Source organism: Burkholderia pyrrocinia, from assembly GCF_018417535.1.
Taxonomy (GTDB): Bacteria; Pseudomonadota; Gammaproteobacteria; order Burkholderiales; family Burkholderiaceae; genus Burkholderia; species Burkholderia pyrrocinia_E.
In genome coordinates, this window is the sequence record NZ_CP070977.1 from 2232903 (window position 1) to 2463588 (window position 230686).

At 66.1% G+C, this 230686-nt stretch carries 198 protein-coding genes, 1 tRNA gene, 1 other RNA gene, 3 pseudogenes and 1 riboswitch (2 of these 204 only partly in view); of the genes and pseudogenes, 84 read left to right on the plus strand and 119 right to left on the minus strand.

Annotated features, from left to right (window positions below; genetic code table 11):
• The 4 genes in view from hmgA to JYG32_RS10440 are tightly spaced (at most 28 nt apart) and all read right to left on the minus strand, a layout consistent with a single transcriptional unit that may run on beyond the window.
• Positions 1-1156, minus strand: partial view of a homogentisate 1,2-dioxygenase gene (hmgA, locus tag JYG32_RS10425; RefSeq protein WP_213263508.1) — the 5' portion only. It extends 179 nt beyond the left edge of the window; 1156 of the gene's 1335 nt are visible here — the first part of the coding sequence; its start codon is at positions 1154-1156; the stop codon falls past the left edge of the window.
• A gap of 15 nt (positions 1157-1171) precedes the next feature.
• Positions 1172-2533: an MFS transporter gene (locus JYG32_RS10430; protein WP_213263509.1), complete on the minus strand. Its 1362-nt coding sequence runs from the start codon at positions 2531-2533 to the stop codon at positions 1172-1174.
• Positions 2530-2760, minus strand: a complete 231-nt coding sequence (locus tag JYG32_RS10435) for a DUF2783 domain-containing protein (protein ID WP_174383690.1) — start codon at positions 2758-2760, stop codon at positions 2530-2532. Before JYG32_RS10435 ends, JYG32_RS10430 begins: the two co-directional genes overlap by 4 nt.
• Before the next feature lie 28 nt (positions 2761-2788).
• Complete coding sequence (locus JYG32_RS10440; RefSeq protein WP_213263510.1) at positions 2789-4450, minus strand: FAD-dependent oxidoreductase; 1662 nt, start codon at positions 4448-4450, stop codon at positions 2789-2791.
• A 340-nt stretch (positions 4451-4790) separates the two neighbouring features.
• Between JYG32_RS10440 and JYG32_RS10445 the strand changes: the two genes are divergently transcribed.
• On the plus strand, positions 4791-5594 hold the full coding sequence (locus JYG32_RS10445; RefSeq protein WP_174379821.1) for an EAL domain-containing protein: 804 nt from the start codon (positions 4791-4793) through the stop codon (positions 5592-5594).
• 142 nt (positions 5595-5736) lie between these two features.
• On the opposite strand, the gene JYG32_RS10450 is transcribed toward JYG32_RS10445, so the two are convergent.
• A complete protein-coding gene (locus tag JYG32_RS10450) occupies positions 5737-6147 on the minus strand; it encodes a GFA family protein (RefSeq protein WP_213263511.1) in 411 nt (136 codons plus the stop codon).
• A 149-nt stretch (positions 6148-6296) separates the two neighbouring features.
• Positions 6297-7088: an IclR family transcriptional regulator gene (locus JYG32_RS10455; RefSeq protein ID WP_174379823.1), complete on the minus strand. Its 792-nt coding sequence runs from the start codon at positions 7086-7088 to the stop codon at positions 6297-6299.
• 261 nt (positions 7089-7349) lie between these two features.
• Between JYG32_RS10455 and JYG32_RS10460 the strand changes: the two genes are divergently transcribed.
• On the plus strand, positions 7350-8537 hold the full coding sequence (locus JYG32_RS10460; protein ID WP_174379824.1) for an acyl-CoA dehydrogenase: 1188 nt from the start codon (positions 7350-7352) through the stop codon (positions 8535-8537).
• Between the two features lie 146 nt (positions 8538-8683).
• Here the strand turns inward: JYG32_RS10460 and JYG32_RS10465 are convergent, their stop codons facing one another.
• Positions 8684-9322 carry a peroxiredoxin gene (locus tag JYG32_RS10465; protein ID WP_213263512.1) on the minus strand — a complete coding sequence of 213 codons (639 nt, stop codon included), beginning with the start codon at positions 9320-9322 and terminating at the stop codon, positions 8684-8686.
• Positions 9323-9640: 318 nt separating this feature from the next.
• Between JYG32_RS10465 and JYG32_RS10470 the strand changes: the two genes are divergently transcribed.
• The 3 genes from JYG32_RS10470 to JYG32_RS10480 all read left to right on the plus strand — a co-directional run bounded on the left by JYG32_RS10470 (position 9641) and on the right by JYG32_RS10480 (position 10944).
• On the plus strand, positions 9641-9943 hold the full coding sequence (locus JYG32_RS10470) for a DUF883 family protein (protein WP_048242877.1): 303 nt from the start codon (positions 9641-9643) through the stop codon (positions 9941-9943).
• 124 nt (positions 9944-10067) lie between these two features.
• Entirely contained in the window at positions 10068-10457 is a 390-nt protein-coding gene (locus tag JYG32_RS10475; RefSeq protein ID WP_174379826.1) for a phage holin family protein, read from the plus strand.
• Positions 10458-10500: 43 nt separating this feature from the next.
• Entirely contained in the window at positions 10501-10944 is a 444-nt protein-coding gene (locus JYG32_RS10480; RefSeq protein ID WP_213263513.1) for a DUF3318 domain-containing protein, read from the plus strand.
• Between the two features lie 54 nt (positions 10945-10998).
• Here the strand turns inward: JYG32_RS10480 and JYG32_RS10485 are convergent, their stop codons facing one another.
• From JYG32_RS10485 to glyA, 7 genes are all read right to left on the minus strand, one after another.
• Positions 10999-11445 (minus strand): type IV pilin protein, encoded by a 447-nt coding sequence (locus JYG32_RS10485; protein WP_213263514.1) that lies wholly within the window; start codon positions 11443-11445, stop codon positions 10999-11001.
• A complete protein-coding gene (locus JYG32_RS10490) occupies positions 11442-11915 on the minus strand; it encodes a hypothetical protein (RefSeq protein ID WP_433960823.1) in 474 nt (157 codons plus the stop codon). The genes JYG32_RS10485 and JYG32_RS10490 overlap by 4 nt, the downstream gene beginning before the upstream one ends.
• Before the next feature lie 191 nt (positions 11916-12106).
• Positions 12107-12949: a PilW family protein gene (locus JYG32_RS10495; protein ID WP_174379829.1), complete on the minus strand. Its 843-nt coding sequence runs from the start codon at positions 12947-12949 to the stop codon at positions 12107-12109.
• Positions 12939-13346, minus strand: coding sequence for a type IV pilus modification PilV family protein (locus tag JYG32_RS10500; protein ID WP_174379830.1), 408 nt, complete (start codon positions 13344-13346; stop codon positions 12939-12941). The genes JYG32_RS10495 and JYG32_RS10500 overlap by 11 nt, the downstream gene beginning before the upstream one ends.
• Entirely contained in the window at positions 13346-13909 is a 564-nt protein-coding gene (locus JYG32_RS10505; protein ID WP_174379831.1) for a GspH/FimT family pseudopilin, read from the minus strand. Before JYG32_RS10505 ends, JYG32_RS10500 begins: the two co-directional genes overlap by 1 nt.
• A gap of 153 nt (positions 13910-14062) precedes the next feature.
• The gene (nrdR, locus tag JYG32_RS10510) at positions 14063-14542 is read right to left on the minus strand and encodes a transcriptional regulator NrdR (RefSeq protein WP_006476792.1); all 480 of its coding nucleotides are present in this window, start codon (positions 14540-14542) and stop codon (positions 14063-14065) included.
• Between the two features lie 6 nt (positions 14543-14548).
• Positions 14549-15796: a serine hydroxymethyltransferase gene (glyA, locus tag JYG32_RS10515; RefSeq protein ID WP_213263515.1), complete on the minus strand. Its 1248-nt coding sequence runs from the start codon at positions 15794-15796 to the stop codon at positions 14549-14551.
• Positions 15797-15933: 137 nt separating this feature from the next.
• Positions 15934-16034, minus strand: a riboswitch (ZMP/ZTP riboswitch).
• 180 nt (positions 16035-16214) lie between these two features.
• Here glyA and JYG32_RS10520 point away from each other — a divergent pair.
• The 9 genes from JYG32_RS10520 to JYG32_RS10560 all read left to right on the plus strand — a co-directional run bounded on the left by JYG32_RS10520 (position 16215) and on the right by JYG32_RS10560 (position 22776).
• Complete coding sequence (locus tag JYG32_RS10520; protein ID WP_174379833.1) at positions 16215-16961, plus strand: SDR family NAD(P)-dependent oxidoreductase; 747 nt, start codon at positions 16215-16217, stop codon at positions 16959-16961.
• A gap of 104 nt (positions 16962-17065) precedes the next feature.
• Positions 17066-17551 (plus strand): tol-pal system-associated acyl-CoA thioesterase, encoded by a 486-nt coding sequence (gene ybgC, locus JYG32_RS10525; RefSeq protein WP_174379892.1) that lies wholly within the window; start codon positions 17066-17068, stop codon positions 17549-17551.
• Positions 17552-17681: 130 nt separating this feature from the next.
• Positions 17682-18359, plus strand: coding sequence for a protein TolQ (gene tolQ / locus JYG32_RS10530; RefSeq protein WP_059608333.1), 678 nt, complete (start codon positions 17682-17684; stop codon positions 18357-18359).
• Between the two features lie 10 nt (positions 18360-18369).
• Complete coding sequence (gene tolR / locus JYG32_RS10535) at positions 18370-18819, plus strand: protein TolR (RefSeq protein ID WP_174379834.1); 450 nt, start codon at positions 18370-18372, stop codon at positions 18817-18819.
• A complete protein-coding gene (gene tolA / locus JYG32_RS10540; RefSeq protein WP_174379835.1) occupies positions 18816-19865 on the plus strand; it encodes a cell envelope integrity protein TolA in 1050 nt (349 codons plus the stop codon). The genes tolR and tolA overlap by 4 nt, the downstream gene beginning before the upstream one ends.
• A gap of 111 nt (positions 19866-19976) precedes the next feature.
• Positions 19977-21272 (plus strand): Tol-Pal system beta propeller repeat protein TolB, encoded by a 1296-nt coding sequence (gene tolB / locus JYG32_RS10545; RefSeq protein ID WP_174379836.1) that lies wholly within the window; start codon positions 19977-19979, stop codon positions 21270-21272.
• A gap of 17 nt (positions 21273-21289) precedes the next feature.
• Complete coding sequence (gene pal / locus JYG32_RS10550; protein WP_034182820.1) at positions 21290-21799, plus strand: peptidoglycan-associated lipoprotein Pal; 510 nt, start codon at positions 21290-21292, stop codon at positions 21797-21799.
• Positions 21800-21818: 19 nt separating this feature from the next.
• Positions 21819-22568, plus strand: a complete 750-nt coding sequence (gene ybgF, locus JYG32_RS10555) for a tol-pal system protein YbgF (RefSeq protein WP_174379837.1) — start codon at positions 21819-21821, stop codon at positions 22566-22568.
• A gap of 131 nt (positions 22569-22699) precedes the next feature.
• Positions 22700-22776 (plus strand) — tRNA-Lys (locus tag JYG32_RS10560).
• A 217-nt stretch (positions 22777-22993) separates the two neighbouring features.
• Here the strand turns inward: JYG32_RS10560 and JYG32_RS10565 are convergent.
• From JYG32_RS10565 to JYG32_RS10600, 8 genes are all read right to left on the minus strand, one after another.
• Positions 22994-23938: a fatty acid desaturase family protein gene (locus tag JYG32_RS10565; protein ID WP_174379838.1), complete on the minus strand. Its 945-nt coding sequence runs from the start codon at positions 23936-23938 to the stop codon at positions 22994-22996.
• Positions 23938-24555 carry a phosphatase PAP2 family protein gene (locus JYG32_RS10570; RefSeq protein WP_213263516.1) on the minus strand — a complete coding sequence of 206 codons (618 nt, stop codon included), beginning with the start codon at positions 24553-24555 and terminating at the stop codon, positions 23938-23940. Before JYG32_RS10570 ends, JYG32_RS10565 begins: the two co-directional genes overlap by 1 nt.
• Positions 24552-25709 (minus strand): hypothetical protein, encoded by a 1158-nt coding sequence (locus JYG32_RS10575; protein ID WP_213265415.1) that lies wholly within the window; start codon positions 25707-25709, stop codon positions 24552-24554. The genes JYG32_RS10570 and JYG32_RS10575 overlap by 4 nt, the downstream gene beginning before the upstream one ends.
• The gene (locus tag JYG32_RS10580) at positions 25706-26455 is read right to left on the minus strand and encodes a hypothetical protein (RefSeq protein WP_213263517.1); all 750 of its coding nucleotides are present in this window, start codon (positions 26453-26455) and stop codon (positions 25706-25708) included. Before JYG32_RS10580 ends, JYG32_RS10575 begins: the two co-directional genes overlap by 4 nt.
• Positions 26452-27468, minus strand: a complete 1017-nt coding sequence (locus tag JYG32_RS10585; protein WP_213263518.1) for a hypothetical protein — start codon at positions 27466-27468, stop codon at positions 26452-26454. Before JYG32_RS10585 ends, JYG32_RS10580 begins: the two co-directional genes overlap by 4 nt.
• Positions 27469-27534: 66 nt before the next feature.
• On the minus strand, positions 27535-28599 hold the full coding sequence (locus JYG32_RS10590) for a glycosyltransferase (RefSeq protein ID WP_174379842.1): 1065 nt from the start codon (positions 28597-28599) through the stop codon (positions 27535-27537).
• Between the two features lie 138 nt (positions 28600-28737).
• Positions 28738-29181 carry an inner membrane protein YiaA gene (gene yiaA / locus JYG32_RS10595; protein ID WP_174379843.1) on the minus strand — a complete coding sequence of 148 codons (444 nt, stop codon included), beginning with the start codon at positions 29179-29181 and terminating at the stop codon, positions 28738-28740.
• Positions 29182-29284: 103 nt separating this feature from the next.
• The gene (locus JYG32_RS10600; RefSeq protein WP_213263519.1) at positions 29285-30232 is read right to left on the minus strand and encodes a cupin domain-containing protein; all 948 of its coding nucleotides are present in this window, start codon (positions 30230-30232) and stop codon (positions 29285-29287) included.
• 130 nt (positions 30233-30362) lie between these two features.
• Between JYG32_RS10600 and JYG32_RS10605 the strand changes: the two genes are divergently transcribed.
• The 4 genes and pseudogenes from JYG32_RS10605 to JYG32_RS10620 form a co-directional block, all read left to right on the plus strand.
• A complete protein-coding gene (locus JYG32_RS10605; protein WP_114176220.1) occupies positions 30363-30692 on the plus strand; it encodes a carboxymuconolactone decarboxylase family protein in 330 nt (109 codons plus the stop codon).
• Between the two features lie 210 nt (positions 30693-30902).
• Complete coding sequence (locus JYG32_RS10610) at positions 30903-31736, plus strand: class II glutamine amidotransferase (protein ID WP_213265416.1); 834 nt, start codon at positions 30903-30905, stop codon at positions 31734-31736.
• Positions 31737-31904: 168 nt separating this feature from the next.
• On the plus strand, positions 31905-32501 hold the full coding sequence (cysC, locus tag JYG32_RS10615) for an adenylyl-sulfate kinase (protein ID WP_433960824.1): 597 nt from the start codon (positions 31905-31907) through the stop codon (positions 32499-32501).
• Between the two features lie 54 nt (positions 32502-32555).
• A pseudogene (locus JYG32_RS10620) lies at positions 32556-32776 on the plus strand (class II glutamine amidotransferase); the annotation flags it as partial.
• Between the two features lie 21 nt (positions 32777-32797).
• On the opposite strand, the gene JYG32_RS10625 reads toward JYG32_RS10620, so the two are convergent.
• From JYG32_RS10625 to JYG32_RS10740, 23 genes are all read right to left on the minus strand, one after another.
• Positions 32798-33472, minus strand: coding sequence for a GNAT family N-acetyltransferase (locus JYG32_RS10625; RefSeq protein ID WP_213263520.1), 675 nt, complete (start codon positions 33470-33472; stop codon positions 32798-32800).
• Positions 33469-34797 (minus strand): aminotransferase class I/II-fold pyridoxal phosphate-dependent enzyme, encoded by a 1329-nt coding sequence (locus JYG32_RS10630; RefSeq protein ID WP_213263521.1) that lies wholly within the window; start codon positions 34795-34797, stop codon positions 33469-33471. The genes JYG32_RS10625 and JYG32_RS10630 overlap by 4 nt, the downstream gene beginning before the upstream one ends.
• Positions 34798-34861: 64 nt before the next feature.
• Entirely contained in the window at positions 34862-35779 is a 918-nt protein-coding gene (locus JYG32_RS10635) for a UDP-3-O-acyl N-acetylglycosamine deacetylase (RefSeq protein ID WP_213263522.1), read from the minus strand.
• Complete coding sequence (locus JYG32_RS10640; RefSeq protein ID WP_213263523.1) at positions 35776-43410, minus strand: type I polyketide synthase; 7635 nt, start codon at positions 43408-43410, stop codon at positions 35776-35778. Before JYG32_RS10640 ends, JYG32_RS10635 begins: the two co-directional genes overlap by 4 nt.
• A gap of 3 nt (positions 43411-43413) precedes the next feature.
• Positions 43414-44943 carry an LTA synthase family protein gene (locus tag JYG32_RS10645; protein WP_213263524.1) on the minus strand — a complete coding sequence of 510 codons (1530 nt, stop codon included), beginning with the start codon at positions 44941-44943 and terminating at the stop codon, positions 43414-43416.
• Positions 44940-45731: an SDR family NAD(P)-dependent oxidoreductase gene (locus JYG32_RS10650; protein ID WP_213263525.1), complete on the minus strand. Its 792-nt coding sequence runs from the start codon at positions 45729-45731 to the stop codon at positions 44940-44942. The genes JYG32_RS10645 and JYG32_RS10650 overlap by 4 nt, the downstream gene beginning before the upstream one ends.
• A complete protein-coding gene (locus JYG32_RS10655) occupies positions 45724-46929 on the minus strand; it encodes a capsule biosynthesis protein (RefSeq protein ID WP_213263526.1) in 1206 nt (401 codons plus the stop codon). Before JYG32_RS10655 ends, JYG32_RS10650 begins: the two co-directional genes overlap by 8 nt.
• A gap of 698 nt (positions 46930-47627) precedes the next feature.
• Entirely contained in the window at positions 47628-49034 is a 1407-nt protein-coding gene (locus JYG32_RS10660) for a hypothetical protein (RefSeq protein ID WP_249744532.1), read from the minus strand.
• Positions 49035-50430: 1396 nt separating this feature from the next.
• Positions 50431-51390: a phytanoyl-CoA dioxygenase family protein gene (locus tag JYG32_RS10670; RefSeq protein ID WP_213263529.1), complete on the minus strand. Its 960-nt coding sequence runs from the start codon at positions 51388-51390 to the stop codon at positions 50431-50433.
• Between the two features lie 135 nt (positions 51391-51525).
• Entirely contained in the window at positions 51526-53826 is a 2301-nt protein-coding gene (locus JYG32_RS10675) for a glycosyltransferase family 2 protein (RefSeq protein ID WP_213263530.1), read from the minus strand.
• A 298-nt stretch (positions 53827-54124) separates the two neighbouring features.
• Complete coding sequence (locus JYG32_RS10680) at positions 54125-56389, minus strand: glycosyltransferase family 2 protein (RefSeq protein ID WP_213263531.1); 2265 nt, start codon at positions 56387-56389, stop codon at positions 54125-54127.
• A 20-nt stretch (positions 56390-56409) separates the two neighbouring features.
• Positions 56410-56952: a dTDP-4-dehydrorhamnose 3,5-epimerase gene (gene rfbC / locus JYG32_RS10685; protein WP_213263532.1), complete on the minus strand. Its 543-nt coding sequence runs from the start codon at positions 56950-56952 to the stop codon at positions 56410-56412.
• A complete protein-coding gene (gene rfbA, locus JYG32_RS10690; protein ID WP_213263533.1) occupies positions 56949-57833 on the minus strand; it encodes a glucose-1-phosphate thymidylyltransferase RfbA in 885 nt (294 codons plus the stop codon). The genes rfbC and rfbA overlap by 4 nt, the downstream gene beginning before the upstream one ends.
• A gap of 16 nt (positions 57834-57849) precedes the next feature.
• Positions 57850-58740, minus strand: a complete 891-nt coding sequence (gene rfbD, locus JYG32_RS10695; RefSeq protein WP_174379858.1) for a dTDP-4-dehydrorhamnose reductase — start codon at positions 58738-58740, stop codon at positions 57850-57852.
• A 2-nt stretch (positions 58741-58742) separates the two neighbouring features.
• Complete coding sequence (rfbB, locus tag JYG32_RS10700) at positions 58743-59801, minus strand: dTDP-glucose 4,6-dehydratase (RefSeq protein ID WP_213263535.1); 1059 nt, start codon at positions 59799-59801, stop codon at positions 58743-58745.
• A 206-nt stretch (positions 59802-60007) separates the two neighbouring features.
• Positions 60008-60952 carry a sulfotransferase family protein gene (locus JYG32_RS10705; RefSeq protein ID WP_213263536.1) on the minus strand — a complete coding sequence of 315 codons (945 nt, stop codon included), beginning with the start codon at positions 60950-60952 and terminating at the stop codon, positions 60008-60010.
• A 106-nt stretch (positions 60953-61058) separates the two neighbouring features.
• Positions 61059-65327 carry a rhamnan synthesis F family protein gene (locus tag JYG32_RS10710; RefSeq protein WP_249744627.1) on the minus strand — a complete coding sequence of 1423 codons (4269 nt, stop codon included), beginning with the start codon at positions 65325-65327 and terminating at the stop codon, positions 61059-61061.
• A gap of 83 nt (positions 65328-65410) precedes the next feature.
• Positions 65411-66433, minus strand: coding sequence for a hypothetical protein (locus tag JYG32_RS10715; protein WP_213263538.1), 1023 nt, complete (start codon positions 66431-66433; stop codon positions 65411-65413).
• Positions 66434-66794: 361 nt separating this feature from the next.
• On the minus strand, positions 66795-69854 hold the full coding sequence (locus tag JYG32_RS10720) for a glycosyltransferase family 2 protein (RefSeq protein ID WP_213263539.1): 3060 nt from the start codon (positions 69852-69854) through the stop codon (positions 66795-66797).
• Positions 69855-70167: 313 nt separating this feature from the next.
• Complete coding sequence (locus tag JYG32_RS10725; RefSeq protein ID WP_213263540.1) at positions 70168-70821, minus strand: ABC transporter ATP-binding protein; 654 nt, start codon at positions 70819-70821, stop codon at positions 70168-70170.
• Between the two features lie 8 nt (positions 70822-70829).
• On the minus strand, positions 70830-71624 hold the full coding sequence (locus JYG32_RS10730; protein WP_213263541.1) for an ABC transporter permease: 795 nt from the start codon (positions 71622-71624) through the stop codon (positions 70830-70832).
• Entirely contained in the window at positions 71614-72720 is a 1107-nt protein-coding gene (locus tag JYG32_RS10735; RefSeq protein WP_213263542.1) for a hypothetical protein, read from the minus strand. The genes JYG32_RS10730 and JYG32_RS10735 overlap by 11 nt, the downstream gene beginning before the upstream one ends.
• A gap of 2 nt (positions 72721-72722) precedes the next feature.
• Positions 72723-73907 carry a polysaccharide biosynthesis/export family protein gene (locus JYG32_RS10740; protein ID WP_174379864.1) on the minus strand — a complete coding sequence of 395 codons (1185 nt, stop codon included), beginning with the start codon at positions 73905-73907 and terminating at the stop codon, positions 72723-72725.
• 440 nt (positions 73908-74347) lie between these two features.
• Between JYG32_RS10740 and JYG32_RS10745 the strand changes: the two genes are divergently transcribed.
• The 3 genes from JYG32_RS10745 to JYG32_RS10755 all read left to right on the plus strand — a co-directional run bounded on the left by JYG32_RS10745 (position 74348) and on the right by JYG32_RS10755 (position 78698).
• Complete coding sequence (locus JYG32_RS10745) at positions 74348-75499, plus strand: glycosyltransferase family 4 protein (RefSeq protein ID WP_213265418.1); 1152 nt, start codon at positions 74348-74350, stop codon at positions 75497-75499.
• 27 nt (positions 75500-75526) lie between these two features.
• Positions 75527-77539: a capsular polysaccharide biosynthesis protein gene (locus JYG32_RS10750; RefSeq protein ID WP_213263543.1), complete on the plus strand. Its 2013-nt coding sequence runs from the start codon at positions 75527-75529 to the stop codon at positions 77537-77539.
• 346 nt (positions 77540-77885) lie between these two features.
• Positions 77886-78698, plus strand: a complete 813-nt coding sequence (locus JYG32_RS10755; protein ID WP_213263544.1) for a mechanosensitive ion channel family protein — start codon at positions 77886-77888, stop codon at positions 78696-78698.
• 81 nt (positions 78699-78779) lie between these two features.
• Here JYG32_RS10755 and JYG32_RS10760 read toward each other — a convergent pair whose 3' ends face one another.
• Positions 78780-79463 carry a DedA family protein gene (locus JYG32_RS10760; protein ID WP_213263545.1) on the minus strand — a complete coding sequence of 228 codons (684 nt, stop codon included), beginning with the start codon at positions 79461-79463 and terminating at the stop codon, positions 78780-78782.
• Positions 79464-79636: 173 nt separating this feature from the next.
• On the opposite strand from JYG32_RS10760, the gene mutL reads away from it, so the two are divergent.
• Together mutL and miaA are read left to right on the plus strand one after the other, a co-directional pair.
• Positions 79637-81622 carry a DNA mismatch repair endonuclease MutL gene (mutL, locus tag JYG32_RS10765; protein ID WP_213263546.1) on the plus strand — a complete coding sequence of 662 codons (1986 nt, stop codon included), beginning with the start codon at positions 79637-79639 and terminating at the stop codon, positions 81620-81622.
• Entirely contained in the window at positions 81619-82593 is a 975-nt protein-coding gene (miaA, locus tag JYG32_RS10770) for a tRNA (adenosine(37)-N6)-dimethylallyltransferase MiaA (RefSeq protein WP_213263547.1), read from the plus strand. Before mutL ends, miaA begins: the two co-directional genes overlap by 4 nt.
• Positions 82594-82614: 21 nt before the next feature.
• Here miaA and tetR read toward each other — a convergent pair whose 3' ends face one another.
• Positions 82615-83247 (minus strand): tetracycline resistance transcriptional repressor TetR, encoded by a 633-nt coding sequence (gene tetR / locus JYG32_RS10775; protein WP_213263548.1) that lies wholly within the window; start codon positions 83245-83247, stop codon positions 82615-82617.
• Positions 83248-83309: 62 nt separating this feature from the next.
• Here tetR and tet point away from each other — a divergent pair, with 62 nt between their 5' ends.
• Positions 83310-84503 (plus strand): Tet(A)/Tet(B)/Tet(C) family tetracycline efflux MFS transporter, encoded by a 1194-nt coding sequence (tet, locus tag JYG32_RS10780; RefSeq protein WP_213263549.1) that lies wholly within the window; start codon positions 83310-83312, stop codon positions 84501-84503.
• A 34-nt stretch (positions 84504-84537) separates the two neighbouring features.
• On the opposite strand, the gene JYG32_RS10785 is transcribed toward tet, so the two are convergent.
• A complete protein-coding gene (locus JYG32_RS10785; protein ID WP_213263550.1) occupies positions 84538-84933 on the minus strand; it encodes a YybH family protein in 396 nt (131 codons plus the stop codon).
• Between the two features lie 99 nt (positions 84934-85032).
• Entirely contained in the window at positions 85033-86088 is a 1056-nt protein-coding gene (gene purM / locus JYG32_RS10790) for a phosphoribosylformylglycinamidine cyclo-ligase (protein WP_174379876.1), read from the minus strand.
• 250 nt (positions 86089-86338) lie between these two features.
• On the opposite strand from purM, the gene hda reads away from it, so the two are divergent.
• The 6 genes from hda to panB are packed head-to-tail and all read left to right on the plus strand — an operon-like array spanning position 86339 to position 91429.
• On the plus strand, positions 86339-87073 hold the full coding sequence (gene hda / locus JYG32_RS10795; protein ID WP_249744533.1) for a DnaA regulatory inactivator Hda: 735 nt from the start codon (positions 86339-86341) through the stop codon (positions 87071-87073).
• Positions 87074-87084: 11 nt separating this feature from the next.
• Positions 87085-87762 (plus strand): HAD family hydrolase, encoded by a 678-nt coding sequence (locus tag JYG32_RS10800; protein WP_034182802.1) that lies wholly within the window; start codon positions 87085-87087, stop codon positions 87760-87762.
• Positions 87763-87767: 5 nt separating this feature from the next.
• On the plus strand, positions 87768-89309 hold the full coding sequence (pcnB, locus tag JYG32_RS10805) for a polynucleotide adenylyltransferase PcnB (RefSeq protein WP_213263552.1): 1542 nt from the start codon (positions 87768-87770) through the stop codon (positions 89307-89309).
• 35 nt (positions 89310-89344) lie between these two features.
• Complete coding sequence (gene folK, locus JYG32_RS10810) at positions 89345-89887, plus strand: 2-amino-4-hydroxy-6-hydroxymethyldihydropteridine diphosphokinase (RefSeq protein ID WP_174379879.1); 543 nt, start codon at positions 89345-89347, stop codon at positions 89885-89887.
• Positions 89884-90570: a deoxynucleoside kinase gene (locus JYG32_RS10815; protein WP_174379880.1), complete on the plus strand. Its 687-nt coding sequence runs from the start codon at positions 89884-89886 to the stop codon at positions 90568-90570. Before folK ends, JYG32_RS10815 begins: the two co-directional genes overlap by 4 nt.
• Before the next feature lie 43 nt (positions 90571-90613).
• On the plus strand, positions 90614-91429 hold the full coding sequence (gene panB, locus JYG32_RS10820) for a 3-methyl-2-oxobutanoate hydroxymethyltransferase (protein ID WP_213263553.1): 816 nt from the start codon (positions 90614-90616) through the stop codon (positions 91427-91429).
• Between the two features lie 151 nt (positions 91430-91580).
• Here the strand turns inward: panB and JYG32_RS10825 are convergent, their stop codons facing one another.
• From JYG32_RS10825 to grpE, 5 genes are all read right to left on the minus strand, one after another.
• Positions 91581-93515 (minus strand): chorismate-binding protein, encoded by a 1935-nt coding sequence (locus JYG32_RS10825; RefSeq protein ID WP_213263554.1) that lies wholly within the window; start codon positions 93513-93515, stop codon positions 91581-91583.
• A 4-nt stretch (positions 93516-93519) separates the two neighbouring features.
• Positions 93520-94656, minus strand: a complete 1137-nt coding sequence (gene dnaJ / locus JYG32_RS10830; protein ID WP_213263555.1) for a molecular chaperone DnaJ — start codon at positions 94654-94656, stop codon at positions 93520-93522.
• A gap of 267 nt (positions 94657-94923) precedes the next feature.
• A complete protein-coding gene (gene dnaK, locus JYG32_RS10835) occupies positions 94924-96876 on the minus strand; it encodes a molecular chaperone DnaK (RefSeq protein WP_213263556.1) in 1953 nt (650 codons plus the stop codon).
• Between the two features lie 147 nt (positions 96877-97023).
• Positions 97024-97449 (minus strand): thioredoxin family protein, encoded by a 426-nt coding sequence (locus JYG32_RS10840; RefSeq protein WP_174379885.1) that lies wholly within the window; start codon positions 97447-97449, stop codon positions 97024-97026.
• A 10-nt stretch (positions 97450-97459) separates the two neighbouring features.
• Positions 97460-98005, minus strand: a complete 546-nt coding sequence (grpE, locus tag JYG32_RS10845) for a nucleotide exchange factor GrpE (protein WP_174379886.1) — start codon at positions 98003-98005, stop codon at positions 97460-97462.
• 355 nt (positions 98006-98360) lie between these two features.
• On the opposite strand from grpE, the gene JYG32_RS10850 reads away from it, so the two are divergent.
• On the plus strand, positions 98361-98522 hold the full coding sequence (locus tag JYG32_RS10850) for a hypothetical protein (protein WP_006476841.1): 162 nt from the start codon (positions 98361-98363) through the stop codon (positions 98520-98522).
• Here the strand turns inward: JYG32_RS10850 and JYG32_RS10855 are convergent.
• The 3 genes from JYG32_RS10855 to hrcA all read right to left on the minus strand — a co-directional run bounded on the left by JYG32_RS10855 (position 98494) and on the right by hrcA (position 101208).
• Positions 98494-98901: an RNA-binding S4 domain-containing protein gene (locus tag JYG32_RS10855; protein ID WP_011351021.1), complete on the minus strand. Its 408-nt coding sequence runs from the start codon at positions 98899-98901 to the stop codon at positions 98494-98496. The two genes, JYG32_RS10850 and JYG32_RS10855, sit on opposite strands and share 29 nt — an antisense overlap.
• An 84-nt stretch (positions 98902-98985) precedes the next feature.
• A complete protein-coding gene (gene hemH / locus JYG32_RS10860) occupies positions 98986-100050 on the minus strand; it encodes a ferrochelatase (protein ID WP_174379887.1) in 1065 nt (354 codons plus the stop codon).
• A 135-nt stretch (positions 100051-100185) separates the two neighbouring features.
• Positions 100186-101208: a heat-inducible transcriptional repressor HrcA gene (gene hrcA / locus JYG32_RS10865; RefSeq protein ID WP_174379888.1), complete on the minus strand. Its 1023-nt coding sequence runs from the start codon at positions 101206-101208 to the stop codon at positions 100186-100188.
• Positions 101209-101339: 131 nt separating this feature from the next.
• Between hrcA and JYG32_RS10870 the strand changes: the two genes are divergently transcribed.
• The gene (locus tag JYG32_RS10870) at positions 101340-102242 is read left to right on the plus strand and encodes an NAD kinase (protein ID WP_174379889.1); all 903 of its coding nucleotides are present in this window, start codon (positions 101340-101342) and stop codon (positions 102240-102242) included.
• 19 nt (positions 102243-102261) lie between these two features.
• Positions 102262-103911, plus strand: coding sequence for a DNA repair protein RecN (gene recN / locus JYG32_RS10875; RefSeq protein ID WP_174379890.1), 1650 nt, complete (start codon positions 102262-102264; stop codon positions 103909-103911).
• 104 nt (positions 103912-104015) lie between these two features.
• On the opposite strand, the gene glnE is transcribed toward recN, so the two are convergent.
• Positions 104016-106817, minus strand: coding sequence for a bifunctional [glutamate--ammonia ligase]-adenylyl-L-tyrosine phosphorylase/[glutamate--ammonia-ligase] adenylyltransferase (glnE, locus tag JYG32_RS10880; protein WP_213263557.1), 2802 nt, complete (start codon positions 106815-106817; stop codon positions 104016-104018).
• Between the two features lie 230 nt (positions 106818-107047).
• On the opposite strand from glnE, the gene JYG32_RS10885 reads away from it, so the two are divergent.
• From JYG32_RS10885 to tldD, 3 genes are all read left to right on the plus strand, one after another.
• Positions 107048-111247, plus strand: a complete 4200-nt coding sequence (locus JYG32_RS10885) for a YhdP family protein (RefSeq protein ID WP_213263558.1) — start codon at positions 107048-107050, stop codon at positions 111245-111247.
• A gap of 51 nt (positions 111248-111298) precedes the next feature.
• Entirely contained in the window at positions 111299-112126 is an 828-nt protein-coding gene (locus tag JYG32_RS10890) for a carbon-nitrogen hydrolase family protein (RefSeq protein WP_174383752.1), read from the plus strand.
• An 85-nt stretch (positions 112127-112211) separates the two neighbouring features.
• Positions 112212-113678, plus strand: a complete 1467-nt coding sequence (tldD, locus tag JYG32_RS10895; protein ID WP_213263559.1) for a metalloprotease TldD — start codon at positions 112212-112214, stop codon at positions 113676-113678.
• Positions 113679-113788: 110 nt separating this feature from the next.
• Here tldD and JYG32_RS10900 read toward each other — a convergent pair whose 3' ends face one another.
• Complete coding sequence (locus JYG32_RS10900) at positions 113789-114025, minus strand: hypothetical protein (protein WP_213263560.1); 237 nt, start codon at positions 114023-114025, stop codon at positions 113789-113791.
• 42 nt (positions 114026-114067) lie between these two features.
• On the opposite strand from JYG32_RS10900, the gene aroG reads away from it, so the two are divergent.
• Together aroG and JYG32_RS10910 are read left to right on the plus strand one after the other, a co-directional pair.
• Positions 114068-115141, plus strand: coding sequence for a 3-deoxy-7-phosphoheptulonate synthase AroG (aroG, locus tag JYG32_RS10905; RefSeq protein WP_174383754.1), 1074 nt, complete (start codon positions 114068-114070; stop codon positions 115139-115141).
• A 111-nt stretch (positions 115142-115252) separates the two neighbouring features.
• A complete protein-coding gene (locus JYG32_RS10910) occupies positions 115253-115522 on the plus strand; it encodes a type II toxin-antitoxin system Phd/YefM family antitoxin (RefSeq protein WP_213263561.1) in 270 nt (89 codons plus the stop codon).
• Between the two features lie 108 nt (positions 115523-115630).
• Here JYG32_RS10910 and hmpA read toward each other — a convergent pair whose 3' ends face one another.
• Positions 115631-116839 (minus strand): NO-inducible flavohemoprotein, encoded by a 1209-nt coding sequence (hmpA, locus tag JYG32_RS10915; RefSeq protein WP_213263562.1) that lies wholly within the window; start codon positions 116837-116839, stop codon positions 115631-115633.
• Between the two features lie 94 nt (positions 116840-116933).
• Positions 116934-117485, minus strand: coding sequence for a cob(I)yrinic acid a,c-diamide adenosyltransferase (locus JYG32_RS10920; protein ID WP_174383757.1), 552 nt, complete (start codon positions 117483-117485; stop codon positions 116934-116936).
• 136 nt (positions 117486-117621) lie between these two features.
• On the opposite strand from JYG32_RS10920, the gene JYG32_RS10925 reads away from it, so the two are divergent.
• The 6 genes from JYG32_RS10925 (at position 117622) to proC (ending at position 125039) form a co-directional block, all read left to right on the plus strand.
• Positions 117622-119031 (plus strand): FAD-binding oxidoreductase, encoded by a 1410-nt coding sequence (locus JYG32_RS10925; protein WP_213263563.1) that lies wholly within the window; start codon positions 117622-117624, stop codon positions 119029-119031.
• A gap of 41 nt (positions 119032-119072) precedes the next feature.
• Positions 119073-120566, plus strand: coding sequence for an FAD-linked oxidase C-terminal domain-containing protein (locus JYG32_RS10930; RefSeq protein WP_034187153.1), 1494 nt, complete (start codon positions 119073-119075; stop codon positions 120564-120566).
• 199 nt (positions 120567-120765) lie between these two features.
• Positions 120766-121854 carry a glycolate oxidase subunit GlcE gene (gene glcE, locus JYG32_RS10935; RefSeq protein WP_213263564.1) on the plus strand — a complete coding sequence of 363 codons (1089 nt, stop codon included), beginning with the start codon at positions 120766-120768 and terminating at the stop codon, positions 121852-121854.
• Between the two features lie 292 nt (positions 121855-122146).
• The gene (gene glcF, locus JYG32_RS10940) at positions 122147-123373 is read left to right on the plus strand and encodes a glycolate oxidase subunit GlcF (protein WP_174382400.1); all 1227 of its coding nucleotides are present in this window, start codon (positions 122147-122149) and stop codon (positions 123371-123373) included.
• Positions 123374-123476: 103 nt separating this feature from the next.
• The gene (locus tag JYG32_RS10945) at positions 123477-124175 is read left to right on the plus strand and encodes a YggS family pyridoxal phosphate-dependent enzyme (protein WP_213263565.1); all 699 of its coding nucleotides are present in this window, start codon (positions 123477-123479) and stop codon (positions 124173-124175) included.
• 51 nt (positions 124176-124226) lie between these two features.
• Positions 124227-125039 (plus strand): pyrroline-5-carboxylate reductase, encoded by an 813-nt coding sequence (gene proC, locus JYG32_RS10950; RefSeq protein WP_213263566.1) that lies wholly within the window; start codon positions 124227-124229, stop codon positions 125037-125039.
• A 96-nt stretch (positions 125040-125135) separates the two neighbouring features.
• Here proC and ubiA read toward each other — a convergent pair whose 3' ends face one another.
• From ubiA to recG, 9 genes and pseudogenes are all read right to left on the minus strand, one after another.
• The gene (gene ubiA / locus JYG32_RS10955) at positions 125136-125999 is read right to left on the minus strand and encodes a 4-hydroxybenzoate octaprenyltransferase (protein ID WP_174382403.1); all 864 of its coding nucleotides are present in this window, start codon (positions 125997-125999) and stop codon (positions 125136-125138) included.
• A gap of 272 nt (positions 126000-126271) precedes the next feature.
• Positions 126272-126498 (minus strand): annotated as a pseudogene (locus JYG32_RS10960) (DNA starvation/stationary phase protection protein); the annotation flags it as partial.
• A gap of 46 nt (positions 126499-126544) precedes the next feature.
• The gene (locus JYG32_RS10965) at positions 126545-127453 is read right to left on the minus strand and encodes a patatin-like phospholipase family protein (RefSeq protein WP_174382404.1); all 909 of its coding nucleotides are present in this window, start codon (positions 127451-127453) and stop codon (positions 126545-126547) included.
• Between the two features lie 335 nt (positions 127454-127788).
• Positions 127789-127923, minus strand: a pseudogene (locus tag JYG32_RS10970) (DNA starvation/stationary phase protection protein); the annotation flags it as partial.
• 115 nt (positions 127924-128038) lie between these two features.
• On the minus strand, positions 128039-128203 hold the full coding sequence (locus JYG32_RS10975; RefSeq protein ID WP_174382405.1) for a hypothetical protein: 165 nt from the start codon (positions 128201-128203) through the stop codon (positions 128039-128041).
• A 110-nt stretch (positions 128204-128313) separates the two neighbouring features.
• Positions 128314-130500: a catalase/peroxidase HPI gene (katG, locus tag JYG32_RS10980; RefSeq protein WP_213263567.1), complete on the minus strand. Its 2187-nt coding sequence runs from the start codon at positions 130498-130500 to the stop codon at positions 128314-128316.
• Positions 130501-130618: 118 nt separating this feature from the next.
• On the minus strand, positions 130619-130747 hold the full coding sequence (locus JYG32_RS39450; RefSeq protein ID WP_283842715.1) for a hypothetical protein: 129 nt from the start codon (positions 130745-130747) through the stop codon (positions 130619-130621).
• 394 nt (positions 130748-131141) lie between these two features.
• Positions 131142-132101, minus strand: coding sequence for a hydrogen peroxide-inducible genes activator (locus JYG32_RS10985; RefSeq protein WP_174382407.1), 960 nt, complete (start codon positions 132099-132101; stop codon positions 131142-131144).
• A gap of 126 nt (positions 132102-132227) precedes the next feature.
• Positions 132228-134573 (minus strand): ATP-dependent DNA helicase RecG, encoded by a 2346-nt coding sequence (gene recG / locus JYG32_RS10990; protein WP_213263568.1) that lies wholly within the window; start codon positions 134571-134573, stop codon positions 132228-132230.
• A 167-nt stretch (positions 134574-134740) separates the two neighbouring features.
• Between recG and queA the strand changes: the two genes are divergently transcribed.
• The 6 genes from queA to JYG32_RS11020 all read left to right on the plus strand — a co-directional run bounded on the left by queA (position 134741) and on the right by JYG32_RS11020 (position 142641).
• Entirely contained in the window at positions 134741-135817 is a 1077-nt protein-coding gene (gene queA / locus JYG32_RS10995) for a tRNA preQ1(34) S-adenosylmethionine ribosyltransferase-isomerase QueA (protein WP_213263569.1), read from the plus strand.
• A gap of 202 nt (positions 135818-136019) precedes the next feature.
• Complete coding sequence (gene tgt / locus JYG32_RS11000) at positions 136020-137207, plus strand: tRNA guanosine(34) transglycosylase Tgt (protein WP_174382410.1); 1188 nt, start codon at positions 136020-136022, stop codon at positions 137205-137207.
• A 225-nt stretch (positions 137208-137432) separates the two neighbouring features.
• The gene (gene yajC, locus JYG32_RS11005; RefSeq protein ID WP_174382411.1) at positions 137433-137756 is read left to right on the plus strand and encodes a preprotein translocase subunit YajC; all 324 of its coding nucleotides are present in this window, start codon (positions 137433-137435) and stop codon (positions 137754-137756) included.
• Positions 137757-137862: 106 nt separating this feature from the next.
• Positions 137863-139884, plus strand: a complete 2022-nt coding sequence (secD, locus tag JYG32_RS11010) for a protein translocase subunit SecD (RefSeq protein ID WP_174382412.1) — start codon at positions 137863-137865, stop codon at positions 139882-139884.
• Positions 139885-139902: 18 nt separating this feature from the next.
• Positions 139903-140853: a protein translocase subunit SecF gene (gene secF, locus JYG32_RS11015; protein ID WP_059236052.1), complete on the plus strand. Its 951-nt coding sequence runs from the start codon at positions 139903-139905 to the stop codon at positions 140851-140853.
• Between the two features lie 213 nt (positions 140854-141066).
• A complete protein-coding gene (locus tag JYG32_RS11020) occupies positions 141067-142641 on the plus strand; it encodes a S41 family peptidase (RefSeq protein ID WP_213263570.1) in 1575 nt (524 codons plus the stop codon).
• Positions 142642-142660: 19 nt separating this feature from the next.
• On the opposite strand, the gene JYG32_RS11025 is transcribed toward JYG32_RS11020, so the two are convergent.
• The 4 genes from JYG32_RS11025 to JYG32_RS11040 form a co-directional block, all read right to left on the minus strand.
• Positions 142661-143938, minus strand: coding sequence for an MFS transporter (locus tag JYG32_RS11025; RefSeq protein ID WP_174382414.1), 1278 nt, complete (start codon positions 143936-143938; stop codon positions 142661-142663).
• A 193-nt stretch (positions 143939-144131) separates the two neighbouring features.
• A complete protein-coding gene (locus JYG32_RS11030) occupies positions 144132-144713 on the minus strand; it encodes a YceI family protein (RefSeq protein ID WP_174382415.1) in 582 nt (193 codons plus the stop codon).
• 64 nt (positions 144714-144777) lie between these two features.
• Complete coding sequence (locus JYG32_RS11035) at positions 144778-145338, minus strand: YceI family protein (RefSeq protein ID WP_213263571.1); 561 nt, start codon at positions 145336-145338, stop codon at positions 144778-144780.
• An 8-nt stretch (positions 145339-145346) separates the two neighbouring features.
• Positions 145347-145907: a cytochrome b gene (locus JYG32_RS11040; RefSeq protein ID WP_174382417.1), complete on the minus strand. Its 561-nt coding sequence runs from the start codon at positions 145905-145907 to the stop codon at positions 145347-145349.
• A 258-nt stretch (positions 145908-146165) separates the two neighbouring features.
• On the opposite strand from JYG32_RS11040, the gene JYG32_RS11045 reads away from it, so the two are divergent.
• The 6 genes from JYG32_RS11045 to JYG32_RS11070 all read left to right on the plus strand — a co-directional run bounded on the left by JYG32_RS11045 (position 146166) and on the right by JYG32_RS11070 (position 153822).
• The gene (locus JYG32_RS11045) at positions 146166-146831 is read left to right on the plus strand and encodes a paraquat-inducible protein A (protein ID WP_213263572.1); all 666 of its coding nucleotides are present in this window, start codon (positions 146166-146168) and stop codon (positions 146829-146831) included.
• Positions 146828-147457, plus strand: coding sequence for a paraquat-inducible protein A (locus tag JYG32_RS11050; protein WP_213263573.1), 630 nt, complete (start codon positions 146828-146830; stop codon positions 147455-147457). Before JYG32_RS11045 ends, JYG32_RS11050 begins: the two co-directional genes overlap by 4 nt.
• Positions 147450-149069: an intermembrane transport protein PqiB gene (locus JYG32_RS11055; protein WP_174382420.1), complete on the plus strand. Its 1620-nt coding sequence runs from the start codon at positions 147450-147452 to the stop codon at positions 149067-149069. The genes JYG32_RS11050 and JYG32_RS11055 overlap by 8 nt, the downstream gene beginning before the upstream one ends.
• On the plus strand, positions 149066-149779 hold the full coding sequence (locus tag JYG32_RS11060) for a PqiC family protein (protein WP_213263574.1): 714 nt from the start codon (positions 149066-149068) through the stop codon (positions 149777-149779). Before JYG32_RS11055 ends, JYG32_RS11060 begins: the two co-directional genes overlap by 4 nt.
• 461 nt (positions 149780-150240) lie before the next feature.
• A complete protein-coding gene (locus tag JYG32_RS11065) occupies positions 150241-152364 on the plus strand; it encodes a site-specific recombinase (protein WP_213263575.1) in 2124 nt (707 codons plus the stop codon).
• A 156-nt stretch (positions 152365-152520) separates the two neighbouring features.
• The gene (locus JYG32_RS11070; RefSeq protein ID WP_213263576.1) at positions 152521-153822 is read left to right on the plus strand and encodes a THUMP domain-containing class I SAM-dependent RNA methyltransferase; all 1302 of its coding nucleotides are present in this window, start codon (positions 152521-152523) and stop codon (positions 153820-153822) included.
• Between the two features lie 58 nt (positions 153823-153880).
• Here the strand turns inward: JYG32_RS11070 and JYG32_RS11075 are convergent, their stop codons facing one another.
• Together JYG32_RS11075 and JYG32_RS11080 are read right to left on the minus strand one after the other, a co-directional pair.
• Positions 153881-154345, minus strand: a complete 465-nt coding sequence (locus JYG32_RS11075; RefSeq protein WP_213263577.1) for an SRPBCC family protein — start codon at positions 154343-154345, stop codon at positions 153881-153883.
• Positions 154338-154670: an ArsR/SmtB family transcription factor gene (locus tag JYG32_RS11080; protein WP_213263578.1), complete on the minus strand. Its 333-nt coding sequence runs from the start codon at positions 154668-154670 to the stop codon at positions 154338-154340. The genes JYG32_RS11075 and JYG32_RS11080 overlap by 8 nt, the downstream gene beginning before the upstream one ends.
• A gap of 169 nt (positions 154671-154839) precedes the next feature.
• On the opposite strand from JYG32_RS11080, the gene JYG32_RS11085 reads away from it, so the two are divergent.
• Together JYG32_RS11085 and JYG32_RS11090 are read left to right on the plus strand one after the other, a co-directional pair.
• Positions 154840-155244, plus strand: a complete 405-nt coding sequence (locus JYG32_RS11085) for a VOC family protein (RefSeq protein WP_174384026.1) — start codon at positions 154840-154842, stop codon at positions 155242-155244.
• Positions 155245-155317: 73 nt separating this feature from the next.
• The gene (locus tag JYG32_RS11090) at positions 155318-156004 is read left to right on the plus strand and encodes a helix-turn-helix transcriptional regulator (protein WP_034182756.1); all 687 of its coding nucleotides are present in this window, start codon (positions 155318-155320) and stop codon (positions 156002-156004) included.
• A gap of 94 nt (positions 156005-156098) precedes the next feature.
• On the opposite strand, the gene JYG32_RS11095 is transcribed toward JYG32_RS11090, so the two are convergent.
• Positions 156099-157022: a carbon-nitrogen hydrolase family protein gene (locus JYG32_RS11095; protein WP_213263579.1), complete on the minus strand. Its 924-nt coding sequence runs from the start codon at positions 157020-157022 to the stop codon at positions 156099-156101.
• Positions 157023-157102: 80 nt separating this feature from the next.
• Here JYG32_RS11095 and JYG32_RS11100 point away from each other — a divergent pair, with 80 nt between their 5' ends.
• Positions 157103-158023 (plus strand): LysR family transcriptional regulator, encoded by a 921-nt coding sequence (locus JYG32_RS11100; protein ID WP_174384028.1) that lies wholly within the window; start codon positions 157103-157105, stop codon positions 158021-158023.
• Positions 158024-158111: 88 nt separating this feature from the next.
• Here JYG32_RS11100 and JYG32_RS11105 read toward each other — a convergent pair whose 3' ends face one another.
• Genes JYG32_RS11105 through JYG32_RS11115 form a run of 3 tightly spaced genes read right to left on the minus strand, consistent with a single transcriptional unit; the run spans position 158112 to position 161040 of the window.
• Entirely contained in the window at positions 158112-159566 is a 1455-nt protein-coding gene (locus JYG32_RS11105) for an NAD(P)(+) transhydrogenase (Re/Si-specific) subunit beta (protein WP_174384029.1), read from the minus strand.
• Positions 159563-159889: an NAD(P) transhydrogenase subunit alpha gene (locus tag JYG32_RS11110; RefSeq protein WP_174384030.1), complete on the minus strand. Its 327-nt coding sequence runs from the start codon at positions 159887-159889 to the stop codon at positions 159563-159565. The genes JYG32_RS11105 and JYG32_RS11110 overlap by 4 nt, the downstream gene beginning before the upstream one ends.
• 11 nt (positions 159890-159900) lie before the next feature.
• Complete coding sequence (locus JYG32_RS11115) at positions 159901-161040, minus strand: Re/Si-specific NAD(P)(+) transhydrogenase subunit alpha (protein ID WP_213263580.1); 1140 nt, start codon at positions 161038-161040, stop codon at positions 159901-159903.
• A gap of 279 nt (positions 161041-161319) precedes the next feature.
• On the opposite strand from JYG32_RS11115, the gene JYG32_RS11120 reads away from it, so the two are divergent.
• From JYG32_RS11120 to JYG32_RS11130, 3 genes are all read left to right on the plus strand, one after another.
• Entirely contained in the window at positions 161320-161829 is a 510-nt protein-coding gene (locus JYG32_RS11120) for an NUDIX hydrolase (protein ID WP_213263581.1), read from the plus strand.
• Positions 161826-162974 (plus strand): tRNA 2-thiouridine(34) synthase MnmA, encoded by a 1149-nt coding sequence (gene mnmA / locus JYG32_RS11125; RefSeq protein ID WP_213263582.1) that lies wholly within the window; start codon positions 161826-161828, stop codon positions 162972-162974. The genes JYG32_RS11120 and mnmA overlap by 4 nt, the downstream gene beginning before the upstream one ends.
• A gap of 450 nt (positions 162975-163424) precedes the next feature.
• On the plus strand, positions 163425-165044 hold the full coding sequence (locus JYG32_RS11130; protein ID WP_213263583.1) for an FMN-binding glutamate synthase family protein: 1620 nt from the start codon (positions 163425-163427) through the stop codon (positions 165042-165044).
• A 105-nt stretch (positions 165045-165149) separates the two neighbouring features.
• Here the strand turns inward: JYG32_RS11130 and JYG32_RS11135 are convergent, their stop codons facing one another.
• Positions 165150-165764: a glutathione S-transferase family protein gene (locus tag JYG32_RS11135; RefSeq protein WP_213263584.1), complete on the minus strand. Its 615-nt coding sequence runs from the start codon at positions 165762-165764 to the stop codon at positions 165150-165152.
• Positions 165765-165945: 181 nt separating this feature from the next.
• Between JYG32_RS11135 and JYG32_RS11140 the strand changes: the two genes are divergently transcribed.
• The 10 genes from JYG32_RS11140 to JYG32_RS11185 all read left to right on the plus strand — a co-directional run bounded on the left by JYG32_RS11140 (position 165946) and on the right by JYG32_RS11185 (position 176465).
• The gene (locus JYG32_RS11140; RefSeq protein ID WP_213263585.1) at positions 165946-167331 is read left to right on the plus strand and encodes an aminopeptidase P N-terminal domain-containing protein; all 1386 of its coding nucleotides are present in this window, start codon (positions 165946-165948) and stop codon (positions 167329-167331) included.
• A gap of 40 nt (positions 167332-167371) precedes the next feature.
• Positions 167372-168559, plus strand: a complete 1188-nt coding sequence (locus JYG32_RS11145) for a UbiH/UbiF/VisC/COQ6 family ubiquinone biosynthesis hydroxylase (protein ID WP_213263586.1) — start codon at positions 167372-167374, stop codon at positions 168557-168559.
• Positions 168560-168696: 137 nt separating this feature from the next.
• A complete protein-coding gene (gene dusB / locus JYG32_RS11150) occupies positions 168697-169764 on the plus strand; it encodes a tRNA dihydrouridine synthase DusB (RefSeq protein ID WP_096472471.1) in 1068 nt (355 codons plus the stop codon).
• The gene (locus JYG32_RS11155) at positions 169761-169994 is read left to right on the plus strand and encodes a Fis family transcriptional regulator (RefSeq protein ID WP_017333386.1); all 234 of its coding nucleotides are present in this window, start codon (positions 169761-169763) and stop codon (positions 169992-169994) included. The genes dusB and JYG32_RS11155 overlap by 4 nt, the downstream gene beginning before the upstream one ends.
• Before the next feature lie 44 nt (positions 169995-170038).
• Positions 170039-171604, plus strand: a complete 1566-nt coding sequence (gene purH, locus JYG32_RS11160; RefSeq protein ID WP_213263587.1) for a bifunctional phosphoribosylaminoimidazolecarboxamide formyltransferase/IMP cyclohydrolase — start codon at positions 170039-170041, stop codon at positions 171602-171604.
• A 151-nt stretch (positions 171605-171755) separates the two neighbouring features.
• Positions 171756-172298 (plus strand): crossover junction endodeoxyribonuclease RuvC, encoded by a 543-nt coding sequence (gene ruvC / locus JYG32_RS11165; protein WP_034182746.1) that lies wholly within the window; start codon positions 171756-171758, stop codon positions 172296-172298.
• Positions 172299-172452: 154 nt separating this feature from the next.
• Positions 172453-173034 (plus strand): Holliday junction branch migration protein RuvA, encoded by a 582-nt coding sequence (ruvA, locus tag JYG32_RS11170; RefSeq protein WP_174383315.1) that lies wholly within the window; start codon positions 172453-172455, stop codon positions 173032-173034.
• 108 nt (positions 173035-173142) lie between these two features.
• The gene (ruvB, locus tag JYG32_RS11175) at positions 173143-174213 is read left to right on the plus strand and encodes a Holliday junction branch migration DNA helicase RuvB (RefSeq protein WP_174383316.1); all 1071 of its coding nucleotides are present in this window, start codon (positions 173143-173145) and stop codon (positions 174211-174213) included.
• 24 nt (positions 174214-174237) lie between these two features.
• A complete protein-coding gene (locus JYG32_RS11180) occupies positions 174238-175191 on the plus strand; it encodes an oxygenase MpaB family protein (RefSeq protein ID WP_174383317.1) in 954 nt (317 codons plus the stop codon).
• Positions 175192-175334: 143 nt separating this feature from the next.
• Positions 175335-176465 (plus strand): ParB/Srx family N-terminal domain-containing protein, encoded by a 1131-nt coding sequence (locus tag JYG32_RS11185; RefSeq protein ID WP_433960825.1) that lies wholly within the window; start codon positions 175335-175337, stop codon positions 176463-176465.
• Between the two features lie 54 nt (positions 176466-176519).
• On the opposite strand, the gene JYG32_RS11190 is transcribed toward JYG32_RS11185, so the two are convergent.
• From JYG32_RS11190 to tyrS, 3 genes are read right to left on the minus strand one after another with little or no spacing between them, the layout of a single operon-like run.
• Positions 176520-177185 carry a histidine phosphatase family protein gene (locus JYG32_RS11190; RefSeq protein ID WP_213263589.1) on the minus strand — a complete coding sequence of 222 codons (666 nt, stop codon included), beginning with the start codon at positions 177183-177185 and terminating at the stop codon, positions 176520-176522.
• A 23-nt stretch (positions 177186-177208) separates the two neighbouring features.
• Positions 177209-177667, minus strand: a complete 459-nt coding sequence (dtd, locus tag JYG32_RS11195; RefSeq protein WP_174383320.1) for a D-aminoacyl-tRNA deacylase — start codon at positions 177665-177667, stop codon at positions 177209-177211.
• Positions 177664-178905 (minus strand): tyrosine--tRNA ligase, encoded by a 1242-nt coding sequence (gene tyrS / locus JYG32_RS11200; protein ID WP_174383321.1) that lies wholly within the window; start codon positions 178903-178905, stop codon positions 177664-177666. The genes dtd and tyrS overlap by 4 nt, the downstream gene beginning before the upstream one ends.
• Before the next feature lie 142 nt (positions 178906-179047).
• Between tyrS and JYG32_RS11205 the strand changes: the two genes are divergently transcribed.
• Positions 179048-180196, plus strand: coding sequence for an anhydro-N-acetylmuramic acid kinase (locus JYG32_RS11205; protein WP_213263590.1), 1149 nt, complete (start codon positions 179048-179050; stop codon positions 180194-180196).
• A gap of 102 nt (positions 180197-180298) precedes the next feature.
• Here JYG32_RS11205 and erpA read toward each other — a convergent pair whose 3' ends face one another.
• From erpA to rplM, 3 genes are all read right to left on the minus strand, one after another.
• Positions 180299-180670, minus strand: coding sequence for an iron-sulfur cluster insertion protein ErpA (gene erpA / locus JYG32_RS11210; protein WP_034182738.1), 372 nt, complete (start codon positions 180668-180670; stop codon positions 180299-180301).
• A 218-nt stretch (positions 180671-180888) separates the two neighbouring features.
• Complete coding sequence (gene rpsI, locus JYG32_RS11215; protein WP_174383323.1) at positions 180889-181281, minus strand: 30S ribosomal protein S9; 393 nt, start codon at positions 181279-181281, stop codon at positions 180889-180891.
• Positions 181282-181291: 10 nt separating this feature from the next.
• A complete protein-coding gene (rplM, locus tag JYG32_RS11220) occupies positions 181292-181720 on the minus strand; it encodes a 50S ribosomal protein L13 (RefSeq protein WP_009687896.1) in 429 nt (142 codons plus the stop codon).
• 310 nt (positions 181721-182030) lie between these two features.
• Between rplM and JYG32_RS11225 the strand changes: the two genes are divergently transcribed.
• Together JYG32_RS11225 and JYG32_RS11230 are read left to right on the plus strand one after the other, a co-directional pair.
• A complete protein-coding gene (locus JYG32_RS11225; protein WP_213263591.1) occupies positions 182031-182336 on the plus strand; it encodes a DUF1090 family protein in 306 nt (101 codons plus the stop codon).
• Between the two features lie 420 nt (positions 182337-182756).
• Entirely contained in the window at positions 182757-183221 is a 465-nt protein-coding gene (locus JYG32_RS11230) for an OsmC family protein (protein WP_213263592.1), read from the plus strand.
• Between the two features lie 68 nt (positions 183222-183289).
• Here the strand turns inward: JYG32_RS11230 and rnpB are convergent.
• The 3 genes from rnpB to pyrC form a co-directional block, all read right to left on the minus strand.
• Positions 183290-183701: RNase P RNA component class A (gene rnpB / locus JYG32_RS11235), an RNA gene on the minus strand.
• Between the two features lie 12 nt (positions 183702-183713).
• On the minus strand, positions 183714-184604 hold the full coding sequence (locus JYG32_RS11240; RefSeq protein ID WP_213265419.1) for a DUF3025 domain-containing protein: 891 nt from the start codon (positions 184602-184604) through the stop codon (positions 183714-183716).
• Complete coding sequence (gene pyrC, locus JYG32_RS11245; protein ID WP_213263593.1) at positions 184589-185653, minus strand: dihydroorotase; 1065 nt, start codon at positions 185651-185653, stop codon at positions 184589-184591. The genes JYG32_RS11240 and pyrC overlap by 16 nt, the downstream gene beginning before the upstream one ends.
• A 214-nt stretch (positions 185654-185867) precedes the next feature.
• Here pyrC and JYG32_RS11250 point away from each other — a divergent pair, with 214 nt between their 5' ends.
• Both JYG32_RS11250 and JYG32_RS11255 read left to right on the plus strand, forming a co-directional pair.
• Positions 185868-186779, plus strand: coding sequence for a class II glutamine amidotransferase (locus JYG32_RS11250; protein ID WP_174384306.1), 912 nt, complete (start codon positions 185868-185870; stop codon positions 186777-186779).
• A 645-nt stretch (positions 186780-187424) separates the two neighbouring features.
• Positions 187425-192689, plus strand: a complete 5265-nt coding sequence (locus tag JYG32_RS11255; protein WP_213263594.1) for an autotransporter outer membrane beta-barrel domain-containing protein — start codon at positions 187425-187427, stop codon at positions 192687-192689.
• Positions 192690-192769: 80 nt separating this feature from the next.
• On the opposite strand, the gene JYG32_RS11260 is transcribed toward JYG32_RS11255, so the two are convergent.
• The 6 genes from JYG32_RS11260 to JYG32_RS11285 all read right to left on the minus strand — a co-directional run bounded on the left by JYG32_RS11260 (position 192770) and on the right by JYG32_RS11285 (position 198619).
• Positions 192770-193495, minus strand: coding sequence for an amino acid ABC transporter ATP-binding protein (locus tag JYG32_RS11260; RefSeq protein WP_174384177.1), 726 nt, complete (start codon positions 193493-193495; stop codon positions 192770-192772).
• Entirely contained in the window at positions 193492-194169 is a 678-nt protein-coding gene (gltK, locus tag JYG32_RS11265) for a glutamate/aspartate ABC transporter permease GltK (protein WP_174384176.1), read from the minus strand. Before gltK ends, JYG32_RS11260 begins: the two co-directional genes overlap by 4 nt.
• Entirely contained in the window at positions 194169-194909 is a 741-nt protein-coding gene (locus tag JYG32_RS11270; RefSeq protein ID WP_174384175.1) for an amino acid ABC transporter permease, read from the minus strand. The genes gltK and JYG32_RS11270 overlap by 1 nt, the downstream gene beginning before the upstream one ends.
• 83 nt (positions 194910-194992) lie before the next feature.
• Positions 194993-195886 carry a glutamate/aspartate ABC transporter substrate-binding protein gene (locus tag JYG32_RS11275; protein ID WP_174384174.1) on the minus strand — a complete coding sequence of 298 codons (894 nt, stop codon included), beginning with the start codon at positions 195884-195886 and terminating at the stop codon, positions 194993-194995.
• Between the two features lie 229 nt (positions 195887-196115).
• On the minus strand, positions 196116-197402 hold the full coding sequence (locus JYG32_RS11280; protein ID WP_174384173.1) for a Glu/Leu/Phe/Val family dehydrogenase: 1287 nt from the start codon (positions 197400-197402) through the stop codon (positions 196116-196118).
• A gap of 263 nt (positions 197403-197665) precedes the next feature.
• On the minus strand, positions 197666-198619 hold the full coding sequence (locus JYG32_RS11285; RefSeq protein ID WP_174384172.1) for a LysR substrate-binding domain-containing protein: 954 nt from the start codon (positions 198617-198619) through the stop codon (positions 197666-197668).
• 231 nt (positions 198620-198850) lie between these two features.
• Here JYG32_RS11285 and purB point away from each other — a divergent pair, with 231 nt between their 5' ends.
• A complete protein-coding gene (purB, locus tag JYG32_RS11290) occupies positions 198851-200239 on the plus strand; it encodes an adenylosuccinate lyase (protein WP_174383532.1) in 1389 nt (462 codons plus the stop codon).
• Between the two features lie 70 nt (positions 200240-200309).
• Here the strand turns inward: purB and JYG32_RS11295 are convergent, their stop codons facing one another.
• Positions 200310-201731 (minus strand): NAD(P)/FAD-dependent oxidoreductase, encoded by a 1422-nt coding sequence (locus JYG32_RS11295; RefSeq protein WP_213263595.1) that lies wholly within the window; start codon positions 201729-201731, stop codon positions 200310-200312.
• Between the two features lie 275 nt (positions 201732-202006).
• On the opposite strand from JYG32_RS11295, the gene JYG32_RS11300 reads away from it, so the two are divergent.
• Positions 202007-202654 carry a TetR/AcrR family transcriptional regulator gene (locus JYG32_RS11300; RefSeq protein WP_174383530.1) on the plus strand — a complete coding sequence of 216 codons (648 nt, stop codon included), beginning with the start codon at positions 202007-202009 and terminating at the stop codon, positions 202652-202654.
• Positions 202655-202727: 73 nt separating this feature from the next.
• Here the strand turns inward: JYG32_RS11300 and JYG32_RS11305 are convergent, their stop codons facing one another.
• The 4 genes from JYG32_RS11305 to edd form a co-directional block, all read right to left on the minus strand.
• Positions 202728-203231 (minus strand): gluconokinase, encoded by a 504-nt coding sequence (locus JYG32_RS11305; RefSeq protein ID WP_174383529.1) that lies wholly within the window; start codon positions 203229-203231, stop codon positions 202728-202730.
• Positions 203232-203244: 13 nt separating this feature from the next.
• Positions 203245-204606: a GntP family permease gene (locus tag JYG32_RS11310; protein WP_213263596.1), complete on the minus strand. Its 1362-nt coding sequence runs from the start codon at positions 204604-204606 to the stop codon at positions 203245-203247.
• Positions 204607-204826: 220 nt separating this feature from the next.
• Entirely contained in the window at positions 204827-205453 is a 627-nt protein-coding gene (eda, locus tag JYG32_RS11315; RefSeq protein ID WP_213263597.1) for a bifunctional 4-hydroxy-2-oxoglutarate aldolase/2-dehydro-3-deoxy-phosphogluconate aldolase, read from the minus strand.
• Between the two features lie 19 nt (positions 205454-205472).
• Positions 205473-207329 (minus strand): phosphogluconate dehydratase, encoded by a 1857-nt coding sequence (gene edd / locus JYG32_RS11320; RefSeq protein ID WP_213263598.1) that lies wholly within the window; start codon positions 207327-207329, stop codon positions 205473-205475.
• A 293-nt stretch (positions 207330-207622) separates the two neighbouring features.
• On the opposite strand from edd, the gene JYG32_RS11325 reads away from it, so the two are divergent.
• Entirely contained in the window at positions 207623-208471 is an 849-nt protein-coding gene (locus JYG32_RS11325) for a MurR/RpiR family transcriptional regulator (RefSeq protein WP_174383525.1), read from the plus strand.
• Between the two features lie 96 nt (positions 208472-208567).
• On the opposite strand, the gene JYG32_RS11330 is transcribed toward JYG32_RS11325, so the two are convergent.
• From JYG32_RS11330 to JYG32_RS11370, 9 genes are all read right to left on the minus strand, one after another.
• Positions 208568-208990, minus strand: a complete 423-nt coding sequence (locus JYG32_RS11330) for a CopD family protein (RefSeq protein ID WP_095211718.1) — start codon at positions 208988-208990, stop codon at positions 208568-208570.
• Positions 208991-209007: 17 nt separating this feature from the next.
• Positions 209008-210279 (minus strand): glutamate-5-semialdehyde dehydrogenase, encoded by a 1272-nt coding sequence (locus JYG32_RS11335; protein WP_213263599.1) that lies wholly within the window; start codon positions 210277-210279, stop codon positions 209008-209010.
• Between the two features lie 164 nt (positions 210280-210443).
• Positions 210444-211538 (minus strand): DNA polymerase III subunit delta, encoded by a 1095-nt coding sequence (gene holA / locus JYG32_RS11340; RefSeq protein ID WP_213263600.1) that lies wholly within the window; start codon positions 211536-211538, stop codon positions 210444-210446.
• An 18-nt stretch (positions 211539-211556) separates the two neighbouring features.
• Entirely contained in the window at positions 211557-212108 is a 552-nt protein-coding gene (gene lptE / locus JYG32_RS11345; protein WP_174383522.1) for an LPS assembly lipoprotein LptE, read from the minus strand.
• 38 nt (positions 212109-212146) lie between these two features.
• A complete protein-coding gene (gene leuS, locus JYG32_RS11350) occupies positions 212147-214741 on the minus strand; it encodes a leucine--tRNA ligase (RefSeq protein WP_213263601.1) in 2595 nt (864 codons plus the stop codon).
• Between the two features lie 293 nt (positions 214742-215034).
• Positions 215035-215496 (minus strand): ExbD/TolR family protein, encoded by a 462-nt coding sequence (locus JYG32_RS11355; RefSeq protein WP_213263602.1) that lies wholly within the window; start codon positions 215494-215496, stop codon positions 215035-215037.
• 24 nt (positions 215497-215520) lie between these two features.
• Complete coding sequence (locus JYG32_RS11360) at positions 215521-216189, minus strand: MotA/TolQ/ExbB proton channel family protein (protein WP_213263603.1); 669 nt, start codon at positions 216187-216189, stop codon at positions 215521-215523.
• 18 nt (positions 216190-216207) lie between these two features.
• Positions 216208-217005, minus strand: a complete 798-nt coding sequence (dapB, locus tag JYG32_RS11365; RefSeq protein ID WP_213263604.1) for a 4-hydroxy-tetrahydrodipicolinate reductase — start codon at positions 217003-217005, stop codon at positions 216208-216210.
• Positions 217006-217070: 65 nt separating this feature from the next.
• Positions 217071-217889, minus strand: coding sequence for an outer membrane protein assembly factor BamE (locus tag JYG32_RS11370; RefSeq protein WP_213263605.1), 819 nt, complete (start codon positions 217887-217889; stop codon positions 217071-217073).
• A gap of 142 nt (positions 217890-218031) precedes the next feature.
• Between JYG32_RS11370 and fur the strand changes: the two genes are divergently transcribed.
• Positions 218032-218460, plus strand: a complete 429-nt coding sequence (gene fur / locus JYG32_RS11375; protein ID WP_011350926.1) for a ferric iron uptake transcriptional regulator — start codon at positions 218032-218034, stop codon at positions 218458-218460.
• 172 nt (positions 218461-218632) lie between these two features.
• Here the strand turns inward: fur and JYG32_RS11380 are convergent, their stop codons facing one another.
• From JYG32_RS11380 to JYG32_RS11390, 3 genes are all read right to left on the minus strand, one after another.
• Entirely contained in the window at positions 218633-219157 is a 525-nt protein-coding gene (locus JYG32_RS11380) for an ureidoglycolate lyase (RefSeq protein ID WP_174384210.1), read from the minus strand.
• Between the two features lie 14 nt (positions 219158-219171).
• Positions 219172-220179, minus strand: coding sequence for an allantoicase (alc, locus tag JYG32_RS11385; protein WP_174384211.1), 1008 nt, complete (start codon positions 220177-220179; stop codon positions 219172-219174).
• A 108-nt stretch (positions 220180-220287) separates the two neighbouring features.
• Positions 220288-221610, minus strand: coding sequence for a C4-dicarboxylate transporter DctA (locus JYG32_RS11390; protein WP_174384212.1), 1323 nt, complete (start codon positions 221608-221610; stop codon positions 220288-220290).
• 212 nt (positions 221611-221822) lie between these two features.
• Between JYG32_RS11390 and JYG32_RS11395 the strand changes: the two genes are divergently transcribed.
• Entirely contained in the window at positions 221823-222545 is a 723-nt protein-coding gene (locus JYG32_RS11395) for a FadR/GntR family transcriptional regulator (RefSeq protein WP_174384213.1), read from the plus strand.
• Positions 222546-222575: 30 nt separating this feature from the next.
• Here JYG32_RS11395 and cynR read toward each other — a convergent pair whose 3' ends face one another.
• Positions 222576-223466 carry a transcriptional regulator CynR gene (gene cynR / locus JYG32_RS11400; RefSeq protein WP_213263606.1) on the minus strand — a complete coding sequence of 297 codons (891 nt, stop codon included), beginning with the start codon at positions 223464-223466 and terminating at the stop codon, positions 222576-222578.
• A 313-nt stretch (positions 223467-223779) separates the two neighbouring features.
• On the opposite strand from cynR, the gene JYG32_RS11405 reads away from it, so the two are divergent.
• Positions 223780-224979 (plus strand): MFS transporter, encoded by a 1200-nt coding sequence (locus tag JYG32_RS11405; protein ID WP_213263607.1) that lies wholly within the window; start codon positions 223780-223782, stop codon positions 224977-224979.
• Between the two features lie 97 nt (positions 224980-225076).
• Here the strand turns inward: JYG32_RS11405 and JYG32_RS11410 are convergent, their stop codons facing one another.
• From JYG32_RS11410 to JYG32_RS11425, 4 genes are all read right to left on the minus strand, one after another.
• Positions 225077-226135, minus strand: coding sequence for an L-idonate 5-dehydrogenase (locus tag JYG32_RS11410; protein ID WP_213263608.1), 1059 nt, complete (start codon positions 226133-226135; stop codon positions 225077-225079).
• A gap of 10 nt (positions 226136-226145) precedes the next feature.
• A complete protein-coding gene (locus JYG32_RS11415; protein WP_213263609.1) occupies positions 226146-227102 on the minus strand; it encodes a 2-hydroxyacid dehydrogenase in 957 nt (318 codons plus the stop codon).
• Between the two features lie 69 nt (positions 227103-227171).
• Positions 227172-228620 carry an MFS transporter gene (locus JYG32_RS11420; protein WP_174383814.1) on the minus strand — a complete coding sequence of 483 codons (1449 nt, stop codon included), beginning with the start codon at positions 228618-228620 and terminating at the stop codon, positions 227172-227174.
• A 154-nt stretch (positions 228621-228774) separates the two neighbouring features.
• Positions 228775-229548, minus strand: a complete 774-nt coding sequence (locus tag JYG32_RS11425; protein WP_213263610.1) for an SDR family NAD(P)-dependent oxidoreductase — start codon at positions 229546-229548, stop codon at positions 228775-228777.
• A 150-nt stretch (positions 229549-229698) separates the two neighbouring features.
• Here JYG32_RS11425 and JYG32_RS11430 point away from each other — a divergent pair, with 150 nt between their 5' ends.
• Positions 229699-230583 (plus strand): LysR family transcriptional regulator, encoded by an 885-nt coding sequence (locus tag JYG32_RS11430; RefSeq protein WP_213263611.1) that lies wholly within the window; start codon positions 229699-229701, stop codon positions 230581-230583.
• A 96-nt stretch (positions 230584-230679) separates the two neighbouring features.
• On the opposite strand, the gene gap is transcribed toward JYG32_RS11430, so the two are convergent.
• Positions 230680-230686 carry the 3' portion of a type I glyceraldehyde-3-phosphate dehydrogenase gene (gene gap, locus JYG32_RS11435; protein WP_006485712.1) on the minus strand. It continues 1004 nt past the right edge of the window, so the window shows 7 of its 1011 coding nt (coding positions 1005-1011); its start codon lies off the right edge, out of view; it ends in the stop codon at positions 230680-230682.

The window sequence follows — 230686 nt, forward strand, 5'->3', positions numbered from 1 at the left end:
TCTCGAACGTGTCCGCGTCGGGCCCGTGGCCCGACATGCAGTTGTGCAGGCTCGCGCCGCCCGGCACGAAGCCTTCGGCCTTCGCGTCGTATGCGCCGTGCACGAGCCCCATGAACTCGCTCGCGACATTGCGGTGGAACCATGGCGGGCGGAACGTATCCTCGGCCGCGAGCCAGCGCGGCGGGAAGATCACGAAGTCGATCGTGTCGACGCCCGGCGTGTCGCTCTGCGACTGCAGCACGAGGAAGATCGACGGATCGGGATGGTCGAAGCTGATCGAGCCGATCGTGTTGAACAGGCGCAGATCGTATTTGTACGGCGCGTAGTTGCCGTGCCACGCGACGACGTCGAGCGGCGAATGGCCGATGTCCGCGCGCCACAGCCGGCCGTTCAGCTTCGCGATCAGCTCGAACGCGCCTTCGCGGTCTTCGTACGCGGCCTGCGGCGTCAGGAAGTCGCGCGGGTTCGCGAGACCGTTCGAGCCGATCGGGCCGAGATCCGGCAGGCGCAGCTGCGCGCCGAAGTTTTCGCAGATGTAGCCGCGCGCGTCGCCGTCCGGCAGCGCAACGGAAAAACGCACGCCGCGCGGAATCACCGCGATCTCGAACGGCTCGACGTCGAGCCGGCCGAATTCGGTCGCGATGAAGAGCCGCCCCTGCTGCGGAACGATCAGCAGTTCGCCGTCCGCGCTGTAGAAGAAGCGGTCCTGCATCGAGCGGTTCGCCGCGTACAGGTGAATCGCGCAGCCGTTCATCGCGGCCGCCGAGCCGTTGCCGGCCATCGTCACCAGAGCGTCGACGAAATCGGTCGGCTCGACCGGCATCGGCAGCGGATCCCAGCGCAACTGGTTCGGCGGCGTCGGCGGCACGTCGGCCGAATCGCCGAATTCCGACACGAGCCGCTGCAGGCCCGCATACGGCTCGAACGGCCGGTGCACGGCGGCCGGGCGGATACGGTACAGCCACGAGCGGCGGTTGTGGCCGCGCGGCGCGGTAAACGCGGTGCCCGACAGCTGCTCCGCATACAGCCCGTACGGCGCGCGCTGCGGCGAGTTGCGGCCGTGCGGCAGCGCGCCGGGCAGTGCCTCGGTCGCGAATTCATTCGCGAAACCGCTCAGGTAGCCAGCGGTCGCCGGTTTCGACAAGTCAAGCGTCATCGTTTCCTTTCTCCATCAATTCAAGGCGGCCTTCGGCGCCTGCGCGCCGTTGCGCCGCGTTACGCCCGCCAGGCCAAGGACGAACAGCGCCGAGCACAGCACCGGCACCGCGGCCGCGTGGAACAGCGCACCGTTCGACCAGTTGAGCGCAATCAGTTGTCCGCCGACGAGCGGCCCGAGCACCGAGCCGATCCGGCCGATGCCGAGGCTCCAGCCGATGCCCGTCGAGCGCAGCGACGTCGGGTAATACTGGCCCGCGAGCGCATTCACGGCCGGCTGCCCGCCGACCACGCAGAACCCGCCCGCGAACACGACGACCAGCAGCCACGGCAGCGCATGCGCGACCGAGCCGATCAGCCCCACCGACACGGCCGCGCACGCGAAGCAGGCGAACAGCACGCGTACGAAGCCGTGGCGTTCGATGAACCAGCCGAGCGACAGCGTGCCGATCACGCCGCCCGTCTGCAGCACCGTGCCGACGATCACCGCGGTGCCCGGCGAATAACCCGCGTCGCGCATCACGGTCGGCAGCCAGTTCGACAGGAAGTACAGATCGATCAGGTTCATGAAGCTGATCGCCCACAGCAGCAGCGTGACCGGCAGGCGGCCGTGGCGGAACAGCTCGGCGACCGGTGCGCCCGTCGCGGCGCGCTCGCGCACGACGAGCCGCGTGTCCGCATCGATGCCGGCCTGCGGCGCGAAGCGCGCGAGCCAGTCGCGCGCCTGCGCGACGCGCCCTTTCAGCACCAGGAACTGCAGCGACTCGGGCAGCCGCGCGACCATCGCGATCGTGAGCACGAGCGGCACCGCGCCTCCGACGAAGAACACCGAGCGCCAGCCGAACGACGGAATCAGCACGGCGCTGATGAAGCCGCCGATCGCAGCGCCAAGCGTGAAACCGCACGACACCATCATCATCCGCTTCACGCGGTGCGCGGCCGGGCTGAACTCGCCGACCAGCGCCATCGCGTTCGGCATGATGCAGCCGAGGCCGAGGCCCGTGACGAAGCGCAGTGCCATCAGCACGGGAATCGAGCTCGCGAACGGCGTCGCGAGCATCGTCACCGCGAAGAACAGCGTCGAGCCGATCAGCACCGGGCGCCGCCCGATCCGGTCGGCCAGCACCGACAGCCCGAGCGCGCCGAGCAGCATCCCGAACAGGCTCGCGCTGAATACCGGGCCGAGCGCCTGCTTCGGCACGCCCCATTCGGCGATCACGCTCGGTGCGACGTAGCCCATCGCCTGCGCATCGAAACCGTCGATCACGAGGCACAGCCCGCACAACACCAGCAGCATCCAGTGAAAGCCCGGGCGATGGGTCTCGTCGATCACGCGCTCGACTTCGAGCACGCGCACGTCGGCCGGCGCCGCGCTCATTGCGCCACCTCGGCGGCCGGATGCACGGGCGGCGTCACGCCCTGGCGCGCGAGCGCCATCGCTTCGCGCAGCACGTCGGCGTCGCCGATCTGGTTCGCGAGCAGCAGGATCAGCTTCGCGTTGACGAGCTGGCTGTCGCCGTCGGACAGGTCGCGATGCATGTCGATCAGCGCTTCGTAGAACGCGTCCGGATCGGCCAGGCGCGGGCGGGTGTCGAGTCGGGGCATGACGGGGTCTCCGGTGTCGTTATCGTATTCAGCGTGCGCAGGTCGCGCGCGCCAGTGCGTCGGCAATCGCCTGACGGTCGAGCGCGCGCGTGCGTGCGCAGACATGCTGGTCGGGACGCAGCAGGTAGAACGTGCCGGGCTTCGCGTCATAGCGTTGCGCGGCGAAACCGTCGACGTCCTCCACGACGTCGACGCCGGCCACCGGCTGCGCGTGCCCGGCCGGCACGACGAGCACCGGCCGCACCGGCAGCGCGAGGCCGTCGACGGCCTGCGCGAGCGCGGCCGCGTCTCCCGGCAACCCGAACAGCATGCCGGTGAAGCCGCCGCGCAGGTGCTGCAGCAGCCAGCCCGACGCCCCCTGCGCGCGCACCGGCGCATCGGCTGCCGCCGCACCCGGCCGCATCGCGCCCGCGAATGCGTCGCCGCCGCGGTCCGGCGTGTTCAGCGGCGAATCGGCCAGCACGGCCGGCACCGACAGGCGGCCGCTGTTCACGAGCTTGCGCGCGAATTCGCAATCACGCGCGAGCTTCAGCGTCGCGTCGCGGAACACGCGCGACACCGGGCTCTTCGGCGTGATGAAATCGGTCGAGCGCGTCGAGTTGCGGATGTTCTCGTCGGCCGCGAACTCGCGCTCGCTCGCGTACGTATCGAGCAGGCGGTCGGTCGAGCGGCCGTCGAGCACGAGCTTCAGCTTCCATGCGAGGTTGTCCGCGTCCTGCACGCCGCTGTTCGCGCCGCGCGCGCCGAACGGCGACACGCCGTGCGCGGAGTCGCCCGCGAACAGCACGCGGCCGTGACGGAACGTGTCCATCCGCTGGCAGCGGAACGTATAGACGCTCACCCATTCGAGCTCGAACTCGACGTCCGGCCCGAGCAGCGCACGCACGCGCGGGATCACGCGCTCCGGCTGCTTCTCGGCGACGGGATCGGCGTCCCAGCCGAGCTGGAAGTCGATGCGCCACACGTTGTCGGGCTGGCGATGCAGCAGCACCGACTGGTTGCGGTGGAACGGCGGATCGAACCAGAACCAGCGCTCGGTCGGAAACTCCGCCTTCATCTTCACGTCGGCGATCAGGAAGCGGTCCTTGAACGTGCGGCCGTGGCTTTCGAGGCCCATCATCGTGCGCATCGGGCTGCGCGAGCCGTCGGCCGCGATCACGTACTGCGCGCGCAGCGTCGCGACGCCCTCCGGCGTCTCGATCGTCAGCACCGCATGTTCGTCCGACTGCTCGACGCCCGTCACCTTGTGCTTCCAGCGGATGTCGATGTTCGGCAGCTCGAACGCGCGATCGGCCAGATAGCCTTCGACGTAGTACTGCTGCAGGTTGATGAACGCGGGGCGCGCATGCCCTTCCTCGGGCAGCAGGTCGAATGCGTAAAGCTGTTCGTCCTGCAGGAACACCTTGCCGACATGCCAGCTCACGCCCTTGTCGACGAAGCGCTCGCCGCAGCCGAGCCGGTCGAAGATCTCGAGCGTGCGCTTCGCGAAGCAGATCGCGCGCGAGCCGGTCGACAGCGTGTCGTCGTCGTCGAGCAGCACCACGGGCACGCCCTGCTGCGCGAGGTCGATCGCCGCGGACAGGCCCACCGGACCCGCGCCGACGACGATCACCGGGTGAATGGCCGCGTCTTGCGCATGCGGACGGTACCCGAACTTCAGCGTCTGGTAATCGATGCTCATGGTCGCCATCCGCTCCTCAACCCTGCCGTGCGTGCGCCGGCGCGCCCGTCGCCTGCCGGCGCGCCCGCCCGCCTTTCCTGTCAACCGCCACGTCTCGCTCCTTGCTTCCTGTTGATTCGCGAACGGCGCCGTCGAGCGGCGCCCGAATGCCGCATTTCTTGATCGGCGACAAATCCTGGATTTACGAATAGTAAAACCAATTACGAATAGTGAAATCAACGTAAACCCTAGGCGCCAGTTCCAGAACGGGATAACCATATGAGCGAAACGCCAAGCCGAGCGTGGCGCGCGCTGCTAATATCCAGATACGAGGCGGCCCGTTCGGCCGCCGTTTTTCCTTCTCACGCCGATGATTCCGCCCACCATTCCCGAGCTGGTCGCCCGTGCCGGGCAACTGCCGTATCTGCGGGATCACCTCGCGCTTGCCGAAGGCGGCATCGCGAGCGCGAATCTGCCCGAGCGCACGCTCGGCAGCGCCTACGAACCGATCTACGACGTGACGATGCCCGGCGCGCCGCAATCGACGTCGTTCGCCGATACGATCGAGCGCTACGGCGACGAACTCGGCTTCCAGGCCGTCACGCTCGTCACCGGTGCGCCGCACGATCCGGTCGACTCGGCCGTCGACGACCAGACGCTCGTCGCGATCGACCGCCTGTCGCGCGCGCTGCACGCGATCAACTTCTTCGGCGCGCAGCGCCACGGGCTGCTGTTCCTGCGCGTGCACGAACGGCTGCTGAAGAGTGTGAAGTACGACCACGGCAAGCATTTCTCGTCGGTGCTGCAGCGCTTCGGGCTACCGACCGAGCGGGTCGTGATCGAGCTGCCGGCGGTCGCGGTCGCGCACAAGACCTTCCTCGGCTACCTGACGCGCAGCTACCAGCATCACGGCTTCAAGGTCGCGGACAAGCTGCCCGATCCGGGCCGCATCCTCGCGGTCGAATCGGACATGGCGCGGCCCGACTACATCAAGATGGATGCCGGCATCGCGTTGCGCGACGGGATGGTCAAGGCGCTCGTCGCGTATGCGCAGCGCGTGCGGATTCCGCTGATTTTCGACGGCGTCGTCGACGAAACGCAGTGCGAGCTGCTGCGCCAGCACGACGTGCGGTTCATGCAGGGGCCCGTGTTTGCGAAGGTCGTGACGGCCTGAATGGATAAGGTAGCCGGCGCGCGCGGGGAGCGGCGCGCCGGATGCCGGTCGCGGGTGTTGTGGTGCTTGCGGGATGGGGGAATCAGGTCGCCAGGCGTGACCCGCTGCCCGACACCTGTCCGTCAGTGCCGATGGTTACCGCTTACGCCCTTCCGCCATCGTCGTACTTGGGCAACTCGTCACCGATCTCGATGCCCGGGAAACGATCCCCATACCAGACGTGCCACGCCGGACGCAGCCGCGACGGCTCGTCGAGCGTCGCGCTATTGATCTCGACCGTCTTCGGCGCGTCGATCAGCCGGTATTCGAGCTGCGCGCCGCAACGGCCGCAGAAGCGCCGCTCGCCCCACGCGCTCGACGCGTAGACGGTCGGCTCGCCCTGCAGGTATTCGAACGCATCGATCGGCACCGATGCCGATGCGACGACCGCCGCGCCGGTCGTGCGCTGGCAGAGCCGGCAGTGGCAGAAACCGGTGTCGGTCGGAACGTGGGCGATACGGTAGCGGATCGCACCGCACGCGCATCCGCCTTCCATCGGTTCCGGGTGAGACATCGCAAACCTCGTCGTCGGGAAACTGACGAACGATGATGAGCGCGGTTCGACCGCGGCACAAGAGACCGTGGCCGCGCCGTCGCCCGCGCTCACCCGCACCGGAGACGCAACGGCTGCGGCGCGAGGGCAATAGCCGCGCGCCGCCTTGTTCAGGCCGTCGGCCCGAGCCGCTGCGCGAGCGCCTTCAGCTTCGGCCCGACCTGCGTACGGAACACGTCCTCGTCCATCGACGATGCGGGGCCGCTGCAACTCAGGATCAGCCAGCGCCCCTCGCGCGGCTCGCGAAACGGCACGGCCGCCGCGTTCACGTCCATGTGCCACGCGCGAAACGAATAGCAGCAACCGCCCGCCGAGAACTCGGCCACCGCGTGCTGCGCGGCGGCGACCAGCGCATCGGCGTCGGCCGCGCCGCCGGCCGCGCGGTGCAGTTCCGCATAGAGCGCGCGGCGCACGTCCTCCGGCTGCACGGCTAGGTACGCGCGCCCCATCGAGCTCGTCAGCATCGACAGCCGCGAACCGGGCGCAAGCCCGAGCGTCAGCGCGGTCTCGCTGCGGATCGTCTCCAGATAGATCATGTCGAGCCCGTCGCGGCAGCCGAGCGACACGGCCGCGCCGATCTCGCGCGCGAGCGCCTGCATGTGCGGCCGCGCGAGGTCGATCGTCCCCGAGCCCGACAGCAGCGCGTAGCCGAGCGACAGCACGCCGGCGTCGAGCGCATACTTTCCGAGCGTCTCGTCGTAGCGCAGGTAGCCGAGCACGGTCAGCGTATAGGCGAGCCGGTTCACGGTCGCCTTCGGCAGCCCCGTGCGCTCCGCGAAGTCGCGGTTGCCGAGCATCGTCTCGCCGGGCCGGAATGCGCGCAGCAGGTCGAGCCCGCGCGCGAGCGCGACGACGAACTTGCGTTCGTCGATCGTGGTTTCGTCGATGGTTGAAAGTGTCATCTGGTGCTACACTGGGTTCGATTTGCAAAACATTGTTCCGCACAGCGGAACTCAAGTCAAGCGAATCGTTGGCATGAGGCCCGGCTAAACCGGGGACGACCGCAAGGCATGGGATCAGAGTAAGCGCTGAAGCGTCAACGCTGACCGACCGCAAAGGCATGGGGTCCGCGTAAGCGCTGAAGCGCTAACGCTGACCGACCGCAAAGCATGGGGTCCGCGTAAGCGCTGAAGCGCTAACGCTGACCGACAGGAGATGAGACGATGGGTGCTGCAACTTTTCATTGGGACGATCCGCTGCTGCTCGACCAGCAACTGACCGAAGAAGAACGGATGGTGCGCGATGCCGCGCAGGCTTACGCGCAGGACAAGCTCGCACCGCGCGTCACCGAAGCGTTCCGCCACGAGCGCACCGACGCAGCGATCTTCCGCGAGATGGGCGAAGTCGGCCTGCTCGGCCCGACGATTCCGGAGGAATACGGCGGCCCCGGCCTCAATTACGTGAGCTACGGCCTGATCGCGCGCGAAGTCGAGCGCGTCGATTCGGGCTACCGGTCGATGATGTCCGTGCAGTCGTCGCTCGTGATGGTGCCGATTTACGAATTCGGCTCGGACGCGCAGAAGCAGAAATACCTGCCGAAGCTCGTGACCGGCGAATGGATCGGCTGCTTCGGGCTGACCGAGCCGAACCACGGCTCCGATCCGGGCAGCATGGTCACGCGCGCGAAGAAGGTGCCCGGCGGCTACTCGCTGTCCGGCGCGAAGATGTGGATCACGAACTCGCCGATCGCCGACGTGTTCGTCGTGTGGGCAAAGCTCGAAGAAAACGGCAAGGACGCGATCCGCGGCTTCATCCTCGAGAAGGGCTGGAAGGGCCTGTCGGCGCCCGCGATCCACGGCAAGGTCGGGCTGCGCGCATCGATCACCGGCGAGATCGTCCTCGACGAGGTGTTCGTGCCCGAAGAAAACCTGATGCCGAACGTGAGCGGCCTGCGCGGCCCGTTCACGTGCCTGAACTCGGCGCGCTACGGGATCGCATGGGGCGCGCTCGGCGCCGCCGAATCGTGCTGGCACACCGCGCGCCAGTACGTGCTCGACCGTCAGCAGTTCGGCCGGCCGCTTGCCGCGAACCAGTTGATCCAGAAGAAGCTCGCCGACATGCAGACCGAAATCACGCTCGGCCTGCAAGGCGTGCTGCGCCTCGGCCGGATGAAGGACGAAGGCACGGCGGCCGTCGAGATCACGTCGATCATGAAGCGCAATTCGTGCGGCAAGGCGCTCGACATCGCACGGCTCGCGCGCGACATGCTCGGCGGCAACGGCATCTCCGACGAATTCGGCGTCGCGCGCCACCTCGTGAACCTCGAAGTGGTCAACACGTACGAAGGCACGCACGACATCCACGCGCTGATCCTCGGCCGCGCGCAGACGGGCATCCAGGCATTCTTCTGATCGTCCGGATACAGCGCGCCCGGCAGCGACGCCGCGCACGCGCAAAAAGAGACGGCCCGCCCGGCACGACTGCCGGGCGGGCCGCTTTTTCATCGGTCCGCGATCCGGGCCGCCGGCCCGGACCCGCGTTCTCACGCAGCCGTTGCTTACTTGTTCGGCTGCGGCGTGAGGCGCAGATACGGACGCACCGCGTTGAAGCCCTTCGGGAAACGCTTCTTCAGCTCTTCCGGATCCTGCAGCGACGGCACGATCACGACGTCGTCGCCGTCCTTCCAGTTGCCGGGCGTCGCGACCTTGTAGTTGTCGGTCAGTTGCAGCGAGTCGATCACGCGCAGCACTTCGTCGAAGTTGCGCCCCGTGCTGGCCGGATAGGTGATGGTGAGCCGCACCTTCTTGTTCGGGTCGATCACGAACAGCGAGCGCACCGTCAGCGTTTCGTTCGCATTCGGGTGGATCATGTCGTACAACTGCGAAACCTTGCGGTCCCCATCGGCGATGATCGGGAAGCCGACGACCGTCGACTGCGTTTCGTTGATGTCGTTGATCCAGCCCTTGTGCGATTCGACGTCGTCGACCGACAGCGCGATGACCTTCACGTTGCGTTTCTCGAATTCGCCCTTCAGCTTCGAGGTCAGCCCGAGCTCCGTCGTGCACACCGGCGTGTAGTCGGCCGGGTGAGAGAACAGAACGCCCCAGCTGTCGCCGAGCCACTCGTGAAACTTGATGGAGCCCAGGCTCGATTCCTGCTCGAAATCCGGTGCGATGTCGCCAAGACGCAGACTCATGATGTTCCCTCCTCGAACGATGCTGGTTGAAATCGCGCGCTGGACAGCGCGGGACAGTCCGTCAGCTTACGGGAAGCAATGGGCGGTGCGAACGATTATTCCGTTTGATATTCATACTTTTTTGTCATTTTTGCCCGGTGTCGGGGCAGGACGGACGACCATGACGGAAACTTTTCACCCCGTTTGCCGCTCTGTTCATGATTACAAGTCGTTTACCATGCGGTCTTGCACTGCCGCCGTGTGTCTTCCCGGCTCGCCAGCAAGCAGGCGTTTCGCTACGATATGAACCTGCAGCATGACAGCATGAAGGGAGTTGCAATGTCGGAAATCAACAAGGAGAAACTGATGTCGGATATCAAAACCGTTCTCGCGGACGCCGAAGACCTGCTCAAGCAAGCCGCCAGCAGCACGGGCGACCGTGCGGCCGAGCTGCGCGAGAAGGCCATGTCGCGCCTGAAGCAGGCCAAGGACAAGGCCGCCGACGTCCAGGTCGTGGTCGTCGAGAAAGGCAAGAAGGCCGCTCGCGCGACCGACGATTACGTGCACGAGCATCCGTGGACGTCGATCGGCGTTGCAGCCGGCGTCGGCGTGCTGGTCGGTCTGCTGATCAACCGCAAGTAACGCGCGCTGCGCCGTTCCGTCCCGTGGGCCGCGTCGCGCGGCGCACGGGCGTCGAAGCCAGCCGGCGGTCTGCCGCCGGCCGGCTTTGCCATAGCTGCTCACTGCACGCGCAAGCATCTCACCCATGACGACAGACACCACCTCGCAGCCGTCCGGCCAAGGACCGCTGCGCCGCCTCGTCGGCTCCGCGATCGGGCTTCTGCAAACGCGCCTCGAACTGGTGGGCATCGAGCTTGCCGAGGAGAAGGAACGCCTGATGGGCGTGCTGTTCCTCGGGCTCGCCGCAATGATGCTCGCGACGATGGCGCTCATCAGCCTGACCGTGCTCGTCGCGATCGCGTTCTGGGATACCTATCGCTGGCAGTCGCTCGCGGCGATCACCGCGCTGTATGCCGCAGGCGGCATCGTATGCGCGCTGAAGGCGCGCTCGGGCTTCCGCGATGCGCCGACCGTGTTCGAAGCGACGCTCGCCGAACTCGAGAAAGACCGCGAACTGTTCCGCGGCAAGCCGTGAACGCAGTCGTGTTCACCCTTCCCACCTACTTCGCCGACGCGCCATGAGCCAGAACGTCACGGGCAATTCACCCCGCCCCCATTCGTCGCGATCGAACTGGAGCGCCTCGCAGCATCGCGCGCTCCGCAAGGAATTGCTGATCCTGCGATCCGAAGTCGAGCGGCTCGAACTCGCGGAAGCCGCCGGCGAAATGCGCCAGGCCGTCACGCGCTTCAGTTGGCTCAAGGTGTTCGTCCCCGGCCTTTCCACCAACAAGTTCAGCCAGTCCGCAAAAAACCTGAACGCGAGCCTCGGCCACCTCGTCAACCAGTATCCGATGCTGAGTTCGCTTGCATCGCTCGTGCTCGCGAAACCCGTTCGCTCGCTGCTGCGCGCGAGCGCGGGCCCCGCGCTGAAGTGGGGCACGCTCGGCTTCGCCGCATGGGAGGTCTACCGGATCTGGAAGCAGTCGCGCGACGAGCGCGGGCTCGACGCGCACGACGACTGATACTCGGCGACCTGCGCGCACGGCCATGCACCGTTGCGCGCCTTTCGTCCGCACTCAACGCACACCCCAGCAAGCAGGGCCCTGTACGTCGGCACCATCCCGCCGCGCATTGCCCTTCGTCCCGTCCGAACGCAGCGTGAAGGCGCCGCAGGCATCGTCGTGCATCGGGCCCGTGTCGAGCGGGCATGCTTCCAGTTCGTAGCTCACCGGCGAGTCGCCGCCGTCCGGTCGCCTGAGCGTCAATCGATAGACCGCCTGCCCGTCCGGCGGCGCCTGCGCGAACGCGTCCGGCAACGCCGGCGGCGACGCACCGTCCAGCGTTTCGAGATATTGGGCCGCCCGGTACAGCGCGGACACCGCCGACACGCGATGGACCCGCACTGCATGCTCGCGATACGACGGGATGCCCCATCCGGCCAGTACCGCGACGACCGCGAGCACGATCATCAGCTCGAGCAGCGTGAATCCCGCCGATCGATACGCTGACGCACGCCCGATCATCGATGCACCACCGCGACGCGACGCCAGCGCCGCGCGACGATGCGTCCGTCGCGGATCGCGACCTGGTGTTGCAACCAGACGGCACTCGACGCATGCGCGCCGACGCCACGCGCGGTGACGAGGTAGGCGCGGCCACCGGCCGGCCCCGCCCCGCGCCACGCCTCGATCAGGCATCGCGGCGGCTGCGCGGCCATCGGCCACCCGGCGAACGGTGCGAACGCTTCGGCGGCCGCCAGCGCCGGCGTGCGCCGCCACGCGTCGGGCTCCGCGTGCGCTTCACCTTCGTTCACGTACGGCGCCGAGCCACGGAGCAATCGCGCGGTGCACGCAGCGAGCGCGGCATCGGCCGCGTGGAATGCGATCAGCCGATCCGACAACGCACGCGTACGGCGCGATTCCGTCAGCGCGGATTCGAACCACGTGCCCGTCAGCGCCGCGATGGCCGCACCGACCGCGATCACCGCGGGCAATGCAAGGCCCGCGTCGCGACGCCAATCGCGACCGGCCGACCGGAAGCGTATGCGCGGCGCGCGCAGGCTCGTCGCCAGGGCTCCCGTGCGCGCAGCCTGCCGCGATTCGTCGCTGTTCGCAGCGATGCGCCCGTGCGTGTTGCCTGCCGCAACGCATCGCGATATCTCCCGAGCACACCGCCCTGCTCCGCTCATCGCAACACCTCGCGTGTGTACGTTGCGTGCGTTGCATCACGCAACGTGTCGTCGAATGCGATCGCCGAATTCCTCAACGCGACGACGCGATACAGCGTCAATCGCGCACGACCGTCCCGAGCAACCGCAGCACGACCGTCGCAATCGACGTGACGGGCCGCCTCGCGCATCAGCTCGCCGCGCGCCCGCACGCACACATGCACGGCCACGACATCGCGCCAGTCGTCGGTACGCATCGCATCGGCGTCGACGAACTGCGTGCCGCCGCGACGTAGATAACGCGCGCGCAACTGATCGATTCCCGCCACGACGGGCTGTGGCGTGCCTGGACGGCCACTTCCTTCGCAATACAGTTCGGGCTCGCCCGTCGACGGGCTGACATGCGCATCGAAGCGGTTCTCCACCTGCACCCGTTCGCCCGGCACGCCGACACCCTGCCCGAGGCAATCCGACACCTGACCGCTCACCGTCGGCCACGTCGACACGTCATCGCCGACATACCGGATCAGCAACGCGTCCGACGAAGCGCGTACGGGCTCGCACCGCACCTGTGCGCCGTCGCCCCGCACGCGCGCCATCGAACAGCCGAACATCGGCGGCAACGATGACACGCCTTCGGCATCGAGCGGCCGGAATCCTGCCATCTGGAGCTGCTGACCGATCAGCATCAGCGCGGTGCCGGCCGCATCGCGCATCCGGAACCCGTCCTCCGCGCGCCGCTGCGCAACGCGCTGCGCGTGGTATAGCGCACCGGCCGCCGCGAGCACGAGGAGACCGACGGTCATCGCGATCAGTACTTCGAGCAGCGTGTGCGCACGCATGCGGCGATCAGCGTTCATCGGCGCCAGCCTCCCGAAACGGAATCCGGACACATGACGGCGGCCGTGCCAACGCACCCGCAGCTTCGCATCGCGGCGAAACCGCCGCATTGCCGCCACGCCAGCCGACAATCGCGTACCGGACGCCGCCCGGCCCGTCGTCGAGCGTCATCGCGCCATTGGGCAACGATGCAGCCGCCAGCGCCGCGAGACCGTCGTCGGCTCCTCCGCCAGCGCGCGAGCGCTCGATACGCGCATCGGCCAGCCACAGCGCGCGTTCACGCCAGATCGTCGCCCGCTGCGTGCGCGCCATCGCGAGCTGGCTGCCGGCCACCGCCAGCATCACGGTCGCGAGCAGCGCGATAGCCAGCATCGCTTCGATCAGCGACGTGCCGTGCATGGTGTTGCGCATGGCCATCACGCCGCGTCGCAACGGCCGGCGACAACACGCGCGCGGCCACCGGCCGCAATCCGCACGCAACGCGACGCACGTGCGTCATCAGCCCCGGACGGGCCACGTCGCGGACGCACTTCGAAACGCCGGATTCCGCCGATCGCCTGCCCCACCGGCGGCGCAAAAGCCAGATCGTGCGCGGCGCCCGCGACGGCCACTTCGGCATCGCGCGGATAGCGCCGCAGCACGCGCGACTGCCCGTCGAATTGCCCGCTGACGAGCCAGTCGCACGACCATTCGGCCGGATCGCACCGCTCGCCGGCACGCAGGCAAACGCCGTCGTTCCCGGCCCGACACAGCGTGACGCGCACACCGAGACGCGTCGCCTCGGCACGCGCAAACGACAGCGCCCCGAGCAGCGCAAGCGAGCGCGCCTCCACGCGTTCGCGCATGCGCCACTGGTCGAACGCAGGTGCCGCATGGAGCGCGAGCCCGGCCGCCAGCGCGATGGCGACCATCAACTCGACGAGCGTGAACCCGCCCGAGCGTTGCACCACGTTTTTCAAGGATGGATAGCGCAGTCCCATCGCAGTCGTCCTCCGCCAAGGTGATGCGACGACTTTAGCGATGCGTGCGGACGCACGCCATTTGCCGAACGGCCGACTGGCGACATGCGATCGCGACCGACACAATCGGCGCGAACTGAACCAACGGAGAAGACGATGAACGGACGCAGCGCGTCAGCGCTTACGCGGAGTCTTGGCGGGAGAGGCGCGACGGAACTCTTCGATCACGTCGGCAAATTCGGAAACGTCCTCGAACCGGCGATACACCGATGCGAAGCGGACATAGGCGATCGTATCGAGGCCGCGCAACTCGTTCATCACGAGTTCGCCGAGCTTCTCGCTACGCACTTCACGCTCGCCTGTCGCGAGCAGTTGATACTCGATGCGGGCAACCGCCGCGTCGATCGCGTCGGCAGCAACCGGCCGCTTGCGCAGCGCGAGTTGCATGCTGGCGACGATCTTCCGACGGTCGAATTCCGTGCGGCTGCCGTCCTTCTTCACGACGAACGGCAGGGACAGCTCGACCCGCTCGTACGTCGTGAAGCGCTTGTCGCAAGCCGAGCAGCGACGGCGCCGCCGAATCGCGGCGCCATCTTCGGACACGCGCGAGTCAACGACCTGCGTGTCGTCATGCCGGCAGAACGGGCAGCGCATCGTCGATCAGCGATAGACCGGGAAACGCTTGGTCAGCTCGGCGACCTGCACACGCACGCGCTCGATCGTCGCTGCATCTTCCGGGTTCTCCAGCACGTCGGCGATCAGGTTGCCCACCTGCTCCGCTTCCACCGGCCCGAAACCGCGCGTCGTCATCGCCGGCGAACCCAGGCGCACGCCGCTCGTCACGAACGGCTTTTCCGGATCGTTCGGGATCGCGTTCTTGTTCACCGTGATGTGTGCCGCGCCGAGCGCCGCTTCCGCTGCCTTGCCCGTGATGTTCTTCGCGCGCAGGTCGACCAGCATCACGTGGCTTTCCGTGCGGCCCGACACGATCCGCAGCCCGCGCTTCACCAGCGTTTCGGCCAGCACGCGCGCGTTCTCGACCACCTTCTCCTGGTACGCCTTGAAGTCCGGCGACAGCGCTTCCTTGAACGCCACCGCCTTCGCCGCGATCACGTGCATCAGCGGGCCGCCCTGGATGCCCGGGAAGATCGCCGAGTTGATCGGCTTCTCGTACTCGGCCTTCATCAGGATCACGCCGCCGCGCGGGCCGCGCAGGCTCTTGTGCGTCGTCGTCGTCACGAAATCCGCGTGCGGCACCGGGTTCGGGTACACACCGGCCGCGATCAGGCCTGCGTAGTGCGCCATGTCGACCATCAGGTACGCGCCCACCGACTTCGCGATCTTCGCCATACGTTCGAAATCGATCTTCAGCGAGAACGCCGATGCGCCCGCGACGATCAGCTTCGGCTTGTGTTCCTGCGCAAGCTTCTCGGCCGCTTCGTAGTCGATGTCTTCGTTCTCGTTCAGGCCGTAGCTCACGACGTTGAACCACTTGCCCGACATGTTCACCGGCGAACCGTGCGTCAGGTGGCCACCGTGCGCGAGGCTCATGCCCATGATCGTGTCGCCCGGCTTGAGCATCGCGAAGAACACGCCCTGGTTCGCCTGCGAACCCGAGTTCGGCTGCACGTTCGCGGCTTCCGCGCCGAACAGTTGCTTCACGCGGTCGATCGCCAGTTGCTCGACGACGTCGACGTACTCGCAACCGCCGTAGTAGCGCTTGCCCGGATAACCTTCCGCGTACTTGTTCGTGAGCTGCGAGCCTTGTGCGGCCATCACGGCCGGGCTCGTGTAGTTTTCCGACGCGATCAGCTCGATGTGATCTTCCTGGCGGCGGTTTTCGTGCTCGATCGCTGCAAAGACTTCGGGATCGACGTTCGCGATGGTGCTTTGGGCTCTGTCAAACATACGGTTTCCGTTAAGTGTGTACAGGTTGACCGGGGTGGCCGAGTACGGTGCGCTGCTGGCGGGACCAGCTCGACGTGGCGGAAGAATCCGTGTGACGCGAGGCAGGACAGCCACCGGCGATGCACGCGACGGCGCACAACGGCTGCCCAGGCGAACGGCAAAAACGGCGCCCCGCGCTTCACGGTGGGATGCTCCACCTTGAACCCGAAGGGTTCTATCGCCAGTCACGCAGGGGTGATGAGCGCGTTAGTGTATTGGATGCGTCATGAATAGGCAACCGCACGGCAGCGCGCCGGAAGCAATTGGGGCCAGACTCTGCGCGCCCGTGCCGAAACGCTTTGCCGCCTTGCCGCGGTGCGGCAATCTCAGTAGGCTTGCGGGATATCGCCCGCTAATTTGTCATCGACCAGGAGCAGCAATGATCGTGTTCGTCACAGGCGCGTCCGCCGGCTTCGGCGCCGCCATCGCCCGTGCCTTCGTCAACGGAGGCCACCGCGTCGTCGCGACCGCGCGCCGCAAGGATCGTCTCGATGCGCTCGCCGCCGAACTCGGCGATGCCCTTCTGCCGCTCGAGCTCGACGTGCGCGACCGCGCGGCCGTCGAAGCCGTGCCGGCCGCCCTTCCCGCCGAATTCGCGGCGCTCGACGTGCTCGTCAACAACGCCGGCCTCGCGCTCGGCGTCGAGCCGGCCCAGAAGGCCAGCCTCGACGAGTGGCAGACCATGATCGACACGAACTGCTCGGGCCTCGTAACCGTCACGCACGCGCTGCTGCCCGGCATGATCGCGCGGGGCCGCGGCCATATCTTCAATCTCGGTTCGGTTGCCGGCACCTATCCGTATCCGGGCGGGAACGTATACGGCGCAACCAAGGCTTTTGTCCGACAATTCAGCCTGAACCTGCGCGCCGACCTGATCGGCACGCCGTTGCGCGTGACCGACATCGAACCGGGCCTGTGCGGCGGCACGGAATTCTCGAACGTCCGCTTCCGCGGCGACGACACGAAGGCGGCGAACGTCTACCAGAACGTCCAGCCGCTCACGCCCGAGGACATCGCCGACACGATCTACTGGATCGCGACGCGCCCGGCACACGTGAACATCAACACGATCGAGATGATGCCGGTCGCCCAGGCACCGGCCGGCCTCACGATCCATCGCGGCTGACACATTGCGCACCGCGGCCCGCCTCCGGCCGGCCCGCGGTGCGCTACGGCGTACTACATTCCGTTACGAATCGGTTACGAATCCGGTCGCTGCCTTCCGGTAAAATGCGCGCCATGACTCAGCCTACCCGCTCCCCGGAAGCGCCCTCCGGCTTTACCTGGCCGGTGCGCGTGTACTACGAGGACACCGATGCAGGCGGCATCGTCTTCTATGCCAACTACCTGAAGTTCTTCGAGCGCGCGCGCACCGAGTGGCTGCGCGCATGCGGCGTCGATCAACGTCGCCTTGCCGACGACACGGGCGCGATCTTCATCGTCCGCAGCACGTCGCTCGACTACCGCGCGCCGGCGCGACTCGACGACACGCTGGCGATCACGAGCCGGCCCGGACGCATCGGCCGCGCATCGGTGGAATTCACGCAGGAAGCCTGGTGCGGCGACACGCTGCTCGTGGCCGGACATATCCGCCTCGGCTGCGTCGACCGCAACGGTATCCGGCCCGCGGCCATCCCGCCGGCCGTGCTCGACGCGCTGCAACGCGGGCCCGTCATCGATGCCGGGCGGACTGTATTGTCAACGAAGCTCGCATGAGCGCCGTTTAGACAAAGCCTATGAACTTGCCTTCCTGATTCGATACTAAGCAAGGTTCGGCGCCAGGCATGGCCGGCGCGCCGCGCCGCACGCATACCGGACGCCCCGAAGGGACGTTACTCAAACCTCTATGAACACTTCTCAAGACCTGTCGATCATTTCCCTCGTCCTCAACGCGAGCGTGCTGGCCCAGGCCGTGATGGGGCTGCTGCTGCTGCTGTCGCTGATGTCGTGGACCTTCATCTTCCGCAAGTGGTTTGCGATCCGCCGCGCACGCGCGCAGACCGAACGCTTCGAGAGGGATTTCTGGTCGGGCGGCGACCTGCAGGCGCTGTACCAGAGCGCGGCCAACAACCGCCACACGATCGGCGCGCTCGAGCGGATCTTCGAATCGGGGATGCGCGAATTCCTGAAGGGGAAGGAAAAGCGCATCAGCGACCCGGGCCTCGTGCTCGACGGTGCGCGCCGCGCGATGCGCGCGTCGTTCCAGCGTGAAATGGACGTGCTCGAAGCGAACCTCGCGTTCCTTGCATCGGTCGGTTCGGTCAGCCCGTACATCGGTCTGTTCGGCACGGTCTGGGGGATCATGAACTCGTTCCGCGGCCTCGCGAACGTGCAGCAGGCAACGCTCGCGAACGTCGCGCCGGGCATCGCCGAGGCGCTCGTCGCCACCGCGATCGGCCTGTTCGCCGCGATTCCGGCGGTGGTCGCGTACAACCGCTACGCGCACGACATCGACCGCCTCGCGATCCGCTTCGAGACCTTCATCGAAGAGTTCTCGAACATCCTGCAGCGTCAGGCCCAGTAAGGAGCACGCCATGGCAGGAAGTCCCATCCGATCCAGCATGCGCGGCGGCCGCTCGCGCCGCGCAATGGCCGACATCAACGTCGTGCCGTACATCGACGTGATGCTGGTGCTGCTCGTGATCTTCATGGTCACCGCACCGCTCGTCGCCCCGTCGATCATCAACCTGCCGACCGTCGGCAATGCCGCGCCGCAGGAGCAGACACCGCCCGTCGTCGTCAACATCAAGGCCAACCGCACGATGAGCGTCAAGTACAAGGGCGACTCGGGCGCGACCCAGGAAGACACGATGACGAAGGCCGAGCTCGACAGCTTCATCGCGGCCCGGCAGGCCGATCATCCCGATCAGCCGGTCGTGATCGCGGCCGACAAGACCGTGCAGTACGATGCGGTCATGACCGTGATGTCGGACCTGAAGGCGCGCGGCGTCAAGCGCGTCGGCCTCCTCGTCAAATCGCAATGAACCGGCAGCAATCCCCGCGCAGCACCGGCTACCCGTCTCAGCCTCCTCGCGAGCGCGGCACCTGGCGCGCATTCGCGCTCGCCGCGCTGATGCACGTGCTGCTCGCGCTGTTTCTCTATCACGGCGTGCAGTGGCAAAACAGCACGCCGGCCGGCGCCGAAGCCGAGCTGTGGACCGAGGTACCCGACGTCGCCGCGCCGCGGCCCGTCGTGACGCCGCCTGCGAAGGTCGCGCCGCCCCCTCCCCCGGTGCGCGACGAGCAGGCCGACATCGCGCTGCAGCAGAAGAAGCGGCAGCAGGAAGCGGCCGCGCGCGAAGCGCTGCTCGAGCAGCAGCGCCGCGCGCAGCAACTGAAAACGCAGCAGGAAGAGGACGCCCGGCGCGCGCAGCTCGCGGCGCAGCAGGCTGCCGCGCTCGCCGCGCAGAAGGCCGCGGAACGCGACAAGCAGAAGCAGGCCGACAAGCTCAAGCAACAGCAGCTCGCCGAGCAGCAGAAGCTCGAACAGCAGAAACTCCAGCAGCAGAAGCAGGCGCAGCTCGACGCGCAGCGGGCGGCGAAGGCGAAGTCCGACGCGGCCGCGAAGGCAAAGGCTGAAGCGCAGGCCAAGGCGAAGGCCGAAGCCACGGCGCGCGCGAAGGCCGATGCGGCGGCGAACGCGAAGCTCGACCGCGAACGCAGCGCGCGTCTTGCGCAGATGCAGGGCCTGTCCGGCGCCGGCGAAGGCGGCGGCGAAGGCCTCGCGAAGAGCGGCACGGGCACGGGCTCCGGCGGCAATGCCGCAACACCCGGCTATGCTGACAAGGTGCGCCGCCGCGTCAAGCCGAACATCGTTTGGGGCGGCGAGCGAGCAGGCCTGACCACCGTCGTCAAGATTCGGTGCACGCCGTCCGGTGACGTATTGAGCGCATCGGTCTCCCGCTCCAGCGGGAATTCGGGGTGGGATCAAGCCGTGGTCAATGCGATCCACGCATCGGTCCCGTTGCCGCCCGATTCTAACGGTCGTACCCCGTCGGACATTACGATTACCTTCAAGGCGGCGGAGTGAAAGGAAATACGCTTACACTCCGGGCGTCGCTGTCAGACGGGAACGAATCGGGTATTTTTACTGTCTCTCTGCGGTTGCGCAGCGATCCAAGTCATACGGGAAGCAAGAAGCATGAGTTTGATGACAAAGCTAGGTTTCAGGGCACTCGTGGCCTCGTGTCTGATTGCGGCGGGCAGCGCCGCTAACGCCCAGGTCAACGTGCTGATCACCGGTGTCGGTTCGACCCAGTTCCCCATCGCCACCGCGAATTTCGCGAACGAGGCAGGCCTGCCGCAGCAGGTCACGTCGATCGTCCGCGCCGACCTCGCCCGCAGCGGCAAATTCACCAACATCGACGCGGGCAGCACGCCCGTGCCCGAGACCGCATCGGTCGATCTCGGCGCCTGGAAGGCCAAGGGCGCGAACGCGTTCGTCGCCGGCAGCGTGAACCGCGAAGCGAGCGGCCAGTACAAGGTCAACTTCATCCTGTACGACACCGTGAAGCAACAAAGCCTCGGCGGCCTGTCGTTGACGGCCACCGACACCACGCTGCGCACGGCCGGCCACAAGATCGCCGACTACATCTACCAGAAGCTGCTCGGCGTGCGCGGCGTATTCGCCACGCGCCTGTCGTACGTGATCAAGACCGGTAACCGCTACCAGTTGCAGATTTCCGACTCGGACGGCCAGAACGCGCGCATCGCGCTGTCGAGCACCGAGCCGATCATCTCGCCGGCGTGGTCGCCGAACGGCACGAAGGTCGCGTACGTGTCGTTCGAGCGCAAGAAGCCGATCGTCTACATCCACGACCTGCCGACCGGCCGCCGCTACATCGTCTCCGACCAGAAGGGCAACAACAGCGCACCGGCCTGGTCGCCCGACAGCAACACGCTCGCCGTCGCGCTGTCACTGACGGGCAATACGCAAATCTATACGGTCAACTCGACCGGCGGCGGCCTGCGCCGTCTCACGCAGAGCAGTTCGATCGACACCGAGCCGTTCTACTCGCCGGACGGCCGCTGGATCTACTTCACGAGCGATCGCGGCGGTGCGCCGCAGATCTACCGGATGCCCGCACAGGGCGAAAGCGCCGGTGCCGCGCAGCGCGTGACCTTCACCGGCAGCTACAACACGAGTCCGCGTGTGAGCCCGGACGGCAAGCTGCTCGCCTACATCTCCCGCACCGGCGGGGGCTTCAAGCTGTACGTTCAGGATCTGCAATCGGGCGCGGCGAACGCCATCACGAATACGAATCGCGACGAATCGCCGAGCTTCGCGGCAAACGGCCAGTACCTTCTGTACGCTACCCAGTCGGGTGGTCGCAACGTTCTGGCTGCAGTGCCCTCCGACGGCAGCGCGCCGCCGCAAATCCTGTCCGTCCAGGGCGGCTCCGTTCGTGAGCCGTCGTGGGGGCCCTTCATGCAATGACCACAAGGAGAGTAACCATGATGTCGAATAAGGCTCGTCTGGCCCTGGCCGTGATGATGATCAGCGCGCTCGCAGCGTGCAAGTCGGGCGTTAAGCTCGACGACAAGGCAAACGCGGGTGCGGTCAGCACGCAACCGAGCGCCGACAACGTCGCGCAAGTGAACGTCGATCCGCTGAACGACCCGAACAGCCCGCTCGCGAAGCGCAGCATCTACTTCGACTTCGACAGCTATTCGGTGAAGGACGAGTACCAGCCGCTGATGCAGCAGCACGCCCAGTACCTGAAGAGCCATCCGCAGCGCCACGTGCTGATCCAGGGCAACACCGACGAACGCGGCACGAGCGAGTACAACCTCGCGCTGGGCCAGAAGCGTGCGGAAGCCGTTCGTCGCGCAATGGCACTGCTCGGCGTGAACGATTCGCAGATGGAAGCCGTGAGCCTCGGCAAGGAAAAGCCGCAGGCAACGGGTCACGACGAAGCTTCGTGGGCGCAGAACCGTCGCGCCGACCTCGTCTACCAACAGTAAGTAACGGAAGAATCGCCGTATGACGCACCGTGTAACCTGGCTGCGTGCAGCCGCAACCTTCTGCGTCGTCGGCGCGGCGTGGTCGGCCGCGCCGGCGCACGCCGGCGTGTTCGACGACAACGAAGCGCGCCGCGCCGTGCTCGACCTGCGCAGCAAGACCGACAACCTGGCGAGCCAGTTGTCCGCCGCCCAGCGTACGATCCTCGATCAATCCGGCCGTCTCGACCAGCTTAACCAGCAGGTCGCGACGCTGCGTGGCGAGAACGAGGATCTGACGAACCGGCTGACGACGCTCGAGCGGCAGCAGAAGGAGTACTACCAGGATCTCGACACGCGGCTCAAGAAGTTCGAGCCGCAGCAGGCGACGATCGACGGTGTCGAAGGCACCGTGCAGCCGGGTGAAACGGATGCGCTCAGCGCGGCGCAGCAGCAGTTCCGCAACGGCAACTTCAAGGCGGCGGCGGCTTCGTTCCGCAGTTTCATCGCGAAGTATCCGCAGAGCCCGTACCAGCCGACCGCGCAGTACTGGCTCGGCAATGCGCAATACGCGCTGCGCGACTACCGCGGCTCGACTGCGACGTGGCAAGGGATCGTGAGCAAGTTCCCGCAGCACCCGCGCGCGGCCGACGCCCTCGTGGCGATCGGTACGAACCAGCTCGAACAAGGCCAGAAGGCGGCCGCGAAGAAGACGTTCGAGCAGGTCGTGTCGCAGTACGCCGGGTCGAACGCGGCGCAGACGGCGCAGGGCAAGCTCGAAACGATCAAATAATTATCGTGTCGGGTTGTTGACGGGTCGACAACCCGCCGCTATAATCTTTTGCTCTTTGGGTCGTTAGCTCAGTCCGCATCGGCTACAGCCTGAAGCCGTTTTTCTCGTTCTCGAGCAGTTTTTGAGGACGTGGGGTGGTAACTCAGTTGGTTAGAGTATCTGACTTTTAATCAGAGAGTCGAGGGTTCGAGTCCCTCCCACCCTACCATCTATCTTTTTGATAGTTGCAATTGAAGCCTCCCGCGTGGAGGCTTTTTTGCGTCTGCTTCTTGCCGAGCCCGGCTCGAAAATTCCCCCTCCTGTATCCGGTTGAGTAAGCAAGCATCTGGCTCAGACTCAAACAGTGCGCGCCCCAAGAGGCTACCGCTACCATCGGGCGCTGTAGCGGTAGCGCGTCTCGCTGCACAATCCCCGCCCGCAAGTCATCACACGCTCACGTCGCGCAGCACCGCACCGTATCCCGCGTACAGATTGCCGTCGGGCAACAACTGCCGCTGCGCGAGTTGCCGATGCACGACCGGCAAGTTATGGAACGGCATCCGCATGAACAGGTGATGTTCGATATGAAAATGAATCGCGTGCGGACCGAACAGGAACGTCTGCCACGACCGCCGGACGATCGTGCGCGCGTTGCGGCTCTGGTCCTCGCAGGCCGGCAGCCCCGCGTGCTCGAAGATCGCGCGCACCTGCCCGGCGAGCGGCAACAGCGTGACGGACGGCACGACCCACAACCCGATGTACAGCAGCGGATGTCCGGCCAGCGCGAGCGCACCGAACAGCAAGCCGTTGCCGGCCAGCATCGACGCGACTTCCCACGCCGCATACGCACGCGATTTCCGGACCTTCGGCAACGCATGCGCAAACTCGCCGCGCGCGAGCTTCACGACGCTCGTCACGTAGCCGATCCCGCACGCGTACGCAAGCAGGCGGCCGATCAAGCGCCCACGCGTCACCGGATAGTCGTGCACGCCGAACAGTAACGCGACGGGGTCGTCCGGCTGCATCGGCGCGCGATGATGCTTCAGATGGCCCGCACGATACGTGCGCAGCGACAGCCACAGCGGGCCGGCCGCGAACAACTGGCCCAGCACGTCGTTGACGCGCCGGTTCCGTGCCAGCAACCCGTGCGCACCTTCGTGCATCATGACCGCGAGCGCAAGCTGGCTGCGCGCGATCACGATCGCGGCAAACGCGTACACGAGCGGATGCGGAAACGCGATCGCCACCGCGAACGCAGCGGCAATCATCAGCCAGTCGCCGGCCAGCGCCGCGCCGACTCGCGACGCACTCACGCGAAACAGCGCGGGATCGGGCACGAACTGCGCAAGCCCGGCGTTCTGGTCGCCATGATGAACATGAGCATCCGTCATCACGCGAGCCTCCTGCGCAGCGAACGCCGCCCCACCCACAGCGCACTGACCATTGCGAGCGCCACGCCGCCCAGCACGTCGGCGACCGTATGCTGCTTGAGCGTCAGCGTCGACACACAGATCAGCAGACCGATCGCTGTCGCCACGATCCGGCGTCGGTCCGCGAGCATCCGGCAGGCGAGGCACGTCACCGCGACATGCAGGCTCGGAAAGCCGTTGGCCGCGAGATCGAGCTGCCACATGCGCGCGAGACGGTGACGCACGAACGTATTGCCGATCTCCGCGACGTCCGGCCGCGGCACCGCTTCCGGAAACAGCAGGAAGCAGACGACACCGAGCACGAACGCGATCGGCACGGCCTCCTTGAACGCGGCGAACGCGGACGGTCGAGCATATGCGGCAAGCGCAATCACGAATGGAAAGAAGCCGACATAGACGAACCACGACCATGCGATGAACGGAATCCGCGCATCGAGCGCCGTGGCCAACACGTAGCGCGGGATGACGCTGCGCTCCAGCAGAAAGAAGATCGCGAGGCCCGCGGCCATGCCGAACGTCGCGGCCAGCATCTGCCGGATATCGGGCCGGCGATCGTCACGAAGCAACAATGTATTCATCGCGGCGCCGGCGCTTCGCATCGGGGATCCGCATCGATCGTCCGCGCATGCGGACGCAGCGCGAGGATGCGCGACGTCCACGCATCGACGCGCGCACGCGCATGCTCGCGGCCGGCAATCGTTCCTGCCGGCGTGCCCGGATTGCGCATCAGGTCGGCTGCCGCCTGCCCGACGTCCTGCCGGAACGCGGCCGCATCGCCGCGCCACGTGACGATGCGATGGACGAGTTGCAGCCGTGCCGCGCGCGCGGCGTTGCTCGCCTGCTCGGGTTGATCGGACAGCACAAGCAGGATCGGGCGTCGATACACGCGGGCGATCGACAGCGCGGCCATTCCGGGTGCCGATACGATCAGCGGCGCATGTGCGGCACGGGTCGCCCAGTCGGCGTCGACACCGGTCCAGCCGTCGTGCCCGACGTAACCCTCGCCCGCGCGGTGCGCGGCGAGCCCCGCGTCGCGCATGCCGGCCGACAGCGCATCGGCGAGCACGACATCACGGAAGTGCGGATTCAGATAAACGGCGGCGGCCGCCGGCTCCGAAGCCGGCAGTTCGGCGACGACCGGCACCGGCGTCGGCAACCGGCAATGCCCGCTCGATCGCTGCCCATCGTCGGTCACCTCGTACGCAAAATCGTGCTCGATGCAGCACCGCGCCGAATCGATCTGCCAGTCGACTATCCGCGCAAACGCACGCGCCAGCGCGCGCGGCAGCCGCGCATCAAAATTCGCAGTCAGCGCGCGGCGCAGGCTCCCGCCATACACATGAACGATCCGGCGCCGCCATCCCGGCATTGCGCCCATGAACAGCAGCGCCGGATGAAACGAGTCGTTGATCACGAGATCGGCATCGCGAACGATCGCACGCAGCCGCGCGATATCGCACAGCATGCGCGTCGGCCTGAACACGTAGTGCGCGACATTGCGATCGGTCGCATCGCGCAGCATGTTCTGCCGTTCGTCGAACTGCACCGCGTAGTGACGAGACAGCACGTCCGCATCGATGCCGAATGCGGACAGGAATGCCTGCCCCGCATCGGACGTCGTCAGCACGTCGACCTGCACGCCTGCCGTGCGCAACGCATGCACGAGCAGTTGCGCGCGCATCAGGTGGCCGCGCGCGTCGGCCGTCGCGAGATAGACGATCCGCGGCATCATGCGCGCGGACGAAGCGACTGGATCCATCCGGCCGCGTACATTGCCAGCGCACCCGTCACGCCGAAACCGGCTTCGATCGCGCGGATCTCGTCCAGCAACGCGGCGAGATGCGTAGCCTCCGACGGTGCGACGAGACGGCGCAGCGTATCCGAACAGAGCCGGACGTGCCGCGTCTCGTCGGCGAGCACACGCGCGAGCAGCGGATACAGCGGATGCGTATCGCCGATCGTCGCGCAGTGACGCGCGAGCACGCGCATCGCCATCTGCTCCGCGCACAGCCCGGTCGCATAGGCCGGCACGAGCACGCCTTGCGCGAACTGCGGCGCGTAGCGCTGCGCGAGCCGTCGCCATCGCAGGATCTTGCGCCGGCTCAGCCAGTCGGGCTCGTGCGGCGCCGTCAAAGCCGCGACACCGCGCAGGCGCAGTGCATCGGCAAACGCGGCTGCGTGGCGGCGCTCGTCCGCGAGATGCTGCTCGATCCGCGGCGCGAGCCAGTCCGGCGGCTGTCCGGTCCAGTCCTCGTGCAACGCACACTCGGTCGCTTCTTCGCCGATCAGGTACATGCGCAGCATCCAGCACTCTCCATGCGTGCTGCGATGAAGCTGCCGGATCGCCGCCCGCTTGATGCGATCGACGAGATACGCGCGCACCCGCGCCGCGCCGTGCGGCACGGGCGCGTCGAGACAATCGAAGCGCTCGCCGTGCGCCGCCTGCGGCGACGCGGGCAGTTCGCCTGCCGCGGTCATGCCGGCACGCCCCGCGCGGACGCGGATTTCGTCGCGGATGCCGCAGCAGCAGCCGGATCGCGACGCCAGCCGAGGATCAGGCCGACGAAGCTTTCCTGAATGAACGCATGCGCGGACGCGGCCGCCCCCGCGAATGCCTCCTCGCGGCCGTTTACGCGCAGATAGCCGTTGCCGTCGCGCGCGCCGAATTCGATCCGGTCGTTCTTCCTGAAGCCGCGCTCGCGCACCTCTTTCAAAAGCGCACTGCCGTCGAGACCGAACAGGAACAGTTCGCGCTGCGCGACCCACACCGGAATGTGATTGCTCAGCGCATCGAAACGAATCGACCACGTGCCGGACGCGAGTGCGCAATCGACGTCCGCATCGCGCGGCGCGTTCGACGTGAAGCTCGCACGCGCGACCGACTTCGTCAGGCCGCCGACGCCGAGCGCGATCGTGATGTCGTCGGCAGATGGCTGCCTCGGATCGGTCGCACTCACCTTCACGAGATGTCGCGCGAGCCGCGATGCCAGCGACGGATGCGCGAACAGCGCAAGCGTTTCGTCCGGCGTCAGCACGTCGCGCTCGCCGTCGCTCTCCTTCACGCGCACACGATACGGATCGATCCGGACATCGGTGAACTTGCCGTGCACCGGCGCATGGACATACACGTCGCGATCCCATTTCGCACCGTCGCGACGCAGCAGCAGGTGCACGCTCAACGGCACGCGCCGGCCGTCGCCGTCGACGCCCGTGCCCTGCAGCAGCACGTCGCCGAGCACGTCCTTCGTGCGGCGATTCGCATCGCTCGAAAAGACGATCGCGTGCGCGTCGGTATCGATGCTCGCGTGAACGTCGGACGCATCGAGCGCGACGCGATTGCAGTCCGTCGCGGCCGCGTTCGCGAACGGGCAGCCGCTTTGCGACGCGAAGTGGAAGATCCCGCGCCCCGCGTGATCGACCGGCGCGGCATGGGCGCCGGCGCTGGCGGCAAACAGGGCGAGGCAGGCAACACGGGTGGCGAATGAAGGCATGGTCGTCGTCGGGATGGATGCAGCGTGTCGGAGTGACGTGGCAGCGCCGCGATGTGCGGCGCCGTTTCAATGACGGTGATAGGACAGCGCTTCGAGATCGCGCCGGGCCGACGCGCGTCCCGCGAGACCGAAACCGCGCGCGAGCGCGCCGAGCGTATCGACGGCGGACGCGGCGATCGTGACGCCGACGGCCGCGAGATAGCGCACGGCGCCAAGCCGCGGCAGTTGCTGGCGATCGAGCGCGCGCAGGCTGTAGCCGAGCCGCATCGCCATCACGCAGAACGGGCCGAGCGGGCCGCTGCGGCCAAGCCACTGCCATTGGCGCGGCAGGTACGCGTTCACGAGATACGGCGTCAGCCCGACGCTGTCCTCGCCGCGCATCCAGCGCAGCTTCAGCGATTCGCGATGCGTATCCGGCAGCCGATGCTCGGTATGCGCGGCGGGTGCGAACTCGACAGCCACGCCGGCTGCCTGCATCCGCAGCCCCATCACCTGGCAATGCGCGCGATAGACGCCGTCGAGCGGCTCGTAGCGGAATTGCGCGAACACGTCGCGCCGGAACGCGACGTTGTTCGCGTAGAAGTTGCGCGTCGCGCCGTCGCGCAGCGGGCTCGGGAAATACATGAAATCGATCGACGTCAGCGCGATGCCGAGCACGTTCGGCGCATAGCTGGTCCGCCCCGCCACCGCGACGGGCGCGTCGTCCGCATCGCGCGCGAACGGCGCGAGCAGATGCTCGAGCCAGTCGTCGGCCGGCCGGCAATCGGCATCGCCGAACACGACGATGTCGCAGCGGGCCGCGTCGACGCGATCGAAACCGTCGTTCTTCGCATCGTAGTAGCCGGTGCTCGCGCCGATCTCGACGAAGTCGATCGGGCGGCCGGCCAGCGCGGCAATCCGCGCGCACGCATCGGCAGGCAGGCCGTCATGCGTGATGATCCATTGCGCGAGTGCCGCGGGCGGCACGGTCTGCTTCGACAGCGCCGACACGAGGCGCTTCAGGCTGTCGACGGCCTGTGCGAGGCCGGCGCCGCCGCGCAGGTTGTTCGTCTCCAGCACGAGCGCGGCTTTCGCCGCCACGGCACGGGCGGCCGCGCGCGTGCACGGTGCGGTATCTGTGAGGTCTGGCATCCTGAATATCTCCATCGTCATGCGCAGCGGCATGGATGAAACGAAAGGCGGGGAGCGTGCGGCGCGCCGGCGAATGCGGGGCGCCGCGGACGTCGTCGCGAAACGGGCGCCCCCGGCGGGCGCCCGCCGCGCGTGCCGTTACTCCTGGATGGGCGGTGCGGAATCGGCGTCGGTATAACGCGGTTTCGCGCTCTGCAGGTCGCGCGTGTTCTTCTGCACGGCCACCGCGCCGAACAGCGCAAGCACGAACGACATCGCGTAGAAGCCCTTCTCGCTCAGTTGCAGCGTTGCGTTGAAGAGGCCGACGATCAGCAATGCAATCGACAGCAGCAGCGCGATCCAACTGAGGCCGTAGTAGATGCCCGTGACGGGAATACCTTCCGCGCGGTCGCGGACGCTCTTTTGCAGCGAGATCGCCGCATAGAGGCCGAACACCAGCACGGTGAAGTAGTAGCCCTTCTCGTTGAGCTGCATGCCGGCGTTCCAGAGCCCAATCAGGAATGCCGCGAAACCGGCGAGCAGCGCGGCCCACGACGCGGCCACGAACGCGAACGACGGCTGCTGGATGGTGGTCTGGTTCATTGCTTTGCCCTCTCTTTCTTCTTGTTCGGAATCGTTTTCGTTGAACTGCATTTCGCGCATGGTAGCAGCTTTGGCGAGTGCCAAGACGGCCGTGCTTGCAGTCTTACATTTCGCGCTGCGCGCGCCGCCAGCGCCCCGGCGTCGTGCCGAGCACCGCACGAAACGCCTTGCCGAAGGCCGCCTCGGACTGATAGCCGACCGCCTGGCCGATCTCCGCCTGCCCGCGCTGCGTGTCCTGCAGCAGCACGCATGCGTGCATCATCCGGATCTGCCCGACGAACGCGCCGACGCTCATCCCGGCCTTCTCGCGGAAATGCCGCGCATAGGTCGCGCGCGACATCGCCGCGGCGTCGCCGAGCGACTCGACCGTCCACGGGTGCTCCGGTGCCTGCAGCACGGCCTGGACCGACGGACCGAGCCGCGTATCGGCTGCGAGCGCGAGCCAACCGGACGGCACGCGCGCGTCGCGGCCGTACGCGCGCAACGCATAAGCGAGCAGCGCCTGGCCGAGCGCGTTCACGATCGCGCCGGCGCCCGGCTGCACATTCGATGCCTCGGTGCGCAGCACGCTCGTCAGCAGTTGCAGCGGCGCGAACCCCGAGGCCTCGCGCAACCCGACGTGCAACACCTGCGGCAGCGTGCGCATCAGCAACTCGCCCGCGCCGCGCGCATAGACGAACCGCCCGCAAAGCAGGTCCACGCTCGCGCCGCCCGGTTCGGCCGGATCGAGATTCGACTTGACCGGCAGCACTGCGCCGCCGCCGGCGCCCGGTTCGCGCAGCGGCGCGACGGGCCGCGACCGGCCGGCCCCCGCATCGAGCAGGTCGTGCGCGCCACCCGCGGGCAGCAGCACGAAATCGCCATCGTCGAGTTGCAGCGTGCGCCCGTCGGCGGTACGCAGCCGGCACGTTCCGGCCAGCACCAGATGGAACGCCGCCTCGCCGGGCGGCAGCGGGTCGTGCGGCATCGCGAACGGTCCGTCGAGCAGGCAGCGCACGTCGAGTTCGACATGGCTGCGGCCCAGCGACAGCAGTTGACTCAATGCATCCATGAGACGATCGCGCTAAAAATTGACACTCTAGCGTATCGAAACCCTCAGCGCGAACGATCAGAATAGCCCTGCATCGCCCGAGATCGCGGCGCCCGCCGCCCTCCTCACCTCTTCTCGAAAAGGACGCATCATGCTGAACTGGAACGAATACCGGAAGGAACTCTCGACGCGCATCGGCGACATCGCCAAGCTGTCGCCCGATACGCTGGCCGGCTACAAGGCGCTGTCCGGCGCCGGCGCGAAGACGGGCCATCTCGACGCGAAGACGCGCGAGCTGATCGCGCTCGCGGTGGCCGTCACGACGCGCTGCGACGGCTGTATCGCCGTTCACACGGCCGAAGCGGCGAAGCATGGCGCGACCAGGGAGGAAGTGGCGGAAGCACTCGGCGTCGCGATTGCGCTGAATGCGGGCGCGGCGCTCGTCTATTCGGCGCGCGTGATGGACGCGCTCGGCGACTGAGCGAGACGGCCGCGGCGGCACCGTCGCGGGCCGCCCCGCTGCGTGGCGCCCGGCCGCCTGGCCGGGCGGTTGCGAATCGCGCATACGGATGCGGCATGTATGAGGATTGGGCGGCGTGCTCGCCCGGGCGGCCGCCCCGGCACGCGCAGGCGCAACCGCCCCGCGAAGTCCGCTACCATGCGCGAACGATCCATCGTGAAGGAGCGCTCCATGTGCCGCTGGCTCGCCTATACGGGTAATCCGATCCATCTCGAGACCGTGCTGTTCCGCGCGAAGCATTCACTGATCGACCAGAGCCTGCATTCGGAACTCGGCGCCACGACCACCAATGGCGACGGCTTCGGCATCGGCTGGTACGGGCACCCCGACGAACTGCCGTTCCGCTACCGCTCCGTGCATCCCGCGTGGAACGACCGCAACCTGCGCGAAGCCGCGCGCGCGATCCGCTCGCGGATGTTCATCGCGCATATCCGCGCGGCGACCGACACGCCCGTGCAGGAAACCAACTGCCACCCGTTCCGCCACGGCCGCTGGCTGTTCGCGCACAACGGGCTGATCCGCGACTTCCACAAGCTGCGCCGCGACCTGACGATGAAGGTCGATCCCGCGCTGTTCCCGACGCTCGAAGGCTCGACCGACTCCGAGCTGATGTTCCGCCTCGCGCTGACGTACGGCCTCGAGCAGACGCCGCTGCAGGCGCTCGAACGGATGGTCGGCGTGGTCGAGGAAACCGCCGCGCGGCATCGCGTGGCCGACCCGCTCAACATGACGATCTGCGCGACCGATGGCGAACGGATCATCGCGGTGCGCTACTCGAGCGAGCGGCAATCGCGTTCGTTGTTCCACAGCACGTCGTTCAAGCACCTGCACGAGCTGTATCCGCATAACCCGCGCATCGCCGAAGCCGGCGACGACGCGTTCATGGTCGTGTCCGAGCCGCTCGTCGACCTGCGCGGCGCGTGGGAGGAAGTGCCGGAGGGCATGGCGATCGTCGCGCAGGGGGCGGACGTGCAGCAGCGGCCGTTCGGGCCGCGGCGCAAATAGCCGATTGACACAGTCGACGGCATCGGGAGGGGGCGCCAAACGTATGCGGAGGAAACAATTCGTTAAAAAAGGAACGGATTACAAACTTTCCGGCACGTTACAATTATCAACAGAAGTCAACGAAACTCAAAACAAGTAACGGCGCGACGTCCGCACCTCAAATCGGAAATGATTCAAGATTTCAAAAATTGGCCCCCCGTCCCGCCGACGGACAGTGAATCCGCACGTCCTCATCTGAAACAGAATCGAGCCTTCGTGGTGTGGCTGACCGGGATCTCCGGCGCCGGCAAATCGACGCTGGCGAATCTGCTCAAGGAACAACTCGATGCGCGCGGACTTCGCACCTACCTGCTGGACGCCGACCGTCTGCGTGAGGGGCTGAACCGGGATCTCGGGTTCAGCGATGCAGATCGCCATGAAAATATCCGACGAACCGCCGAAGTGGCCAGGCTGCTGGTGGATGCCGGATTCGTCGTCATCGCGGCACTGATCTCGCCATTTCAGGAGGCGCGCGACAAGGCTCGCGCGCGCTTTGACGCAGGCACGTTTATCGAGGTCTTCGTCGACGTCGCGTTGGACGTCGCCGAGGCACGCGACCCAAAGGGACTCTATGCGTTGGCCCGGCAAGGAACCATCCGTCAGTTTACCGGCATCGATTCCGCCTATGAGCGACCGCAGTCTCCCGACGTACACGTCAGGACGGCCGAGGCCGGTCCGTCGGCGTGCGTAGACGCGATCATCCGGAAGCTACCGCTGCCAGGCTGACGGCATCGCGATCGACGATCATCCCACGCGCATAGGTTCGCGACTCGCGGCAACCGGCAATCTCGATGGTTGTTCCACAGCCCGTCGTTCAAGCACCTGCACGAGTTGTACCCGCATAACCCGCGCATCGCCGAAGCGGGCGACGACGCGTTCATGGTCGTGCCGGGCCGCTCGTCGACCTGCGCGGCGCGTGGGAGGAAGTGCCGGAGGGCATGGCGATCGTCGCGCAGGGAGCGGACGTGCAGCAGCGGCCGTTCAGCCCGCGGCACAAGTAGCCGCCGGAACCGTTCGCGCCGTCAGGCGCGGCACGAGAACCGCATCCGGGCCGAATCGAGTTCGGCGGGCAGCCGGCGCGAGCGGGCACGCGGTCGCGGCAGCACGGCGAACCCGAGCCGTTCGTACAGCGCGCGGGCGCGCACGTTGCGGGTCAGCACGTCGAGCACGACATCGCGGCTGCCGTCGGCCGGCAGTGCGCCGGCGTCCAGCGCGTCGCGGAACAACGCACTGAAGATGCCCGCGCCGCGCTGGCGCTCGTCCGTCGCGCAATGCGCGACGAGGATCTGCGAACGCTTCGGCGCCGGGATTTCCGTTTCGAGGATCAGCCCGCGCAGCAACTGGCCGATCGTGCGGCGCACGCCGAAGAAGCGCGCGAGTGCCCACACGACATGCACGTCGTCGAACATCGTCCGCTGCCCGTCGTGAATCGCCATCACGGCGAGCACGGCGCCGTCGTCGGCAACCGCGACGCGATGGCGGCGCCACGAGAAGCGGCCATGACGCGACCGGAACGCTTGCTGCAGGAAAGCGATGCAGCGTGCATCGCTTTCGCCGAGAAAGAAGCCGAATTCGGCAACGCCGGACGCAAACACGAGCGGCGCACACGACGCCGCGTCGTCCGCATCGGCCGCGCGAAACCGCGTGTGCCCGTCGGCACGCGGAACCGCTTGCGCGAACGCGGCGGCCACCGTCATGCGGTGCGCCCAGCGAGCCGCGACAACACGGCGACCGTCCTGCTGATCTGCTCGGGCTCGTGCGTCGAGCAGATGAAGAAGCGCAGGCGCGCGGCCTTTTCCTCGACGGCCGGATAGAAGATCGGCTGCACGTTGATCCCTTCGTCGAACATCGCATTCGCCCACTGCGCGGCCTTCAGCGAACTCCCGGTGATCACCGGCACGACCGCATACCCGGCACTCGTGCCCGTGTTCAGCCCGGCGGCCCGCGCCTCGGTCAGGAACTGTCGCCCGCGCGCCTGCAACTGCGCGACGCGCTCCGGCTCGGCCTGCAGGCGCTCGAGCGCAGCCAGCGACGCTTCGGCGAGCGTCGGCGCGAGCCCGACGCTGTACAGGAAGCCCGGCGCCAGATGGCGCAGCATGTCGACGAGCGGCTGGCAGCCGGCGATGAAGCCGCCGCAGCCGGCCAGCGTCTTGCTCATCGTGCCCATCCACATGTCGACCTGGTCGGGCGCGACGCCGCAATGCTCGCGGATGCCTTTGCCGGTCGCGCCCAGCACGCCGAGCGAATGCGCCTCGTCGACCAGCAGGAATGCGCCATGGCGCGTCTTCACGTCGACGAAGCGCTGCAGGTCGGGGAAATCGCCGTCCATGCTGTACAGCCCTTCGATCGCGATCAGCACGTGCCGGTATTCGCGGCGCACGCGCGAAAGCAGTTCGTCGAGCGCCTGCCAGTCGTTATGCGCGAAGCTCAGCCGCTTCGCGCCGCTCAGCTGCGCGCCCTGCACGATGCTGTTGTGCGCGAGCGCATCGTGGACGATCAGATCGCCCGGGCCGAACAACGCGCCGATCACGGTCACGTTCGTCGCATGCCCGCTCACGAACGCGACGCAGTCGTCGGTCTCGTAGAACGCGGCCAGCGCGCGTTCGAGATCGCGCTGCACCGGACGCTCGCCCGCAACCATGCGGCTCGCGGATGCCGACGTGCCGTAGCGATCGATCGCGGCTTTCGCGCGCGCGGACACGGCCGGGTCGCCGGCAAGCCCAAGGTAGTTGTAGTTCGCGAAGTTCAGGTACTCGCGGCCGCCGATCTGCGTCGTCGCACCGGCCACGCCGTCATGCACGCGAAAGAACGGCGAGTCGACGCGCAGCTTCTCGCCCATCTCGCGCATGATCCGGACCTGCTGATACTGCGGCATCGATTCGAAGCGGCTGCGCGCCGATGCGGTCTGCGCAGCCGGCGTGCCGGGCACGCCCGGCGCCGCGGCTGCATCCGTCGCGCGCTCCAGTTGCCGTTTCAGCGCTTTCGCCGCCAGTTGTTGGCGAAGATGCTCTCCCAGTGCCATTGCTTCCTTCGCTTTATCTCGAAAAGGCGCTATGTTACGCCGCGAATTTTTAAAAGGCGTGGTGTCACGCGTCGGGAAACTCGGCCCACTGCCAGGCGTCGCTGTCGGCCAGCAACGCGTCGACCAGCCTGAAATTCATCTCGTGGCTCGGCCGCCATGCACTCACGCGCGCCAGCAGCGGCGCGCCGGCCAGCGCGAGATCGCCGACCAGATCGAGCACGCGATGCCGGACGAACTCCTCCGGCAGCCGCATCCCGCCCAGCACGCGATTGCCGACGATGGACGCGGTACACGACGGCCGCGCGCCGCGCAGGATCGGCACGCCGCGCAGATAGCCGGCGACGATCGCGGGCACGGCCCACTTCACGCGCCCGTACGAGCGCGACGGCGCGATTTCGGTCGCGAACGCAGCCGGCGTCAGCGCACCGTCCCAGTGCATGTCGCCGAAGCCGCGCAGGTCGTTGCGCACGCTCAACTCGTAGCGCGGCGCCGGCTCGATCCGCATTTCGCGCCGCTGGTCGCCATCGCCTTCGGTGACGACGATAGGCCGCAGCACGCGAATGAAGCGCTTCGGCGCATCGAGCGCGACGCGGCCGCATGCGCGGATCGCGTCCACCCATGGCGTTGCGCTGCCGTCGAGAATCGGCACTTCCTCCGCATCGAGTTCGACGATCGCGTGATCGATCTCGCACGCGAGCAGCGCGGCAAGCAGATGCTCGACCGTGCGAACGCCGACGCCGTCGGCATTGCGCAGCATCGTGCAGAGCGGCTGCGCGCGGCGCAGCGCGGGGCCGACCGGCAGCGTCGCGAGCGTGCGCCCTTGCGCGACGCGACGGAACGCGATACCTGTCACACCGTCTTCCGGACGCGCGGGCAGGATCCGCACGCCCACCCGGCGCCCCGTGTGCAGCCCGTGACCGTCGATCGTCAACGTGCGTGCCAGCGTACCCTGGCGCGTCGCCCAGCCGGTCGGCGCGCTCATCGAGTGACCTCCAGCGTCGGCGATCCATGACCCGCAACGGATGCCGGCTGGCCGTCGAGCATCGCGCGTGCTTCGCCTTCGATCGCATGCTTCGCGGCGAGCGCCGCGACCGCCTCTTGCGCCGCATCGGTCGCCGGGCCGGCGTCGGCATCGGCCGACGCACCGATCGAATCGACGATGCGGCCGGCCAGCGTCGTCACGGACGCGCCCTCGGCGATCGCCATCACCGACAGCTTGACCTCGAACGCCTCCTCGACCGCGAGGCCGAGCTCCATCCCCATCAACGAATCCATGCCCATGTCGAGCACCGACTTGTCGAGCGCGATGCGATCGGGCGTCATGTGGAGAATCCGCGCGATCTGCGCCTGCAGCGTCCCGGCAACCAGCGCGATCGCTTCGTCGCGCGGCAACGCGAGCACCTCTTCGCGCAGCTGCGTGCCGCCATCGCGCGCATCGCCGCCGTTCGCATGCGATTGCAGCAGCGAATACCGGCGCGCCTTCGCGGCCGGCATCCCGCGCGCCACGGCGTGCCAGTCGAGCCGCACCACGGCTTCGCCGGCCGCGCCCGCGACCAGCGCCCGCTCGAGCGCGATCATCGCCTCGTCGGACGTGATCGACGCGCCGCCGATCCGCGACTGCAACGCCTCACGCGTATCCGCATGGCGTGCGAGGAAACCGACGTCCTCGAGCGGCCCCCAGGCCATGAACGTGCCGGGCAAGCCTGCCGCGCGGCGATGTTCGACGAGCGCCTCGAGGAAACTGTTGGCCGCGACGTAATTCGACTGCCCCGGATTGCCGAGATAGGTCGTCGCCGACGAATAGACGACGAACAAATCGAGCGGCAGCGCGCGCGTCGCGCGATGCAGGTTCCACGCGCCGGCCACCTTCGGGGCGAGCACCGCGGCCATGCGTGCGTCGTCGAGATTACGCACGAGGCCGTCGTCGATCGACATCGCGGAATGCAGTACGCCCTTGAGCGGGATGTCGCGCCGGACATGCGCGGCAACCATCGCATCGACCGCCGCGGCGTCGGTCACATCGCACGAGACGACGTCGACCGTCACACCAAGCGTTGCGCGCCAGCGCTCGACTTCGTCGCGCGCCGCGGCCGCGAGTTCGCCGGAGCGACTTGCCAGCGTCAGCCGGCGTGCGCCGCGCTCGACCATCCAGCGCGCGCTCGCGAAGCCGAGCCCGCCCGTGCCGCCGACCACCAGATACACGCCATGCGGATCGAGCGCGAGCGAACCCGCGCCGGTGATGCCGCGCGTCGGTGCCGGCGTGCCGGACGGATAGGTCACGAGTACCTTGCCGATCTGGCGCGCCTGCTGCATGTAGCGGAACGCGTCCTCGGCCCGTTCGGCGGGGAACGCGCGGTACGGCAGCGGATGCAGCGACGCAGCCGCGAACAGCGCCATCACTTCGCCGAACAGGCGTGCCGTCAGCTCCGGCAACGCGCCCATCAACTGGTCGGCATCGATGCCGAAATAGCTGATGTTGTTGCGGAACGGCCTGAGCCCGATATGGCTGTTTTCGTAGAAGTCGCGCTTGCCGAGCTCGAGGAAACGACCGAACGGACGCAGCGTATCGATGCTGCGCACCATCGCCTCGCCGGCGAGCGAATTCAGCACGATGTCGACGCCCTGGCCGCCCGTCATCGCGCGGATCTCGTCCGCGAACGCAAGGCTGCGCGAATCGAGCACGTGGTCGGCGCCAAGCAGGCGCACGAACTCGCGCTTCTCGTCGCTGCCGGCCGTCGCGAACACTTCCGCGCCGAAGTGGCGTGCGAGCTGGATCGCGGCGATCCCGACGCCACCCGCACCGCCGTGCACGAGCACGCGCTCGCCGCGGCACAGTCGCGCGAGTTCGACGAGCGCGTAATACGCGGTGAAGAACGTGGTCGGCACCGTCGCCGCTTCCTCGAACGACAGGCGCTCGGGTTTCAGCGCGATCGCTTGCGCGCGCGTCCTGACGCGCGTCGCGAACGAGGCCGGCGCGAACCCGAGGACCGCGTCGCCCGGCGCGAATGCCGTCACGCCGGTGCCCACCCGGACGACGCGGCCGGACAGTTCCATGCCGATCGTCGCGCCCGCGAAGCCGGTCTCGACCGCTTCATCGGACAGCAGGCCCATCGCATACATCACGTCGCGGAAATTGAGGCCGGTTGCAACGGGCTCGATTTCCACCTCGTCCGCGCCCAGCGCGCTTTCGGGCAACGCAAACCATTCGAGATTGCGCAACGAACCCGGCGCGTCGAACGCGAGCACGGCCGCGCGCGCGATCGCGCCGTCGTTGCGGGCCGCGGCCTGCGCAGCCGTCAGCATGCGCGGCACCAGCCGCCCGTGTGCGGTGAGGATCACTTCTTCCTCGACCGCCGCGCCGGTCAGCTCGCGAATCAGCGCGTCGGGTATCCGGTCCGCCGCGCGATCGACGTCGATCAGGCGCGACGCGAGTTCGGGATGCTCGTTCGCCAGCACGCGACCGAGGCCCCACAGCGTCGCCTGTTCCGGATGCGCATTCGCGGTCCCGGCGAATGGCGCGCCGCCGCGCGTGACGATGGTCAGCCGCGTGGCGGCGTTCGGCTGCGCGCCGAGCGCGCGGACCAGCGCCGCAAGCGCGATCACGCCGTTGCGCTGCGCGGCCATCAGGCTGTCGCCCGTCGCCGTTTCGGCCAGCGGCGTTTCCGGCGCGCAGAACACGACATGCGCCGGCTGCCCGGCCGGCAACGACGCGATCGCATCGGCCGCATGCGTGATGTCCACGATATCGGCCGGAAAGCCAGCTTGCGCCAGCGCATCGGCCAGTTGCCCACCGAGACTGCCAGCGGCATCCGGCGCGTGCACCACGAGCCATTGTTCAGTGCGTGCAAGCGTATCGAGATCGCTCTGGCCGTCGCCGCGTTGCGCGGCAACGGCGCTCGCGGGGTTGCGCGCGATCACGAACGTCGGCGTGCCGTCCAGATCGAGCGACTGCTCGACATGCCGCACGACGTCGACGTAGCCGGCACGATCCAGTGCCGCATCGAGATCCGCCGGTGCCAGCAGCACAGGTGCGTCGGCTTCCGTCGACGACGCCTGCGGGCCGAACACGATGTCGGAGAAGCGACCGCGGCGCGACTCGGCCAGCAGCAGTAATCCACCCGGCGCCAGCCACGACCGGATCGCGCTCAGCGCATCGGCCACATCGCGACGGCCGTTCAATGCACGATTCGCGACGATCAGGTCGTAAGGCCCGGCTTCATCGGCCGACAGCGACAGCCGTTCGCCCGGCTGCAGCGCAACCGTGCGCACCGCCGATTCCGCATCCGCGTCGAACCCGGCCAGTTGGCCGGCCGTCGCGGCGATCGTGTGATCGCAGCGCGCGGCCGCGAGATGCAGGCCGAGCGTTTGCAGCACGTCGCCGTCCGTCGCGCCCAGTTCGAGCACGCGCAACCGGCGCGCCGGACGCCATGCATCGACCGCCTGCTCGACGCTCGCCGCCTGCAGCGCGTGCACGTGCTGCCAGGTCGGCGATGCGGCAAGGAGTTGCTCGACCAGACTGTGCCCGGTCGGCGACAGCAAACGTGCGCCATCCTTCGCGCCGCTCAGCACGTCGGGCAACGCCGCGCCGCAATGCGCGAGCAGCGTCAGCTCGGCCACGTGCCCCGGCGATTCGGCCAGCAGCCCGCGCCACAGCTCGTCGAGCGGCGGCAACGCCGCGCACGCGGCATCGTCGCGCACGAGACGAGCACCGTCGCGATCGGCAAGACCGTCCTCGACGAGCATATCGGCAAGACGTGCCGCCAGCGCCGCACGCTCCGGCCGCGGCTGCCATGTGCCGTCGAATGCGCCTAGCGCATCGAATGCCCGCAACACGTAGAGGCTCGCCAGCACGTCGAGCAGCGGCAGAATTTCAGTCAGATGTTGCGTACGGCGGCCGTCGTCTTCGGCGCCATCGAGCTGCGCGACAGCCTGTGCGAGCAGTGCATCGGGCGCCGGCAAACCGGCTGCGTCGACTTCGTTCGGCAGCGGTATCTCTTCGAGGCGGTAGACGAAGCGCGCGGGCAGGTTCTGCCGGCGGCCGACGAGATCGACACGCCGGAACCGGCAACCGCCGAGCCGCGCGACGATCGCGCCCTGCGCATCGAGGAATTCGAAATGCGCGACGATCGAATGCGGGCTGCGCCGGTCGATCCGCGCGAGCACGCGCTCGACCGTATCGCCGCGCAGATAGTCGACCCGGCCGATCTGCACCGGCACGTAAGCCGGATGCTCGCCGTCGCGTGCGTGCGCGGCAAGCAACGCGAACAGCGGATGAAACCCGCTGTCCATCAGCGCTGGATGCAGCAGATAGGCGGACAGCGCCCGCGCGTCCCCGCAGGCGGCAGGCGCGGCGACGTCGGCCAGCGCCGCGTCGTCGTCCGCGGCAACCCGCACGGTGCGGACCCAGCGGAATGCCGGCCCGTAGCCGAGGCCGATGGCCGCCGTGTTCGCGTACAGCGTGTCGCCGTCGGCGGCCGGCAGCGCGAGCAGGCGATCGAGCGTGTCGGACGGCACGATGCTCGCGGCGCCGAGTGCGTTGCCGCTTTCCAGCATCCGCCCCGTCACGTTCAGCGTCCATGCGCCTTCGGACATCCGGTCGCGCGTCTCGATCGTGAAGGTCGCGGTGCGCGGCTCGATCACGAGGCGGAACAGCTTCGCCTGCTGCGGCTGGAACACGACCGGCGTGCGAATCTCGACGTTTTCGAGCGCCGCATCCGGCGTATCGAAGAAGGTGCGCGCCGCGGCGAGCGCCATTTCCACGTATCCCGCCCCCGGGAACGCCACGCCGCCATCGACGACATGATCGGCCAGCATCGGCAGCTTCGCCGGATCGAGCTGGTTTTCCCACGCGAATGCGTGTTCGTGCAGGCGATAGCCGAGCAGCGGATGCTCGCGGCGGCGGTTGACGAGGCCGTAGCCTTCGACGGTCGGCGTCAGCCAATAACGGTCGCGCTGCCACGGATAGGACGGCAATGCCGCACGCGACGTGCCCGGCGCAAAGCGGTCGGGATCGACGTTCGCGCCATGTGCGATCGCCACGAGAATCGCCTGCCGCAGCGTCACCGCGCTGCCGTGATCGCGCTTGAGCGTCGGCAGCACCACGCCGGTCGCGCCGGCCGCAGCGAACGCCTGCTTCACGTACATGCGCAGGATCGAATGCGGCGAAACCTCGACGAACAGCCGGACGCCCTGCTCGATCAGATGCGCGATGCCGTCGCCGAAGCGCACGGGCTCGCGGATGTTGCGCCACCAGTAGCGGGCATCGAGCTCGCTGCCGGCGAGCGCGCCGCCGGTCACCGTCGACACGAAAGCGCCGTTGCCCGGTTGCGGCCGCAGGCTGGCCAGTTCGGCCAGCACGACCGGCTCGATGCGGTCCATGTGGCTGCTGTGGAACGCATAGTCGAGATCCAGCATCTGGAAGAACTTGCCGCTGCCGCGCAGCGCAGCCTCCAGCGCCTGCAATCCCTGCAGCTCGCCCGCGAGCGTTACCGCATCGGGGCTGTTGATGCCGGCGATCTCGACGCGGCGCGCGAGCCCGTGGCGCGCGATCAGTTCGCGTGCCGCCGCGTCGCCGATGCCGACGGCCGCCATCCGGCCGCTGCCGCGCGTCATCGCCTGCGCGCGGCTGCGAATCTTGATCACGCGAACCGCGTCGGCGAGCGACAGTGCGCCTGTCACCCAGGCTGCAGCAATTTCGCCGACGCTATGGCCGATCGCTGCGTCGTAGCGCATGCCGCGCGCGTCGATCACGCGGATCATGCCGACCTGGATCGCGAACAGCAGCGGCTGCGCGTTTTCCGTCGCGGCGAGCCATTCGGCGCCCGCGCCGACCAGCCATTCCGCGCCCGGACCGCCGCGCATCACGTCGACCAGCGACGGGCTGCCGTCCGCGCACCACAGCGCGTCGACTTCGTCGAGCGCCGCACGGAAGACCGCGTTCTCGGCATAGAGCTCGTTGCCCATCCCGACCCACTGGCAACCGTTGCCCGAGAAAACGAGCGCGGTGCGCAGCGCGTCGGCGGGTGCCTGGCCGGTTGCCACGCAGGCAGGCAGCCCTTCCGGCGCCGGCTGGGCCAGCGCCGCGAGCGCCGCGCGGCCTTCGACCACATCGGCCGGTGCGACGATCGCGCGATGCTCGAGCCATTGGCGGCGACGTGCGGCCGCGGCGGCAAGCGCCTGCCAGTCACCGCCGTTGTCGAGCACCGCCAGATAGCGGCTCGCGAGCGCGCCGAGCGCATTTGCGCTGCGCGCAGTCAGCACGAGCGGGGACGGTGCTTGGGTCGATTCCGCGGCGGTCGTCGACGCATTCTTTGCGACCGCCGCCGGCGCCTCGGTCAGCACGACGTGTGCGTTCGTTCCGCCGAAGCCGAACGAGTTGACGCCGACCGTCAGCGGCGCGTCGCCCGCGTCGAGCAGCATGTAGCGATCGACGACGCGCAGACGCCCGCCGTCGAAATCGATGCCCGGATTGGGCGTGACGAAATGCAGCGAGCGCGGCACCGCACGATGCTTCAGGCACAGCACGGCCTTCAGCAGGCCGGCCATGCCGGACGCCGTCTCGAGATGGCCGATGTTGGTCTTCACCGAACCGATGAGCAGAGGACGGTCCGCCGGGCGCCCGCCCGACACGACGTCGATCAGCGCACGCGCTTCGATCGGATCGCCGACTGCCGTGCCGGTGCCATGCGCCTCGAGGTACGCCAGCGACTGCGGATCGATACCCGCGCGCGCGTATACGCTGCGCAGCAGCGACGCCTGCGCGGCCGCGCCCGGCACGCTGATGCCGCCTGGCGAGTGGCCGACCGAGTTCACGCCGGAGCCGGCGATCACCGCATGGATCGTGTCGCCGTCGGCGAGCGCGCGCTCGAGCGGCTTGAGCAGCACGAACGCGCCGCCTTCCGAGCGGACGTAGCCGTCGCCGGTCGCATCGAACGCGCGGCAGCGGCCGCGCGGCGACAGCATCGACGCCTTGGAGAAGCTGACGAAGCCGAACGGGTGCAGCAGCAGGTTGACGCCGCCGGCGAGCGCCATGTCGGCTTCGCCGGACTGCAACGCCCGGACGGCCTGATGGAGTGCGACGAGCGACGACGAGCAGGCCGTGTCGACGGACATGCTCGGGCCGCGCAGGTCGAACAGGTAGGACACGCGGTTCGACGCGATGCTCAGCGTGTTGCCGGTCGCCGAATACGGATCGATCACGTTCAGATCGTCCATGTTGCGGTTGCCGTAGTCCATGCTGGCGACACCGACGAAGACGCCGCAGTTGCTGCCGCGCATGTCGGCCGGGCGCACGCCCGCGTCCTCGAACGCTTCCCACGCGAGTTCGAGCAGCAGACGCTGCTGCGGATCCATCTGGGCCGCTTCGCGCGGGGAGATGCCGAAGAACGCGGCGTCGAAGCCGACGACGTTGTCGACGACGCCGGCCGAGAACGTATAGCTCTTGCCCGGTTCGCGTTTGGACGGGTGCTGGTAGAAATCGGTGCCGAAACGGTCGGCGGGGATTTCGGTCACTGCGTCGCGTTCGTCGCGCAGCAGTTGCCAGAAGTCGCCAAGGTTGTTTGCGCCCCCGGGAAACCGACACGCCATCCCAATTATTGCAATCTTACTGTTCATCTTTTATGTCGCTTTCTCGGATGCGCACGGCTCTTCCGCACGATTTCCGTCATCTTTTACCACACGCAGCAGTACCGCCCCTAACTCCTCGGCCGCCAAGTTCCGGCATTCGGGAGCAACTGCGCCGTAATTCCGCCAAATGAAGTAGTCGCTGTGTTGCGGATTTACGTCCAGTTTATCGAACACATGAGGCAGAGCGGGAACGTGGTCGCCGTAGAAGCAAACGACCGTTTCACGATCGCTGGTACGCAAATGATCGAGTAATCGCCCAATCATTGCGTCCGCATTTTCAATGTGCCGCAAATACGCTGTCAGGTCGCGCCAGCACGCATCCTCGCCAAGAGTATGCCGTGAAGTCGATTCTCCGGGTAAAACCTGCTCGAGGTGCAGTGGGCCGTGGTTTTCCATCGTCATCGCGAAGATGAAGCGCGGTTTGTCCCGCTCGCTTTCCAGCGCGGCGATCACGGCATCCAGCACTGCTGCGTCAGAGACATACGGACCGGCGCGCGGCGCGTCGGCAAAGTGTTCGATGTCGATGAATGTGTTGAATCCGAGCAACGGAAAGACACGGTTGCGGCCAAAGAAATCGGCATAGTACGGGTGAATCGCCAGCGTGTCGTAACCGCCACGCCCGAACCAGTTCGCGATCGATGCGCATGCACGGCGCACGAATGCATACGGATAAAAGCGCGCATAACCGAGTTGCTCGAACGGCAGGCCAGTCAGCATCGCGAATTCGGTGCGCATCGTGTTTGCGCCCCATGCCGGTACAGAAAGCTCACCGTGACAGACCGCTTCGCTTCTCGCCCGATCAAAATGGGCAAGCACGGCGGGCGCGATCGCCGGTGAAATGCGCCGCACGTCGAACAACGATTCACTCTGGATCACGACGACGTCCGGGCACTGCCCCGGCGTGCCGGTTACGAACGGTCCCGCTTCGACCGCGCGCCGGAACGCTTCGAACGTCGCGGGGCGCATGCCGTTCAGCAAGTATGCGATGAAGACAGCGAAAAAACCGTGACGGCGCTGATCCTTCTCGGCGTCGAGCGCCAGCGGCAGGCGTGCTGCAGCGTACCTAGCCAGTAAGAATGTCAACACCATGACAACCGACGCCGCGAGTGTCGGACGCGGTGTGACAGGCGCCTCGGCGAGATAGCCCGCGATGACAAGCACGATGCCCACGCCGATCGCGACGACCTTGCCCGCGCTCAGGAACGGCAGATAGAGCCGCGGATGCGAGAAAAGCTGGCTGAAGAGGCTGAGATCGGTGAAAACAAACGGCTCGCGCAGGGATTCGTATTTGGCGTTGCTGACGACCGCGACGAGCCCGACCAGCGCCACCGCGACGGCCGAAGAGAAGATCGGACGCGCGGTGACAAGCAACATCAGCGACGCGAGGAACACGACGGCAAGCACGTGCAGAAGCAGCGCATCGACGCGACGCCGCAACTGTACGCGCGGGACGGCGATGCGGTCCGGCAGGAACGACACGCCGGCCGCAATGGCGAACGTGAGCCAGATTGTGCCCGTCAATTTACGTCTTCCTTGCCGGGCAGATACGAAAGCTTGTCGAGGATCGCATCGGCCAGCGTGATGGGCAACAAGGTCAGGATGCGCATGCCGAATGCAAGCAGACCCGGGAACGCGATTTCCGCGCGCCCGACATCGAGCTTTCTGCGAATGTATGCGGCAGCCTGATCGGCAGTCCACATGAACGGCTTGTCGCCGGGGAAAACATCGCTCATCGACGTTTTGACGAAGCCGGGAAGGATGACCGAGACACCGACACCATCGCGCTTCAGAAGCGGACGCACCGAATCGGCGTAGGCCTTGATCGCCGATTTACTCGCGCAGTACGCGGGCGAGATAGCCATGCCGCGAAGGGCAGCCAGAGAGCTGACTGCGGCGATGCGACCATGCTTGCGGGTGCGCATGCGCTCGACAACCGGGAGGACCGTGTGCATCGCACCGTAGAAATTCGTGTCGACGACGGTAGTGATACGGTCGAGGTCTTCCCAGTCGGATGCGGAGGACAGCGTGCTCGCGACGCCGGCGTTGGCGATGAGCAGGTCGATCGGATACTGATCGTCGAAACGATGCAGCCACGCGCGAATCGGATCGGACTCCCGGACGTCGACGATGCCGACGATTACTTTCGCGCCGCGCGCGCGGCAAGCCGCCGCGGTCGATTCGAGTTGTGCTTCGTTCCGGCCAACGATGCCGAGTACGGCATCGGCTTGCGCGTACGCGAGCGCAAGAGAGCGGCCGATGCCCGAGCTTGCACCAGTGACAACGACGTGCCGGACCGACGCCCTAGTCATCCGCATGCTCTAGCCGTGCAACCGCGCCCGAAATGGCCATCGCGATACCGGTCCGAGTATAGAAATCGCCGTTGATCTGGGTGTGATGCATCACGTAGTCGAGGAACGCGTGATAGAGATCCATATCAGGCGGCACGCCTCCAAGCCAAAAGTCATCGAGATCACCTTGCCAGGTCAGGCCACTGAAATTGTAGATAGCCGAGCCAAGCGCAACCAGCGGCCGTTTGTGATGCAACGCAGACAAACCGACCGTGCTATTGATCACCACGACCCCGCGTGCGTGTTCAAGCAACGTCGGAAGATGGCCGGCATCGATGAAACGGATCCGATCTTCCATGCCCGCGGCACGCGCAATTTTAAGCGAAAAATTGCGATATTCGATCAGCCCTGTATCCAGCGGGTGATTTTTGATGACCAACAGCGCATCTCGCGGCGCGTATCGTGCAAAAGACTCCAAAACATGGCTGATCGCCGCTCGAATTCCATCGAAAGACGAATGCACGACGATTTGTGCATCCGAATTCAATTGCAGCGGAAACAGGTAGTAGGTATGTCCGCTGTCGAGCAATTCCCGCGTGACCATCTCTGCTTCACGTCGGTGCTTACGCTGCAGAAGCATGCGAACGGCGAGCCCCGAGTACTCGAGAAATCCGTTCTTCGGTCGGTGGCTGCGATACCTCGGAAACCGCGGCCAGCATAGCGTGTTCGCAAAACGATACGTGATGTCATGGAACGCACGCTCGTACAGGTTATAGCCCGTGGCCTGCCACTGCCTGGCGGGCGGCGTCACGCTGCGTTGCTCCAGATACCATGCGGGGTCGCGCGGCAGCAACGAGCGCCCGTTGACGCCGTGGTGCTCCAGCGTTATCCAGTGCGGTCGAATGTAACCTTCTTCGAATACGTGAACACGCAGGCCATGCGCCGTCGAGACTGCCAGCATCTCGCGATGTATGTCGCGGCAGTCGCCAAACATGATGACGTCGGTGATCCTTTCTCGCCGCACAATATCGTCATACCATTGCGGCAAATTCCCAACCCCGCCGCTATAATTCAAAACAGTCCCTGCCCCACCATACAGCAAGTCGCCACCGCAAAAATTGACGCGATAGACGGCAAACCCCTTGTCCCGGAGCGCGCGTGAGAGGCGATAGAAAAAAAGCGAAGCAGTGCCTTGCAGCACGAGAAACGAGCGCGGCATCTAGGTTATTGAATGGAAGCCCGAAGAGACACGAAATATCGGTGTAATGTGATAGTAGGGCTAGCGCAATGAACCTAGCCTTTCGCGCCAGACTCAATGGCTGAATGAGGCGACATTGGCCGCCGGAGGTGTGGAGGATACCGCATTGCATTACAAATGCGAAATATCTGTCGTCGACAAAAAAACGACATCTGTTACTCGTCATAACCGATTCGTACTCGCGTCACATTTTTGCGAGTGAACCTGCTCGACATCGGGCCGACATCCACACTAGTCGCGCCTCCACGCCGCCATGTCGCGCGCCCCTTCGTCGCCTGACGCATCGCATGGCCACGCGCTTGCGGCCCTCGCTCTTTGCTGAATCGGGCACGAAAATCAAGACCGCATCGACTACGACTCAAGCCATTCAGACCAACAACCGGCGGTACCACGGCACGTCGTAGAGCGCTTCGTCACCGCAGCGCTCACACGCCACCGCTACGCCATAGGCTCCTCCGCGCCGAGGAATACGCGCCTGCGCGTACGCCAGTTCATCCGTCGAAGCTCAGTGGGCGCTGTTTCATGCGCCCACCATTCGTCGCAACTTCCGCGACAAATCCGAGGCATTTCGTCGGTTGCAAGCACCATTTCCAATCGGACCGTATGCGCGTGCCCAGTTGGCCGCCCCAGCACCGACATCTTACATTACGTACGACGTCTTACTGCCCATGGAGCCCATCGCGATGCGTCGCCCCATTATTGCTACACGCCATCAATCGGCGACAGAATCGCTTGATCTTCCCGACCCCCTTGATTATTGGCCGCCATGCCCTGGCCAGCGGAAGCACATCGCGCAAAGCCATTGGCCCTCCCTCCAACCGTAACTCGTTAAAAAGACGGCTCTGTTGAGCACACAGCTCATCATGTTTACGTGAGAGGTCCCCGTAAACCTTCTGCAATTCTCCTAGCGCCAGGACGTTGGCAGCGTTTTCGGCGAGAGCCGCATCTCGAGCTTCCGAGAGCATCGTCAGTTCCTGCCTATGGCACTCGCTCGTAATACGTGCTTTTTCGACCTCGCGAGCCAGTATGAAATCTCGCTCCGCCGCGAGGTTATCGAGAGACAAACGAAGAGTATCCCGGTCATGCACCAAACCGTCCCGCTCTTGAGCCAGCCCACCTCGCTCGTGAACCAATTCGTCACGCTCGCGAATCAAGCCATCACGCTCGTGTACCAGCCCATCTCGCTCGGAATGAATTGCCAGACGGCGACTTGCTCTTTCCCTGTATACATTGAACATGACTTCCGAGATCAGATCATCGCCCAACCTCATCAGCCCCATTAACTTGTAAGCCGCATAGTCATAAAATTCGTCAATCGGGTGGAATTTCCCCTCACCATACGGCACGTCAAAAGAAGTGATCGAAAAACGACCATTTAAATCGAGAACATTCAACCTCCCCAGCAAGCTGTCAATCTTCTTCCAGAGCAGGTCAACCCACCAATTGATTTCTATTGAACTGGGATCACCCAACCCGGTTACACCGTCATGAGTGATTTTGTTGATGCACGTTCGCCGCTTCATAATAATAAGCGGGACACCAATCTCTTCAGACAGCTCAATTAGTTCTTTTAGATAATGAAAATAAATCTCCAAATATTGATAGCTCGCCGGTGAAATCCTGACCCACCCAGCATCCACGAACCCGTCGGGCCACCTCCAGTTCGGCGCCAACCCTACCGACTCCATGTCGGAAATAATGCAACCGTCTTTCTCGTAATAATCGTTGTTGAAATCGCTAGTTGGATCGAAAATCAAAAATTCGTACCCACCCGTTTTGAGTTTCCGCAACGCCTGCTTCGTCAACTCAAAATTTATTCGCTCAGACAATTGGTGGTCATGCGACTCGAAATAAGTGCGCCCATCCATTTTCTTCGACATCAAGCAAGGCACGCTTACGCGCCACAGATGCGTGACATTCGCAAGCCGATTCATTCTTCCAGCGAGGACTTCAGTAACGCACCCTCCGATGCTCATAATTTTTGGCTTTCGCAAAGCCGAGACTGGAACCCGCCCGCCCTCGGTGATGTCGGTTCCAACCACTCGAAAAATTTCGCTGATGCTCATGATCTCTTGATTGTCGCGATCGCGCAGGCCGAAGCAGCGCACTACGATTTCGTCCCCGTTCGGTTGCTGTAGCAATCCGACCGTCCGACGAACCCGGTTATCTACAGACTTACGTTTTCAATGCACATAATATTACAATTTACATACATTTACACAACAATGAAATTCTTCTCTACAAAAAGAAAAAAAACGTAACAAGGTACGGCCCAGTTGTTGCAATCCAGCTACGTCGCGACGAAATGCCAGCCACGCTGCTTGACATGCACTAGTCAATCCGATATCGAGACGAGCACAATCAAATTCGGGATTGCCCCTGTATAGTCCATCGGCTTATACATACCTTCGCGCGTCTAGTGTCGATCACAGAAGCCCCCTGTTTTTACGTTCAGTTACATAGCGCCGCGCTTGTAGCGCTCTCGCGCGGATCGCATTTACTCTCGCTTTTTGCGTGAACGCCGTGTCCCTGAAGGATCCCTGCTGGATGGAAACCGAATTTGCCGACCTGGACCATAGCGACGTGCGCCTAGACAAGCGACTGCGGACATTGATGAAACGATTCGCGGCCATACGAATGGCGTGTCGGGGTTGGAGCTAGACGATGGCGATGCGGCCGGTCGCGCTGTGCCTGCAAGACACCACGGAACTGGATTTCAATGGCGTGCAGTCAATTGGGCTTGGACCATCGCCTTACGAGGCGCAACGCAGAATGTACTTGCGTCCGATCTACGCGGTAACGCACGAGCGAGTGCCCCGAGTGCGCCCGATGCGCGGATGTGGGCGCGCGAGCCGAAAGGTGCACTCGGGCAGACCCGGTGGCGTGAAGGAACGTTTGCGCTGGATACGAGGGTACGAGGGGGTAGCGGAAACGGCATTGAACCGCTGCACATGCGGCTGGTGCATGTCGCGGATCGCGAGGCAGGTGGGATCGCAGGAGTTGGGCACGCCAGGGAACTGGCTAATTCGCTCGCCCCATGGCAGTGCTCGCCCAAGCGGGCAAAGGCTTCGGGCGGACACCAGAGACGATGCCAACCTCGATTGAAATCTGACCCACTTTGCGGCGAATCGTCGAAGTCAGCCGCCCCTCGGGGTCACGAGCTCGCGGCCGTCGCTCTTTGACAAGTCAGGCACGAAAATCAATACGGCATCGATTACGACTCAAGCCACCCAGGCCAAGAACAGGCGGCACAACGACACGTCGTCGGGCGCCTCGCAATCGCGACGCACACATGCCGCCGTTGCGCCATAGGCGCCACTGCGCCAAGGAATAGGCGTCCGCGCATACGCCAGTTCATCCGCTGAAGCTTAGTGACCGCCTTTTTCATGCGCTCTTCGTCAAATTCGGGGTCTTTTGCCGGTTGCGAGAAACCTTTTCAATAAGACGATCATATAAATGGGTTCAAGAGGAACTCATCCACTTGCGCAACATTCCCGTCAGGGTTCGCGACTCACGCGGCGCGGTTCGAGCAGGCGACATGACCTCCTCACCGAGATAGGAATTACGCTTTCGCGAGCCATCGGCTATGTTGACCAGATCGCGAAGCTGCAGACGCCCCAAGTATTCGTCAGAAAACGCGGGGGTATAGTAAACACAATCGTCAAAGAAATAATGCGTCACCTGTGACCAGCGCGTCATGGCAGGGTTGATTTGTGGGCTCCCCCCGTGCAGCAGATTGGCGCACCAGATCAACGCCTGCCCTTTCCGTGCCTCGAAGGTCTTGGTACCGGCGCCCTTTGCCTCCACCATGGCATCCCAGATTTCCTGATACGGCAATTGCGCCGACTCACTGGACACCCCAAACCCACGCCGACCGGCCATTGCGTTATCTATCATGGGCCAGCTATGCGATCCGGGAACCAACTGGAGCGGTCCAGCCTCCGGGGAAATATCTTCCAGCGCGACCCACACCCCACACATGAAGCGCTGAGGAATTGACGAAAAATGCACCGCATCGGTATGCATTTTTTGCTGCGTGCCGACCCGGAAATTGAGCGTCTGGAACGGAAATGCAGCTCGGCCATACAAGCGTCCGAGCAAATCCAGCATCTGACAGTTGGTGGCAATCGCCTTGACATCCGGATCGTTTATCCACGCATCCTGAATACGACCGGCGGCATAGAACGCGCCATCGCTGCTTAATCCCGTGTCAGCAAACCGCGAGGTCAGGCGTTCCCGAATACGCGCAATCCGTACGTCGAGCTCAGGATCGGGAAAGTCGATCACCACATAGCCGTTACGATTCAGCGCAACTGCAATCTCGCGCTCGTCAGGCGTCAACTCCGCCTGGGCAATCTCGGCATCGAAAAGTGGCGACTCAATCAGTGGAATGCCAGGCAGCAGGCGCTCTTTTACATCCATGAATATTCCTTCCGCGTTACTTTGTTCAATCCACCCCGAGACGCTCCAGAGAGGCCACGGAACAACCCGATCCCATACAACCCCATGAAGCGCGATGCCCCTTCAAAAGGGGAGGAACAATAGAGTCAAAACAATTCATACCGCCCAAGCGCTCCAGGGATCATACATCCTCGGAAAATCGGCGATAGTAAAATCTTCTCGATCAAGCGTCAAATTTTGATTGTAATACGGATCATTCAATTGATCGGTACTCCACCGGGAAATCATGAAATTCTTTTCCCTGTTAAACCTGGCACGCTTCTCAGGAGACATTTGATCGTCTCCCCTGCTGTAGGACTCAAAGTGATGCAGGACTGCATATGGCGTCCACAATATCCTGTAGCCCGCCTCTCGTACACGGAGGCACAAATCCACATCATTAAATGCAACCGGAAGATTTTCTTCATCAAAACCACCGACAGCACGAAATACATCCCGACGCATGACCAGGCATGCCCCTGTGACCGCCGAAAAATTTTGCACGAGAGCCGCTCTTCCAGCGTACCCCGGGTGCGTCGAGGGATATAACCGGTGCACATGGCTCGCGAAGCCCCCAATCCCCATCACGACGCCTGCATGCTGGATGAACCCATCGGCATAAAGGAGCTTTGCCCCCACGGCGCCAATATCCGGGCGCAGCGCATGCGAAACCATCTCCTTCAGCCATTCCGGCTCGATTGCCTCCACATCGTCATTAAGAAAGCACAACACATCACCGGAGGCATGTTTTTCCGCAAAATTATTTATTGACGAATAATTGAAAGGAAAATCATATCTCAACACGGTGACGTTGCTTCTCAGAGACAACGATTGCAGAAAATCGACTGTCTCCCGGTCCGTGCTTTGATTGTCTACAACAACGACTTCCAGATTATCATAGACAGTTCCATCAAATATGCTGAGAATACATTTTTTCAGCAATGGACCACCGTCTCGAGTCGGTATGATTACAGTGACCTTGGGGACGGGTGTTGGTATCGGATATCGCACCCGATAGGTTCCAGCCAGTTTCCCCCGGGAAACACTCACTCCGGGCTGATCTTTGAAAAATTCGGAAAGCGCCCTTTCTTTCGCCTTGGACGCATCATTTTCTGTCTCCGAATCGATCAAACCAGGCTCACTGCACCGACGAAAATGATAGAGCACGCGCGGAATATGGCAAATCTGGGACGGCGTGCTGTTTTTCACACATCTGAGCGTAAGATCGCAATCCTGCCCGCCCTCATACTCGACTCTGAACCCACCAATCTCGCGCAGGAGCGATGTCCTATAGGCAGCCGAACGAGAAATCATGTCACGAGAAAAGAACAAATCCGGATTCCACGAGCTCTTGAAAAAAACGTTACCCCGAATTCCACCCTCGTCGATTTCATCGCTATCAGAATATATTATATTCAACCCGTCAATCTCATTGGCCTTCAAAGCAACGAGATAAAGCGCATGAGGTGAAAGAACATCATTTTTACCGAGAATTGTGACAAACTCTCCAGCCGCCAACTCCAGAGCACGATTCACCGCAGTCGATACGTGACCGCCCGAATTCACAAAAACCACCTTTACCCGATCATCCTCTTCAGAAACAGACTTCAAATATGAAGCAACTTTTGAAGCATCGATCCCGTCAACAGCAATGCACAATTCCCAGTTCTCGTAAATCTGCCCCAAAACCGACTGAACGGTGGATTCCAGATAGTCCAGGGACGCTCCACACACCGGAACCAGAATGGAAATCAACGGTCGCTTCGCAAACGAACCCATGTGCCGCCGGATCGAGGCAACATCGGACTCACGCAGAGTATCGAATTTTTCTACGTACGATTTGTAATCCAGAGGAGCAGAATGGAATCGCAATTTTGCGCAATCAGCGTACACCCCATTCAAGTCAACCAACAAACGCCCCAAGGTGATATTGTATTTTCTCGCCCGACTGGTGTTTTTGAATTTTATTATATCTCCAATTGCCCACTCAATCATTCTGGCAATTCTTTCCACGCTTGATATTTTTGTTATCCGTAGAAACTCCAACCTAACTATGCCCTCACCTCGCATTGGCGACAGACGCAAATGGCGGGTATTGCGCGGAATCTTGATGATCTGCTTGATATTTCCCGAGCGCGCTGCGGGAATGACAAAGGATTCCGCATCCGAAAAGCCCGAGCCAGTATCCACGTAAAGCCGAGCCACCAGGTGCGCGCCCCGTCGAATCATTCTGGACTCGACATAGACCCAGCCGGATGGAACAACCTTGCCCCCACCCTCCGGCTCCAGGTCAAAAACAGGATGGCCTCCCGTCGACGTCCAGTCGACAGACGTCGCCCCCGACAAAACCAAATCCCGGACCGGATTGACCTTGAATCGAACGGTTCGACGAACTATCGACAGGAAAAAATCTTTCATATTGATCGAAAATAGATAAAACCGGATCGACGACATGACGAGCCAACACAAGAAACCGGCCCGCCCCACAGAGAAAATTCTTGGCGGAGGGGCAAGACGACCCGTGCAAACTGGCTGCCGGCAAAGACTTGAGTCGCCCCCCCCCAAACAGTGGGGGCAGCGCACCCTGAGACACCACTCGCTAGCGTACACGCACTGTCATGCAATCATTCCCCGTATCCGTCTTGCAGGAGCGGTCGACGAACATTTGAATCAGCTCAGGGCAAGCATTGACAAGTCTCTGGTCAGAATCTACACATCAAGATGTCGTCGCTCCGGGCGCATGGAGCGCGAGACGCCTGAGAGACGCGACACGCGGCGGCCACGCGAGCTGACAATCGAATCGATCGAGGGACAGGTTCGGGTTATAAGCCGGGTCATTCGCGATCAGGTCACGCCATTGATCGCGCATGTACTCAATCTCTCGAGTGGCCCGGGCTATCTTCTCCGCGGTATCGTCCCGGCCTCGCGTGGCGGATTCGTGGTGATACAGCACGGCATGCGGCGTCCAGACCACCGTATAGCCGGCTTGCCGAACGCGAAGGCAAAAATCGACGTCGTTGAATGCAACTGCGAGATCGCGTTCGTTCAATCCACCCAGTTGCCGATACAGGGATCGCCGGACGACGAGGCATGCACCGGTTACTGCAGACAAGGACTGCGTCGTTACCGCGCGTGCCAGATATCCCGGCTCGTCGCGCCCCAACCCGCGATGCAGGTGATCGGCGCAGCCGCTAAGCCCGACGATGACACCCGCATGCTGAACGGTTCCGTTCGAATAGAGCAGTTTGACACCGACAACGCCGACCTCCGGACGCAACGCGTGTCCCATCATTTCGTCGAGCCAGTCGCCGTCGATGATTTCCACATCGTTATTGACGAGTGCGACGAACTCGCCCCGCGCGATATCGACCGCGCGGTTGTTGAGAGCGGAGTAATTGAACGGACGATCGTCCCTGAGGATGCGTACGCCGTGCTCAACCGAAAGCCGCTCCATGTAGTCGAGTGTTTCCGGGTCGTCAGACCCATTGTCGACGATGATGATTTCGAAGGCGCGATAGCGAGTCTTCTCGATAATCGAATTGACGCAACGACTGAGTAGCGCAAACCCGTTGCGAGTCGGAATGACGAGTGTGACGAGCGGCGCGTTTTCCGGCAACGGATACTGTATGTAACGGCCATGCTCCGTTGACAAGACCGTTGCTCGAACTCCGGTCCGCGACAAGTGACGTACGACTGCCATCCGGCCTGCATCGCGCGCATCGTGTTGAACACCCGGATCTTGAATTGATTCGACTTGGGCGCGGGTGTGGTAAAGCACACGCGGAATGTGCAGGATCCTGTCCCGACTGGTATGCGCGAGACAGCGAAGCGTCATGTCATAACACGACGCTGCCCCATGGCGATGGTCCCGCCCGCCGGATGTCCTGAAAACGTCCGGTCGGTAAACGCCAAGACCGGTAAACAGATCCGATGAGAGCATCAGATCCTCGCTCCAGTCGCTCTTGAAGCGCGGGCTGTGTCGAGCGCCGTCGACGTCAATGCCGTCCTCATCTGCATAGATCAAGTCAACATCAGGGCGCCGGTTGATCTCGTCAGCCACGACATAAAGGCCATGCTGCGGAAGCACGTCGTGCTGCCCGATGAACATGACCCAATGACCGCTTTCGGCGAGCGCCCGATCAAGCGTCGAATGTGCTTCGGCTGGCGAGCGATCCGAAATGACACGGATGCGCGTATCGGCACCAAGGTCCCGAGGAATCAATGCGGTGCGATCGGAGCCAGAACGTCGATCGACGATCAGGAGTTGCCAGTGCGGGTAAATCTGCGCGGCGATCGAACGGATTGCCGTTTCCCAGTGCGGTGACGGTGCACCGGACACCTCCACGCCGATCGCGAACACCGGGCCGCCGACGAAGTAGCGCAGATTGTCCCGCATAACGCGGTACGTATCAGGACTCGGTGTATCGAAGTGACGAACCCAGTCCGCGTATCCAACCAGTAGTTCCGATTCGTCGAACAGGCAGCAGTAATCGCGCCATGCTTGCGCCATGTCGATGCGACTGCGTCGGACGTCCGTCAGGTCGTAATCATCGCCGCATGGCTTGTATCTTGGATGCAGCGCACCGAGCTTGGTCATGATGCGCGAATGCGCAAATCGCGTCGTGACCCTGACAAGGCGGAACGTCTCGATTCGATCGACCAACTGATCGTCGCAATCAATCTCGATTTCGATCCTTCCACGCGCCGGAAGATGTACAAGCCGCTTGCTCACCTGCCGTGCGCTGAGCTCCATCGCAAGCGTTGCAGACGATGACCCACCGGGCAGCCGTAACCGGGCTCGCACCTGCGCCGCATCGCCGCTCGTACGAAGCTCGATCATGTACCAGCCCGGCAGCAACTGGACGTTGACCAGATACGCCCGGAACCTCGGCTGATCTTCCGACAAGTGCGTTGCGGCATCGGGCAGATCAACCAAGAAAGGCATCCCCCACGTCAGGCGGAGGGCATTGAAGTCAAACATGGACTTGCGCGGGAAGCGACTCAAAAGTACTCGGCATCCTTGAAAGCAGGCGCCGCTCCATCCTTACCGGATACCAACGCTTCGCCGGAGATGGGCCATTCGATCGCGAGCGTCGGATCGTCCCAGCGGATCGCTCGTTCGGCATCCGGATACCAGTAATCGGTAGTCTTGTACAAGAACTCCGCCGTGTCGGAAACGACAACAAAACCATGCGCAAAACCTTCCGGAATCCACAGCTGCCGCTTGTTCTCAGCAGACAGCACCACACCGACCCAGCGACCGAACGTCGGCGAATCGCGACGAATATCGACCGCCACATCGAACACTTCCCCGGCGACTACCCGAACCAGCTTTCCCTGTGCGTGATTGATTTGATAGTGCAGGCCTCGAACGACGTTCTTCGCGGATTTCGAATGATTGTCCTGCACAAACTCGACGGAATGTCCAATCGCTTCTTCGAACACGCGATGGTTAAAACTCTCGTAAAAGAAACCACGCGTATCACCGAATACTTTCGGTTCGAAAATCTTTACGTCGGGAATGGCAGTCGCTATTACGTTCACCGGGCTTTTCCTTCTTTCAGAATGTTCTGCAGGTACCGGCCATAGCCGTTTTTGCTGAGCGGTTGCGCGAGACGTTCAAGTTGTTCATCGTCGATATAGCCGAACCGATATGCAATCTCTTCAACGCACGCGATCTTCAACCCCTGCCGATGCTCCATCGTTGCGATAAAGTGCGAGGCCTCCAGCATCGAATCGTGCGTGCCGGTATCGAGCCATGCAAAACCCCGCCCCATGGTTTGCACGTTGAGCAAGCCATCCTTCAGGTACAGGGCGTTAAGATCGGTGATCTCCAGCTCGCCGCGCCGCGACGGCTTCAACGATTTCGCAAAGTCCACCACTTGGTCATCGTAGAAATAGAGTCCGGTAACCGCGTAATGCGATTTCGGAACCTCGGGTTTTTCTTCGATACTGATCGCTTTGCCGGCCGAGTCGAATTCGACAACGCCATACCTTTCCGGATCCTGGACATGATAGGCGAAGACCTGCGCACCCGAGGTCTTGTTGGCCGCCCCCTTCAACAGACCGCCAAGATCATGGCCATAGAAGATGTTATCGCCAAGAATCAGCGCCGAAGGGTCGCCATCGATGAAGGACTCACCCAGCAGGAACGCCTGGGCAAGCCCGTCCGGGCTGGGCTGCACCTTGTACTGCAGACGGATCCCCCACTGCGATCCGTCGCCCAGCAACTGCTCGAAGCGCGGCGTGTCCTGGGGCGTCGAAATGATCAGAATATCCTGAATCCCCGCCAGCATCAGCGTGCTCAACGGATAATAGATCATCGGCTTGTCGTAAATCGGCAGCAGTTGCTTGCTGACTGCCTGTGTCGCCGGATAGAGACGGGTACCCGACCCTCCGGCGAGAATAATGCCTTTGCGCTTCATGCTTGTTTTTCCCGTGTCAGTCATGCAGTTGCTCAAAGACGTAATCAACGCCATTTCGCCAATCGGGGAGCGATATCCCGAACGTCGACATCAACTTGCTGCAATCGAGACGCGAGTTCATGGGCCGCTTTGCCGGAAGCGGATACTCATGTGTCGCAATTGGCACGATATCGGTCGAGCGCAACTTTAGATCAAGGCCTCGCGCTTCCGCAAGCGCCACGACATGACGCGCATACTCGCACCAATTCGTCTCGCCGGAGGCCGCGAGGTGGTATGTGCCGAACGCAAAGTGTTCGCGATCCGCGAAATAACGGGCAATGAGGTGCGCGGTTACATCGGCGATCAACGCAGCCGAAGTGGGTGCCCCAGTCTGATCGGCCACGATGCGAAGCTGGTCGCGCTCCCTGGCGAGGCGCAAGATCGTCTTGAGAAAATTGCCGCCATGCGCACCCACGACCCAGCTCGTTCGAAGGATCAGGTGCTGCGCGAAGGCCTGCCGAACCGCATTTTCGCCTTCGCACTTGGTAGCCCCGTAGATCGATTGAGGATTAACCGGTGCGTCTTCGCGGTACGGCGTCGCACCGGTGCCTTCGAATACATAATCGGTCGAGTAGTGAACGAGCGGTACATTTCGCACCGCCCCCCATCGTGCCATCACGCCGGGCGCCTCCGCATTGACCGCTCGGGCCTGCTCCGGCTCGCTCTCGGCCTTGTCCACTGCCGTGTAGGCGGCAGGATTTACGATCAGGTCAGGTTGATGACGATCCAACGCTGCAACAAGGCTCGCAGGATCACCCAGGTCCACGTCGCGGCGAGTCAGGGCAATCACCTCTCCGAGCGGAGCAAGCGCGCGTCGCAATTCGAAGCCGACCTGTCCGTTCGAACCCGTAATCAGGATGCGCGGCATCATTATTCTCCGTAGTGGCGTTCGATCCACGTACGATACTGGCCGCTTGTGACGTTCTTCACCCAGGCCTGATTCGTCAGGTACCACTCGACAGTCTTTCGGATACCGGTATCAAAGGTTTCAGCGGGCTTCCAGCCGAGTTCGCGCTCGAGCTTGCGAGCGTCGATTGCATAACGGCGATCATGGCCCGGTCGGTCCTGTACAAAGCTGATCTGCTCCACATACGACTTACCGTCATCACGCGGCTGCAGTTCATCGAGGATCGCGCAGATCGTATGCACGACTTCGATGTTCGGTTTTTCGTTCCAGCCACCGACGTTATAGGTCTCGCCAAGCGCACCATTCGCCAGGACCGTGCGGATCGCCGAGCAGTGATCCTTGACGTAGAGCCAGTCACGGATCTGCTGACCATCGCCATAGATCGGCAGTGGCTTGCCGGCGAGCGCGTTCAGGATGATCAGTGGAATCAGTTTCTCGGGGAAATGATACGGACCATAGTTGTTCGAGCAATTGGTGGTCACCACCGGCAACCCGTATGTATGGTGCCAGGCGCGCACCAGATGATCCGAGGCAGCCTTGCTCGCGGAATACGGGCTGTTCGGCTCGTACGTATTGGTTTCGGTAAATGGCGGATCATTCGCGCCGAGCGTGCCGAACACTTCGTCGGTGGAAACATGCAGGAAACGAAATGCGCGACGTTCTTCTTCCACGAGATCCGACCAGTAAGCGCGCACCGACTCGAGAAGGTTGAACGTCCCGACAATATTCGTCTGGATGAAATCGCCAGGGCCGTGAATCGAGCGATCGACATGTGACTCGGCTGCGAAATTGATCACCGCACGCGGCCGATGTTCGGAAAGCAGCTTTGAAACGAGCTGCCGGTCACCGATATCGCCCCGAACAATGTGATGCCGCGAATCACCTTCCAGCGATTTCAGCGTGTCAAGGTTTCCAGCGTAAGTCAATTTATCGAGGTTGATGACGGGTTCATCGGAACCGGCAAACCAGTCAAGGATAAAATTTCCGCCGATGAAGCCAGCCCCACCCGTAACGAGAAGCATATATACTCCGCACAATTCTAAAAAAGCATTTCAAATTCAGCTAGCGACCACCTCATTTCCACACCCTTGAGGTCACAAGTCGCACAACAGCAGAGGTCGCGCGAAGTCCCATTCCGTATCGCCTACAAGACTACAAAGAGCACTCTTTAAAATATCAAAGTCCGGAGATCGGGACGCGTCTTCCTAGCTGTGTTTTTCGCTTCAGCTTATTCCGCCCTTGCTGCACGGAGATCGTTCACTTCCTGCTCCAAACGCCACTCGTAGCGCAAGAGCGGCGCGATGTCCTCGAGATAGGTCCTTGCTTCCAGAAAGGCACTATGCCAGGCCGGCGAATCCGGGAATCCAGATGCTGCCTCACTGAGTGCCGAATACAATTCCTTGACCTGCCGAGGCGCAGAATTTACCAACTGAAGATCCTCAACGGTATAGCGAGTATGCCGCAGATTGTCGTCGAGGAAAGCAGATTCAAATTCTTCAAGCCTGGACTCAATCAATGGCAAATCGAAAAAATCCGATATGTTTTCAAGTTCTTGGCGCGGCATGTCCATGAGGCGATCGTAATCGATCAGTACACGCCGCACGTCCTGGGTCATTTCGAGTGCCGACACGACATATGCAAGCCAAAGAATATAAGATTTTTCTACCGAAAAACCATCTCTTCGCGCAAGCGACTGCACAACACTGATTGGATTTCGCACGGCTATTAGATAAAAAACCCGTACACCGATACAAGCGAAGACCGGTTTCCAGAATGGCAGCAGCCGGGCCAGACGAGGATCCTTAACAGACAAAATCTGGTTCTCTCGGCATTTCGCGCGCAACAAATCGATTGCCTGAATCCGAAACCGGTCGAGCTGCTCGGGCTGAAGGACACTGAGATCAATGGGGGCCATCGAATGCCAATCCCCACCAGCCGCATGCAGCAACTCAACATTGAGCGCCACTACATCGAGATCCTCGAAAAATCCCTTGTCATTGTTGCCAGGAAGAGCGGGCATCAGGTTACTTCCGAATTCCGCTCCCAGCACGGCGGTAGCCCGCGTCAGGGTACTGGTACCACTCCGGTGCATGCCGAGAACGACGATAAGAGTCGGCGGACGGGAATCGCCGGAATTATAAGCAGTCAATTGCGCCATAGATTTAGATGCCATACCAGCGTAACCAAATAATTGTGGGCAAAACAACAATCACAATGATTTAAAAAAATCCCCCCGGCATCGCACCCTAAAGCGATTCGCGGAGAATCATAAATCGAAGTCAAAAGTACCATGACCCGGACACAGGGTCAGCAACCAAATCCATTCTGTTCTTCGCCAGCCCTGGATGGGATGCAGGATCGTTATCGAGCCACCGAGCCCACCTCGAAAGGAACAACGCTACCTCCACACCATTCGGAATGGTTTCACCACGCGACGCCTTCTCGGCATGAGTGAATTGAGCGTCCGGATTGTAAACGATACGGTAGCCGAGGTTTCGGACCCGCAAACAAAGGTCGACGTCGTTGAATTCAAGACTGAATCGTTCGTCGAAGCCATTTAGTTGGCTAAGAATAGATCGCCGTGTCGCGAACACGGCTCCTGTAACGACCGACCATTCTCGCTGTGCCACGGCCCAATTCTGATAGGTTTTGGCATCGGCAGGCCATCCGAGCCACGCGTGCGCTATGGTGCGAAGTGTCGGGAACATGCCGGCGTGCTGGATATGGCCATTCTCGAAATAGAGACGCGCACCGACACCGCCGACACGTTCGTCAACGGCGAAGGTAAGTAGCGCAGCAAGCCAATCCGTGCCGCCCGGAACGACGTCATCATTCATGAAAATGATCTGTTCGTCCGTTGCCGCACGCCAAAGCTGATTCATCTTTGTTGCGTAGTTGAACGGCTCACTGGCATCACGGACCGTTTCGATTCGTTTTAACTGAAACGGCCATTTCCGACTCATCCAGTCAGGATGCCCAGCGATGTCGTCTCCAACGATAACCGTCAGACGGTCCATGGCCCACCGAACCTCGGAAATCCCCTCCAGCAATTGCTCGATGTAGCTCCCATCCCCTCCGACCCGAGCGGTTCGGCAAGTGGGAATGACGATGGTCACCGGGGGATAGCCGATATCCGCGAAGCGGCGGCGCTGGAACAGCAAATTACTCGCAGGTTCGTTAGAAAGCGCGATGCCTGCAAACCCCTCGAGCGACGAAAGCGCAGCGAGCCGCGAACGGTTGTCCGCGACTGGACGCCGTGCCTCGAAGCCGAGCAGGACCTTCGGGATGCGACTGATTGCACCACCGGCTTCAGCTACACGTAGCACTACGTCATAAAGTACCGCCGTTCCGCGCCGCGCATTCAACCCTCCAATGGCCGTTAGCGTTTTACGTCGGATCGAGACCGGTGCGCCGATATAGTCCTGCGCGACAAGCAGCGTCGAGTTGAAGTCCGGCTTCAACCGAACACGATCCAGCGGATCTTCGCCCCCGGCGACATCGTCGGCATAGAACAGGACGACATCGGGGCGGTTGGTGGCAGCACTCAGAAAGGCATGTTTGGCATCGGGAGAAATGCGGGCCTCACCCGGGGCGAAAATCAGCCAGTCATTGGGATCACCATCGGCAAGCGACGCCCCGGTCCATGAAAGGTCGTTAGCCAAAAGGACAGGCACAAAACCGTCGCCTGGAGCAAAGTCCGCGAAACGTTGAGCGCCGGCAAGGTCGACGGAAATTGCCGGCGGCGCCGGTGGGATGTTTACAACCAATTGACTGGACAGGCTGGCAGCGTTAGCCGCAGAAGCGGCGATCGACGCAGCAAAGCTCGCTTCAACCGCGCGTGCCACGGTGTCATACGACAGAAGCCGAGCGATATTTCGTTTAGCTGCCTCGTTTATCGTGCGATCACCCTTCGCAATGGCCGTCGCGGCCTTGACAAGCGCTGCGGCCAGAGCACTTTCATCTACCTTGCCCCAACCATGCCCGGCCAGATAATGGCCGTGGTCTTCTTTCAATACCCAGGGCGTGGCCTGCACGGGATAGCCGCAGTCCGAATTGACGAAGTCCCGTGTACCGCCAAAATCCGTCGCGACCACGGACTTGCCGAGCGCCATAGCTTCCGCAACCGTCAGACCGAACCCTTCCGAACAATGGGGCGATGCATAGAGGTCAGCGGCAGCCATCAGGCTGGTAACTTCATCCGCGTGAAGCGACACTTCCAACAGTTTCACTCCGGGAGTGCCCGTGGCCAATGCATAAAGCATCTTGCCAGCGTCCGGGCGGTCGTAAAGATGCTTTGTCTTGAGAACGAGATTCCAGCCTTGCTTTGCCAAGCCGGATTCCGCAAAGGCTCGTATTAATCCTTCCGGATTTTTTCGCACCAAATAGCTGGCCGCATCAAAAATATAAAGAATCACACGATTCGCAGGATCGATCCCAAACCGCCGAAGAATCGAATCCCGATCCGAAGCAATACGCGTCGGCACGCGAACCGGATGATGAATTACGTCGACGGGCACCTTGGCTTCAGCAGAAAAGATTTCGGCACAATAACGGCTTGGCGCCCAGATGCGATCGACCGAGTGCAACTCCTTTTGCCACGCCGGTGGAATACGATCTGTTTCCCAGACCCAGTACCCGATCCTTTGCTTGGCAGACTGGATGATTTCGAGCTGTTCGGCCGTCAGCACTTCCCAAGAGTCCGGGTTCAAATGAACGACGGCAATATCAGGATTTCCCACGAAATCCAGCGTCTCGACAGCCGGGCAAATGAGCCTGTGAACATGAAAAGGCTTGGTCACCGGATAGGCGTTGAGTTGAATATTCGTGTGCCTCAACGTACAGAGCATTTCCCGGCTCGCTGCCCCCAGACCATTCTCATAGTTCCAGGGACCGAAATAAGCCACACGCAGGGGATGGTCGTTGCTAATCGCTTCATACTCCTTGGCGTTAACGAGCAACGAATCGTCGGATCCGGCAGGCAGATACGCTATGTCCGCAGCACGGAGTGACGCACGAACAAGATTGACATCAAAGCCGGCGCTCTCGAGGACTTGCGGCCAGTTCTCATGTATCTCCTGAAGCATTTCAGGCTGGTCGGTCGCTTCGGCAAACCGTTTGAGCAACATCTCGACCTTGATGAATGGAAAGCCCTGGTCGATCAGTTCACGCCAATTGAAAAGCGTCGGATTGACCGGAAAGGATCCCGCGAACAGTGCACTCACCGTTAGCCCGGCCTTTCGCATCTGTGTCGCGAGTGGCATTTCATAGGCACGAATCGCATCGTCTTTGTGATCGATCCGTCGGATGTCACGTATAAAGTGCTGAAAAACCCACGAACTGAGCGCCCTGGGTTTGATACCCATAAAATAGCTCTGTACGTGCCAACCATATTCATGACTGGCAGTAAGACCGACGATATCGGACGGGCAAGAGCGGACGCGGTCCATCATTTCGAGAAAGGTTGTCCTATCAGCGGCAGGGACAACGCTGTCGTTGGTCATTACCAGCAAACTGGCGCCAAACAGGCTGGGACAAAGTTGAAAGGCATGAGCCCAGGCACCGAAGTCGTAACCGACATTGTCACGAACGATGATGCCATCCGCAGCTGCAATCTCCTCATCGCGCAATTCCAGCGGTCGATAGACGACAACGACAAGCTGGACAGACAAACCTGCCCCTCGCAACTGCTGAATATACGGCAGCACATGTGGCTTCAACCGCCCCGCCGGGGCATGAGTCACAAGAATCGCTGCCTCGCCTTGAGACGCCAGGCGCATTTCCTTCACGATTACGCTTCGTGCTTCCGCCACCAGTCCACCGTAAAGCTGGCGCGCATTGGTTGCCCGTCCTTCCTGTCGCCCAAGTTTTATGTAGTGAACAAGAGGATTCAATCCGGAACCGGATACGTCAGGATACGTGGAAAGGTAGAAATCCGTATCAAATTTCGGGCCGGGATTTCTATTTTCATGGCATCCATTGACCACATAATGCAATAACGGATCAACCCCACCCTCCCGTACATCAGGGTACGTCATGCAATACCAATCAGGGTCAAATATTCCTTCGACCTTGTTTCGTTCGCTCCGGATCTCTTCCTCACCAACACCCAACCAACCTGCCAACTCTTCCTTTTCTTCAGAACCACGTGACACGGAATTCGCGAGATTAGGCTGCGCCCCATGCTGCCTGCCGACATGATTGGCTCGCACCCGCGCCTTTCGATGAGCAGGCGTCACGCCAAGTTCAGGATCGAATAGCGCGAGCCGCCACCCGCCGAGACGACGCGATTTGCGAAAACGGGCAACCGCGACCGAAAGACCGGGTACGCGCTCCCAATCCGGCCTCGCCTCCGCTGATCGAATCAACTGATCCAGGATCGATATACGAGAATGGCCCTGGCGCAGACGACCGGAATAATATGCCAAGCCGGCCGCATCCACTGCCCGCTTGAACAACAACTTGAATGCGAGGCCGACAAAGAGCTCGTCACGCGCCTCCATTAGATGATCTATTGAGACGAAATATCCTTCATCGCCCGCGCCACTCATCTTAGCCACCTAACATTTCCATTAAATTGAATCAACAAAAATTTGCAATCCACCGAAATGCATCTAAACCAATATTTCCGCGGTCAACTCGCAACCCAACGAACAGCGACGTAGATTTTCGCTCCGCCGAGCGAACGTTCATGCTGATCGCGTCGCTCGATATCGCGCCTCGCCCCGGCCATCAACTGGCGCGTACTTCCGAATAAACCGAGCCGCATACCCTGCTGCCTGAACAGATCAAACCGGCGTTCCACGTGACTGTACCGACCCGCTGTCAAGCGCCGGCCGTATACGCTCGAGGTCCGGCCCAGGCTCGTCTCGCCGACGCACTGCGTAAGCGCATTGGACAGCATGCTCAGGTATCGTCCGACAATCTCGCACACTTTCCCGATGATGTACGGATCAGCAGACACATTGGGGCCTTTCGAGCGGCGATGTCGCCCTCCGAACAGCGGTAGCTGTCGGGCCACCGAATGCGTTGAAATACGAATCGGCACCGCCGCGGAATGCACGCTCCGGCGTGTTGCCGCATCCCGCTTCTCATGCGGAACCTTCGCCGGCAGTTCTGTCACGGCTGCCTCGCTGTCAACCGCCATCACGGCGGCCTTTGGCCAGCGGACCCGAGAATGACGCAGCGGACGCAAGCGGCTCGTTGACAACAATGGTTCCCGCTCCAGTTCCGAAACCACAACCTCGGCGCCCTTCCCGCGCCCTATCGCCCGCGGCGCCATGAGACGACCGTAGAGCAATACAAACTTGTCCGGGACGGAGCACGTGGCAAACGCCGATTCGTTCATTTTGGAGCGATCGCCTCCGACGCAGGCGCGGGCATTGTAGAAGGCATTCACCGGAAGAACCTGCCACGATGAAATGGCAAATGAGCTTTGCGGAAGCCCAAAGGGCACATAACGAGCCGTCGGCCGTTGCAATGTGACCCGCGCCAGGACACGCGAAAGCGACTGGATGAGAAATGCGCCGGAAAAGTGGCGTCCGGCTATCAGGCACCAAGAGCTCAAGGCGGTACGAAAAAATTCGTGGGAGAACCTAATGCTCGCCGTCCGACGGACCGAGGTGAAGATCCGATCGTAGATCGAGCCCCGTTTCATATCGTCAAGAATCCGCCTCGCCATCGCATGACACGACGCGAGGGTTTGGCCAAGGACGCTGCGCACTTGCTCCACCTGTTCCCCGGGCAAACCCGGCAATCGCGAGAAATCTGCTGCAGTCGGCTCATGGAGGCAATTCGTCACACGAGTGAAAAGCACAAGAAACGAGGCCCGCTTTCGAGCCGGAATGACCACAATGATCGTCGCTTCACCGTGTCACCCACAAGACCCGATGCTATTTCATTTGCACGCTGCCTATTGACTTACCGCTCAGCCCTTCCCCAAATTGAATTAAACGATATATCGGATGGACATTAATTTCGCGCACGAGGCACATACCTCGCGCACGAAATCATTCAAATCACACCTTTACAGCGTCGGCTTTTTCGAGAAGATTCCTCGAAACAAACCACAGTCCATCGACATATTTTTTCTTCGCTTCGATAATTCCAGCGCAATCAGATTGAGCCAGACCAAGTCGAGCGGCATCCGTCATGACAGCCTTTTCGACGTGTCGAATCGAATACAGATAGTCCTTTACAGAAGAAAACCTTACGATTCGGAAATTCTGGAACAAAGCTTCTGCTTCCTCCGTCCCTCTCTTGAACGACTCCGCGGGGTTACTCGTGTAGTCGTGGGAATGGAACACGACAGCACTCGGGCAGTACGCTCGGGAATATCCGGCATCAAGCAATCGTTTCGCGATCCCCTGATCTTCCGCAAACTCGACGCTCGGAAAGCGGTAGTGCCTCAACAAATCGCCCCGATAAGCAGCGTTGTTGTCACTATTAAAACAAAGTCCAGCCCTGAAGAATTGATCATTTTGGTATCGATCCCCCCAACGCCTTCTATCCGTCAAAATGCCAAACTGCATTCCAATGTTCCCGAAATGCTGGGAAAGATCATAATCGTAAATCGGATGATGCTGCGGATAAGCACGATGCGCTCCAAATGAGTACCCGCAGTCCGGCAACATTGCAAGCGGAGACACCAGTGATTCCAACCAATATTCCGTTGCCGGGAGCGCATCCTGGGTCAGATAAGCGTAATAATCTGCATAATGCAGCTCCGCGCCCAGATTGCGGGTGCCTCCATGCTGGAACTGCGCCACGTCGATCGCGTGAACCTTCGCCAAGCCAAGGCGCTCGATTTTTTCGATAATCGGAGATACCTCCCCGCCCTTTCGAGTATCGACAATTTGAATTTCGGTGTTGTAAGACGTCAACTGACCGTGTATCGCCTCAATTACCCCCTCAAAGTCCATATCCGGGTAATACGTAGGTATGACGACACCAACGTTCTTTTTCACAACAACAGCCGGACCACCACGATGATTCGGGTTCAATTTTTCATCGAGCCAGCCCGACAATTTCTCGAACTCACTTTCCCAAGAAATTGAACGCGCGAAGTCCGTGTACTCCCTTCGGAGTTCATCGAATTTCGATTGATCAAGATCTTTAGCCAGCGAGAGAATTTTCCCTACGATTGCCTCACTCGTAGGCGCTACGGATATCGCACCGTGAATATCGGTAGTTTTCTGCGTCGACTCGGATCTCGGCTGAATGACAATTGTTCCGGCCGCTGCCAACTCCACTGGCAATATCGAATAGTTAGTCGCCGAAGCTGCAAGACCAAATTTCGCTCGCTGAAACAGCTCTGCCATCTGTTGAACGCTCAGTATCCCTGCATTCGTGACGGCCGACGACACACGAGGCCCGGGCTCGTCGTCGCCAAAAATTACAACCTCCCCCATTCCCAACCTGGAGAGTCGATTTGCCACGTCGATCATCAAATCCGAGCAACGCCGATTCGTATGCCCGCGAACGTATATGACGGCCAAGATATCGCGCTCTTCCAGCTTCGGATCTTTTTTCTGGAAAACTGACTCTGCGCACAATTCAAAATGCGTATGATCCCCTTCCTGATCGGAAATCAACGATTCGAGCCAATTTCCCGCGCATACAAAGTCCAACCCCATCTTGAACGTGTATTCGGCGCGAAGCGCATCCGTTCCAGCCGGCAAGAAAAGACTTTCTCTATCCTGGAGAAAATACAGTCTGACGTTCGACTGAACGTTCTCGGCGACGCTATATACGGTTGTCCAAGCCGTGGCGATCAAGAATTCATTCTCGATCGACTTAAACCCGCTCTCCATCAAACGGAAGGAGACATTCGTACTCGGAAAATGACCGATATATTCCGAATACAGCGCATCGATTTGGGCGCTATTGGTAGCATCATCGACCCAAAACACCGACTTCCACCCCAAGCGCGCCAACGTCCTGGCACATCTGAAAATGGTCGTGTGCCCGCCGCCACCCTTCGAGAACAGAGGAATTACCCAGTTTAATGTTTTCTTGCCGGCAGATTTCGCGGATTTTTCATACTTGGCTTCCGCGTAATCAGTTTCGCCTTCGATCAGACGTAACTCTTTTTTGTCCTGAACTGGCTCGCTCAGTCCCAACCAATGCCGGACCCATTCGATCGCCGAGTGATAGTTCAGCCGTCTCGCCCCCGCGGAAACCTCTTGCGACGGGAAATGTCCCATCAACATACCAATTGAAAGAAAATGCTCAAACGCGGAATGTGGCCAACGCTCCAGGCTCGACGAATATTTTTCCTTGTAATAAGCTGGATCGAAAAATCTGGACGGTTGAGCATGTTCGGACTCTCCGAACAACACATAGTGCTCAAATGGATCGACCCCGGCGCCCTTCAGATCCGGCCTATTTTCGAAATAGAAATCAGAATCGAATTGAAAGAATTTTCGAGCAGCACCAATCTCTTCCGGGGAATAAATTTTCCGCGATTTTTCGAATGAGACATCTGCCCGGTAAAACTCCCGCTGCTCCGCATAACCGTGCGATACATAATGCAGCACCGGGTCGGTCAACGTGTGAGCGACGTCCGGGTTGCATTTCCAGTAACTAATTGCAGAAAATTCAGTGTTTGGAGCAAGCAAGTTAGCCCTGCCAATCTCCTGATAATGCTGAATAGGTTGCTGGTCGGCGCCCAGATGATAAACCTTGGCATACCAATCTGCATTGAACTCGACAAAAGCACTTACCTCGGAGAACCCTTGTTCTCTGTAGCGTCTCTGTTCCGCGATGCCATATTGCAAATAATGCAGCATCGCATGCCAGCGACTCCACGATTGAGGCAGATCGCGGTTCAGCATGATGTATTTCTGCCAATCAAAATCATTCGGAATGTTCGAAACATTCAGATTGAGCGACTCAGTCAGATCCGAGAACGACGGGTGCGTTTTTTTCCCAACGCTACGATGTCGAACCCCAAAAATATTGCGGACGTGTCTCGTGAGGTTATTACTGGCGCGCCAGTGATTGACAATCTCACCATCGCTCAGACCTTTGATTTCCGGATACCAATCACGATAAAATTCAAAATCCACTCGCTTCACGAATTTTACTCCCGCAATTTAATTATAAAAACCTGAGATAGCGACAGGGCACCTCTCTCGTTATTTTCGAGGCAGCCCGCCCTACGGTGTCGCACTCGTTCCAGTTTCCGTACGGAAAGGTCTCCCGCACTGAACGATCGATTACAAATCGAATGCAGCACTGCGATGTCAAATCGATACCTTCACAAATATCCAGGCTGCATCCATGAAATATCCAGCAAAATTCTGCACCTTATGTGACGCACTGCTCTCTCGCAAGAATCAGTGGGCACATTTTAGGCAGCCGCCTAAAGAGAACCACTCTGCCACGACATTAAAGCGATTCGTAAATTTGAATCGCCTCGTCAACCGTTCCACAAATTTTAAGCACACCATCATCAAGCACCGCAGCATGGCTGCAGTGATTCCGAATAAGATCGGTTTGGTGTGCAACGATAATCATCGCCCGATCACCACGCTTCTCGAACAACTCGACATTACACTTCTGATGAAAGCGATGATCGCCGACGGACATCCCTTCATCGATCAAGAAACAATCGAATTCGATCGACATCGAGATAGCAAAAGCCAGCCTCGAAGCCATACCTGAAGAATATGATTTGACTGGTTCATCGAGATACGCACCGAGTTCGGCAAAATCCTCGACCAGATCGAGTGCCTTTCGATAATCGACGTTATATACACGAGAGATCAGACGTACATTGTCCTTACCCGTCAGGCTGCCCTGGAACGTGCCGCCAAATGCCAGTGGCCATGATACGGACATCGTCTTGACGACCTCACCCGAATGCGGTTTGTCCGAGCCGCTGATAATACGAATCAACGTCGATTTCCCGGCACCATTGCGTCCAAGAATACCCCACCGCTCTCCCGCCCGCACACGCAGGTTGACACCTCTGAGCACTTCCCGGTGCGAACGCCCGTGATGGATCGAGTAACGTTTGGTGACATTGCGCAGTTCAATCATGTTCCACCTCAGTTCAGCTGCACACGCCGGATAGCGACATGGGCAATTGAAAGCGCAAAGAGGGTAAAAAACGTCAACACGGCTACGGTATAGTCAAGGTAAAACATCGTCGGCATACGATCCCCGTAATATCCGTAGTGAAAATACTCAACGGCATCAATCAAAGGAAAATATGTCATCAACTCACCTATTTTCGGAGGCAGAACATACGTAGGTATAAAGACCCCCGAAAACGGAATCATCAGATACAGAATGATGTGCGAAACCCTCTCTATCGCCTCACTCAATTCCGACAATGCCGCCATAGTTATGACAAAATTGAACGAAAACCAGACCACTAGAAAATACCCAATAATCATGCTAAGCAAATCAGCCGGAAATTGGCAAATACCAATTACGACCAATACTACGTACAGCACAAGGAACGAAGCAGCCGCTCCCGCGAACTCGAGAATGATTCGCGAATACAATATATCCATCGGCCGAATCGGCTTGTGATGCAACAATGCACGATTGAATTCGATGGCCTTCATCACCCGACCCGTAGTATTCCGCCAAAGAAGCAAGGTGGGATAACTAACAGCCAGATATTCAGCCACCGAATACCTGGTCGTCGTTTCGGTATGACTGAAAATAACCATCACCCCGACAACGAACATGGCCGGCTCGGCCATTATCCACAACACGCCGAGCCCCTCTCGGCCAAAGCGCGTGATCATCTCGCGCATCACCAGCGCCCAGATTACTCTGACCTGGATACGCAATTGATCCCAAAATGTCGGGGAACGGTGATCAGCGGTCATAGTGTTCTTTCACTCCACCGATAACGATGGTCAACACGCCCCACAAAACCAGGCCAAGAAGGAACGTCGCGAGAATCGCGCGCGCGCGGCGTGGGCTCATGGCATGGTCCGGCAAGCTGGGTTCGGAGATCCGCTCGAGGTAGAGCTGCTTTCGCTCAGCCTCGACACGAGCCTGATCCAGCAACGTTATAGCGCCAGCAAGTATCTTGTCGGCAACGTCCTTCTCCAACGTCAGGCGTTGAAATTCCGCGGCCTTGCTGGCCAACGAGGCTCCTGGAGCGCCGGCGACATGCTGGTTCACCTGATCGATCGCTTGTTGCAGCAACTTGGCGCGATCCCGCAAAGTCGGCAGTCCCGGATTGGCGGGAGACAGCCGCTCCATTTGGGCAATCTGCACACGGGTGGAAATCAAATCGTCCTGTAATTTTCCGACCTGCTGCAGCGGAATAGTGGACTGGCGTTCGGGGTCGATGACGCCTGCGCTATTCCGATAACGTGCCAACGCCAAAGTAGCGATACGGTCATTTTCCTTGGCCGCATCGACGTCGTGCTGAGCGGTATTAATCAAATCTGCCCGAGCTCGTGCGTTCATCTGATTGACGATCCGCTCACTTAGCTCCAGGAGGCGCTTGTTCATGCTCCAGGCGAGACGTGCGTCATATGCATTGGTGCTCAACGTCACAATCGGAGAATCGGTATCGACTTTTGCATCGACGATTTTCTTGCCATAGTAAAGATAAAACTCTTCCAAACTATCGCCCAAACCAAATATAGAAAATCGATTCACAAAATCAATCGACCCGCTTTGAAATTCAGATTTTATGTGCTGCTCACGATCCAAAACCAACATTGCATCGCGAGAGAGAATGTACTTCTGAACCGTGTATGCGCTTCCTTCCGGCTGAGAAAATCCCCCAACACCTTTCAGCAACCCACCCAGTCCGGTAACACTGGATTGCTGCGGGCTGCGAATCAAAAAACTACTGACGGAGGTGTACTCATCGCTCGCAACGATGCCAAAATAAATAATCGCAATACTGGTAGGTATAACAACCGTTATCAAAAACAAACGGTTAATTCGCTTCAGAAATTTCATAGTTATTTGAACGTCTGAACACCAGACACGATCGGGTAAGCTACGGAGAACACCAGGTTCAGCACTTTCTGCAGTTCTGCCACCGGCGCATTGGAGACGTAGAGGACGTCCTTGTTGTCCATCATGAAGCTCTGCGCCACGAAGAACGAATCCGGGTCTTTCAGATTGATGTGGTAGATGACGGGGACTTTGCCGTTTGCCGTCGTTCGCACGGGCTGGTTGGGCCACTTGAGCGCCTGCTGATCTTCCAGCCGGAAAATGAAAACGCCCTGCGCATCTGAACGCGAGTCTTGCAAGCCGCCCGCCCGCGCCAATGCCTGCGCCAGCGTAATGCCCTGCGCCTCGAAATTGATTTCCTCGTTCTTGCCCGTCGCGCCAAACGCAGTAAAGCTGTACGGCTGAAACAATGCCGTGACGACGTCACCCGCCTTGAGCGGCACGTTCTGGCGCGGATCGCGTATCACCGTCTCCAGGGGCTCCAACGCGACGGTTTCGCCACGCGTCACCTGGATCATGGTCTTGTTGATCGGCTGCTTCACGCCGCCGGCCGCGGCGAGTGCGTCGAGCACGCGCTCGCCGCGTGCGCTCAACTGCATGCGCGTGCTGCTCGACACGTCTCCCACCACCGTGACATACGAGGTTTCGTTACGCGCCAACTGCACTAAAACCTGCGGGTCATGCGCGATATTCTTGAGACGCGCCGCAATATATGCTTGCAATTGGCTTGGCGTACGACCCAACGCTTTTATGGCGCCGACGAACGGCACATGGATATTGCCGTTTCCGTCGATCACTTGCGTCGGCAGCTTGGTCAGCCGTGCGCCAGTCGGAACACTGCTGGGCGTCGGGGCATCACTCGTACCACCGCCAAACAGAGTTGCGGGCGGCGCTTCCCAGATCGACACCTCTACCACGTCACCCACGCCCAACTGTTGCTGAAACGCCGAGTTGTCGCCTAACGCTGCTGCAAAATCCGTACTTTTGCGGCCTGCATAGAGTTGCCGCGCGATCTGATCGGTTACATCGACGACCTGGATTCCTTGCGAACTGACCTGATTCGTGCCGGCACCACTGGCATTAATCTCGGAACGACTAGGCCCAGACGTGGGAATGGCCCCGCAGGCAGCCAACCCAATGGCGCCGCCGATGGCAGCAGCCAACCATACACTGCGATTTAAACTCTGCATTTAACAATCCAGTCATTCGAAGGCCGCCGGATTTTACCGCACAATGTAAGATGTACCGGAGAATTCACCGGCATGGAGCATCCGAAACGCCGATAGACACCTTTGAGGTTCCCTCGGTTTTTCGCCGTCCAGTAGCCCTGGCTTACGCGCAGTCGAATCCTTTCCCCGCTAAGGCGCAAGCCGGTCTGGCGCAAGCAGGGGGCGGGCTCAATCGTCCATTGTGGCCGCGCGCAAAGGCGCAAGCGGATCGGTAAATCTGACATCAAGCTTCAATTGTTGGGCACGCTCGGCACTTGCGCTGATCAATAGACGCGCACGCGCGAATTGTCCCGCCATGCGAGATGCCATAGAATTACCCGGCGGAATTGTTGCATGAGCGATCCGGCTTCGGCAAACAGAAACATTTTCCATTTCCGCACGCACAACCACATTGCACCCGCGTGACAAAAATACTTCTAGACGTCACTCGTCTTGCCACTCGCTTTTACGATGGCCTGATCCCCACCGGGGTAGACAGAGTTGGACTGGCCTACATCCGCCGGTATGGCGACCGCGCACGTGCAGTCCTGAGCGAACGCGGATTTTCCGCCGTTTTAACGGAAAAAGACTCGCAGAAAATGTTCTCGTTGCTGCTGTCGTCCAGCCGCGATCGATGGACGCTGCGCAGAATTATCGCTTCCGCGTTGCTAAATCGGCTTCGGCCGGCGCGATTCGATCGCGCAATTTTGTTGCATACGAGTCACAACGGAATGGAATTCACCCGTTACTATCACTCGATGGCGCAACGCAACGCCCGCTCGGTCTTCATGGTCCACGATCTCATTCCGCTGACTCACGCGGAGTACTGCCGCCCGGGCGTGGACGCATCGCATCGAATCCGCATCCATACCGCGCTACGGCATGCGAGCGGCTTGATCAGCAATTCACAGGCGACCTACGACGAACTGGCGAACGAAGCACGGCAAGCCTCGCTGCCGCTCCCGCCGGTCGTCGTCGCTCCGCTCGCACCGGCAGTGGAGCCTCATCCGCCGAGCCCGGCTCCGATCGAGGCCCCCTATTTCGTGATGCTCAGTACGATCGAGCCGCGCAAGAACCACTGGTTCATCCTGCACGTCTGGCGGCGCCTGGTCGAACAGATGGGGGAAGCCGCCCCCAAGCTCGTCGTCATCGGCCGGCGTGGCTGGGAATGCGAGAACGTCGTCGACATGCTGGAGCGCTGCGCGACGATTCGCGGTGCGGTCATCGAAGAATCGGATTGTAGCGACGAGCGGCTGCATGCATGGTTGCAGCATGCGCGAGCGCTCGTCTTCCCGTCGTTCGCCGAAGGCTACGGCATGCCGCTCGTCGAGGCGTTGATGCTGGGCGTGCCGGTGCTCGCCAGCGACTTGCCGGTCTTTCATGAGATCGCATCGGACATTCCCGATTATCTCGACCCGCTCGACGGACCGGGATGGCTCGCGAGGATTCGCGCGTACGCTCGATCGGACAGCACCGAACGAGCGAATCAGATCGCGCGGATCGAACGCTTTCGAGCGCCGACGTGGGCCGAGCACTTTGAACGCATCGACGGCTTTCTCGAATCGCTCCGGTAAATGACTCCGGCACCCACTGAGCCCTCGATGACGCCCGAAATCCGATCGTTCGACCCGAGCGCAACCGCACGCGGCAAGCGCATGGTCGGCTGGCTGACCGGAAAGTCGCCGTTCGTCTGGATCGATTCATGGCTCGGCGTCGCGCTTGCCCGAACGTCTGCGTCGATCGGACGTACCGTGTACCCCGTCTGCCCCGGCCCCGTCTTCGTCCGGCACGCAACGCACGCTCCGCCTCTTTCGTGGTTCTGCATCCCGTCGGATCTGGTTGCGCGCGGCGGGCTTGTCGCGGCACTCGAACGCATGCTCCAGGGCACGCACATCACCGACGCGGACGAGCGATGCCGCGATCTGATTCACCGCATGCTCGACTGCGACGCGTTGCACGTTCGGCACCGGGTAGCCGAATTGCCCGATGCATGGCACATGCCCGGTGGTGCCAAGCGCATTGTGCTGATCGACGAACGCGAAACGTCGCACACCGACATCTGCACGCCAGCAAGACACCGCCACCGGAACTTTGCTGCGATGGCGGATGCGGCGCGCATCGCGCACCCCGATGCCGACCTGTGGATCTTGCGCTCCGCCGATGCGGGTGCTGGCGATTGGCTTTCGACTCGGGTGCCACTGCCCAAGGCTGCTCGAGTCCTCGACGTCGCGCATTCCCTTCGGGACGTACTTCGGCGTGCCGACGCCGTATGTGTCGTGGGCGCGTCTGAAGGGATGGCGGCACTTCTGGCCGGCGTCCCGGTTCACGTGTTCGGCACGCCCTATTACGCAGGCTGGGGATTGACGCAGGATCGCATCGCCATGCCGGAGCGCCGTGCGCGCCCATCCGTTTTCGCATTGTTCGATGCCGCGTTCCTGCAGCTCGCGCGCTACCTCGACCCGACACGCGGCACACAAGGCACGCTCGACACCGCGCTCGACTGCATCGAACTGCAGCACGCCGTTGCCGCCCGCTACAGCGACCTCGGTCGGGTGGCCGGCATACGCTTTCAATGGTGGAAGCGACCATACGCCACGCCGTATCTATCGGCCGGAGGCGGGACGTTACGATGGATAGCGGATCCGCGCGACACACACGCAGACGAACACGCGGCGATATGGGGTGGACGTTCAGCCGAAGGTCTGCCGGACGGCGCAGCACGCCTACGGATCGAAGACGGCTTCATCCATTCGACGGGACTCGGTTCCGACATGTCGCCGCCATGCAGCCAGGTGATCGACCGCCGCGGCCTGTATTTCGACGCGAGTCGCCCGAGCGACCTGACCGTCATTCTCAACCAGACCACGTTCGGCGAATCGGAGTTGCGACGCGCGGCAGCGCTAAGGCAGGAGATCGTGCGGCTCGGGCTCACGAAATACAATCTCGGCCGCCAGGCGCCGACCTGGAGCATCCCGCAAGGCAGGCGCATCGTGCTCGTCGCGGGCCAGGTTGCGGACGATGCGTCGATCCGCCTGGGAACAGGCGCGATAGCCACATCGGAAGCGTTGCTGCGGGAAGTGCGCGCTCGGCGGCCGCACGCATTCATCATTTACAAACCGCATCCGGACGTGCTGTCCGGCAATCGCGCCGGGCTCGTCGATGCAGAACACCTCGCGGATATCGTCGACGCGAACGCGGATCTCATTTCGCTGATCGATGTGACGGACGAATTGCATACGCTCTCGTCACTCGCCGGCTTCGACGCGTTGATGCGCGGGAAGGAAGTCCATACCTATGGCCTGCCCTTCTATGCCGGCTGGGGACTGACGCACGATGCGCTGGAGCAGCCGTGGCGCGAGCGCCGACTATCGCTCGACATGCTGACTGCAGGTGTGCTGCTGCGTTACGCCATCTATTGGGACTGGCAGCTCTCGCTGTTCACGACACCGGAGGCAATCGCCCGGCAACTCGCGCCGAATGCGGCTCGGCCACTCGAAAAAATACGCGGAAACCGCGCCCGCCCGCTCGTCAAGGCAATACGCTGGAGTCGCAACGCGATACGTTATGCCGCATGGCAAGGTCGGCAATACGTTCGCGACCGAGCGATGCGCTGAAGGTGATCGGCACATTCGCCGCCCGAAGATCGATCAAAAATCGTTTTCCGGGTCCGTCCGGTACACTCGGCCCGAACTGGTCCAAGTGCAATCAGGTGCAGGGATCGTCCGCGTCGAAGACACCTACGGCCGCGCAGCGTCTCAATCACTGCAATTTTCGGTTCGCGCGCCTCGCCTGGCCGCGATCCGACGTCCGCCGACGGGCAGTACGCACGCGCGTCCTGCCCGTTTTTCATTACGTTAAGCAACGTAAGGCAGGTTGCCCGGTCCGCACAGGTCAGGTTATAAAAGCGCCACCAGTCCCGGTGCATGCGCCGCCCTTTTTACTCTTGACTTCGGAGAACGCATGATCGATCTCGCCACCGCCCAGCAATTCCTGATGACCCGCGGCCTCGACTTCGGCCTCAACCTCCTCGCAGCGATCGTATTGTGGTTCGTCGGCCGCTGGGCGATCCACATTGCGACCCGCCTGCTCGGCAAGGTCGTGCGCCGCAGCGGCAAGGTCGACCCGACGCTCACCGACTACCTGACCTCCGTCGTCGGCGTGCTGCTGACGGTCCTGCTGATCCTCGCAATCCTGCAGATCTTCGGCGTGCAGACGACCTCGTTCGCCGCACTGCTCGCCGGCCTCGGCCTCGCGATCGGCACGGCCTGGGGCGGCCTGCTCGCGCATTTCGCCGCCGGCGTGTTCATGCAGGTTCTGCGCCCGTTCAAGATCGGCGACGTGATCAACGCGGGCGGCGTCACGGGCACGGTGAAGGAGCTCGGACTGTTCGGCACGACGATCATCACGCCCGACAACATCGTGACGATCGTCGGCAACAACAAGATCTTCTCGGACAACATCGCCAACTACAGCGCGACGTCGCACCGCCGCGTCGACCTGACCGCGAAGATCGCGAACGGCGTCGACGCGGTCGACGCGATCAACCGCCTGAAAACGTCGATCCAGCAGATCCCGAACGTGTTGACCAACCCGGCGCCGGACGTCGGCGTGCTGCAGTTCACGCCGGAAGGCCCGCTGCTGTTCGTGCGCCCGTCCACGGCACCCGAGAACTACTGGCAGGTGTACTGCGACACGAACCGCGCGATCCTCGACACGTTCCGCGACGCGCAATACCCGACGCCCGAAACGCCGGTCTCGCATCGCAACGCGTAACGGCGGCACCGGACGAAAAAAAAGCGTGGCAATTCAAATTGCCACGCTTTTTTATTGCACCGAGAAGGAAGGGAAACGCGCTCAGCGCCCCCCCGTCTTCTGCGCATTATCCGACTGCCGCCCGCGCACGAGCTTCCACACCGCACCAAGCGCGACCGGCACGATCGCCGCGCCGATCCCGACCAGCACGATCACGTTCAGGTACTGGCGGATGAACGGGATGTTGCCGAAGAAATAGCCGAGCAGCACGAGCAGCAGCACCCACACCAGCGCGCCGATCACGTTGAAGAGCTGGAAGCGCGCGACGCTCATCGACGACGCGCCCGCGACGAACGGCGCGAACGTACGCACGACCGGGATGAAGCGCGCGAGCACGATCGTCTTGCCGCCGTGCTTGTCGTAGAACGAGTGGGTCTTCTGCAGCGCGGCACGATCGAGGAAGCGCTCGAGCACCGGGATACGGGTATTGAACACCTTCGGCCCGACCCAGCGGCCGATCAGGTAGTTCACGGTGTTGCCGGAGATCGCCGCGACGAGCAGCAGCACGATCAGCGCGCCGACGTTCATTTCGCCCGTCGCCGCGAACGCGCCGCCGATGAACAGCAGCGAATCGCCGGGCAGGAACGGGAACACGACGAGCCCCGTCTCGCAGAACACGATCAGGAACAGGACGAGATAGACCCATGCGCCGTACTGCCGGATGAAATCGCCGAGGAATGCGTCGATATGCAGGACGAGATTGACGAAATGAAGCAGCGTATCCAAATGCGATTCCTCGAAGGCGAAGGGGCCGGAACGGCCGGAAATAGCGAAAGTGCCCGCCCGGCAAGGCGGCGCGCGGAACGGACCCATGATACCGAAACTACCTTAAGGCTCCGTGAAAAAACGTAACCGCCGGTCGCCCCGGCACGCATCCGCCGCCTCGCTATAATTCGGCCATGTCCGATATCACCGAAACGGCCGCGGGCGCCGCGCCCGCCCCCGCTCCGCGCCCGCTGCGCGCGATCCAGCCCCTGCCCGACCAGCTGATCAGCCAGATCGCCGCGGGCGAGGTCGTCGAACGCCCGGCGTCGGTCGTCAAGGAACTGCTCGAGAACGCGATGGACGCCGGCGCGACGACGCTGCGCATCGTGCTGGAAGAAGGCGGCGTCAAGCGCATCTCGATCACCGACGACGGCTGCGGGATTCCGCCCGACGAGCTGGCGCTCGCGCTGATGCGCCATGCCACCAGCAAGATCCGCTCGCTCGAGGAGCTCGAGGCGGTCGCGACGCTCGGGTTCCGCGGCGAAGCGCTCGCGTCGATCGCGTCGGTCGCCGAGATGTCGATCACGAGCCGGACGGCCGACGCCGCGCATGCGATGAAGATCGATGCGCAGACAGGCGTGCTGTCGCCCGCCGCCGGCTCGACCGGCACGACGATCGAGGTGCGCGAGCTGTACTTCAACACGCCAGCGCGGCGCAAGTTCCTGAAGAGCGAGCAGACCGAGTTCGGCCACTGCCTGGAAATGATCCGCCGCGCGGCGCTCGCACGGCCGGACGTCGCGATCTCGGTGCTGCACAACGGCAAGGCCGTCGAGCACTGGAATGCGACCGAGCCCGCGCAGCGCGTCGCGAAGATCCTCGGCGACAGCTTCGCGACCGCGCACCTGCCGCTCGACGAACAGGCCGGCCCGCTCGCCGTCTACGGTTGCGCAGGCCTGCCTACCGCAAGCCGCGGGCGCGCCGACCAGCAGTACTTCTTCGTCAACGGCCGCTTCGTGCGCGACAAGCTGCTGACGCACGCGGTGCGTGCGGCCTACGAGGACGTGCTGCACGGCGACCGCTACCCGTCGTACGTGCTGTTCCTCGACCTGCCGCCCGAAGCCGTCGACGTGAACGTGCATCCGTCGAAGATCGAGGTGCGCTTCCGCGATTCGCGCTCGATCCACCAGTACGTGTTCCACGCGGTCCAGCGCGCGCTCGCGCGCCACGCGGGCGCGTCGCCGGAAACCACGGCGGGCGGTCATGCCGCGCATATCGAACCCGCGCCGCGCGGGCCCGCATCGTTCCTGGACACGCCGCTCGGCCAGAGCCACGGCCTGGCCACCGGCGGCAGCGGCTTCTCGTCGCCGTCGTCGTCATCGTCGGCAGGCAACACCTGGATGCGCCAGGCGCGGATGACGCAGGGCACGCTGCCCGTCGCGCAGCCGCTCGCGCTCTATGACGCGCTGTTCGGCCGCAAGGACACCGGCGCGGGCACGCCGGACGGCGCGACGAGCCTCGCCCGCGATTCGGCCGACACGCCGGGCGCGCCGCTGCCTGGCTTCACCGCATCGCCGATCGCCGCCACCGCGCACGACGAGCAGCCGCTCGGCTTCGCGCTCGGCCAGATCCACGGCATCTACGTGCTCGCGCAGAACGCGCACGGGCTCGTGATCGTCGACATGCACGCGGCACACGAGCGGATCCTGTACGAACAGTTCAAGAACGCGCTCGCCGACCGCTCGGTCGCCGTGCAGGCGCTGCTGCTGCCGGTGTCGATGACGGCCACGCCGGTCGAGATCGGCACGGTCGAGGAGGAACGCGACACGCTCGAATCGCTCGGCTTCGATCTCGCGGTGCTGTCGCCGACGACGCTCGCGATCCGCGCGGTGCCGGCGCTGCTGAAGGATGCCGACCTGCAGTCGCTCGCGCGCGCGGTGCTCGCCGACCTGCACGCGTTCGGCGGCTCGCGCGTGCTCACCGAGCGTCAGCACGAACTGCTCGGCACGCTCGCGTGCCACCACGCGGTGCGCGCGAACCGGCGCCTGACGCTCGACGAGATGAACGCGCTGCTGCGCCAGATGGAGGCGACCGAACGCGCGGACCAGTGCAATCACGGCCGGCCGACCTGGTATCAGCTCACGCTGAACGATCTCGACCGCCTGTTCATGCGCGGCCAATGAGCGCGGCACCGCCCTCCAACCCGACGACGATCGCCTGCCTGCTCGGCCCCACGGCCTCGGGCAAGACGGCCGCGGCGCTGGCGCTCGCCGCGCGCCGCCCGATCGAGATCGTCAGCGTCGATTCGGCGCTCGTCTACCGCGACATGGATATCGGCACCGCAAAGCCGTCGCGCGACGAACGCGCGAGCGTGCCGCATCACCTGATCGACATCATCGACCCGGCCGACGCGTATTCGGCCGCGGAATTCCGCGCGGACACGCTGCGCCTGATCGGCGAAATCGCCGCGCGCGGCCGCACGCCGCTGCTCGCGGGCGGCACGATGCTGTACTACAAGGCGCTGACGCAGGGGCTCAACGACCTACCGGGCGCCGACCCGGATGTGCGCGCGAAGCTCGACGCCGACGCCGCGCGCGACGGCTGGCCCGCGCTGCACGCGCGGCTCGCGCAGGTCGATCCCGACACGGCCGCGCGGCTCGCGCCGAACGATTCGCAGCGGATCCAGCGTGCGCTCGAAATCTTCATGCTGAGCGGGCAGCCGATGTCGGCGCTGCTTGCCGCGCCGCGGCGCGCGGACGATGCGGCAGCCGCGTACCGCTTCGTGCCGGTCGCGCTCGAACCGTCGGATCGCGCGGTACTGCACACCCGGATCGCGCAGCGCTTCGACGCGATGCTCGACGCGGGCTTCATCGACGAAGTCGAACGGCTGCGCCGTCGCGACGATCTCCATCCCGACCTGCCGTCGATGCGCTGCGTCGGCTACCGGCAGGCGTGGGAATTCCTCGACGGCGACACCGACTACCGGACGATGCGCGACAAGGGCATCTTCGCGACGCGCCAGCTCTGCAAGCGCCAGCTCACGTGGCTGCGCGCGATGCCGGAGCGGATCGTCGTCGACTGCATCGCGCCGGACGCGACAGCCCGCGCGCTCGACGCGCTCGAACGCGTGCTCGACGGCCGCACGCAGGGCTGACCGGAGCGCCGGCGGCCCGCGTCAGCCGCGCTGGCGCGCTGCCAGGCGCGCACGAGCGCCGTCGACGATCAGCGCGATGCCGCGCTCGAACGCTTCGTCGCCGCCGCGTTCGCGCAGCGCGGCCCAGCCCTTCGCGAGCAGCGGATACTCGGCCGCGTCCGGCAGCGGCGCATCGGCTTCGCCGTCCGGCCCCGCCTGCTCTTCCAGCACCCATCCGACCACGAAGCGACCGATCGCATACATCACGTCGACGGCTTCGTCCGGCGCGAAGCCCGCTTCGCCGAGCAGCGCGACCTTGCGTTCGATCGAACCGAAATGCAGCGCGCGCGGCCGCGTCCCGGCATGCAGGCGTGCGCCGTCGCGATAGGCCAGCAGCGCGCGGCGGAAACTGCGCGCGTTGTCGGCAAGCCACGCATCCCACGCTTCGCCCGGCCGCGGCAGCGACGCGTCGTGGCGCTCGAGCATGATCGCTTCGGCCATCGCGTCGAGCAGCTCGGCCTTGTTCCGGAAATGCCAGTAAAGCGTCGGCGACTGTACGCCGAGCCGCTCGGCGAGCCGCCGTGTCGACAACCCGTCGATACCGACCTCGTCGAGCAGTTCGAGTGCCGCGCGCAATACCGTATCGCGCGTCAGCCGCGTTCCTGTGTCCTTCATCTCTATCACCGATAGGGGAACCATGGAATAATCGCCACTCTATCATCGATAGAGTCGCCCTCTTGAATCCGTCCCTGATTGCCATCCTGGCCACGGTCCTGCTCGACGCGATCGGCGTCGGGATCGTGATGCCGATCCTGCCCGGTCTGCTGCGCTCGCTTGCCGGCGCAGGCAGCACCGACACGCCCTACGGCGTCCTGCTCGCGCTGTACGCGTTCGCGCAGTTCCTGTGCGCGCCGCTGCTCGGCGCGCTGAGCGACCGTTTCGGCCGCCGGCCCGTGCTGCTCGCGTCGCTCGCGGGCGCCGCGCTCGACTACCTGTTGATGGCGCTTGCGCCGACGCTCGCGTGGCTTTACGCGGGGCGGCTGATCTCGGGTATCACGGGTGCCAACGTTGCGGTCGCGACCGCGTACGTCACCGACGTCACGGCCGAACCCGACCGCGCACGGCGCTTCGGCCAGCTCGGCGCGATGATGGGCATCGGCTTCATCGCGGGGCCGCTGATCGGCGGGCTGCTCGGCGCGCTGCACCTGCGCGCGCCGTTCGTCGCGGCCGCGCTGCTCAATGCACTGAATCTCGCGCTCGTGTGGCGCGTGCTGCCGGAATCGCGGCCGCGTGCGGCCCGCGAAGGCCGCGCGGTCGCCGCGCTCAATCCGTTCGCGAACCTGCGCCGGCTGAGCGGCGCGCCCGCGGTCGTGCCGCTGATCGGCATCTACGTGATCGTCGCGCTGGTATCGCAGGCGCCCGCGACGCTGTGGATCCTGTACGGCCAGGAGCATTTCGGCTGGTCGACGCCGATCGCGGGGCTGTCGCTCGCGGGCTACGGCGCGTGCCATGCGCTCGCGCAGGCGTTCGCGATCGGGCCGCTGATCGCTCGGCTCGGCGAGCGCCGCGCGCTCGCGCTGGGGCTCGCGGGCGACGCGCTCGGGCTCGCGGTAATCGCGTTCGCGACGGCCGCGTGGGTGCCGTTCGCGCTGCTGCCGCTGTTCGCGGCGGGCGGCATGACGCTGCCGGCGCTACAGGCGATGCTCGCGCGGCAAGTCGACGATGCGCGCCAGGGCGAACTGCAGGGTACGCTCGCGAGCGTGGCCAGCCTGATCGGCGTGGCGGGCCCGCTGGTCGTCACCGCGACCTATGCGGCGACGCGCGCGACGTGGCCGGGGCTCGTCTGGGCCGCGGCCGCTCTGCTCTATCTGTTCGTGCCGCCGTTGCTGGCCGGCGCGCAACCGGCGGGCGCGCCGCGGCCGTCCGCTTGAGCGACGGCGGGCGCCGACACGCACATCGCCGCGCTCAGTGCGCGAGCGTCAAGAGATTCGCATCGCGCACGAGCTGCCAGCGGCCGTCGGCCTTGCGGAAGATCGTCAGCGTATGACCCGAGCGGCGGATCGTTTCGCCACCCGGCGGCGTCGCGTCAATCTCGAGGAAATTGCGCATGTACGCCCAGTCGCCGATCACGCGCAGCTCGTCGATCCGGTAGCGGCCGTCGACCTTCGGTGCGTGCTCCGCCCCCGCGTTCGCTTCACGCGACGCGGCCGCGAACGCCGCCTTGTCGAACGGCGGCTTGCCGGCCACCATGAAGATCGCGTCGTCGGCGATCAGGTCGAGCACGGTCGCCAGATCGCCGCGCCGGCTCGACACGAACCAGTTGTCCACGAGTTCGCGGATCGCGCGTTCGTCTTCGGTCATCGTCGTTCCTCCTTCATCGGCGCCGCGCGGCGCCCGAAAAAAAACCGCCCGGATCGACTCCGGGCGGCTTTCCTTGCTGCATCTGCTGCTGGCGGTACGTCAGACCACGACCGTCTGCGCCTCGCCTTCGCGGGTCGCACGCACGGTGCCGATCTTCCACACCTGTTCGCCGGCGGCGCTCAGGTCGGCGATCGCTGCGTCGGCATCGGCCGCCGCGACGATCACGGCCATGCCGATCCCGCAGTTGAACACGCGGTGCATTTCAGCGTCGGCGACGCCGCCGTGCTCCTGCAGCCACTTGAACAGCGGCGGCAGCGGCCACGCGTTCTGGTCGAGTTCGGCGGTGAGGCCTTCGCGCAGCACGCGCGGAATGTTCTCGACGAGGCCGCCGCCCGTGATGTGCGCCATGCCCTTCACCGGCAGCTTCTGCATCAGCGCGAGCAACGGCTTCACGTAGATGCGCGTGGGTGCCATCAGCGCGTCGGCGAGCGAACGTCCGTGGAAATCGGCCGACAGGTCGGGGTTCGCGCGCTCGATGATCTTGCGCACGAGCGAGAAGCCGTTCGAGTGGATGCCGCTCGATGCGAGGCCCAGCACCACGTCGCCTTCGGCGATCGTGCTGCCGTCGATGATCTTGCTCTTCTCGACCGCGCCGACAGCGAAGCCGGCCAGGTCGTATTCGCCGTCCGGGTACATGCCCGGCATTTCGGCCGTTTCGCCGCCGATCAGCGCGCAGCCCGACAGTTCGCAACCTTGCGCGATGCCCTTGACGACCGTCGCGGCCGTGTCGACGTCGAGCTTGCCGCACGCGAAGTAGTCGAGGAAGAACAGCGGCTCGGCTCCCTGCACGAGGATGTCGTTCACGCTCATCGCGACCAGATCCTGGCCGACGGTGTCGTGTTTGTTCAGATGAAACGCCAGCTTGAGCTTGGTACCCACGCCGTCGGTGCCCGACACGAGCACGGGCTCGCGGTATTTCTTCGGCACTTCGAACAGCGCGCCGAACCCGCCGATGCCGCCGAGCACGCCGTCGCGCAGGGTTTTCTTCGCAAAAGGCTTGATCTTGTCGATGAGCGCGTCGCCCGCGTCGATGTCGACACCTGCGTCGCGATAGGACAGACCCTGAGCGTCGGGAGCGGATTTCGGAGGATTCATGGGGGAATGCGAGAAGGTCGGTAAAATGCGATTTTACCCGAAGCCGGCCCGTTGGCCGGAATTCCCAGCACCGAATCGTCAGGGATTGCATCTTGGTCAACACGTCCCCGTTTTCATCGCCCAGCGAACCGCGCCGAAACCGGCGCGGCGCCGTGCGTACGGTCGCGCGTGCAGCCCACGGAGTTGCAGCCCCCGGCGCGTGCCCGGCGTACGGCACGCGTATTTTCAACCGACCCGCATTGTGACTGTTGTGTCCCGTCAACTGACGCTCGATCTCGGCACGCCGCCGCCCGCCACGTTCGACAACTTCATCATGAGCGACGAGAACGACGAGCTCATCACGCGGCTGCAGAAGCTCGACCTCGCGCTCGCGGCGGGCCCCGTGCCGGACCGTTCGTTCTACATCTGGGGCGAACCCGGCAGCGGCCGCACCCACCTGCTGCAGGCGCTCGTGAGCGACGCGTCGTACGGCTATGCGCGCTATCTGACGCCGCAGAGCCCGCTCGGCGCGTTCACGTTCGACCCGCGCATCGGCATCTACGCGATCGACGACTGCGACCGGATGACCGACACGCAGCAGGTCGCGCTGTTCAACCTGTTCAACGAAGTGCGCGCGCATCCGTCGAGCGCGTTCGTCGCGGCGGGCCCCGCGGCGCCGCTCGCACTCGACGTGCGCGAGGATCTCCGCACGCGCCTCGGCTGGGGGCTCGTGTTCCACCTGTCGCCGCCGTCCGACGCCGGCAAGATCGCCGTGCTCAAGCTCGCGGCGAAGGAGCGCGGGATCGCGCTCACCGACGACATCGCCGCCTACCTGCTGACCCATTTCCGCCGCGACATGCCGAGCCTGATGGCGCTGCTCGACGCGCTCGACCGCTTCTCGCTCGAGCAGAAACGCGCCGTCACGCTGCCGCTGCTGCGCCGGATGCTCGCGCGTCCCGGCGACGACATCACACCACCGGGCGCGGGCCCGAACCGCTTCGAGTAAAATGCCCCTCCATGACTAATCTGGCACTCTTTGACCTCGATCACACGCTGATCCCGACCGATAGCGACCACGAATGGGGTCGCTTCATGGTGAAGCTCGGCATCGTCGACGCGGAAAGCTTCTCGCGTCAGAACGATCAGTTCTTCGCCGACTACAAGGCCGGCAAGCTCGACATCCACGCGTACCTCACCGCGATGCTCACGCCGCTCGCGAAGTATTCGCGCGCGCAGCTCGCCGAATGGCACGAGCAGTACATGCACGAGGTGATCCGGCCAGCGATGACGCCCGCCGCGCTCGAACTCGTGCGCAAGCATCTCGACGCGGGCGACCTGTGCTGCGTCGTGACGGCGACCAACGAATTCATCACGCGCCCGATCGCGACCGCGTTCGGCGTCGATACGCTGATCGCGTGCGAGGTCGAAACGACCGACGGGCATCCCGACTCGCCGTACACGGGCCGGCCGACCGGCACGCCGAGCTATCGCGAAGGCAAGATCGTGCGTACCGAAGCGTGGCTCGCATCGCTCGGCAAGCACTGGGACGACTTCGCGCACAGCTACTTCTACAGCGACTCGCACAACGACATCCCGCTGCTCGAGAAAGTCACCGACCCGATCGCGACCAACCCTGACGACACGCTGCGTGCGCATGCAAGCACCCGCGGCTGGCGTATCCTCGACCTATTCTGAACGTCGTGATCAAAAAATTCATTCGCAAGCTGCTCGGCCAGGACGAAGCCGAGCAAACGCCCCCCGCAGCGGCTCCGGCCGACGAAGCGGCCCCTGCTGCCCCGCGCGCCGCGAAAGGCGCCCGCGGCGGCGGCGCGAAGAAGCCGCGCAGCAACCATGAGCCGACCGTCGTGCCGGCCAGCGTGCACCAGATCGATCCGTCGCTGATCTCGAGGAATGCCGTGCGCGTGACCGACACGCTGCAGCAGGCAGGCTTTCGCGCGTTCATCGTCGGCGGCGCGGTTCGCGACCTGCTGCTCGGCATCGCGCCGAAGGACTTCGACGTCGCGACCGATGCGACGCCGACCGAGGTGCAGCGCCTGTTCCGTCGCGCGCGCCTGATCGGCCGCCGTTTCCAGATCGTCCACGTGCAGTTCGGCCAGGAACTGATCGAAGTATCGACGTTCCGCGCGCTGGTCGACGCGCCGCCCGAGGCTGCTGCATCCGCCGAGCCGCCGAAACGCCTGAAGCGCGACGAACTCGATCGGCGCACGCACGCGGTCGACGCGAGCGGCCGCGTGCTGCGCGACAACGTGTGGGGCGAGCAGCATGAAGATGCCGCGCGCCGCGACTTCACGATCAACGCGATGTACTACGACCCGTCGACGCAGACGGTGCTCGACTACCACGACGGGATGGCCGACATGCGCGCCCGCCTGCTGCGGATGATCGGCGACCCGGCCACGCGCTTCCGCGAGGATCCGGTGCGGATGCTGCGCGTCGTGCGCTTCGCGGCGAAGCTCGGCTTCGAGATCGAGCCGCACACGCGCGAGCCGATCAACGCGCTGGCCGACCTGATCAACAACGTGCCGGCCGCGCGCCTGTTCGACGAAATGCTGAAGCTGCTGCTGTCGGGCCACGCACTCGCGTGCCTGAAGCAGTTGCGCAAGGAAGGCCTGCACCACGGGCTGCTGCCGCTCCTCGACGTCGTGCTCGAACAGCCGCAGGGCGAGAAGTTCATCACGCTCGCGCTGAACAACACCGACGCGCGCGTGCGCGCCGGCAAGCCGGTATCGCCGGGCTTCCTGTTCGCGACGCTGCTGTGGCACGACATGCGCCAGCGCTTCGAGCAATACACGGCCGAAGGCGAGATCCCGGTGCCGGCGCTCCATCGCGCGATGGACGACGTGATCGACATGCAGACCGAGAAACTCGCGATCCACAAGCGCTATTCGGCCGACATGCGCGAGATCTGGGGCCTGCAGTTGCGCCTCGAGAAACGCTCGGGCCGCAGCGCGATGCGGCTGCTGGAACACCAAAGGTTTAGAGCGGGGTATGATTTCCTCCTGTTACGCTGCGAATCCGGCGAGCTCGATGCGGATGTCGGACAGTGGTGGACGGATTTCATCGAAGGCGACGCGGCTGCCCGCGAGACATTGCTCACGCAGGGCGGCTCGAAGGAAAAATCGCCCCGCAAGCGGCGCCGCCGCGGCGGCGCGCGAAACCGCAAGCCGGGTGAAGGTGCCGCCGAGCAGGCACCGGACACCGCGGACGGTTCCGACGACTGACGCGCGCGCCGGCGAACGACGTAGGAAGTGATGCCATGACGGTTGCATATATCGGACTGGGGGCGAATCTCGGCGATGCGCGCCAGACCCTGAAGGACGCGGTGGTGTGCCTTGCGCAGCAGCGCACCATCTCGGTCCTCGGCAAGTCGAGCCTGTATCGCACGGCGCCGTTCGAAGCGGGCGGCGACGACTACTACAACTGCGTCGTCAAGCTCGACACGACGCTGTCGGCCCGCGAGCTGCTCGCGCTCTGCCAGAAAATCGAACATCACTTCGGGCGCGAGCGCCCGTATCGCAACGCGCCGCGCACGCTCGATCTCGACATCCTGCTGTTCGGCACCGACTCGATCGACGAACCCGACCTGATCGTCCCGCACCCGCGCCTCACCGACCGCGCGTTCGCGCTCGTGCCGCTCATCGAGATCGAGCCGGCGCTCGACATCCCCGCGCGCGGCCGCGCCGATGCGTTCCTCGCCGCTGTCGCGGGCCAGCGCGTCGAGAAGGTGCAGACCTGCCAGTGCCTGATGCAGAAGGCGCTCGCCGCGGGCGACGACACCGACAAGAACCGCTGCCGATGACCCCGACTCCTCTGACCGTCACCGCGCCCGACCTGCGCGCCCCGCACCGCTATCTCGTGATCGAAGGCCCGATCGGCGTCGGCAAGACGACGCTCGCGCGCCTGCTCGCCGAGCGCTGGTCGATGCAGGCGCTGCTCGAGCGCCCGCAGGACAACCCGTTCCTCGAACGCTTCTATCGCGACACCGCGCGCTACGCGCTGCCCGTGCAGTTGTCGTTCGCGCTGCAGCGCGCGCAGCAGGCGCGCGAGTTGATCGGCGCGCTCGAAACGGGCCGCCCCGTCATCGCCGATTTCATGCCGCAAAAGAACGAAATCTTCGCGCGGCTGAACCTGCCGGAAGACGAATGGCAGCTCTATCGCTCGGTCGCGACGCACGTGGACGTGCCGCAGGCGCCGTCGCCCGACCTCGTCGTCTATCTGCAGGCGAGCCCCGAAGTGCTGTTCTCGCGCATCCAGAAGCGCGGGCTGCCGATGGAGCTGCAGATCAGCGACGCGTACCTGCGCTCGCTCGTCGACGCGTACAACGAATTCTTCTACCACTACGACCGCACGCCGGTGCTGACGGTCGCCGCGGAACACCTGAACCCGCTGGATTCCCCCGAAGACCTCGCGCTGCTGATCGAGCGCATCGAGACGATGCGCGGCCGCAAGGAATTCTTCGTCAAGGGCGAGACGACGCGCTGACGCGTCCCGCTTGCCGTTCTTCACCCATCGAACCGGATTTCCCATGACCTATCTCCAGGAATCGAGCCGGCCTGCCGTGACGGTGCCCAAGCTGCAGGCAATGCGCGACGCCGGCGAGAAGATCGCGATGCTCACCTGCTACGACGCGAGCTTTTCCGCTCTGCTCGATCGCGCGGGCGTCGACGTGCTGCTGATCGGCGATTCGCTCGGCAACGTGCTGCAAGGTCACACGACCACGCTGCCCGTGTCGCTCGACGACATCGCGTATCACACCGCCTGTGTCGCACGCGCACAGCCGCGCGCGCTGATCATGGCCGACCTGCCGTTCGGCACGTACGGCACGCCGTCCGAGGCATTCGCGAGCGCCGTCAAGCTGATGCGCGCGGGCGCGCAGATGATCAAGCTCGAAGGCGGCGAATGGCTCGCCGATACGATCCGTTTCCTGGTCGAGCGCGCGGTGCCCGTGTGTGCGCACGTGGGCCTCACGCCGCAATCGGTGCACGCGTTCGGCGGCTTCAAGGTGCAGGGCAAGACCGAGGCTGGCGCCGCGCAACTGCTGCGCGATGCGCGCGCGGTCGAAGCGGCCGGCGCGCAGGTCGTCCTGCTCGAGGCCGTGCCGACCCTCGTCGGGGCCGAGGTCACGCACATGCTGCGCGTTCCGACGATCGGCATCGGCGCGGGCGTCGACTGCTCGGGGCAGGTGCTCGTGCTGCACGACATGCTCGGGATCTTCCCCGGCAAACGGCCGCGATTCGTGAAGGATTTCATGCAGGGTCAGCCGAACATCCAGGCGGCCGTCGAAGCGTACGTGCGCGCGGTGAAGGATGGTTCGTTCCCCGGTCCGGAACATTCGTTCTGACGCAATGCCGGCCACGAGTTCGCCGGCACCCGGATGTGAAAAAGCGCGGCGCCCTTTGCGGGGCGCCGCGCTTTTCGTTGGTACGCTGCATGAGTGAAGGTTCGCGGCGTCGGCACAAGCATGGCGCGCGATCCATCACGTCATCGCTTCATCACTTCAATACCGCGTCGAGCGCGCCACGCAACGCATTGGTCAGCAGCAACGCCTGCGCACGTGCAAGATCGTCGCAGGTCACGACGCGCTCCGTCGCGCCGAACGCACGGTCGTCGAGCAGCACGCCGCGCATCACGCCCGGCAGCACGCCGGACGCCAGCGGCGGCGTCACCCATTGGCCGTCGAGCTTCACGAACAGGTTCGAGCGCCCGCCTTCCGTCACCTCGCCGCGCTCGTTGACGAACAACATGTCGAAACCGCCGAGCGCCTCCGCCGCCTGCCACGCGCGGTCGTATTCGGCACGGCGCGTCGTCTTGTGCAGCAACAGCGCATCGCTCGCGCGGGTCGGCGCGAAACCGTGCGCGGACGCCAGCATCACGCCGACCGGCCCCGCGGGCAGCGGCTTGAGCGGTGCCGCGACGATCTCGACCGTGCCGTCCTTCGCGAGCGAGAGCTTCATCCGGTAGGCGTCGTCGCCGTCGAGCGCCGCGCAGCGCGCGTCGATCTCGCGGCGCAACGCATCGGCGTCGAAGCGAAAGCCGAGCGCATCCGCGCTGCGCTGCAGCCGCGCGAGATGGCGATCGAGATGCCGGATGCCGTCCGCACGCGTGGCGGCGGTCGTTTCGAACAACTGGAAGCCGGGATCGGCGTCCGTCAGGAATCGCGCTTTCAATTCGCACTCCGCATATTCGTCGGCCGCGACGCTGTCGAGCACGATGCCCGCGCCAACGCCCATCGTGCCACGGCGCCGGCCGGCAGGCGCCGTGGCCGGATCGCGTGTTTCGGTATCGACGACAGCCGCGCCTTCGCCGGTAGCACCTTCGCCGGCCGCATCGAGCGTCAGCGTGCGGATCGCGACCGACAGGCAGAAATCGCCGCAACCGGCTCCGCGATTGCCGGGTGCATCGGAACCGCCGCCTTCCTTCGGCGCGTCGAGCCAGCCGATTGCGCCCGTATAGAGCCCGCGCGGCGTCGACTCGATCGCATCGATCAACTGCATCGTCATGTGCTTCGGCGCACCCGTGATCGATCCGCACGGAAACAACGCGCGCAGCATCTGCGCGAACGACGTGCCGTCGCGCCAGCCGGCCTCGACCGTCGAAGTCATCTGCCACACCGACGCATACGGCTCGACGGAGAACAGCGCCGGCACGCGGACCGTCCCGGTGCGCGCGATCCGCGACACGTCGTTGCGCAGCAGGTCGACGATCATCACGTTTTCCGCGCGGTTCTTCGGATCGCTCGCGAGGAACGCGGCGGCCGCCGCGTCTTCGCGGGGATCGGCCGAGCGCGGTGCGGTGCCCTTCATCGGCCGGGCGCGCAGCACGTCGCCGTGCTTCTCGACGAACAGTTCCGGCGAGCACGACACGATCCACGCGCCGCCGGGCAGCGCGATCAGCGCGCCATAACGCACGGGCTGGCGCGCGCGCAATCGCCGGTACAGCGCGAGCGGTGTGCCGAATACGTCGAAATTCAGCCGGTACGTGTAGTTGATCTGGTACGAATCGCCCGCGCGCAGCGCGTCGTGCACCGCGGCGATCGCCGCGTCGAACGCGTCGCGCGACACGCTCTTCGCGACATGCGCGACGCCCGCGATCGACGGTGAGCCGCCGCCGTCCTGCTGCGCGAGCCACGCGTCGACTTCGTCGCGCGACAGGCGCTCGCAGCGCGCATACAGCAAAAAGCGCAGCGGGGCATCGCCCGGCTGCGCCCGTTGCAGGTTGCGTCCGAATTCGTAATCGCCGACGACCACCGCATGCAGCCCGTCGCGCAGGTCCTGCGCCACCGCCGCATCGACTTCGTCGAGCTGCGCCGGATCCGTGCACACGCGTTCGTGCACGAAGCCGGAATACAAACGACTCGACCGCGCGGACGCGGTCGAGTCGCAATCGTCCAAGAGCGCGAACGACGCGCTCTCGTTACCTTCAGTCATGCCATTACTCGAAGAAGCTCTTCACACGGTCGAACCAGCTCTTGCTCTGCGGGCTGTGACGCGCGCCGCCCTCGGCCAGCGACTTCTCGAACTGCTTGAGCAGGTCGCGCTGTTGGTCGGTCAGCTTCACGGGCGTCTCGACCTGCACGTGTACGTACAGATCGCCCGCGATGCTCGAACGCAGCCCCTTGATACCCTTGCTGCGCAGACGGAACGTCTTGCCCGACTGCGTGCCTTCCGGCACCGGGAACGACGCACGGCCGGCCAGCGTCGGCACCTCGATCTCGCCGCCGAGCGCGGCGGTCGTGAACGGGATCGGCATCTGGCAGTGCAGGTCGTCGCCATCGCGCTCGAACACCGAGTGCGGCTTGATGTGGATCTCGACGTACAGGTCGCCCGGCGGCCCGCCGTTGATGCCCGGCTCGCCGTTGCCGGCCGAGCGGATCCGCATCCCGTCGTCGATCCCGGCCGGGATCTTCACTTCGAGCGTCTTGGTTTCCTTCACCTTGCCCGACCCGTGGCAATGCAGGCACGGCTCGGGGATGTAGGTGCCCGTGCCATGGCACTTCGGGCAGGTCTGCTGGATGCTGAAGAAGCCCTGCGACATGCGCACCGTGCCCTGGCCGTGACAGGTCGGGCAGGTTTCCGGCTTCGTGCCGGGCTTCGCGCCCGACCCGTGGCAAACCTCGCACGACACCCAGCTCGGCACGCGGATCTGCGTGTCGTAGCCGTGCGCAGCCTGCTCGAGCGTGATTTCCATGCTGTAGCGCAGGTCGGCGCCGCGGTACACCTGCGGGCCGCCGCGGCCGCCGCGCGCGGCGCCGCCCGCGGCCTGGCCGAAGATGTCGCCGAAGATATCGCCGAACGCATCCGCGAAGCCGCTGAAGCCCTGTGCGCCCGCACCGCCCATGTTCGGATCGACGCCCGCGTGGCCGTACTGGTCGTACGCGGCCCGCTTCTGGCTGTCCGACAGCATTTCATAGGCTTCCTTCGCCTCCTTGAAATGCTCTTCCGCATCCTTGTTGTCCGGATTGCGGTCAGGGTGATACTTCATCGCAAGCTTGCGATACGCCTTCTTGATTTCGTCGTCGCCCGCATTCTTCGCGACGCCCAGAACCTCGTAGTAATCCCGTTTCGCCATATCGATTCACTGTGCCGCCACGCATCGCGCACGCGGCGGCTCCTTTCGCCTGCAGTAAAGTCTCTCGACTCGTCTGGCGCTGCGCCGTCCGCGGACGGCTCGCGCAGCACCCGCCAAAAAACAAATGTGCCCGGAGGGCCGCGAAGCCCGCCAGGCGTGGAGTCGATCCGGCCATCCGGAAGGAAAGACAGACCGCTTTTCAGTCGCTTGTCAGCCGCAGGCCGCGCGCGTTTGCGCGCGCGGCCTGCGGTGCCATGGCAACCCGGCTTAGTCCTTCTTCACTTCCTTGAACTCGGCGTCGACGACGTCGTCGGCAGCCTGCTGCGCACCGCCCGCATGGGCCGCGCCTTCCGCTGCACCCGCCGCGCCGGCGGCACCCGCCTGCTGGGCCTGCATGTCGGCGTACATCTTTTCGCCGAGCTTCTGCGAAACCTTGCCGAGCTCCTCGACCTTCGCGTCGATCGCAGCCTTGTCGGCCGACGTGTCCTTCAGCACTTCCTCGAGCGACTTCAGCGACACTTCGATCGCTTCCTTCTCGCCCGCGTCCAGCTTGTCGCCGTACTCGGTGAGCGCCTTCTTCGTGCTGTGGACCAGCGCGTCGCCCTGGTTGCGCGAATCGGCCAGCTCGCGCAGCTTGTGGTCTTCCGCTGCGTTCGCTTCCGCGTCCTTGATCATCTGGTCGATTTCAGCCTCGGACAGACCCGAGTTGGCCTTGATCGTGATCTTGTTTTCCTTGCCGGTCGCCTTGTCCTTCGCGCCGACGTGCAGGATGCCGTTCGCGTCGATGTCGAAGGTCACTTCGATCTGCGGCACGCCGCGCGGTGCCGGCGGGATGCCTTCGAGGTTGAACTCGCCCAGCAGCTTGTTGCCTGCCGCCATTTCGCGTTCGCCCTGGAACACCTTGATCGTCACGGCGCCCTGGTTGTCGTCCGCCGTCGAATACACCTGCGCGTGCTTCGTCGGGATCGTCGTGTTCTTGTTGATCATCTTCGTCATCACGCCGCCGAGCGTCTCGATGCCGAGCGACAGCGGGGTCACGTCGAGCAGCAGCACGTCCTTGCGGTCGCCCGACAGCACCTGGCCCTGGATCGCCGCGCCAACCGCGACGGCTTCGTCCGGGTTCACGTCACGGCGCGGATCCTTGCCGAAGAACTCCTTCACCTTCTCCAGGACCTTCGGCATGCGGGTCTGGCCGCCGACCAGGATCACGTCGTCGATGTCCGACACCTTGACGCCCGCGTCCTTGATCGCGATGCGGCACGGTTCGATCGTGCGCTCGACGAGGTCTTCCACCAGCGCTTCCAGCTTCGCGCGGGTGATCTTCAGGTTCAAGTGCTTCGGGCCCGACGCGTCCGCCGTGATGTACGGCAGGTTGATTTCGGTCTGCTGGCCCGACGACAGCTCGATCTTCGCCTTTTCAGCGGCTTCCTTCAGGCGTTGCAGCGCGAGCACGTCCTTCGACAGGTCGACGCCCTGCTCCTTCTTGAACTCGCCGATGATGTAATCGATGATGCGCTGGTCGAAGTCTTCGCCGCCGAGGAACGTGTCGCCGTTGGTCGACAGCACTTCGAACTGCATTTCGCCGTCGACGTCCGCGATCTCGATGATCGACACGTCGAACGTACCGCCGCCGAGGTCATACACGGCGATCTTGCGATCGCCCTTCTCGACCTTGTCGAGGCCGAACGCGAGCGCGGCTGCCGTCGGCTCGTTGATGATCCGCTTGACTTCGAGGCCCGCGATGCGGCCGGCGTCCTTGGTCGCCTGGCGCTGGCTGTCGTTGAAGTACGCCGGCACCGTGATCACGGCTTCCGTGACCGGCTCGCCGAGGTAGTCCTCGGCCGTCTTCTTCATCTTGCGCAGCACTTCCGCCGAAACCTGCGGCGGTGCGAGCTTTTCGCCGTGCGCTTCGACCCATGCGTCGCCGTTGTCGGCCTTGACGATGGTGTACGGCATCAGGCCGATGTCCTTCTGGACTTCCTTCTCTTCGAAGCGGCGGCCGATCAGGCGCTTCACTGCGAACAGCGTGTTCTTCGGGTTGGTCACCGACTGACGCTTGGCCGGCGCACCGACGAGCACTTCGTTGTCGTCCATGTAGGCGATGATCGACGGCGTGGTGCGCGCGCCTTCCGAATTCTCGATGACCTTGACCTGGTTGCCTTCCATGATGGCAACGCACGAATTCGTGGTGCCGAGGTCAATACCGATGATCTTTCCCATTTTTCCTAATCTCCAGAAATGCCTGTTTGCTGCGCGAAACCCCGCGTTTTTGGGCGGTATCGCGCGCCAGAATTCAACTCTGTTCCCGAAATGCGTCCGTCCGGTCCGTTTTCAAGACCCGACAGGCGATGCGGATATTAAATTTTTTCAATCGCCGCCGGCTACCGGATCGCCGGCCGCCGGATCGCCGGCCGCCGCGGCGATCTTCGCCCGCGCCGCCGCAACGGCCGCCTGGAACTGCGCGAGGCCATGCCAGCCCGTCGCGCGGCCGAGGCGCTTGCCGCGGTGGAAGAAGAACCACGTCGGCACGCCGTGCAATCCGAAGCGGCGCCCAAGCTGATGGTGCTCGTACACGTTGCAATGGAACCACTTCAGGTCCAGCGCGCGGATCGCGTCGGGCTGGGCGAGCATCGCCTTCTTCGCGATCTCGCAGTTGAAGCAGTCGACGCCCCAGAAGAACACCACCGCGAGCGCGTCGCCCGCGCCTTCGATCCCCGCGTCGAACGTGTCGGCGGCCAGCGCCTGCATGTCGAACACGGCGAACGCGGCCGAATCGACGCCGGCGGGAACCATCGCGGCTGCCTTACTTCGGCTGCGCGACGGTGACGAGCGCCGGACGCAGCACGCGGTCGGCGATCGTATAGCCCTTTTGCAGCACCGCGACGACGGTGTTCGGCTCCTGCTCGGCCGGCACCATCGAAATCGCCTGGTGCTGGTGCGGATCGAACTTCTCGCCGACCGGGTTGATCGCGACGACGCGGCCCTTCTCGAGCGCGCTCGTCAGCTGGCGCAGCGTCAGTTCGACGCCTTCGCGCACCTTCGTGATGTCGCCGGACGTGTCGCTGACGGCCGCTTCCAGGCTGTCCAGCACGGGCAGCAGGTGTTCCGCGAAGCTCTCGATCGCGAACTTGTGCGCCTTCGAGACGTCGTCCTGCGCGCGGCGGCGCACGTTCTCGGTCTCGGCCTTCGCCCGCAGGAAGCTCTCCTGCAGCTCGGCGACCTTGGCTTGAGCCTCCGCGAGCGCCGCGTCGGCTGCTTCGGCGGCGGGAGCAGCGCCTTGCGCCGCCTGCTTCTCGCTGCCGATGTCTTCGGCCGATTGGGTAGCCGGGTTCTCTTGCGTATTTTCCATGTCGCTGAAAGTCGATTAGAGGTTGAAGCCAAATCGGCAACCGCCGGACCGTATACCCGGCGGCACCGCACATCATTGGTGCAAATAAGGACGAAAACTACGATTTCAAGACGGTTATTCGCCGGCATTCTCCAATGCCGCGAAACAACCGCTCGCTTCGTCGGTGCAGGCCTCGCATAGTCCGCCAGATCGGGCGAAACGGCCTGTAACAACGCTTACCTGGCAAGTACTAGCTTGGCACAGGCCCGCTGCACTACACTCCACTCAAGCGTCGGAAAAGCGTGTTTACCCTAGCTGACCGTCGCCTTACATCCACCTGGCGCCGTTTTCACCCTTCTTTTCGAGGGGGAGTACCGTGAAACTGACCTTTGCGATATCGGTGGTCGCGCTGGTACTCATTGCCGGCACCACCACCATCTGCCTGTCGGGAGCCGTTACCGACCGCACGACCGAATACGGAAGCGCGCGGGCGACCTTCGACCAGATGTTCAGCTCCCACCAGAAAATCTGTCGATGATGCGCCTGTCGCGCTTCGTCGGCCGACCGTGCAGTTCGGCCGCCGGCTCGCGATACGTGCGGCGCCGCTCCAGTTCGGCAAGCCGCGCGGCCCGCCCCGCTTCCGTTTCCGCGTAAAGCGTCTGCGCGACGCTCGCCGGTCCGCGCACGTCGCACACGCCCAGCACGGCAATGTGCCAGACGATGCCGTCGATCGCAATCTCGACCTCGTCGCCGACGCGCACCTCCTTCGCCGGCTTGACCGCCGCGCCGCCGATCTTCACGTGCCCCTTGTCGACCGCATCGGTCGCGAGCGAACGCGTCTTGAAGAACCGGGCCGCCCACAGCCATTTGTCGATGCGCAGCTTCGCGCCCGGTTCCGTGGAAATCTTGTAGTTCATGTCAGCCTCCGCCGGGCCGCCACAAGGAGGCCGACCGCCTCCTCGGGGAGCAGCGAACGAAGTGAGTGCGGGGGTCGTTCCATGTCAGCTCACCGTTTCGGGCTGGGCGGCCCTGACGGGCCAGCCCTGCAGGTTCTCGGCGACGATCTCGCCGATCGCGCCGAGCCACGCGGGCGCGCCGTTCAGGCAAGGAATGCGGTGGAACGCCTTGCCGCCGCCGGCGAGGAATTCGTCTCGCACTTCCATGCCGATCTCCTCGATCGTCTCCAGGCAATCGGCCGTGAAACCGGGACAGAACACGTCGGCCCGCCGCACGCCGGCCTCGCCGAACCCGCGCAGCGTCGGCGCGGTGTACGGCTGCAGCCATTCGGCCTTGCCGAAGCGCGACTGGAACGTGATCCGGCATTCGACCGTCGACAGCCCGAGCGCAGCCATCAGCAGCGCGCCGGTTTGCTGGCACTGGTCGTGATAGGGGTCGCCGAGGTCGAGCGTGCGCTTCGGCACGCCATGAAAACTCAGCACGAGCTTGTCGCCGGCCGCGAAGTCGGGCCGGCCGTGCTGCGCCCAGTACTGGCGCACCTGCTCGGCAAGCGCGTGGATATAGGCCGGATGGTCGGCGTAGTGCCGCACCGTGCGCACCTCCGGCTGGTTGCGCATGCGCGCGAGCGCGCCGAATGCGGCATCGAATGCGGTGGCCGTGGTCGACGCCGAGTATTGCGGATACATCGGCATCAGCAGCACGCGCTCGACGCCCGAGCGCTTGAACTGCCCGAGCGCCTGCGCAATGTTCGGGCTGCCGTAGCGCATCGCATGGTCGACGAGCACATGATAGCCGTTCGACACGAGCAGGTGCCGCACGCCGTCGGTCTGGCGCTCGGTGTGCACGCGCAGCGGCGAGCCCTCGGGCATCCAGACGGCCGCGTATTTCTTCGCGGACGCGCGGCCGCGCAACGGCAGGATCAGCGTGCGCAGCAGCACCTGCCAGACGGCCTGCGGGATTTCGACGACCCGCGGATCCGACAGGAATTCGGCCAGATAGCGCCGCACCGCACGCGGCGTGGGGGCGTCGGGCGTGCCGAGATTGATCAGCAGCACGCCGATGCGATGGGCAGCCGCGGTGCTCGAAGGCGGCTCAAGATCGAAACGCATGGGCAAGTACGTGCTCGGGGCACGGGACCGGACGGCTCTCAATTATAGCGGGCCGCCCCGTGCCGTTCGGCCGACTGTCGGCGCAGGCGGCGCCGCGGCACGATGACGGGGCGGGATCGGGCCGGCGATCGCAGGCTATTGCTGGCTCAGCGTGAGCGACAGCAGGCGCGCGGTGATGTCGACGATCGGTATCACGCGGTTGTACGCCATGCGGGTCGGGCCGATCACGCCGAGCGTGCCGACGATCTGCCCGTTCACCTCGTAAGGCGCGGTGACGACGCTCATTTCCTCGATCGGCACGAGCGTCGATTCGCCGCCGATGAAGATCTGCACGCCCTGGGCGTGGCTCGACACGTCGAGCAGTTGCAGGAGGCCCGTCTTTTGGTCGAACACGTCGAACAGCTTGCGCAGCCGGGCCATGTCGGACGAAAGGTCCGCCACTTCGAGCAGGTTGCGCTCGCCGGAAATCAGCACGGAGTCCTCGGTGTCGGGCACTTCGGTGCTGGCCGTCACCGCCAGATGCATCAGCGCGGTCATGTCGCCGCGCAACTGGTCGATCTCGTCGCGCAGGCGGCGGCGCACCTCGTCGAACGACAGGCCGGCGAAATGCGCGTTGATGTAGTTGGACGCCTCGGTCAGCTGCGACGGCGAGTAGTCGCGCGGCGTCGCGAGCATCCGGTTCTGCACGTCGCCCTCGGGCGTGACGATGATCAGCAGGATGCGCTTGTCCGACAGGCGCATGAACTCGATCTGCTTGAACACGTGGCTGCGGCGCGGCGTCAGCACGACGCCCGCGAACTGCGACAGGTTCGACAGCACGCTCGCGGCGGCCGCGACCACCCGTTGCTGCGGTTCGCCGGCCTGCAGCGTGTTCTGCACCTGCCGCGCGACGGCCTCGGCGTCGATCGGCGTCTCGACCGTCAGCATCGTGTCGACGAACAGCCGGTAGCCGCGCGGCGTCGGCACGCGGCCGGCCGACGTGTGCGGGCTCGACACGAGGCCGAGCTCCTCCAGGTCGGACATCACGTTGCGGATCGTCGCCGGGCTCAGCTCGAGCCCGGAGTAACGGGACAACGTGCGCGATCCGACTGGCTGACCGTCGACGATATACCGTTCGATCAGGGTTTTCAGGAGGGTTCGTGCGCGAGGATCTAGCATGGTGGAAAATTTTAGCGCAACCGCGCGACCGCGGCGAGTGGCGTCGGCCGCCGTTGCGCAGGCCGGCCCGATCCGGCCCCGTCGGCGCACAGCCGGTTCTTTTCGTCAACGAGCTATGGTGTAATGCCGGCATGAAAACCGGTAATCAGTTCAACACCGTCGCGCTCGTCGGCCGGAGCAACACGCCCGGCATCGCCGAGCCGCTCGCTACTCTGGCAGCCAGCATCGCCAAGCGGGGCTTCGAGGTCGTCTTCGAAGGCGATACCGCGCGCGAGATCGGCATCGCCGGCTATCCGGCGCTCACCCCGGCCGAAATCGGGGCGCGTGCGGACGTGGCGGTCGTGCTGGGCGGCGACGGCACGATGCTCGGCATCGGCCGCCAGCTTGCGCCGTACCGGACGCCGCTGATCGGGATCAACCACGGGCGGCTCGGCTTCATCACGGACATCGCGGCGGCCGACATGCACGCGCTCGTCCCCGTGATGCTGGCAGGCAAGTTCGAGCGCGAGGAGCGCTCGCTGCTCGAGGCCCGGATCGTGCGCGACGGCGAACCGATCTACCACGCGCTCGCGTTCAACGACGTCGTCGTGAACCGCAGCGGCATCTCCGGGATGGTCGAGCTGCGCGCGTCGGTCGACGGCCGGTACATGTACAACCAGCGTTCGGACGGCCTGATCGTCGCCACACCGACGGGCTCGACCGCGTACGCGCTGTCGTCGGCCGGCCCGATCCTCCATCCGCAGCTTCAGGGCATCGTGCTCGTGCCGATCGCGCCGCACGCGCTGTCGAACCGGCCGATCGTGCTGCCCGACGATTCGAAGATCGCGATCCAGATCGTCGGCGGGCGCGACGTCAACGTGAACTTCGACATGCAGTCGTTCACCGCGCTCGAACTGAACGACACGATCGAGGTGCGCCGCTCGAAGCACACGGTGCCGTTCCTGCACCCGGTCGGCTACAGCTACTACGCGACGCTGCGCAAGAAGCTGCACTGGAACGAACACGCATCGAACGAAGACGACAAGGCGTCCTGACGCCCACCCGCCCGACACCATGCTCCGCCACCTCTCGATCCGCGACTTCGTCATCGTGGCCGCGCTCGATCTCGAATTCGACAGCGGCTTTTCCGTCTTCTCCGGCGAAACCGGCGCCGGGAAATCGATCCTGATCGACGCCCTCGCCCTCGCGCTCGGCGAACGTGCCGACGCGAGCGTCGTGCGCACCGGCTGCGGCCGCGCCGACATCACGGCCGAATTCACGCCGCACGACCGCGTCGCGCGCTGGCTCGACGAACATGCGTTCGACGCCGAGGACACCGTGATGCTGCGCCGCGTGATCGACGCGAACGGCCGTTCGCGCGCGTTCATCAACGGCACCAGCGCAACGCTCGCGCAACTGCGCGAACTCGGCGAGATGCTCGTCGACATCCACGGCCAGCACGCGCACCAGTTGCTGATGCGCCCCGATGCGCAGCGCGAGCTGTTCGATACGCACGCGGGGCTCGTCGCCGATGCCGCGAACGTCGCGCGCGCGTGGCGCGTCTGGCGCGACGCGACACAGGCGATCGATGCCGCGAAGGCGCACGAGCGCGAGTTGCAGCTCGAACGCGAAAAGCTCGCGTGGCAGCTCGCCGAGCTCGACAAGCTCGCGCCGCAAGCCGGCGAATGGGACGAAGTCAGCAACGAGCACAAGCGCCTGTCGCATTCGGCGAACCTGATCGAAGGCGTGCGCGGCGCGCTCAACGCGCTGTCCGAGGCCGACGACGCGATGCTCGCGCAGCTCGGCGCGATCGTGTCGAAACTGCGCGGCCTCGCCGACTACGACACCGCGCTCGGCGACGCGCTCGCGTCGCTGGAGCCGGCCGAGATCCAGCTGCAGGAGGCCGTCTATTCGCTGTCGCACTACGCGCAGCGCGTCGATCTCGATCCGGAGCGGCTCGCGCAGGTCGAAACGCGTCTCGATGCGCTGCACTCGACCGCCCGCAAGTTCCGGCTGCCGCCCGGCACGCTGCACGAAGAACATGCGGCACGCCGCGCGCAGCTCGCCGCGCTCGACGCGGCCGCCGATCTCGGCGCGCTCGAGGCGACGCAGGCCAAGGCGCGGGAAGCCTATCTCGCCGACGCAAAGCACCTGTCCAAGGCACGCGCACAGGCCGCCAGGGCGCTCGGCACGGCCGTCACGGCCGGCATGCAGGAACTGTCGATGGCGGGCGGAAGTTTCGAAGTCGCGCTCGTGCCGCTCGCCGACGGTGGCCCGCACGGGCTCGAGCAGGTCGAGTTCCGGGTCGCCGGGCACCCCGGCGTGCCGCTGCGGCCGCTCGGGAAAGTCGCGTCGGGCGGCGAGCTCGCGCGGATCAGCCTCGCGCTCGCCGTGATCGCGAGCGCGGCGAGCCCGACGCCGACGCTGATCTTCGACGAAGTCGATACGGGGATCGGCGGCGGTGTCGCCGAAGTGGTCGGCCGCCTGCTGCACCAGCTCGGGCGCGACCGCCAGGTGCTGTGCGTGACGCACCTGCCGCAGGTCGCCGCGCGCGGCGACCACCACTTCCAGGTCGCGAAGGGCGCCGACGATCGCGGCGGCACGGTGTCGACGGTCGTCGCGCTCGACCGCGCCAACCGGATCGAGGAAGTCGCGCGGATGCTCGGCGGGCTCGAGATCACGGCAACGACGCGCAAGCACGCGAAGGAAATGCTGGCGGCCTGACGCGGCCGCCAGATTGTCCCGACCAAGCCGAACGGGCCCGCACCGTTCGGCTTTCAGCGCGGAGCGGCTGTGGATGAAACGCCCGCAGCCCGCCCCGCTCCCGTTCAAACGCCCGTTTCAACCGCCCCGAACACGCGCGTCCACAGCGCCGTCACGGCCGCCCGCTCGTCGGCCACCACGGCCGGCTCGACGCGCGCCTTCTCCATCCCGTCGAGCCGCAGCTTATGCTGCAGCTTCCGGTACTTGCGGTAGGCCGCGCCGACGCGTTCGGCCTCGTCCTCGCCCATCAGCCCGAAGCGCGCGACCTCGCGCAGCAGCGCGATGTTGCCCGTGTTACGGATCAGCTCGGCGTCGCTCGACGCGTGCAGCAGCACCCAGTACTGGACGATGAACTCGATGTCGACCATCCCGCCGCGATCGTGCTTCAGGTCGAACAGCTCGGTCTGGTTCGGGTGGCCGGCAAACACCTTGCCGCGCATGTCGACGATCTCGTTCGCGAGCACGCCGCCGTCGCGCGGCATCGTCAACACCTGCTGGCGGATCGCCTCGAAGTCCGCGCCGATCTGCGTGTCGCCCGCGCTGTAGCGGGCGCGCGTCAGCGCCTGGTGCTCCCACACCCACGCGGTATTCGCGGCGTCGCCCTCGCGCAACTGGTAGCGGCGGAACGCGTCGAGATCGGTGACGAGCAGCCCGGCCTCGCCGTTCGGCCGCAGCCGCAGGTCGATGTCGAACAGCGCGCCCGCGCCGGTCGCCGTCGTGAGCCACGTGATGAGCCGCCGCGTGAAGGTCGTGTAGACGTCCGCCGAACGCTCGTCGGGGTCGTCGTACAGGAAGATCAGGTCGAGATCCGATGCATAGCCGAGCTCCTTGCCGCCCAGCTTGCCGTACGCGATCACCGCGAATTTCGGCACGTCGCGATGGCGCTTCGCGAGCTGCGACCAGACGACTTCGATCGTCACGTCGAGCACCGCGTCGGCCAGCTCGGACAGGCGGTCGCTCACGTGCTCGACCGACAGTTGCCCGGCGAGATCGATCAGCAGGATCCGGAACACCTCCGCGTGCTGCGCATGCCGCAGCAGGTCCATCTGCTGCTCGGGGCCGTCCGCCGCCGCGAGGCGCGCGCGCAGCGCATCCTTGAACGCGGGCCAGTCGAACGGGCTCGCGATCGCCTCGTCGTCGAGCAGTTCGTCGAGCAGTTGCGGGTGGCGGATCAGGTAGCCGCCGCCCCAGCGCGTCGCGCCGAGCACCGACAGCACGCGGTCGAGCGCGGCCGGATATTCGGTCAGCAGCGCGAGATAGACGCCGCGCCGGCTGACCGTCTCGAGCAGGTCGAACAGGCGCACGATCGTGTCGTCGCGGCGCGCGGCGTCGATCCGCGGCGCGGCCTCCAGCGCGCGCTGCGCGACGCGGTCGAAGCGGTGCCGGCTCTTTTCCGGCAGGCCCGTGTAGCGCGACGATTGCCAGACCGCACGCAGCCGCGCGAGCACCGCCGCCGGATCGGCGAAGCCGAGGCCGTCGAGGCGGGCCGCGAGCGCGTCGTCCTCGCCGTCGTCGGCGAGCGCGCCGCTCCAGATCCACGCGGCGGCCGTCTCTTCGCCCGCGCCGCAGGGTGCGCCGTTCACCTTGTCGGCGAAGATCTGGTCGAACTGCGCCTCGACGAAGTTCCGGTACTCGTCCAGCACCGTCATCAGCGCCGCATAGTCGGCAAAGCCGAGCGACGCGGCCAGCGCCGCACGTTCGTCGGGCTCGACCGGCATCGCGTGCGTCTGCGCGTCGTTGCGGTACTGCAGCCGGTGCTCGAGCGTACGCAGGAAGTTGTAAGCGTCGGTCAGGCCTGCGCGCACGTCCTCGCCGATCAGCCCGCGCGCCTGCGCATGGCGCAGCACCGCGAGCGTCGGCCGCACGCGGAACTCCGCGTCCTGGCCGCCGCGGATCAACTGGAACACCTGCGCGCTGAACTCGATCTCGCGGATCCCGCCACGCCCGAGCTTGATGTCGTCGGCCTTGTCGGGCCGCATCGACGCGCGGCGCGCGGCCTCCTGCCGAATCTGCTGGTGCAGCGAACGAATCGCGCCGATCACACCGAAATCGAGATAGCGACGGTACACGAACGGCTTGACGATCGACTCGAGCTGCGATGCCAGCCGCTGCGCCGCGTCGCTGTCGCCTTCCGACACGAGCCGCCCCTTGATCCACGCATAGCGCTCCCACTCGCGCCCCTGCACGTAGAAATACTCCTCGAGCATCCCGAGGCTGCAGACGAGCGGCCCCGAATCGCCGTTCGGGCGCAGCCGCATGTCGACGCGAAACACATAGCCGTCGGCCGTGACCTCGGACAGCACGCCGATCAGGCGCCGGCCGAGCCGCGTGAAGTATTCCTGCGTGGACAGCGGCGCGCGCGCGCCGCCGGTCGTCTCGCCGTCGTCCTCGTAGACGAAGATCAGGTCGATGTCCGACGACACGTTCAGCTCGCGGCCGCCGAGCTTGCCCATCCCGACCACGCCGAGCACGACGCGCTGGCCGTCGGCGCCGCGCGGCTCGCCGTACAGCGCCTCGAGTTCGGCCGACAGCAGCGCAAGCGAGCGCTGCACGGCCACCTCGGCAAGATCGGTCATCGCGCCCGTCACCTCGGCGACGTCCGCCAGCCCGCGCAGGTCGCGCTCCGCGACCGCGCCGAACGCCTCGGCGCGCAGTTGCCGCAGCGCGCGCTTCAGTTGCTCGTCGGACGGCGCGGCCGTGCCGGCCGGCATCGCGAGCAGTTCGGTGAGGCGCGCGTCGAGCTGCGCGCGGGCGAGCGGCGCGGCGGCCCACGCGGCGACCTGCTCGGCCAGCGCGGGCCGCGCGGCGGCCGCGCGTGCGATATAACGGGAATAGGACGTGCTGATCAGGGCGGAAGCGTCGGTCATCGAAAAGCGGGCCTGGCGGTAAGGCCGGCCGGTGCGGGCCAACGCGTGCGCGCCCCGCTGCCGGCCGGCCCCATGGACTCGGCGCGGCATCGCGGGACGCACGTGCGTCCGCCGCGAAACCGCGCGCCGGAAAGCCCGTGCCGCGCTGCCGCAACGGCCGCCGGCACGAACCCGTGTGATACATTTCAACGTCAGTCTGCAAAACTACCATATCGCCGCCCGTCCGCCGCATGTCCGACCGTCAGGAATCCGCCGTAGCTGCGCCCGAAGCGGGACCTCCCAAGCACGATCATCCGGTCCTGCGTCGCGTGTTCAAGGTGACGCTGGCAGTCGGGATCGGCACCTACTTCGTTGCGGCCGGCGCGTTCCTCGGGCTGCGCTACGTGCTGCTGCCCCGCATCGACGAATTCCGCCCGCGCATCGAGCGCCTCGTGTCCGACAAGCTCCACGCGCAGCTTTCGATCGGCAAGCTTTCCCCTAACTGGTCCGGCATGCAGCCGGGCGTCGAACTCACGAACCTGACGATCCGCGGCCGTGACGGCAAGGTCGCGCTGTCGGTGCCGCATGCGACGGCCGCGCTGTCGTGGATGTCGCTGCTGCGGCTGTCGCCCGCGCTGTCGAGCCTGATCGTCGACCAGCCCGACCTCGTCGTCGCACGCGCGGCCGACGGCTCGCTGAGCATCGCGGGCGTCGGCGTGGCGACCACCCACGGCGGCAACGACACCTTCGGCACGTGGCTGCTGAAGCAGGAAGCGATCGTGCTGCGCGGCGGCACGCTGCGCTGGCGCGATGCGCAGCACGCCGCGCCGGAGCTCGTGCTGTCAGGCATCCGGATCGCGGTGCTCAACGGCGGCCGCGTGCACAAGGCCGCGCTGCAGGCGCCCGCGAACGGCACGCTGCTGCTCGGTCCGCTCGATTTCCGCGCGCGCTTCACGCACAAGGCGCTCGCGCCGGTCGGCAAGCCGACGAACTGGACCGGCGACGCGTACCTGTCGACCGGCCCCGTCGATCTGCAGACGCTCGCCCGCTACCTCGACATCCCGCTCACGATCCATGCGGGCCGCATCGACAACGCGATCTGGGCGACCTTCCGCGACGGCCGGCTGCGCTCGGCGGGCGGCGACCTGCAGGGCGCCGACGTCACGCTGCGCGTGCGGCCGACGCAGCCGCGGCTCGACGTGCCGGCGGTCGGGTTCGGCTGGGACATGGCGATGGACACGGGGCACGACTACACGCTGCACCTGTCGCGCTTCCACGCGGAACTCGGCCAGCCGCCGCTCGACGACGGCACGCCGCTCGCCCGCTCGCTCGCGCTGTCGACGCTGACGGCCCGCTACCGCGTGCCGACGGCCAGCCAGGGGCAACTGATCAGCGTCGTCGGCGACCGCGTCGATCTCGGCATCCTCAGCGAATTCATCCGCGGCTTGCCGCTGCCGGCGCGCCTGCGCAACGAGCTGATCAAGCTCGACCCGCGCGGGATGGTGTCGAACTACCAGATCGAGGTCGAGCGCGCGAAGCCCGCGCGGGCCGACCTCGCGGAAGAGGAGCGCCGCACCGGCGCCGCGCCGATCGTCCGCTACCGCTTCCTCGGCGACCTGCAGGGCATCAGCTTCGCCGCGCAGGAGCCGCCGCCCGGCCTGTCGCCGCGTGGCCACCCGCGCGCGGGCTGGCCCGGCATCGAGAACCTGTGGGGCCGCGTCGACGCGAACGAAACCGGCGGCACCGCGAAATTCGACACGGTGAACGCGGCCGTCACGGTGCCCGGCGAGTTCGACGAGCCGCGCCTGACGTTCGACCGGCTGCGCGGCAACGCCAAATGGGTGATCACGCCGGCACCCGGCGACAAGCATGCGCGCGTCGACGTGACGTTGCCCGACCTGCTGGTCGTGAACCCCGATGCCGAAATCGCGGTGTCGGGCTCGTACACGAACCCCGGCCACGGCCGCGGCTCGCTCGACCTGCGCGCCGAATTCGCACGCGCGTCGGTGGCGCGCATTCCGCGCTACCTGCCGACCGGGATGTCCGAGCACCTGCGCGACTACCTCGGCCACGCGCTGCAGGACGGCAAGGTGACCAAGGGCGCGTCGATCGTCGCCCGCGGTCCGCTCGAGAAATTCCCGTTCGAACACGAGCCGGACGCCGGCGTGTTCCACATCGTCGCGCCGTTCACCGGCGGCCGCTTCGAGCCGACACCGTACCCGCCGCGCAAGCTCGCGAACGGCACGCCGAGCGTGTGGCCGGCGCTCGACGGGATCGACGGCGTGTTCGAGCTCGCGCAGAACAAGCTGCGCTTCGACATCGACCGCGCGCATTACAAGCGCGTCGCGCTGACCAAGGTCGCGGGCCGCATCGACGATCTCGGCAATCCGTCCCACTCACCGCTCATCATCGACGGCCATGCGCAGGGCCCGCTCGCCGACCTGATCGACTACGCGGACAACAGCTCGCTCGGCACGATGAGCGGACATGTCGGCCAGCGGATCGATGCGCAGGGGCCCGCGTCGCTCGCGCTCAAGATCACGATTCCGCAGCACGTCGCGCATCCGCACACGCACGTCGAAGGCGCGCTCGCGTTCGGCGGCAACACGCTGTCGACCAGCGGCGTGCCTCCGTTGTCCGCGCTGCGCGGCAGCGTCCGGTTCACCGAGGCCGGCGCGTCGCTGCACGACCTGTCGGGGCGCTTCCTCGGCGGCCCGGTGCGCGCGAACGGCAATTTCAAGTCGCACGGCCCGTACGCGGTGGATGTCGACGGCCGGCTCGCGCTCGACGCCGCGCGCGGCCTGAACCTGCACGGCGCGGCCGCCGCGCTGCTCGAGCATGTGGTCGGCGACGCCCCGTACAAGGTCGCCGTGCGCGGTGCACCGGGCCGTCTGCCCGACATCACCGCTCATTCCGACCTGACGGGCGTTGCGCTGAACTTCCCGGCGCCGTTCGCGAAGGCGGCCGGCACGCCGATGCCGTTCAGCTTCACGCTGCAGCCGGCGCCGCAAGCCGACGGCAAGCGCCTCGAGCACGCCGACCTGACGCTCGGCCCCGTGTCCGCGACCTACCTGCTCGACGCGACGCGCGGCCAGCCGCTGCGCGCGGTGCGCGGCGCGATGGGGATCCACCGGATGCCCGACATGCCGCAGGACGGCGTGAGCGCGGCCGTCGACGTCGACGAGCTGGACGCCGACGCATGGATCGCGCTCGCCCGCACGCTGAAACCCGACACGCCGCGCGCGCCGGAGCCGCAGGCGCCGTCGCGCGTCGATCTCGCGAGCTTCGCGCCGAAGCGCTTCGCGTTCCACTTCGGCACGCTGAAACTGCTCAAGCGCAACTGGGAAAACGTGATCGTCGGCGCGTCGCACGTCGACGAGCTGTGGCAGGCGAACATCGCATCGAACCAGGTGTCGGGCTACCTGTCGTGGGCGCCGGGCGGCGGCCACAACGGCGCGGGCGTACTGAACGCGCGGCTCGCGAAGCTCGTGATTCCGGACAGCGCGCAGCACGACCTGGTCGGCCGCGCGATGAACCTGCCGACACCGACCGACCGCCCGATGCCGTCGGTCGACCTGATCGTCGACCAGGTGGTCGCACGCGACCACGACATCGGCCGCCTCGTCGTCAACGCACGCAACATCGACGAGAACGGCACGCCCGTGTGGCAGCTCGACAAGCTGGAACTGTCGAACCCGGCCGCGAAACTGACGGCCACCGGCAACTGGCGCACCTCGCGCCGCGCGCTCGCCCGCGGCGCCGACGAAAACGATGCGCCGCGCCGCACCGTGTTCGACTTCAAGCTCGACATCGACAACGCGGGCGCGCTGCTCGACCGCGTCGGCCTGCCGCGCACGCTCGCGGACGGTCACGGCACGGTCACGGGCAAGGTCGGCTGGCGCGGCGGCCCGACCGCGCTCGACTTCCCGTCGCTCGGCGGCCAGGTCGCGGTCGACCTCGAACACGGGCAGATCCTGAAGGTCGATCCGGGCGCGGCGAAACTCCTCGGCGTGCTGAGCCTGCAAAGCCTCGCGCGCTTCCTGACGCTGAATTTCCGCGACGTGGTCGGCAAGGGGCTGCCGTTCGACAAGATCACGGGCACCGGCCGGATCTCGAACGGCATCGCGCGCACCGACGACTTCTCGATGACGACGGCGCCCGCCAACGTGACGGTGCGCGGCGCGGTCGATCTCGGCACCGAGACGCAGGACCTGCACGCGCACGTCGCGCCGAAGATCGGTGCCGGCACGGCGGCGATCGCGGCGGCGATCATCAATCCGCTGCTCGGCGTGGGCGTGCTGGCGGCGAACTACGCGCTGTCGGAAACGCTGTCGCACGCGTTCGCGCTCGACTACGCGATCACGGGCTCGTGGGCGCACCCGCACATCGAGCGGGTGCGGGGCGATCAGGGTAAGATGAATCACGGTCCGGCCGATGCGACGAGCCATTGAGTTCCGCGCGCTGCCGGGCCGCACCCCATTTATGACGCAACCGATTTCGCGATGACCGAACCTTCCCGTTCCGCCACACCCTTCCGGGTCGCCGCGCTGCAGATGGTGAGCACGCCGGACGTCGCGCGCAATCTCGCCGAAGCCCGCCGCCTGATCGCGGAAGCCGCCGGCGAAGGTGCGCAGCTCGTGCTGCTGCCCGAGTATTTCTGCTTCATGGGCCACCGCGATACCGACAAGCTCGCGCTCGCCGAACCCTACCGGGACGGCCCGATCCAGCGCTTCCTCGCGGACGCCGCGCGCCGCCACGGGATCTGGGTGATCGGCGGCACGCTGCCGCTGAAGGCGCCGGAGCCCGATCGCGTGCTGAACACGACGCTCGTGTTCGATCCGTCCGGCAACGAGGCCGCGCGCTACGACAAGATCCACCTGTTCAACTTCGAGAAAGGCGACGAGTCGTTCGACGAGGCGCGCACGATTCGCGCGGGCGATACGGTCGTCGCGTTCGACGCGCCGTTCGGGCGGGTCGGCCTGTCGGTCTGTTACGATCTGCGCTTTCCCGAGCTGTATCGCAGGATGGGCGACTGCGCGCTGATCGTCGTACCGTCGGCGTTTACGTATACGACGGGCCGCGCGCACTGGGAAACGCTGCTGCGCGCGCGGGCCGTCGAGAACCAGTGCTACGTGCTCGCGGCCGCGCAGGGCGGCAAGCACGAGAACGGCCGGCGCACCTGGGGCCACAGCATGCTGATCGACCCGTGGGGCGAGATCGTCGCGGTCCGCGACGTCGGCGCAAGCGTCGTGCTCGGCGCGATCGATCCGCAGCGCATCGCCGACGTGCGCCAGAGCCTGCCTGCGTGGCGGCACCGCGTGCTGACCTGAATCCGCTGCCCCGCTTGAAACGCCGCGCGGCCAACCCATCTGCCCAGAAGCACCCGACAACTTTTTGAGAAACCCCGATATCCGCATGAACATCATCGAACCCGGCATCCGCAACCTCGCGCTGGCGAAGGACATCCTGCTCACGCCGTACGGCCTCGACGAAAGCCTGCTCACGCGCACGATCGCCGACATCTTCACGCATCGCGTCGACTATGCCGACCTGTACTTCCAGGCGACCCGCAGCGAAGCGTGGAGCCTCGAGGAAGGCATCGTCAAGTCGGGCAGCTTCAGCATCGACCAGGGCGTCGGCGTGCGCGCGGTCGCGGGCGACCGCACCGCGTTCGCGTACTCGGACGATCTGTCGCCCGAAGCGATCGCACAGGCGGCCGCGGCCACCAAGGCGATCGCGGCGGCCGGCGGCGGCCGGCAGAAGATCAAGGCCGCGACGTCGCTGAAGGGCATCTCGGGCCGCGACCTGTACCTGCCGTCCGACCCGCTCGCGTCGCTCGACGCGACGGCCAAGGTCAAGCTGCTCGAGCGCATCGAGCAGATGGCGCGCGGGCGCGACCCGCGCATCACGCAGGTGATGGCGGGCCTCGCAGGCGAATACGACGTCGTGCTCGTCGCGCGCAGCGACGGCGCGCTCGCAGCCGACATCCGCCCGCTCGTGCGCGTGTCGGTCACGGTGATCGCCGAACAGAACGGCCGCCGCGAGATCGGCTCCGGCGGCGGCGGCGGTCGCTTCGACTACGGCTACTTCACCGATGAAGTGCTGTCGCGCTACGTCGACGACGCCGTGCATGCGGCGCTCGTCAACCTCGACGCGCGCCCCGCGCCGGCCGGCGCGATGACGGTCGTGCTCGGGCCGGGCTGGCCGGGCGTGCTGCTGCACGAGGCGATCGGCCACGGGCTCGAAGGCGACTTCAACCGCAAGGGTTCGTCCGCATTCGCGGGCCGGATCGGCGAGCAGGTTGCGGCCAAGGGCGTGACCGTCGTCGACGACGGCACGCTGCCGAACCGCCGCGGGTCGCTGAACATCGACGACGAAGGCAACCCGACGCAGTGCACGACGCTGATCGAGGACGGTATCCTGAAGGGCTACATCCAGGACACGCTGAACGCGCGCCTGATGAAGATGCCGATCACGGGCAACGCGCGGCGCGAGTCGTACGCGGCGCTGCCGATGCCGCGCATGACGAACACCTACATGCTGAACGGCGACAAGGATCCGCAGGAAATCATCTCTTCGGTGAAGAACGGCCTGTACGCGGTGAACTTCGGCGGCGGCCAGGTCGACATCACGAACGGCAAGTTCGTGTTCTCGGCGTCCGAGGCGTACATGATCGAGAACGGCAAGATCACCTACCCGGTGAAGGGCGCGACGCTGATCGGCAGCGGCCCCGAATCGCTGAAGTACGTGAGCATGATCGGTAACGACATGTCGCTCGATACGGGTGTCGGCGTGTGCGGCAAGGAAGGCCAGAGTGTGCCGGTCGGCGTCGGCCAGCCGACCCTGCGGATCGACAAGATGACGGTCGGCGGTACGGCATAACCGCATCGCCGCGCAGACAATCCGCGCATTTTGAAGAAAACGCGCGGATTGTCCGCATTTTCGACGCTCCCTGGTTGCCAGCCGCTCGGCGACGGGGTATAAATTCCGAATCAACTTTTTTGACGAACCGAATCCCCGTCATGTCCGCCAAGTTCTATTTTTACTTTTTTTGGTATCTCAGACCGCTGGCGGATCGAGAGGGTTGATGGCGCGTAAAGCGCAACCGAAATTCCCGAAAAAACCGCCGGCGAACCCGGCGGTTTTTTTTCGCCCTTCGCCAGCTGGTCGCCGCCGCCGCGGCCCCGACCGAAACCACTGAATCGCTTGAATTGATGAATCTGCCGCACGCGCACTGACCGAACGGCGCCCGCAAAATTAGGAGAAACAGCATGCCCCCGCACAATACCGACGACGTCCGCATTCGCGAACTCAAGGAACTGACGCCGCCCGCCCACCTGATCCGCGAATTCGCGTGCTCCGAAGCCGCGTCCGAGCTGATCTACAACTCGCGCCAGTCGATGCACCGCATCCTGCACGGGATGGACGACCGGCTGATCGTCGTGGTCGGGCCGTGCTCGATCCACGATACGAAGGCGGCGATCGAATACGCGGGCCGGCTCGTGAAGGAGCGCGAGCGCTTCAAGGGCGAACTGGAAATCGTGATGCGCGTGTACTTCGAGAAGCCGCGCACGACGGTCGGCTGGAAGGGGCTGATCAACGATCCGCACCTCGACAACAGCTTCAAGATCAACGAAGGGCTGCGCACCGCGCGCGAACTGCTGCTGCAGATCAACGAGATGGGGCTGCCGGCCGCGACCGAATACCTCGACATGATCAGCCCGCAGTACATCGCCGACCTGATCTCGTGGGGTGCGATCGGCGCACGCACGACCGAGTCGCAGGTGCACCGCGAGCTCGCGTCGGGGCTGTCGTGCCCGGTCGGCTTCAAGAACGGCACCGACGGCAACGTGAAGATCGCGGTCGATGCGATCAAGGCCGCGTCGCAGCCGCACCATTTCCTGTCGGTGACGAAGGGTGGCCATTCGGCGATCGTGTCGACGGCCGGCAACGAGGACTGCCACGTGATCCTGCGCGGCGGCAAGACGCCGAACTACGACGCGGACAGCGTGAACGCCGCCTGCGCGGACATCGGCAAGGCCGGCCTCGCCGCGCGCCTGATGATCGACGCAAGCCACGCGAACAGCTCGAAGAAGCACGAGAACCAGATCCCCGTCTGTGCGGACATCGGCCGCCAGATCGCGGCCGGCGACGCGCGGATCGTCGGCGTGATGATCGAATCGCACCTCGTCGAAGGCCGTCAGGACCTGAAGGAAGGCTGCGAGCTGACCTACGGCCAGAGCATCACCGACGCGTGCATCGCGTGGGACGACAGCGTGAAGGTGCTCGAAGGCCTCGCGGAGTCGGTCAAGGCGCGCCGCGTGACGCGCGGCAGCGGCAACTGACTGGCACGAGCAGGCTGAATCGCCATGGCCCCCGCTTGCCGGCAGGCTGGCCATCTGGCCAGCCTGCAGCCGGCGTTCGGCTCTGCCAGACTAGCTGACCAGGAGTCGATCATGCCGACCGCCGACATGCACGATGCCAAGTCACGGCTCTCGAGCCTTGTCGAAGCGCTCGAATTGGGGCGCGAATCGGAAGCCGTGATCGCCCGCAACGGTCATCCGGTCGCCCGGATCGTCCCGTATGCAGCGCCGAAGCGGATCGGTGCGGCGCGTCAGTTGCTTGCCGGGTTGAACATCCCGGCAACGGTCGAGGCATTCAATGCCGGCGACAAAGCGATCGCCGCTGACTTAGATGTCAGCGGGGAATGGGGGCTCGCTCCGTGAAACTGCCGAGGCTGCGCGCCTGACGCGATTCGCGCGACATCGCAGGCATCACAATCAAAGCCCGGCTCGCGCCGGGCTTTTTTTCGCCGGAGACGATCCGTCAGCGCATCACTCGAGCGCGCCCGAGCCGAAGATCTCGGTATTGATGCGTTCCGGCGCAACGCCGAGCGCGACGAGCGCATCGCGCTGCGCCTTCATGAACGCGATCGGGCCGCAGACATAGTAGTCGGCGTCCGGAACGAGCGCGAATTCCTTCACGCGTTCCGCCGTGAGGCGCCCTTCGCGGTCGTGGTCGATACCGGCGCGATCGTTCGGGCCGACCAGTTCGTACAGCACCGTGCGCTTGACGTTCGGGTGCTCGCGCACCGTATCGTTCAGCCAGTCGCGAAACGCGTGCACCGCGCCCGAGCGGCACGCGTGGACGAACCGCACGTCGCGCTTGCTGCCTTCGGACACCAGCGTCGACGCCATCGACACCATCGGCGTCAGGCCGACGCCACCGGAGATCAGCACCACCGGCATATCGACGCCGCGCTTGAGCGAGAACTCGCCCATCGGCGCGGTCACCTCGACGATCGCACCCTCCTCCACGCCGTCGTGCATCAGCGTCGACACCTTGCCGGCCGGGATCGCTTCCGGCTTGCCCGCCTCGCGCTTCACCGAGATGCGCAGCCACTTGCCGTGCGGCGCATCGGACAGGCTGTACTGGCGCGGCTGGTCGACGCCGAGATCGCCGACGAAGCGCTTCACCGTGACGTACTGGCCCGGCTCGAAGGTCGGCGCCGCGCCGCCGTCGGCGGGCGTCAGGTAGAACGACGTGATCTCGTCGCTCTCGCGCACCTTGCGCGCCACCTTGAACGGACGGAAGCCGCTCCAGGCCGCGCCCGCGTACAGGTCGGCCTCGGCACCGATCAGGATCTGCGCAAGCTGGCCGTATGCGACGCGCCAGGCTTCGAGCGTGTCGGCGTCGACCGCGTCGCCGAGCACTTCGACGATCGACGCGAGCAGGTTCTCGCCGACGATCGGGTAGTGCTCGGGGCGGATGTTCAGGCTCGCGTGCTTGTGCGCGATGTGCGACACCGCACCGCCGAGCGCGCCGAGATTGTCGATGTTCGCCGCATACGCATAGACGGCCTTCGCGAGCGTCTCCGGCTGGCTGCCGGTCTTCTGGTGCGTCTGGTTGAACAGGTTCTTCAGTTCCGGATGACGCGCGAACATGCGCTGGTAGAAATTCTTCGTGATCGTCGCGCCGTGCACGGCAAGGACAGGGGCAGTGGCCTTCACGCGAGCCATCTGGTCAGCGGTGATGTGGGTCATGTTCGTTCTCCGTTAAACATGCATAAACAATACATGTTTAAAAACCCGCTTCACCCAGACAAATTGTCGCAGTGCGCAAAAGCGCCACGGCACGCTAGCGGATGCGTCCGCGCTCCCACAGCACGTCCGCCCCGCCGTCGGCGCGGTTCAGCACGCGTGCCAGCACGAACAGCAGGTCCGACAGCCGGTTCACGTAACGCCGCGGCGCGTCGTTGAGCGTTTCGTTGCGGCCGAGCGCGACGATCGAGCGCTCCGCGCGGCGGCACACCGTCCGGCACACGTGCGCGAGCGACGCCGCGCGCGAGCCGGCCGGCAGGATGAATTCCTTCAGCGGCGGCAGTGTCGCGTTGTAATCGGCGAGCCACTGGTCGACGCGCGCGAGATGCGTGTCGTCGAGCACGGCATGGCCGGGGATGCACAGCTCGCCGCCGAGATCGAACAGGTCGTGCTGGATCGTGACGAGCGCCGTGCGCACGTCGTCCGGCAGCGTCTCGGCGAGCAGCACGCCGAGGTTCGAGTTCAGTTCGTCGACGTCGCCGATCGCCGCGATCCGCGCGTCGTCCTTGCCGATGCGTCGCCCGTCGCCAAGGCCGGTGGTACCGTCGTCGCCCGTGCGCGTCGCGATCTTGCTCAAGCGGTGTCCCATGCGAATGTCCTCTCGTGCGCGGCCGCGATGCAGCCCGGTTGGGTTGAACACGATTATCGCAGCCCGCGGCGGCGGGCGCAGCGGGCGTTACAGCGTAGAATGGATCGAAAGTTTGACGAGCAGTCAGGAGACATTCGTGAATCACCCCGCCCCGCCAGCCGCCACGCGCCGCCCGCTGCCCCCCGCCATGCTCGATGCGCTGCGCGCCGCCTTCGGCGAGCGCGTGTCGACCGCCGATGCGGTCCGCGCCCACCACGGCCGCGACGAATCGCCGTTCGATCCGCAACTGCCCGATGCCGTCGTGTTCGCGCACAGCGCGGACGACGTGCGCGAAGTGGCGTCGCTGTGCTCGCTCTACAGCGTGCCGCTGATCCCTTACGGCGCCGGCTCGTCGCTTGAAGGCCACCTGCTCGCGGTGCGCGGCGGCATCTCGCTCGACCTGTCGGAAATGAACCGCGTGCTGTCGATCAACGCCGAAGACCTGACCGTGACGGTCGAGCCGGGCATCACGCGCAAGGCGCTCAACGAAGCGCTGCGCGACACCGGCCTGTTCTTCCCGATCGACCCGGGCGCCGACGCCAGCATCGGCGGGATGACCGCGACCCGCGCATCGGGCACCAATGCCGTGCGCTACGGCACGATGCGCGAGAACGTGCTCGGCCTGACCGCGGTGCTCGCCGACGGCCGCGTCGTGAAGACGGGCTCGCGCGCCCGCAAGTCGTCGGCCGGCTATGACCTCACGCGGCTGTTCGTCGGCTCCGAAGGCACGCTCGGCGTGATCACCGAAATCACGCTGCGCCTGCACCCGCTGCCCGAAGCCGTATCGGCCGCGATCTGCACGTTCCCGACGATGGGCGACGCGGTGCGCACCGTGATCGAGACGATCCAGATCGGCGTGCCGATCGCGCGCGTCGAATTCGTCGATTCGCTCGCCGTGCGCTCGATCAACCGCCATTCGAACCTGACGCTCACCGAAGCGCCGACGCTGTTCTTCGAATTCCACGGCACCGAGGCCGGCGTGAAGGAACAGGCCGAACTCGTGCAGGCGCTCGCCGGCCAGAACAACGGCCAGGGCTTCGAATGGGCGACCCGCCCCGAGGATCGCACCCGGCTCTGGGCCGCACGCCACAACGCGTACTTCGCGATGCTGCAATTGAAGCCCGGCTGCCGCGCGGTGACGACCGACGTCTGCGTGCCGATCTCGCAGCTCGCCGCGTGCGTCGAGGAAACCGAAGTCGACCTGCGCGCGTCGTCGCTGCCCTGCCCGATCGTCGGCCACGTCGGCGACGGCAATTTCCACGTCGCGATCCTGATCGATCCCGACAAGCCCGAGGAAATCGCCGAAGCCGAGCACATCAACGACAGGATCGTCGAGCGCGCGCTGCGCCTCGGCGGCACCTGCACGGGCGAGCACGGCGTCGGGCTGCACAAGATGCGCTTTCTGCCGAAGGAGCACGGCGACAACGCGATCGACACGATGCGCGCGATCAAGCTCGCGCTCGATCCGCGCAACCTGATGAATCCCGGCAAGATTTTCACGTGTTGAGACGGCGGCGCGACATCGCGCCCCCTGCTGCAGGAGACCCCATGAACGCCCCCGTCGAACTGTCGAGCGCAGCACGCGCGCAGCGCCAGCGCGAAGTCGTGCAGGCCCTGATGGCCGTGCTGCCGACGCACTGCCTGCTGTATCGCGACGAAGACACGGCGCCGTACGAATGCGACGGCCTGTCCGCGTACCGCCGCCTGCCGCTCGCGGTCGCGCTGCCCGAAACGGAATCGCAGGTGCAGCGGATCGTGCAGATCTGCCGCCGCATGGAGGTGCCGATCGTGCCCCGCGGCGCGGGCACGAGCCTGTCGGGCGGCGCGCTGCCGATCGCGCTCGGCGTCGTGCTGTCGCTCGCGCGCTTCACGCGCATCGTCGAAGTCGACCCGTACGCGCGCACGGCAACCGTGCAGCCCGGCGTGCGCAACCTCGCGATCTCGGAAGCCGCCGCGCCGTACGGGCTGTATTACGCGCCCGATCCATCGTCGCAGATCGCGTGCACGATCGGCGGCAACGTCGCGGAAAATTCCGGCGGCGTCCACTGCCTGAAATACGGGCTGACCGTGCACAACGTGATGCGCGTGCGCGCGGTGACGATCGACGGCGAGATCGTCGAGTTCGGCTCGCTCGCGCTCGACATGCCGGGCCTCGACCTGCTCGCCGTGATGATCGGCAGCGAGGGGATGTTCGCGATCGTCACCGAAGTCACGGTGCGGCTGATTCCGAAGCCGCAGACCGCGCAACTCGTGATGGCGAGCTTCGACGACGTCGTCAAGGGCGGCGAGGCCGTCGCGGCGATCATCGCGTCGGGCATCATCCCGGCCGGGCTCGAGATGATGGACAAGCCGGCCACGCAGGCCGTCGAGGCGTTCACGCATGCGGGCTACGACCTCGACGCGAAGGCGATCCTGCTGTGCGAATCGGACGGCACGCCGGAAGAAGTCGCCGAAGAGATCGTACGGATGACGGCCGTGCTGCGCGAGCATGGCGCTACGCGCATCCAGGTGTCGCGCAACGAACAAGAGCGGCTGCGCTACTGGTCGGGCCGCAAGAACGCGTTCCCGGCCGCCGGCCGCATTTCCGCCGACTATTACTGCATGGACGGCACGGTGCCGCGCCGCGCGATCGGCCCGCTGCTCGCGCGCATCGAACAGCTCGAAACGCGCTACGGGCTGCGCTGCATCAACGTGTTCCATGCGGGCGACGGCAACATGCATCCGCTGATCCTGTACAACGCGAACGATCCGGACGAACTGCACCGCGCCGAGCAGTTCGGCGCGGAAATCCTCGAATGCTGCGTGGAATTCGGCGGCAGCGTGACGGGCGAGCACGGCGTCGGCATCGAAAAGCTCAATTCGATGTGCGTACAGTTCTCGCCGCAGGAGCGCGACGCGTTCTTCGCGGTCAAGCGCGCGTTCGATCCGGCCGGGCTGCTGAACCCCGACAAGGGCATCCCGACCCGCGCGCGCTGCGCCGAGTACGGTCGCCAGCACGTGCGCGGCGGGCTGCTGCCGCACCCCGACCTGCCGCGTTTCTGAGCGCCGTGCGCGGCGCGCCCGCGCCGGCGGCCGTCCGCGCCGTGCTGCGGTGCCCGTGCGGCCCGTGCGGCCCGTGCGGCCCGTTCGCGCGGCGGCGCAGGCACGCTGTCTGAAATACGGGGCTTAGGGATAGTCGCGATGTGGATTCGCGCCACCCCGGTACAATCGACCGAACAACAAGTCGAGGCAGCAACAGAACATGGAAGAGGACGACATCGTCGCCGGATGGGCCGAGCGCATCCGCGCGGCCAGCGCCGACGGCCGGCCGCTGCGGATACGCGGCGGCGGCACCAAGGACTGGTACGGCCAGGCGCTCGAGGGCGAAATACTCGACACGCGCGCGTTTCAGGGCGTCGTGTCGTACGACCCGGCCGAACTCGTCGTCACGGTCCGCGCGGGCACGCCGCTCGCGCAGCTTGAAACCGTCCTCGCCGAGTGCGGCCAGATGCTGCCGTTCGAGCCGCCGCACTTCGGCCGCGCGGCCACCGTCGGCGGCTGCATCGCGGCGGGCCTCGCGGGCCCGCGCCGCGCCACCTGCGGCGCACCGCGCGATTTCGTGCTCGGCGTCACGCTGATGAACGGCCGCGGCGAAATGCTGCGCTTCGGCGGGCAGGTCGTGAAAAACGTCGCCGGCTACGACGTGTCGCGGCTGATGGCCGGTGCCCTCGGCACGCTCGGGCTGATGCTCGACCTGTCGATCAAGGTGCTGCCGATGCCTGTCGCCGAAGTCACGCTGAAGTTCGAGATGACCGCGACCGACGCAGTGCGCAAGCTCAACGAATGGGGCGGCCATCCGCTGCCCGTCAGCGCGAGCGGCTGGCGCAACGGCACGCTCGTGCTGCGCCTGTCGGGTGCCGAGGCGGCCGTGAAATCGGCGAAGACGCTGCTCGGCGGCGAAGTCGTCGACGCGGTCGAAGCCGAACGCTTCTGGGCCGGCCTGCGCGAGCATACCGACCCGTTCTTCAACGGCGTCCCGCCCGACTATGCGCTGTGGCGCCTCGCGCTGCCGTCGATCACCGAACCGATGCACCTGCCCGGCACCCAGTTGATGGAATGGGGCGGCGCGCAGCGCTGGTGGATCACCGACGCCGATGCGCAGACCGTACGCATGAGCGCGAAGCAGGCCGGCGGCCACGCGACGCTGTTCCGCGCGGGCGACGCGTACGACCGCAGCGCGGGCGTATTCACGCCGCTGCCCGCCCCGATGATGAAAATCCACCGCGGGCTGAAGGCCGCGTTCGATCCCGCGCGCATCTTCAACCGCGGCCGGCTCTACCCCGATCTTTAGGGTCTGTTTACATATGGAACGCACATGCGAATGCCCGAAATCGCGCGTAGGGCAAGAAGTGAGGAGCGCCGTTTGGCCGAGCCAAACAAGCGACGAGCGACGCCGCCATACGGGCGATTTCGGGCATTCCCGTGACATGAATTTTTTAATTTGGGGTTGCCACGAGAACGGCCGCTCGCCGCGTTGCGCTCCTTGCGAATACGTCAGTATTCGCGGCGTCGCGCGCCTCGCGAGCGGCCGTTCTCGTGGCAACGCATGCGCGTTCCATATGTAAACAGACCCTAACAGCTCGATGCAAACGAACCTCGCCGATTTCATCCGCAACACGCCCGACGGCGACGAGGCCGACGCGATCCTGCGCAAGTGCGTACATTGCGGGTTCTGCACCGCGACCTGCCCGACCTATCAACTGCTCGGCGACGAACTCGACGGCCCGCGCGGGCGCATCTACCTGATCAAGCAGATGGTCGAAGGCGCGACCGTCACGCGCAGCACGCAGCAGCACCTCGACCGCTGCCTCACGTGCCGCAGTTGCGAGACGACCTGCCCGTCGGGCGTCGAGTACGGCCGGCTCGTCGAGATCGGCCGCAAGCACGTCGAGGCGCAGGTGCGGCGCCCCGTGCAGCAGCGTCTGGTGCGCCGCGTGCTCGCGAGCCTCGTGCCGAACGCCGCGCTGTTCTCGCCCGTGATGCGGCTCGGCCAGCACGTGCGGCCTCTGCTGCCGAAGCGGCTGCGCGACAAGGTGCCGCCGCGCACGCGGCTGCTCGAATGGCCGCACCGCACGCATACGCGCAAGATGGTGATGCTCGGCGGCTGCGTGCAGCCGTCGATGCTGCCGAACATCAACATCGCGACCGCGCGCGTGCTCGACGCGCTCGGCATCGAGACGGTCGTCGCGCCCGACGCGGGCTGCTGCGGCGCGATCCGGCTGCACCTGAACTATCACGACGAAGCGCTCGACGACGCGCGCCGCAACATCGACGCGTGGTGGCCCCATGTCGAGCAAGGCGCCGAGGCGATCGTGATGAACGCGTCGGGCTGCGGCGCGACGGTGCTCGAATACGCGCACCTGCTGCGCGACGACCCGGCCTACGCGGAAAAAGCGCGGCGCATCGTCTCGCTGACGCGCGACATCTCCGATGTGCTGCTCCCGTTCGAGGCCGAGCTCGCGACGCTTGCGCGGCGCCGCGCGATCCATACCGTCGCATACCACCCGCCATGCACGCTGCAGCACGGCCAGCAGTCGCGCGGCAAGGTCGAACGCCTGCTCGAGACGCTCGGCATCGACGTGCGGCTGCCGGCCGACAGCCATCTGTGCTGCGGCTCGGCCGGCACCTATTCGCTGACGCAGCCGTCGCTGTCGTACCGGTTGCGCAAGCAGAAACTGCTGAAGCTGCAGGCGCTCGAACCGCAGATGATCGTGTCCGGCAACATCGGCTGCATCGCGCACCTGCAGAGCGGCACGCAGATTCCGGTCGCGCACTGGATCCAGCTCGTCGAGCATCTGCTGTACGGCTGAGGCTGGCCTCGCGCGCGGCGTCCGTATAATGGGCGGATCGAAGCGCCGCGTGCCGCGGCGCTTCGGCTTCATGCCTGCTTCCGTGCCTGTCTTCGTGCCCGTCATGTCCGATCTCGCCGCCCGTCTCGAATCCGTTCATCGCCGCATCGCCGAAGCCGCCCGCGCGGCCGGCCGCGATCCCGCCGCCGTGTCGCTGCTCGCCGTCTCGAAGACGTTTCCCGCCGACGACGTGCGCGCCGCGCATGCGGCCGGGCAACGCGCGTTCGGCGAAAACTACGTGCAGGAATCGATCGACAAGATCGACGCACTCGCCGACCTGCGCGCGGACCTCGAATGGCATTTCATCGGGCCGCTGCAATCGAACAAGACGCGCCCGGTCGCCGAGCGCTTCGACTGGGTCCATTCGGTCGACCGGCTGAAGATCGCGCAGCGCCTGTCGGAACAACGCCCCGCGCACCTGCCGCCGCTCAACGTGTGCGTGCAGGTGAACATCAGCGGCGAGGCGTCGAAGAGCGGCGTCGCGCCGGCCGACGTGGCCGACGTCGCGCGCGCGGTCGCCGCGCTGCCGTCGCTGCGGCTGCGCGGCCTGATGGCGATTCCCGAACCGGCCGGCGACACCGAAGCGCAACGCGCACCGCATCGCGCGCTGCGCACGCTGTTCGACGCGTTGCGCGACGGCGGCCTGCCGCTCGACACGTTGTCGATGGGCATGTCCGCCGATCTCGACGCGGCCGTGCTCGAAGGCGCGACGATCGTGCGCGTCGGCACCGCGATCTTCGGCGCACGCGACTATTCGCACTGAGCGCCACGCCCTTTCCGCCTTTCCGTTCACTCACTCGCTCAATCGGACATCATGAAAATCGCATTCATCGGCGGCGGCAACATGGCCGCGGCCCTGATCGGCGGCCTGATCAAGCGCGGCGTCGCCGCCGACGGCCTGTATGCCATCGACATCAACGAAGACGTCCGCGCGCGCGCCGCGCAGCAATTCGGCGTGCGCACCGGCGCGACCATCGACGCGACGCTCGCCGATTACGACGCGATCGTGCTCGCGGTGAAGCCGCAGGTGCTGAAGGACGTCGCGCAGGCGCTCGCGCCGCACCTGAAGTCGCAGCTCGTGATCAGCATCGCGGCCGGCATCCGCGGCACGGACCTCGCGCGCTGGCTCGGCGACTACGCGCGCGTCGTGCGCACGATGCCGAACACGCCTGCGCTCGTCGGCATGGGCGTGACGGGCCTCGCCGCGCTGCCGGGTGTCGACGCGGCGGGCCGCGAACTTGCATCGAACGTGCTCGGCGCGGTCGGCGAGATCGTATGGTTCGACGACGAAGCGCAGCTCGACGCCGTCACGGCCATTTCGGGCAGCGGCCCCGCGTACGTGTTCTATTTCATCGAAGCGTTGCAGGAAGCCGCGCGCCGCCTCGGCATGAACGACGAACAGGGCCGCGCGCTCGCGGTCGCGACGTTCGCGGGCGCCGCGCAACTCGCCGCGCAATCGGGCGAACCGGCGAGCGTGCTGCGCGAGCGCGTGACGTCGAAGGGTGGCACGACGGCCGCCGCGCTCGCGTCGTTCGACGCGCAAGGCGTGAAGGAAGCAATCGTGCGAGGCGCGCTCGCGGCCGAGGCGCGCGCGAAGGAAATGGGCGACGAGCTCGGCCGCGTGTAAGCGCGCCCGGGTGCCGGCTGCCCTGGCACCGGACGTAAAAAAAGCGGCCATCAGGTCGCTTTTTTATTGGCAACGCGCGCCGGCGCGCGGCTTCGTTCAGTTGCCGGCCAGCAGGTAATGTACGGCAATCCCCGCGAACAACACGCCGCCGAGCCAGTTGTTGTGCCGGAACGCCGCGAAGCACGGCATCCGTTCGCGGTCCTTGATCAGCGTGTAGTGATACAGCGCGCAGCCGACCGCCGCCGCCCAGCCGGCCCAGTACGCCAGACCGAAGCCGAGCGTCACGCCGATCCACACGTAGATGCCGAGCGTCACCGCATAGCACGCCATCACGGCCGCGACGTCGAAGCGGCCGAACGTCAGCGCCGACGTGCGGATGCCGATCTTGATGTCGTCGTCGCGATCGACCATCGCGTATTCGGTGTCGTACGCGACCGACCAGAAAATGTTCGCGGCCAGCATCACCCACGCGATCGTCGGCACCGTGTCCTGCACGGCCGCGAACGCCATCGGAATGCCGAAGCCGAACGCGATGCCGAGATACGCCTGCGGAATCGCGAAGAAACGCTTCATGAATGGATACGAACCCGCGACGAACAGCGCGACGACGGACAACTCCTTCGTCAGCGTGTTCAGCGGCAGGATCAGCAGGAACGCGATGAACGACAGCCCGACCGCGATCGCAACGGCTTCCCATGCGCGGATCTTGCCGGACGTCAGCGGCCGGTCGGCCGTGCGCTTCACGTGGCGGTCGAAATCGCGGTCGGCGTAGTCGTTCATCGCGCAGCCGGCCGAACGCATCAGCAGCGTGCCGAGCGAGAAGATCACGAGCAGCGGCCAGCGCGGGTGGCCGTCCGACGCGATCCACAACGCATTGAGCGTCGGCCAGAGCAGCAGCAGGCTGCCGATCGGCTTGTCCATCCGGACGAGCCGTAGATACAGGGGAAAGCGGGCAAGCATGGCGAACCACCGGGAAGATAATCCCGGCATTTTAGAGCCGAGCGGCGCTTCGCGTCATGTCGGCGCGGGCCACAAGCGTCAACCGCCACCGGCGGCCGGACCACCGGGGCCCGCTGCACACGGCCGCGCCGCGAAACACATCAATCAAGGGACAGATTCAACGCTTGTGCGGATCGATCCGTTCGGCACACCGCCGGGGTCCGGCCCGATGCATGCGGATCGGCCAAGGCCGGTGCCGGCGCACCCGCTCCAGCCGGCCAGCCGCTGCAAACCTACACGAGCAGCGACCGCCGCATCCACGCGGTCATTTCGCGCATCTGCAGGCGCTGCGTCAGCAGGCCGGCAGTCGGCTCGCAGCGATCGGGAAAATTTCGCGCGCGGTACGCACGACCGTCTCGTGCCCTTCGACGAGCTGGCGGATCGACGCTTCGGCGGCCGGTACGCCGTTCGCTTCCCGCACCGACGACAGCTTCGCGAAACCGGCGAACGTGCCCGGCGCGAAATGCATCTGCTGGTGCCACGGAACGCGAGGGTCAGGGCTCGTTCTACGCACCGGCATCGCAGGTCGGCCGCTCTGCCGAGTGCGTGTGCTCGTGCAGCGCACCCGGAATGAACGTCTGTTCGAGGCCGCCATCGCCGAGCCACGCGCGGGTCCGCTCGGCCGCGAGTTCGATCAGCTCCTTGCAACGGGTGTAGTCGTATGGCGAGACGTCGAGCGGACATAGGGGTGGCACCACGCAGATCGCGGCGCGACTTTCGTAGAACTCCAGATCGCGCACGAGCTGGCGCGCGATCACGAGCGTCAGCGCATGCATCGCCTGCGCGATTGCGCTTCCCGGTGGCTTGCGCAATGCGCACGCGAAGCCGGCCGGCAGCACGACGATGCGCGTCGCGCCCCGCGCGACGGCAATCGAGATCGGCGTGTTGTTCGCGACACCGCCGTCGACCATCAGTCGATCGTCGATCCGCACCGGTGGAAACACGCCCGGGATCGCCGCGCTGGCGAGCACGGCATCGACGACGAGGCCGGAGGAAAGCACGATTTCGTTGCCGCTGAGCATGTCGGTCGCGACGACGTGCAGCGGCAGCGACGCGCGCTCCACGTACCGATACCGCAGATGCCTTTCCAGCAGCATCCGCAGCGCGGTCGCCTCGACGAGGTGTGCACGGTTCTGCAGAACCGTCCTTAACAGGCCGAGCATCGAAAACGGCATGATGTCGCGCCGGCGGATGTTGCACCACAGCGCTTCGAGCTTCGCGACGCCGTCGCCGTCGGGCTGCCCGGCGAAATACGCGGCGTTGATCGCACCGGCGGACGCGCCTACCACGAAGTCAGGCCGTTGACCGTGATTGAGCAGTTCGCGCAGCATGCCCACCTCGATCGCACCGAGGCTGCCCCCGCCTGCAAAGACGAAAGCGGTCCGTTCCGGACGCGCGCTTCGATCGAGGGCCATGGTTGTCTCCCGTACCGGGCCAGTAGAGATGAACGCCGAAGTCGGTGATACAGATTCGCACAAATCGGCAGGCCGCTCAACGACCATCATGCCGGCTCCGGTCAACGGCGCGCGAAGCCGCCGAGACACGAGTCTCGTGCCGACGATCAGCCTGATGACGCAATTCAGCTCCCCGGATCATGCGTGCATGCCGTCTACTTCCGGGTGATCGAGACGGACGACGACGCATTTCTGCATTGCTCAACCAGATCAACCCATGCGCCCGACGGAAAGCACTTCGGCCAATCTTTGCCCGCATGGTGGAAGCGCCGGTGCATTTCCGGAAGACCATGACGAAACGTCTCTTTCTTCAGGTACGGCGAGAACGTATCGGCCAGCAGGCGCGACAGGCCATCCGCGATTTTCCTGCGGTCCTTGTCGCTGATGCCGATCTTGATCGGTGTGGCATTTCGTCTCCCGGCTATTGTCAGGATTCCTGACTCATCAGGCTGAGCCGGCGAACATGTATCGGGCAATCCGCATGCCACGTACGTGCGGCATCCGTGCGTGGACTGCCGGTGTCGCGTCGCGCGCGAAACTGCGCGCTCAGTTGCCCGCAACCGGCGCAAGCGCGTGCAGCGCTTGCGCGACCAGCACGGCCGCGCCGCCGCCGGCGATCGCAAAGCCGACGATGCGCCGCACGATCGCGGCCGGCGCCCGTGTCACCGGTGCCGCGAACGCGGCGTGCATGTCCAGCATCATTTGCGTCATGGTCGTCACTCCTTCGACAAGACTTCGGTTCCAGAAGAAACGGCCGGTCGTTCGACCGGCCGCTTCAAGTTGCTGCGTTACCGCGCTACCGCATCAGGATGCGGCCAGGTTCATGCGAGGTCGAAGCGGTCGAGGTTCATCACCTTGTTCCAGGCCGCGACGAAGTCGCGTGCGAACTTCTCCTTCGCATCCGCGCTGCCGTACACCTCGGCCAGCGCGCGCAGTTGCGCGTGCGAGCCGAAGATCAGGTCGACGCGCGTACCGGTCCACTTGACCTTGCCCGTCGCGCGATCGCGCCCTTCGAACACGTCGTTCGCGGCCGACACCGGCTGCCATTCCGTGCCCATGTCGAGCAGGTTCACGAAGAAGTCGTTCGTCAGCGCTTCCGGACGGTCGGTGAACACGCCGTGCTTCGCATCTCCGACGTTCGTGCCGAGCACGCGCAGGCCACCGACGAGCACCGTCATCTCGGGCGCGCTCAGCGTCAGCAGTTGCGCCTTGTCGACCAGCAGCGCCTCGGCCGGCGTCTTGTACGCATGCTTCAGGAAGTTGCGGAAACCATCCGCCAGCGGCTCGAGCACCGCCATCGCGTCGATGTCGGTCTGCTCCTGCGACGCATCCTCGCGGCCCGGTGCGAACGGCACCGTCACCGCGACGCCCGCGTTCTTCGCTGCCTGCTCGACGCCGGCCGCACCGGCCAGCACGATCAGGTCGGCGAGCGACACCTTCTTGCCGCCCGTCTGCGCGTCGTTGAACGCCTTCTGCACGCCTTCGAGCGTCGCGAGCACCTTCGCGAGTTCAGCCGGACGGTTCACTTCCCAGTCCTTCTGCGGCGCGAGGCGGATGCGCGCACCGTTCGCGCCGCCGCGCTTGTCCGACCCGCGGAACGTCGCAGCCGACGCCCATGCGGTCGATACGAGCTGCGACACCGACAGGCCCGATGCGAGCACCTTCGCCTTCAGCGCCGCGACGTCGGCGTCGTCGATCAGCTCGTGGTCGACAGCCGGGATCGGGTCCTGCCACAGCAGGTGCTCCGCCGGCACGTCCGGGCCGAGATAGCGGGCGCGCGGGCCCATGTCGCGGTGCGTGAGCTTGAACCATGCGCGCGCGAACGCGTCGGCCAACTCGGCCGGGTTCTCGTAGAAGCGGCGCGCAATCTTTTCGTATGCCGGATCGAAACGCAGCGACAGGTCGGTCGTCAGCATCGTCGGGCGGTGCTTCTTCGACGCGTCGTACGCATCCGGAATCACGTCGCCGGCATCCTTCGCGACCCACTGGTGCGCGCCGGCCGGGCTCTTCGTGAGCTCCCACTCATAGCTGAACAGGTGCTTGAGGAAGTCGTTGCTCCACTGCGTCGGCGTCGACGACCACGTGACTTCCAGGCCGCTCGTGATCGCGTCCGCGCCCTTGCCGGTGCCGAACGTGCTCTTCCAGCCGAGACCCTGCTGCTCGAGGCCCGCGGCTTCCGGCGCGGGGCCGACGTTCGATGCCGGACCGGCGCCGTGCGTCTTGCCGAACGTGTGGCCGCCGGCGATCAGCGCGACCGTCTCTTCGTCGTTCATCGCCATCCGCGCGAACGTCTCGCGGATGTCGATCGCGGCGGCGACCGGGTCGGGGTTGCCGTCCGGGCCTTCCGGGTTCACGTAGATGAGGCCCATCTGCACCGCGGCGAGCGGGCTTTCGAGGTCGCGCTTGCCCGAGTAGCGGCTGTTCGGGCCACCGCTCAGTTCCAGCCAGATCTTTTCCGAGCCCCAGTAGACGTCGTCCGGTTCCCACGTGTCGACGCGGCCGCCGCCGAAACCGAAGGTCTTGAAGCCCATCGATTCGAGCGCGACGTTGCCGGTCAGGATCAGCAGGTCGGCCCACGAGATGTTGCGGCCGTACTTCTGCTTGATCGGCCACAGCAGCCGGCGCGCCTTGTCGAGGCTCACGTTGTCCGGCCAGCTGTTGAGCGGCGCGAAGCGCTGCTGCCCGCCGCCCGCACCGCCGCGGCCGTCGGCCGTGCGGTACGTGCCGGCGCTGTGCCAGGCCATGCGGATGAACAGGCCGCCGTAGTGGCCGAAATCGGCCGGCCACCAGTCCTGCGATGTCGTCATCAGCGCGTGCAGGTCCTTCTTCACTGCCGCGAGGTCCAGCTTCTTGAACGCCTCGGCGTAGTCGAAATCCTTGTCCATCGGATCGGACAGCGCCGAGTGCCGGTGCAGGACGTCCAGGTTCAACTGATTCGGCCACCAGTCCTTGTTCGTTGCGCCGGCGCCGGTGGCGTGGTTGAACGGGCACTTCGTTTCGTTCGACATGCGTTTTCTCCTTGGCTTGCTCGTATGCCTCCACCTGCTCGCTCCGGCAGCGTGCCGGGCGGTCCGTGGAGTGTCATTGCGGGGATAAGAAACGGAACAGGTAGGTCCTCCTGTCGTACTACGGGATGTCGTGCGGCGCCTTCGGCGCGCGTTCCCGCTGCGTGGCGCCGCAGGCGGGGCGCTCGGGAAACCGGCTGCCGGCAGGCGTCGTGCCGGTAAGGCGCGTGGTGTTCAAGCTTTCGGACATGCGATGCCTCCTCATGGCTTGACGGCGGGTGAAGCGGGGGCACACGGGACCGGCATGCGGCGACATTCATCCACCATACACACGGTCCGCCAGATACGCGAACGCAATCGGACGCAGGCTGCGAACCGCCACCCGGACGCGATGTACGACCTCGTCGCGCAACGGGATGTTCCGCTGCGCGTGCTGCAATACCGATCGCATCATGACACCCTCCTTTGACGCTTGCATTCCACATGCAAATCGAACGTCGACACGACGCCGATCCGTATAAAGGATTCTAGTCACATCTATTGATTAATTTAAATTAATTAATTTTATCTATTGGATAGAGAAAAATAAACGGGGCCGCAAGACCCCGTTCATCGTGCTGACGCATGGGCATGCCGCAGCTCGCTCAGTTCATCGTCGCCGGCATGTCGAGCTTCGCGACGCCCGGCAGTTGGCATGCGGAAATCGCGTCGCTGATCGCGTCGATCGCGGGCATCCGCGTGAAGCTCTTGCGCCACACGAGCACCACACGGCGATCGGGCACCGGTTCGTTGAACGGCACGTACGACAGCAGCTCGGCATCGGGGCCGTTCGCGCGCGGGCCGACCTCGGCGACCGACATCCGCGGCAGCACGGTGATGCCGACGCCGCTCGCGACCATGTGGCGGATCGTCTCGAGCGACGAGCCCTCGAAGGTCTTCTGGATACCGTCGGCCGTCTGCGAGAAACGCATCAGTTCCGGGCACACGCCGAGCACGTGATCGCGGAAGCAGTGGCCGTTGCCGAGCAGCAGCATGGTTTCCTGCTTCAGGTCCTCGGCGTCGATCTCGTGGCGCTTCTCCCACGGATGGCCGGCCGGCAGTGCGACGACGAACGGCTCGTCGTACAGCGGTCGCACCATCAGGCCGGTTTCCGGGAACGGCAGCGCCATGATCGCTGCATCGATCTCGCCCTGCTTCAGCAGTTCGAGCAGCTTCAGCGTGTAGTTTTCCTGCAGCATCAGCGGCATCTGCGGGACGCGCTGGATCATCTGCTTGACGAGCGTCGGCAGCAGGTACGGCCCGATCGTGTAGATCACGCCGAGGCGGAACGGGCCGACCAGCGGGTCCTTGCCCTGCTTCGCGATCTCCTTGATCGCGAAGGTCTGCTCGAGCACGCGCTGTGCCTGCGTGACGATCTGGTCGCCGATCGGCGTCACGCTCACTTCGCTCGCGCCGCGCTCGAAAATCTGCACGTTGAGCTCGTCTTCGAGCTTCTTGATCGCCACCGACAGCGTCGGCTGGCTCACGAAGCATGCTTCGGCCGCGCGGCCGAAATGCCGCTCGCGCGCAACCGCGACGATGTATTTCAATTCAGTCAGCGTCATTGTGGGTCAATCAGAGATATACAGGCGATAGGTTTAATTTATACACCCTCTGGCACCGGTTCGCCAAGTTTCTCTGCATCGCGGTGCGTCGACTGGCGGTTCAGGATCCGGCCCCAAACCGGTGGATCAGGCCTTCAGGTACTGCTCGCGCGCGCCGAGCCAGCGCGCGAGATGCTGCGTGACGACGTCGGGGTACGCGGCGATCAGCCGCGTCGCGGCCTCGCGCGCCGGGTCGATCAGCCAGCCGTCGGTCTCGAGGTTCGCAAAGCGCAGCATCGCCGCGCCCGACTGGCGCGCGCCGAGGAATTCGCCGGGACCGCGGATTTCGAGGTCGCGCCGCGCGATCTCGAAGCCGTCGGTCGTCTCGCGCATCGTCTTCAGCCGCTCGCGACCGGTAATCGACAGCGGCCCCGTGTACAGCAGCACGCACACCGACGCCGCGGTGCCGCGCCCGACGCGGCCGCGCAACTGGTGCAACTGGGCAAGGCCGAAGCGCTCCGCGTGCTCGATCACCATCAGCGACGCGTTCGGCACGTCGACGCCGACTTCGATCACGGTCGTCGCGACGAGCAACTGCACGTCGTTGCGCGTGAACGCTTCCATCACGCCCGCCTTGTCGGCCGGCGACAGCCGGCCGTGCACGAGCCCGACCTTCAGCTCGGGGAGTGCCGTGGCCAGCGTCTCGTAGGTCTCGACGGCCGTCTGCAACTGCAGCGTCTCGCTCTCCTCGATCAGCGGGCACACCCAGTACACCTGGCGCCCCGTCAGCGCGGCCTCGCGCACGCGGGCGATCACCTCCTCGCGCCGCGCGTCGCCGACGAGGCGCGTCAGCACGGGCGTGCGGCCCGGCGGCAGCTCGTCGATCGTCGAGACCTCGAGATCCGCGTAGTACGTCATCGCGAGCGTGCGCGGAATCGGCGTGGCCGACATCATCAACTGGTGCGGCTGGAAATCGCGCGCGCCGTTGGCCGCGTTCGCGGCCTTCGCGCGCAGCGCGAGACGCTGCTCGACGCCGAAGCGGTGCTGCTCGTCGACGATCACGAGGCCGAGTCGCGCGAATTCGACCGTGTCCTGGATGATCGCGTGCGTGCCGATCACGAGCTGCGCGGTACCGAGCGCGGCCGCCTCGATCGCCGCGCGCTTTTCCTTCGCCTTCAGGCTGCCCGCGAGCCACGCAACCGTGACGCCGAGCGGCTCGAGCCACGCGCGCAGCTTGCGCGCGTGCTGTTCCGCGAGGATTTCGGTGGGCGCCATCAGCGCGGCCTGGTAGCCGGCGTCGATCGCCTGCGTGGCGGCCAGCGCCGCGACGACCGTCTTGCCGCTGCCGACGTCGCCCTGCAGCAGGCGCTGCATCGGGTGCGCGAGCGTGAGGTCGTGCGCGATCTCGTCGACGACGCGCGACTGCGCGCCGGTCAGCGTGAACGGCAGCGCCGCGTAGAGCCGGGTCGTCAGCGCGTCGGCATCGCTCGCGGCGCGGCGCGGCATCGCGGGCGCCGCACGCGTGCGGCGCTCCTCGTGCGCGCGCTTGAGCGAAAGTTGCTGCGCGAGCAGCTCCTCGAACTTGATGCGCGTCCACGCCGGATGCGAGCCATCCATCAGCGCGGCTTCGTCGGAATCGACGCGTGGATGATGCAGGATACGCACGGCCTGCTCGAGCGACGGCACGCCGAGCGGCTTCAGGTACGCGCGATCGATCTCGGGCGGCAGCAGCTCGGGCAGCGGCGTGCGCTCGACCGCGTTCTCGATCGCCTTGCGCAGATAGGCCTGCGACACGCCGGCCGTGCTCGGATAGACGGGCGTGAGCACCTGCGGCAGCGGCGCATCCGCTTCGACCACGCGCACCGCCGGATGCACCATCTCCATCCCGAAGAAGCCGCCGCGCACGTCGCCGCGCACGCGCAGCCGCTGGCCGACGGCCATCTGCTTGACCTGCGAACCGTAGAAATTCAGGAAGCGCAGCACGAGGTGCTCGCCGTCGTCGTCCTGGATCTTCACGACGAGCTGGCGGCGCGGCCGGTACGCGACCTCGTTGTCGAACACGACGCCTTCGGTCTGCGCGATGCCGCCCGGCAGCAATTCGCCGATCGGCGTGAGCGTGGTTTCGTCCTCATAGCGCATCGGCAGATGCAGCACGAGATCGATCGAGCGCGTGAGGCCGAGCTTCGCGAGCTTGTCGACGGTCTTCACGGGTTTGTCGGCGGCCGCCTTCTTCTTGCGCTTCGTGCCGGATGCGCCCGCTTCGTCGGTTCCCGTGCCGCCTTCGGCATCGGGCGCGGCGGCGGCCGGCTGCGCGAGCCGCCCGTCGGCGCCGCGCTTCGGGCCGGCCCGGCGCGGCGCGGCGCGCTGCGGCTCGGCATGCCCCTGCGCATCGCGCTCCGCCGCGCGATGCGCAGGCAACGCAACGTCCTCCGAGTCGAACGGATCGGCGGAATCGGCAACGGTGGCGGTGGAACGGCGTGGTGACACAGGCATCGGATCGTCTGGGTGCTTCGCAAGGCAAGTACAATAGCGGCTTTCACGTCGTCCGAACGAACGACGCCGGCCAGGCCGCGCATCCCGTCATCATAGCGGCTCGCGCGCCCCATTTACGCGTTTCCGCCCTGCCGGCGACGCCCGCCGGCCGCTTCGAACCAGCCCGCATGTTCACGCTTTCCGATTTCGATTTCAATCTGCCGCCCGAGCTGATTGCGCAAACCGCGCTGTCCGACCGCACCGCGAGCCGCCTGCTCGAGGTCGACCGCACCGTCGAGCCCGCGCGCTTCGTCGACCGCCGTTTCGCCGAGCTGCCGTCGTGCATCGCGCCCGGCGACCTGCTCGTCTTCAACGATACCAAGGTGCTGAAGGCGCGGTTCTTCGGCCAGAAGGCCAGCGGCGGCAAGATCGAGGTGCTGATCGAGCGCGTGACGGGCACGCACACGGCGCTCGCGCAGATCCGCGCGAGCAAGTCGCCGGGCGCCGGCACGACGCTGCGTCTCGCCGATGCGTTCGACGTGACCGTCGGCGAGCGCGTCGAGCCGTTCTTCACGCTGCACTTCCCCGAGCCGTGCCTCGTGCTGATCGAGCAGTACGGCCGCCTGCCGCTGCCGCCGTATATCGAGCACGATCCCGACGCGACCGACGAGACGCGCTACCAGACCGTCTACGCGAGCAATCCGGGCGCGGTCGCCGCGCCGACGGCCGGGCTGCACTTCGACCAGCCGCTGCTCGACAAGCTCGACGCGATGGGCGTCGAACGCGCGACGCTGACGCTGCACGTCGGCGCCGGCACGTTCCAGCCGGTGCGCGTCGACAACATCGCCGAGCACAAGATGCACAGCGAGTGGTACGACCTGCCGCAGTCGCTCGCCGACCGGATCGCCGCGACCCGCGCGCGCGGCAGCAGCGTGATCGCGGTCGGCACGACGTCGATGCGCGCGCTCGAAGCCGCCGCGCGCGCGGCCGACGAAGCGGGCCGCCCGCTCGCGGCGACGCAGGCCGAGACCGACATCTTCATCACGCCCGGCTATCGATTCCGCGTGGTCGACCGGCTCGTCACGAACTTCCACCTGCCGAAGTCGACGCTGCTGATGCTGGTGTCCGCGTTCGCGGGCGTCGAGACGATCCGCGCGGCGTACCGGCACGCGATCGACGAACGCTATCGATTCTTCAGCTACGGCGACGCGATGCTGCTCACGCGGCGCGACACGCCGGAGACACCGGAGACGCCGCGCGTTTAAGCACACGGCGGCACGCGCAGGCACGACCCGCATTCGCCGTTTGCCCGCCCCGCGCGCCGCGATGGCAGCACCCGTTTTTTCACCGCCGCCGGTCGCCCGGCGGCGTTTCCAACATGCGCCGGACTTGCGATCCGGAGTCAGCGCTTCAGCGCATACTCCGGTCCCATGCAAAGCTTTTTCCGGTAGCAAGGAGCACGACACGATGACCGAAGGTTCATCCCACGATACGCACGCCCCCGTGCACGACCGCCCGGCGGGCGGGCTCGAATTCGAACTGCTGACGACCGACGGCCATGCGCGCCGCGGCCGCGTGAAGCTCAACCACGGTGTGGTCGAAACGCCGATCTTCATGCCGGTCGGCACGTACGGCACCGTGAAGGCGATCCAGCCGCGCGAGCTGCACGAGATCAAGGCCCAGATCATCCTCGGCAACACGTTCCACCTGTGGCTGCGCCCGGGCCTCGACACGATCGACGCACACGGCGGCCTGCACGGCTTCATGGGCTGGAACAAGCCGATCCTGACCGACTCGGGCGGCTTCCAGGTGTTCTCGCTCGGCGACCTGCGCAAGATCACCGAGGACGGCGTCACGTTCGCGTCGCCGATCAACGGCGACAAGCTGTTCCTGTCGCCGGAAGTATCGATGCAGATCCAGAAGGTGCTGAATTCCGACGTCGTGATGCAGTTCGACGAGTGCACGCCGTACGCAACCGACGGCGTGCCGACGACGCACAAGGAAGCGGCCGACTCGATGCGCATGTCGCTGCGCTGGGCGAAGCGCTCGCTCGACGAATTCAACCGGCTCGGCAACCCGAATGCCCTCTTCGGGATCGTTCAGGGCGGGATGTTCGAGGACCTGCGCGACGAATCGCTCGCGGGCCTGTCGGAGCTCGGCTTCCACGGCCTCGCGATCGGCGGGCTGTCGGTCGGCGAGCCGAAGGAAGACATGATGCGCGTGCTGCGGCACGTGGGGCCGAAGCTGCCGGCCAACAAGCCGCACTACCTGATGGGCGTCGGCACGCCGGAGGATCTGGTCGAGGGCGTCGCCAACGGCGTCGACATGTTCGACTGCGTGATGCCGACCCGCAACGCGCGCAACGGCTGGCTGTTCACGCGCTTCGGCGACGTGAAGATCCGCAACGCGACGCACAAGAACTCGCTGAAGCCGCTCGATGCGAGCTGCACGTGCTACACGTGCCAGAACTTCTCGCGCGGCTACCTGCATCACCTGCACCGCGTCGGCGAAATCCTCGGCGCGCAGCTCAACACGATCCACAACCTGCACTACTACCTGCAGTTGATGAGCGAGATCCGCGATGCGATCGAGACCCATACGTTCGACGCGTTCCGCCAGCGCTTCGCGGAGGATCGCGCGAGAGGCGTCGACTGACGGGCCGCGTGGGGGCTCGTCACATAGGACGTGTACTAAATAACGCACCCCAATCGCCCGTCACGACCGCCAAACATTACAATTGCCTTTCCAAACAAGTCGCAATGGTGCCGGTTCGCGCTTTAACAGCTTGATCCGAAAGCGCATTTGCCGAGCCGTTTGCGCATGGGGCCGGTGGTAGAATAACCGGCTTATTTTTCGATCTTCCCCTACGGAGAGACCAACGTGCCGTTCATTTCCAATGCCTTCGCGCAAGGTGCCGGTGGCGCCGAATCGAGCCTGATGAGCTTCCTGCCGCTCATCCTGATGTTCGGCGTGCTCTACTTCATCATGATCCGTCCGCAGATGAAGCGTCAGAAGGAGCACCGCAACATGCTCGCGGCCATGGCCAAGGGCGACGAAGTCGTCACGAGCGGCGGCGTCGTCGGCAAGGTGACGAAGGTCACCGAAGGCTACATCGGCATCGAGATCGCCGAAGGCACCGAAATCACCGTGCAGAAGGCCGCGGTCACGACCATTCTGCCGAAGGGCACGATCAAGTCGCTGTAAGCCCTTCACCGAGCGTCCGGCCCCCCGCGCCGTGCCCGCCTGAGAGAGCGGGCCGCCGCGGCGCCGGACGCGACGCTTTCACGCCAACCACCCGTTCGGCCCCCTCATGAATCGTTATCCACTCTGGAAATATGTCGTGATGGTCGTGGCGCTCGCCATCGGCCTTCTGTACACATTGCCCAACTTCTTCGGCGAAGCGCCGGCGGTGCAGGTGTCGAGCGGCAAGGCCACGGTCAAGCTCGACTCGACCACGCTGACCCAGGTCGAATCGGCGCTCGCATCCGCGCAGATCACGCCGGACGACGTCACCTTCGAGAACACGGCGACCAACGCGAACATCCGCGTGCGCCTGAAGGACACCGATACGCAGCTGCGCGTCAAGGACCTGCTGCAGAAGTCGCTGAACGCCGACCCGAACGATCCGCAGTACGTCGTCGCACTGAACCTGCAGAGCGCGTCGCCGCGCTGGCTGACCGCCCTGCACGCGCTGCCGATGTATCTCGGCCTCGACCTGCGCGGCGGTGTCCACTTCCTGCTCCAGGTCGACATGACGGGCGCGCTCACGAAGAAGCTCGACTCCGACGCATCCGACGCGCGCTCGCTGCTGCGCGACAAGAACATCCGCGACGGCGGCGTGAGCCGCGTCGACCAGTCCGTCGTCGTCAACTTCAGCGATGCGCAGACCGCGGACGACGCCCGCAAGGTGCTCGCACAGTCGATCACCGAACTGCAATGGGCGACCCAGCCCGGCGGCGGCGGCACGCAGGTCGTCGGCACGTTCACGCCGGCCGTGCAGAAGTCCGTCGAGGACGCCGCGCTCAAGCAGAACCTGACGACGCTCCACAACCGCGTGAACGAACTCGGCGTGTCGGAACCGATCCTGCAGCAGCAAGGCAGCGACCGCATCGTCGTCGAACTGCCGGGCGTGCAGGACACCGCGAAGGCGAAGGACATCATCGGCCGCACCGCGACGCTCGAGGCACGCCTCGCCGACCCGATCAACACGCACCCGAACCCGAACGACCCCGTGCCGCCGGGCGAGGAGCTGTTCACGCAGGGCATCCAGGCCCCCGTGCTGCTGAAGAAGGACGTGATCTTCACCGGCGACCGCATCATCGATGCATCGGCCGGTTTCGACGAACACCAGCGTCCGTCGGTCAACATCCGCCTCGATTCGGCGGGCGGCCGCGCGGTGCGCACGGTGTCGCGCGACAACATCGGCAAGCCGATGGCGATGGTGCTGTTCGAGAAGGGCAAGGGCGAAGTGCTGACGGTCGCGACGATCCAGTCGGAACTCGGCGACCGCTTCCAGATCACGGGCCAGCCGACGCCGCAGGCCGCGGCCGACCTCGCGCTGCTGCTGCGCGCCGGTTCGCTCGCCGCGCCGATGGACATCATCGAGGAACGCACGATCGGCCCGAGCCTCGGCGCCGACAACATCAAGATGGGCGTCCACTCGGTGATCTGGGGCTTCTGCGCGATCGCCGTGTTCATGATCGCGTACTACATGCTGTTCGGCGTGGTCTCGGTGATCGGCCTGTCGGTGAACCTGCTGCTGCTCGTCGCCGTGCTGTCGCTGATGCAGGCAACGCTGACGCTGCCCGGTATCGCCGCAATCGCGCTCGCGCTCGGCATGGCGATCGACTCGAACGTGCTGATCAACGAGCGTGTGCGAGAAGAACTGCGCGCGGGCCAGCCGCCGCAGCTCGCGATCCAGGCCGGCTACGCGCACGCGTGGGCGACGATTCTCGACTCGAACGTCACGACGCTGATCGCCGGCCTCGCGCTGCTCGCGTTCGGCTCGGGCCCGGTTCGCGCGTTCGCGATCGTGCACTGCCTCGGTATCCTGACGTCGATGTTCTCCGCGGTGTTCTTCTCGCGCGGGATCGTCAACCTCTGGTACGGCGGCCGCAAGAAGCTGAAGTCGCTCGCGATCGGCCAGGTGTGGAGGCCGGAAGGCGCGGCAGCCCCCGCGTCGTTCACCGACGCGGACGAATCGACCGACACCGCGCGCGCCGCGAAGCTCGCCGCCCCCGCGAAGGGCAACGCGCCGCGCACCGGCAAGCCGCAACTGCGCAACCGCGCGCAGCAAGGCGTGTCGCCGAAGAAACCGGGCTCGACCCAATAAGGCCCCGGAGACGAGACCATGGAATTTTTCCGCATCCGTAAAGACATTCCGTTCATGCGGCACGCGCTGGTGTTCAACGTGATCTCGCTGGTCACGTTCCTCGCCGCCGTGTTCTTCCTGTTCCACCGCGGGCTGCACCTGTCCGTCGAATTCACCGGCGGTACGGTGATCGAGGTGCAGTACCAGCAGGCCGCCGAACTCGAACCCGTGCGCGCGACGCTCGGCAAGCTCGGCTACGCCGACGCGCAGGTGCAGAACTTCGGCACGTCGCGCAACGTGCTGATCCGCCTGCAGTTGAAGGAAGGCCTCACGTCCGCGCAGCAGAGCGACCAGGTGATGGGCGCGCTGAAGGCGCAGAACCCGGACGTCACGCTGCAGCGTGTCGAGTTCGTCGGCCCGCAGGTCGGCAGGGAGCTCGCGACCGACGGCCTGCTCGCGCTCGCGTGCGTCGTGATCGGCATCGTGATCTACCTGTCGTTCCGCTTCGAATGGAAGTACGCGGTCGCCGGCATCATCGCCAACCTGCACGACGTCGTGATCATTCTCGGCTTCTTCGCGTTCTTCCAGTGGGAGTTCTCGCTGGCGGTGCTCGCGGCGATCCTCGCGGTGCTCGGCTACTCGGTCAACGAGTCGGTCGTCATCTTCGACCGGATCCGCGAGACGTTCCGTCGCGAACGCAAGATGAGCGTGCAGGAAGTGATCAACCACGCGATCACGACCACGATGTCGCGGACGATCATCACGCACACGTCGACGGAAATGATGGTGCTGTCGATGTTCTTCTTCGGCGGCCCGACGCTGCACTACTTCGCGCTCGCGCTGACGGTCGGCATCATGTTCGGCATCTACTCGTCGGTGTTCGTCGCGGGCTCGCTCGCGATGTGGCTCGGCATCAAGCGCGAAGACCTGATCAAGGACAAGAAGACCGCGCACGATCCGGACGATCCGAACGCGGGCGCGCAGGTTTAAGCGCCGCGCCGTTTCGGCAAACGCACGAAGGCCGGTCCTGTCGGACCGGCCTTTTTTCATGCACGGGCCGTGCGGCGCGCGGCCCGCCCGACAGGCACGGTCACGGGCGTCGGCTACAATCGTCACCGCCCTGCCCTGTTGCATGCCGGCCGCGCGCCGGCGGGCAAGCCCCCTCGCCACCCGTCCGAACGCGCGGTCCCGATGAAGTCTCCGATGTGTATCGTTCGTCGCCTCACCGTCTGCGCAATCGTCGCGGCTGCGTTGCTGCCGTGCACGCAACCTGCCGGCGCACAGTCGGCATCCGCACCAGCAACCGCGCCGCCCGCCGCACCGCCTGCCGCACAACCCGTCGCCCCACCTGCCGCTCCCCCGGCCTCCCAGCCTGCCGCCGCATCGCCGTCGCCCTGCCCGCCCGACTGGGAGCCGCAGATCTGCGAACTGAAGGCCGCCGTCGAAGTGCTGAAGAAACAGCACCTGACCGACGTCGACATCGGCGCGCTGCTCGACGCCGCGACCCACGAAGGGATCAAGACACTGCCGTACGCACGCTTCTTCACCGCGAAGGAACGCCAGGAGCAGCTCGACGACGAGCGGCGCGCCCGCGACGGCACGCCGGGCATCGGGATCGTCTTCGAGACGCGGCCCGACGGGCTGCACATCATCGACGTGATTCCCGACGCACCGGCCGAGAAGGCCGGCGTGCGCCCCGACGATCTCGTCGTCGCGATGAACGACAGGAGCGTCGTCGGCATCGACGGCAGCGAGCTCGTGAAACTCGCGAAGGGCGACGCGGGCGTCCCGCTGAAGCTCACGGTGCAGCGCGGCCCGCAGCATGCGGTGCTGAGCTTCGCGCCCGTGCGCGCGATCGTCAAGCCGCACCCGGCGATCGCGAAGCGGCTCGACGGCGACATCCTGTACACGCGGCTGTCGAGCTTTCCGGAACCGGCGGTCGGCGACTATATCGACGCGGTGCAGGCCGCACGCCGCACGGGCCCGCCGGTGCAAGGGATGATTCTCGACCTGCGCATCAACGGCGGCGGCGCGCTCAATGCGGCGATCGGCATCGCCGCGCTGTTCGCCGGACGCGACCGCACCGCGATGGTGACGGTCGAGCGCGGCGACACCCACCGCCGCCGCTTCGCGACCAACTGGCCCGACTACGAACTGCCGGTCATGCACGGGCAGGATCCGCTCGCGCCGCTGCAGGCCGACGACTGGTGGCGCACCGTGCCGCTCGTCGTGCTCGTCGACGGACAGAGCGCGTCGGCCGCCGAAGCGACCGCGGCGGCGTTGAAGGATCTCGGCCGCGCAAAACTGCTCGGCATGCCGACCTACGGGAAGGGGCTCGCGCAGACTGGCGTCGACCTGATCGACGGCACGCGCCTGAACTTCACGTTCGCGCGCAACCTGCGGCCGAACGGCTGCCCGATGGACGGCTACGGCGTCGTGCCGGACTGGCTCGTGCCGCCGCGCCGCGACTCGGACGTCGACGGCGTGCTGCTGTGGTACCGGGAAGTCGATCTAGCGCGCGCGCCGTATGCGGACCGGCTGGCGCCCGACCCGTTCGCACAGGTGCGCAAGGAACGGCAGAAGCTGCGCGAAGCGCGCGTGCGTGCGAAGGTCGATACGTCGAAAAGCGCGGCGCTGCCGCAACGCGCGTTCGGCACCGCCGGCGACTGGCAGTTACAGCAGGCGCTCGCCGCGCTCGCGGGGCGCCCCGTGCGGACCGTCGACGCGCCGGCGCAATTGATGCCGGCGCAGCCCGTATGCGAACACGGCGGCAACTGACGCGCCGCCGCCCGCCCTTCTAGCGGAAGCCGAACCGCCGGCGCAGCACGACCAGCGCCGCGAGGCTCAGCACGGCCGCGAACATCAGGTAGAAGCTCGGCGCGGTCTTCAGACCGGTCGCGCGGATCAGCCACGCGATGATGAACGGCCCGAAGCCGCCGAAGATCGTCACCGCGACGTTATACGCGAGCGACATCCCGGTCGTGCGCGTCTGCACCGGAAACACCTCGGACAGCAGGCCCGGCAACGCCGCGAAGTAGCCGGTCATCAGGAACGCGAGCAGCACCTGCAGCGCGATCAGCGTGCCGAAGCCCGGATGCGCGACGAGATACGCGAATGCCGGATAGATCAGCACGAGGATGCCGATGGCCGGCGCGATCATCACGCGCACGCGACCGTAACGGTCCGACCAGTGGCCGACGAGCGGCGCGAACGCCATCTGGATCACGCCGACGACGAGGATCGCCGCGAACGCGGCGGACGGTGCGAGGCCGAGCTGCTTCACGCCGTAGGTCGGCATGAACAGCACGAGATAGGTCGCGACGGTGCCGAGCACGACCACGCCCATTGCGGCAACCAGGCGCGCCTTGTGCGACGCGAACGTGTCGCGCAGCGGGTTCGCGGTGCCTTCGGCCGCGAGGAATTCGGGTGTCTCGTCGACCTTGGTGCGGATGTAGTAGGCGACGGGCCCGAGCAGCAGCCCGAAGAAGAACGGCACGCGCCAGCCCCACGCAGCCATCTGCGCGGCCGAGAGCTGCGCGTTCAGCACGGTGCCGAAGCCGGCGGCGAGCAGCGTCGTGAGCCCCTGGCTCGCGACCTGCCAGCTCGCGAAGAAGCCGCGCCGGCCCGGCACGTGTTCGGCGAGGAACGCGGTCGCGCTGCCGAACTCGCCGCCGGCCGAAAAGCCCTGCATCAGCCGCGCGGCGACGAGGATTACCGGCGCGGCGACGCCGATCGTCTCGTAGGTCGGCAGCACCGCGATGATCAGCGTGCCGACCATCATCAGCAGGATCGACAGCGTGAGCGCGGCCTTGCGGCCCGCGCGGTCGGCATAGGCGCCGAGCACGATCGCGCCGAGCGGCCGCATGAAGAACGACACGCCGAAGGTGCCGAGCGTGAGCAGCAGCGACACGGTATCGTTGCCGGCCGGAAAGAACAGCTTCGAGATCGTCACCGCGAAGAAGCCATAGACGACGAGATCGAACCACTCGAGCGCATTGCCGATCGACGCGGCGACCACCGCGCGCCACACGCGCGGCGACGAGGCAATGGAACGGGACTGCGTGGCGGCATGCATCGGCGATCTCCTTGTCGTTGCACGTTCTGTTCGAGGCGGCCGCGACCACGCTCGCGCCGTCGGCCCGCCCGGCGCCTCGAGCGGCGCCCGGGCGATTATAGGCGCGCAAAAAAAACCGCCGCGCCCCCGGCAACGGGAACGCGGCGGTTCGCACGCGACGGGCCGGCCGCAGCGGCAGGCCCGGCCGGCGGCGTTACTGCTGCTTGACGGCTTCGGCCGAGATCAGCAGCTTCGTCTTCATCTTGAAGCCGTACTGCTTGCCGTAGTCGAGGCCGAAATCGTCGCGGCTGAATTCGCCGACCGCGTCGACGCCGCACACTTCACGCTTGAGCATCGGGTGCGGCATGCACTTGAACGAATCGATCTTCAGCGTCAGCGGCTTCGTGACGCCATGCAGCGTCAGGTTGCCGACCACCGACACCGGCTTGTCGCCGTCGAACTTGATCGTGCCCTTGTAGTTCGCCTGCGGGAACTTCGCGACATCGAAGAATTCGTTCGTCTGCAGGTGCTCGTCGAGCTTCGCGCTGCCCGTCTGGATCGACGCGACGTCGGTCGTCACGTCGACGGTGCCCGTCTTCGCCGCGCGGTCGAGCGTCACGGTGCCGCTCGACTTGTCGAACTTGCCGCGCCAGACCGACAGGCCGCCGAAGTGGTCGGCCTCGAAGCTCGGGTACGTGTGGCTCGGGTCGAACTGGTACGTCGCGCTGTCGGCGAATGCCGAGAACGACAGCGACGCGGCCAGCGCGCCTGCGGCGATCATCAGATGCTTTTTCAACTCTTTCTCCTTGGAACGGCGCCGCGCCCTCGCGCGGCATTCGGGTGACGCGATAGCCCGCCGCTTACTTCGTGGCGACGAGATGGAACTTGATCTGCACTTCGTCCGCGACGATCGACGTGTCCTTCCACTCGCCGGTGCCGACGTTGAACGCCGAACGCTTGATCGGCAGCACGCCGTCGAACGTCTGCGTCGCGCCGCTCTGCGCGACCGTGACGGGCACCGTGACGGTCTCGGACTTGCCCTTGATCGTCAGTTTGCCGGTCACGTTGTACTTGTTGCCGCCGACCGGCGCGATCGCCGACGACACGAACGTCGCCTGCGGATAGGTCTTCGCGTCGAACCAGTCCTTGCCCGCGACCTGGTCGTTGTACATCTTGTCGCCGAGGTCATAGCTCGCGACGTCGATCGTCATTTGCGCGCTGCCCTGCGCGGCCTTCGCCGGATCGAACTTCACCTGCGCGGAAAACTTCCTGAACGCCCCCTCGGTCGGCACGTTCATCTGCTTCGACACGGCGGACACCTTGCTCTTAGCGAGATCGACATCGGCGAGCGCCGCGCCCGACGCGACAAGTGCCACCGCGGCGAACGCGGTCAGCATGGAGCGGGAAAAAGACACTTTCATGGGATCCTTCATTTGGCAAAGGGAAGCATCCGCGACAGCAGGCCGTCGCGGTCCAACAACTGGTGCTTGAACGCCGCGAGCACGTGCAGCGACACGAGCGCAAGCAGAATGTAATTCAAAGACACGTGGAGTGTCTTGAAGGTTTCCTTGAGCACAGGATCGGGGTCGATCAGCCGCGGCAGCGGCACGATGCCGAGATAGACGACCGGGATGTTCGACGCCGAGCTGTACAGGTAGCCCGTCACCGGAATCACCAGCATCAGCACGTACAGCAGGATATGCACGCCGTGCGACGCCGCACGCTGCCACGCCGGCGTATCGCCCGGCAGCGGCGGCGGCACGTGCGTCGCGCGCCACAGCACGCGCACCACGGCCAGCGCGAACGCCGTCACGCCGATCCACTTGTGCCACGAGAAGTACTTCAGCTTCGTCGGCGTGAAGCCGGGGATGTCCGTCATCACCCAGCCGAGCGCGAAGCCGCTGACGATCAGCAGCGCGATCAGCCAGTGCAGCGCGATCGCGGTCTGCGTATAGCGTACCGGCCTGGCCGGCAGCGAATTCGATGCCATCTTGGATTCCTCAGTTCAGCGAACAGCTACGCCGGCCACGAGTCCGACGCATGTCAAGGGCGCCATGCTACCGCAACCTTTTGACCTGCGCGGACTCTGAGGACAGGCATGTCAGCCTGCTGCCCGCTTCCCGCCATGTTACCGATCGGTCACTCGACACGCGATCGTTGACACGCCGAAAAAGGCCTTTTGGTAAGATTGGCGCGGGTTCCGGCCCCGTCGACGCGCTCCCCCAGCCGTCGCACAACCGCTTTTTCCATGCAACGAAACGACCTGATTGCCTGTCACGAGTGCGACGCACTGTTGCACAAACCGCGCCTCGGCAGCCGCGAAATCGCGCGCTGTCCGCGCTGCGACGCACTGCTCTATCGCAACAGCGCCGCGCAAATCGAGCGGATCTGCGCGCTCGCGCTCGCGGCACTGATCACGTTCACGATCGCGCAGGCGTTCCCGATCCTCGAAATGGACGTGAACGGCAACCGCGTGCAGACGACGCTGATCGGCGCGATCGACTCGCTGTGGCGCCAGGACATGGCGATCGTCGGCGTGATGGTGTTCTGCTCGACCGTGCTGTTCCCGCTCGTCGAGATGGCCGCGCTGCTGTACCTGCTGCTGCCGATTCGGCGCGGCGTCGTGCCGCCCGGCTTCAACCTGGTGCTGCGCGCGATCGAGCTCGTGCGGCCATGGGGCATGATCGAGGTGTTCATGCTCGGGATCCTCGTGACGATCGTGAAGATGGTGAGCCTCGCACGTGTCGTTCCCGATGCCGCGCTGTTTGCGTTCGCCGCGCTCACGCTGATGATCGCCGTCGTGCTGATGTTCGATCCGCGCACGCTGTGGGACATCGCCGACGATCTGCGCGCCGCTCGCACGGGCGCGCAGCCCGACGACGCCGCGCCGCCGCCGGAAGCCGCCCGCCGATGACGACACCGACCGCCGCCCGCGAGGGCTACGCCAGTTGTCACACGTGCGGGCTCGTGCAGACGCTCGACCGGCCGCACGCGCACTGCGCGCGCTGCGGCAGCGCGCTGCATTTCCGCATCCCGAACAGCGTCATGCGCACGTGGGCGCTGCTGCTCGCCGCCGCGATCCTCTACATTCCGGCGAACCTGCTGCCGATCATGCGCACCGCGTCGATCGTCGGCTCGCAGGAAGACACGATCATGAGCGGCGTCATCTATTTCTGGGTGTCGGGCGACTGGCCGCTCGCCGTCGTCGTGTTCGTCGCGAGCATCCTCGTGCCGATGCTCAAGCTCGGCGTGCTGCTGATCCTCGTGATCAGCGCGCAGCGCCGCTCGCCGTGGCGGCCGCTGCAGCGCACGCGCCTGTTCCGGATCGTCGAGCGCATCGGCCGCTGGTCGATGCTCGACATCTTCGTCGTGACGCTGACCGTCGCGCTCGTCCATTTCCGCTCGCTCGCCGTCATCACGGCCGGCCCCGGCGCGCTCGCGTTCGGCTCGGTCGTGATCCTGACGATGCTCGCGTCGATGCAGTTCGATCCCCGCCTGATCTGGGATCCAGTCGAAAACTCAGGGAATCACCATGAATAGTCCGCAAGGCCCGCAGCACGACCAGCCCCGGCCGCCCGATCCGATGATCTCGACCAAAAGCGGCTGGCTGCCGTCGCTCGTCTGGCTCGTGCCGCTGATCGCCGCGCTGATCGGCATCGGCCTCGTGATCAAGTCCGTGCGCGAGCGCGGCCCGGAAATCACGATCAGCTTCCACAGCGCCGAAGGGCTCGAGCCCGGCAAGACCCAGGTCAAGTACAAGGACGTCGAGATCGGCATGGTCAAGACGATCAAGCTGTCGAAAGATCTGTCGCGCGTGCTCGTCCAGGTGCAGCTCAAGAAGGAAGCCGAGGACTTCGCGGTCAAGGGCTCGCGCTTCTGGATCGTGCGACCGCGCGTCGGTGCGACCGGCGTGTCGGGGCTCGGCACGCTGCTGTCCGGCGCATATATCGGCGTCGACGCCGGCCACGGGCAGGATACGCTGACCGACTTCACGGGCCTCGAGACACCGCCCGCCGTCACGGGCGACCAGAAAGGCACGCAGTACGTGCTGCGCGGCGATTCGCTCGGCTCGGTCGACATCGGCTCGCCCGTCTACTACCGCCGCGTGCAGGTCGGCCAGGTGGTCGGCTTCTCGCTCGACAAGGACGGCACGGGCGTCACGTTCAACGTGTTCGTCAATGCGCCGTACAACCAGTACGTCGGCGTGAATTCGCGCTGGTGGCAGGCCAGCGGCGTCGACCTGCGGCTCGATTCGAGCGGCCTGAAGCTGAACACGCAGTCGCTCGCGACGGTGATCCTCGGCGGTATCGCGTTCCAGACGCCGCCGAACCAGGGCAGCGGCGCGACGGCGCCGAACAACACGACGTTCCGCCTCGCCCCCGACGAGGGCGACGCGATGCGCGACCCGGACGGCCAGCCGCTGCAGGTCGTGATGAACTTCAACCAGTCGCTGCGCGGGCTCGCTGTCGGCGCGACGGTCGACTTCCGCGGCATCGTGCTCGGCGAAGTGACGAACATCGGCATCGACTACGATCCGAAGACGAAGAACTTCACGATGCCGGTGACGATGAACGTGTATCCGGAGCGCCTCGGCCGCCGCTTCCGCGAGACGATCGAGAGCAAGGGCGAACCGGCCCGCCGCGAAATCGTCGAGCGGCTCGTCCAGCACGGGCTGCGCGGCCAGTTGCGCACCGGCAACCTGCTGACGAGCCAGTTGTACGTCGCGCTCGACTTCTTCCCGAAGGCGCCGGTCGTGAAGATCGACACGGCGCGTCAGCCGCTCGAGCTGCCGACCGTGCCGAACACGCTCGACGAACTGCAGTTGCAGGTCGCCGATATCGCGAAGAAGCTCGACAAGGTGCCGTTCGACCAGATCGGCGCGAACCTGAACAGCGCGCTGTCGAACGCCGACAAGCTGTTCAAGCAGCTCGACACGCAGGTCGCGCCGGAAGCGCGCGACACGCTGTCGGCCGCGAAGCAGACCTTCTCGACCGCCGAAGCGACGCTGCAGCAGGATTCGCCGCTGCAGTCCGACGTGCGCGGCGCGCTGAAGGAACTCACGCGCACGCTGCAGTCGCTGAACGCGCTCGCCGACTATCTGGAGCGTCACCCCGAATCGCTGCTCAAGGGCAAGCCAGGAGATCAACAATGACGACACGCGTGAACGGTTTCGCGAGCGGCGCGGCTGCGGCCGTCGCCGCACTCGCGCTCGCCGCGTGCAGCTCGCCGCCCGCGCGGTTCTACACACTCAGCCCGGCCGACGCCGCGGCCCCGGTGCGCACCGCGCCGGCCAACCCGGCGTTCCTGATCGAGGTGCCGTCCGTCGGCGTGCCCGATCAGGTCGCGAAGAACCAGCTGGTCGTGCAGAAGAACGCCGCGCAGGTCGACGTGCTCGAACAGGAACGCTGGGCATCGCCGCCCGCGGACGAGATCCGCCGCGCGCTGTCCGACGATCTCGCCGCGCAGCTCGGCACGATCGACGTCGCGAATTCCGCGTACCCGCCCGGCGTGCCCGTGTATCGCGTCAGCGTGAACGTGCAGCGCTTCGAGTCGTGGCCCGGCAAGCGTGCCGCGGTCGACGCCGTGTGGAGCGTGCGCTCGCTCGGCACGCAGGCCGTGATGACGTGCCGCACGAGCGTCGCGGAACCGGTGGCCGACGGCTACGACGCGCTCGTCGCCGGCCACCGGCGCGCGCTCGACGTAGTCGCCACGCAGGCCGCGGCCGGCGTGCGCGCGATGGCCGCACGCCGCGGCACGGCACCCGCGGCCGGCAGCAAGACGGCCGCCGCGCCGGTCGTGCCGTGCCCGGCCAACCCGACGTCCGGCGGCGACGGCGGCGCGACGGGCAAGTCCGGCGCATAAGCGGGCAACGCACTGGCGAACGTTCGACGCAGCGTTCGTCGGCGCGGCTTCGTCCGGCGCGACACGCCCGCCGGCGATCGCCGGCGGCCCCTGTCGCAGCCGGCGTCGCACCGCCTTCATCGGCCGAACGGCCATTTGCATTGTTTGTCAAAATCGGCCGGAACCGGCGCCATCCAACGCGGTCGGCTTGCGTTTTCCCGCCTGATTGACGATCCTACGCACTTTCAGGCTCGCGCCGTTCGTCGTGCGCATCAGCCAGCGGTGCCGGGTCGCGTTCGGCCCGACCGCCGTGCCCCCGGCGCCCGCACGCGATCGGCGTGCACCGCAGCGGGGCAGCCGTACCGCGGGTCGCCGCGCAACGTCCGGCAACCTGCCCCGTCTCACCCGTTCTCCCCGGCGCCGTGCCGCGTTCCCGGCCGGCACCCCGAACCCGCCCGTCCAGGGCTTTCGCTATTCCGTTTATGTTTCGTTCCCTGACGACCCTGATCAAGAAGTGGCGCGCGTCGCGCAATGCCGGTCACCAGCTCGATGCGCTGCTCGCGCACGCCGACGCCGATGCGTCGTACGCCGAGCGCAGCGAATGGCTGATCGAGCTCGCGCACTGGCTGCGCCGCAACGGCACGATGCAGGCCGCGCAAGACGCGCCGGCCGAGCGCGACGCCGACGTGCGCGCATATCCGGCCCATGCACGGCTGCGCTACCTGTTCCACGTGCTCGATCGCAATCCCGCATGGAAGGCGCACGCGGCGCGGATCCTGCGCGGCATCCTGCGCGAATGCGACGGCATCTCGCTGCTGTGCGACGCCGGCATGCCCGTGCATTCGGGCTTCTTCGGCGCGCTGTTCGAGCGGATCGACTCGTCGCTGATCCCGCCCGCGCCAAACCGCCGCGAGCTGTCGGCGCTGTTCACGCTGATGTTCCCGGCACCCGAGGACGCGCAATGGATCGACGCGCTGCCCGACGACCTGCTCGCGCGCCTCGCCGAGCTGTTCTCGTTCGACGTCACCGACGAAGAGCGCCACGAGCCGGGCTCGTTCTCGCGCGACCTGCTGGCCGCGCTGCACAACCTGACCTGCCAGATCAGCTCGACCGGCCTGTCGCAGACGGTGCGCAGCCGGCTGTCCGACGACGACGCACGCAAGCCGCTCGAAACGCAGCCGTTCTACCGCCTCACGCGCGCGATGCTCGCGGTCGAGACCGCACACGCGGCCGTCGAGGACGGCGGCGACCCGAGCAAGCTGCTGCACGAGGTGAACTACTTGCGCGTGCTGCTCGACGAATGCCGGATCGCAGTCGACAACGTGTTCTCGCACCTGTACCAAAACGGCGTGTCGGTCGACATCGTGTTCCAGGTCGAACGGATGCGCATGCGTATCCTGCGCGCCGAAATGCTGCTGAACGCGTGGATGGCACGCGACGACCTGCACGGGATGGCACGCCTGACGGCCGAGCTGGTCGACGCGAACCAGAACAGCCAGAGCGTCACGCACCTCGTGCGCAGCAACTTCTCGCTGTTCGCGCGCAAGCTCGTCGAGACCAACGCGGACACCGGCGAGCACTACATCTCGCGCGGCCGCGCCGAGTACCTGAAGATGTTGCGGATGGCCGCGGGCGGCGGCCTCGTCACGGTCGTGACCGTGTGCGTGAAGTTCGCGATTACGGGCGCGCACCTGCAGTCGATGCTCGAAGGGCTGCTCGCGGGCGTCAACTACGCGGCCAGCTTCATGCTGATGCACTTCCTGCACTTCACGCTCGCGACCAAGCAGCCCGCGATGACCGCGCCGACGCTCGCGCGCGAACTCGACGACACCGGCCACGAGGAAGGCGTGAAGGCGTTCGTGTCGTCGGTGATCGCGCTGATTCGCACGCAGGCGGCCGCGATTTCCGGCAACGTGCTCGTCGTGCTGCCCGTGTGCCTGCTCGTGCAACTGTTCGCGGGCAACGTGCTGCACGCAAACCTGATCTCGCCGGAGAAGGCGCACGCGACGCTGCACTCATTCTCGCTGCTGGGCCCGACGCCGCTCTACGCGGCGCTGACGGGCGTGCTGCTGTGGACGTCGAGCCTGCTCGCTGGCTGGGCCGACAACTGGTTCGTGCTGCATCGGGTCGGCGACGCGCTCACGTACAACCGCCGGCTGCGCCTGACGCTCGGCGCGGCCGGCGCCGCGAAGCTCGCGCACTTCTGCCGGTCGAACGTCGCGGGCGTGGTCGCGAACGTCGGCCTCGGCCTGATGCTCGGCCTCGTTCCGGCGATCGTCACCGTGTTCATGTTCCCGTTCGAGGTGCGGCACGTGACGCTGTCGGCCGGCTCGATCGGGATCGCGCTCGGCGTGCTGGGCAAGGATGCGCTCGGGACGCCCGAGTTGTGGTGGGCCGGCGCCGGCGTGCTCAGCATGGCGATCCTCAACGTGCTCGTGAGCTTCGCGCTCGCGTTCACGATGGCCGTGCGCTCGCGCAGCCTGCGCCCGACCAAGGTGCGCGCGCTCGTCGCCGCGATCGTCCGCACGGTGCTGTCCAAGCCGTCCGCGCTGTTCTGGCCGGCCGGCGGCCAGGCCGCGCGCACCGGCCAGCCGGGCGCGCACTGAGCCCGCGGCGGCGCGGCGGTGCCCGGCCGGGTGCCGCCGCGCCGGCCGCCCGGCGAGCGAAAGCGGCCGCCGCGCCTGCGTCTGCCCGCCGAAACGCCGGCCCCGGTCGCCCGCGCCGCGTACAATAGTGGACTTTTGCACGTCCACTCCCGCCTTATGTCCTCGCCCACCCTGTACGAATTCTTCGCCCCCTGCCCGCGCGGCCTCGAAGCGGCGCTTGCCGCCGAGCTGGCCGAAATCGCCGGCCGCCACCTGAACGGTGCGCCGTTCACCGCGGGCGCGCAGGTGCCGGGCGGCGTCCATTTCAGCGGCGGCTGGGCCGCCGGCATGGCCGCGAACCTCCATTCGCGGATCGCGAGCCGGATCCTGCTGAAGATCGCGCACCGCGCGTACCGCAACGAGCAGGATGTCTATGCGCTCGCGCTCGAGCAGCCGTGGGAGCGCTGGTTCGCGGCGACGCAGACGCTGCGCGTCGACATCACCGCGATCAAGTCGCCGCTGAAGAGTCTCGAATTCGCGACGTTGCGCGTGAAGGACGCGATCTGCGACCGGATGCGCGACAAGACCGGCGCGCGCCCGAGCATCGACACGGGTGCGCCGGACGTGCGTGTGTTCGCGTTCCTGACGGCCAACGAGTGCACGCTGTACCTCGACACGTCGGGCGAGCCGCTGTTCAAGCGTGGCTGGCGTCTCGACAAGGGCGCGGCGCCGCTGCGCGAGAACCTCGCGGCCGGCATCCTGCGCCTGACGGGCTGGACGCCCGGCACGGCACTGTACGACCCGATGTGCGGCAGCGGCACGTTCCTCGCGGAAGCCGCGCAGATCGCGCTCGGCGTGGCGCCCGGCGTCGAACGCCGGTTCGGCTTCGAAAAGCTCAAGCAGTACGACATCACCGCGTGGCAGGGGCTGAAGGTCCCGGCACTGGACGCGAAGCGCGCGGCGCGCGGCAAGCGCGGCGACGCACTCGGCGTGTACGGCAGCGACATCTCCGGCGACATGCTCGAGAAGGCGCGCGCGAACCTCGAGCGCGCGGGCGTGCCGTCGGTGTGGCTCAAGCAGGTCGACGCACGCGGGATGACGCCGCCGTGCGACGGGCCGGGCATCATCCTGGCAAACCCGCCGTACGGCGAGCGGATCGAAGTGCGCGGCCGCAGCGCGCGCGGCGATGTGCGCGAGACGGGCCGCAACCGCGGCAACGACGACGCGTTCCGCCGCACGCACACCGACGCGCCGGACAGCGAGTTCTTCAACGCGCTCGGCGATGCGCTGAAGCAGCGCTTCACGGGCTGGCAGGCGTTCCTGCTGACGTCCGATCGTTCGCTGCCGGGCCAGTTGCGACTGCGCGAATCGGCGAAGACGCCGCTGTTCAACGGCGCGCTCGAATGCCGGCTGTTCCGCTTCGACCTGATCGCCGGCAGCGTGAAGGCACGCCCGGCCGCGCCGGAAGGCGACGCGTAAGCAACACCATCGCGCGGGGCCGCCATCGCGGCGCCCGCGCACTCCTCCCCGGCGCGGGTCAATGCTTCGACTTCGACCAGCGCCCCATCGTGAACGGCAGTGCGTGCCCCGTCTCGAGCAGCGTCTTCAGGCTCGACAGCACGACCGGCCACCCGCCGCGAATCCCGCGATCCATCTCCGAACCGGTCACGAGCCCGTCGTGCGTGACGGTCAGCTTCACGACGCCCTCGTGCGGCTCGACGAGATAGGTCACGCGCGATTCCTCACCTTCCCCTGACGGCGCACGCCACGTGACGACCAGCCGGTGCGGCGGATCGTTCTCGACCACTTCGCCGACGATGTCGACGCGCGACGGATCGTCGTAGTCCTGATGCTCCCATCGCGAGCCCGGCCGCCAGTCGGGCGACGCGTTGCGATGCCGCACCCAGTAGTCCTTCGTCAGTTCGGCATTGGTCAGCGCGTCGAACACGCGCTCGGGCGTCGCTGCGATGAACGTCACGTACACAAATGCGGGATTACCCATCGTCGTCTCCTGTATCGCGGGCCGCTTCCAGCCCGCGCTTGAGATCCGCCAGCGCCTGCAGGCGCTGACGCTCGAACTTGCCGATCCAGCGTTCCGCGATGTCGTGGATCGGCACCGGATTCAGGTAATGCAGCTTCTCCCTGCCGCGCCACGTCGTCGCGACAAGGTTCGCGGCCTCGAGCAGCGCAAGATGCTTGCTCACGGCCTGCCGGCTCATCGCGAGTCCGTCGCACAGCTCGGACAGAGTCTGGCCGCTTTTCGCATGCAGCAGGTCGAGCAACTGACGGCGCGTGGCATCGGCCAGCGCCTTGAAAACGAGATCCATGCCGCTCCCGGGACAATGGCTTTATTATGCAACCAAATAGTTGCATGTCAAGGGTGACAACACTACTGACAAGACGGTGTCAGCAGGCCGCGATCACACTGCAATTCCGGCGCAATGCAAGGCTGGTTTCCACACCGAACCCGAATAACAACGCAACAAGGAGCTCGTCATGACGTCCGCAACTGCCACCGCAACCCTGGAACGCGCGATCGCGTGGTTCGACATTCCGTCCCTCGATTTCGACCGCGCGATCCGCTTTTACGAAACCGTGCTGCAAACGACGCTGCAGCGCGAAGTCATCGGCGGCGTGCCGATGGCCACGTTCGATCACGAGGCGTCGAGCACGGGCGGCAGCATCGTGTTCGATCCGCAGCAGATGAAGCCGAGCGCGAACGGCGTGCTGGTCTACCTGAACGCCGGCGACTCGGTCGTCGCGGCGCTCGAACGCGCAAAGCGCGCCGGCGGCATCGTGCAGGGTTCGGTCGTCGAACTGCCGAACAACTACGGCTACATCGGCTACCTGATCGATACCGAGGGCAACCGGGTCGGCCTGCACGCGCCGAAATGCCATTGAGCGCACCGGCCATCGGGCCGGCGCGGCGCTATCATCGCGAAGTCCCCTTAGCCGTTGGAATCGAGGTGCTGCCATGACGCGCCGTGCCGACCGTCTGTTCCAGATCGCCGAGCTGCTGCGCGGGCGCCGTCTCACGACCGCGCAGCAGCTTGCCGACTGGCTGTCGGTGTCGCCGCGCACGGTCTATCGCGACGTGCGCGACCTGCAACTGTCAGGGGTGCCGATCGAAGGCGAAGCCGGCATCGGCTACCGGCTGAACCGCAACGCGAGCCTGCCGCCGCTCACGTTCACGGCCGAGGAGCTCGCGGCGCTCGCCACCGGCGCGCGCATGCTCGAGACCTGGGGCGGTGCGCGCTTCGCGAGCGGCGCCCGCTCGGCGCTCGCGAAGATCGCGTCGGCGATGCCGGCCGACAAGCGCACCGCGCTCGACCGCCTGCCCGTGTTCGCGCCGTCGTTCCACATCGACGAGACGTTTTGCGCGAAGGTCGACGCGATCCACCAGGCCATCGACACGCGCCACATCGTCAGCTTCGGCTACCGCGACCGGCTCGGCGCGCATTCGCAACGCCGCGTGTGGCCGCTCGGGCTCGTCTACTGGGGCGGGCGCTGGACGATCGGCGCGTGGTGCGAGCTGCGCGACGATTTCCGCACCTTCGACATCGCGCGGATGGGCGACATCACCGTGCACGAGCAGTTTCCGGACATGGAAGGACGGCGGATCGCCGACTACATGCGGATCGCGGAAGCGCCGATGCGCTGACGCGGCACGACGGCGGGCGCGCACCGCGTGCGGCTGCGCGCTGCCGTCGCCGTTCATTCCCCGGGCCGCCGCGCGGCGCCCGGCCCGCCTGTCCCTACGCGCCGAACACCACCGGCCGCTTCGGCCGCTCGTCGACATGCAGCGAAAACACGTCGGCCCGCGCATAGTGGCCGACGACGTCGAAGTCATAGCGCGCACGCACGAGCTCGTCGGTATCGATGCGCGCGGTCACGAGGCCGGCCTCGCCGATCAGCGGCTCCGTCAGCAGGTCGCCGAGCGGCCCGACGATCACGCTGCCGCCGCGGATCAGCGGCCGCTCGGGATCCCAGCCCGGCACGTCGATGCCGAGCGCGCGCGGCGACGGCTGCACCTGGCATGCGCTCACGACGAAGCAGCGCCCCTCGTGCGCGATGTGCCGCATCGAGCTTTGCCACAGATCGCGCTCGTCGACGGTCGGCGCACACCAGATCTGCACGCCTTTCGCGTACATCGCGCAGCGCAGCAGCGGCATGTGGTTCTCCCAGCAGATCGCGGCGCCCGCGCGTCCGGCGGCCGTGTCGACGACCGGCAGCGTCGAGCCGTCGCCCTGCCCCCAGATCAGCCGCTCGGTGCCGGTCGGCATCAGCTTGCGGTGCTTCGCGACGAGCCCGTCGCGCGGATCGAAAAACAGTGCCGTGCAGTACAGCGTGCTGCCGCCGCGCTCGATCACGCCGACCACGAGGCTCGCGCCCGTGCGCTGCGACAGCGCGACCAGCTCGTCGGTTTCAGGGCCCGGCACGTCGATCGCCTGCGCCGCGTAGCGCGCATACGCGTCGCGGCCCTCGGGCAGCCGGTAACCGAGCCGCGTGCCGAAGATCTCGCCTTTCGGATAGCCGCCGAGCACGGCCTCGGGCAGCACGACGAGCGACGCGCCGCTGTCGCGGATCGCGGTTTCGTAGCCGAGGATCGTGTCGAGCGTGGCGCGCGTGCCGGCGGGCGATGCGCCGATCTGCAGTGCGGCGATGACGGACGTGGACATGAGGGCGTCTCCGTTGAATGGGATGCCGCCATCTTTATCGATATGATGTCATCGATCAAATCGATAGAACGATAAGTGTCATGAATGCGGATGATATCGCCAGCCTCGACCTGAACCTGCTGAAGGTGTTCGAGGCGCTGTACGAGGAAGGCGGCGCGAGCCGCGCGGCGCTGCGGCTCGGCCTCACGCAGTCGGCCGTCAGCGCGGCGCTCGCGCGGCTGCGCGTGATCTACGCCGATCCGCTGTTCGTGCGCACCGGCCGCGGGCTCGCGCCGACGCCGCGCGCGGACGAACTGAAGCCGATCCTGTCCGACGCGCTCGACCGTTGCCGCGAAAGCCTCGCGATCGCGGCCGACGGCGGCGACCGCGTCGGCCGCACGATCTCGATCGGGCTGTCGGACGACTTCGAGATCGCGCTCGGCCGCGCCCTGATCGACGCGGTCGCGCGGCAAGCCGCGGGCATCCGGCTGATCTTCCGGCAGACGCACAGCGGCATCGCCGGCGACGCGCTGCTGCGGCACGGCGTCGATCTCGCGATCGCGTCGGGCGGGTTCTCGGCGAACGGGCTCAGCCGGCGCGCGGTCGCGACGGGCGGCTACGCATGCCTGATCGATCCGGCCGCCCGGGCACGGCCGCCGCGCACGCTCACGCTCGCCGATTTCCTGCGGCGCGACCACCTGCTCGTGTCGTCGGGCGGCGTGATCGGGATTGTCGACGAGGCGCTGGCCGCGCTCGGCCACAAGCGGCGCGTCGCGGCATCGACCACGCATTTCGCCGCGTTGCCGTACCTGCTCGCCGGCTCCGACGCGGTGGCGACGATTCCCGCGCACGCGGCGCGCGCGATCGCACGATCGGCGCCACTGCGCGCGCTTGCGTGCCCGGTCGAGCTGCCGCGCTATCCGGTGGAAATCGGCTGGCGCACGAGCACGCAGCGCGACCCGGCGATCGTGCGTGTGCGGGACACGATCGCCGCATGCATCGCGAACCTCGTCGCGCCATGAAAAAGGCCCGGCCGGCTTGCGCCGGTCGGGCCTGTCCGGTCGTGCCACCCGCCAATCGAAGCAGGCGGGCGCGTTGCCGGTGCGTGCGTTAATCGACGGCCTTCACCATGTCCTCGATGACCTTCTTCGCATCGCCGAAGACCATCATCGTCTTGTCCATGTAGAACAGGTCGTTGTCGAGGCCCGCGTAGCCGGCCGCCATCGAACGCTTGTTGACGATCACCGTGCGCGCCTTGTACGCCTCGATGATCGGCATCCCCGCGATCGGCGATTTCGGATCGTTCTTCGCGGCCGGGTTCACCACGTCGTTCGCGCCGAGCACGAGCACGACGTCGGCCTGGCCCAACTCGCCGTTGATGTCCTCCATCTCGAACACGATGTCGTACGGCACTTCCGCTTCCGCGAGCAGCACGTTCATGTGCCCCGGCATCCGCCCGGCAACCGGGTGGATCGCATAGCGCACGTCGACGCCCTTCTCGATCAGCTTGTCGGTCAGCTCCTTCAGCGCGTGCTGCGCGCGGGCGACGGCCAGCCCGTAGCCCGGCACGATCACGATCGATTCCGCGTTGCCGAGCATGAACGACGCATCCTCGGCCGAGCCCGACTTCACCGGCCGCTGCTCCTGCGCACCCGCCGCGCCGCCGGCCGCCGCCTCGCCGCCGAAGCCGCCGAGGATCACGTTGAAGAACGAGCGGTTCATCGCGTGGCACATGATGTACGACAGGATCGCGCCCGACGAGCCGACCAGCGAGCCTGCGATGATCAGCATCGCGTTGTTCAGCGAGAAGCCGATGCCGGCCGCGGCCCACCCCGAGTACGAGTTCAGCATCGACACGACCACCGGCATGTCGGCGCCGCCGATCGGGATGATGATCAGCACGCCGAGCACGAACGCGATCGCCGTCATGATGATGAACGGCAGCCACGCCTGCGTGATGACGAACAGGATGCCGAAGCCGAGCATCGCGATCGCGAGCATCAGGTTGATCAGGTGCTGGCCCGCGTACACGACCGGCGCGCCCTGGAACAACCGGAACTTGTACTTGCCCGACAGCTTGCCGAACGCGATCACCGAACCGGAGAACGTGATCGCGCCGACGAACGTGCCGATGAACAACTCGACGCGGTTGCCGTACGGGATGAAGTTCGACGCGACGGCGTCCTGCGGCACGAGCCCGAACGCTTCCGGCTCCGACACCACCGCATACGCGATGCACACGGCCGCGAGACCGATCAGCGAGTGCATCGCCGCGACGAGTTCCGGCATCTTCGTCATCTCGACGCGCGCGGCGACGAAGGCACCGACGCCGCCGCCGACGATCAGCGCGCCGAGCACCAGCGCGATGCCGAGCGGCAGGTTCGCGCCGAGCCAGGCCGCCTGCTTGACGATCAGCGCGACCGTCGTGAGGATCGCGATGGCCATCCCGACCATCCCGAACAGGTTGCCGCGGCGCGCGCTCTTCGGGTTCGACAGCCCCTTCAGCGCCTGGATGAAGCACACCGATGCGACGAGGTACAGCAGCGTGACGACGTTCATGCTCATCGCGCACCCTCCTTGCCGCCCTCGACACGCTTGGGCTCCTTCTTGCGGAACATCTCGAGCATTCGCCTCGTCACGAGAAAGCCGCCGAACACGTTGACGGCCGCGAGCGCGACCGCGAGCGTGCCGAAGAACTTGCCGGTCAAGCCGACGGTGAGCGCTGCCGCGAGCATCGCGCCGACGATCACGATCGCCGAGATCGCGTTGGTCACGGCCATCAGCGGCGTATGCAGCGCCGGCGTGACGTTCCAGACGACGTGGTAGCCGACGTACACCGCCAGCACGAAGATGATCACGTTGATCACCGTGTGATTGATGACTTCCATGGTCTCCTCCGTTATTTGCGCGTGAGCTCGCCGTCGCGGCACAACAGCGTCGCGGCGACGATGTCGTCGGTCAGGTCGATGTTCAGCGTGCCGTCCTTCGCGACGATCAGCTTCATGAAGTCGAGCAGGTTGCGCGCGTACAGCGCCGACGCGTCCGACGCGACCATCGACGCGAGGTTCGTGTAGCCGGCAATCGTCACGCCGTTGTGCACGATCACCTGGTCGGCGACCGTCAACGGGCAGTTGCCGCTCTTCCTGCCGTCGAATTCCGGGCCGCGGCCGGCCGCGAGATCGACCAGCACCGAACCCGGCTTCATCGACTGTGCGGTTTCGACCGAGATCAGCGTCGGCGCCGGGCGTCCGGGGATCAGCGCGGTGGTGATCACGATGTCGGCCTGCTTCGCACGCTCGTGCACGAGCGCGGCCTGGCGGCCGAGCCACGACGGCGGCATCGGGCGCGCATAACCGCCGACACCCTGCGCGGCCTCGCGCTCGTCGTCGGTTTCGAACGGGACGTCGAGGAATTTCGCGCCGAGCGACTCGATCTGCTCCTTCACGGCCGGCCGCACGTCGGAGGCCTCGATCACGGCGCCCAGCCGCTTCGCGGTCGCGATCGCCTGCAGCCCCGCGACGCCCGCGCCGAGAATCAGCACGCGCGCGGCCTTCACGGTGCCCGCGGCCGTCATCAGCATCGGAAAGAAGCGCGGATACAGCGCCGCGGCGACCAGCACGGCCTTGTAGCCCGCGATGTTTGCCTGCGACGACAGCACGTCGAGACTCTGCGCGCGCGTCGTGCGCGGCGCGGCTTCGAGCGCGAAGCCCGTCACGCCGGCCGCGGCGAGTTTCGCCGCCTGCTCGCCGTTGAACGGATCGAGCATGCCGACCAGCACGGAGCCGCGCTTGAGCAATGGCAGTTCGGTGTCGATGGGTGCCTGGACCTTCAGCACCAGGTCGGCGTCAAAAGCGGCCGACTGGTCGGTCAATTCGGCACCGGCGGCCGCATAGGCTTCGTCGGGATAACTGGCTGCGATGCCGGCCCCTTTCGCGATACTGACGCGATGGCCGGCAGCCGCGTATTTCTTCACGGTTTCCGGCGTCGCAGCCACACGCGCCTCGTTCGCCCGCGTTTCAGCAGGCACTCCAATATGCATCGTCAGTTCCTCCAGTCATTGTCAGTATTTCTTTTCTTGCAATTCTTACTGCACAACGAGCCGGACAGGCTGACTTACCGGCTCACGGGCAACGGCGTTCACGCTGCACTTTAACCGAAAGCGATGGTCGCGCCAGCACATTCCGCACGATCGTGCGCGAATGCGACATTAGCCCGGCCTGCGCTGCCGCGCATCGGCGGGACGGACGATCTGCGAGGGTCGGATTCGTCTAATCAGACGCCGGGCAGCGTTCGGGCGCAACCGGTAAAATGCCGAACCATGAAACCCGAAATCTGGACCCCGCATGTGACGGTCGCGGCGCTCGTCGAGCACGCCGGCCGCTTTCTCGTGATCGAGGAAGAAACCTCGACGGGCCTGCGCATCAATCAGCCGGCCGGTCATCTCGAAGCCGGCGAAACGCTGGCCGACGCCGTGATCCGCGAGACGCTCGAGGAAACCGCGCACCCGTTCACGCCCGACGCGCTCGTCGGCGTCTATCTCGCGCACTACGACCGCCCCGGCACCGCCGGCGCGACCTACCTGCGCTTCACGTTCTGCGGCACGGCCGGCGAGCCGGTCGCGGGCCACGTGCTCGACGACGGCATCATTCGCACACTGTGGATGACGGCCGACGAACTGCGCGCCTGCAGCGAACGCCACCGCTCGCCCGCGGTGATGCGCTGCGTCGACGACTATCTCGCCGGGCGGCGCATTCCGCTCGATTTCGTGCACACGCATTCGGTCGCGCCGCGCCCAGAAGCATTCGAACGTCAGGCGGTCAACAAATGAGCAAGCGCCGGGTAGTGGTGGGCATGTCGGGCGGCGTCGATTCGTCGGTGACCGCGTGGCTGCTGAAGGAACAGGGCTACGACGTGGTCGGCCTGTTCATGAAGAACTGGGAAGACGACGACGACGGCGAATACTGCTCGACGCGCCAGGACTGGATCGACGTCGTGTCGGTGGCCGACCTGATCGGCATCGACGTGGAAGCCGTCAACTTCGCAGCAGAATACAAGGACCGCGTGTTCGCCGAGTTCCTGCGCGAATACTCGGCCGGCCGCACGCCGAACCCCGACGTGCTGTGCAACGCCGAGATCAAGTTCAAGGCGTTCCTCGATCACGCGATGTCGCTCGACGCGGAAATGATCGCGACCGGCCACTATGCGCGCGTGCGCGAGCGAGACGGGCGTTTCGAACTGCTGAAGGCTTTCGATCATACGAAAGACCAGTCGTACTTCCTGCACCGGCTGAACCAGGCGCAACTGTCGAAGACGATGTTCCCGCTCGGCGAGATGCCGAAGACCAAGGTGCGCGAGATCGCCGCGCAGATCGGGCTGCCGAACGCGAAGAAGAAGGATTCGACCGGCATCTGCTTCATCGGCGAACGGCCGTTCCGCGATTTCCTGAACCGCTACCTGCCGACGAAACCCGGCCCGATGAAGACGCCCGACGGCAAGGTCGTCGGCGAGCACATCGGCCTCGCGTTCTACACGTTCGGCCAGCGCAAGGGCATCGGCCTCGGCGGCAGCAAGAGCGGCAGCGGCGAACCGTGGTTCGTCGCCGCGAAGGACATCGCGTCGAACACGCTGTACGTCGTGCAGGGCCACGATCATCCGTGGCTGCTGTCGCGGCAGCTCGTCGCCGGCAACGTGAGCTGGGTCGCCGGCGAGCCGCCGGCCGAAGGCTTCGCGTGCGGCGCGAAGACGCGCTACCGGCAGGCCGATGCCGCGTGCGCATTCGGCGCAGCCACGCCCGGCCCGGAACGCGAAGCCCGCTTCTCGCTCGCGTTCGACGACGCGCAGTGGGCCGTCACGCCGGGCCAGTCGGCCGTGCTGTACGACGGCGAGATCTGTCTCGGCGGCGGCATCATCGAAAGCGCGGCGACCGGCGACTGGCAGGTGCTCGACGCGACCGCGCTCGCGGACGCACGCTGACGCGCCACCGGCGCCGCGCGGGCGGCGCCGACCGACAGCGGCCGCACCCGCGGCCGCCCGCCTTTTCAACGCATGCGCTGCACGGCCGCATCGTAGCGCTCGCGCGCCGCGTCGAGCTCGGGGAAATACCGCTCGGCCGAGCGCGCGAGCGCCACGAGCGTCTCCACCGGCGATCCCGCACCGGCGTCAGCCGGTATTCGACATGCGTGCGCCGCGCCCGTGTACGGCCCGTTCATCCGCCACACCTTCGCCGGACACTGGGCGCCGGCTCGGCAACGCGCGCTTCACGGGACCCGTAGTAGACTCTCGACCATCGTGGGCGCCGGCGGCGGCCAGGCACGGCACGGGCTCCACGCCCGCCGGCCCGGCGCGACGTCGCGTGCGCCGACCTCCGGCCGCCGCACGACCGCTCGCGCGCGGCGGCCACCGAATAATTACGACGGAGTCCCCATGTTTTCCCGACGCTATCTCGCGATGTGGTGCGCGGTCCTGCTGTTCGTGGCCGTCGCGGCACTCGCCGCGCGGCACGCGATCGCGTGGCTGTGGATCCTGATCCCCGCCGCCCTCGTCGCGCTCGGCCTGTACGACCTGAAGCAGGACCGTCACGCGATCCTGCGCAACTACCCGCTCTGGGGCCACTTCCGCTTCCTGTTCGAGTTCATCCGCCCCGAAATCCGCCAGTACTTCGTCGAGGACGATACCGACGAGAAACCGTTCTCGCGCGCGCAGCGCAGCCTCGTCTACCAGCGCGCGAAGAACGTCGCCGACAATCGCCCGTACGGCACCGAGTTGAACGTGAAGGCCGTCGCGCACGAATGGATCAGCCACTCGCTCGCGCCGACGAAGCTGCCGAACCACGATTTCCGCATCCGCGTCGGTGCGAATCGCGCGCAACCGTATGACATTTCGATCTTCAACATCTCGGCGATGAGCTTCGGCTCGCTGTCCGCGAACGCGATCCGCTCGCTGAACCTCGGCGCGAAGAAAGGCGGTTTCGCGCACGACACCGGCGAAGGCTCGCTGTCGAAGTACCACCGCGAGAACGGCGGCGACATCATCTGGGAAATCGCGTCGGGCTACTTCGGCTGTCGCAACGACGACGGCACGTTCAACCCCGACAAGTTCGCGAAACAGGCCGCCGATCCGCAGGTCAGGATGATCGAGATCAAGCTGTCGCAGGGCGCGAAGCCCGGCCACGGCGGCGTGCTGCCGGCCGCGAAGATCACGCCGGAGATCGCCGAGACGCGCGGCGTGCCGATGGGCAAGGACTGCATCTCGCCCGCGACGCACTCGGAATTCTCGACGCCGCGCGGGCTGCTCGAATTCGTCGAGCGGCTGCGCACGCTGTCGGGCGGCAAGCCGACCGGCTTCAAGCTGTGCGTCGGCCATCCGTGGGAATTCTTCGGGATCGCGAAGGCGATGGTCGAGACGGGCATCGTGCCGGACTTCATCGTCGTCGACGGCGCGGAAGGCGGCACGGGCGCGGCGCCGCTCGAATTCACCGACCACGTCGGCGTGCCGCTGCAGGAAGGGCTGCTGCTCGTGCACAACACGCTCGTCGGGATCGGCGTACGCGATCGCGTGAAGCTCGGCGCGAGCGGCAAGATCATCACCGCGTTCGACGTCGCGCGCACGCTCGCGATCGGCGCGGACTGGGTGAACTCGGCGCGCGGCTTCATGTTCGCGGTCGGCTGCATCCAGGCGCAGACGTGCCATACGGGCCGCTGCCCGACCGGCGTCGCGACGCAGGACCCGGTGCGCCAGCGCGCGCTCGTCGTACCCGACAAGGCCGACCGCGTGTACAACTTCCACCGCAATACGCTGCACGCGCTGCAGGAACTCGTGCAGGCGGCCGGCCTCGCGCACCCGTCCGAGCTGCGCGCGCATCACATCGTGCAGCGCATCGCGCCGCACGAGGTCCGGCTGATGTCGCAGTTGCTGAAGTACCTGAAGCCCGGCGCGCTGCTCGACGGCCAGACCTGCGGCTTCACGCTGTACGACAAGTGGTGGCCGATCGCGCGCAGCGATTCGTTCACGCTCGGCGAGGCCGTCTACGCGTCGATCGAGTGACGCTCGCGACCGCCCCGCTGCGGGGTGGCCCGGCAAAAAGACAAGCGCCCCGCGGGGCGCTTGTCTTTCGTCTGCCGAATGCCTGACTGCGTGGCCGGCAGCGGCTCAGTTCTGCGGCAGCGTGTCGGCGAACGACTGCCGCTGCAGCAGCTTCACGAAGTGCTTGTCGAGGTTCGGATGGCGATCGCGCCAGTTGAGCTCGGGCATCCGGAAGTCGAGATAGCCGAGCGCGCAGCCGAGTGCGATATCGGCGAGCGAGTAATGATTACCGACGCACCACGTCTTGCCGCCGAGACCCTGCGACATCGCGACGAGACCGTCGTCGATCTTGCGCTGCTGGCGCGCGATCCAGCTCGCGCTGCGCTGCGCCTCGTCGCGCATCGTGTGTTCGACGCGAATCGCGACCGCCGCGTCGAGCACGCCGTCGCCCAGGGCTTCCCAGCAGCGCACTTCGACGCGCTCGCGGCCCGACGGCGGAATCAGCTTGCCGACCGGCGACAGCGTATCGACGTATTCGCAGATCACGCGGGAATCGAACACCGCGGCACCATCTTCCATCACGAGGCACGGGACCTTGCCGAGCGGATTCGATGCATGAATATCCGTCTCCGGCGCCCACACGTTCTCGAGCTCTAGCTTGTAGTCGATCTTCTTTTCAGCGAGCACGATCCGCGCCTTTCGGACGTACGGGCTGCTGAGCGAACCGATTAATTTCATCATCTGCCTTTTATGGGAACCGCCGAGAGTATACGTTGTCGCCGATCATAACCGGCCAGCGGCGCGCGGTAGAAAATCGCCCGGCCGGCCTGTGGATGGTTTGCAACAGCCGCCGCGCGGGCCTTCCGGCGCGGCTTCCCGCCCCACTCTCACGCGCGGCGTCCCGCGGCGCTACAATCGCACGATGAATGCGCCCCTCGATCCCGCCATCGCCGTCGACGTCTACCGCCAACGCCGTGAACGCGTGCTTGCCGCACTGCGCGCCGCGGGCGGCGGCGTCGCCATCGTCCCCACCGCGCCGGAACTGCTGCGCAACCGCGATACGGCCTACCCGTACCGGCACGACAGCTACTTCCATTACCTGACGGGCTTCACCGAGCCGGATGCCGTGCTCGTGCTGAACGCTGCCGCGCCGCACGGCGCGCCGGAGTCGATCCTGTTCTGCCGCGGCAAGAATGCCGACCGCGAGATCTGGGAAGGCTTCCACTACGGGCCCGAAGCCGCGCGCGACGCGTTCGGCTTCGACGCGGCGTTCGCGGTCGACGTGATCGACACCGAAATGCCGCGCCTGCTCGCCGACGCGGGCACCGTGCACTACCGGTTCGGCGCATCGGCCGACTTCGACCGACAGCTCGCGGGCTGGATCGACGCGGTGCGCGCGCTGGCGCGCACGGGCGTCGCCGCGCCGGACGCGCTGCTCGACCTCACGCCGCTCGTCGACGACATGCGACTCGTGAAGGACGAACACGAACTCGCGATCATGATGCGCGCCGCGCACATCTCCGCGCTCGCGCACCGCCGCGCGATGCAGGTGTGCCGCCCCGGCATCCGCGAATATGAACTCGAGGCCGAGCTGCTGTATACGTTCCGCAAGCACGGCGCGCAGGCGCCCGCGTACGGCTCGATCGTCGCGGCCGGCGCAAACGCGTGCGTGCTGCACTACCCGGCCGGCAACGCGGCCGCGCGGGACGGCGACCTGATCCTGATCGACGCCGCGTGCGAACTCGACGGCTACGCGTCGGACATCACACGGACGTTCCCGGCCAACGGGCGCTTCTCGCCCGCGCAGCGCACGCTGTACGACATCGTGCTCGCCGCGCAGCAGGCCGCGATCGATGCGACGCGCGCGGACGTGCCGTTCGAGGCGCCGCACGATGCGGCCGTGCGCGTGCTCGCGCAGGGGCTGCTCGACACCGGCATCATCCCGAAAGCGCGCTTCTCGAACGTCGACGACGTGATCGCCGAGCGCGCATACACACGCTTCTACATGCACCGCACGGGCCACTGGATCGGCATGGACGTGCATGACTGCGGCGACTACCGCGAGCGGCTCGCCGAGCGCGACGGCAACGGCGCGCTGCCGTGGCGCACGCTGAAACCCGGCATGACGCTGACGGTCGAGCCCGGCCTGTATGTGCGCGCAGCCGACGACGTGCCGCCCGAGTACTGGAACATCGGCATCCGCATCGAGGACGACGCGATCGTGCGCGAGCAGGGCTGCGAGCTGATCACGCGCGGCGTGCCCGTCGCGGCCGACGAAATCGAAGCGCTGATGCGCGCGGGCGCATGACCGGCCGCCGCCGACCGTTACCTCCGTTTCACGAATCAAGATGACGACCGCTTCCTCCCCGGCCACGCCGGACTACGACCTCGCCATCGTCGGCGCGGGCCCCGTCGGGCTCGCGCTCGCCGGCTGGCTCGCGCGCCGCAGCGCAACGCAGCACGCGTCGATCGCGCTGATCGATGCGCGCGAACCGGTCGCGAGCGCGAACGACCCGCGCGCGATCGCCGTCTCGCACGGCAGCCGCGTGCTGCTCGACACGCTCGCGTGGCCCGCCGACGCGACGCCGATCGAACATATCCACGTATCGCAACGCGGTCATTTCGGCCGTACGCTGATCGACCGCGACGAACACGACCTCGCCGCGCTCGGCTATGTCGTGCGCTATGGCTCGCTCGTGCAGGCGCTCGCGGGCGCCGTGCGCGGCATGCGCGTCGACTGGCTCACGTCGACTACCGCGCGCGCGCCGCAGCAGGACGCCGACGGCGTCACGCTGACGCTCGACGGCCCGCAGGGCGAGCGCACGCTGCGCGCGCGCATCGTCATCAATGCCGAAGGCGGGCTGTTCCACGAACAGCAGGCCGACGCCGGCAAGCATCGCCGCGACTACGGGCAGACCGCGCTCGTCGGCACGGTCACGGTATCGGCGCCGCGCCCGAACGTCGCGTGGGAACGCTTCACGCACGAAGGCCCGCTCGCGCTGCTGCCGCTCGGCGGGCCGCGCCAGGCCGACTACGCGCTCGTCTGGTGCTGCACGCCCGACGAAGCGGCACGCCGCGCCGCGCTGCCCGACGACACGTTCCTGCGCGAGCTCGGCAGCGCGTTCGGCGAACGCATGGGCCAGTTCGTCGCGATCGCGGGCCGCGCGTCGTTCCCGCTCGGGCTGAACGCCGCGCAGACGCTGGTCAGCGGCCGCGTCGCGATCGTCGGCAATGCCGCGCAAACCCTGCACCCCGTCGCGGGCCAGGGGCTCAACCTCGGGCTGCGCGATGCGCATACGCTCGTCGACACGCTGTCCGCGCAGGGCTTGGAAGCAACCGCACTCGCGACCTTCAACGCGCGCCGCGCGCTCGACCGGCGCTTCACGATCGGCGCGACCGACACGCTGGCGCGGCTGTTTACGATCGACTCGGGCCCGCTCCCGCTGCTGCGCGGCGCCGCGCTCACCGCGCTCGAATTCGTGCCGCCGCTCAAGAAGGCGATCGCGCGCCAGATGATGTTCGGCCAGCGCAACTGACGCGCGGGCGCACCGCGCGGTGCGCCCAGCCGGACCACACAAACCGGGTCAAATCGGCGGGGCATGGGAATACGGTAAAATACGCGTTTCCCTCCGCCCTTTTCATGCCCGCGCCGGTCGCGGGCGGTGCCATTGCGATGCCCGTTATCGGCTCTCACGTATTGCGTAACAACCTGTTCGTCGCCCCGATGGCCGGGGTGACGGATCGTCCGTTCCGCCAGCTCTGCAAGCGGCTGGGGGCCGGTTACGCCGTGTCCGAGATGGTCGCGTCCAATGCGCAGCTCTGGAAAAGCGCGAAGACGATGCGGCGCGCGAACCACGAAGGCGAAGTGGAGCCGATCGCGGTGCAGATCGCCGGCGCCGATCCGGCGATGATGGCCGAAGCGGCCCGCTACAACGTCGACAACGGCGCGCAGATCATCGACATCAACATGGGCTGCCCGGCGAAGAAGGTCTGCAACGTCGCGGCCGGCTCCGCGCTGCTGCAGAACGAGCCGCTCGTACAGCGGATCGTCGAGGCCGTCGTCGCGGCGGTCGGCACGGGGCCCGATGCGGTGCCCGTCACGCTGAAGATCCGCACCGGCTGGGACCGCGAGCACAAGAACGCGATCACGGTCGCGCGCCTGGCCGAAGCCGCCGGCATCTCGATGCTCACCGTGCACGGCCGCACACGCGCCGACCTGTATCGCGGCGACGCCGAATACGACACCATCGCGGCCGTGAAGGCGGCCGTGCGGATTCCGGTCGTCGCGAACGGCGACATCACGTCGCCCGCAAAGGCGAAGGCCGTGCTCGATGCAACGGGCGCCGACGCGCTGATGATCGGTCGTGCCGCGCAAGGCCGGCCGTGGCTGTTCCGTGAAATCGATCATTTCCTGCAAACCGGCGAGCTGCTGCCTCCGCCGTTGATCGACGAGATCCAGCAGGTGATGAACGAACACCTGGAAGACCACTACGCTTTCTATGGTGAATTCACGGGAGTCCGTACTGCGCGCAAGCACATCGGCTGGTACACTCGCGGCCTTTCCGGTGCCAACGGGTTCCGGCACAGGATGAACACGCTCGATTCCTCCCGCGAGCAGCTCGCCGCCGTCAATGCCTTCTTCGAGGCGCAAAAGGCGCTGTCGGACCATCTCGTCTACGTCGATGACGAAGAGGAAAACGGCCAGGGCGAGTCGGACGACCATAACCAGTTAGCAGCATGAGCAAGCACAACATCGAACAATGTGTCCGCGAGAGCCTGGACGTGTATTTCCGGGATCTAGACGGCTCCAATCCGCACGACGTCTATGAAATGGTGATGTCCTGCGTCGAAAAGCCGATGCTCGAGGTCGTGCTCGACCAGGCAGGCGGCAACCAGTCGCTCGCCGCGGAGTACCTCGGCATCAACCGCAACACGCTGCGCAAGAAGCTGCAGCAGCACGGCCTGCTGTAGTCGGCCGTCCCGTCCCCGTTTCCCTGGCTATTGGTGGTTCCATCATGATCAAGCAAGCGCTCATTTCCGTTTCCGACAAGACCGGCATCGTCGACTTCGCGAAGTCGCTGTCCGACCTCGGCGTCAAGCTGCTGTCGACGGGCGGCACCGCGAAACTGCTCGCCGACGCGGGCCTGCCCGTTACCGAAGTGGCCGACTACACGGGCTTTCCGGAAATGCTCGATGGGCGCGTGAAGACGCTCCACCCGAAGGTGCACGGCGGCATCCTCGCCCGCCGCGACCTGCCCGAGCACATGCAGGCGCTGGAACAGCACGGCATCCCGACGATCGACCTGCTCGTCGTGAACCTGTATCCGTTCGTCGCGACGATCGCGAAGGACGACTGTACGCTCGCCGACGCGATCGAGAACATCGACATCGGCGGCCCGACGATGCTGCGCTCGGCCGCGAAGAACCACCGCGACGTGACGGTCGTCGTCGATCCGGCCGACTACGCGGTCGTGCTCGATGAAATGAAGGCGAACGACAACACGGTCGGCTACCCGACCAACTTCCGCCTCGCGACGAAGGTGTTCGCGCACACCGCGCAATACGACGGCGCGATCACGAACTACCTGACGAGCCTGACCGACGAGCTGAAGCACGCATCGCGCAGCGCGTACCCGGCGACGCTGAACATGGCGTTCGACAAGGTGCAGGACCTGCGCTACGGCGAGAACCCGCACCAAAGCGCGGCGTTCTACCGCGACATCGCGACGCCGGCCGGCGCGCTCGCGAACTACCGCCAGCTGCAGGGCAAGGAACTGTCGTACAACAACATCGCGGATTCGGACGCGGCGTGGGAATGCGTGAAGACGTTCGACGCGCCGGCCTGCGTGATCATCAAGCATGCGAACCCGTGCGGCGTCGCGATCGGCAACGACTCGGCCGACGCTTACGCGAAGGCGTTCCAGACCGATCCGACCTCCGCGTTCGGCGGCATCATCGCGTTCAACCGCGAAGTCGACGAAGCGGCCGCGCAGGCTGTCGCGAAGCAGTTCGTCGAAGTGCTGATCGCACCGTCGTTCTCCGACGCCGCGAAGCAGGTGTTCGCCGCGAAGCAGAACGTGCGCCTGCTCGAAATCGCGCTCGGCGACGGCCATAACGCATTCGACCTGAAGCGCGTGGGCGGCGGCCTGCTCGTGCAATCGCTCGATTCGAAGAACGTGCAGCCGCACGAGCTGCGCGTCGTCACGAAGCGCCACCCGACGCCGAAGGAAATGGACGACCTGCTGTTCGCCTGGCGCGTCGCGAAGTACGTGAAGTCGAACGCGATCGTGTTCTGCGGCAACGGCATGACGCTCGGCGTCGGCGCAGGCCAGATGAGCCGCGTCGATTCCGCGCGCATCGCGAGCATCAAGGCGCAGAACGCGGGCCTGGCGCTGGCCGGCTCGGCCGTCGCGTCGGATGCGTTCTTCCCGTTCCGCGACGGCCTCGACGTTGTCGTGGCGGCCGGCGCGACCTGCGTGATCCAGCCGGGCGGCTCGATGCGCGACGACGAAGTGATCGCGGCAGCCGACGAGCACAACATCGCGATGATCCTGACGGGCGTGCGTCACTTCCGTCACTGATCGCACGCGGCCTGCACGGTCGCAGCACGACAACCCGGCGGCGCTGCACCCGCCGGGTTTTTTATTGCGCAGCGCCGTCGCGCACCACCGTGCGACCGGCTCGCCGCACCATTCGTTGTAGTATCGCTGCATCACGCATTTCTCCTCACTCATGCGAATTCTCGGCATCGACCCCGGCCTGCGCGTCACCGGCTTCGGCGTCATCGACGTCAGCGGCCACCGGCTCGCCTATGTCACGAGCGGCGTGATCCGCACGCCGACGGCCGACCTGGCCACCCGGCTCGGCACGATCTTCCAGGGCGTGTCGACGATCGTGCGCGAACATGCGCCCGACCAGGCCGCGATCGAAAAGGTGTTCGTCAACGTGAACCCGCAGTCGACGCTGCTGCTCGGCCAGGCACGCGGCGCCGCGATCTGCGGCCTCGTCGCGGGCGGCCTGCCGGTCGCCGAATACACGGCGCTGCAGCTCAAGCAGGCCGTCGTCGGCTACGGCCGCGCGACCAAGACGCAGATGCAGGAAATGGTCACGCGGCTGCTCAACCTCTCCGGCCAACCGGGTTCCGACGCGGCCGACGCACTCGGCATGGCGATCTGCCATGCGCACGGCGGCAACACGCTCAGCACGCTCGGCGGCCTCGCGCCGGCGCTCGCGAAAAAAGGGCTGCGCGTGCGGCGCGGGCGACTGGTCGGCTGACGCAGGCGCGCCCTCGCCCGGCACACCGGACCGACCGTTTTGCCCGCGCGCGGCGCACACGCGACACGCGTCGCTTCGGCCTGATGGCCAAGCCCATCGGTATTGCGCCGCGCGTGCGCTACACTCGCGCTTTCTTCCTCGCATCCCGCCATCCATGATCGGTCGCATCGCCGGCATCCTGCTCGAAAAGAACCCGCCTCATCTGCTCGTCGACTGCAACGGCGTCGGCTACGAAATCGACGTGCCGATGAGCACCTTCTACAACCTGCCGCAAACAGGCGAGCGCGTCGTGCTGCTCACGCAGCAGATCGTCCGCGAGGACGCGCACCTGCTGTACGGCTTCCTGACGCAGCAGGAACGCACGACCTTCCGCGAGCTGCTGAAGATCACCGGCATCGGCGCACGCATGGCGCTCGCCGTGCTGTCCGGCATGAGCGTGCAGGAGCTCGCGCAGGCCGTGACGATGCAGGACGCCGCGCGCCTCACGCGCCTGCCCGGCATCGGCAAGAAGACGGCCGAGCGCCTGCTGCTCGAGCTGAAGGGCAAGCTCGGCGCCGACCTCGGCGCGCTCGCCGGCGCCGCGTCGCCGTCCGACCACGCGACCGACATCCTCAACGCGCTGCTCGCGCTCGGCTACTCCGAAAAGGAAGGCCTCGCCGCGATCAAGAACGTGCCGGCCGGCACCGGCGTGTCCGAAGGCATCAAGCTCGCGCTGAAGTCGCTGTCGAAGGCGTAACGCGCGGCCAGACCGGCCATTGAAGCCAGTGTCGCGCGGCCGCGCGGCGCTCGCCAGTCGGCCGTTCGGTCAGGTGGGCCGGATAGCGGCGCGCGGTACAATGGCCGCATGATCGAAACCGACAAACTCGCCACCGAGCAGCGGATCATCGCCGCCACGCCCACCTCGTCGCACGAGGAGGTGTTCGAACGCGCGCTGCGGCCGCGCCAGCTCGACGACTACGTCGGCCAGGAAAAGGTGCGCGGCCAGCTCGAGATCTTCATCGAAGCCGCCAAGCGCCGCTCCGAGCCGCTCGACCACGTGCTGCTGTTCGGGCCGCCGGGTCTCGGCAAGACGACGCTCGCGCACATCATCGCGCGCGAGATGGGCGTGAACCTGCGCCAGACGTCGGGCCCCGTGCTCGAGCGCGCGGGCGATCTCGCCGCGCTGCTGACGAACCTCGAGGCGAACGACGTGCTGTTCATCGACGAGATCCACCGGCTGTCGCCGGTCGTCGAGGAAATCCTGTATCCGGCGCTCGAGGATTACCAGATCGACATCATGATCGGCGAAGGTCCGGCCGCGCGCAGCGTGAAGCTCGACCTGCAGCCGTTCACGCTGGTCGGCGCGACCACCCGCGCGGGGATGCTGACCAACCCGCTGCGCGACCGTTTCGGGATCGTCTCGCGCCTCGAGTTCTACGACGCCGATCAACTGTCGCGCATCGTGCGGCGCTCGGCGTCGCTGCTGAACGCGCAGATCGATCCGAACGGCGCACTGGAAATCGCGAAGCGCTCGCGCGGCACGCCGCGGATCGCGAACCGGCTGCTGCGCCGCGTGCGCGACTTCGCGGAAGTGAAGGCCGACGGCCAGATTACCGCGGCGGTGGCCGATGGCGCGCTCGCGATGCTCGACGTCGATCCGGTCGGCTTCGACCTGATGGACCGCAAGCTGCTCGAAGCGATCCTGTACAAGTTCGACGGCGGCCCGGTCGGCATCGACAACCTCGCAGCGGCGATCGGCGAGGAGCGCGACACGATCGAGGACGTGCTCGAACCGTACCTGATCCAGCAGGGCTTCCTGCAGCGCACGCCGCGCGGGCGCGTCGCGACACTGCTCACGTACCGCCACTTCGGGCTCTCCGCGCCTGACGCCGGCAGCACCGAACGCGGCATGTGGGATACCCCCGCCGGGAAGTAACCGGCCGCCCGAGCCACGCCAGCCATGACGACGCCCCCTAGCCGCCTCCCCGCCTCACCCGCACCGGGCCCGCGCTGGGCGGAACCGATCCGCAAGCGGCTCGTGGCCGGCATCACGCACCTGACGGCGAACGGCGGCGGCCCGACGCTCGATCTCTCGTCGCCGCCCGGCGATCCGGGGCTGTTCGGCCCCGACGCCGTCTGCTGGCGCGTGCATGCCGACTTCACGTCGATGATGACCGGCGGCATCGCCGCGCTGCTGCTGCAGGCGCTCCATCCGCTCGCGCTCGCGGGCGTCTGGGATCATTCGTCGTTTCGCACCGACATCCTCGGCCGCTTGCGGCGCACCGCCACGTTCATCACCGGCACGACGTTCGGCAGTCGCGCGGACGCGCTCGCGCTGATCGAGCGCGTGAAAACGATCCACGCCCGCATCTCGGGTACCGCGCCCGACGGTCGGCCGTACCGCGCCGACGATCCGGCGTTGCTGACCTGGGTGCATGTCGCGGAAGTGTCGAGTTTCCTCGCCGCGCATCTGTGCTACGTGAATCCGGCGCTGTCGGGCGAATTGCAGGACCGCTATTACGCCGAAACGGCCTTGGTCGCCGAACTGCTCGGCGCACACGAGGTGCCGCGTTCGCGCGCCGAGATAGCCGCGTATCTCGCGCGCATGCAGCCCGAACTCGAGGCCGGGCCGCACACCTTCGACGTGATGGCCATCCTGCTGAATGTCCCGGTCGCGAAGCCCGCGCTGCGGCCGGCCGCGTCGCTGATGATGCATGCCGGGATCGACCTGCTGCCGCCGTGGGCGCAGCGCATGCTCGGCGTGTCGACGTTCGCGCCGTTGCGACGCGCGGTGGTCCGGCCCGGCGTACGGGCCGTCGCCCCCGTGCTGCGCTGGGCGCTCGTCAACGGCGCGTCGAAGCGCGCACGCCGTCGCGCGACCGCGCCGCCGCCCGACGGCGCCCCGCCTGCCTGACGATCAGCTTCCTCGGATCATTTCAATTTACTGTCAAATACCTGTGACAAGCTGACGGGCTTGTACCCGCGCACGGTCGCACGTGCTGCACGCCCCGTCCTTCCGTGACCCGCGCGGTGTCCCGCCCACCCGACCGACACCCGATGCCCGCGATGCCACGCCTGCCGATCCGTTTCGCCCTTGCCGCCAGCCTGTCCGCCGTCCTCGCCCTGTCCGCCTGCGGAGGCGACGATGTCGCCGCGGTCGCGCGCACGGATGCGCAAACGCCGTCCGGCGGCACCACGACGACGCCCACGCCGGCCGCCACCGTCACGCCGCAACCGGGCAAATGGAAGAGCGCCCGCACGGGCGACCTGATCGACGTGACGCTCGGCGATCTCCATCCGACGCAGGGCGCGATCGGCTACGACCAGATCTACTACAAGCTCGGCCGCTACGAACTGCAGCCCGACAAGAAATTCGACGACTTCTGCGCGGACGAAGGCCTCGGCGGCGTCGCGTCGAACGGCTATACGGCCCGTTCGGCGCTGCGCGAGCCGGCGAGCTACGCGTGCACGACGGCCGACGCGAACGCCCGCGACCGCTCGGTGCTGAACCCCGTCGTGATCGGCCCGAACGGCGATGCGCTGTACCTGACCGACGGCCACCACGGCCTGTCGACCTACTACGAGACGCCCGACGGCGGCCCGGCGCTGCACGTGCACGTCGTCGTCAAGGACAACCTCAGCGACTACTCGGGCGACGCGTTCTGGCAGCAGATGCAAAGCCGCGGCTATGTGCGCCTCAAGAACGGCGAAGGCAAACCGATCACGACCGCACAACTGCCGACCGGGCTCGGCCTGAAACTCGGGATGACGAACGACCGCTACCGGTCGCTCGTCTATTTCACGCGCGACATCGGCTACAGCAAGCCCGCACAGGCCACCGACTACCTCGAGTTCTACTGGGCCGACTGGCTGCGCGCACAGCCGGACACGTTCTCGCTCGCCGGCTACGACCCGACGCGCGCCGGCGCGACCGACCCCGATCCGGCAAAAGCCGACACGGGCTACCTGAACGCGGTCTGGAATGCGTCGACGCGCATGGTCGCGGCTACGGACCCCGTGATCGACGGCAAGACCGGCGCCGACCTCGGGCGCGCCGATGCGATCAACGGCGGAAAGAAATACAACAAGGGGGAATTCGACAAGCTGCGCCAGCCGATCACGGCCGACAAGCCCGGCAAGATCGCCTACGCGCTCGACTACAAGACGCGCCACGGGCTGCCGCAGTAAGGATCATGCACGAAGGGAAACCCCGGCCGGCCATGCCGGACGGGGTCTGCAAGCCTAGAGTACCTTGCGATACCCGTCATCGTCGTCGCTCGCGGCGTCCAGATGCGACACGTCGGCCCACTGCACGACCTGTGCGCGGCCATCCACGTAATCGACGACGTTGATGCTGGTGTTGAGCAACTGATAGTTGCGCGGCGCCGACAGATCGAGACCGTTCGCAAAACGGTACACGCAGTCGAGCACGCCGCCGTGCGCGACGCACGCGATCCGGCCGCCCGAATGCGCGGCGACGATCGGCTCGAGCGCATGCAGCACGCGGTGATAGAACGCGCGCTGCGACTCGCCGCCTTCCGGCGAGAAGCCCGGATCGCGCGTCTGCCAGGCCGCGTACGCGTCCGGAAACAGCGCCTCGATCTCGGTGCTGTCGTGCCCCTGGAACGCGCCGTACGAGCGTTCGCGCAACCCGTCCCGCAACTGCAGCGGCAGCCCGAGCGCATCGGCAAAGGGTTGCGCGGTCTGCTGCGCGCGCATCAGGTCGCTCGAATAGACCGCGTCCATCCGTGCGCCATCGCGCGCCTCTCTCGCGAGCCGCGCGGCCAGCCGCTGCGCCTGCGCGAGACCCGTGTCGGCCAGCGGGATGTCGATATGGCCCTGGATGCGCTTGATGCGGTTCCAGGCCGTCTCGCCATGGCGAATGAAAAGAATCTGCGTGGTGGCCATCGCGGGACGTCTCCGGGGAAGCATCAGGGCCGCACTTGCAGCCAGAACGTGACAGGGCCGTCGTTGACGAGCGACACCTGCATGTCGGCGCCGAACTCGCCCGTCTCGACGACGGGATGGCGCGCCCGCGCGGCCGCGACGAAATAGTCGAACAGCCGCGCGCCTTCGTCGGGCGGCGCGGCCGGCGTGAAGCTCGGGCGCAGCCCGCTGTTGGTATCGGCCGCCAGCGTGAACTGCGACACGAGCAGCAGGCCGCCTGCGCGGCCCGCACCGTCGATATTCGACACCGGAAGGTTCATCTTGCCGGCCGCGTCGCTGAACACGCGGTAGCCGAGCAGCTTCGCGAGCAACTTGTCGGCCGCCGCGTCGGTGTCGCCGCGCTCCGCGCAGACCAGCGCGAGCAGGCCCGCGCCGATCTCGCCCGTCGTGCGGTCGCCGACGCGCACGTCGGCGCGCTTCACGCGCTGGATCAGCGCGATCATGCGGTCAGCGTGACGCGCGCGAAGCGGCGCTTGCCGACCTGCACGACGAACTCGCCGGCCTCGACCTTCAGGCCCTTGTCCGACACGGTCGCGCCGTCGATCTTCACGCCGCCCTGCTCGATGTTGCGCAGCGCCTCGCTCGTCGACGGCACGAGGCCGGCCTGCTTCAGCAACTGGCCGATCGCGAGCGGCGCGCCGGCGAGCGTGACCGACGGAATATCGTCCGGCACGCCGCCCTTCGCGCGGTGGTTGAAGTCTTCGAGCGCACGCTCGGCGTCGGGCTGCGAGTGGAACCGCGCGACGATTTCCTGCGCGAGCAGCACCTTGAAGTCGCGCGGGTTGCGGCCGCCTTCGGCCTCGCGCCTGAAGCCGGCGATCTCGTCGAGGCTGCGGAACGACAGCAGCTCGAAGTAACGCCACATCAGCGAGTCCGAGATGCTCATCAGCTTGCCGAACATGTCGGTCGGCTTCTCGCTGATGCCGACGTAGTTGCCCTTCGACTTCGACATCTTCTCGACGCCGTCGAGACCCTCGAGCAGCGGCATCGTCAGGATGCACTGCTGTTCCTGGCCGTACTGCTTCTGCAGTTCGCGGCCGACCAGCAGGTTGAACTTCTGGTCGGTGCCGCCGAGTTCGAGATCGGCGTTCAGCGCGACCGAATCGTAGCCCTGCATCAGCGGGTACAGGAATTCGTGGATCGAGATCGGCACGCCGCCCTGGAAACGCTTCGTGAAATCCTCGCGCTCGAGGATCCGCGCGACCGTGTAGCGCGACGCGAGCTTGATCATCCCGTCCGCGCCGAGCGGCATCGACCATTCGCTGTTGTAGCGGATCTCGGTCTTTTCGCGATCGAGCACGAGTGCGGCCTGCTCGAAGTAGGTCTTCGCGTTCGACTCGATCTGCTCGCGCGTGAGCGGCGGGCGCGTCGCGTTGCGGCCCGACGGATCGCCGATCAGCGACGTGAAATCGCCGATCAGGAAGATCACCGTGTGGCCGAGGTCCTGAAGCTGACGCATCTTGTTCAGCACGACCGTATGGCCGATGTGGATGTCGGGCGCGGTCGGGTCGAGGCCGAGCTTGATGCGAAGCGGCGTGCCGGTGGCCGCGCTGCGCGCGAGCTTCTGCGCGAACTCTTCCTCGATCAGCAGCTCGTCGACGCCGCGCTTCGTGACGGCGAGCGCATGCCGGACTTCGTCGGTGATCGGGAAAACGGGCTTGGAACTGGGTTCGGTGCTCATTGGTGCCAGGAAGAATGTCGCAAAAACAGGGATTTTCCCATAACTTGCGCGCGCATCGCTTAACGGCGCGTCACGTTGCGCGGATAATCGGGCGCAAGGTGCGCGGCACGGGCCCGCGCCGTACGATCCAGGAGAACCCAACGTGCCGCAACGACAGCCGCAAAACGTCCATCCGGCCGACGGCATCTACTTCGGGCTGATGTCGGGAACCAGCATGGACGGCGTCGACGGTGTCGCCGTGCGCTTCGAGGCCGGCAAGGCGCCGGCCGTGCTCGCGGAAGCGTTCGTCGGCTTCGCGCAATCGCTGCGCGACGCGCTGTTCGCGCTGCAGCAGCCCGGCGACAACGAGATCGACCGCGAATCGCTCGCGGCAAACGCGCTCGTCACGCGCTACGCGGTGTGTTGCCACGAATTGCAGCGCACCGCCGGGCTGTCGCGCGACGAGATCCGCGCGATCGGCGTGCACGGCCAGACGGTGCGCCATCGCCCCGAGCGCGGCTATACGCGGCAACTCAACAACCCGGCGCTGCTCGCGGAGCTGACCCAGGTCGATGTGATCGCCGATTTCCGCAGCCGCGATGTGGCCGCCGGCGGCCACGGCGCGCCGCTCGCACCGGCGTTTCATGCGACGGTGTTCGGTGCGCCGGGCGAGACGCGCGTCGTCTGCAACCTCGGCGGGATCAGCAACATCACGATCCTGCCCGGCGAAGGCGGCGACGTGCGCGGCTTCGACTGCGGCCCCGCGAATGCGCTGATCGATGCGTGGGCGACCCGCCATCTCGGCAAGCCGTACGACGACGGCGGCAAGTTCGCCGCGCGCGGCACCGTGCACGCGCCGCTGCTCGAAGCACTGCTCGACGAACCGTATTTCACCGCGCCGCCGCCGAAAAGCACCGGACGCGACCTGTTCAATCCCGCATGGCTCGACGCGAAGCTCGCCGCGTTCGCGCAGGTCGCGCCGCAGGACGTGCAGGCGACCCTCACGGTGCTCACCGCCGTCTCGGTCGCACGCGAGATCGCGCAGCACGCACCCGGCTGCAAGGCCGTCTTCGTGTGCGGCGGCGGTGCGCGCAATCCGGTGCTGCTCGACGCGCTCCGGCATGCGCTGCGCGAGGCCGGCGTGCCGGCCACAGTCGATACGACGGCCGCGCTCGGCGTGCCGCCGCAACAGGTCGAGGCGCTCGCGTTCGCGTGGCTCGCGTACCGCTTCACCGCGCGCCAGCCCGGCAATCTCGCGACGGTCACCGGTGCGCCCGGCAACCGCGTGCTCGGCGCGCTCTACCCGCGCTGACGCGATAGCTGCCGCGCGGCGGGTGCCACGCACGGGCATAAAAAAACGGGGCATGAAGCCCCGTTTTTCATTCCGGCGAACCGGCGCGGATCTGCCGTACGCTCAGACCGAGAACGACGAGCCGCACCCGCAGGTGGTGGTCGCGTTCGGGTTCTTGATCACGAACTGGGCGCCGTTGATGTCGTCCTTGTAGTCGATCTCGGCACCGACCAGGTACTGGTAGCTCATCGAGTCGATCAGGAGCTGGACGCCGTTCTTGTTCATCACGGTGTCGTCCTCGTTGACTTCCTCGTCGAACGTGAAGCCATACTGGAAGCCGGAGCAGCCGCCACCCTGCACGAACACGCGCAGCTTCAGGTCGGGATTGCCCTCTTCGTCGATCAGTTGCTTGACCTTGTCGGCCGCGGCGTCGGTGAAGACGAACGGAAGCGGCATTTCGGTCGTCGTTGCTGCGGATTCGGTAACAGCGTTCATTGCGAACTCTCCAAAAAGCTTTAGCCGCTATTGTAGGGCCGATCAGAAGATCGTGCTGAAGTCCATGAAATCAATAGGTTCTTGTCGATTTCATCAAACCTGCCCGTGCGAGCCGCCGCAGCGCGGGCCTGGCAGCGGGCATAAAAAAACCGCCAGCGCGAAAGCTGGCGGTTTTTCCGGCGAACGCCGCCCGGAAGCGGCGCGGCCATGAAGCGGAATTAACGCTTCGAGAACTGCTTGGCGCGGCGTGCCTTGCGCAGACCGACCTTCTTACGCTCGACTTCACGCGCATCGCGCGTCACGAAGCCTGCGCTCGACAGCGACGGCTTCAGCGTCGCATCGTAGTCGATCAGTGCACGGGTGATGCCGTGGCGCACTGCGCCTGCCTGACCCGTTTCGCCGCCGCCCGTCACGTTCACCTTGATGTCGAACGTCTGGCCGTGGTTCGTGAGTTCCAGCGGTTGACGCACGATCATCAGCGACGTTTCGCGCGAGAAGTAGTCAGCGATGGGCTTGCCGTTGACGACGATGTCGCCCTTGCCAGCCTTGATGAAGACACGTGCGACTGCGCTCTTGCGGCGGCCCGTACCGTAGTTCCAGTTACCGATCATGTGGGTCCCCTTAGATCTCGAGCGCCTTCGGCTGTTGAGCCGAATGCGGATGCGTCGCTTCTGCGTAGACCTTCAGCTTCTTGATCATCGCGTAGCCGAGCGGGCCCTTCGGCAGCATGCCCTTGACCGCCTTCTCGAGCGCACGGCCCGGGAAGCGTTCCTGCATCTTGCCGAACGTCGTTTCATAGATACCGCCCGGGTAACCCGAGTGACGGTAGTACTTCTTGTCCAGCGTCTTGTTGCCCGTGACCTTCAACTTGCTCGCGTTGATGATGATGATGAAATCACCAGTGTCGACGTGCGGGGTGAACTCAGGCTTGTGCTTGCCGCGCAGACGGCGTGCCACTTCGCTGGCAACACGGCCGAGAACCTTATCCGTCGCGTCAATCACGTACCATTCGCGCGTCACCTCATGGGCTTTTGCGGAAAACGTCTTCATGATCGATCCAAAAAAAATGCTTTGCCCGATGTGTTCTTCCTGCTTGTCTGTGTGCGCTTCGAGGCGCGGTGCAGGCTCTCCCTGTTCTTTTTCCGTGGGCATGAATGCGGAAAAGCCCTGAATTATAAAGGAAATACGGCGAAGCGGTCAAAGGGAATCCACGTCCCGTGTCCGTGGCGCCCGAAATGGGCCAAAATCCGGTCGTGCCCGACAAACCAGGCGAACCGAGCGCCCGGGGAGGCACCCATCGACGCGCGGCACATGACCTTGCCGCGCCAGACCGGCCGAACACGGAAAACAACAAACAAGCATGATGAAACAACGACTCACGCCCTTCTTCGCGGCCGCGCTGCTGGCCGCCGCGGCGCCTGCCGTCGCCGCTCAGGCCGGCTGCGAAGCCAAGCTCGACGCGCTCGATGCGCGCATTGCCGAAGCCCGGACCGCCCATGCCGAGGATCGCGTCGCCCGCCTGCGCGCGGTGCGCGAACGCGTCCGCCACTTCTGCGCGCGCGGCCACGGCCATGCGTCGGCCGTCCGCGCGCCGGCACCCGACGCACGCTCGCACGGCACGCCGCCCGACGCGACTTCGCAGCCGGTCGCGCGACAGCCCGCGTGACGATCTCGGGGCACGCAAGCCGCGCGCCGATGTTTGCATGAGACGAAAAAAAGCCCGAACGGCTGGTTCGGGCTTAATCCACCATAGGAGGAGGGTGGAGGAGACATTCGGAGGTTGCCGCAGCGCGACAACCAATGAGGCTCATTATACGAACGCGCCGCTAAGTCCACAAGAAAATTTGCATTACGAAATCACACACCATAATGCGAAATTTCAGGAGATTGACTGGAAAAAATTATTTCCTCTTTAAAATCAGTCACTTGAACCCAACCCAGGCGAGCGGAAATAGCTCGCCTCTAGAGTAAAACCCCTAAAAACAGCAAGAAAATTGCCGTTCGGCACGCTGTTGCGCGCCGTGCGCGCGGCTCCGGCGTTACACGTCGTGCACCGCATCAGCCGACCGAAGCACTGCGGGCTACAATGCCGGATCGAATCCGAATCAGGCAACGCTGGAGTACAAGCATGGAATGCAAAGTAAGCTGGATGGGTCAGGACGGCATGGCGTTTTCCGCCCAGACCGGAAGCGGGCATCTCGTCACGATGGACGGCGCGCCCGAAGGCGGCGGCCATAACCTCGCGCCGCGCCCGATGGAAATGGTGCTGCTCGGCACCGGCGGCTGCACGGCCTATGACGTCGTGCTGATCCTGAAGAAGAGCCGCCAGGAAGTCACCGGCTGCTCGGTCACGCTGAAGGCCGAGCGCGCGAGCGAAGACCCGAAGGTGTTCACGAAGGTGCACTTCCACTTCACCGTTACCGGCCGCAACCTGAACCCGGCCACGGTCGAGCGCGCGATCAACCTGTCGCACGACAAGTACTGCTCCGCGTCGATCATGATCGCGAAGACGGCCGAACTCACGCATTCGTTCGACATCGTCGCCGCCTGAGCGCACGGCGCGCGCAGGAAAAAAGGGCCGGCGCTCCGCCAGGAGACGCCGGCCCTTTCGCATTCGAATGGCAAAGCAGGCCGATAAGCCGGATTCTGTGCACGCTGCGCGCCGAAGCACACAGTGCGTGGCAGCCATTCCTCTAGGCGCGCCATTGCTGACGCGCTCAAGCTTCCTACCCGCAGACGAGACGGGGGCCCCATCCTGCATCCGAAGATGCGCGCCTGCCTACTTGGAATTGCTCCGGGTGGAGGTTACCGTGCCGGCGAACGTCGCCGTCGCCGCGGTGCGCTCTTACCGCACCGTTTCACCCTTACCTGATCCCGGCTTGCGCCGGGCCATCGGCGGTTTGCTTTCTGTTGCCCTGTTCCGCGTGTCGCCACGGATGGCCGTTAGCCATCACCCTGCCCTGTGGAGTCCGGACTTTCCTCGCCCCCGCGCGCCCGAAGGCGGCGAGGCCGCGACTGCCTAGCCTGCTTTGCGACGCGCATTCTAGCACTGCGCGCCGCCGCCGGCTGTGCGCGTGCGGCGGCCGCTGCGAAATACCGCCGGATCGTCGTAGAACGCGGCGTCGGCATTCGCGTCGCACCAGCCCGGCACGCCGAGCACCGGCAGCGGCGAGAAATCGCGGCTCGTCAACTCGCGCGTCGCAAGTTCGGCGGCGACACGCGCATCGACATGCGCGATGCGTTGCGCGTCGGGCCACGAAAAATAGTCGGCGCTCACTTCGACGATCCACGTGTGCGCGGTGCAGGACTTGTAAGGCGCGACGAGCTTCTCGAGCAGCGCATGGCCGACGAGCCGCGCTTCGCAGCGCGTGCCCCACGCAGCGCGCGCGGCGACCAGCAGCCGCGGCCAGTCGAAGCCGCGCAGTGCATCGGCGAGCGCACGGTCGGCGGTCATGAACAGCGCGGCATTCTCGTCGAACAGCGTGAGCGCATCGCGCAGCGTGCCGCGCACGGGCCCGACGCCGCCCGCCGCGTCGATCGCGGCGGCCTGGCGCGCGTTCAACGCGGCCTTGATGCGCGGATACGCGAACCAGACGAGCGCATTGAAGAAGTCGTGAAGATTGTGGCGAGTCGGCACGCCGCCGGTGTCGGCGATATGGGCCTCATACGCGACACCGGGCCGCAGCTCGGCCTGCGGCACGAACCGCAGCGGCCTGCCGCGACCGCTGACGCGCCCGCCGTCACGCAATGCGCCGTTCAGCGCGTCGCGCAGCGCGGCATCGCCCGCCCGTGCGGCCGCCTGCGCGGCGCGACCCGGCTCTGCGTACTGCGCAAGCCACGGCGCGGACCAGTCGATCCGCGCGAAATCCGCCGACCCGCTGCCGGCCGCGTGGCCGGCTTCGCGCGGCGGCGCGCCGGTTACGCGAGTTTCCAGCCGATCGTCTCGCCGCCGCGCAGCGGCACGACCGGCGTGTCGCCCGCGAAGATCTCGTGCGGCAGTTCCCACGCCTCGCGGCGCAGCGTGACCGTCTCGGCGCTGCGCGGCAGCCCGTAGAAATCGGCGCCGAAGAAGCTCGCGAAGCCTTCCAGCTTGTCGAGCGCGCCGGCGTGGTCGAACGCTTCCGCATACAGTTCGAGCGCATGCAGCGCCGTGTAGCAGCCTGCGCAGCCGCACGCGGTTTCCTTCGCGTCGCGCGCATGCGGCGCACTGTCGGTACCGAGGAAGAAGCGCGGGTTGCCCGACGTCGCGGCCTCGACCAGCGCGACGCGATGCGTCTCGCGCTTCAGCACCGGCAGGCAGTAGTAATGCGGGCGAATTCCGCCGACGAACAGCGCGTTGCGGTTGTACAGCAGGTGATGCGCGGTGATCGTCGCGCCGAGCAGGCCCGGCGCCGCGTCGGCGTCGCGCACGTAGTCGGCAGCATCCTTCGTCGTGATGTGCTCGAACACGACCTTCAGGCCCGGGAAATCGCGGCGCAGCGGCGTCATCACGCGGTCGATGAAGACCTTCTCGCGGTCGAACAGGTCGATCGACGCATCGGTCACCTCGCCGTGCACGAGCAGCGGCATGCCGGTTTCCTGCATCGCCTCGAGCGTCTTCGCGCATTTCGCGAGATCGGTGACACCGTGGTCGGAATTCGTCGTTGCGCCTGCCGGATACAGCTTCACGCCGTGCACGAAGCCGCTTTCGCGCGCGCGGCGGATCTCGTCGGGCGGCGTGTTGTCGGTCAGGTACAGCGTCATCAGCGGTTCGAACGCCATCCCGGCCGGCAGCGCGGCGAGGATACGCTCGCGATAGCCCTGCGCCTGTGCGGTGGTCGTGACCGGCGGCTTCAGGTTCGGCATGACGATCGCGCGGCCGAACTGGCGCGCGGTGTGCGGCAGCACGGCGGCCAGCATGTCGCCGTCTCGCAGGTGCAGGTGCCAGTCGTCGGGACGGGCGAGCGAAAGCGTCGCCGGGGAGGAAGCGTTCGAGGCAGTCATAGGAGGCGTCGTGAGGAACGGGCCGGCCATCGGCGGGGCCGGAACGCGCGTGCGCGGTCCGACTGACGGCAAACCGCAACACGAGGCCTCCGGTCAGCGGAATCCGCTTTTTACCGCTCAGGGCTCGGTGATATGCTAGAAGCCGCATTGTACCGGGGTTCGCCCGGTTCGTTACCCCGTCGTTACCCCGCTTCAGCCTGCCGCCCCAAGTAAAATGTGCCAACTCCTAGGAATGAACTGCGCCGCGCCGACGGACGTCACATTCTCCTTCACAGGTTTCGCGGCCCGGGGCGGGCTCACCGATCACCATGCCGACGGCTGGGGCATCGCCTTCTTCGAAGACAAGGCCTGCCGCCTGTTCATCGATCACCAGGCATCGGCCACCTCGCCGATCGCCGAGATGGTGAAGCGCTACCCGATCAAGTCCAAGAACACGATCGCGCACATCCGCAAGGCGACGCAAGGCCACATCCTGCTCGAGAACAGCCATCCGTTCATGCGCGAGCTGTGGGGCCGGCACTGGATCTTCGCGCATAACGGCGACCTGCAGGACTATGCGCCGAACATGGACGGCAGCGTCTACCACCCGGTCGGCACGACCGACAGCGAACAGGCGTTCTGCGTGCTGATGCAGGGGCTGCGCGAGGCATTTCCCGGTGCGCAGCCGCCGCTGCCCGAACTGTTCGAGCGCGTCGGCGAGCTGACGCGCGGCATCACCGATCACGGCGTGTTCAACTTCCTGATGTCGAACGGCCAGGCGCTCTTCGCGCACTGCTCGACGCGGCTGCACTATCTCGTGCGGCGCTGGCCGTTCTCGACCGCGCATCTCGTCGACGAGGACCTGTCGATCGACTTCGCGAAATACACGACGCCCGAGGATCGCGTCGCGGTGATCGCGACGCAGCCGCTCACCGACAACGAGGTCTGGACCGCGTTCGAGCCGGGCGAGCTGATCATGTTCCAGTGCGGCGACGTCGCCGCACGGATGCAGATCCCGGTGCCCGAGCGCGTGCTCGAGAAGCTGCGCAATCCGGCGCTCGACGCGTCGGCCTCGGCGCCGCGCGCTGCTCGCGAAGCGCTCGCCACCGCCGCCGACGTCGATTCCGACGACGCGATCGACTTCTGAGCGCGGCGCGCCGGCGCACTTCCCGCTTTCCATTTCCCGCACGGCAAGGCCGTCGCCCGCAGCGTTCGATCGTCGCGGGCGATTTCGTGCGCACGCGATGCGACGATTTTCATTGCCGGAGTAAATCGCTTGCCGCTGCCGCATGCCGATTCCGTTTCATCCGGGCCACATTCCGGCATTTCGAATCGACATCACACAACATTCGCTTGATTTTATTAATTTCCAAGCGAAAATAATTCAAATCCGAAACAAATAAACCAGACAATCCGGAGCATATATAATCCGGAAACCGCATTATAACGCACCACCCCGATGCAAACCGTGCGCCACCCCACCGATCCGGCAATCACGGACTCACGCCGATAAAATCGCCAAAACCCTTACCCACTATAGCTTTCAGTTCGATTCATCACACAATCAAAAAATACCGAACAAAATCGGCATTATCGCCACATTCGTTATTTTTTTGATAATCGGCCACCCCTCCGATCATTAGACTCCATTCATCCTCGGTGTAACGAATCACGATTGGCACAGAAACGGCCACAGCCGCCGCACGTCCATTCAGGCCATTGCTCCACCGCGGATTGCGATTTCACTGCAGCGCGGTGAATACCACTTCAAATAAAGAGAGAGGGGCTTGTCGTGAATCACTCATTTCGATCGATATGGAGCGAAACCGCCGGCTGCTGGATCGCGGTTGCGGAAACGACACGGGCGCGCGGCAAGCGTTCGGGCAGCGCATCCGGCGCAAGCCGCGGTGCCGCACACATGACAGCTCGCCGGTCGCCGCTTCGCGTCGTGGCGCTCGGCGCCGCGCTGGCCGCGCTGTCGGCAGGCTCCGCGTATGCATCGACCTGCGGCAGCGGCGCGGCCGTCGCGAGCGGCGGCACCTGCGCGCTCGGCAGTTTCAGCCCGACCGTCAACGACAACCTGGCCGGCGCAACCATCGTGTCGGGCGGCGACACGGTCGGCGTGACGGGTGCATGGACCGGCGCGACCGGCGACATGGGCTATACGCTGACGCCGCTCGGCAACACGTCCATCATTTCCGGCAACCCGAATCAGCCGCTGCTGTCGCTCGGGGGCAAGACGCAGAGTGTCGGTACCCCCGACTCGATCACGGGCGGCCACACGTCGGTCGCCACCTACGACTCGTCCGCGTTCGTTGCGTCGAACGCGGGCTCGACCAACGTGCCTGTCTACCATGACGTGAACGGCAACCAGTACGTGAACACGCGGATCGGCACGGTCGAGAACTCGGGCGGCGCCCTCGATGTGTCGATCGGCAATTCGTCGAACGCGCCCACGGCGGCCGGCAACGCCATCACGATCGCGCCGAAGCAGACCGACCTGACCTTCGCGGACGGCACCGGCTCGGCGAAAAGCGTCGTCAACTGGAATTCGCGCAACGAGATCTGGCTCGGCACCGACGACTATCTCGCGAGCGGCGGCCCGGTCGGCCATGTCCTGCTCGACGTGCCGGCCTATGCGGGCACCTTCACCGCGTTCGACGGCAGCACATGGACCGTCACCGACGCCGCGTCGCTCGCCGCGTACAACAACTTTCTCGTGCGTTCGGTCCAGAACGGTGCGCTCGGCTCGCAGGCGGCCTACGACCATGCGTTCGGCCAGGCCGTCACGCTCTCCAAGCAATCCTTCGAGTATGCGAACAACGTGTCGCCGGGCGACAAGAATGCGCTGCCGATGGACTATCTGTCGGTGATGCACGGCACGGGCGCAAACGCGACGCTGCACATCGGCAAGGAAGGCCAGATCGACTTCCGCGGCGCCTATTCGATCGACTCGAGCTCGGCGGTCCTCGCGGAAAACGGCGCGCACTTCGTCAACGACGGACGCCTGTCGGGTGACTTCACGCTCGTGCGCCTGCTGACCGGCTCGAGCGGCGTCAACAATGGCGTGATCTCGTCCGGCTACGCCGCCGGCGACAACTTCAATACGGGCGGCGCCGCGCTCCCCTATAACTTCAGCCTCAACGCCTACACCGAGGGCAACGGCGTATACGCGAACGGCGCCGGCACGACGTTCGTCAACAATGGCGTGATGAACGTCGGCGCGTGGACCTTCAACAGCACGCGCCCGGACCTGCAGAACTACGCGGTGGCCGTGACGAACGGTGCGAGCGCATCGAACGCCGGCACGATCAACGTCGGCGTCAACGCAACGACGCTCGACAGCCAGGTGATCGGCGGCCTCGTCGCCGGCGGCCGCTTCACGAACGAAGCCGGCGGCACGATCTACCTCGGCCGCGCGGCCCAGTACGATGCCGCATCGCCGGAGGCCGCGAACGACGTCGCGCTGTCCGCGCATGCGTACGGCATCCTGCTCGGCGCGTCCGGCACCGCGAGCAACCTCGGCACGATCGTGATCGGCTCGCAGACGCAGAACGGCGCCGCGCTGGCGAGCATCGGCTCGTCGTCCGGCACGCTGACCAACGCGGGATCGATCGTCGTCAACGGCGCGGCGCCCGGCACGCCGCTCGCGAACGTCGGCATGCTCGCGGCCGATAGCGCCGCGACCGTGACCAACACCGGCACGATCACGCTGAATGGCGTGAACGGCATCGGCATCATGGTCGTCGGGACCGGCACGAACGCGACGGCCGCGACGTCGACCGGCACGATCAACGTGGCCGGCGGCCTCGATCCCGCATCGGGCACGCGCAACTACGGCGTCTGGGCCGAAGGACCGCTCGCGAAAGCCACGCTCGACGGCGCGCTCAACCTGACGGGCACCGGCGCGATCGGCGTACACGCGCGCTCGGGCGCGACGATCGACGTCGGCGCCAACGCGGTGCCGGCCTTCATGTCCGGCACGAACCAGATCGGCTTCTACGCATACGGCGCGGGCTCGAAGATCAACGTCGCCGCGCAGCGCCTCAACGTCGACACCGACGACTCGACGCTGTTCCGTGTCGCGGGCGGAGCGGCCTACACGGGCGCGTCGGCGGCCGGCGCGCTGACGACCGACGTCAACGGCCAGCGTGCGCACGGCGTGCTCGCGACCGACGCCGGCACCACGCTGTCGACCGGCAACGCGATCTACAACGTGAACGGCGCGAACGGCATCGCGATCGCGGTCGAAGGCGGCGCGAAGGGCGCGATCGACGCGGGCGCGACGATCAACCTGAACGCGGCCGGCGCGATCGCGGGCGTCGTCGACGGCCAGGCGCACGACCTCACCGGCGCGAATGCCGGCGCGCCGGTCGCGACGACGCTGACCAACGACGCCGCGGTCACGTCGTCGACGGCCGGCGTGACGGGCTTCGTCGCGCAAAACCTCGGCACGCTCGAGAATCGCGACACGGTACTGCTGACGGGCGCCGGCTCGACGGGCGTCGTGGCCGGCATCCTCGGCACGGTGAACAACGCGTCGACGATCCGCGTCTCCGACGGCACCGGCGCGCTCGTGCAGGGTGCGTCGGCGACGCTCACCAACACGGGCTCGATCGAAGCCGACGACGGCGTCGCGGGCGTGCGCCTGACGGGCGACGGCGCATCGGTCGCGCTGTCGGGCGCGGGCACCGTCGTCGCGAACGGCACCGCCGACGGCGTGCTGATCGACTCGACCGTATCGGGCGGCGGGCTCGCGGCCGGCGCGACGTCGATCGCGGTCGGCGGCTCCGGCAACGGGATCCGCAACCTCGGCACGAACACGGCGATCGCGTTGTCCGGCACCCAGGTCGCGACCACCGGCAACGGCGCCGACGGCCTCGCGTCGACCGGCGCGGGCGCGCACATCGCGACCGACGCGGCAACGGTCGTCCGCACCGCCGGCGCCAACGCGCGCGGCCTGTTCGTTTCGGGCGCGGATTCGACGCTCGCGGCCAACGGCACGACCGTCGCGACGACGGGCGCCGGCGCGCATGCGATCGTCATGGACGGCGGCGCGACGGCGCTGCTGTCGGGCGCGAAAGTCACCGCGTCGGGGGCCGCGGCCGACGGCGTCGTCGCGCGCAACGGCGGGCGCATCGGCGATACCGGATCGTCGATCGCCAGCGTCGCCGGCAACGGCGCGACCGCGGACAGCGGCGGCGTGCTCGCGTTGACCGGCACGGCGCTCAAGGGCGCGACGGCCGGCGTGCTGACATCCGATACGCTCGCGAACGGCGCGACGAACTCGGTGCTCGTCGACGGCGGCAGCGTGACGTCGGCCGCCGGGCCGGCATTCGCCGCGCGCGGCGGCACGGCCGACATCGCGGTGCGCAACGGCACGGTCGTGACGGCCGGCAACGGTACGCTGCTCAATCTCACGAACGGCAGCAACGCGACCTTCAACGCATCGGCGGTGAACCTCGCGGGCGACATCGTCTCCGACGCATCGAGCACCGGCAACGTGTTCCTCGCGAACGGCACGACGCTGACCGGCAGGATCGACCCGGTCGCGCTGACGATCGACGGCACGAGCACGTGGCGCATGACGGGCAGCTCGGTGCTGAGCAGCCTGACCAACGCGGGCCTGGTCGCGTTCGCCGCGCCGGCCGGCTCGCCGACGCTCACCGGCAGCTACAAGACGCTGACGACCGGCAGCTACGTCGGCAACGGCGGCACGATCGCGCTCAACACGTATCTCGGCGCCGATGCATCGCCGACCGACCGGCTGATCGTGAACGGCGGCGCCGCGAGCGGCACGACCGGCCTGAAGATCGCCAACACGGCCGGCACCGGCGCGCAGACGACCGGCGACGGGATTCCCGTGGTCGTCACGGCCAACGGCGGCACGACCACCGCGTCGGCGTTCCATCTCGCGGGCCCGGTACAGGCCGGCGCGTACGAATACCGGCTCTATCGCGGCGGGCAAGGCGACGCGAACGGCTGGTACCTGCGTTCGCAACTCGATCCGACGGACCCCGGCGACCCGATCCACCCGTCCGGCGGCGGCGGCGGCGACGGCAACGGGAACGGCAGCGGCGGCACGCTCGCGTACCGTCCGGGTGTCTCGGGTTATGCGCTGACGCCGCTCCTGAACGCCGACTACGGCTTCTCGACGCTCGGCAAGCTGCACGAGCGCGTCGGCGACATCTACAACCTCGCGAAGCAGCAGCCCGGCAACCGCGACGGCGTGTGGGGGCGCATCGGCGGCCAGAGCCTCGATGCGAACGCGGGCCGCTTCGCGGCCGACGAGCGCACCTTCTTCGCGCAGTTCGGCAAGGACTGGACGCTCGACCAGGCGCCCGGCGGCAGCAGCACGCATGCGGGCGTGACGGCCAGCATCGGCGTGTCGAACGCGAGCTTCAGCGACATGGCGCGCGCCGACTCGCAGAACCTGTCGACGTCGACGGGCTCGGTCGAGATGCACGCGCAGAGCGTCGGCGGCTACTGGACGCGCTACCTGTCCGACGGCACGTACTTCGACAGCGTCGGGCAGGTCACGCACTACGGCAACCGCTATCGCGACAGCTACGGCAACGAGGCATCGCAGAACGGCTTCGGCATCGCGCTGTCGCAGGAGGTCGGCAAACCGTTCGGCATCGGCGGCACGCCGATCGCGATCGAGCCGCAGGCGCAACTGATGTATCAGTACCTGAAGCTCAACGGATTCAACGACAACGTGTCGGCCGTGTCGGGCACGACGACGAACGCGTTGCGCGGCCGCGTCGGCGTGCGCATCTTCCGGCCGAACCTCGAGGCGAACTCGGGCGGCGGCGCCGCGACGCCGTACTTCACGGCCGACGTGCTGCACGACTTCCTGTCGCCGGGCCAGACCGTCGTCGGCGGCACGCCGTTCGCGACGCATCTCGGCCGCACGTGGTACGAGCTCGGCGTCGGCGTGACCGCGGGCTTCGGCAAGTCGGGCGAGCTGTACGCGAACGCGAAGATCGCGCGCAACATCGGCGGTGCGTACCGGCGCGGCATCGTCGGGCAGGTCGGCTACCGGTACAGCTGGTAACGGCGGACAAAAAAAAACCGCCCGGCGCGCGGCCGGGCGGTTTCGCATTGACGGGCGAAGCGCACGCAGTGCGCGAACGCTCAGTGCAGGATCTTCGCGAGGAAGTCCTTCGCGCGATCCGACTTCGGGTTCGCGAAGAACTCTTCCTTGCGGTCGTCCTCGACGATCGCGCCCTTGTCCATGAAGATCACGCGATGCGCGACCTTCTTCGCGAAGCCCATCTCGTGCGTGACGACCATCATCGTCATCCCTTCCTGCGCGAGTTCGACCATCACGTCGAGCACTTCGTTGATCATCTCGGGATCGAGCGCGGACGTCGGTTCGTCGAACAGCATCGCGATCGGGTCCATCGACAGCGCGCGCGCGATCGCGACACGCTGCTGCTGGCCGCCCGACAGCTGGCCTGGAAACTTGTGCGCATGCGCCTTCAGGCCGACGCGATCGAGCAGCTTCATGCCCTTGTCGGCCGCTTCGTCCTTGCCGCGGCCGAGCACCTTGATCTGCGCGAGCGTCAGGTTCTCGGTGATCGACAGGTGCGGGAACAGCTCGAAATGCTGGAACACCATCCCGACCTTCGAGCGCAGCTTCGACAGGTTCGTCTTCTTGTCGCCGACCGACTGGCCGTTCACGAGGATCTCGCCCTGCTGGAACGGCTCGAGGCCGTTGACGGTCTTGATCAGCGTCGACTTGCCGGAGCCCGACGGGCCGCACACGACGACCACTTCGCCTTTCTTGACCTCGGTCGTGCAGTCGGTGAGAACCTGAAACTGGCCGTACCACTTGGAAACGTTCTTGATGGAAATCATCGTGTGACCTTTTTCTGGAGACTCTTGACGAGAACAGACGCCAACGAGCAAATCACGAAATAGCATGCGCCGGCGAACAGGACCATCTCGACGGTCGTGCCGTCGCGATCGCCGACGTTGGCGGCCGTGCGGAAGAAGTCCGCGAGACTGATCACGTACACGAGCGACGTATCCTGGAACAGGACGATCGCCTGCGTGAGCAGCAGCGGCACCATCGCGCGGAACGCCTGCGGCAGGATCACGAGGCGCATTGCGTGCGCGTAGTTCATGCCGAGTGCGAACGCGGCATTCACCTGCCCGCGCGGCACGGACTGGATGCCGGCGCGGATGATTTCGGAATAATACGCGGCCTCGAACAGCGAGAACGCGACCATCGCCGATGCGAGGCGGATGTCGATCGTCGGCGACAACCCGAGCACGCCCTGCAGCAACTGCGGCACGATCAGGAAGAACCACAGCAGCACCATCACGAGCGGGATCGAGCGGAACACCGTCACGTAGGCCTGTGCGAACCACGCGAGCGGCTTGACGCCCGACATCCGCATCAGCGCCAGCAGCGTGCCCCAGACGATCCCGATGACGATCGCGATCAGCGTGATCTGCAGCGTGACGATCGCACCTGTCCACAGCGTCGGCAGCGCGCCGGGAATACTACTCCAGTCGAACTGATGCATCACTTGCCTCCGATATAGCCGGGCAGCCGCGTACGGCCTTCGATCCAGCGCATGAGCGCCATCACGACGAGGTTGATCAGCACATACGCGAGCGTGACCGCGATGAACGACTCATAGGTCTGCGCGGTGTAGTCGACGAGCTGGCGCGCCTGCGCGGACAGGTCGAGCAGGCCGATCGTCGACGCGACGGCGGAGTTCTTGAAGATGTTCAGGAATTCCGACGTGAGCGGCGGCACGATGATCCGGTATGCCACGGGCAGCAGCACGTAGCGGTACGTCTGCCATTGCGTGAAGCCCATCGCGAGGCCGGCGGCGCGCTGGCCCTTCGGCAGCGCGTTGATCCCCGAGCGCACCTGTTCGCACACGCGCGCACCCGTGAACAGGCCGAGACAGACGATCGACGCGGTAAAGAACTGCGTGCCGGGCGGCAACTGCTTGATCCAGGTGCCGATCGATGCGGGCAGCAGTTCGGGTATCACGAGATACCAGACGAAGAACTGCACGATCAGCGGAATGTTCCGGAAGACCGACACGTACACGGTGGCGAGCGCGGACAGCCATTTGTTCGGCACCGTGCGGAGCACGCCGAACAGCGAACCGACGATCAGCGCGATGACCCAGGCGGCGAGCGACACTTCGAGCGTCACCCGGAAGCCGGACATCAGCCATCCGAAATAAGTCGTCGGCTCGCCGGTCGACACGGGGCTCAGGAAGATGCCCCAGTTCCAGTGGTAAGACATGGCAAGACTCCAGCAAAAAGAGACGGAAGAAGCGTGGCCTCTTCCGTCTCATTAGCGTCATTTCTGCATCAACGGCCGTGTGGTCAGTCGAGCGCCTTGTCGTTCGGGTTCGCGTACAGCTTCTTCATCGAATCGGACAGCGGGAAGTTCAGGTTCAGCCCCTTCGGCGGGATCGGATTCTCGAACCACTTCGCGTAGATCTTCGCGGCTTCGCCCGACTTCTCGACTTGCGAGATCGCGTCGTCGACGACCTTCTTGAAGTCCGTATCGCCCTTGCGCATCATGCAGCCGTACGCTTCTTCCGATTGCGGCGTGCCGACGATCACCCACTCGCCCGGCTGCTTCGCCTTCGCGCGCTCGCCCGCGAGCAGCGCGTCATCCATCATGAACGCGACCGCGCGGCCCGATTCCAGCGTGTTGAACGAATCGCCGTGATCCTTCGCGCTGATGATGTTCATGCCGAGTTGCTTGTCGTTGTTCATCTTGCGCAGCAGGCGCTCGGACGTCGTGCCGGCGGTGGTCACGACCGTCTTGCCCTTCAGGTCCGCGAAATCCTTGACGCCCGAATCCTTCTTCGTCATCAGGCGCGTGCCGATCACGAAGATCGTGTCGGAGAACGCGGCTTGCTGCTGACGCTCGGTGTTGTTGGTCGTCGAGCCGCACTCGATGTCGACCGTGCCGTTCTGCACCAGCGGAATGCGGTTCTGCGACGTGACCGGGATGTTCTTCACCTGCAGGTTCGGCAGGTTCAGCTTCTTCTTCACCGCGTCGACCACCTTCAGCTGGAATTCGCGCGAATAGCCGACCACCTGCTGGCTCTGGTCGTAGTAGGAGAACGGAATCGACGATTCGCGGTGGCCCAGCGCGATCACGCCCGTGTCCTTGATCTTCTTCAGCGTGCCCGTCTCCTGAGCATGCGCGCCGCTTGCGAACGCGCAGAGCGCCGCGACCATCAGGACTGCCTTGTGGTATTTCATTTTGGTCATCTCCTTGGCTAAAACCCGCGCCAGTGTATCAAAGTAATATTTTTGAAAGTACTGGTTGTTTACCGAACTACGAATCGCCCTGTGCGAAGCCTTCCTCCCGGCTCCGGGCACCCTTTCCGCGCCCCAATGCGCGCGCGGGCGGCACCGGATTCGGCACCGCCCGCGAGGGTTCATGTACGCAACCGGATGGATTGCGTCATGGCTTGATCATAGTCAACGATCAGGGGTAGAGGCCACGCATTTCGCGCGCCATCAGGATGCGCTTGCACGCGACGATGAACGCCGCCGTACGCACCGTCACCTTGTGCTCTTCCGCGATCGCCCACACGCCGGCGAACGCTTCGCGCATCACGCGCTCGAGACGGTGGTTGATCTCGTCTTCCGTCCAGAAGAAGCTCGAGAAATCCTGCACCCATTCGAAGTACGACACGGTCACGCCGCCCGCGTTCGCGATCACGTCGGGGATCACGAGCACGCCGTTCGCGCTCAGGATGTCGTCCGCCGCCGTCGTCGTCGGGCCGTTCGCGCCTTCGACGATGATCTTCGTGCGGATCTTCGCTGCGTTCTTCTCGGTGATCTGGTTTTCCAGTGCCGCCGGGATCAGGATGTCGGTCTCGACCGTCCAGAACTCGTCGTTCGGCATCGGCTCCGCGCCTTCGAAGCCCGCGACGCCGCCCGTGCGTGCGACGTGGTCGAGCAGCTTGTTCGAATCGAGGCCGGCCGGCTGGTAGATCGTGCCCGTGTGATCCTGCACCGCGATCACCTTCGAACCCGCTTCCTGGAACAGCTTCGCCGCGATGCCGCCGACGTTGCCGAAGCCCTGCACCGCGATGCGCGCGCCTTCGATCTCGAGGCCCTTCTTCTTCGCCGCTTCGCAGCCGACGACGAACACGCCGCGGCCCGTCGCTTCCTTGCGGCCGAGCGAGCCGCCGAGCGCGATCGGCTTGCCGGTCACGACGCCGGTCGACGTCTGGCCCTGGTTCATCGAGAAGGTGTCCATCATCCACGCCATCACCTGTTCGTTGGTGTTGACGTCCGGCGCCGGAATGTCGGTGTTCGGGCCGATGATGATGCCGATTTCGCTGGTGTAGCGGCGCGTCACGCGCTCGAGCTCACCGCGCGACAGCTTGCGCGGGTCGACGCGGATGCCGCCCTTCGCACCGCCGTACGGCACGTTCACTGCTGCGTTCTTCACGGACATCCATGCGGACAGTGCCATCACTTCCGACAGCGTCACGTCCTGGTGGTAGCGCACGCCGCCCTTGCCCGGGCCGCGCGACACGTTGTGCTGCACGCGATAGCCTTCGAAGTGCGCGACGGTACCGTTGTCGAGCTCGATGGGCACATCGACGATCAGGATGCGCTTCGGACGCTTCAGCGTTTCGAGCCAGCGCGACAGCGAGCCGAGGTACGGCGCGACGCGATCGACTTGCTGAAGATAGTTGCCCCACGGGCCGAGATCGTCGGCGTGCAGGTAGGACGGGATGGACTGCAATTGCGAAGACATGGATGCTCCAACGGTCAACAGGTGCGCACATTGTCGAAAAACCCGTTTTTTTTATCCAATGCCGTTTGCTTATTCGATTATGCGTTTCTTGCATGATCGTGATTTTTCGCAAATCTGCGGTCGATTTGTGCAAGAACGCACACGATCGGTCGTGCATCGCGTCCACGAAAAATCGTGTCGCCCGCGCGCGGGCCGGCCGTCGGACAGCCGTCCGACAGGCGCCGCAAGCTCGCCGTCAGCCGATCGCCTTCAATCAGCCGCAGTCAAGCGTCGGTCTCGCGCAGTTCGTCGCGCACGACCTCCCACAACGCACGCACGAGCTTCTGCCGCGGATCGTCGCCCTGCAGCGCGAGCTTGTCGCAGTACAGCCGGATCTCCATCGTCAGCGTGAACGGATGCGTGCCGCCACGCGCCGAACGGTCGAGCCGGATCAGGCGGCCGCCCGCGACCGCGTCCTCGACCGCGCTGTGCGGCAGGAACGCGACGCCGTGCCCCGCGAGCGCCATCGCCTTCAACCCTTCGGCCATGTCGGTTTCGTAGACGCGATCGAGGAACAGCCGCGTCGGCGCGTTCGCGATGATGACTTCCGTCATCCGGCCGAGATACGCGTTCGGCGTATACGACAGGTACGGCACGCGCGCGTCGGCCGTGCCGGGCAGCGTATGGCGCGGCCGGCCCGCGCGGCCCGGTGCCGAGAACGGGCTGATCGGCTCGCTGCCGAGGATCAGCATGTCGTAGCGCGCCGGATCGAGCGCGACCGGATGGCTCGGGTGGTGGTAGCCCATCACGAGATCGCAACCGCCCTCGACGAGCGACAGCACCGCATCGTGCACGTTCAGCGCGCGCAGCCGTGTGTGGAGCTGGCCCATCTTCGCCTCGATCCGCTGCAGCCAGCGCGGGAAATACGTGAGCGACAACGTGTGCGGCACGGCGAACTCGATCGTCGGCACCGGCGCGCCGACATGGCCGCGCAGCAGCGTGCGCGCCTCGTGCGCCTGCGACAGCATCGTCAGCGCCTGCTCGTAGAAGATCTGCCCGGCCTGCGTGAGCCGCGTCGGATAGACCGAACGATCGATCAGTTCGGTCGCAAGCCACGCTTCGAGCGCCTGGATGCGCCGCGAAAACGCGGGCTGCGACACGTGCCGCAGTTCGGCGGACCGGCTAAAGCTGCGCGTTTCCGCGAGCGAAACGAAGTCTTCGAGCCATTTCAGTTCCATGCAGGCGGGCGCGGCGGGCGGCGGTCGGGAAGAAGCCTGCATTCTACCGGCGGGCGGGCCCGGCCGGCGGCGGCGCGCGCGACCCGGCGGCCCGCTGCGCACCCGCGCCGGCGCGGCGTTGGCACGCGGCGGCGCCCGCCGGTCGCGCGCGGCCGGAATCGTCGCGCGCCAATGGTAAAATGTCGGATTCTCCCTCCCCTCGCTCGACCCGGCCCCAAGGCCCGCCCGATCATGTCCGACACTCGTCCCGATACGCTTTTCGCCCTCACCGCGCTCTCGCCCATCGACGGCCGCTATGCCAGCAAGACCGAAGCGCTGCGCGACTGGCTCTCCGAAGCCGCCTTCATGCGCCACCGCGTCACCGTCGAGGTGCACTGGCTGATCGCGCTGTCGCGCGCCGGCTTCGCGGAAGTCCCGCGCTTCTCCGACGCCGCCGAGCAGTTCCTGCTGCAGCTCGCCGAGCGCTTCACCGCGCACGACGCCGCACGCATCAAGGAAATCGAGCGCGTGACGAACCACGACGTGAAGGCCGTCGAATACTGGCTGAAGGAATCGGTGAAGGGCCAGGCCGAACTCGAGAAGGCGAGCGAATTCATCCACTTCGCGTGCACGTCCGAGGACATCAACAACACGTCGCACGGGATGATGCTCGCCGGCGCGCGCGAGCACGTGATCGTGCCGGCGCTGCGCACGGTCTACCAGCGCCTCGTCGCGCTCGCGCACGCGCACGCCGAGCAGCCGATGCTGTCGCGCACGCACGGCCAGCCGGCCAGCCCGACGACGCTCGGCAAGGAGCTCGCGAACGTCGCCGCGCGTCTCGCACGTGCAATCGCACGCATCGAGAAGGTCGAGATCCTCGGCAAGATGAACGGCGCGGTCGGCAACTTCAACGCGCACCTGTCCGCGTATCCGGAATTCGACTGGGAAGCGTTCTCGCGCGACGTGATCGAAAACCGCCTGAAGCTCACGTTCAACCCGTACACGATCCAGATCGAGCCGCACGACTACATGGCCGAGCTGTTCGACGCCGTGGCACGCGCGAACACGATCCTGCTCGACCTCGACCGCGACGTGTGGGGCTACATCTCGGTCGGCTACTTCAAGCAGAAGACGAAGGCCGGCGAAATCGGCTCGTCGACGATGCCGCACAAGGTCAACCCGATCGACTTCGAGAACTCGGAAGGCAACCTCGGCCTCGCGAACGCGACGCTGCGCCACCTCGCCGACAAGCTGCCGGTGTCGCGCTGGCAGCGCGACCTGACCGACTCGACGGTGCTGCGCAACATGGGCGTCGCGCTCGGCTACTCGCTGCTCGCGTACGACTCGCTGATCCGCGGCCTCGACAAGCTCGAAGTGAACCCGCAGCGCCTGAACGAAGATCTCGACAACTGCTGGGAAGTGCTCGCCGAGCCGGTGCAGACGGTGATGCGCCGCTACGGCATCGAGAACCCGTACGAGCAGTTGAAGGAACTGACGCGCGGCAAGGGCATCACGCGCGAAGCGCTGCAGCAGTTCGTCGGCACGCTCGCGATCCCGCAGGATGCGAAGGACCGCCTGCTCGCGATGACGCCCGCGTCGTACATCGGCAAGGCCGTCGAACTCGCGAAACGGATCGCGTAAGCGCCGCCGTCGCCGGACGAACCAAAGCCCGATGCGAGCAATCGCATCGGGCTTTTTCCTTTTCAGACGCTCAGAACGAAATCATCCGGCCCGGGTTGAGCGCACTCATCACGCTCATCGCGGCCTTCGCGGCCGGGATCGCGATCGGCGACAACTGCCGGCCCAGCGGAATCTCGCGATGATCGATGCCGGTCAGCATCGAGAAATCGTCGTTGCGCCCGACGAAATCGTCGCAGATCGCCTTGCCGATCCGCACCGTCTGCGCGACGCCGTGGCCGCTCCAGCCCTGCACCATGTACATCGGCACGCGGCCGTCGGTCTTGCGGCTGTCGGTGGCGCCGTTCAGCGTGAAGTCGCTGACGCCGCTCCAGCAGTAGTCGAGCGCGAAGCTGCCGTCGACCTGCGGAAACACCGTGTTCAGCCGCGTCAGCAGATACGCGTTGACGTCGGGCTGCGCCCAGCAGGTGCCGGTGCCCTGCCCGCCGAACAGCAGGCGGTTGCCGCGCACCGGCCGGTAGTAGTCGATCTGGAACTGCGTGTCGTACACGGGCATGCCGGCCGGCATCAGCGTCGCAACGTCGACGTCGAGCGGCGCCGTCACGCTCACGTACGTGAAGAACGGCACCGTTGTCGCGGCACCGTCGTCGAGCAGCCGGAACGTCGTGTTGTGTAGCGCGAGCACGACGCCCTTGCGCGCGGTAATCGTGCCGCCCGGCGTCGTCGCGACGACGCCCGCAGGCGTCTCGTCGAGCTCGAGCACCTCGGTGCCCTCGAACAGCGCGCCGCCGTTCAGCCGGAAGCCGTGCACGAGGCCGCGCACGAGCGCGAGCGGATGGATCTGGCCGCCGAGCGCGTCGATCGCCGCGCCGTGGTACAGCCCCGAGCGCACGTATTCGTCGTGCAGTTGATGGCGGCCGACGAGCGTCACGCCCGCGTCGCCGAGATGACGGCGCGCATCCGCGCCGTCGAGCAGCGCGCTCATGTGGCCGGGGTGGACGGCCGCCGTGACGTGGCCGCGCTTGCGGTCGAGATCGAGCGCGTAACGCGCGCCGATCGCATCGATCAGGTCCATCGATTCGCCCGACGCGAAGCGCCACAGCCGCTTCGCATCGTCGTGCGACAGGTGGTCGATCATGTCGGCCGCTTCCCAGCGCGCGAGGCCGGGCGTCAACTGCCCGCCGTTGCGGCCCGATGCCGCCGAGCCAACGTGATGCTTGTCGACGAGGATCGTGTCGACGCCCGCTTCCGCGAGATGCAGCGCGGCCGACGCGCCGAGCAGGCCCGCGCCGATCACGAGCACGTCGCACACGGCGTCGTGCGCGAGCGGCGCGCCGTTCGCGTGACGCGACAGCGACGCCTCGTACCAGTTGGCCGGGCGCTCGCCGTTATAACGGGCCGGGTCGCACCAGTTCCAGTTGTCTTTTTCGATGTTCAGTTGCGTTTGCTCGAAACGCGATTCGCCCTGGATCAGGGGTTGGTGATTGGAAGTCATGATTGCACTTGCATGGTCTTGGGCCGCCTGTCGAAGAGCCTTCTGGCTTTGCGTGTGGGGCAGCCGGTTCCACATGGGTGTCAACGAGAAAAGAGGCGCGATGGCCCGTGTTGACGGCGGACACGCTCGTGCCGCCTGGATCCCGGACTGTGCGAAAGCACGTATTGAAAGGTGCCGGGACACCCAATTTCTACATCGCAGAGATAATTCTACAGTGTAGAATACGCTTTCGTCAAGTTTACGGCCGGACCCGCTCCGGCCGCCAGCCCGCATCGATGAAAGACAAACCCGCCCAGGGCCCGCGCGGCCTCGACAAGGACGCGATCGTCGCGGCCGCGCTCGTGCTGCTCGAAGACGTCGGCGAAGCCGCATTCAGCGTACGCAAGCTCGCGCAGTCGGTCGGCTGCGACCCGATGAGCGTGCTGTACCACTTCAAGTCGAAGGACGGCCTGAGCCGCGCGATCGCGAACGCGCTGTCGCGCTCGCTCGTGCCGGTCGACGACGCGCTGCCGTGGCGCGAGCGGCTGCGCGATCTCGCACGCCAGTACCGCGCGCTCGCGCTGCGCCACCCTGCCGCGTTCGCGCTCCTGCAGCGCCACATGAGCACGGGCCCCGCCGATCTCGCGCACATCGAGGCCGTGCATCGCGCGCTGGTCGACGCCGGCATCCCGCGCGCGGCGCTGCCGTCGGTGTGCGTCGGCTGGTATGCGAGCGTGATCGGGCTCGCCGCCGCCGAGGCCGGCGGCCTCACGCGGCCCGCGAACGACGTGGAGCTGGAGGAAATGAACGCGTTGTCGGACACCGAGCACCCGCTCGTCAGGTCGGCCGCCCCGCTCTATGCGCAGCTCGATCCGGAGATCGTGCACGACACGATGCTCGACGTGCTGCTCGACGGCATCGCGAAGCGCGCGCACGCGGCCTGACCGGCTTGCGCGCCGCCAACGACAAAGGCGCCCCGAAGGGCGCCTTTGTCATGACGATTGCCGCGAACCGCGCTCAGTGCTGCTGCGCGATGCCGATCTTCACCATCACCTGATCGACGATCTGTTCGGGCGTCAACTCGATGCTGACCACGATCGCTTCGTCCGGGCCCGGCTCCTCGAGCGTATCGAGCTGGCTCTTCAGCAGCGACGGATCGAAGAAATGGCCGGTGCGGGTCTTCAGGCGCTCGTGCAACACCTCGAACGAACCCTGCAGATACACGAACCGCACGTCGGTGTCGGCGCCGCGCAGCACGTCGCGGTACGACCGCTTCAGCGACGAGCAGGTGAACACGGCCGTCTCGCCCGCGCGCTGCTTTTCCTCGATGGCCTCGCGGATCGCGCGCAGCCACGGCCAGCGGTCGTCGTCGGTCAGCGGAATGCCGTGGTGCATCTTTTCCTTGTTCGCCGCGCTGTGAAACGCGTCGCCGTCGGTATAGCTGCACGACAGGCGTTCCGCCAGCATTTCGCCGATTCGCGACTTGCCCGCGCCCGACACGCCCATTGCGATCAGAATCATTGACTACCCCTTGTTACAAAACCATGCTCAGCAGCAGCGTGAAGCTCAGGCCGAGCACCGAGATGATCGTTTCGAGCAGCGTCCACGTCTTGAACGTCTGGCCGACCGTCATCCCGAAATATTCCTTGATCAGCCAGAAGCCGCCGTCGTTCACGTGCGAGAAGATCAGCGAGCCCGAGCCCGTCGCGAGCACCAGCAGTTCCGGACGCACCGCCGCCCCGGACGCCGCCGCGATCGGCGCGACGATGCCGCAGGCCGTCGTCATCGCGACCGTTGCCGAGCCCGTCGCGAGACGGATCAGCGCGGCGACGAACCAGCCGAGCAGCAGCGGCGACAGGTGCGCCTGCGTGGCGGTTGCGACGATCTGCTGCGAGATCCCGCTGTCACGCAGGATACCGCCAAAGCCGCCGCCCGCGCCGACGATCAGCGTAATCCCTGCGATCGGTGCCAGGCACTCGCCGCAGAACTTCTGGATCTGGTCGCGGTTGAAGCCCTGCAGCTTGCCGAACGTGAAGAAGCTCACGAGCACGGCGATCAGCAGCGCGACGTCCGAGTTGCCGGCAAAGCGCAGCAGGTTGTTCGGTAGCGTCTTCGGCGCGAAGACCAGGTCGGCCCAGCTGCCGACCAGCATCAGGATCACCGGCAGCAGGATCGTGAACAGCGTGATGCCGAAGCCCGGCAGCTCGCGCTTCTTGCCTTCGGTGTGCGTGTCGACGAATTGCGCGGCGAGCGGGTTGTTCTCCGGCAGCTTCACGAACTTCGAGATCGTCAGCGCGAACAGCGGGCCCGCGACGATCGCGGTCGGCACGCCGACGATCAGGCCGAATGCGATCGTCTTGCCGATATCGGCGCCGTACTGCTGGACCGCGAGCAGCGCGGCCGGGTGCGGCGGGATCAGCCCGTGCACGACCGACAGGCCGGCCACCATCGGCAGGCCGACGACGAGCAGCGACTTGCCGGTACGCTTCGCGACGTTGAACGCGATCGGGATCAGCAGCACGAAGCCGACTTCGAAGAACACCGGCAGGCCGACGATGATCGCGACGAACATCATCGCCCAGTGGATGTTCTTCTCACCGAACCAGTCGATCAGCGTGGTCGCGATCCGTTCGGCGCCGCCCGATTCGGCCATCATCTTGCCGAGCATCGTGCCGAGGCCGACGACGACCGCGATGTGGCCGAGCGTATTGCCGTTGCCCGTCTCGAACGACTTGACGATCTTGTCCATCGGCATCCCGACCACCAGGCCGAGGCCGAGCGACACGATGATGAGCACCAGGAACGGATAGATCTTGAACCGCGCGATCATCACGATCAACGCCACGATCGCGATCACGGTGTAGATGAGCAGCATGCTGCCTTGGACAGCCCCCATTTGGACTCCTCCTTGGGATTATTCGAACCGGGCGGATCGTTGCGAGTATGCCCGGCTATGCAGGTCTCCGAAACAGCGGGAAGCCCCCCGCCGTCAGGACGCTGAATTTTACTTATCTTTACGGCTCGCGGATAGAACCGGTTCCATTAGCAAAAACCCTCGGTGAAACAAGCATTAAGCGCTTGTTTCCCGAGGGTCGGACTGCCATTTAGTGCAAGTCTTAGCGGGGCAACTGGCTCGCGGCTTGCGCAAGGCGCGTGACTTCGGCCCAGTCCTGCGCGGCGAGCGCGGCTTTCGGCGTGAGCCACGAGCCGCCGACGCAGACGACGTTCGGCAGCTTCAGGAAATTCGGCGCGGTGTCGACCGTGATGCCGCCGGTCGGGCAGAACTTCAGCGCCGGGAACGGGCCGTGGAACGCCTGCAGCATCGGCACGCCGCCCGCCTGCTGCGCGGGGAAGAACTTCACGATCTCGTAGCCGAATTCGAGCGCCTGGATGATGTCGCTCGGCGTCATCACGCCCGGCAGCAGCGGCAGGCCCGCGTCGAGCGACGCGAGGTGCAGGTCCTTCGTCAGGCCCGGCGACACGCCGAACGTCGCGCCCGCGCGCTTCGCCTGCGCGCAATGCTCGGGCTTCGTGATCGTGCCGACGCCGACGACGATGTCGTCCGCGAGCTGGCTTGCGCGCTGGATCGCCTCCAGGCCGGCTGGCGTGCGCAGCGTGATCTCGAGCACTTTCACGCCGCCCGCGTGCAACGCGCGCGACACGTGTTCGCCCTGCTCGACCGAGTCGAATGCGAGCACCGGAATGACCGGGCCCAGCTTCACGATTTCAGCAATCGTCTTCATCAAATTCGCTCCTTGAAATTCATGCGTCGACGCGGACGGCCGTTTCGCCGACCAGCGTCCCGAAAACCGATGCGCCCTGCTCGGCCGGCGCGGCGGCCGCGCGGAACACGCCGAACAGTTCGCGCCCGAAACCGACCTCGTTCTCCGCCTGGTACAGCGGCTGCGCGACCGGGCGGGCGTGCCACTCGGCGTCGTCGACGTCGATGTCGAGCACGCCGGCTTCCGCGTCGATCACGAGCGTGTCGCCCGTCTTCACCTTGCCGAGCGGGCCGGCCAGCAGCGCTTCCGGCGACACGTGGATCACGGCCGGCACCTTGCCCGACGCGCCCGACATGCGGCCGTCGGTGACGAGCGCGACGTGGAAGCCCTGATCCTGCAGCACGCCGAGCAGCGGCGTCAAACGGTGCAGCTCGGGCATCCCGTTCGCGCGCGCGCCCTGGAAGCGCACGACCGCGACGAAATCGCGCTTCAGCTCGCCGCGATCGAACGCTTCCTGCACGGCTTCCTGCGAATCGAACACGATCGCGGGCGCCGTCACCTTGCGGTGTTCGGGCGCGACCGCCGAAATCTTGATCACGCCGCGGCCGAGCCGGCCCTGCATCAGGCGCAGGCCGCCGTCCGGCTGGAACGGGTCGCGGATGCCGCGCAGCACCTTCGTGTCGTGGCTCTCGGCCGCGCCGTCGACCCACGTCAGCTTGCCGTCGATCAGCTTCGGCTCCTTCGTGTAGTGCGACAACCCCTTGCCGGCAACCGTCGTCACGTCCTCGTGCAGCAGCCCGCCTTCGAGCAGGTTGCGCACCAGGAACGCGACGCCGCCCGCCGCGTGGAAGTGGTTCACGTCGGCCTTGCCGTTCGGGTAAATCTTCGCGAGCAGCGGCACGACGGCCGACAGCTCGTCGAAATCGTTCCAGTCGATCAGGATGCCGGCCGCGCGCGCGATCGCGACGAGGTGCAGCGTATGGTTGGTCGAGCCGCCCGTCGCGAGCAGCGCGACGATCCCGTTGACGATCGCCTTCTCGTCGATCACATGGCCGATCGGCGTGTAGCAGCCGCGCTCGACGGTCAGGTCGAGCACGCGGCGCGCGGCCTCGGCCGTCAGCGCGGTGCGCAGCGGCGTGTGCGGATGGACGAACGCCGAACCCGGCAGGTGTAGCCCCATCAGCTCCATCAGCATCTGGTTGCTGTTCGCGGTGCCGTAGAACGTGCAGGTGCCGTGGCCGTGATACGCGGCCGATTCGGCTTCGAGCAGCGCGTCGCGGCCGACCTGGCCGGTCGCGAACTGCTGGCGGATCTTCGCCTTGTCGTCGTTCGACAGGCCGCTCGTCATCGGGCCGGCCGGCACGAAGATCGTCGGCAGGTGGCCGAACTGCAGCGCGCCGATCAGGAGGCCCGGCACGATCTTGTCGCAGATGCCGAGGCAGAGCGCCGCGTCGAACATGTTGTGCGTGAGCGCGATCGCCGTGCCCATCGCGATCGCCTCGCGCGAGAACAGCGACAGTTCCATCCCCGGGTTGCCCTGCGTGACGCCGTCGCACATCGCCGGCACGCCGCCCGCGAACTGCGCGACACCGCCGTTCTCGCGCGCGGCGACCTTGATGATGTCGGGGAAATCCTTGTACGGCGCATGCGCGGACAGCATCTCGTTGTACGAGGACACGATGCCGATGTTCGGCTCGCGGATCGTCTTGATCGCGAACTTGTCGTTGCCTTCGAGGCCCGCGAAACCGTGTGCCAGGTTCGCGCACGACAGCGCGCCGCGCGCCGGGAACTTGCCCTGCGCGCCGTCGATGCGCTGCAGATAGGCGGAACGGGTCGATTGGCTGCGGGCGATCACGCGTTCGGTGACCTTCGCCAGAGTGGGGTGCAGCGACGTCATGCTGGGCGCTCCTGTATGCCGGCCGACACCGGCGGTTGGAATCGTAGGGACGGTCGAGTGCGTCGACAGAACGAAGTCAGTCTAGTAGAAAAACTACAAGCATGCAATGCAGATCGATTCTCGCGAAACCCTTATTCCCGCCACCAGCATGGCTTTACCTAGTGAAAACCCTAATCATCGTCGCCGCAACCGCGCCGGGAGTGCCGCAATAACGCTAGTATTTTTATGTAGATTTTCTACAATTCGATTGCGATACACTCGCTCATCCGAACCCGATTTTCACGTGCCGTCCCATGCTGCCTCGCATTGAAGCGATCCGCGCCGAGTTGCGCCCGTCCGAGCGCAAGCTCGCCGACTACATCCTCGCCGCGCCGCGCGAGGTGCTCGACCTTGCGATGACCGAGCTGTCGACGCGCGCGGGCGTCAGCCAGCCGACGATCGCGCGCTTCTGCCAGGCGCTCGGCTGCAGCGGCTTTCGCGAATTCAAGATCCGGCTCGCGCAGAGCGTCGCGCCGGGCGTGTCGTCGGTGTATCGCGACGTCGAGCCCGACGAACCGGCGCCCGGCATCATCGGCAAGGTGTTCGACCGCACGATCGGCGCGCTGATCGAAGTACGCAACAGCCTGTCCGCGGGCAGCGTCGCCGACGCGATCTCGCTGCTGTCGAACGCGTCGCGGATCGAGTTCTACGGCGCCGGCGGCTCGGGTATCGCCGCGCAGGACATCCAGCACAAGTTCTTCCGGCTCGGCGTGCCGAGCGTCGCGTATTCGGATCCGCACACGTTCTCGATGTCGTCGGCGCTGCTCGGGCCGCACGACGTCGTCGTCGCGATCTCGAACACCGGCCGCACGCGCGACATCGTCGACGCCGCGCGCTCCGCGCTCGCGTGCGGCGCGAAAGTCGTCGCGATCACGCAGAGCCATTCGCCGCTCGCGAAGCTCGCGACGGTGAGCCTCGCATCGAACGTCGCCGAGGAAACGGACGTGTTCTCGCCGATGACGTCGCGGATGTCGCATCTCGCGATCGGCGACATCCTCGCGGTCGGCGTCGCGCTGTCGCGCGGTCCCGCGCTGATGGAGCGGGTCGGCCGCGCGAAGGAAGCGATCACGCGCCGGCGGATCGACGACGGCGCGAAGGATTGAAAAGCGCCGTGCAGAACCTCGCGTAAACGACAAACGGCGCCCCACAGGGCGCCGTTGCGCATGGATCGACGCCGGCAGGCTCGCCGGCCGCACCGCTCAAAACGGCTTGATCACGACCAGCGCGACCGCCGCGAGCATGCCGAGCACCGGCAACTCGTTGAACACGCGATACCACTTGTCGGTGCGGCGATTCTCGCCGCGCTCGAACACCCGCAGCAGGTGCCCGCAGTACGCATGGTAGATGACGAGCAGCAGCACGACCGTCACCTTCGCATGGATCCAGCCCTGCCCCTGCCCAATGCCGATCGCGAGCCAGAGCCACAGCCCGCAGGCCAGCGCCGGCACCGCGATCATCGTCATGAAGCGGAACAGCTTGCGCGCCATCAGCAACAGGCGCCGCACGGCGGCCGGATCGGTTTCCATGGCCAGGTTCACGTAGATGCGCGGCAGGTAGAACAGCCCCGCGAACCACGCGGCGATCAGAACGATATGGAACGTCTTGACCCAGAGCATTGCCATCGGTTGTGCGCCTCGCTTTACTGGCGGCCTTCGCCGTGCCCGAGCACGACGTACTTCAGCGACGTCAGCCCTTCCAGGCCGACGGGGCCGCGTGCGTGCAGCTTGTCGTTCGAGATGCCGATTTCCGCGCCGAGGCCGAATTCGAAGCCGTCCGCGAAGCGCGTCGACGCGTTGACCATCACGCTCGCCGAATCGACCTCGCGCAGGAAACGCATCGCGCGGTCGTGATCCTCGGTGACGATCGCATCCGTGTGATGCGAGCCGTAATGGTTGATGTGCTCGATCGCGGCGTCGAGGCCGTCGACGACCTTGATCGCGAGCACCGGCGCGAGATATTCGGTGTGCCAGTCTTCCTCGGTCGCATCGACGAGCGGACCGACGCCCGCCTCGGCGAGCACCGCGCGCGCGGCCGCATCGACGCGCAGCTCGACCTGCTTGTCGCGATACAGCTTGCCGAGCGGCGGCAGCAGCTTCGCCGCGATGCCGCTCGCGACGAGCAGCGTCTCCATCGTGTTGCAGGTGCCGTAGCGGTGCGTCTTCGCGTTGTCGCAGACGGTGAGCGCCTTGCCGAGATCGGCGCGATCGTCGACGTACACATGGCAGATGCCGTCGAGGTGCTTGATCATCGGCACGCGCGCCTCGTTGATCAGGCGCTCGATCAGGCTCTTGCCGCCGCGCGGCACGATCACGTCGACGTATTCGGTCATCGTGATCAGCTTGCCGACCGCCGCGCGATCGGCGGTTTCGACGACCTGCACCGCGTCCTGCGGCAGGCCGGCCGCCGCAAGCCCTTCGCCGATCAGCTTCGCGAGCGCCGTGTTCGATTCGAGCGCTTCGGAGCCGCCGCGGAGGATCGTCGCGTTGCCCGACTTCAGGCACAGCGCGGCCGCGTCGATCGTCACGTTCGGGCGCGACTCGTAGATGATGCCGATCACGCCGAGCGGCACGCGCATCTGGCCGACCTGGATCCCGCTCGGGCGGTACTTGAGGTTGCCGATCTCGCCGATCGGATCGGCCAGCGACGCAACCTGGCGCAGGCCTTCGACCATGGTCTTCAGCGCGTTGTCGGAGAGCGTCAGGCGGTCGACGAACGCAGCATCGAGCCCTTTTTCACGGGCGCGGGCGACGTCGCGCGCGTTCGCGTCCTTCAGTGCCTGCGCGTCGCGTTCGATCGCACGGGCCACGGCGTCGAGCGCCGCGTTCTTCGCGGCCGTGCTGGCGCGCGCCATCGCGCGGGAAGCCTGCCGGGCGCGGCGGCCCAGGTCGGTCATGTACTGATCGATATCCATCGTGTGACTCGAGAAGCGAGCCGCGCTGGGCGGCATGAATTCGTGGGGAGCGTGGGGCTGCCATCCGCGGGACGGCCATCCGGGCGCGGCGGCCGACAGGCCGCCCCGACTATCGAAACATTGTAAGCGGGTTGCGCGGCGTGCGCTGAAGGCCCGAACGGGACTTAGCGTCGCACGCGACCCGCGGTCGGCGGTCGCTCGCCGCGCGCGCCCGCGACAGTCATCGCGAGCTGGAACAGCCCGTCCCACGGATCGGGCGGCGGTTCGTCCTGCGTGCGGCGGCCCGGCGCGACGGCCGTGAGCCCCTTGACCTGCCGGTCGAGCTTCGCGGCAAACGCGAGCGCCTTCTCGAGCACGGGTTCCGACACGCGGTTCAGCGCGGGACCGATCAGCCGCTCGCGCGGGCCCCACACGCGGTTCTCGCGCAGCAGCGTCGCCAGCGGCTTGCCGGCGGTCGCGCCGCGCTTGATCCGCAGCAGCGTGCGCAACTCCTCGACGACAGCCCACATCACGAGCACGATCGCCTCGCCCTCGCCCTTCAGCCCGTCGATCATCCGCGCGAGCCGCGCGGCGTCGCCGGCGAGCATCGCTTCGTTCAGCTTGAACACGTCGTAGCGGGCGACGTTCAGCACCGCATCGTGCACCTGCTCGAACGACAGCGCGCCCTGCGGATACAGCAACCCGAGTTTCTGGATTTCCTGGTGCGCGGCGAGCAGGTTGCCTTCGACGCGCTCCGCGATGAACTGCAGCGCGCGCCGCCCGTCGTCGCCGGCCGCGACGCGCTGGCCCTGCATCGACAGACGCTGGCCGATCCAGTTCGGCAGTTGCGCGCGGTCGACCGGATCGATCTTCAGCGCGACGCCGCCGTTCTGCAGCGCGGTAAACCACGCGGATTTCTGCGTGGCCGCGTCGAGACGCGGCAGCGTGACGAGCATCAGCGCATCGGGATTGGGCGTGGCCGCGAGCGTCTTCAGCGCGTCGGCGCCTTCCTTGCCGGGCTTGCCCGACGGAATGCGCAACTCGATCAACTGGCGCTCGCCGAACAGCGACATCGCCTGGGTCGCGCCGAGCAGCACGCTCCAGTCGAAGCCGCGCTCGACCGTATGCACCGAACGTTCGGTGAAGCCGGCCGCGCGCGCGGCCGCGCGAATGCGGTCGCACGCTTCCTGCGCGAGCAGCGGCTCGTCGCCGTAGACGGTATAGAGCCCGGCCAACCCCTTCGCGAGGTGCGGCTCCAGCGCATCAAGTCGCAATTGCATCGGTGCGTGCGCCGTCGATCAGAGCGGCGGCGGCGGCAGCGGCGCGCGCGGCGCGACGCCCGGCACCACGTCCTCCGGCGCCGGCGCCAGCGAGTGGACGATCGCGAGACGCCTCATCAACTGGTCGACCGCATCGTTCTGCATGTCGCCGTACAGGATGTCGGCTTCCTGCGCCTTCGCGTTCGTGTACTGGTCGCTGTACGTCATCGCGCGGTTCAGCGCGATCGCGCTCGGCGGGATCAGCACGGTGCCGTCCTTGCTCGTCAGCGTGTAGTTCAGCGTATAGAACAGCGCGTATTCCTGCGCCGAACCGTACTTGTTGAGCGTCAGCGTGTTCTGCCCGCGCGACTCCCACATGCGCAGCACGGCGTCGGCGTCGTCCGCCGACTTGACGATCTTCGTGTCGCTGCCGGCCTCGACGAGGCGCGTCAGCCGCGCCTCGACGGGTGCCGGCGCGCCGGCCACCAGCAGGTGCTTGAACGCATAGTCCTGCTGGCCGCGCAACTGGAAGCCGCATGCCGACAGCGCCACCGCGCTGCCGACGAGCATCAAAAACGATCTGCGGATCACCTTCGCTCCTTCTGGGTACGTCCGACGGCCGGCGGCCGTCAGACGACGATGTTCACGAGGCGGCCCGGCACGACGACGATCTTCTTCGCCGGCTTGCCGTCGCCGAACTTCGCGAACGCGTCGTCGGCCACCGCCGCGGCTTCGATCGCCTCGCGGCTCGCGTCCTTCGCGATCTTCAGCGCGCCGCGCACCTTGCCGTTCACCTGCAGCACGAGTTCGATCTCGGCCTGCTCGAGCGCGGCCTCGTCGACCTTCGGCCACGGCGCATCGAGCAGCGGGCCGAATTCGTCCGCGTAGCCGAGCGCCTTCCACAGCTCGAACGTGACGTGCGGCACGACCGGGTACAGCACGCGCAGCAGCACGCCGTACGTTTCGCGCAGCACGCCGGGCGTCGCGCCCTTCGCGCCGTCGACCGCGTTCAGCATCTTCATCGCGGCCGACACGACCGTGTTGTACTGCAGGCGCTGGTAGTCGAAATCGGCCTGCTTCAGCACGCTGTAGATCTCGCGGCGCAGCGCCTTGTCGGTTTCGCCGAGCGCGGCCGCATCGAAGCCCGCGCGCGCGGCGAGCGCTTCGCGGTTCGCATGGCCGAAGCTCCACACGCGGCGCAGGAAGCGGCTCGCGCCTTCGACGCCCGCGCCCGACCACTCGAGCTGCTGCTCGGGCGGCGCGGCGAACATCGTGAACAGGCGCGCGGTATCGGCACCATACAGGTCGATCAGCACTTGCGGATCGACGCCGTTGTTCTTCGACTTCGACATCTTCTCGATGCCGCCCAGCACGACCGGCTGGCCGTCCGCGTTCAGCGTCGCGCCGACCGGGCGGCCCTTCTCGTCGAACGTGACGGTCACGTCGGCCGGGTTGTACCAGGTCTTCTTGCCCGATGCGTCTTCGCGGTAGAACGTCTCGTTCAGCACCATCCCCTGCGTCAGCAGGTTCTTCGCCGGCTCGCCGAACTTCACGAGGCCGAGGTCGCGCATCACCTTGGTCCAGAAGCGCGAATACAGCAGGTGCAGGATCGCGTGCTCGATGCCGCCGATGTATTGATCCATCGGCATCCAGTAGTCGGTGCGTGCGTCGACCATCGTCTCGGCGTCCGGCGCCGTGTAGCGCGAGAAGTACCACGACGAATCGACGAAGGTATCCATCGTGTCGGTTTCGCGCTTCGCGGCCGCGCCGCACTTCGGGCACGTGCAGTTCAGGAACGCTTCCGACTTCGCGAGCGGGTTGCCCGAGCCGTCCGGCACGAGGTCTTCCGGCAGCACGACCGGCAGATCCTGCTCCGGCACCGGCACGTCGCCGCACGACGGGCAGTGGATGATCGGGATCGGCGTGCCCCAGTAGCGCTGGCGCGAGACGCCCCAGTCGCGCAGGCGCCACGTGACCTGCTTGTCGCCGAAGCCGCCGGCCTTCAGGTCGGCCGCGATTGCATCGACCGCCGCGCCGTACGCGAGGCCGTCGTACTTGCCGCTGTTGATGCAGGCCGCAACTTCCTTGTCGCCATACCACTCCTGCCACGCGTCGAGCGAGTACGTCTGGCCTTCGGCCGCGATCACCTGCTTGATCGGCAGGTCGTATTTCTTCGCGAACGCGAAATCGCGCTCGTCGTGCGCGGGCACGCCCATCACCGCGCCTTCGCCATAGCTCATCAGCACGTAGTTGCCGATCCACACCTCGACCGGCTCGCCCGTCAGCGGATGCGCGACCGAGAAGCCGGTCGCGACGCCCTTCTTCTCCATCGTCGCGACATCGGCCTCGGCGACGCCGCCGCGCTTGCATTCGTCGATGAACGCCAGCAGCTCGGGCTTGTCCTGCGCGAGGCGCGTGGCGAGCGGGTGCTCGGCCGCGACCGCGCAGAACGTAACGCCCATGATCGTGTCGGCGCGCGTCGTGAACACGCGCAGCAGCTTCTTCTCGCCGTCGAGTTCGTACGGGAAGCCGAAGTTCACGCCGAAGCTCTTGCCGATCCAGTTCTGCTGCATGATCTTCACGCGCTCGGGCCAGCCGAGGCCGTCGAGATCGTTCAGCAGCTCATCCGCGTACTGCGTGATCCGCAGGTAGTACATCGGGATCTCGCGCTTCTCGACGAGCGCGCCCGAACGCCAGCCGCGGCCGTCGATCACCTGCTCGTTCGCGAGCACGGTCTGGTCGACCGGATCCCAGTTCACGGTGCCCGTCTTCTTGTACGCGATGCCCTTCTCGAGCATCTTCAGGAACAGCCACTGGTTCCACTTGTAGTAGTCGGGCTTGCACGTCGCGATCTCGCGCGACCAGTCGATCGCGAGGCCCATCGACTGCATCTGGCCCTTCATGTACTCGATGTTGTCGTAGGTCCACTTCGCCGGCGGCACGCCGTTCGCCATCGCGGCGTTTTCGGCCGGCATCCCGAACGCATCCCAGCCCATCGGCATCAGCGTGTTGTAGCCGTTCATCCGCAGATAGCGGTACATCACGTCGTTGATCGTGTAGTTGCGCACGTGACCCATGTGCAGCTTGCCGGACGGGTACGGCAGCATCGACACGCAGTAGAACTTCGGCTTCTGCGAATCTTCCTTCGTCTTGTAGGCATCGGCTGCGCGCCAGTCGCCCTGGGCGGCGGCTTCGACGTCGGCGGGTACGTATCTCTCGTGCATGGTGTGGTTCGGACTAGGCTTTAAGCGGCGCGACGGCTCGCGCGCAGGAGTGGATCGAAAATCGTGCTTGCCCGGCGGACATGCAGGTTCGCTGTTGCCGGACCCGTTCACGGTTTCCGGGTATTTTCCGGGTAACCCGAAGCATGCCCGGGTAGCCTGGAAAATTCCGGGTTACCTGAATAAGCCTGCCAACCGGGAAAAACGTTGATTATACCGCCCGCGCCGGCCCATTCGGCCGGTCTCGCGGCGTACGGCCGATCCCGCGGCGGGCACGGACCGGCCGGAAGATCCGCTCAGCGGTTCGCCGGCACGGCAGACGGCGCGACGGAACCGCCCGCCTGCGGCGGCACGTCGGTCACGAAGCCGATCCGCGTGAGGCCCGCGGCCTGCGCGGCGCCCATCACCTGCGCGATCACGTCGTAGCGGGTCGCGCGCGACGCACGCAGCCGCAGCTCGGGCGGCGCGCTGCCCGCGGCGGCGGCCCGGAACCGCGCGGGCAGCGCGTCGAGCGCAACCGGCGCGTCGTCCCAATACAGCGTGCCAGCGTCGTCGATCGACAGCGTGACGGATTGCGGCGTGTCGCGCGCGACGCTGGCCGCGACCTTCGGCAGGTCGAGCCGGATCGCGTGCGTCATCAGCGGCGCGGTAATGATGAAGATGACGAGCAGCACGAGCATCACGTCGATCAGCGGCGTCATGTTGATTTCCGCCATCGGCGCGGAGGTCTTGTGGTGCTCGAGTCCGCCGAATGCCATGGTCATTCCTCCTTGGCTTGCGCGTCAGTCGCCCTGCGCGCACACGAATACGTGCAGGTCGCGTGCGAAGCCGTCGAGCTCCTCGGCGAGTTGCCGCACGAGCCGCCCGAGGATGTTGTAGGCCAGCACGGCCGGAATCGCGACGACGAGCCCGAACGCGGTCATGATCAGCGCCTCACCGACCGGCCCCGCGACGTTCTCGATCTGCGCCTGCCCGCTCGCGGCGATGCTGCCGAGCGCGTGGTAGATGCCCCACACGGTGCCGAGCAGCCCGACGAACGGCGCGGTGCTGCCGATCGACGCGAGCAGCACCTGGCCGAATTCGAGACGCCGCTGCGAGCGCAGCATCGCATGGCGCAACGCGCGCAGCACGCGTTCGTTGCGCTCGACGCGCGCGGCCAGCGCGGCCGGATCGTGGTCGTCGGCCGCGTCGCGCGCGGCTTCGGCGAGCGGCACGAACACGCGCTCACGGTCGGCGCCGGCGAGCGCGGCAATGCCCGCATCGAGCGACGGCGCGCGCCAGAACGCGACGAGCGCGCGCGGCCCCTGCCGCTTCGCGCGGACCAGCAGCCAGGCTTTCATGAAGAGGAAGCACCAGCTGGCGACGGACATCGCCAGCAGCACATAGGCGACCGCATGCGTGATCGCATCGCCGCTTTCGAGGTAGTGGACAACGCCGGTGGGAATCGCCATCGGAGTTTCCCCGTTGTGTCAGCGCAGGCCGAGCACGTCCTGCATGTCGAACAGGCCGGCGCCGCGCGCCGACAGGAAACGGACCGCGCGCAGCGCGCCCTGCGCGTACGACACGCGGCTCGACGACTTGTGCGTGATCTCGATGCGCTCGCCGATCCCGGCGAACAGCACGGTGTGATCGCCGACGATGTCGCCGCCGCGCACCGCGGCAAAGCCGATCGACGACGGATCGCGCTCGCCCGTCACGCCATGACGGCCGTACACCGCGCAATCGTCGAGCGAGCGCCCGAGCGCGCCGGCGACGGCTTCGCCCATCATCAGCGCGGTGCCCGACGGCGCGTCGACCTTGTGGCGGTGATGCGCCTCGATGATCTCGATGTCGTAGCCGTGCGAGAAATGCTTTGCCGCGAATTCGAGCAGCTTCAGCGTGACGTTCACGCCGACGCTCATGTTCGCCGCGAACACGATGCCGATCTTGCCCGCAGCGGCCTGCAGTTCGGCCTTCTGCTCGGCGGTGAAGCCGGTCGTGCCGATCACGAGCTTCACGTCATGGCGCAGCGCGGCCTCGATGTGCGCGATCGTGCCTTCCGGACGCGTGAAATCGATCAGGTAGTCGGCCTGCGCGAACACGGCGTCGAGGTCGTCGGTCAGCTTGACCCCGGTTTCCTTGCCGAGGAACGCGCCGGCGTCCTGGCCGAGGAACGGCGAATCGGCGCGGTCGAGCGCGCCGACGAGCTGTGTGTCGGGATCGTTGAGAACGGCTTCGATCAGCATCCGGCCCATTCGGCCCGATGCGCCGGCAATCGCAATCTTCATGGCTTTCTACACGACAGGTCTAAAGGCGGGCGGCGCAAGCCGCCCCGTTTCCGCACGCCGGCCGCTTACTGCGACTGGGCCGGCGCGGTGATCGGCTGGTTCTGCAGCGTGTCCGAGCCTTGCGGGCCGACCGGCGGCGACGCCTCGTTCGACACGTTCGGCTGCGGCGGACGATGGAACTGGAACTGCGGCTGGATCGCCGGCACCGCGCCCGGCGGCTGGCCGCCCGGCACCGGCGCGCCGCCGGAAGCCTGGCTGGACGGCGCGAAGCGACGTGCGTTCGAGCCCTGCCCCGACACCTGGTTGGTCGCGCGGTTTGCCGCGCGCGCCGCCTGTGCGTTCGCATCCTGGTCGACCACCGCGCCGGACGCCGGCGCGGCGGCCGGGCTGGCGACAGCCTCCGCCGCAGGCGCGCTCGCCGCTTGCGCAGCGCGCGCGGCAGCGGCCTCGGAAGCGGCCTTCGCCGCCGCGGCCGCCTTCGCCTTCTTGCCGCCGCGGTCGCCGTCGATGTCGGCCAGCAGGTCGAGCTCGGACGGCAGGTTGTCGGCGCCGGTCCAGCCCGCAAGGCGATCGCCCGAGAACGTCACGACGAGATCGCGCTGCTGGACGATCGCCGTCGAGCCGCGCTTGAAGTAGAAGAGGTAATCCCAGCGGTCGGCGTGGAACATGTCCGCCAGCAGCGGCGTGCCGAGCAGCGCGCGCACCTGCTCGCGCGTCATGCCGACCTGCAGTTGTGCGGCTTTCTCCTGCGACACGAAGTTGCCCTGCACGACGGTGATCCGATAGGGCGTGATGCTCTGCGCGATACGCTGCGTCACGCTGTCGTACGACGAACAACCAGCCAGCGCCGCAATGGCGGCGGCAGCGATGATGGCACTCCGCATGCGACTCCTCTGAAAGTGCGAAAGCGATTCTGGGATCATTTCCTTCACCATGCTGGCCCGCGTCGCAGGCCGCGCGTGTATCTGGAACGGCGAAAAGCCGGTAACATTGAAGCCCTGCATTGTACTCTAGGGATGCCTAGCCATGACCAATCCGACGGATCTCAAGAATATCGGGCTAAAGGCCACCCTACCGCGCCTCAAGATTCTCGAGATCTTCCAGCAAAGCCCCGTACGCCACCTGACGGCCGAAGACGTCTACCGCAACCTGCTCAACGAGCAGCTCGACATCGGGCTGGCCACCGTCTACCGCGTGCTTACCCAGTTCGAGCAGGCCGGCCTGCTCACACGGAGCAACTTCGAATCCGGCAAGGCCGTGTTCGAACTGAACGAAGGCTCGCACCACGATCACCTCGTGTGCCTCGATTGCGGCCGCGTCGAGGAATTCTTCGACGCCGAGATCGAAGGCCGCCAGCAGGCGATCGCGAAGGAGCGCGGCTTCCGGCTCCAGGAGCACTCGCTCGCGATGTACGGTTCCTGCACGACCGAGAACTGCCCGCACCGCAAGCACTGAATCGCGCCACCCGCGCACGAAGCACGGCCCGGCCGGCATTTCGCCGCCCGGGCCGTGTTCTTTTCGGGATCGCGCCGCGCGTCGCGCGCGGACCGGTTCGGAACGCTTACGAACGCCCTTCGGCGATTTCACGCAGCCCGCGACCGGAACCCGACCCCGGCTGCGCGCCGCATCAGGTCGTGCTCGCGCAGGCCGGCTCGAATTCGAGCGCCCACGCGCGGTCGAGCGGGATCTCGTCGCAGTTCGGCTGCGGGCCGCCGCGATCGACGATCACGAAATCGCTGACCGCGTCGAGCGCGAGCAGCGGATGGTGCCAGACGCCCTTCGCATAGTTCACGCCCTGCCAGCCAACGGCCAGGAACGCGCGCATCGCGTCGGGCCGGAATTCGCCGGCCGGCGCGACGACGATCGCGTAGCGCGACACGGCAGCAAGCGGGATGAACGCCTGGCTGCCGTGCGGATGGCGCTCCATCAGCGTGACCGCGACCGGCAGCGCGCGCGGCTGCGCGCGAAACACGCTGACGAGCGGCCGGCCGCCGTCCGCGCAAACGTCGATCGTCGCGAGATCGTGGAAGCGCTCGGTCGTGCCGCCGTTGATCGGGAAATGCCGTGCGCCTTCGAGCGCGATCACGTCGCCGAACGGCGCGAACGCTTCGCGGGTCAGACGCTCGACGCGCAGGATATGGGGTCCGCTCATGCCGTTGCCCTCCTTCAAGCCGGCTCGCCCCACAGACGCAGGCGCGACACGCCGCCGTCCGGGAAGATGTTGAAACGCACGTGCGTGACGGGGCCGAGCGCCGCGAGCTGGTCGAACGCATGCACATGGTCCATCGACAGCTTCTGCTCGCCGAGCAGTTCAGCCCAGAACATCGCCTGCGTGACCAGCGAATCGTCGGTGCCGCCCGCGACCCGCGCGGCCTGCAGCGAGCAGCGGTCGGGGAAGTTGCCCTTGAAGAACGCCGTATCGACCTCGACGCGCCGGATGATGCCCGGCCGCGCGAGCGCGACGATCGCCCAGTCGTTGCCGGGCTCGCGGCGGCGCCGCGTTTCCCAGCCGTCGCCCATGTTCGCGCCGCGCCCCGGCATCAGCATCTGCGATGCCGGACCGAAGTGCTGGTTGTTCGCGGCCACCAGATAACCGCCGTTCTCGATCGCCGCGAGATCGACGAGTTCGCCGGCCGGCACGTGGCGCCAGTCGCGCTGCGGCTGGCCGTACACGCGCAGCCGCGCGAGCCCGCCGTCCGGATACAGGTTCACGCGCAGGTGCGTGACCGGCTGCGCGTCGTCGACGCTCACGTAGTGATGCGAATTGCCCTGCAGCGTCGTCGCGGGGACGATCGTGCGCCACTCGGCGTCGTCGGGCGGCGTGTCGCCTTCGGCGTTGCACGCCTCGATCGACGCGGCCGGCGGGAAATTGCCGGTGAAGTGGCTCGTGTCGAGATCGACGCCGAAAATCACGCCCGGCCGCGCGAGGCGGACCACGCAGAAGTCGTGGCCGGTCGTGCGCTTGCGGCGCGTTTCCCAGCCGTCCATCCATTTGCCGTGGTCGTCGTACTTGCCGGGAATGAACACGGCCGGCTCGGGATTCAGCATGCGCTCCTTCGGCGCGAAGAATTCGTCACTCGCAAACAATGCCTGCGCACCGAGGCGCGGGTCGGCGAGGTTCATGTAACGCCGCGTAAACGCCGGCGCATTCGGATCGAGGATGGGGGCTGCCATGTCGTCTCCACAGTTTTGAAAAGCGCCGGCGCATCGAGGCGCCGGCCGCATGTCTTTCGATCGCGCGGGACTACCGGGACAGAGACTGCCCCGCGCGGCAGGTCGCGCTCAGAGCGCGTGGGCCTGGTCGCCGGCGACCGGCGCCGTGCTGCCTTCCTCTTCGGCCGGCACGTAGCGCAGCTCGCGGTTCAGCACGCGCGTCGCGCGGGCGCGGTCGATGTCGTTCTCCCATACTGCGACGACGACCGTTGCAACGCAGTTGCCGATCAGGTTGGTCAGCGCGCGGGCGATGCCGACGAACCAGTCGACCGGCAGGATCAGCACGAGGCCGAGCACCGGAATCGCCGGGATTGCCGACAGCGTCGCCGCGAGGATCACGATCGCCGAACCCGGGATGCCGTGCGCGCCCTTCGACGTGACCAGCGACACGAGCAGCACGACGATCAGGTCATGCGTCGACAGCGGCGTGTTGGTGGCCTGCGCGATGAACAGCACGGCGAGCGTCAGGTAGATCGAGAAGCCGTCGAGGTTGAACGAATAGCCGGTCGGGATCACGAGGCCGACCGTCGAATCCTTGACGCCCATGTATTCGAGCTTGCGCATCACCTGCGGCAGCACCGCATCCGACGACGCCGTGCCGAGCACGATCGACAGTTCCTCGCGCAGGTAGCGGATCAGCTTGAACACCGAGAAGCCCGCGAGCCGCATCACGATGCCGAGCACGACCGTCACGAACACGAAGCAGCTCAGGTAGAACACCGCGACCAGGTAGCCGAGCTGCTTGAGCGACGAGACGCCGTACTTGCCGGTCGTGAACGCGATCGCGCCGAGCACGCCGAGCGGCGCGAGCTTGATGATGAAGCCGATGATCCGGAAGAACACGTGCGACAGTTCCTCGATCAGCGAGTTCACGCGCTGCGCCTTGTCGCCGAGCAGCGACAGCGCGGAGCCGAACAGCACCGCGAACACGAGGATCTGCAGGATGTCGCCCTTCGCGAACGCGTCGATCGCGGTCTCGGGGATGATCTTCATCAGGTAGCCGGCCGTGTCCTTCAGGCTTTCGGCGTTCTTCGCATACGACGCGAGCGACGACGCGTCGAGCGAGCGCAGGTCGATGTTCATCCCGACGCCCGGGCGCGTGAGCCACGCGAGCACGAGGCCGATGCCGAGCGCGAGCGTTGTCATGATCTCGAAGTAGATGACGGCCTTCAGGCCGACCCGGCCGACCTTCTTCAGGTCGCCCGCGTTCGCCATCCCGCTGACCACGACGCAGAACACGATCGGGCCGATGACCATCTTGATGAGCTTCAGGAAGCCGTCGCCGAGCGGTCGCAACGACTCGGCGAAATGCGGGAAGAACGCGCCGAGCGCGACCCCCAGGATCAATGCGACGACTACTCGGCCAAACAGCGAATTAAGGAATTTCGACACGGCGCTCTCCCGATCCAACGGTTGCAGTTTCGTCTGTTCATACTGGTAAGACCAGTGATGTTATGGTGGATAGTAGGAAGCCGATATAGTGGCGTCAAGGACGGACTAAATAGGGATTTCCCACCCCTCCACCGCCGTCCGGCGGCCCCGAAAGCGGGCCTGATCGTGGCTTTCCCGTAGTGCGCTCATGCACCGCGCATGGGCGGATTACAATACCGGTCAGACCGGCCATCGTTCACATCATGAAAAATGTTCCGCATACCGTGACCGACGCCGCCATCGCGACGATCCGCGACCGGATCGAGGCAGGCGTGTATCCGGTCGGCAGCCTGCTGCCGGCCCAGCGCCAGCTCTCCGAGGAGCTGGAGATCAGCCGTGCGTCGCTGCGCGAGGCGCTGTCGACGCTCGAGGCGCTCGGGATGCTGCGCATCCGCGCGGGCAAGGGCGTGTACGTCGAAAGCGCGCAGGCAACGGCCGCGCACGCGTGGCGGTTCGCCGAGCAGTCGTCGCCGCCCGACACGTACCAGATGCGCTATGCGCTCGAAGGGTTCGCCGCGCGGATGGCCGCGCACGTCGTCAGCGACGACGACATCGCGTGGTTCGAGGACAACCTCGCCGACCTGCACGTCGCGCTGACCGACAGCGCGCTCGACGAGGCGTCGCAGCTCGACTTCGACTTCCACATGCGGATCATTCATCTCGCCGGCAACGCGGCGATCGAATCGGTCCTGCGCAGCAGCGCCGACATCATGAAGGAAAGCCAGCGCATGCCGTTCTACCGGCGCGAACTGCTGCTGTCGACGTGGCACGAGCACCGCGCGATCGTCGATGCGCTGATCGCGCGCGATGCCGCCGCCGCGGGCACCGCGATCGAAACGCACATCGCGAACGCCGCGCAGCGCGCGGGCATCTTCTTCCCGACACCGGGCGCGTAACGCGCCCGGGCCACCGTCCGGTCGTACCGGTCAACCTCCCGACGGATCGCGATACGCGAGCGCGCGCTCGATGAACGCGCGCGCCGCGACGCTGCGGTACGCACCCTTGCGCGTCAGCAGCGCGGCCGTGCGCGTCGGCAGCGGCGGATCGATCTCCAGCGCGCACAGGTCGCCGCTCTCGCGCGCGACCGCGTCGGGCAGCACCGTCGCGAGCCGTCCGCACCGCACGAGTTCCAGCACCGCGCTGATCGTATTCGTCTCGATCGCGATCTTCGGCTGCGCGCCATGCTCGATGAAATACCGGTCGATGCTCTCGCGCGTCGCGAACGCGCGGCTGAGCAGCACCAGCGGCTCGCCGCCGAGCTCGGCCGGCGTCAGCGCGCGGCGACGCCGCGCGAGACGGTGCGTGCGGCCCGTCACGAGCGCAAGCGGTTCGTCCCACAGCGGCAGCGCGTCGATGTCCGGCGCGCGCGACGGCACGAACGCGAAGCCCGCGTCGAGCCGGTCGTCGGCGAGCAGCGCCTCGATGCGCTCCTGCGGCATCGCATCGATCGTCAGCGCGACGTTCGGAGATTCGGCATGAAACGCGTCGATCAGCGAGCCGCTCAGGTAGGCCGCGAAGGTCGGCATCATCGCGAGCCGCAGCGAACCGCTGCCGAGATCGGCGACGTCGTGCAGCGCGCGCTGCCCCGTATCGAGCTCATGCAGCGCGGCGCGCGCGTGGCGCGCATAGACCTCGCCGAATTCGGTGAGCTGCACCGCGCGGCCCGAGCGGTCGAACAACTGCACGCCGAGCGTTTCCTCGAGCTGGCGGACCTGCTGCGACAGCGTCGGTTGCGACACGTGCAGCGCGTCGGCCGCGCGCGTGAAACTGCGCTGCTCGGCGACGGCCAGGAAATAGCGGATGTGGCGGAGAAGCATCGCGGCCAATGTATTGGTTTAGCCAATGGATACCATAATGATCCAGTCTTGGACGCTATGGGTCGATTTCCGCATCATACGCACATCCGCTCCGGTGCATCGCACCTGTCGCCGCACCGGAACGGCACGCCCGGGCCCACCCTGCCGCCGCCCGCCGCGCGACGATCCGCCGCCCGCCCGACCCGGGCGCCGGCCGCGATCCGCCCGGCGCGCATCGGTTCATCGCCGATCCGTTGACGCCGGCCCCGATTTCCGTCACCCCGCGCAGCCGAAGGCCCCGTGCCGCCGGCCGGCGCCGCTGTTTTTCGCGACCATGGAACCGCATCACGACACCCATCCTCCCCTGACCCGCGGCATGACGCTGCTGTTCGCCTGCGCGTGCGGCATCGTCATCGGCAACATCTATTACGCGCAGCCGCTGCTCGCCGCGATCGCGCACGGCTTCGGGCGCGCGCCGACCGAGCTCGGCTATCTCGTCACGCTGACGCAGCTCGGCTATGCGGCGAGCCTGCTCTTGATCGTCCCGCTCGGCGACGCGGTCAACCGCCATACGCTGATCGTGCGGCTGCTGATGCTCAACGTCGTCGCGCTGGTCGCGGTCACGTTCAGCACGAACTTCACGATGTTCGTCGTCGCGAACGTCGCGGTCGGCTTCGTCACGTGCTCGACGCAGTTGCTCGTGCCGTTCGCGGCGTCGCTTGCCGACGCGCGCTCGCGCGGCCGCGCGGTCGGCACCGTGATGAGCGGCCTGTTGCTCGGCATCCTGCTTGCGCGCGTCGCGGCCGGCGCGATCGCCGACGGGTTCGGCTGGCGCGCGGTGTACGGCATCGCCGCGGCGATGGTGCTCGCGCTGACCGGCGTGCTCGCCGTGAAGCTGCCGAAGGATCGCCGCGACACGCGCATCGACTACGCGACGCTGATGAAGTCGCTCGTCGCGCTGGTGCGCGCGCAACCGCTGATCGCGCTGCGCTCCACCTACGGCGCGCTCGTGTTCGCGTGCTTCAGCCTGCTGTGGACGGGCCTCACGTTCCTGCTGAGCCAGCCGCCGTACAGCTATTCCGAAGGGCGGATCGGCCTGTTCGGGATCGTCGGCGCGGTGGGCGCGCTGGCGGCGACGTCAGCCGGCCGGCTGGTCGATCGCGGGCACGGCAACGCGGCGACAGGGCTGTTCGCGGCGGCCGTGCTGGCGTCGTTCGCGCTGATCGCGACCGGCGCGCACTCGCTCGCGGCGCTGATCGCGGGCATCCTGCTGCTCGACGTCGGCGTGCAGGGCATGCACATCTCGAACCAGAGCGTGATCTACGCGCTGGCCGGCAACGCACGCAGCCGCGTGACGACCATCTACCTGACGAGCTACTTCATCGGCGGCGCGTTCGGGTCGTTCGCGGCGAGCGTCGCGTACGGCATCGACGGCTGGCGCGGCGTGTGCGTTGCGGGCGCGGCGCTCTCGGGCGTGCTGATCGCGCTGTGGCTCGCATCGCAACGCGTCGGCACGCGGCAGGTCACGCAGTAATCCGTTTTTGCACCACGACGTAACAAGGCACGCCGCGCGAACCGCGGGCGTGCCTTTTTCAATGACGCGGGTGCCGGCGCACGCCGGCGGCGGACGATCAGGCGGACTCGTCCGCGAAATCGATCAGCACCTTCATCGCGCGCTGCCGATCGCCGGCCAGCTCGAACGCGAGGTTCGCGTCGCGCATCGGGAACACACGCGTGACGGCCGGCCGCAGGTCGACGCGCCCCGCGTTGATCAGTTGCACCGCGAGCGCGAATTCCGCGTGGAAGCGGAACGATCCGCAGATCGACAACTCCTTCGCGACCACGACGTTCTGCGGCAAGCTGACATCGCCGCCGAGCCCGAGCTGCACGACGACCCCACGCGGGCGCATCACGTCCAGCCCGTCGCGCAGCGCGCGCGCATTGCCCGAACACTCGATCATCACGTCGAACGTGCCCTTGTCGGCGCCGTAGCGCGCGACCCAGTCGGCATCGGCCGCCGCATTGATCGTGTGGTCGGCGCCGAGCGCGCGGGCCACGTCGAGCGGTGCTTCGACGACGTCGGTCGCGACGATCTCCGCCGCACCGTGCACGCGCGCCGCCGCCACCGCCAGCACGCCGATCGGCCCGCAGCCCGACACGAGCACGCGCTTGCCGATCAGCGGGCCCGCGCGCGACACCGCATGCAGCCCGACCGAGAACGGCTCGGCGAGCGCCGCGAGCGACAGCGGCACGTGATCGGCGACCTTCACGCACTGCGTCGCGTCGCACACGAGCGCGTTGCGAAACGCGCCCTGCACGTGCGGCATCCGCATCGCGCTGCCGTAGAAGCGCATGTCGAGACACTGGTTCGGCAAGCCTTCGAGGCAGTAGCGGCACGTACCGCACGGCCGGCTCGGATTGACCGCGACGCGGTCGCCGATCTTCACCGACGTCACGTCCGGCGCAACCGCCGCGACAGTGCCGGCAACCTCGTGGCCGAGCACCATCGGCTGCTGCAGCCGGATCGCGCCGAAGCCGCCGTGCCGGAAGTAATGCAGGTCGGATCCGCAGATGCCGCCCATCGCGACATCGACGCGCACCTGGCCCGGGCCGATCTCGCCCGCGTCCTGCTCTTCGATCCGCAGGTCGTTCGGCCCGTGGATCACGACACACATGCAACGCATACGCATGACAGCCTCCTCAGACGACCGGCGTGAGCAGCGGCTCGCCGGCGAAGTGCGCGGCGAGGTTGTCGCGCACGAGCCAGCCCATCGCCTGGCGCGTCTCGATCGTCCCGCTCGCATGGTGCGGCTGCAGCAGCACGTTCGGCAACGCGAGGAAACGCGGGTCGATGCGCGGTTCGTTCCAGAATACGTCGAGCGCGGCACCGGCGATCGCGCCGCGCTCGAGCGCGTCGAGCAGCGCGGGTTCGTCGACGGTCGTGCCGCGCGACACGTTCACGAGATAGCCGTGCGGGCCGAGCGCGTCGAGCGCGCGCGCATCGACGAGCCCTCGCGTCGACGACCCGCCCGCGAGCGTGACGATCAGCAGGTCGCACCAGCCGGCCAGCTCGGCCAGGTCGCCGAAGAAGCGGTGCGGGCTGTCCGCGCGCGGCGCGACGTCGAAGTAGCCGAGTTCGACGTCGAAGCCGGACAGCCGGCGCGCGAGTGTCGAACCGATCCGGCCGAAGCCGACCACGCCGACGCGCTTGCCGTAGAGCCGCGTGACGAGCGGCATGTCGCCGTCGTGCCATGCGCCGGAACGCACATACGCGTCGCCGGCGCCGATCCGGCGCATCATCGCGAGCGCGAGCCCGACGCCAAGATCGGCGACATCGCCGGTCAGCACGTCGGGCGTGTTCGTCACGCGGATGCCGCGCTCGCGCGCCGCGGCGAGATCGATCGCATCGGTGCCGACGCCATAGCAGGAGATGATCTCGAGCTTCGGCAGCGCGGCGATCAGCGCCGCATCGGCGCCGAGATCGCCGCGCGTCGCGATCGCGCGCACGCCGGCGCCCTGTTCGGCGAGGAACGCCGCGCGGTCGGCGGCCTCCCACAGCCGGTGTACGTCGTAGCCGGCCGACAGCCAGGCGTCGTCCCACGGCTGGTAAGGGCCCGTCATCAGCAGTTCGGGCCGCTGGGTCGATTCGTGCGCCATTTGCGCTTGCTCCTGTCGAAGTGAGTTGAATGCGAAAGCGTGCCGGGCCGCATCAGCCGCCCGGCCCGTTCATGCGTGCCGCGCGAGCGGATCGGTGTCCGGTGCCGGCAACGCCTGTGCCGCGTCGAGCGGGTCGTCGAGATCGCGGTTCAGCGTTTCGGGCATCCGCGACGTCGTGAACAACGTGATCATCGTCAGCAACGCCAGATATGCGGCAATCGGCACCCATGCACGCACGCCGGCCGCATGGTCGCCGCCGTGCAGCGCGATCACGGTCGCGATGATCGTTGCGCCGACGAGCGGCGCGATCCCGCCCGCGAGCACGGCCGACACTTCACGCGAGAACGACACGCCCATGTAGCGATGGCGCGCGCCGAACAGCTCGGGCAGCAGCGCGGCCTGCGCGCCGAGCATCCCCCAGTTCGCGAAGCCCTGCGCGACCGAGATCGCGATGACGCTCGCGACCACGTTCCCCTGGCTGAAGATCCACCACACCGGGAACGCGAGCGCGAGTTGCAACCACGCGAACGCGCGATACACGCGCACGCGGCCGAAGCGGTCGCTGAGCCGGCCCGCCAGCGGCACCGTGCATGCGCCGACGGTCGCCGCGCACACCAGCGCGAGCGCGCCGATCGGCCCCTTCATCCCGATCACGCCCGCGAGATAGCTGACGGCGAGCGCCTGGTAGATCGACGAGCCGCCGTTCTCGGCCATCCGCAAGCCGATGCCGATCAGCAGCGAGCGCTTCGAATGCTGCACGGCGCTCTTCAGCGGATTCGCCGACACCTGCGCGCGCTTCTCGAGCCGCACGAAGGTCGGCGACTCGTGCAGCCGCACGCGCATGTAGAGCCCGACCGCGACGATCACCGCACTGAACAGGAACGGCACGCGCCAGCCCCAGCCGTCCGTGACGCGATCGAGGTTCGCGAGCAGCAGGAAATAGACGGCGGCCGCGAGCACCGTGCCGAGCTGGATGCCGAGAAACGGCAGCGACGCATAGAAGCCGCGCTTGGCCGGCGGCGCGTATTCGGTCATCAGCACCGCGGCACCGGCCTGCTCCGCGCCGGCGCCGAGGCCCTGCAGGATGCGCAACAGCACGAGCAGCGCGGGGGCCCAGTAGCCGGCCGTCGCGAAGGTCGGCAGCACGCCGATCAGCGTGCTCGCGACGCCCATCAGCAGCACCGTCGCGGTCAGCACGAACTTGCGGCCGATCCGGTCGCCGAGCACGCCGAACACGACGCCGCCGAGCGGGCGCACGGCGAAGCCGACGAAGTAGGTGCCGAAGCTCGCGATCAGCCGCATCTCCGCGGTTTGCCCGGGAAAGAACAGCGGCCCGAACACCAGCGCCGACGCGAGCGTGTACAACGCGAAATCGTAGTATTCGAGCGCGCTGCCGAGCGAGCAGGTCCACGCCGCGCGGTTGAGCTGCTTCGTGTCGACACCGCGGCGCTCGACGGTCTCGCCCGGCATGCCGGACATTGCATCGTGCCGCGCGGGCGGCGGAGAAGTGCGATCCATCGTTGTCTCCTGTCTCCTGCTTCCGTTCCGGAACCGGGCTGCGCGACGCGCGCCGGGACATCGGCCCGCTCGTGCGGCGGGCTCTTCTGGGAATTCGGATGCCGGCCGCAGCCGGCGCAACGGCACTCCGCGCACGGCGCGGGCGCGCCGCCGCTCAGACGGCGCTGGTCAGCCCGCCGTCGACGAACAGCGTCTGGCCGTTCACGAAATCGGACGCGGCCGACGCGAGGAAGATCGCTGCGCCGCACAGCTCGTCGACGTGCCCCCAGCGGCCGGCCGGCGTGCGCTTGCACAGCCAGTCCGAGAACGCCGCGTCGTCGACCAGCGCACGATTGAGTTCGGTCTCGAAATAACCGGGCGCGAGGCCGTTGGCCTGGATGCCGTAGCGTGCCCAGTCGGCACACATCCCTTTCGTCAGCATCCGCACCGCGCCCTTCGTCGCCGCGTACGGCGCGATCGTCGGCCGCGCGAGCTCGCTCTGCACCGAGCAGATGTTGATGATCTTCCCGTGGCCGCGCGCGATCATGTGACGCGCGACGGCCTGCGCAACGTTGAACACGCCGTCGAGATTCACGCGCATCAGCGCATGCCAGTCGTCGGGGTCGAATGCATCGAGCGGCGCGCGGCGCTGGATGCCCGCGTTGTTCACGAGGATGTCGATCGCGCCGACGCGCGCCTCGAAATCGTCGATCGCCGCGCGCACCTGCGCGTGCTCGGTGACGTCGAACACCGCATGGTCGGCCGCGAAGCCTTCGTCGCGGAAACGGCGCGCGAGCGTCGCGGCCTTCTCTTCATTGCGATCGTTGATGACGATCGCCGCACCGGCCTCCGCGAGCCCGCGGGCGAGCGTCAGCCCGATCCCGCGTCCGGAACCCGTGATCAGTGCGCGGCGGCCGTCAAGGCGGAACCTGTCAAGCGCGTTGGTCATGCATGCCTCCTCGTGCCAGTGGAGCCGGCTGCCCGTCGCGACCGGTCTCTCGTTGACGGTATCTTCGGCTTCCGGCCGGGCACCGCGCCAATGGTCTTTTTTGATCCGGTTATCATGAAATCTGATTACCCCCTCTCCTGCCCACCGCCCATGGAACTCAAGCAATTGCGCGCCTTCGTCACGCTCGCGGAAGAGCTGCATTTCGGGCGCGCGGCGCAGCGCCTGTTCATCGTGCAGCCCGCGCTGAGCATGCAGATCAAGGCGCTCGAGCAAGAGCTCGGCGCGCGCCTGTTCGAGCGCGACCGGCACAAGGTCGAACTGAGCGATACGGGGCGAGTGTTCCTGCCGGAAGCGCGCGCGACGCTGCAGCAGGCCGCGCGCGCGGAACAGATGGCGCGGCTGTCGGGCCGCGGCGAGATCGGCACGTTGCGGATCGCGTTCGTGTCGTCGGTGCTGCCCACGTTGCTGCCGGCCGTGCTGCGCACGATGCGCGAGCGCTATCCGCTGATCGCGCTCGAACTGAAGGACATGCCGACGCCCGACCAGATCGCCGCGCTGCGCGACCGGCGGATCGATTTCGGGATGATCCGGCTGCCGGCCACGTATGCGGGCATCGACACGCGCGTGGTACTCGAGGAAGGCTTCGTCGTCGCGCTGCCGCTCGACCATCCGCTTGCCGCGCACGACACGATCCCGCCGGCCGCGCTGCGCGGCCAGCCCGCGTTCGTGCTGGCGCGCCGCTACGCGCCCGGCTTTCACGACGACATGCTGCTCGCGCTGAGCCGCGCGGGCACGACACTCGAAATCGCGCAGGAGTTCGGGGAATTCACGACGATGCTCGCGCTCGTCGCGGCGGGGATGGGCATCGGGCTGATCCCGGCGGAGGCCGCGAGCGCGCTGCCGCCGAACGTGCTCGCACGGCCGCTCGACCTGGCCGGCCACCGGAGCGGCATCGGCCTCGCGTGGACCGACCTCGACAGCCCGCTGAAGCGCGCGTTCGTCGCCGCGCTCGAACAGGTGACGGCGGCGCGGTAACGACGCATTCCGGGCAATAAAAAAGCCCGGCCGAAAAACCGGGCCGGGCTCGTTCGCCGCGCGTGCCGCGTTGCCGCGGCCGCGCAACGTGCGGGATTACTTC

What these genes read in the sequence shown, in the direction of transcription:
- JYG32_RS10430 (WP_213263509.1), bottom strand. Translation starts at nt 2,533, where the DNA reads ATGAGCGCGGCGCCGGCCGACGTGCGCGTGCTCGAAGTCGAGCGCGTG.
- JYG32_RS10435 (WP_174383690.1), bottom strand. Translation starts at nt 2,760, where the DNA reads ATGCCCCGACTCGACACCCGCCCGCGCCTGGCCGATCCGGACGCGTTC.
- JYG32_RS10440 (WP_213263510.1), bottom strand. Translation starts at nt 4,450, where the DNA reads ATGGCGACCATGAGCATCGATTACCAGACGCTGAAGTTCGGGTACCGT.
- JYG32_RS10445 (WP_174379821.1), top strand. Translation starts at nt 4,791, where the DNA reads ATGATTCCGCCCACCATTCCCGAGCTGGTCGCCCGTGCCGGGCAACTG.
- JYG32_RS10450 (WP_213263511.1), bottom strand. Translation starts at nt 6,147, where the DNA reads ATGTCTCACCCGGAACCGATGGAAGGCGGATGCGCGTGCGGTGCGATC.
- JYG32_RS10455 (WP_174379823.1), bottom strand. Translation starts at nt 7,088, where the DNA reads ATGACACTTTCAACCATCGACGAAACCACGATCGACGAACGCAAGTTC.
- JYG32_RS10460 (WP_174379824.1), top strand. Translation starts at nt 7,350, where the DNA reads ATGGGTGCTGCAACTTTTCATTGGGACGATCCGCTGCTGCTCGACCAG.
- JYG32_RS10465 (WP_213263512.1), bottom strand. Translation starts at nt 9,322, where the DNA reads ATGAGTCTGCGTCTTGGCGACATCGCACCGGATTTCGAGCAGGAATCG.
- JYG32_RS10470 (WP_048242877.1), top strand. Translation starts at nt 9,641, where the DNA reads ATGTCGGAAATCAACAAGGAGAAACTGATGTCGGATATCAAAACCGTT.
- JYG32_RS10475 (WP_174379826.1), top strand. Translation starts at nt 10,068, where the DNA reads ATGACGACAGACACCACCTCGCAGCCGTCCGGCCAAGGACCGCTGCGC.
- JYG32_RS10480 (WP_213263513.1), top strand. Translation starts at nt 10,501, where the DNA reads ATGAGCCAGAACGTCACGGGCAATTCACCCCGCCCCCATTCGTCGCGA.
- JYG32_RS10485 (WP_213263514.1), bottom strand. Translation starts at nt 11,445, where the DNA reads ATGATCGGGCGTGCGTCAGCGTATCGATCGGCGGGATTCACGCTGCTC.
- JYG32_RS10495 (WP_174379829.1), bottom strand. Translation starts at nt 12,949, where the DNA reads ATGAACGCTGATCGCCGCATGCGTGCGCACACGCTGCTCGAAGTACTG.
- JYG32_RS10500 (WP_174379830.1), bottom strand. Translation starts at nt 13,346, where the DNA reads ATGGCCATGCGCAACACCATGCACGGCACGTCGCTGATCGAAGCGATG.
- JYG32_RS10505 (WP_174379831.1), bottom strand. Translation starts at nt 13,909, where the DNA reads ATGGGACTGCGCTATCCATCCTTGAAAAACGTGGTGCAACGCTCGGGC.
- nrdR (WP_006476792.1), bottom strand. Translation starts at nt 14,542, where the DNA reads ATGCGCTGCCCGTTCTGCCGGCATGACGACACGCAGGTCGTTGACTCG.
- glyA (WP_213263515.1), bottom strand. Translation starts at nt 15,796, where the DNA reads ATGTTTGACAGAGCCCAAAGCACCATCGCGAACGTCGATCCCGAAGTC.
- JYG32_RS10520 (WP_174379833.1), top strand. Translation starts at nt 16,215, where the DNA reads ATGATCGTGTTCGTCACAGGCGCGTCCGCCGGCTTCGGCGCCGCCATC.
- ybgC (WP_174379892.1), top strand. Translation starts at nt 17,066, where the DNA reads ATGCGCGCCATGACTCAGCCTACCCGCTCCCCGGAAGCGCCCTCCGGC.
- tolQ (WP_059608333.1), top strand. Translation starts at nt 17,682, where the DNA reads ATGAACACTTCTCAAGACCTGTCGATCATTTCCCTCGTCCTCAACGCG.
- tolR (WP_174379834.1), top strand. Translation starts at nt 18,370, where the DNA reads ATGGCAGGAAGTCCCATCCGATCCAGCATGCGCGGCGGCCGCTCGCGC.
- tolA (WP_174379835.1), top strand. Translation starts at nt 18,816, where the DNA reads ATGAACCGGCAGCAATCCCCGCGCAGCACCGGCTACCCGTCTCAGCCT.
- tolB (WP_174379836.1), top strand. Translation starts at nt 19,977, where the DNA reads ATGAGTTTGATGACAAAGCTAGGTTTCAGGGCACTCGTGGCCTCGTGT.
- pal (WP_034182820.1), top strand. Translation starts at nt 21,290, where the DNA reads ATGATGTCGAATAAGGCTCGTCTGGCCCTGGCCGTGATGATGATCAGC.
- ybgF (WP_174379837.1), top strand. Translation starts at nt 21,819, where the DNA reads ATGACGCACCGTGTAACCTGGCTGCGTGCAGCCGCAACCTTCTGCGTC.
- JYG32_RS10565 (WP_174379838.1), bottom strand. Translation starts at nt 23,938, where the DNA reads ATGACGGATGCTCATGTTCATCATGGCGACCAGAACGCCGGGCTTGCG.
- JYG32_RS10570 (WP_213263516.1), bottom strand. Translation starts at nt 24,555, where the DNA reads ATGAATACATTGTTGCTTCGTGACGATCGCCGGCCCGATATCCGGCAG.
- JYG32_RS10575 (WP_213265415.1), bottom strand. Translation starts at nt 25,709, where the DNA reads ATGATGCCGCGGATCGTCTATCTCGCGACGGCCGACGCGCGCGGCCAC.
- JYG32_RS10580 (WP_213263517.1), bottom strand. Translation starts at nt 26,455, where the DNA reads ATGACCGCGGCAGGCGAACTGCCCGCGTCGCCGCAGGCGGCGCACGGC.
- JYG32_RS10585 (WP_213263518.1), bottom strand. Translation starts at nt 27,468, where the DNA reads ATGCCTTCATTCGCCACCCGTGTTGCCTGCCTCGCCCTGTTTGCCGCC.
- JYG32_RS10590 (WP_174379842.1), bottom strand. Translation starts at nt 28,599, where the DNA reads ATGCCAGACCTCACAGATACCGCACCGTGCACGCGCGCGGCCGCCCGT.
- yiaA (WP_174379843.1), bottom strand. Translation starts at nt 29,181, where the DNA reads ATGAACCAGACCACCATCCAGCAGCCGTCGTTCGCGTTCGTGGCCGCG.
- JYG32_RS10600 (WP_213263519.1), bottom strand. Translation starts at nt 30,232, where the DNA reads ATGGATGCATTGAGTCAACTGCTGTCGCTGGGCCGCAGCCATGTCGAA.
- JYG32_RS10605 (WP_114176220.1), top strand. Translation starts at nt 30,363, where the DNA reads ATGCTGAACTGGAACGAATACCGGAAGGAACTCTCGACGCGCATCGGC.
- JYG32_RS10610 (WP_213265416.1), top strand. Translation starts at nt 30,903, where the DNA reads ATGTGCCGCTGGCTCGCCTATACGGGTAATCCGATCCATCTCGAGACC.
- cysC (WP_433960824.1), top strand. Translation starts at nt 31,905, where the DNA reads ATGATTCAAGATTTCAAAAATTGGCCCCCCGTCCCGCCGACGGACAGT.
- JYG32_RS10625 (WP_213263520.1), bottom strand. Translation starts at nt 33,472, where the DNA reads ATGACGGTGGCCGCCGCGTTCGCGCAAGCGGTTCCGCGTGCCGACGGG.
- JYG32_RS10630 (WP_213263521.1), bottom strand. Translation starts at nt 34,797, where the DNA reads ATGGCACTGGGAGAGCATCTTCGCCAACAACTGGCGGCGAAAGCGCTG.
- JYG32_RS10635 (WP_213263522.1), bottom strand. Translation starts at nt 35,779, where the DNA reads ATGAGCGCGCCGACCGGCTGGGCGACGCGCCAGGGTACGCTGGCACGC.
- JYG32_RS10640 (WP_213263523.1), bottom strand. Translation starts at nt 43,410, where the DNA reads ATGAACAGTAAGATTGCAATAATTGGGATGGCGTGTCGGTTTCCCGGG.
- JYG32_RS10650 (WP_213263525.1), bottom strand. Translation starts at nt 45,731, where the DNA reads ATGACTAGGGCGTCGGTCCGGCACGTCGTTGTCACTGGTGCAAGCTCG.
- JYG32_RS10655 (WP_213263526.1), bottom strand. Translation starts at nt 46,929, where the DNA reads ATGCCGCGCTCGTTTCTCGTGCTGCAAGGCACTGCTTCGCTTTTTTTC.
- JYG32_RS10660 (WP_249744532.1), bottom strand. Translation starts at nt 49,034, where the DNA reads ATGAGCATCAGCGAAATTTTTCGAGTGGTTGGAACCGACATCACCGAG.
- JYG32_RS10670 (WP_213263529.1), bottom strand. Translation starts at nt 51,390, where the DNA reads ATGGATGTAAAAGAGCGCCTGCTGCCTGGCATTCCACTGATTGAGTCG.
- JYG32_RS10675 (WP_213263530.1), bottom strand. Translation starts at nt 53,826, where the DNA reads ATGAAAGATTTTTTCCTGTCGATAGTTCGTCGAACCGTTCGATTCAAG.
- JYG32_RS10680 (WP_213263531.1), bottom strand. Translation starts at nt 56,389, where the DNA reads ATGTTTGACTTCAATGCCCTCCGCCTGACGTGGGGGATGCCTTTCTTG.
- rfbA (WP_213263533.1), bottom strand. Translation starts at nt 57,833, where the DNA reads ATGAAGCGCAAAGGCATTATTCTCGCCGGAGGGTCGGGTACCCGTCTC.
- rfbD (WP_174379858.1), bottom strand. Translation starts at nt 58,740, where the DNA reads ATGCCGCGCATCCTGATTACGGGTTCGAACGGACAGGTCGGCTTCGAA.
- rfbB (WP_213263535.1), bottom strand. Translation starts at nt 59,801, where the DNA reads ATGCTTCTCGTTACGGGTGGGGCTGGCTTCATCGGCGGAAATTTTATC.
- JYG32_RS10705 (WP_213263536.1), bottom strand. Translation starts at nt 60,952, where the DNA reads ATGGCATCTAAATCTATGGCGCAATTGACTGCTTATAATTCCGGCGAT.
- JYG32_RS10710 (WP_249744627.1), bottom strand. Translation starts at nt 65,327, where the DNA reads ATGAGTGGCGCGGGCGATGAAGGATATTTCGTCTCAATAGATCATCTA.
- JYG32_RS10715 (WP_213263538.1), bottom strand. Translation starts at nt 66,433, where the DNA reads ATGAAACGGGGCTCGATCTACGATCGGATCTTCACCTCGGTCCGTCGG.
- JYG32_RS10725 (WP_213263540.1), bottom strand. Translation starts at nt 70,821, where the DNA reads ATGATTGAACTGCGCAATGTCACCAAACGTTACTCGATCCATCACGGG.
- JYG32_RS10730 (WP_213263541.1), bottom strand. Translation starts at nt 71,624, where the DNA reads ATGACCGCTGATCACCGTTCCCCGACATTTTGGGATCAATTGCGTATC.
- JYG32_RS10735 (WP_213263542.1), bottom strand. Translation starts at nt 72,720, where the DNA reads ATGAAATTTCTGAAGCGAATTAACCGTTTGTTTTTGATAACGGTTGTT.
- JYG32_RS10740 (WP_174379864.1), bottom strand. Translation starts at nt 73,907, where the DNA reads ATGCAGAGTTTAAATCGCAGTGTATGGTTGGCTGCTGCCATCGGCGGC.
- JYG32_RS10750 (WP_213263543.1), top strand. Translation starts at nt 75,527, where the DNA reads ATGACGCCCGAAATCCGATCGTTCGACCCGAGCGCAACCGCACGCGGC.
- JYG32_RS10755 (WP_213263544.1), top strand. Translation starts at nt 77,886, where the DNA reads ATGATCGATCTCGCCACCGCCCAGCAATTCCTGATGACCCGCGGCCTC.
- mutL (WP_213263546.1), top strand. Translation starts at nt 79,637, where the DNA reads ATGTCCGATATCACCGAAACGGCCGCGGGCGCCGCGCCCGCCCCCGCT.
- miaA (WP_213263547.1), top strand. Translation starts at nt 81,619, where the DNA reads ATGAGCGCGGCACCGCCCTCCAACCCGACGACGATCGCCTGCCTGCTC.
- tetR (WP_213263548.1), bottom strand. Translation starts at nt 83,247, where the DNA reads ATGAAGGACACAGGAACGCGGCTGACGCGCGATACGGTATTGCGCGCG.
- JYG32_RS10785 (WP_213263550.1), bottom strand. Translation starts at nt 84,933, where the DNA reads ATGACCGAAGACGAACGCGCGATCCGCGAACTCGTGGACAACTGGTTC.
- purM (WP_174379876.1), bottom strand. Translation starts at nt 86,088, where the DNA reads ATGAATCCTCCGAAATCCGCTCCCGACGCTCAGGGTCTGTCCTATCGC.
- JYG32_RS10800 (WP_034182802.1), top strand. Translation starts at nt 87,085, where the DNA reads ATGACTAATCTGGCACTCTTTGACCTCGATCACACGCTGATCCCGACC.
- folK (WP_174379879.1), top strand. Translation starts at nt 89,345, where the DNA reads ATGACGGTTGCATATATCGGACTGGGGGCGAATCTCGGCGATGCGCGC.
- JYG32_RS10815 (WP_174379880.1), top strand. Translation starts at nt 89,884, where the DNA reads ATGACCCCGACTCCTCTGACCGTCACCGCGCCCGACCTGCGCGCCCCG.
- panB (WP_213263553.1), top strand. Translation starts at nt 90,614, where the DNA reads ATGACCTATCTCCAGGAATCGAGCCGGCCTGCCGTGACGGTGCCCAAG.
- JYG32_RS10825 (WP_213263554.1), bottom strand. Translation starts at nt 93,515, where the DNA reads ATGACTGAAGGTAACGAGAGCGCGTCGTTCGCGCTCTTGGACGATTGC.
- dnaJ (WP_213263555.1), bottom strand. Translation starts at nt 94,656, where the DNA reads ATGGCGAAACGGGATTACTACGAGGTTCTGGGCGTCGCGAAGAATGCG.
- dnaK (WP_213263556.1), bottom strand. Translation starts at nt 96,876, where the DNA reads ATGGGAAAGATCATCGGTATTGACCTCGGCACCACGAATTCGTGCGTT.
- JYG32_RS10840 (WP_174379885.1), bottom strand. Translation starts at nt 97,449, where the DNA reads ATGGTTCCCGCCGGCGTCGATTCGGCCGCGTTCGCCGTGTTCGACATG.
- grpE (WP_174379886.1), bottom strand. Translation starts at nt 98,005, where the DNA reads ATGGAAAATACGCAAGAGAACCCGGCTACCCAATCGGCCGAAGACATC.
- JYG32_RS10855 (WP_011351021.1), bottom strand. Translation starts at nt 98,901, where the DNA reads ATGAACTACAAGATTTCCACGGAACCGGGCGCGAAGCTGCGCATCGAC.
- hemH (WP_174379887.1), bottom strand. Translation starts at nt 100,050, where the DNA reads ATGCGTTTCGATCTTGAGCCGCCTTCGAGCACCGCGGCTGCCCATCGC.
- hrcA (WP_174379888.1), bottom strand. Translation starts at nt 101,208, where the DNA reads ATGCTAGATCCTCGCGCACGAACCCTCCTGAAAACCCTGATCGAACGG.
- JYG32_RS10870 (WP_174379889.1), top strand. Translation starts at nt 101,340, where the DNA reads ATGAAAACCGGTAATCAGTTCAACACCGTCGCGCTCGTCGGCCGGAGC.
- recN (WP_174379890.1), top strand. Translation starts at nt 102,262, where the DNA reads ATGCTCCGCCACCTCTCGATCCGCGACTTCGTCATCGTGGCCGCGCTC.
- glnE (WP_213263557.1), bottom strand. Translation starts at nt 106,817, where the DNA reads ATGACCGACGCTTCCGCCCTGATCAGCACGTCCTATTCCCGTTATATC.
- JYG32_RS10885 (WP_213263558.1), top strand. Translation starts at nt 107,048, where the DNA reads ATGTCCGACCGTCAGGAATCCGCCGTAGCTGCGCCCGAAGCGGGACCT.
- JYG32_RS10890 (WP_174383752.1), top strand. Translation starts at nt 111,299, where the DNA reads ATGACCGAACCTTCCCGTTCCGCCACACCCTTCCGGGTCGCCGCGCTG.
- tldD (WP_213263559.1), top strand. Translation starts at nt 112,212, where the DNA reads ATGAACATCATCGAACCCGGCATCCGCAACCTCGCGCTGGCGAAGGAC.
- aroG (WP_174383754.1), top strand. Translation starts at nt 114,068, where the DNA reads ATGCCCCCGCACAATACCGACGACGTCCGCATTCGCGAACTCAAGGAA.
- JYG32_RS10910 (WP_213263561.1), top strand. Translation starts at nt 115,253, where the DNA reads ATGCCGACCGCCGACATGCACGATGCCAAGTCACGGCTCTCGAGCCTT.
- hmpA (WP_213263562.1), bottom strand. Translation starts at nt 116,839, where the DNA reads ATGACCCACATCACCGCTGACCAGATGGCTCGCGTGAAGGCCACTGCC.
- JYG32_RS10920 (WP_174383757.1), bottom strand. Translation starts at nt 117,485, where the DNA reads ATGGGACACCGCTTGAGCAAGATCGCGACGCGCACGGGCGACGACGGT.
- JYG32_RS10930 (WP_034187153.1), top strand. Translation starts at nt 119,073, where the DNA reads ATGAACGCCCCCGTCGAACTGTCGAGCGCAGCACGCGCGCAGCGCCAG.
- glcE (WP_213263564.1), top strand. Translation starts at nt 120,766, where the DNA reads ATGGAAGAGGACGACATCGTCGCCGGATGGGCCGAGCGCATCCGCGCG.
- glcF (WP_174382400.1), top strand. Translation starts at nt 122,147, where the DNA reads ATGCAAACGAACCTCGCCGATTTCATCCGCAACACGCCCGACGGCGAC.
- JYG32_RS10945 (WP_213263565.1), top strand. Translation starts at nt 123,477, where the DNA reads ATGTCCGATCTCGCCGCCCGTCTCGAATCCGTTCATCGCCGCATCGCC.
- proC (WP_213263566.1), top strand. Translation starts at nt 124,227, where the DNA reads ATGAAAATCGCATTCATCGGCGGCGGCAACATGGCCGCGGCCCTGATC.
- ubiA (WP_174382403.1), bottom strand. Translation starts at nt 125,999, where the DNA reads ATGCTTGCCCGCTTTCCCCTGTATCTACGGCTCGTCCGGATGGACAAG.
- JYG32_RS10965 (WP_174382404.1), bottom strand. Translation starts at nt 127,453, where the DNA reads ATGGCCCTCGATCGAAGCGCGCGTCCGGAACGGACCGCTTTCGTCTTT.
- JYG32_RS10975 (WP_174382405.1), bottom strand. Translation starts at nt 128,203, where the DNA reads ATGACGCAAATGATGCTGGACATGCACGCCGCGTTCGCGGCACCGGTG.
- katG (WP_213263567.1), bottom strand. Translation starts at nt 130,500, where the DNA reads ATGTCGAACGAAACGAAGTGCCCGTTCAACCACGCCACCGGCGCCGGC.
- JYG32_RS39450 (WP_283842715.1), bottom strand. Translation starts at nt 130,747, where the DNA reads ATGTCCGAAAGCTTGAACACCACGCGCCTTACCGGCACGACGCCTGCC.
- JYG32_RS10985 (WP_174382407.1), bottom strand. Translation starts at nt 132,101, where the DNA reads ATGACGCTGACTGAATTGAAATACATCGTCGCGGTTGCGCGCGAGCGG.
- recG (WP_213263568.1), bottom strand. Translation starts at nt 134,573, where the DNA reads ATGCCTGTGTCACCACGCCGTTCCACCGCCACCGTTGCCGATTCCGCC.
- queA (WP_213263569.1), top strand. Translation starts at nt 134,741, where the DNA reads ATGTTCACGCTTTCCGATTTCGATTTCAATCTGCCGCCCGAGCTGATT.
- tgt (WP_174382410.1), top strand. Translation starts at nt 136,020, where the DNA reads ATGACCGAAGGTTCATCCCACGATACGCACGCCCCCGTGCACGACCGC.
- secD (WP_174382412.1), top strand. Translation starts at nt 137,863, where the DNA reads ATGAATCGTTATCCACTCTGGAAATATGTCGTGATGGTCGTGGCGCTC.
- secF (WP_059236052.1), top strand. Translation starts at nt 139,903, where the DNA reads ATGGAATTTTTCCGCATCCGTAAAGACATTCCGTTCATGCGGCACGCG.
- JYG32_RS11020 (WP_213263570.1), top strand. Translation starts at nt 141,067, where the DNA reads ATGTGTATCGTTCGTCGCCTCACCGTCTGCGCAATCGTCGCGGCTGCG.
- JYG32_RS11025 (WP_174382414.1), bottom strand. Translation starts at nt 143,938, where the DNA reads ATGCATGCCGCCACGCAGTCCCGTTCCATTGCCTCGTCGCCGCGCGTG.
- JYG32_RS11035 (WP_213263571.1), bottom strand. Translation starts at nt 145,338, where the DNA reads ATGAAAGTGTCTTTTTCCCGCTCCATGCTGACCGCGTTCGCCGCGGTG.
- JYG32_RS11040 (WP_174382417.1), bottom strand. Translation starts at nt 145,907, where the DNA reads ATGGCATCGAATTCGCTGCCGGCCAGGCCGGTACGCTATACGCAGACC.
- JYG32_RS11045 (WP_213263572.1), top strand. Translation starts at nt 146,166, where the DNA reads ATGCAACGAAACGACCTGATTGCCTGTCACGAGTGCGACGCACTGTTG.
- JYG32_RS11050 (WP_213263573.1), top strand. Translation starts at nt 146,828, where the DNA reads ATGACGACACCGACCGCCGCCCGCGAGGGCTACGCCAGTTGTCACACG.
- JYG32_RS11055 (WP_174382420.1), top strand. Translation starts at nt 147,450, where the DNA reads ATGAATAGTCCGCAAGGCCCGCAGCACGACCAGCCCCGGCCGCCCGAT.
- JYG32_RS11060 (WP_213263574.1), top strand. Translation starts at nt 149,066, where the DNA reads ATGACGACACGCGTGAACGGTTTCGCGAGCGGCGCGGCTGCGGCCGTC.
- JYG32_RS11065 (WP_213263575.1), top strand. Translation starts at nt 150,241, where the DNA reads ATGTTTCGTTCCCTGACGACCCTGATCAAGAAGTGGCGCGCGTCGCGC.
- JYG32_RS11070 (WP_213263576.1), top strand. Translation starts at nt 152,521, where the DNA reads ATGTCCTCGCCCACCCTGTACGAATTCTTCGCCCCCTGCCCGCGCGGC.
- JYG32_RS11075 (WP_213263577.1), bottom strand. Translation starts at nt 154,345, where the DNA reads ATGGGTAATCCCGCATTTGTGTACGTGACGTTCATCGCAGCGACGCCC.
- JYG32_RS11080 (WP_213263578.1), bottom strand. Translation starts at nt 154,670, where the DNA reads ATGGATCTCGTTTTCAAGGCGCTGGCCGATGCCACGCGCCGTCAGTTG.
- JYG32_RS11085 (WP_174384026.1), top strand. Translation starts at nt 154,840, where the DNA reads ATGACGTCCGCAACTGCCACCGCAACCCTGGAACGCGCGATCGCGTGG.
- JYG32_RS11090 (WP_034182756.1), top strand. Translation starts at nt 155,318, where the DNA reads ATGACGCGCCGTGCCGACCGTCTGTTCCAGATCGCCGAGCTGCTGCGC.
- JYG32_RS11095 (WP_213263579.1), bottom strand. Translation starts at nt 157,022, where the DNA reads ATGTCCACGTCCGTCATCGCCGCACTGCAGATCGGCGCATCGCCCGCC.
- JYG32_RS11100 (WP_174384028.1), top strand. Translation starts at nt 157,103, where the DNA reads ATGAATGCGGATGATATCGCCAGCCTCGACCTGAACCTGCTGAAGGTG.
- JYG32_RS11105 (WP_174384029.1), bottom strand. Translation starts at nt 159,566, where the DNA reads ATGAGCATGAACGTCGTCACGCTGCTGTACCTCGTCGCATCGGTGTGC.
- JYG32_RS11110 (WP_174384030.1), bottom strand. Translation starts at nt 159,889, where the DNA reads ATGGAAGTCATCAATCACACGGTGATCAACGTGATCATCTTCGTGCTG.
- JYG32_RS11115 (WP_213263580.1), bottom strand. Translation starts at nt 161,040, where the DNA reads ATGCATATTGGAGTGCCTGCTGAAACGCGGGCGAACGAGGCGCGTGTG.
- JYG32_RS11120 (WP_213263581.1), top strand. Translation starts at nt 161,320, where the DNA reads ATGAAACCCGAAATCTGGACCCCGCATGTGACGGTCGCGGCGCTCGTC.
- mnmA (WP_213263582.1), top strand. Translation starts at nt 161,826, where the DNA reads ATGAGCAAGCGCCGGGTAGTGGTGGGCATGTCGGGCGGCGTCGATTCG.
- JYG32_RS11130 (WP_213263583.1), top strand. Translation starts at nt 163,425, where the DNA reads ATGTTTTCCCGACGCTATCTCGCGATGTGGTGCGCGGTCCTGCTGTTC.
- JYG32_RS11135 (WP_213263584.1), bottom strand. Translation starts at nt 165,764, where the DNA reads ATGATGAAATTAATCGGTTCGCTCAGCAGCCCGTACGTCCGAAAGGCG.
- JYG32_RS11140 (WP_213263585.1), top strand. Translation starts at nt 165,946, where the DNA reads ATGAATGCGCCCCTCGATCCCGCCATCGCCGTCGACGTCTACCGCCAA.
- JYG32_RS11145 (WP_213263586.1), top strand. Translation starts at nt 167,372, where the DNA reads ATGACGACCGCTTCCTCCCCGGCCACGCCGGACTACGACCTCGCCATC.
- dusB (WP_096472471.1), top strand. Translation starts at nt 168,697, where the DNA reads ATGCCCGTTATCGGCTCTCACGTATTGCGTAACAACCTGTTCGTCGCC.
- JYG32_RS11155 (WP_017333386.1), top strand. Translation starts at nt 169,761, where the DNA reads ATGAGCAAGCACAACATCGAACAATGTGTCCGCGAGAGCCTGGACGTG.
- purH (WP_213263587.1), top strand. Translation starts at nt 170,039, where the DNA reads ATGATCAAGCAAGCGCTCATTTCCGTTTCCGACAAGACCGGCATCGTC.
- ruvC (WP_034182746.1), top strand. Translation starts at nt 171,756, where the DNA reads ATGCGAATTCTCGGCATCGACCCCGGCCTGCGCGTCACCGGCTTCGGC.
- ruvA (WP_174383315.1), top strand. Translation starts at nt 172,453, where the DNA reads ATGATCGGTCGCATCGCCGGCATCCTGCTCGAAAAGAACCCGCCTCAT.
- ruvB (WP_174383316.1), top strand. Translation starts at nt 173,143, where the DNA reads ATGATCGAAACCGACAAACTCGCCACCGAGCAGCGGATCATCGCCGCC.
- JYG32_RS11180 (WP_174383317.1), top strand. Translation starts at nt 174,238, where the DNA reads ATGACGACGCCCCCTAGCCGCCTCCCCGCCTCACCCGCACCGGGCCCG.
- JYG32_RS11185 (WP_433960825.1), top strand. Translation starts at nt 175,335, where the DNA reads ATGCCCGCGATGCCACGCCTGCCGATCCGTTTCGCCCTTGCCGCCAGC.
- JYG32_RS11190 (WP_213263589.1), bottom strand. Translation starts at nt 177,185, where the DNA reads ATGGCCACCACGCAGATTCTTTTCATTCGCCATGGCGAGACGGCCTGG.
- dtd (WP_174383320.1), bottom strand. Translation starts at nt 177,667, where the DNA reads ATGATCGCGCTGATCCAGCGCGTGAAGCGCGCCGACGTGCGCGTCGGC.
- tyrS (WP_174383321.1), bottom strand. Translation starts at nt 178,905, where the DNA reads ATGAGCACCGAACCCAGTTCCAAGCCCGTTTTCCCGATCACCGACGAA.
- erpA (WP_034182738.1), bottom strand. Translation starts at nt 180,670, where the DNA reads ATGAACGCTGTTACCGAATCCGCAGCAACGACGACCGAAATGCCGCTT.
- rpsI (WP_174383323.1), bottom strand. Translation starts at nt 181,281, where the DNA reads ATGATCGGTAACTGGAACTACGGTACGGGCCGCCGCAAGAGCGCAGTC.
- rplM (WP_009687896.1), bottom strand. Translation starts at nt 181,720, where the DNA reads ATGAAGACGTTTTCCGCAAAAGCCCATGAGGTGACGCGCGAATGGTAC.
- JYG32_RS11225 (WP_213263591.1), top strand. Translation starts at nt 182,031, where the DNA reads ATGATGAAACAACGACTCACGCCCTTCTTCGCGGCCGCGCTGCTGGCC.
- JYG32_RS11230 (WP_213263592.1), top strand. Translation starts at nt 182,757, where the DNA reads ATGCCGGATCGAATCCGAATCAGGCAACGCTGGAGTACAAGCATGGAA.
- pyrC (WP_213263593.1), bottom strand. Translation starts at nt 185,653, where the DNA reads ATGACTGCCTCGAACGCTTCCTCCCCGGCGACGCTTTCGCTCGCCCGT.
- JYG32_RS11250 (WP_174384306.1), top strand. Translation starts at nt 185,868, where the DNA reads ATGTGCCAACTCCTAGGAATGAACTGCGCCGCGCCGACGGACGTCACA.
- JYG32_RS11260 (WP_174384177.1), bottom strand. Translation starts at nt 193,495, where the DNA reads ATGATTTCCATCAAGAACGTTTCCAAGTGGTACGGCCAGTTTCAGGTT.
- gltK (WP_174384176.1), bottom strand. Translation starts at nt 194,169, where the DNA reads ATGCATCAGTTCGACTGGAGTAGTATTCCCGGCGCGCTGCCGACGCTG.
- JYG32_RS11270 (WP_174384175.1), bottom strand. Translation starts at nt 194,909, where the DNA reads ATGTCTTACCACTGGAACTGGGGCATCTTCCTGAGCCCCGTGTCGACC.
- JYG32_RS11275 (WP_174384174.1), bottom strand. Translation starts at nt 195,886, where the DNA reads ATGAAATACCACAAGGCAGTCCTGATGGTCGCGGCGCTCTGCGCGTTC.
- JYG32_RS11280 (WP_174384173.1), bottom strand. Translation starts at nt 197,402, where the DNA reads ATGTCTTCGCAATTGCAGTCCATCCCGTCCTACCTGCACGCCGACGAT.
- JYG32_RS11285 (WP_174384172.1), bottom strand. Translation starts at nt 198,619, where the DNA reads ATGGAACTGAAATGGCTCGAAGACTTCGTTTCGCTCGCGGAAACGCGC.
- purB (WP_174383532.1), top strand. Translation starts at nt 198,851, where the DNA reads ATGTCCGACACTCGTCCCGATACGCTTTTCGCCCTCACCGCGCTCTCG.
- JYG32_RS11295 (WP_213263595.1), bottom strand. Translation starts at nt 201,731, where the DNA reads ATGACTTCCAATCACCAACCCCTGATCCAGGGCGAATCGCGTTTCGAG.
- JYG32_RS11300 (WP_174383530.1), top strand. Translation starts at nt 202,007, where the DNA reads ATGAAAGACAAACCCGCCCAGGGCCCGCGCGGCCTCGACAAGGACGCG.
- JYG32_RS11305 (WP_174383529.1), bottom strand. Translation starts at nt 203,231, where the DNA reads ATGATTCTGATCGCAATGGGCGTGTCGGGCGCGGGCAAGTCGCGAATC.
- JYG32_RS11310 (WP_213263596.1), bottom strand. Translation starts at nt 204,606, where the DNA reads ATGGGGGCTGTCCAAGGCAGCATGCTGCTCATCTACACCGTGATCGCG.
- eda (WP_213263597.1), bottom strand. Translation starts at nt 205,453, where the DNA reads ATGAAGACGATTGCTGAAATCGTGAAGCTGGGCCCGGTCATTCCGGTG.
- edd (WP_213263598.1), bottom strand. Translation starts at nt 207,329, where the DNA reads ATGACGTCGCTGCACCCCACTCTGGCGAAGGTCACCGAACGCGTGATC.
- JYG32_RS11325 (WP_174383525.1), top strand. Translation starts at nt 207,623, where the DNA reads ATGCTGCCTCGCATTGAAGCGATCCGCGCCGAGTTGCGCCCGTCCGAG.
- JYG32_RS11330 (WP_095211718.1), bottom strand. Translation starts at nt 208,990, where the DNA reads ATGGCAATGCTCTGGGTCAAGACGTTCCATATCGTTCTGATCGCCGCG.
- JYG32_RS11335 (WP_213263599.1), bottom strand. Translation starts at nt 210,279, where the DNA reads ATGGATATCGATCAGTACATGACCGACCTGGGCCGCCGCGCCCGGCAG.
- holA (WP_213263600.1), bottom strand. Translation starts at nt 211,538, where the DNA reads ATGCAATTGCGACTTGATGCGCTGGAGCCGCACCTCGCGAAGGGGTTG.
- leuS (WP_213263601.1), bottom strand. Translation starts at nt 214,741, where the DNA reads ATGCACGAGAGATACGTACCCGCCGACGTCGAAGCCGCCGCCCAGGGC.
- JYG32_RS11355 (WP_213263602.1), bottom strand. Translation starts at nt 215,496, where the DNA reads ATGGCATTCGGCGGACTCGAGCACCACAAGACCTCCGCGCCGATGGCG.
- JYG32_RS11360 (WP_213263603.1), bottom strand. Translation starts at nt 216,189, where the DNA reads ATGGCGATTCCCACCGGCGTTGTCCACTACCTCGAAAGCGGCGATGCG.
- dapB (WP_213263604.1), bottom strand. Translation starts at nt 217,005, where the DNA reads ATGAAGATTGCGATTGCCGGCGCATCGGGCCGAATGGGCCGGATGCTG.
- JYG32_RS11370 (WP_213263605.1), bottom strand. Translation starts at nt 217,889, where the DNA reads ATGCGGAGTGCCATCATCGCTGCCGCCGCCATTGCGGCGCTGGCTGGT.
- fur (WP_011350926.1), top strand. Translation starts at nt 218,032, where the DNA reads ATGACCAATCCGACGGATCTCAAGAATATCGGGCTAAAGGCCACCCTA.
- JYG32_RS11380 (WP_174384210.1), bottom strand. Translation starts at nt 219,157, where the DNA reads ATGAGCGGACCCCATATCCTGCGCGTCGAGCGTCTGACCCGCGAAGCG.
- alc (WP_174384211.1), bottom strand. Translation starts at nt 220,179, where the DNA reads ATGGCAGCCCCCATCCTCGATCCGAATGCGCCGGCGTTTACGCGGCGT.
- cynR (WP_213263606.1), bottom strand. Translation starts at nt 223,466, where the DNA reads ATGCTTCTCCGCCACATCCGCTATTTCCTGGCCGTCGCCGAGCAGCGC.
- JYG32_RS11405 (WP_213263607.1), top strand. Translation starts at nt 223,780, where the DNA reads ATGGAACCGCATCACGACACCCATCCTCCCCTGACCCGCGGCATGACG.
- JYG32_RS11410 (WP_213263608.1), bottom strand. Translation starts at nt 226,135, where the DNA reads ATGCGTATGCGTTGCATGTGTGTCGTGATCCACGGGCCGAACGACCTG.
- JYG32_RS11415 (WP_213263609.1), bottom strand. Translation starts at nt 227,102, where the DNA reads ATGGCGCACGAATCGACCCAGCGGCCCGAACTGCTGATGACGGGCCCT.
- JYG32_RS11420 (WP_174383814.1), bottom strand. Translation starts at nt 228,620, where the DNA reads ATGGATCGCACTTCTCCGCCGCCCGCGCGGCACGATGCAATGTCCGGC.
- JYG32_RS11425 (WP_213263610.1), bottom strand. Translation starts at nt 229,548, where the DNA reads ATGACCAACGCGCTTGACAGGTTCCGCCTTGACGGCCGCCGCGCACTG.
- JYG32_RS11430 (WP_213263611.1), top strand. Translation starts at nt 229,699, where the DNA reads ATGGAACTCAAGCAATTGCGCGCCTTCGTCACGCTCGCGGAAGAGCTG.